This window comes from Streptomyces sp. 12E (assembly GCF_055633275.1).
The window spans coordinates 1,184,538-1,415,223 of record NZ_JBVNCJ010000001.1 but is presented as its reverse complement, the minus strand read 5'-3'; the positions used below and the strand labels follow the sequence as shown (position 1 = coordinate 1,415,223).

Below are 230,686 nucleotides of genomic sequence, written 5' to 3'. Positions count from 1 at the left end.
AGCGGCACATCCAGGACACCCTGGACCTGATCGAGTTCGCCAACGGTCCGGCCACCTCCACCTGGGGCAGGGTCCGCGCCGGGATGGGCCACCCCGAGCCCTTCGGCCTCACCCACATCGGGGTCGGCAACGAGGAGAACCTGCCGCGCGAGTTCTTCGCCCGCTTCCAGCGGTTCCGGGCCGCCATCGAGGCGAAGCACCCGGACATCACCGTCGTCTCCAACTCGGGCCCCGACGACTCCGGCACGACCTTCGACACCGCCTGGCAGCTCAACCGCGAGGGCGACGTCGACATGGTCGACGAGCACTACTACAACAGCCCGCAGTGGTTCCTGCAGAACAACGACCGCTACGACTCCTACGACAGGAACGGTCCCGAGGTCTTCCTCGGCGAGTACGCCTCCCAGGGCAACGCCTGGAAGAACGGTCTCGCCGAAGCCGCGTTCATGACCGGCCTCGAGCGCAACGCCGACATCGTCAAGCTGGCCTCGTACGCGCCGCTGCTCGCCAACGAGGACTACGTCCAGTGGCGTCCGGACATGATCTGGTTCAACAACCGCGCCTCCTGGGGCTCGGCCGGCTACGAGGTCCAGAAGCTGTTCATGACCAACGTCGGCGACCGCGTGGTCCCGTCGGAGGCGAGCACCACGCCGGACGTCAGCGGCCCCATCACGGGAGCCGTCGGCCTGTCGACGTGGGCGACGAGCGCGGCGTACGACGACGTGAGGGTGACCTCCGCCGACGGCACGCCCCTGCTGAACGACGACTTCTCCGGTGACGCCTCGAAGTGGGCCCACAGCGGTGGCGGCAGCTGGAGCGTCCAGGACGGCCAGTACGTGCAGACCGACGAGGCCGCCGAGAACACCCTGGTCACGGCCGGTGACCCGGCCTGGAAGGACTACGACCTGCATGTGAGGGCCACCAAGAGGGCCGGCAAGGAGGGCTTCCTCGTCGCCTTCGGAGTCAAGGACACCGGCAACTACTACTGGTGGAACCTCGGCGGCTGGAACAACACCCAGTCCGCCGTCGAGCAGGCATCGGACGGCGGCAAGTCGACGCTGATCTCCAAGGCCGGCTCGATCGAGACGGGCCGCGCCTACGACATCGACATCAAGGTGCGGGGCCGCCAGGTGACCCTCTACCTCGACGGCCAGGAGTGGGGCGGCTTCACCGACGACAAGCCGGCCGAGCCGTTCCGCCAGGTGGTCACCGAGGACGCCCGTACCGGCGACCTGATCGTCAAGGTCGTCAACGCCCAGCCGTCCGAGGCCCGCACGGCGATCGACCTCGGCGGCGCCCGGGTCTCCTCCAGGGCCCGCGTGACCACCCTGGCCGCCGACGCGGACGCGGTCAACACGGAGACGGACACCCCGGTCACCCCGGTCACCTCCACCCTCCGGGGCGTCGACAGCGAGTTCACGCACACCTTCCCGGCGAACTCGGTGACGTTCCTGCGGATCAAGCAGCGGTAGCCGCCGGGACGCGGGCCGCCGTCCTCGCGACGGCGGCCGTACTCGTCCGCCGTTGCATAAACGTGCAGCGAAACGTATAGTCATGCCATCCAGGAGGAGGGTTTTCCATGGCGGTACGTGCGGCGGTGGCCGGAGCGAGCGGGTATGCGGGCGGTGAGCTGCTGCGTCTGCTCCTGACGCACCCCGGGGTCGAGATCGGCGCCCTGACCGGCAACTCCAACGCCGGGCAGCGGCTGGGCGCGCTCCAGCCGCATCTGCTGCCGCTGGCCGACCGGGTGCTGGAGCCGACCACGGCCGAGGTGCTCGCCGGGCACGATGTGGTCTTCCTCGCGCTGCCGCACGGCCAGTCCGCCGCCGTCGCCGAACAGCTCGGCGAGGAGGTGCTCGTGATCGACATGGGCGCCGACTTCCGGCTGGCGGACGCCGCCGACTGGGAGGCGTTCTACGGCTCCCCGCACGCCGGCACCTGGCCGTACGGCCTGCCCGAACTGCCGGGTGCCCGCGCCGCGCTGGAGGGGTCCAAGCGCGTCGCGGTGCCCGGTTGCTACCCGACCGCCGTCTCCCTCGCCCTCTTCCCGGCGTACGCCGCCGGTCTCGCCGAGCCCGAGGCGGTGATCGTCGCCGCCTCCGGCACCTCCGGCGCGGGCAAGGCGCCCAAGCCGCACCTGCTCGGCAGCGAGGTCATGGGATCCATGTCGCCGTACGGCGTGGGCGGCGGGCACCGGCACACCCCCGAGATGATCCAGAACCTCAGCGCGGCGGCCGGCGAGCGGGTCACCGTCTCCTTCACGCCGACCCTCGCGCCGATGTCCCGCGGCATCCTCGCCACCTGCACCGCGAAGGCGAAGCCCGGCGTCACCGCCGAGTCCGTGCGCGCCGCCTACGAGAAGGCCTTCGCCGACGAGCCCTTCGTCCACCTCCTGCCCGAGGGCCGGTGGCCCGCGACCGCGTCCGTCCACGGTTCCAACGCCGTTCAGGTCCAGGTCGCGTACGACACCGCCGCGGACCGGATCATCGCGATCAGCGCGATCGACAACCTGACCAAGGGCACCGCGGGCGGTGCCGTCCAGAGCATGAACCTCGCCCTGGGGATCGACGAGACCACCGGGCTGACGACGATCGGAGTTGCGCCGTGAGCGTGACGGCAGCACAGGGATTCACGGCGGCGGGCATCGCCGCCGGGATCAAGGAGAACGGCAATCCCGACCTGGCCCTCGTGGTCAACAACGGCCCCCGCCGCGCCGCCGCCGGCGTCTTCACCTCCAACCGCGTCAAGGCGGCGCCCGTGCTCTGGTCCGAGCAGGTGCTGAAGAGCGGGCAGGTGTCCGCCGTCGTCCTCAACTCCGGCGGCGCCAACGCCTGTACGGGGCCGAAGGGCTTCCAGGACACCCACGCGACCGCCGAGAAGGCCGCCGAGGTGCTGGGGACGGGGGCGGGTGAGATCGCCGTCTGCTCGACGGGACTCATCGGCGTCCTGCTCCCCATGGACAAGCTGCTCCCCGGCGTCGAGACCGCCGCCGGCCACCTGTCCGAGCACGGCGGCGAGAAGGCCGCCATCGCCATCAAGACCACCGACACCGTCCACAAGACGTCCGTCGTGACGAAGGACGGCTGGACCGTCGGCGGCATGGCCAAGGGCGCCGGCATGCTCGCACCCGGCCTCGCCACCATGCTCGTGGTCCTCACCACCGACGCCGACCTCGACGCCGAGGTGCTCGACAGGGCCCTGCGGGACGCGACCCGGGTCACCTTCGACCGGGTCGACTCCGACGGCTGCATGTCCACCAACGACACCGTGCTGCTGCTCGCCTCCGGCGCCTCCGGGACCACACCCGGGTACGAGGAGTTCGCCGAGGCCCTACGGGCCGTCTGCGACGACCTCGGCCAGCAGCTCATCCGCGACGCCGAGGGCGCCAGCAAGGACATCAAGGTCGAGGTGATCAACGCCGCGACCGAGGACGACGCCGTCGAGGTGGGCCGCTCCATCGCCCGCAACAACCTCCTCAAGTGCGCCATCCACGGCGAGGACCCCAACTGGGGCCGCGTCCTCTCCGCCATCGGCACCACGAAGGCCGCCTTCGAGCCCGACGAACTCAACGTCGCCATCAACGGCGTCTGGGTGTGCAAGAACGGCGGCGTCGGCGAGGACCGCGACAAGGTCGACATGCGCTACCGCGAGGTCCACATCGTGGCGGACCTCGCCGCCGGCGACGCCACCGCCACCATCTGGACCAACGACCTCACCGCCGACTACGTCCACGAGAACAGCGCTTATTCGTCATGAGCACTACGCGTAAGCACACCGCGCTCCCCAAGGCGCAGATCCTCATCGAGGCGCTGCCCTGGCTGACCCGGCACCACGGCAGGACGGTCGTCATCAAGTTCGGCGGCAACGCCATGGTGGACGAGGACCTCAAGGCCGCCTTCGCCCAGGACGTCGTCTTCCTGCGGCACGCCGGCCTCAAGCCGGTCGTCGTGCACGGCGGCGGCCCGCAGATCAGCGCCGCGCTCGACCGGCACGGCATCGTCAGCGAGTTCAAGGCCGGCCTGCGCGTCACCACCGAGGACGCCATGGACGTCGTACGGATGGTGCTCGCCGGACAGGTGCAGCGGGAGCTGGTCGGGCTGCTCAACCGGCACGGCCCGTTCGCCGTCGGCCTCACCGGCGAGGACGCGCGCACCCTCACCGCCACCAAGCACCGGCCCGAGATCGACGGCGAGCCGGTCGACATCGGGCGGGTGGGCGAGATCACCGAGATCGACACGGGCGCGATCGAGGCCCTGCTCGCCGACGGCCGCATCCCGGTCGTCTCCTCGATCGCCCGCAGCCAGGACGACGGTGATACGGGGCATGTCTACAACGTCAATGCTGATACGGCGGCTGCGGCACTCGCTGCTGCACTGGGCGCCGAGACACTCATGGTCCTCACGGACGTCGAGGGACTCTACGAGGACTGGCCGAACTCCGACGAGGTGATCAGCCGGCTCACCGCGTCCCAGCTCGAGAAACTCCTGCCGGAGCTGTCCTCCGGCATGGTGCCGAAGATGGAGGGCTGCCTGCACGCCGTGCGCAACGGCGTGACCACCGCCCGCGTCATCGACGGCCGGGTCCAGCACTCGATCCTGCTGGAGATCTTCACGGACGAGGGCATCGGCACGATGGTCGTGCCCGACGAACAGGGGGAGTCGTGAGCAACGCGGAACTGACCGCGCGGTGGCAGGGCGCGCTGATGAACAACTACGGCACCCCGCGACTGCCGTTGGCGCGCGGTGAGGGCGCGCGGGTGTGGGACGCCGACGGCAAGGAGTACGCCGACTTCGTGGGCGGCATCGCCGTCAACGCGCTCGGCCACGCCCACCCGGCGGTCGTCGAGGCCGTGAGCCGGCAGATCGCCTCCCTCGGCCACGTCTCCAACCTGTTCGTCGCCGAGCCGCCCGTCGCGCTCGCCGAACGGCTCCTCCAGCTCTTCGGCCGCGAGGGCAGGGTCTACTTCTGCAACTCGGGGGCGGAGGCGAACGAGGCCGCGTTCAAGATCGGCCGGCTGACCGGACGACGGCACACGGTCGCCACCGACGGCGGCTTCCACGGCCGCACCATGGGCGCGCTCGCCCTCACCGGCCAGCCCGCCAAGCGCGAGCCGTTCCTGCCGCTGCCCGGTGACGTCACGCACGTCCCGTACGGCGACGCCCAGGCGCTGGCCGCGGCGGTCACCGAGGACACCGCGCTGGTGGTCATCGAGCCGATCCAGGGCGAGAACGGGGTCGTGGTGCCTCCGCCCGGCTATCTCAAGGCGGCCCGGGCGATCACGGCGGCCACGGGGGCACTGCTCGTGCTGGACGAGGTGCAGACCGGCGTCGGCCGTACCGGCAACTGGTTCGAGTACCAGGCGCACGAGGGCGTCCTGCCGGACGTCGTCACCCTGGCGAAGGGGCTCGGCGGCGGGCTGCCGCTCGGCGCCACCGTCGCCTTCGGGCGCGCGGCCGACCTGCTCGGGCCCGGCCACCACGGCACGACCTTCGGCGGCAACCCGGTCGCCTGCGCCGCCGGACTCGCCGTTCTCGACGCCATCGAGAACGAGGGGCTGCTGGAGAACGTCAAGCGGCAGGGCGAGAGACTCCGCGACGGAATCGAGGGGGCCGGCCACGCCTTGATCGACCGTGTCCGGGGCGCGGGCCTCCTCCTGGGTATCGTGCTCACCGAGCCGCTCGCGCCCCAGGTGCAACAGGCGGCTCAGGACGCCGGGTTCCTCGTGAACGCGCCCGCCCCCGATGTCGTACGGCTGATGCCGCCGCTGAACCTCGGGGACGACGCGGTGGACGCCTTCCTCGGGGCGCTGCCCGGCATCCTGGACCGGGCCGGTACGGCGGGTGGGGAAGGACGATCCGGAGAATGAGACGACGATGAGCCAGGAGCAGGACCAGGGTCAGGGTCAGCACGCCGGGCCTGCCGTGCCGCAGACGCGCACCGCACGCCACCGCCGGATCGTGGACATCCTCAACCGGCAGCCGGTGCGGTCGCAGAGCCAGCTGGCGAAGCTGCTCGCCGACGACGGGCTGAGCGTCACCCAGGCGACGCTCTCCCGCGATCTGGACGAGCTGAACGCGGTGAAGATCCGCAACACCGACGGCGACCTGATCTACGCGGTGCCGAGCGAGGGGGGGTTCCGCACCCCCCGGGCGCCGCTGGGCGGGTCCGCGAAGGAGGAGCGGATGCGGCGGCTCTCCCAGGAGCTGCTGATCTCCGCGGAGGCCTCCGCGAACCTCGTCGTCCTGCGCACTCCGCCGGGCGCCGCGCAGTTCCTCGCCTCGGCGATCGACCAGGCGGAACTGCACGACATCCTCGGCACGATCGCCGGCGACGACACGCTGCTGCTGATCAGCAGGGAGCCGACGGGGGGCCAGGCCCTGGCCGACCACTTGCTGCGCCTGGCCCAGAACGGCCACTGAAGGGGGCGGGGCGGCGGGTTCGCCGACCGCGGACCGTCCGTGGCCGGTCGCGCGGTCCCCCGCACCCCCGGGAGCTGCAGCCCCGGGCTCGTCCACGGGCACCCGTGCCCCAGGGCGGCACGGGTGGGCGCGGCCGTTTCCCCGCAGACGCGGGCGAGTGCTGCTTCGGTGCGTCAGCCGCAGCGCCGCTCAGCCCAGCCGCCCCGCCAGCCCTCCCGTGCACCGCACCTCGTCACCCGCCGTGATCAGCAGCGCCTCGACGTCCGGCAGGGACTCGAGCCACCGCAGACCTTCCCGCGCTCCCATCGCGAACGCCGCCGTCGCCCAGCAGTCCGCCCACGTCAGCCGCGGCGCGACGACCGTTACCGCGACCAGGTCGGTCACCGCCGACCGTCCCGTCCGGGGGTCGACGATGTGGTCCCCCCGCTCGGCGGTCCCGGACGTCGCCACAGCCAGTTCCGAGGCGCCGGCCGCGGAGACGACGGCGGCGAGACCACCCGGACGCAGCGGGTCCGACACACCCACCCGCCACGGCCGCCCCGCCCCCGGCACACCCAGCACCTGCACGTCCCCGCCCCCGTTGACGCTCGCCCCCACCGCCCCCGCCGCCGCGAGCCGCCGCGCGGCCCGCTCGACGGCCCAGCCCTTGACGATCCCGGTCGGGTCGAGGCGCCCCCGGTACCGCGCGCTGAACCAGCCGTCGCTCACCCGCTCCGCCTCCGCCGCCAGCTCCAGCACCTCGGCGACCTCGGGATCGCATTCCCCGACGCCCAGCTCACCGCGCGCCAGCCGGGAGATCTGGCTGCCGTCGCGGTACGTGCTGAACACCTCGTCGACCCGGTGCAGCCCCGCGACCGCCTCCTGAAGCGCGGCGCGCACCGCGGTGGGTTCCCCGCCGCGGACGTCGAGGGAGAAGACGGTCCCCATCGCCTCCTCCACGTGACGCACCGCGGCGGGAGCCTCGGCCGGCTCGGCCACCGTGTCAGCCACCGGCCCTGTCCAGCGCCGACTGGAGGGACTGTTTGTACCCGGCACTGGTGTACGTGGCCCCCGACACCGCGTCGATCTCCGCGTCGCCGGCCGCCACCGCCGCCTGGTTGAGCCTGGGCACGGCGTCGGAGGTGATCCGGTCGCTCCGCCCGCCCTCGGGCGTCCGCACCGTCTCGGCCTTGGTGATCTTCCCGCCGCTGACGGTGATGCGCACCTGCACCGGCCCGTACTGGGTCTGCGCCACGTCCCCGGTGACGGTCCGCGCCTCCGCGCTCCCCGCGTCCCCGCCGCCGGCCGGCCCGGAGTCCCCCGGGGACCCGGCCGCCCGCGCCTTGTCCAGCGCCGACTGCAGCGACTTCCTGTAGCCGGAACTCGTGTAGGTCGCCCCCGACACCGCGTCGATCTCCGCGCTCTGCGCCGCGACGGCCGCCTGGTTGAGCCTGGGCACGGCGTCGGAGGTGATCCGGTCGCTCCGCCCGCCCGCGGGTGCCTGCACCGCCTCGGCCTTGGTGATCTTCCCGCCGCTCACCGTCAGCCGGACCTGCACCGCGCCGTACTGGGTCCGCGCCGCGTCACCGGTGACGGTTCCGTCCCCGATGGGCTGGGCGCCGCCCTGCGGCGACTGGGCCGCCGCGGGCGGGGCCGCGCCGCCGGCCGCGGCGGCCGAGCCGGGGTCGGACGCCGGTTTGAGCGACAACAGCAGCACGATGCCGGACACGGTGGCGGCGGTCGCGAGCACGGCACGCCGGACGGGGTGGCTCTTTCTCATCGCTTCTCAAGCTCCTGATGGGTGTGGACGACCCGGGTGGACGGCCCGTCGCTCACATGTCGAACGACTCGTGATGGATACGGCGCGCGGGGACCCCGGCGCCGCGCAGAGCCTCGTACACCGATTGCGCGAACCCGGGCGGACCGCACAGGAACACGTCGTGGCGGTCGACGTCCGGGATCTTCCGTCGCAGGGTCTCCGCCGAGATGTCGGGGCGCTCCCCGTCGGGGCTGTTCACCGCGTACATCAGCCGGGCGCCCCGCTCGTCGGCGATCTTGGCCAGTTCGCCCCACAGCGCCAGGTCCTGCGTGCTGTTGGCCCGGTACAGCAGCGTGATGTCGCCTGAGGCGCCGGGCAGCGTCTCGAACAGCGCGCGCATCGGGGTGATCCCCACTCCGCCCGCCACCAGCAGCACCTTGCCGCGGCTGCGGCGCTGCGCGGTCAGCGCCCCGTAGGGGCCCTCCGCCCACACCCGCGTGCCGGGCTCCAGCTCGCGCAGCCGTGAGGTGTGGTCGCCGATCGCCTTCACCGTGATCCGCAGCATGTCGGGGCGGGGCGCCGCCGACAGCGAGTACGGGTGGGAGCTGAACCGCATCCCGGGCGCCAGGAACCGCCAGCGGAAGAACTGCCCGGCCTCCGCCCCCATCCGGTGCAGCCTGCGCCCGCTGATCAGCACCGACACGATGCCCGGCGTCTCCTCGACGACCGCCGCGACCCGCATCCGGTGCCGCAGGTTGAGCCGGACCGGGGTGATGATCCGGTACCACAGGACCAGCGCGGTCACGGCGCCGTACAACCCGTACCAGAAGGTCTTCGCGGTGGGCTCGACGGCGAACTCGTTGCCGGTGGTGATCTGGTGCCAGAACGTCAGGAAGACCGCCGCGTAGGTCAGCAGGTGCACGTGGTACCAGCCGTCGTAGGGCAGCCTGCGCCGGACCGGGCCGACGGAGAGGAAGGCGATGACGAACAGCAGACCGGTGCCGATGGCGGCCTTGCCCATGTCCGGCAGCGTGTTGATGGAGGTGACGGTCTGCTGCACGATGTCGCCGAGGCTCCTGCCCGCCTGGCGGGCGTAGCCCCACATGATGAGGAAGACATGGGCGATGACCAGGCTGACGGTGTACCGGCCGCTCATCGCGTGCCAGCGGGCGACCCGGTCCGAGCCCACCCGGCGCTCCAGCGCGGGCACCCGCGCCATCTGGAGCACCACCAGGGCCATCAGATAGCCGGCGAGCAGGCCGGTGATCCGGCCCGCGGCGATGATCTTCCCGGTGGTGTCCGCGATGGACGGTGTGCTGGTCCACCACAACCACAGCACGGCCACCGCGCCCGCGCCCACGGCGAGCAGCAGGGGCACGGCGGGGGAGCGGCGCGGCCGGATGCGGCGCATCGTCTGGCGGCGGGCGGCACGGCCGCCGGCGAGCGTGGTGGTCACGGTTCCTCCGTGGGGGCTTGACCCTTGGCCCACAGATACGTGCCGTCGCGCCGGAGTGTTCAGAGGGAATTCACGGCTCAGTGGCGAGTGGTCGCCGTGCGCCCGCTCCCGGTCCCACCAGGTGACCGTGCCGGACGTCGAGCCGGTGCCCGGCGCCACCGCGGTGATCAGTCGGGTGCCGCCCCCGGTGCCCGCCATCCGCTCCTGCCCGGCGCGACCGGCCGGCGCCGGGCAGGAGCGGATGGCGGGGGACGAGTACGGCAGCGGGGCGGCACCTGGGCGCATGGCTCAGACGGTGGAGGGGGGCAGCGGCAACGGCAGCCCGGGCAGTCCGTCCAGGCTGGTCGCGATGTACTCCTTCTTGGTGAAGTACGCGTCGAGCGAGGCGTCGTCCTCCCGCGCGAACCGCTTCTCGTGCAGGTCCCGCTCGCTCTCGTACGCCATGAAGGGCACCGCGTACCCGCAGGTGTCCCGGATCAGTTCGGCCGTCACGACGATGACGGCGCGCAGGCCGTGGACGGAGGGGTCGATGTCGGGGAAACGGGTGAGCAGCTCCCCGAAGCGGGGGTCGTCCCGGAAGACGGGTTCGCCGCGGCCGTGCACGCGCACGATGTTCGGCGGCCCCTGGAAGGCGCACCACATCAGGGTGATCCGGCCGTTCTCGCGCAGGTGGGCGATGGTCTCGGCGTTGGAGCCGGCGAAGTCGAGGTAGGCGACGGTGAGCTCGTCGAGGACCGCGAAGGACCCCTTGAGCCCTTTGGGCGAGAGGTTGACCGTGCCGTCGGCGGACAGTGGGGCGGTGGCGGTGAAGAAGACCGGCTGTTCCTCGATGAAGGCACGGAGGCGGCCGTCTATGCGCTCATAAGTCTTTCCCATGTCCACCGATTATGGGGCCAGGTCTTTCGCCTGTCTAAGGAATCGTCCGACGGCCGGACGCCGGGAGAGACCGTGGCCGCCCCGGCCGGCGCTTGTACGGGGCGGCCACGGCGCCTGTCACCTCACCTGGTGAGCGTGCAGGCGGCCAGGGAGTCCAGTCCGGAGGGGCGTTCGGCGGTGCGGCCGATGGCGGTGGCGATGCGGTCGACGGCGGCGACGCGCTTGTCCTGGAGGGGGCCGAGGACGGCGTTCCGGACGAAGTCGGGTCCGCCCTGCCCGGCGGTGTCGACCAGGCGTTCGTTCGCTTCGGCGATCTGCCGGTCGAGGTCGCCGAGGTTGCGTTCGACCTCGGCCCGCGCGGAGGCGGGGATCGCGGGGAGCTCGGGGGCCACCCGGGGACAGGAGATCGTGCCCGGCCCCGCCAGGGGGCGGGCGTTCGCGTCCCCGCCGTCCCCGGACGGCTCGCCGGCGAGGGCGGTGCCGGCGATCACCGCGCCGGTCGGCGCCACCGCGGCGGCGCCGCCGACGAAGCCGACGCGGCGCTTGTTGTACTTCGGAAGGGCCCTGGACATGCGGATGCCTCACTCGGGTCGGGGTGTCACGGGTGTCGTCTGTCGTGGTGTCTCGATCGGTCCGACGCGGCGCCTGCGTCCGGCGACAAGTACGCGAAAGCGGTTTCCGGTGTTCAACCCGGCCGTGGATTCACCGGCAGATTGACGATTCATGCGGACTACTGCATACTCATGCATGTCAGCGAATGCACTGTGAGGAGAAACCCGTGACCGAGCGCGTCGTACTCGCCTATTCGGGCGGTCTGGACACCTCCGTCGCCATCGGCTGGATCGCCGAGGAGACGGGCGCCGAGGTCATCGCCGTTGCGGTCGACGTCGGCCAGGGCGGCGAGGACCTGGACGTCATCCGCAAGCGCGCTCTCGCCTGCGGTGCCGTCGAGGCCGAGGTCGCGGACGCCAAGGACGAGTTCGCCGAGGAGTACTGCCTCCCGGCGATCAAGGCCAACGCCCTCTACATGGACCGCTACCCGCTGGTCTCCGCGCTGTCCCGGCCGACGATCGTCAAGCACCTCGTCGCCGCCGCGCAGAAGCACGGCGCCACCACCGTCGCCCACGGCTGCACCGGCAAGGGCAACGACCAGGTCCGCTTCGAGGCCGGCATCGTCGCCCTCGCCCCCGACCTGAAGTGCATCGCCCCGGTCCGCGACTACGCCATGACCCGCGACAAGGCCATCGCCTTCTGCGAGGCCAAGGGCCTGCCGATCGCCACCACCAAGAAGTCCCCGTACTCCATCGACCAGAACGTCTTCGGGCGTGCCGTCGAGACCGGCTTCCTCGAGGACATCTGGAACGCACCGATCGAGGACGTCTACGAGTACACGCAGAACCCGGCCGTGGCGCGCGAGCCCGACGAGGTCGTCATCACCTTCAAGGAGGGTGTGCCGGTCGCCGTCGACGGCAAGCCCGTCACCGTGCTCCAGGCCATCCAGCAGCTCAACGAGCGCGCCGGCGCCCAGGGCATCGGCCGGATCGACATGGTCGAGGACCGCCTCGTCGGCATCAAGTCCCGCGAGGTCTACGAGGCCCCCGGCGCCATCGCCCTGATCACCGCTCACCAGGAGCTGGAGAACGTCACCGTCGAGCGCGAACTCGCCCGCTACAAGCGGCAGGTCGAGCAGCGCTGGGGCGAACTGGTCTACGACGGCCAGTGGTTCTCCCCGCTGAAGCGCGCCCTGGACGGCTTCATCACCGAGGCCAACCAGCACGTCAACGGCGACATCCGGATGACCCTGCACGGCGGCCGCGCCGTCGTCACCGGCCGGCGCTCGGAGTCGTCGCTGTACGACTTCAACCTGGCCACCTACGACACGGGCGACACCTTCGACCAGGCGGCGGCCAAGGGCTTCATCGACATCTACAGTCTGTCGTCGAAGATCGCCGCCAAGCGCGACCTGGCGTGACCGGCCGACGGCCCTCCCACGCACTGGCCTGACAGCCGCCTCCTCACGCCACCGTGGGGAGGCGGCGGCACATCCGGAACCCCTCGAGGAGCACCCAAGTGAGCAGCAACAACGGTGACGTCGGTGACGTCCGGCTCTGGGGCGGCCGTTTCGCCGACGGTCCCGCCGAGGCCCTGGCGAAGCTGTCCGCGTCCGTCCACTTCGACTGGCGGCTCGCGCCCTACGACATCGCCGGCTCGCGTGCCCACGCCCGGGTGCTGCACGCGGCGGGGCTGCTCACCGAGGACGAGCTGACCCGGATGATCGCGGGCCTCGACCAGCTGGAGGCGGACGTCGCCGACGGCTCCTTCACGGGCACCATCGCCGACGAGGACGTGCACACCGCCCTGGAGCGCGGTCTGCTGGAGCGCCTCGGCCCCGACCTCGGCGGCAAGCTGCGCGCCGGCCGGTCCCGCAACGACCAGGTGGCGACCCTCTTCCGCATGTACCTGCGGGACCACGCCCGCACCATCGGCGGTCTGATCGCCGACCTCCAGGACGCGCTCGTCGGCCTCGCCGAGGCCCACCCGGACGTGGCCATGCCCGGCCGCACCCACCTCCAGCACGCCCAGCCGGTGCTCTTCGCCCACCACGTCCTCGCCCACGTCCAGGCGCTGTCCCGGGACGCCGAGCGGCTGCGCCAGTGGGACGAGCGCACGGCCGTGTCCCCGTACGGCTCGGGCGCGCTCGCCGGTTCCTCCCTGGGCCTGGACCCGGAGGCCGTCGCCGAGGACCTCGGCTTCGAGCGCGGCAGCGCGGCCAACTCCATCGACGGCACCGCCTCCCGGGACTTCGTCGCCGAGTTCGCCTTCATCACCGCGATGATCGGCGTGAACGTCTCCCGGATCGCCGAGGAGATCATCATCTGGAACACGAAGGAGTTCTCCTTCGTGACCCTGCACGACGCCTTCTCCACCGGCTCCTCGATCATGCCGCAGAAGAAGAACCCGGACATCGCCGAGCTGGCGCGCGGCAAGTCCGGCCGCCTGATCGGCAACCTGACCGGTCTGATGGCCACCCTCAAGGCGCTGCCCCTCGCGTACAACCGCGACCTCCAGGAGGACAAGGAGCCGGTCTTCGACTCCATCGACCAGCTGGAGGTCCTGCTCCCGGCCTTCACCGGCATGATGGCCACCCTCACCGTGCACCGCGAGCGCATGGAGGAACTGGCCCCGGCCGGCTTCTCCCTCGCCACCGACATCGCCGAGTGGCTGGTCAAGCAGGGCGTCCCGTTCCGCGTCGCCCACGAGGTGGCCGGCGAGTGCGTCAAGGCCGCCGAGTCCGAGGGCAAGGAACTGGACGAACTGACCGACGAACAGTTCGCCGGGATCTCCGCCCACCTCACCCCCGAGGTGCGGTCGGTCCTGAACGTGCCGGGCGCCCTCGCCTCCCGCGACGGCCGGGGCGGCACGGCCCCGAGCGCGGTCGCGGTCCAGCTGGCGGAGGTGAAGGCGGACGTGGCGGCCCAGCACGCCTGGGCGGACGCGAAGCGGCAGAACTGATCCAGCGCCCGTGCGGGCGGTCCCCAGGGGCGCGGGGAACCGCGCGGACAACCGCGAACCACTCGCACCGGCCGGTGCGCGGCACGTGGCGAGCTCCTCGGCGCACGCTTCCCCGGGCGGAGCGGAAGGGCATCGCGGGTTACGTTGGTCGGAACGCCGAAACCGGACCCGACCGACGGAGCCCGCGATGCCCTTCGCCCGACTGGCGACAGCGACGACCCCCACCTGCCACCTCGGCCTCGGCCTCGCCGCCGTCGGCCGCCCCGGCTACATCAACCTCGGCCGGGACGACGACCTCGGAGAGGACCGCAGCGTCGAGACGCTGCGCGTCCGCACGCACGAACTCCTCGACGCCGCCTACGCCCAGGGCGTCCGCTACTTCGACGCCGCCCGCTCCTACGGCCGCTCCGAGGAGTTCCTCGCCGACTGGCTGAAGGCCCGTCCCGACGTCGACGACGTCGTCATCGGCAGCAAATGGGGCTACACCTACACCGCCGACTGGTCCACCGACGCCGAGCGGCACGAGGTCAAGGACCACTCCCTCGCGGCGTACGAGCGTCAGCGCGTCGAGACCGAGGTGCTGCTCGGGGACCGGCTCGACCTCTACCAGATCCACTCGGTGACCCCCGAGAGCCCCGCCCTCACCGACAAGGAGCTGCACGCCCGGCTCGCGGAGGCGGCGGGCGAGGGCCTCACCGTCGGCTTCTCCACCAGCGGTCCCGCCCAGGCCGACGCCATCCGCGCCGCCCTCGCCGTCACGGTCGACGGCGAGCCCCTCTTCCGCACCGTCCAGTCGACGTACAACGCTCTGGAGACCTCCGCCGGGCCCGCGCTCGCCGAGGCCCATGACGCCGGGCTCACCGTGATCGTCAAGGAGGGCATGGCCAACGGCCGGCTCGCCGCCGCCAATGCCCCGAAGGCGCTGCGGAACGTCGCCGAGGAGACCGGCCTCGGCTGTGACGCCGTCGCCCTCGCGGTGGTCCTGCGGCAGCCGTGGGCCGGCGTGGTCCTCTCCGGCGCGGCCACCACCGCCCAGCTCGCCTCCAACCTGCACGCCGCCGCCGTCGACCTCACCGACGACCAGATGTCCCGCCTCGCCGGCCTGGCCGAGGAGCCGGGAACCTACTGGGAGCGGCGCGGACAGCTGCCCTGGCACTGAGCGGACGGCTTCTCCTCACACGACAGTCATGAGACTCACACGCCCCACATGAGACATTCATGTCTCATGTGGGGTACTGTCGTCTCATGGCTGTCGATCGTGACCATGTGCTGCGCAGCGCCGCCGCCCTGCTGACCCGCAAATCCACCGCGACCATGGACGAGGTCGCCAAGGCCGCCGGCATCAGCCGTGCCACGCTGCACCGGCAGTTCGCCGGGCGGGACGCGCTGGTCCGGGCGCTGGAGGCGCTCGGGATCGCCGAGTGCGAGGCCGCCCTGGCCGCGGCCCGGACCGACGAGGGACCGGCCGCCGACGCCGTGCGCCGCCTGGTCGCCGGGATCGAACCGCACGCCCCCCTGCTCGCCTTCCTCTACACCGAGAACCAGCTGTTCGAGGGTGAGGAGCAGAACGAGGGCTGGGCCGCGATCGACGAGCGCATCGCCGCGCTGTTCCGGCGCGGCCAGGCGAGCGGGGAGTTCCGCATCGACCTCGCCCTGGCCTGGCTCACCGAGGCGCTCTACGGACTGCTCGCCTCCGCCGCCTGGGCGGTGGCCGAGGGCCGAGTCGCCCCCAAGGACTTCACTCACATGATCGTCGAGCTGCTGCTCGGCGGAGTACGACGCCCGGACGCCCCGGCGCGAAGGAAGGAATCATGACCAGCGCCCTGCGGCCCGGGACCACGACCGAGACGGTGAAGCGGCCGGGCCGGTGGCTCGCGCTCTCCGTCCTCGTGCTCGCCGTGCTGCTGGTGGCCGTCGACGCGACCGTCCTCGGCCTGGCCACCCCGTACATCAGCGAGGACCTCGCCCCCACCGGCACCCAGCTGCTGTGGATCGGCGACGTCTACTCGTTCGTGATCGCCGGTCTGCTCGTCTCCATGGGCAGCCTCGGCGACCGTGTCGGCCGCAAGCGGATCCTGCTCTGCGGCGCCGCCGCGTTCGGCCTGATATCCGTGCTCAACGCCTACGCGCACACGCCCGAGGTGCTGATCCTCGCGCGGGCCCTGCTCGGTGTCGCCGGCGCCACCCTGATGCCGGCCACCCTCGCCCTGATCCGCAACCTCTTCCACGACCCGCGCGAACGCAGCCTCGCCATCGGCATCTGGGGTGCGACCGCCTCCGCGGGCACCGCCGTCGGGCCGGTCCTCGGCGGCTTCCTGCTCGAGCACTTCTGGTGGGGCTCGGTCTTCCTGATCAACCTGCCCGTGATGGCCGTCCTGGTGGTTGTCGGCGCCAAGCTGCTCCCCGAGTCCCGCACCCCGGCCTCCGGCCCCTGGGATCTGACCGGTGTCGTCCTGTCCCTGGCCGGCGTGGTCGGCGTCGTGTACGCGGTGAAGGAGACCGCGAGCCACGGCTTCGCCTGGTCCGCCCTGGCCGCCGGGCTGCTGGGGGCCGGCGCCCTGTACGGCTTCGTACGCCGTCAGCTCACCCTTCCCGTCCCGCTGCTGGACGTGCGGCTGTTCCGCCACCGCGGGTTCAGCGGAGCCGTGCTCGCCGACCTGCTGACCGTCCTCGGCCTGTCCGGGCTGGTCTTCTTCCTCTCGCAGTACCTGCAACTCGTCCAGGGCCGGCGTCCTTTCGAGGCGGGACTGGCCGAACTGCCCGCCGCGATCGGGGCGGTGGCGGCCGGACTGGTCGCCGGCCGGGCCGCCCGGCGTTACTCGGTGCGCTCGGTCGTCGCCGGGGGACTGGCGGCCATCGGTCTCGCCCTGGCCGCGCTGACGGTGATCGGACAGTCCACCGGATACCCCCTGCTCGGGGCGGCGCTGCTGGTGGTCGGCCTGGGCGCCGGTTTCTCCTTCACGGTGACCGCCGACGTGATCCTCTCCAGCGTGCCCAAGGAGCAGGCGGGCGCGGCCTCCGCCGTCTCCGAGACGGCGTACGAACTCGGCGCCGCTCTCGGCATCGCCGTACTCGGCTCCATCGTGACCGGCGTCTACCGCGGTTTCAGCGGCCCGGCGGGCACCCCGGCCGAGGCGCACGAGTCACTGGGCGGCGCGGTGGAAGCGGCGTCCGCACTGCCCGCCCACACGGCCGGGCCCATGCTGGACGCGGCCCGCCAGGCCTTCGTCGACGGCCTCACCCTGGCGGCGGGCACGGGAGCGGCGGTCCTGCTGGCCGCGGCGGCAGCGGCATGGTTCATGCTCCGGGACCAACGCCTGGACGACCGGTCCTAGGGGGGCGAGGGCCGGGTGGCCGACGGCCGGACAGCCGGCCTGAGGGCGCGGGGCCGTCCCCCTGTGCGGCTCCGCCGCGTGGGCGCGACCGGTCGCCCCCGATCCGCGGCCGCGGCCCCGGCCCCGGCCCCGGCCGCCCGCCACCCTCGTTCCGGGCCGGCCGGCGCCCGGCGTTACGCCGCCTTCGCCTTGCTGGCGTACATGTCGACGTACTCCTGCCCGGACAGCCGCATCACCTCGGCCATCACCGAGTCGGTGACCGCACGCAGCACATACCGGTCACGGCCCATGCCGTCGTACCGGGAGAACTCCATCGCCTCACCGAAACGGACCGTCACCTTGCCCGGGCGGGGCAGGCCCGCCCCGCCCGGCTGGAGCTTGTCCGTGCCGATCATGGCGAACGGCACGACGGGCGCGCCGGTCATCAGGGTGAGCCGGGCGATGCCGGTGCGGCCCCGGTACAGCCGGCCGTCGGGGGAGCGGGTGCCCTCCGGGTAGATGCCGAAGATCCTGCCCTCCTCCAGCACCCGGCGCCCGGTCATCAGCGCCGCCACCCCGCCCCGGCCGCCGTCGCGGTCGACCGGGATCATGCCGACGCCGGTGAAGAACCACGCCATCAGCCGGCCCTTGAGGCCCTTGCCGGTGACGTACTCGTCCTTGCCGATGAAGACGACCTGACGGTCGCAGACGAGCGGCAGGATCATCGAGTCGATGAACGTCAGGTGGTTGCCGGCCAGGATGACGGGACCGTCACCCGGGATGTTCTCCGCGCCCTCCACCTGTGGGCGGAACATCAGGCGCATGATCGGACCGAGCACTGCCTTGATGAGCGCGAAGCGGGACAACGGGCCCTCCGGTGGGAAACGGACGTCGGTTCATGCCGTACGAGTCTGTGCAGGTGAGGACATTACTCGCGGCCCGGGGGGTCGCGCACGCCGGGCCGGGCGGAGTTCACCGAGGTCTTACTCACTCTTGACCCGGGTTCACCTGCGGTGGCCCGCCCGCGGCCGGCGCGCGACACGGCGGTCACGCTGTGACGGAAGTCGCCCGGACCCGCACACCGCACGCGTGCCCCTCCCCGTCCGGCCCAACCGGACGAGCCGTCACATCCCCGCCGGAATACGACAGACGTACGTCATCCGTATGAGGGGCGGGCGTCACGCAACATCACCCGCGTGTTCGGTCCGGGGTCTCCCGTGCGTCATCCGCGCGCACCTACGATCGCCCCGCACCGGACGAGCCGACAGCAGGAGGGTCCTCATGGGAACGCGGGAGTCGAACGAACAGGCGGGCGGAACCGGACGGCGGGCCCTCCTCGGCGCCGCGGTGCTCGGCGCCTCCGCACCGGTCCTGGCGCTGGGCGGCACCGCGAGAGCCGCCGGCGCCCGGCACGGCGGCGGCCGGGGTCTGAAGGGCCTGCCCGTCCCCACGATCATCGGCCACCGCGGGGCCAGCGGTCACCGGCCCGAGCACACCCTCGGCGCCTACCAGCTCGCCCTCGACATGGGCGCGGACATCGTGGAGGCCGGCGACCTGGTGCCCACCAAGGACGGTCACCTCGTCTGCCGGCACGAGCCGGAGATCGGCGGCACCACGGACGTCGCCGACCACCCCGAATTCGCCGGCCGGCGGACCACCAAGACACTGGACGGCGCCCCCGTCACCGGCTGGTTCACCGAGGACTTCACCCTCGCCGAGCTGAAGCGGCTGCGCGCCGTCGAGCGCATCCCCGCCAACCGCCCGCACAACACCCTCTACGACGGCCGCTGGGAGATCCCCACCTTCGAGGAGGTGCTGCGCTGGCAGGACGAGCAGACCCGCAAGCGCGGCAAGCAGGTCTGGATCTACCCCGAGCTCAAGCACCCCACCTACTTCCGCACGCTGGGACTGGGCCTGGAGGAGCGGGTCGCCAAGCTGCTGCGCCGGCACGGCAAGGACGACAAGAACGCGCCGGTCGTCCTCCAGTCCTTCGAGCCGACCAGCATCGAGCGCCTCAACAAGCTGGTCGACAACCCCCTCGTCGTCCTCCTCTCCGGCGCCGCCACCCGCCCCTGGGACTTCGTCGAGACGGGGGACCCGCGCACCGTCGCCGACCTCGTCACCCGCAGGGGCCTGCGCGAGATCGCCGGCTACGCCCAGGGCATCGGCCCCACCCTCGACCTGGTCATCCCGCGCGACGCGGCCGGCCGGCTCACCGAGCCGACGACCCTGGTGCGCGACGCGCACCGGGCGGGCCTGATCCTGCACCCCTACACCCTGCGCAACGAGAACCCCTTCCTGCCCGCCGACTTCCGCAAGGGCACGGCCTCCGACGCCTACGGCGACGTCTTCGGCGCCTACCGGGCGTACTTCGCCACCGGCATCGACGGTGTCTTCACCGACCACCCGGACACCGGACTGCTGGCCCGCGAGGACTTCGTCAACGGCTGATCCGGTCCGCCCCGGTAAGGGTGAGTCCGGGCCGCTCCGGGCAACCCCGCCCGGGGCGGCCGAGTCGTCGCGGGTATGACACACGAGCCGGTCGCGGCGTACGAGCTGGTCCTCTCCCTGCATCCGCTGCTCAGCGCGGAGGCCGCCGCCGAGGCGCCCGGCTCCGGGACCGAACCGGCGGACCTGGAACAGGCGGTGTGGCTCCGCCTCCTGGAGCGTCTCGACACCTGCGGCCCGCCGTCCGACCCCCCGGACTGGCTCCGCCGGGCCGTCCGTGCGGAGGCCCGCCGCACCCGCCGCAGGGCCCGCCGGGAGACCGCTTTGGCCGGCGACCCCGCCGACACCGGCCGCCACGGGCCCGAACCCCTCGCGCTCGCCGCCGCCCGCCGCCGTGCCCTGCGGGACGCCGTGCGTCGGCTGCCCGGCCGCTGCCCGGAACTGATGGAGGCGCTGCTGTCCCCGCGCGACCCGACATACCGGGAGATCGCGGGGGAGTTGGGTATCTCACAGGGTGCTCTTGGACCGGAACGCTCCAGATGCCTGGGATGTCTGCGTCGTTTGCTCACACAGGAGGTTGCGGCGCGCCGAGGACGGGGATAGGAGTGGGGGACGACAGGTGATCAGGTGAGCGGGAGGCATGCGCACATGGGCATGAGCGTGACCATCTCTGCGGCGGCGGGGCAGGACGCGGAGCAGATCTTCAGGTTGCAGTACCTGTGCTTCCAGAGCGAGGCGGCGCTCTACGGCAACTACCGCATCGACCCGCTCGTCCAGACCCTCGACTCGGTCCGCGAGGAGGTCGCCGCCGACTGCGTCTTCGTCGCCCGCCTCGGCGACGAGATCGTCGGCTCGGTGCACGGCAGGATCACCGAGGAGGGCGCCGCCGCGATCGGCAAGCTCTGCGTCCACCCCCGCCTCCAGGGACACGGCATCGGCGCGCGTCTCCTGCGGGCCGCGGAGTCCGCCCTGGCCGGCGAGCGCGGCGCCCGGACCTTCCGCCTGCACGCCGGGCACCGCAGCGAGAGCAACCTGCGGCTGTACAGCAAGGTCGGCTACCAGCGGGTGGGCACCTCCCGGGGCGCCGACGGCGTACCGATGATCGTCCTGGAGAAGCAGGCGCAGGCCTACGCGACGACCGCCTGATCAGGCCGCGGGCCGCTGCCCCGGCCGCGCCCTGCGCAGCCAGTACACGGCCGTCAGGGGCAGCAGCACCGGGATGAAGAGGTACCCCATCCCGTAGTCCGACCACACGGTGGCGTCGGGGAACGCGGACGGCTCCACCAGCGTCCAGGTCCCCACGGTCAGTACGCCCACGAGCTCGGCGGCGCAGCACACCAGCGCCGCCCTGCGGGCCGTCTCCCCGCCGCGCACCAGGGTGTAGGTGATGAAGCCGTAGACCACGCCGGCCGCCGCCGACAGCGAGTAGGCGAGCGGCGCCCGGTCGAACTCGGCGGCGATCTGGTACGCGGAGCGCGACACCGCGCCGACGACCATCACCCCGTACAGCCACACCAGCAGCAGCCCCGGCCCGCCGATCAGCCGCGTCCGGTGCGGTTCGCGCTGCGTCCTCTCCCGCGTCGCGGCCATCTCAGCCTCTCCAGATGTCATAGAGCCGTACCTCGAGCACGGCCAGCACGACGCCGCTCGCGGCGACCGTCAGCGATCCCCAGCGGGAGCGCTCGCCCAGCGACATGAAGCCGGCCGCCGGGACGCACGCGAACGCGCCGAGCAGATACGCCACGAAGATCGTCGTGCCCTGCTCCGGCTTCTCGCCCCGGGCCAGCTGCACGATCCCGACGACCAGCTGCACCAGCGCCAGCAGCGTGACCACGGCCATCCCGATGAAGTGCCAGTCCTTCGTCGGCTGGTCACGGTAGGCGGCCCACCCGCACCAGGCGCCGAGCAGCAACGCGGCGACACCGGTCACCACCGTCAGGACATCAAGCATGTCAGCGACTTTATTACGCCGGAGAACACCCGGTGTCCCCGCCCCCGGGAGCGTCCGGGCCGGCGTCCCGCGCGACCGGCCCGGCGGCAGCCCGCCCGGGTCCGTGCGTGCGCGCCCGTGCCGGACGCCGTCTCCGGGGAGGCCCCGGCCGGGCGGGACCGCGGCGGCGGCCCCGTAGGGTCGATGGCATGACCATCCATGCGCAGGCCCTGCTGTTCGACAACGACGGAACCCTCGTCTCCTCCCTCGACTCCGTGAACCGCTGCTGGACGCGGTGGGCCGTCGAGTACGGGATCACGGCCGAGCAGTTCGGGCGGGTCGAGCTGCACGGGCGGCCGGCCGCGGAGATAGCCGCCGATCTGCTGCCCGCCCATGTCGTGCCGGAGGCCGTCGCACGGATCGAGGACCTGGAGGTGGAGGACGTGCCGGGCGGCGGTGTGCGGCTGCTGCCCGGAACCGAGGACTTCCTCGCCGCACTGCCCGCCGAACGCTGGGCCGTCGTGACCTCCGCCACCCGGCGCCTCGCCGAGGCCCGCCTCGAAGCCGTCGGCATCCTGCCCAAGACCCTGATCGCCGCCGACGACATCACCCGGGGCAAGCCCGACCCCGAGCCCTACCTCCTCGCCGCCCGCGCCCTCGGCGTCGACCCGGCGCACTGCGTCGTCTTCGAGGACGCCCCGGCCGGACTCCAGGCCGGCCGTGCCGCGGGCATGACCACCGTGGCCTTGGCCACAACCCACCGGGCCCACGAGCTGACCGCCGACCTCGTCGTCGAGGACCTCTCGGCCCTGTCCGCACTGGTCACGGACGGGGGAGTGGAGATCTCCGTACGCCCTTGACGTGCGCCCGGCGCCGTTCCGTCGCTGTCCACGGCTGTCCAGAATGCGGACAGCCGTGTCCGGTCAGGGCCGAACGTCTGCTTTACTGATCGCATGACCACGACGAGCGACCGCATCCCTGCGACCGAGGCGACCCTGACGCCCGGTGCTCGTTGTATGTGTCAGCGCCGAATGTGCGCCTTCTAGAGGGCCCCCGCACCACCTGAGCCTCGCGCCCCGAAGCGAGAGCCGGCTCGTGTCCGCCCGGACGCCCCGCGCGACCGAGCCACGCCCCCGCGCGCACGTTTCTCCACGGACTCCTTCGCCACGCCGCGAGATCCGTGCCGCCCTGCTGCTTTCGACCCAGAATGCCTCGTGCCCGGCGCCCACGACGCGCCGCGCACTCGACAGTGACGGATACCCACGTGATCACCACCACGGGCCTCACGAAGGTCTATCGGACGCACCGCTCACGCGGCCGCGAGGTCACCGCCCTGGACGGCGTCGACCTGCACGTCCGCGAGGGCGAGGTCTACGGCGTCATCGGCCAGTCCGGCGCCGGCAAGTCCTCCCTCATCCGCTGCGTGAACCTGCTGGAACGCCCCACCTCGGGCACCGTGACCGTGGACGGCCGGGACCTCACCGCGCTCGCCGGCCGCGGCCCCCGGGCCGGCAGGGAACTGCGGCAGGCGCGCAGCCGCATCGGCATGGTCTTCCAGCACTTCAACCTGCTGTCCTCGCGCACCGTGCAGGACAACGTCGAACTTCCGCTGGAGATCCTCGGGAAGTCGGGGAAGGAACGATCCCGCAAGGCGCTGGAACTGCTCGACCTGGTCGGCCTCGCAGACAAGGCCAAGGCCTACCCGGCCCAGCTCTCCGGCGGCCAGAAGCAGCGCGTCGGCATCGCCCGTGCCCTCACCGGGGACCCCAAGGTGCTGCTCTCCGACGAGGCCACCAGCGCCCTCGACCCGGAGACCACCCGCTCGATCCTGCAGCTCCTGCGCGACCTGAACCGCCGGCTCGGTCTCACCGTCCTGCTGATCACCCACGAGATGGACGTCGTCAAGTCGATCTGCGACTCGGCCGCCCTCATGGAGAACGGCCGCATCGTCGAGTCCGGCACGGTCACCGAACTCCTCGCCACCCCGGGCTCCGAACTGGCCTCCGCGCTGTTCCCGGTCGGCGGCGAGGCCTCCGGCGACGACCGCACCGTCCTCGACGTCACCTTCCACGGCGACAGCGCGACCCAGCCGGTCATCTCCCAGCTCTCGCGCACCTACAACATCGACATATCGATCCTCGGCGCCGCCATCGACACCGTCGGCGGCCTCCAGGTCGGCCGGATGCGCATCGAACTGCCCGGCCGCTACGAGGACAACGTCGTACCCGTCGGCTTCCTGCGCGAACAGGGCCTGCAGATCGACGTCGTGGACCGGGAACAGCCCGCGCTGGTGAAGGAGGGGGCCAAGTGACCTGGTCCGAGATGCAGCCGCTGCTCGAGCAGGCCTGTACCGAGACGCTGATCATGGTCGGCTGGTCCACCCTGATCGCCGTCGTCGGCGGCCTCCCGCTCGGCATCCTGCTCGTCCTCACCGACAAGGGCGGGCTGCTCCAGAACACCCTGGTGAACAAGGTCATCGGGCAGATCGTGAACATAGGCCGCTCGCTGCCGTTCATCATCCTCATGGTCGCCCTGATGGACTTCACCCGCTGGATCACCGGCACCACCATCGGCAGCGAGGCCGCGATCGTGCCGCTCGCCATCGGCGGCATCCCCTTCTTCGCCCGCCTCGTCGAGACGGCCGTGCGCGAAGTGGACCACGGACTGGTCGAAGCCGTGCAGGCCATGGGCGGCAACACCTGGACGATCGTCCGCAAGGTCCTCGTCCCCGAGGCGCTGCCCTCGCTGATCGCCAGTACCACCACCACGGTCATCGCCCTCATCGGCTACTCGGCCATGGCCGGCACCGTCGGCGGCGGCGGACTCGGCGACCTCGCCGTCCGCTACGGCTACCAGCGCTTCGAGACCGGCCTGATGTGGATCACCGTCGCGGTCCTCGCCGTGGTCATCTCGCTCATCCAGTTCGCCGGCGACTACGCGGCCCGCGCCCTGCACGGCCGCGGCGGCCGCTCCGGTCCCTCGCCCAGGCTCCGGTTCCTCAAGGCCGAGGAGCCCGCCGCGGCCGACATCGGCAAGGTCGCATGACCCCGAAGGCTCCCCGTCATACCCACCCGTCGCCCGACCACCACCCCTCAACGACGGCGCTTCGCGCCGGCACCCCTTGATCCAAGGGGCCGCACCACCCAAGGAAAGGCACTTTTCGTGCGTAACACCGCCAAGCTCATCACCGCCGTCCTCGCCACCGGAGCCCTCACCCTCGGGCTCACCGCCTGCGGCTCGGACAAGGACGAGGCCTCCGACACCTCCGGCCCGCTGGTCGTCGCCGCGAGCCCCGTGCCGCACGCCGAGATCCTCACCTACGTCAAGGACAACCTCGCCGAGAAGGCCGGCCTCGACCTCGAGGTCAAGGAGTTCACCGACTACGTCACGCCGAACACGGCGACCGAGGACGGCTCCGTCGGCGCCAACTTCTTCCAGACCCAGCCGTACCTCGACGACTTCAACAAGAAGAACGGCACCCACATCGTGTCCGTCGTCGACGTGCACCTGGAGCCGCTCGGCCTCTACTCGCACAAGGTGAAGAAGGCCGACGAGCTGAAGAGCGGCGCGACGATCGCCATCCCGAACGACACCGTCAACGAGGGCCGCGCCCTGCAACTGCTCGCCGCCAACGGGCTCCTCACCCTCAAGGACGGCGTCGGCACCGCGGCGACCCCCGCCGACATCACCGGAAACCCGAAGAAGCTCACGTTCAAGGAGCTGGAGGCGGCCCAGACCCCGCGCTCCCTGGACGACGTCGACGCCGCGGTGGTCAACGGCAACTACGCCATCGAGGCCGACCTCGAGCCCGCGAAGGACGCTCTCGTCCTGGAGGCCGCCGAGGGCAACCCGAACAACAACCTCCTCGCCGTCAAGGAGGGCCAGGAGGACGACCCGCGCGTGAAGAAGCTCGCGGAGCTCCTCACCTCCCCCGAGGTGAAGAAGTTCATCGAGGACAAGTACGCCGGTTCCGTCCTCGCCTCCTTCTGATCCGGTCCCGCGCCACCCACGGGGTCCACTCCGCTACATGGAGTGGACCCCGTGGTGCGGTTCAGTGCTTTCATGCTGCATGCTGGGCAGTTCAGCAGCACCCGACGGTCTCTCAGGTTACGGAGCGGCGCATGACGAGCACCTTCCCCAACATCTCCATCAGCACGGAGCGGTTGGTGCTGCGTCCCCTCGACACGGACGACGTCCCCGCCCTCGCCGAGATGATGAACGACGAGCAGGTCGCCGCCTGGACCGACGTCCCCCGGCCCTTCACCGAGGAGACCGCCCGCACCTGGATCACCGAGTACGCCCCCGCCGAACGCGCGGCCGGCAACGGGCTCGACCTCGCCGTCACCGAGTTCCTCACCCAGCGCCTGGTCGGCCTCATCCAGCTCACCAAGACCAACTGGCACGTACGGTCCACCGAGCTGTCCTACATCGTCGCCCCCTGGGCGCGCGGCGAGGGCTACGCCTCCGAGGCCGCGCTCGCCACCGCGCAGTGGCTTTTCGGCGACCAGAAGTTCGAACGCGTCGAACTGCGCACCGCCGCCGACAACACCGCCTCGCAGCAGGTCGCCCAGAAGATCGGCTGCATCAGCGAGGGCGTACTGCGCAATGCCTGCATAGCCCACGTCCGCGTCGAGGGCGGCGGCTGGAGCGACGTGCGCACCGACTTCATCGTGTGGAGCCTGCTGCCCGAGGACATCGAGGGCGCGGACGGACAACTCGCCGACACCGGCGGATTCGCCCCGTACACGGACTGGAACTGACCTTCGGACCGGGCACCGGCGGCATGGCCGGCGACCGCACCAGGTAGTCTCACGGAGCCCGCCCTGTGGCGGGACAGCCGACGACGACCTGCGCAAACCCAGGAGACTGACGACGATGGCCGACCGGGTCACGGTGATCGGCTGGGACGGTTCGCCGCTGACGGCCGCGGCCCGCGCCGCGCTGGGCGCCGCCACCCTGGTGGCCGGCGCCGCCCACCATCTGGCACTTCCCGAGGTGCCTCCCGGCGCCGAACGCGTCCGGCTCGGCTCCGTGGCCCTCGCCGCCCGCCGCATCGCCGCCCACCGCGGCACCGCGGTCGTCCTCGCCGACGGCGACCCCGGCTTCTTCGGTGTCGTACGGACCCTGCGCGCACCCGAGTTCGGCCTCGAGGTCGAGGTCGTCCCCGGCGTCTCCTCCGTCGCCTCCGCCTTCGCCCGTGCCGGGATGCCCTGGGACGACGCCCACGTGGTCGTCGCACACCCGCGCACCCTGCGACGCGCGGTGAACGTGTGCCGGGCCCACCCCAAGGTGGCGGTTCTCACCTCGCCCGGCGCAGGCCCCGCCGAGCTGGGCCTGCTGATGGAGGGCGTCCACCGCACCTTCGTCATCTGCGAGGAACTCGGCACCGAGCGCGAGCGGGTCAGCGTCGTCACCTCCGACAAGGCCGCCGACCACACCTGGCGCGACCCCAATGTCGTCATCGTCGTCGGCGGCCGGGCCGGCCCCGGTGAGTCCGGCGGCTGGCTCGCCGGACGCGACCCCTCCGCCGGCCCCCGTGGCTGGTCGCTGCCCGCCGAGGAGTACGGCGGCGACCTCGGCGAGGGCGAGCGGGAACCGTTGCGCGTCTCCCAACTCGCCCGGCTCGGACCGCGGCTCGGCGACCTGGTCTGGGACATCGGCTGCGGAAGCGGCGCCTTCGCCGTCGAGGCGACCCGCGCGGGCGCCGCCGTCATCGCCGTCGACAGCGACCCGCGCGCCTGCGCCCGCACCGAGTCCACCGCCCGCCGGTACGGGGTCCAGCTGCAGATCGTGCACGGCACCGCCCCGCACGTCCTGGAGAACCTCCCCGAGCCGGACGTCGTCCGGGTCGGCGGCGGGGGAGCGGGCGTGGTCTCCGCGGTCGCCGACCGCCGTCCGCAGCGCATCGTCACGCACGCCGCCACCCGCGACGGGGCCGAACTCGTCGGCCGGAACCTGGCCGAGCACGGCTACCGGGTCGAGTGCGCCCTGCTGCAGTCCGTCGAACTCGACACGAGGGCCTGGACGGAGAAGGAACGGAGCGTGGCGTTCCTGCTCAGTGGGGTGCTGCCCGCGCGCGGCGACTGATCCGATTGCCGTCCCCGTGATCGGATTGTCCGACCGCGCGAGGTAGGCTGGCCGATCGTCGTACCGCACCCGGGCACCCGACGCTTCGTCGGTCAATGTCCGGAAAGCGCGCCCGTTTTGGGGTGGGTCGTGGTACGGCGGGAACCGGAGGACGCGCAACGTGGCGCAGTCCACAGCGGAACCGTCGCCGATCAAGCTGACGCGACGGCCCTGCAGCCGCGAGAATGACGGTGAAGGGCTTTGTCGCCTTTTTCGGACGGGTCGTTCGTGCCGCTGGGGACGCACGCTCGTTCTTCAGAGTGGGGCGGTCGGTGCGCCGTTCCGGGTGAGCTGGTCGTAGGAGCACTAACCGATGGGCGAGGGGTACGCATGACCGACACCGGCCAGGTCCCGGGCGAGGGACTGCCGGAGAACGCAGGCATGGTGGAGCAGCCGGGCGTCCCCGCGCCCGACGCGTACACCTACCTCTCCGACAGTCCTGCCGAGGAAGAGGATTTGCTGTTGCCCGGCGCCCAGAGCGCCTGGGGCAACGAGATCGCCCCGCCCGCGCCCGAGCCGGTCGTCGAGACCGTGCACCAGCCGGGTCCGCACGAGACGGACGGCCGCGACAGCGGCTCGGTCGACCTCGGTGGCGTCCGGCTCCCCGAGCCGCCCGGGCCGCGCCGTCCGCTGCACCTCGGCCCGCCCATCCCCCGTGTCAACGCCGGCCCGGTGCGTTCCCTCGCCGACCGCGGCCCCGCCGACGTGCCGGCCCGCCAGGCCGGTCCGCCGTCCCTCGGCCCCGAGTACCTCGACGTTCCGCACGCGCGGGAGGCAGCGGTCCCGCAGGCCGCGGCGCCCTGGGGCGCACAGCCCGCGGCGGGCGCGGGGGCGGTGGCCACGGAAACGGTTGTTCCGGCTCCGGAACCGGTGGACGCGGCCCAGGCGGTCGTGGCCCGCGTCGCCACGGAGGCGGGAGCAGTGCGACAGGACGCGGAGGGCGCCGCCGTCGCCGCTGAGGACGCCGGCGGCAGCGAGGCGGTGCCGGGCGTTTCGCCCGAGGACGGGGAACAGGGGCCCGTCCCGGCCGCGGACCACGGCCTGCCCGGCACGCCTGCCGCCGAGCCCGTCCAGGGGGCCGAGGCGCCGCGGACCGCCGAGGCGGCCCGGTCGCCCGAGCCCGCACCGTCCGCCGAGCCCGCCGCGCCGGAGCACCAGGTCCGGGAAGCGGAGGCGCACCCGGCCGCCGAAGCGCCGTCCGCCGAGCCCGCGGCGCCGGAGCACACCCGGGCGGCCGAGGCGCCGCAGGCCGGTCTGCTCCCGGTCGCCGTGCCGGACCCCGCTCAGGCCGCCGGGGTTGCGCAGACCGCCGTTCCCGAGTCCGCCCCGGGGGCGGACGCTTCCCACGGCGCCCAGGTACCGGGTCCCGCCCCCGCGGCGCCGCAGGCCGCCGAGGTGGCGGACGCGGAGCCGGCGCAGGACGCCCAGGCGCCGGGTGCGGTGACCGTCGCTCCGGACCGCGTCCGGGAGGGCGAGGCCCCGCAGACGGTCCAGCCGTCCGGGCCGGAGGCCGCAGCGCCGGAGTTCGCGCAGCAGGTCGAGGTCGCTCGGTCCGGTCAGGAGCCGGTCGCCGAGGCCGTCGTGCCGCAGGCCGCCCAGACGGTCGGCACGGGGGCCGCCGAAGAGTCCGAGGCCGCCCGGGCCGTTCCGGCGCCAGACGCGGAGGCTCTCGCTCCGGACCCTGTCCTGAGGCCCGAAGCCTCCCCGGACGTTCCCGAGCCGGGCGCCGACACCGCCGTACCCCCCGGTGCTCCCGCCGCGGAAGCGGATGCCACCGCGGGCGAAGCCGCCGCACCCGCTTCCGGGGCGACGGGCGACGAAGTCCTCGCGGAGGCCCCCACGCCCGAGGCCCCGGCCGCCGCCGGCCCGGAGGCACCCCATGCCGCCGACGAGGCGGCCGACGCCGATCCCGTGACCGGCACGGCCGCGTCCGACTCCGACGCGGCCCCGGCCCAGGGCCCCCAGCAGACCCCCGTCCCCCTGACCGCAGCCGTCCTCCCGGAGTCCGAGCCGGACCGGCCCGCGGGGGAGCCCGTCCCCGTGGACGGCGCCGTGCCCGCCGCCCCGCACCTCGTGCCGACCCCGCCCCAGGGCGTGGCCGTCCCCGCCGGGGAACCCGCCGAGGCGGACACCGAACCCGCGCAGGACCCGGACGACCTCGACACGCGGGGCGCCGGCGTGGACACGGAAGCCGCGCAGCCCACCGGTCCGGCCGCCCCCGGCTACGACGACGCCGAGCGCGAGGCCGTGCTGAAGGTCATGCGCGAACGCCGGGACATCCGCAACGGCTTCCGCAGCGACCCCATCCCGCACGAGGTGCTGCTCCGCGTCCTGGAGGCCGCCCACACCGCGCCCTCCGTCGGCCACTCGCAGCCCTGGGACTTCGTCGTCATCCGCTCCGCCGAGACCCGGCGCAGCATGCACGAACTGGCCATGCGCCAGCGCGACGCCTACGCCAAGTCCCTGCCCAAGGGCCGGGCGAAGCAGTTCAAGGAACTGAAGATCGAGGCCATCCTCGACACGCCCGTGAACATCGTCGTCACCGCCGACCCGACCCGTGGCGGCCGGCACACCCTCGGCCGCCACACCCAGCCCCGGATGGCGCCGTACTCCTCCGCGCTCGCGGTGGAGAACCTCTGGCTCGCCGCCCGTGCCGAGGGCCTCGGCGTCGGCTGGGTCAGCTTCTTCGACGAGCGCGAGATGGTCCGCGCGCTGGGACTCCCCGAGCACCTGGAGGTCGTCGCCTACCTGTGCGTGGGCTACGTCGACGAATTCCCGGACGAGCCCGAGCTGATGCAGGCCGGCTGGTCCAAGCGCCGACCGCTGTCCTGGGTCGTGCACGAGGAGACGTACGGCCGTCGCGCCCTGCCCGGAGAGGACCCCCACGACCTGCTCGCCGAGACCGTCGCGCAGATCCGCCCGCTGGACGCCAAGGCGCTCGGCGAGGCGTGGGAGCGTCAGAAGCGCATGACCAAGCCGGCCGGGGCGCTCGGCATGCTGGAGATCATCTCCGCCCAGCTCTCCGGCCTGTCCCGCCAGTGCCCGCCGCCCGTCCCGGAGCCCGCGGCCGTCGCGGTCTTCGCCGGCGACCACGGGGTGCACGCCCAGGGCGTCACCCCCTGGCCGCAGGAGGTCACCGCCCAGATGGTGGCCAACTTCCTCGGCGGGGGAGCGGTCTGCAACGCCTTCGCCACCCAGGTCGGCGCGGAGGTCTGCGTCGTCGACGTGGGCGTCTCCTCCGACCTCCCGGCCACCCCCGGACTGCTGCCACGCAAGATCCGCGCCGGTACGTCCGACATGACCACCGGGCCCGCGATGACCCGCGAGGAGGCCAAGAAGGCCATCGAGGTCGGCATCGAGACCGCCCGTGACCTGGTCGCGGCCGGCAACAAGGCCCTCCTCACCGGCGAGATGGGCATCGCGAACACCACCGCGTCCGCCGCCCTCATCTCCGTCTTCACCGGCGCCGACCCGGCCGAGGTCACCGGCCGCGGCACCGGCATCAACGACGAGACCCTCGCCCGCAAGACCGAGGTCGTGCGCCGCGCCCTCGAACTCCACCAGCCGGACCCGGCCGACCCCGTCGGCGTCCTGGCCGCCGTCGGCGGCTTCGAGCACGCCGCCATGGTCGGTCTGCTCCTCGGCGGCGCGTCGCTGCGTACGCCGGTGATCCTGGACGGCGTCAGCGCCGGCGCCGCCGCCCTGGTGGCCCGGGCCATCGCCCCCGAGGTCCTGGCCGCCTGCATCGCGGGCCACCGCAGCGCCGAACCCGGTCACGTCGCCGCCCTCAACAAACTGGGCCTGCGCCCTCTGGTCGACCTCGACCTGCGCCTCGGCGAGGGCACGGGCGCGCTCCTGGCGCTCCCCCTGGTCCAGAGCACGGCCCGGGCCATGCACGAGGTGGCGACCTTCGATTCGGCCGGGGTGACCGAAAAATAGGGCGGGAGCTTCTCGGGACTGCGGCACCGGGCGCCGTTTCAACCGACCGGTGGTTGTGGGCAGTCGTTCCGCAGAGCGGAACGGGTGGGCACAACCACCGGCAAGCCGACGCCCGGCGTACTCCGCCCACCCACCGGACACCAGACTCGCCAGCGCCCTGACCCCCTTAAAATTCGCACGTCAGGGCCACCGCACGCCGTAAGAGGAGCCGTCCCTCATGGCCGAACACCCCGCCTACCCCGTAGGCCTCCGCCTCACCGGCCGCCGGGTCGTCGTCCTCGGCGGCGGCCAGGTCGCCCAGCGCCGCCTCCCCGCCCTGATCGCCGCCGGCGCCGACATCCACCTCGTGTCCCCCCGGGCGACCCCCTCCGTGGAGGCCATGGCGGACGCCGGCGAGATCACCTGGCACCGGCGCCCCTATGCCGAGGGCGACCTCGAGGCCGCCTGGTACGCCCTCATCGCCACCAGCGACACCGAGGCGAACACCCGTGCCTCCGCCGAGGCGGAGGCGCACCGCGTGTGGTGCGTCCGCTCGGACGACGCCGACGCGGCGACGGCGTGGACCCCGGCCACGGGCTCCAGCGAGGGCGTCACGGTGGCCGTCCTCACGACGGAGGCGCGCGGCCGCGACCCCCGCCACACCGCCGCCGTCCGCGACGCCGTGGTCGAGGGCCTGCGCGACGGCACCCTCGTCGCCCCGCACCACCGCACCCGCACCCCGGGCGTCGCCCTCGTCGGCGGCGGCCCCGGCGATCCGGACCTGATCACCGTGCGCGGTCGCCGCCTGCTCGCCGAGGCCGACGTCGTCATCGCCGACCGGCTCGGCCCGCGCGACCTGCTCGCCGAACTCCCGCCGCACGTCGAGGTGATCGACGCGGCGAAGATCCCCTACGGCCGTTTCATGGCCCAGGAGGCCATCAACAACGCGCTGATCGAGCACGCCAGGCAGGGCAAGTCGGTGGTCCGGCTCAAGGGCGGGGACCCGTACGTCTTCGGCCGCGGCATGGAGGAGCTCCACGCGCTCGCCGAGGCGGGCATCCCCTGCACCGTCGTCCCCGGCATCTCCAGCTCCATCTCGGTCCCGGGCGCGGCCGGCATCCCCGTCACCCACCGCGGTGTGGCGCACGAGTTCACCGTGGTCAGCGGCCACGTCGCCCCCGACGACGAGCGCTCCCTAGTCGACTGGCCGTCGCTGGCGAAGCTGACCGGCACCCTCGTCGTGCTCATGGGCGTCGACAAGATCGGCCGGATCGCCGAGACCCTGGTCGCCCACGGCAAGTCCCCGGACACCCCGGTCGCCCTCGTCCAGGAGGGAACCACGGCCGCCCAGCGCCGGGTCGACGCCACCCTCGCCACGGTCGCCGAGACGGTCGCCGCCCAGGAGGTCAAGCCGCCGGCCGTCGTCGTCATCGGCGCGGTCGTCGCCGTGGGCCCGCGCGGGACGGCGTGACATGGCCGAACTCATCACCGTCGACGACCCCGCCGACCCGCGGCTGCACGACTACACCGGCCTGACCGACGTGGAACTGCGCCGCCGCCGCGAACCCGCCGAGGGCCTGTTCATCGCCGAGGGCGAGAAGGTCATCAGGCGCGCCGGGGAAGCGGGCTACGCGATGCGGTCGATGCTGCTGTCCGCCAAGTGGGTCGACGTCATGCGCGACGTCATCGACCGGGCCACCGCCCCGGTGTACGTCGTCGACCCCGCGCTCGCCGAACAGGTCACCGGGTACCACGTGCACCGCGGCGCGCTCGCCTCCATGCAGCGCGCACCGCTGCCCACGGCGGCCGACGTGCTCCGGACCGCCCACCGCGTCGTCGTCATGGAGTCGGTCAACGACCACACCAACATCGGCGCGATCTTCCGCTCCGCGGCGGCCCTCGGCATGGACGCCGTCCTGCTCTCCCCGGACTGCGCGGACCCCCTCTACCGCCGCAGCGTCAAGGTCTCCATGGGCGCGGTCTTCTCCGTGCCGTACGCCCGTGTCGACGCCTGGCCCGGGGGACTGGAGACGGTGCGCGAGGCCGGGTTCGAGCTGCTCGCCCTCACCCCCGGCGAGAAGGCCCGGGCCCTGGACGAGGTGGCGCCGCACCGTATGGACCGGGTGGCCCTGATGCTGGGCGCGGAAGGCGCCGGTCTGTCCGACCGGGCCCTGGCCGCCGCCGACGAACGGGTCCGCATCCCGATGTCGCACGGCGTCGACTCCCTCAACGTGGGGGCCGCGGCGGCGGTCGCCTTCTACGCGGTGGCCACGGGGCGTCCGCGGGAGTAGCGGCTCGGACGCGGCGGGCCGGGACGTTCCCGATGGTGCCGGGTCCTCATCCGGAGCCCTGGCACCCCTGCACCAGCGCGATGCCGAGCGCGACGAACAGCGTCACGACGACGAACACGAACAGCCGCTGCCTGAGCAGGCGAGGATTGGCCGGCCGCAGGCCGGTGCCCGTCGTCCGGGCCCCCGGACGACGGGCACCGGTGCCGGGCCGCGTGGTGTTCCGGGGCGTCGGCGTGGGGCGCGGCCCGGGCCGGGACGGCGTGCCTGCGCGCGGGGAACTGTCGCGCGAGGAGCCGCCGCCCCGCGAAGGGGGCACGCTCCGGTTGTTCCGCCCGGGAGACGAACCGCTGTTCCTGGGCGCGGGACCGCGTCCACGAGGCGGCGGGGTCCCCTGGCCGCCCTGCCGGCGCTGCGCCTGCTCCGGATAGGTGTCCGCGAGGCGTCCGGTGGGCCGCTCCGCCTCGGCGCTGCGCGGGGCCGGCGGGCGCACGTCGGCGAGGCCCTGGGCCTCCCGCGCGGCGATCTCCTTGAGCCGCAGCGACAGTTGGAGCGTGCTGGGCCGCTCCTTCGGGTCCTTCGCCAGACACGCGCGGACGAGCGGGGCCAGGGCGTCCGGGACACCGTGCAGCTGTGCCTCCTCGTGCACCACGCGGTACAGCATCACCTCGGAACTGCCGTGCCCGAAGGGCGAGTCGCCCATCGACGCGTACGCGAGCGTGGCGCCCAGCGAGAACACGTCCGTGGCCGGGGTGACGGCCGCGCCGCGCACCTGCTCCGGAGCGAGGAAGCCGGGCGAGCCGACCGCCGTGCCGACGTGCGTGAGCGTCGACGCGCCGGTCGCCCACGCGATGCCGAAGTCGATGATCCGCGGCCCCTTCGGGGACAGCAGGATGTTGGACGGCTTGAGGTCCCGGTGCACCACACCGGCCTCGTGCACGGCGACCAGCCCTTCGGAGAGGGCCGCGCCGACGGCGGCGACGTCGGCCGCGCCGAGCGGTCCCTCGTCGGCGACCTTGTCGTGCAGCGAGGGGCCCGGCACGTACTGCGTGGCGAACCAGGGACGGTCGGCGTCGAGGTCCGCGGCCACCAGCCGGGCCGTGCAGCCGCCGCGGATGCGGCGGGCCGCCGAGACCTCACGCGCGAACCGCGAGCGGAACTCCTGGTCCTCGGCCAGATCGGGCCGGATGACCTTCAGCGCGACCCGCTGCCCCTTCTTGTCGGAGCCCAGGTAGACCACGCCCATCCCGCCCGCGCCGAGTCGTCGGTGGAGCCTGAAAGAGCCGACGACGCGCGGGTCCTCGCGCCTCAGGCGCATCATCGCCATGTTCATCCCCGCTGCCCGGTCCTGTGACGTGCCACAGCTTACGTTTCCACGGCCGTCCGTGCGCAGAGGCCGCGCCCTCTCGAAACGGTGGATTGTCAGTGGGAGGTGGGAGACTCGAAGGGTGGTCAGGGAACGCGCGGGCACACCTGGTTCGCGCGGACGGTGATCCCAACCACCCGATGGTGAAGGGGGATTGATCACATGAAGGGCGACCGCGTGGAGATCGTCGTGGACGCGGGGGACACGACGCGTACGTACGAGGTGGTGGCGAGCAGGGCGGGGCGCCGGGTCGAGACGGCGGTGCGACGAGGGGTGGTGGAAGTGAGCGAAGTCACCCGAACCGGGGCCGTGGTGCGGACGGCCCGGTTCATGGCGAATCGGGTGCTCGCGCTGGTGGAGCAGCCGGTGCCGCGGGAGGACGGCTCGGAGAAAGCGGGGCAGAGCGGGCGGCCCTTCGGGGATGTCCCTGAGGCGTAGGAACCCGTCTCCACCCAGGGGAGTACACCGGGGGGAGGGGCTCATCCTCCGGGAGGCCCGGCAATCGGTACGAGGGCATGACGCCGGGGAAGTCCCGGGCGCCTAGATTTGAGGTCAAGCGGCGGGTGCAGTACTCGTCCCCCGAGGTCAGACGCCCGCCGCTGTCGACGACAACGGAAACGGCCGGGAGAGGGACCATGGCGTACACGGCACCGCGGACACTGATCCGCACGCGGGAGCGCGGCGAGGGGCGTCGCCATCCGCTGGTGGCGACGCTGATGGCCCTGCCCCTGGCGGTCCTGCTCCTCCTCGTCTTCGACGGGTGGGAGACGGTGGCCACACAGGCGTCGTCCGTGGGCGAGATGCTGGGGCGCTGAACGGCGACCCCAGGCCCGGAAGAGCGGTCCGGGCGGGGACATCCACCCATGAAACCCCGTGGGGACGGGGGTGTGACGGACGGCAAAATGCCGGCGCAGCTGGGGAGCTGCGCCGGCATTGCTCTGCCCGCGCGGCCCCGGGAGCGGGCGTGGCTCCCCCGGTCCGCGCGACCCGCCCCCGGCTACCCTCGCCCCGTGACCACGGACCTGCTCCCCGCCCTGACCGCCCACGTCAGGGCGACGGCCCACGCGAGCCCCCGCACCTGCCGCTGCACCACCGCCACCCTCGCCGCCCGCGAGGACGCCACCGTCGTACGGCACGCCGGCACCGTCGTCAAGGCCCACGCCCCCGGCGCCGACCCCGCCGAGCTGTCCCTCCGCCTCACCGTGGCCGCCCGGCTCCCCGACGTCCTCCTCCCCCCGCTCGCCCCGGCCGCCGCCGAACTGCACGGACGCCTCGTCACCCACTGGCCGTACGGAACCCCCGTGGACCCCGACGACCCGGACGCCGCTCCCTGGGAGGCCGCGGCCACCCTTCTCGCCCGCCTGCACCGGGCCCCCGTCCCCACCGCCGTACCCCCCATGCGCGGCCCCGCCAAGGCCGCCCGCGCCGTCGCCCTCCTCCGCACCGGCGCCCTCCACCATCCCGCCACCGCCCCCGTACTGCGGGCCTGGGACGCCCTCCCGCCCCGGGCCCGCGGCGAGGCCTCCGTGCCGGGCGCCGCCACCGTCCTCTGCCACGGTGACTTCCACCTCGGCCAGCTCGTACGTCACCCCGCGCGCACCGGCCCCTGGCTGCTCATCGACGTCGACGACCTCGGCACGGGCGTGCCGGCGTGGGACCTGGCCCGTCCGGCGGCCTGGTACGCCTGCGGACTGCTCGCCCCCGACGCGTGGCACCGCTTCCTGACCGCCTACCGCGCGGCCGGCGGCCCGGCCGTACCGTCCGACGGCGACCCCTGGACCGCGCTGGACGTCCCGGCCCGCGCCCTCACGGTCCAGACCGCCGCCCGCGCCGTCACCAAGGCCGTCGCGGCCGGCCGGTCCCTGGACGAGGTGGAGCAGTCGCTGGTCGACGCCTGCGCGCGCATGGGCTCCGCCCGCTCCGCCGCCCCGTCCGGCTGAGCGGAAGTTTCGCGAAGTAGGGTGCAACCGATCCGCGGCCGGACAGAGTCTGTCCTGGCGATACGCGAAGCAGGAACGACCGGCCAGGAGTTGAACCGATCATGCAGTGTCCGAAGTGCCGTGCCCCGATGCACACCTACAACCGCAACGGCGTCCAGATCGAGCAGTGCAGCGGGTGCCGGGGCATCTTCCTCGACTACGGCGAGCTGGAGTCGCTGACCCGGCTGGAGGCCCAGTGGTCCCAGCCCGCACCGCCGGCCCCGCCCGCCCCGCAGGCGTACCCGGCCGCGCCGGCCCCCGCCTGGGGCGCCCCGCACGGTCACCACGGCCACCACGGTCACAAGAGCTTCGGGCGCATGCTCTTCTCCAGCTGACGGACGCACGACGAAGCCCCCGGCCGGGCGGCCGGGGGCTTCGGGGCTGTGGACGATACTGGGATTGAACCAGTGACCTCTTCCGTGTCAGGGAAGCGCTCTCCCGCTGAGCTAATCGTCCTCGGGACCACGATCACTCCATGGAGTGAATCACGGACACTGCGTGCGCGATACTGGGATTGAACCAGTGACCTCTTCCGTGTCAGGGAAGCGCTCTCCCGCTGAGCTAATCGCGCGGGGGATCCGGAGATCCAGTGGACGATACTGGGATTGAACCAGTGACCTCTTCCGTGTCAGGGAAGCGCTCTCCCGCTGAGCTAATCGTCCTTGGAGGTGGAGACGGGATTTGAACCCGTGTAGACGGCTTTGCAGGCCGTTGCCTCGCCTCTCGGCCACTCCACCAGGAGTGCAGGGGGCCGGGAAGCCCCCTCTTCCTTCGAGCGGACGACGAGGCTCGAACTCGCGACCTCAACCTTGGCAAGGTTGCGCTCTACCAACTGAGCTACGTCCGCCTGTCGTTTCGGTCGGCTTGCGCTTCCCGGCGACGAACTGAACTCTAGCGGATTCCGGGGCCAGTACAAAAACCCGTTTGTGCAGCGTGCTGCGCTGCGTCCGCTCACGGACGCGCCCGGACCGCCGGAACCGCGCCCGCCATAGACTCGTCGCGTGCTGGACCTGCCCCCTCTCGCCCGTTTCGGCGACCGCGTCGCCACCGGACTCCTCGACGTCACCGACGACCCCGCCGCCCTTGACTCCACGGGGTTCTGGGCCGTCGCCGCCGACTTCGAGGGCCGCCTGACCTGCGCCCGCTTCCGGGAGATCCGGGAGCAGCCGGTTCCCGCCCCGGTACCGGGGGCCTGGCGGGGACCGGCGGCCGGCGACTGGGCGTCCTCGCTCGACCGCGGTGCGTACACGACGGCCGTACGCCGCATCCGCGACCACATAGCCGCCGGCGAGGTGTACCAGGCGAACCTCTGCCGCGTCCTGTCCGCGCCCGTGCCCTCCGACGCCGATGTGGACGCCCTTGCCGCGCTGCTCGCCCGGGGCAACCCGGCGCCGTATGCCGGAACGATTCGTCTGCCCGGCCACGGGGTGGAGATCGCCACCGCCTCGCCCGAACTGTTCCTGCGGCGGGAGGGCCGGGTCGTCGAGTCCGGACCGATCAAGGGCACCGGGCGCACCGAGGCCGACCTGCTGGAGAAGGACTACGCCGAGAACGTGATGATCGTCGACCTGGTCCGCAACGACATCGGACAGGTCTGCGGCACCGGCACGGTGACCGTGCCCGACCTGTGCGCCGTCGAGAAGCACCCGGGTCTGGTCCACCTCGTGTCGACCGTGCGGGGCGAGCTGCGTGGCGGCGCCGGATGGCCCGAGCTCCTCGACGCCGCCTTCCCGCCCGGCTCCGTCACCGGCGCGCCCAAGTCCAGCGCGCTGCGGATCATCGGCGCGCTGGAGACGGCGCCCCGCGGCCCGTACTGCGGCGGCGTCGGCTGGGTCGACGCCGACCGCGGCACCGGTGTGCTCGCGGTGGGCATCCGCACCTTCTGGATCGACCGGAGCACGGGCGGCGACGCCGTCCTGCGGTTCGGCACCGGCGCCGGGATCACCTGGGGTTCCGACCCCGAGGGGGAGTGGCGGGAGACCGAGCTGAAGGCCTCCCGGCTGCTCGCGGTAGCGTCGGGAACGTACGAGATGAGCGAAGGGACCCAGAGGTGAAGATCTGGCTCGACGGCGGGCTGCAGGACATCGAGTCCGCCCGCGTCTCCGTCTTCGACCACGGACTGACCGTGGGCGACGGCATCTTCGAGACGGTGAAGGCCGTGGACGGACGTCCGTTCGCGCTCACCCGGCACCTCGACCGGCTGACCCGGTCGGCCCGCGGGCTCGGGCTGCCCGACCCCGACCTCGACGAGGTCCGCCGCGCCTGCGCTGCCGTCCTCGAGGCCAACCCGATGCCGCTCGGTCGGCTGCGCCTCACCTACACCGGCGGTCACGGTCCGCTCGGCTCCGACCGCGGCGACCACGGTCCGACCCTCGTGGTCGCCCTCGGCGAGACCACCCGCCGTCCCGACTCCACCGCCGTGGTCACCGTCCCCTGGACGCGCAACGAACGCGGCGCGCTCGCCGGCCTGAAGACCACTTCGTACGCCGAGAACGTCGTCGCGCTCGCCCGCGCCCGTGAGCGGGGCGCCTCCGAGGCGCTGTTCGGCAACACCGTCGGACAGCTCTGCGAGGGCACCGGGTCGAACGTCTTCGTCGTCCTCGACGGCGAGCTCCACACCCCGCCGCTCGCCTCCGGCTGCCTCGCCGGGATCACCCGGGCCCTCGCCGTCGAGTGGACCGGCGCCAAGGAGACCGACCTGCCGCTGGACGTCCTGGAGCGGGCCGAGGAGATCTTCCTCACCTCCACCCTGCGCGACGTCCAGGCCGTGCACCGCGTCGACGACCGCGAACTGCCCGGCGCCCCCGGCCCGGTGGCCGCCAAGGCCATGCGGATCTTCGACGAGCGCTCCGGGGCCGACCTCGACCCGTGACGGGCCCGGAATTCGGCCGCCCCGGGGCGCGACAGAGGGTAGAACACCTTCGATGACCACCACCCTGCGGCCGACCGAGCCGCTTCAGCAGAACCCCGACGGCACGCGTTCGCGCCGCTACCAGGTGTGCGTGAACAGCCGTCCCGTCGGGGCGGTCCATCTCGGCACGCATCCCGTCTTCGGCGACACCGTGGCCCGGATCGCGAGCCTGCGCATCGAGGAGCCGGACCGCCGGCGCGGCCGGGGGACGGTGGCCGCGCTCGCCGCGGAGGAGGTGGCGCGCGGCTGGGGGTGCCGCCGTATCGAGGCGACGGTCCCCGCCGACGCCCGGGCCGCCCTCGGGCTCGCCACGGCGCTCGGCTACGTCGTGCGCAACCGGACCATGGAGAAGGCCCTCCCGGACACCCCGCCGGCGCTCCCGGAAGGCAGCGTGGCCCGGCCCATGACGGAGGACGAGTTCGGGCCCTGGTCGGCCAAGGACCAGGAGGACTACGCGGGGGACTGGATCCGGCGCGGGGTGCCGGAGGCCGAGGCCCGGGCCAAGGCGGCGAACGACCACGCCGCGCTGTTGCCCGAGGGCCGGGCCACCGAGGGCATGCTCCTCAGCGTCCTCGAGCACGAGGGCACGCCCGTGGGCACCCTGTGGCTGTCGGTGCGCGGGGAGCGGGCCTACGTCTTCGGCGTCGAGGCCGGCGCCGCCCACCGCGGCCGGGGGCACGGACGGGCGCTCATGCTGCTCGCCGAGGCCCAGGCGGTCGCCGCGGGCAACCGGGCCATCGGACTCAACGTGTTCGCCGGGAACACCCCGGCCGAGCGGCTCTACGACTCGCTCGGCTACGGCACGACGCGGTACTCGCTGTACAAGCCGCTCCTGTGAGGGCGGGCGGGACCCGCGGGCCCCGGGGTCAGCCCGCCCGCTCGGCCAGCAGCCGGTCCGCGATCTCCTCGACTCGCTCGCGCAGCCCCTCCTGGCTCTTGCCGCCGTCGAGGCGCTCACCGCCGATGACGTACGTCGGGGTGCCCGTCACCCCGATCGCCTTGCCCTCGGCCTGGTCCGCGTCCACGATCAGGATGTGCCGTCCGTCGATCAGCGCGGTGTCGAACTCCTCGGCGTCCAGACCGAGTTCGCGGGCGATCTCGACGAGGAAGGCCTCTCCCCGGCGGTCCAGCTCCTCGACCCGTCCCAGCACGGCCTCGACGTACGGCCATCCCCGCCCCTGCTCCAGCGCCTCCTCGGCGGCCTGGGCGGCGGCGAAGGAGTGCTTGTGCTTCTCCAGCGGGAAGTGCCGCAGCCGCAGCTCCAGGCGGTCGCCGTAGCGGGCCCGCAGGGCGCGGAGGTCGTCGAGGGCGCTCCGGCAGTCCGGACACTGCAGCTCGCACCAGACGTCGAGGACGGGGGCGGCGGGACGGGCGGGGGAGGAGTCACTCATGGTCACAGTCTCCCAGCCGGGCCGCGTGCCACCCAATCGGACGCAGGACGTCCCGGGGCGGACCCGGGATCGAGGCCGGACCCCACCGCCGGACCTCACCGCCGGGCCGCCCTCCGGTCCGCCCGGCGGTGAGGTCCGAAGGAGGGCGCCCACCGGCACCTGCGGAGGAGTCACGACCCGGAGATGTCCCTGACGTCCGGCCGGAACATGGCCCGGCGGGGCCCCTCGGGTGCAGGATGGAAGGGACGAAGCGTCACAGCGCCCCACCTGCCTGGAGGACCGGATGATTGCCGAGACCGTCTGTTCCGCCGTCTCCGCGGCAGGCCTGGGCATCGCGGCGGTCACGGCCTACCGCAAACGCTTCCTCACCGCCGCCCGTATCGCCGCCTATGCGCTCGTGCCGCTCGGACTGGTGATGACCGGCGTCGTCGACTGGCTGGCCGACACCGCCTTCAGCCCGACGGCCTGGGCCGGCTTCGGACTGCTCGGTCTGTCCTGGGTGCTGTTCGCGACCACCCGCACCGTGGAGCGGCGGCGCGGCGGCGCCCGCAAGGAGCGCAAGGCCAAGCGCGCCGGGGCACGAGCGGAGGCGGTGGAGCCCGGGGCCTCCGTGCCCTCCCTGGGCCAGGGATCCCGCCCGGCGGCCCGCCCCGCTCCCGCCTCCCGGGGCGAGGACGACTTCAGCGACATCGAGGCCATCCTCAAGAAGCACGGCATATGACGGCCGCGCACCACGACTGAAAGCGCGCGCGACCGGCGGAAACGTCACAGGGCGTCGAGGAGTGACCGGAAGCGATCAGAACCCGAGCCGTAGATCACGGAATCGGCGAACTCGCACTCACTCCGTGAGTGTTGATCGCGTCGGGCGCTCCCGATGCGTCATCATCGCCGCGAGATGCTGGACACGAAACAGAGCGATGCCGCGCCGCAGCAGGACGAGCCGCGTGGATGTCTCTTCGCCCTTTCCCAGCCGCCGCTGATGATCTTCCTGGCGGTGATCGGGTGTCTGCTGCTCACGGCTGCCCTGCACGACCTGCTGTGGCTGTGAGCCGTACCCGCGGTACCCGGCGTCACCCGTCGGGACCGCGTCGGCACGGCATCGATCAGCCGTCCCGCCGGTCGTGGGACGGACCCGGGCGGTCAGCCGGCCGCCTCCTTGCGCCGTGCCCGATAGGCGGCCACATGCAGACGGTTGCCACAGGTGCGGCTGTCGCAGTAACGGCGCGAACGGTTGCGGGAGAGATCGACGAAGGCGTGCCGGCAGTCCGGGGCCTCACAGCGCCGCAGTCGCTCCTGCTCCCCGGCGACCACGAAGAACGCCAGCGCCATCCCGCAGTCGGCGGCCAGGTGGTCGGCCACGGAGGCGCCGGGCGCGAAGTAGTGCACGTGCCAGTCGTAGCCGTCGTGGTCGGTGAGCCGGGGCGTGGTGCCCGCGGCCGCGATCAGCTCGTTGATCAGCGTGGCGGCCGCGCGGGCGTCCGGAGCGGCGAAGACCGCCGCGAACCGGCCGCGGATCTTGCGCACCGCGGCCAGGTCGAACTCCGTGAGCACCCCGACCTCGCTGACCTCGTGCCGCCGCACGAACTCCTCGAGGGCCGCGACGTCCGGCAGCCCCTCCGGCGTCGTGTCGTCCTCCGGCGCGGAGTTCACCAGATCCACCACGGTGTCGAGTGCGCACCGGGTGTCGTGGGTGATCAGCACAGTTCGCTCCCTGGCCTGGGGGTCGGGCGGGCGCCCGCCGATGCTGGCCGATGGTAGTGGCTCCGGCGCACCCCGCACCTCCCCGCTCCGCACATGGCTTCGAATGCAACGCGCGGACACCGGCCGTCGTTCCCGATCACCCGTTCGGCCGACACCGGTTCGGTGTGCGCGCAGCACGACGGCGCCGCCCGCGGTCCCCCGCGGTGTCGGCGCCGTCGTGTGTGGGCCGTGTACGGCTGTCCGGGCCCGAGCCGTCTCCCCGAGTCGACGGCGCCGGGCGGCTTCGTGGGCCTCGCCTAGCTTTCCGCCAGGATGTGCGAGAGCTCCTGGTCGAGATCGAAGTGCCGGTGTTCCGTGCCGGGCGGCACGGCGGCGTCGGTGCGCTTCAGGAAGGACTCCAGAGCCCTTGCGGGGGCCTCGAGCAGAGCCTCCCCCTCCGGTGAGCTCAGGGCGATGCAGACGACGCCCTGACCGTGACTGCGCGACGGCCAGACACGGACGTCGCCGGTGCCCGTGGGGCGGTGAAGTCCCTCGGCGAGGAGGTCGCGGGCGAACACCCACTCGACGGTCTCCTCGGCTCCGGTGTGGAAGGTGGCGTGCACGGCGTAGGGGTCGGCCGTGTCGTACCGCAGGCCTGCGGGGACAGGCAGGGAGGACTCGCTCGACACAACGAGGCGCAGGTGCAGCTCGCAGCTGACCGTGGTGTTCATAAGCGCCAGGGCCTTTCGCTCAGTGTGCGCTCGGGGATTCGCACGTCGGCCAAATCGACATGCCACCTACGGTGCCGTTGTAAACCCCTCTGAGGGTTTTGCGTCATTTTACGTAACTCTTCCGGCCGAGAGATCGTTCGAGACCTGCGCCCATTCCGGTGATGTGTTTCGCTCGGGTAGTGTTTGGCCGCATGAATACGGGGAGTGACAAGTCTGGCCAGGTCGCGGTGGTGGGCCACGGGGTGACGGTGGACGAGAACGAGAACCGTGAGGAGCGAGGGCTCGGATCGCGCGCGCCGGAGTTCGTCAGGGCGCGTCGTGTGCTGCACCTCAGCTGGCAGGTCGGCGTCTTCATCGTCGGCCTCGCGGTCGTGGCGGCCGGTGCCGCGATGCTGGTGCTGCCCGGACCGGGCTGGGTCGTGATCTTCGGCGGCATGGCGATCTGGGCGACCGAGTTCGTCTGGGCCCAGCTGGTGCTGCGCTGGACCAAGCGCAAGGTCACCGAGGCGGCACAGCGAGCCCTGGACCCCAAGGTGCGGCGCCGGAACATCATCCTGACCTCGGTCGGCCTGGTGATCGTGGTCGCGCTGGCCGGGGTCTACCTGTGGAAGTTCGGTCTCGTGATGCCCTGGAAGATCAAGGAGCAGTGATGCGCGGCGGGGAGTGGGCGCACCGCTCCCCGCCGGTCACGGGCACCCCCTGACATGGGGTAATGTTCTTCCTGCGTCCGGGCGATTAGCTCAGTGGGAGAGCGCTTCGTTCACACCGAAGAGGTCACTGGTTCGAACCCAGTATCGCCCACCGGATCATCAGGCGGCCCGGCTCACCAGTGGTGAGCCGGGCCGCCTCGTCGTGTGCGGTCGGCGCGGCGCGCTCGCGCCGGGGCGCCGGACGAGGGCGCCTCCCGTGTGTCCGAGGCGTTCCGCTCCCGGTCGCCTTCATCCAACCGTGACCTTCCGGCGCGCCCGCCCCGGTCGGCCCCGCCGTGTTCGGCCGGTCGACCGTACGGCGACCACCTGGGCGTTTGCGGCCGGGCGTGGACCTGTGGGCGAGGCGGTCGTCGCCGGCGCCTGGGCGCGGCGCCCATGAATTCCTGTCCGAATCATTGACGCGCCCGTAGGCCCTCCGTAACTTGTGCCAGCAAGCGCTTACTTGAAACGATTCATGAGGCGGACGCGAACGTCGCGGGGAGGCTCATATGCAGCAGGGTGGGAATGTGGAGAGGCGGACGATCCTCAAAGCGGCGGGGGCCTCGCTGGCCGTCGCGGGGCTCGGCGCGACCGCCACCGCCTGCGGTGGCGGCAGCGGTTCGGGAGACGGGACGGTGACGCTCCGTTACGCCTGGTGGGGCGGCGAGCCGCGCACCATCGCCATCAAGAAGACGATCGCGCTCTTCGAGAAGAAGTTCCCGAATATCAGGATCAAGCCTGAATTCACCGACTACGAGGCGTTCTGGGAGAAGTTCCAGACCCAGGCCTCCGGCGGGAATCCGCCGGACGTTTTCCAGAACGCGGTCGGCTTCCTGCGCAAGTACGACAAGCGTGGTGTTCTGCTGGACCTCAAGTCGCAGGCGGACGCCGGGAATCTGAGCCTGGACAACTTCCGCAACGGCGTCCTGGCGAACGGTCAGGTCGACGGCAAGCAGATCGCCGTCCCCGTCGGCGCCAACACCATGTCGCTCGTCATCGACCTCAAGGCCTTCGAGAAGGCCGGGGTGGAGGCGAAGTTCGGCTGGACCTGGGACGAGTACTTCGACGCGCTGCAGACGATCCAGGACAAGCTGAAGATCGCCGGTGACACCGGCTACTTCAGCATCATGTACCTCTACGACCTCTACCTCCGCCAGAACGGCAAGGCCTTCTTCACGGACACCGATCTCGGCTTCACCCAGGACGACCTGACGCAGTGGTGGGAGGACGGCTACAAGCGCGTGCGGTCCGGGCTCGTCGCCGACCCGAAGAAGGTCGAGCAGGTCAAGCCCAAGTCGGCGCTCTCCGCGGGCCTCGCGGCCTCCGAGTTCACCTGGGACAACTTCTCCATCCGCTACGAGGGCGAGGGCGAGTCGGACTACGGGCTCGCGCCGATCCCCACCACGGACGGCAAGGCCACCGGCCAGTACCTCGGTTCGCTGATGCTGAGCGGTTTCTCGGGGACCAAGCACCCCAAGGAGGTCGCCCAGTTCATCGACTTCATGGTCCACGACCCCGAGGTCGGCAAGATCATGGGCTACGACCGCGGCATCCTCGCCACCACCGAGCAGTACGAGGCGTTCAAGCCCACCGACGACAACAACAAGGGCGTCGCGGCCTACGAGGAGGAGGTCGCCGCGGCCGGCCTCCTCGGCAAGATCACCCCGCACCCGTCGGGCGCCGACGTCATCGAGGCGGCGTTCCTGCGCATCGGCGGCGAGGTCGCCCAGGGCAAGGCCAAGCCGGCCGACGCCGCCAAGGCACTGTTCAGCGAGGCCAAGGCCGCGTTCGCCGGCTGAGGGGACGTACCACCATGACGCTCGTCAAGGAAGCGCCCGCGCGCCCGGCCGGGAAGCGGCCCGCCGCTCCCGCCGCCGGGCGGCGCGGGCGGCGCCGCGAGACTCTCGCCGGCTACCTCTTCATGTCGCCGTGGATCGCGGGGTTCCTGCTGCTCACGGCAGGGCCGATGATCGCGTCGCTGTACTACGCGTTCACCAGCTACAACCTGTTCACGCCGCCCCAGTGGGTGGGGCTGGACAACTTCACGACGATGTTCCAGGACCCGCGCTGGCAGAAGTCGGTCGAGGTCACCCTCAAGTACGTCGTCGTGGCGACCCCCCTGAAGCTGCTGCTCGCGCTCGGCGTCGCGCTGCTGCTCGCGCAGAAGCGGCGTGGACAGGGCCTGTACCGGGCCGCGTTCTACATGCCCTCGCTCATCGGCGCCAGCGTCTCCGTCGGCTTCGTGTGGCGGGCGCTGTTCTCGGACGACGCGGTCGTGGACCGTACGCAGAAGGTCTTCGGTCTCGACGTGGGCGGCTGGATCGGCAACCCGGACTACGTCATCTACGCCCTGGTGGCCCTGAGCATCTGGCAGTTCGGCGCCCCCATGGTCATCTTCCTGGCCGGCCTCAAGCAGGTCCCCCAGGAGCTGTACGAGGCCGCCGAGATGGACGGCGCCGGACCGCTGCGCAGGTTCTGGAACGTCACGCTGCCGATGATCTCCCCGGTGCTGTTCTTCAACGTGCTGCTGGAGTCCATCCACGCGTTCCAGGTGTTCGGCTCCGCCTACGTCGTCTCCGACACCCGGTGCGGGCCCGCCGACGCCACGCTCGTCTACACCTGTTACCTCTACCAGAAGGGCTTCAAGGAGGCCCAGATGGGCTTCGCCTCCGCGATGGCCTGGACGCTGGTGATCGCGGTGGCGCTCGTGACGGCGGTCCTGTTCTGGTCGCAGAAGAAGTGGGTGCACTACGAGGAGGCCGCCAAGTGACCAGTGCCACCAGCCCTGCCCTGCCCACCGCCGGCGAGCGGCGGCGCGTCGGATCGATCGCCTGGCACGTGGGCGCGCTCCTCGTCCTCGCGGTCGTCCTCTATCCCGTGATCTGGGTGGTCGGCGCCTCGTTCAAGCCGAGCAAGGACATCATCGCCAGTATCGACCTGCTGCCCACCGAGCCGGTCTGGGCGAACTTCTCCGGGCTCGCCGACGGCATCTCCGGCATCTCCATCGGCAGCTTCTTCTGGAACTCGCTGGTGTACGCGGTCCTGGCCGTGGTCGGCGTCGTACTGTCCAGCTCGCTGACCGCGTACGCCTTCGCCAAGATCCGGTTCGCCGGGCGGAACCTGCTCTTCACACTGATGATCGGCACGCTGCTGCTGCCGTACCACGTGCTGCTCATCCCGCAGTACGTGCTCTTCCGCAACCTCGAGCTCACCGACACCCTGGTGCCGCTCGTCGCGGGCAAGTTCCTGGCCACGGAAGCCTTCTTCGTGTTCCTGATGGTGCAGTTCATGCGCGGACTGCCCAGGGAACTGGACGAGGCCGCCAAGCTCGACGGCTGCGGGCACCTGCGCACCTACTGGTCGATCGTGCTGCCGCTGAGCCGGCCGGCGATCATCACCAGCGCGATCTTCACCTTCATCAACGCCTGGAACGACTTCATGGGGCCGCTGATCTACCTCAACACCCCCGAGAAGTACACCGTCTCGCTGGGCCTGATGATGTTCCGCGACCAGGAGGGCGTCTCCAACTACGGCAGCATGATCGCGATGTCGCTGGTGGCGCTGGTGCCGGTCATCGCCTTCTTCATGGCCTTCCAGCGCTACCTCATCGACGGCATGGCGACCTCCGGACTGAAGGGCTGAGGCGGTCATCATGGCGCAAGCACGCGCGAAGGCGCGCACCTCGCGCAGGGAGTCCGTGTTCGGCGAGCGCTTCGCGGTCTTCGCCGAGTGCCTGCTCACCGGCGTGTGGATCGCCGTGGCCTGCCTCGGGGTCGTCACCTACCCCGCGGCCTTCGCCGCCGGCGCCCGGCACCTGCGGCGTCGTACCACCCACCAGGGCGGCGGCCTGCGGGAGTTCTTCCTGGACTTCCGCACCGCCGTGCGCGGCGGGTGGGCCGTCGGGCTCGCCGGGTGGGCCGTGGCCGCCGCGGTGTGGGTGGACGTCCTGGCCGCGCGGGCCGGACTCCCCGGTGGGCCGCTCGTCGGGGCCGTCGGGGTCTTCGCGCTGATCGGGGCCGCCGTGGCCCTGCTGCGGGCGGCCGCACTCTGGGCGCCCGGCACGATCTGGCGGGCACTGCTCGCGGACGCCGGCCGGCGTACCGTGCTCGATCCCGCCGGGTCCTTCCTGGTCGTCTGCGGGCTGGCCGTCGTGGCCCTGTCCGCGTGGTTCGCCCCGCCGCTGGCGGTCCCCGTCCTGGGGGCCGTCGCGGCGGCGGCCGTCGCCGTGGAGGAGCGGTACCGGCACCGCTGACGGGCGGTGCCCCTCCTGGGAGGCCGCCGCTTCGGCGCCGCGCCTCTGTCTGTCATGCCCTTGACACCACCTTGCACTCCCGCAATGGAAAGGAAAGGCCATGTCCCCCATCCCCCGCAGATCCCTGCTCAAGGCGGCCGCCGTCGCCGGAGCCGCCGCCCAGTTCAGCTGGGCCCTGGGAACGCGGAACGCCGCCGCCGCGCCCGGTGCGGAAGCCGCCGACGCCGACCCGGTCACCCTCGACTGGCTGGAGGACGGCGGCCTCGGCGCGGCCCCCGGCTCCACCGTCGGCGTGCCCTGGCCCAAGGGCGCCCACCAGGAGGACCAGACCTTCGCGCTGACCGACGCCGACGGGAAGTCCGTCCCCGTCCAGTCCTGGCCGATCGCCTACTGGCCCGACGGCTCCCTCAAGTGGACCGCCCACGCCGTGGGTTCCGGATCCGGCAAGCTCACCCTGACTCCCGGGGCGCCCGCCGCGTCCCCCGAGAAGAAGGTCACCGTCGACGAACGCGGCGGCACCGTCGACATCTCGACCGGCGTCATCACCGCCCGGATCGGCACGTCCGGCGCCACCCTCGTCAAATCGGTCCGCCGCGGCTCCACCGAGATCGCCCGCGACGGCCGCCTCGTCCTCCTGCGCCAGCCCGAGTACGAGGACGGCGACCAGACCACCGTCAGGACCGAACGCTTCGACGGCACCGTCTTCGATGTCACCGTCGAGCAGGAGGGCCCCGTCCGCGCGGTCGTCCGCGTCGACGGCAAGCACCGCAAGGGCCGCCGCGAGCTGCTGCCCTTCTCCATCCGCCTCTACTTCTACGCCGGCGCCGACTCCTTCCGCATGGTGCACACCATCACCTACGACGGGAAGCAGGAGCCCGGCAAGGCGAGCGGCGACTTCATCCGCGGCCTCGGCGTCCGCTTCACCGTCCCCCTGCGCGACGAGTCCTACGACCGGCACATCCGCCTCGGCGGCGAGGGCACCGGTCTGCTCCGCGAGGCCGTCAAGGGCATCACCGGACTGCGCCGCGACCCGGGAGCCGCCGTCCAGGCCGCCCAGTTCGCCGGCGAGAAGCTCCCCGACCCCGCAACCTGGGACCAGCGGGTCACCACCCGCCTGCAGTACATCCCCGAATGGGGCGACTACACCCTCTCCCAGCTCTCCGCCGACGGCTTCACCCTGCGCAAGCGCACCAAGAAGGGCTACGGCTGGATCGGCGCCGGCGGCGGCCGGCGCGCCTCCGGCTTCGGCTACGTCGGCGGCGTCAGCGGCGGCCTCTCCTTCGGCCTGCGCGACTTCTGGGAGAAGCACCCCGCCCAGCTCGACATCCGCGACGCCCACACCGACGAGGCCGAGGTCACCCTCTGGCTCTGGTCACCCGAGGCCCAGCCCATGGACCTGCGCTTCTACCACGACGGCATGGGCCAGGACACCTTCCCCGAACAGCTCGAGGGCCTCAACATCACCTACGAGGACTACGAGCCCGGATTCGGCACCCCGTACGGCATCGCCCGCACCTCCGAGCTCCTCTTCTGGGCCAACGAGTCCACCCCGAGCGCCGAGAAGCTCGCCGAACAGGTCGAGGCCGTCCGCGTCCTCCCGCAGCTCGCCGCCCCGCCCGAGCAGCTGATCGGCGCCGGGGTGTTCGGCAAGGGCCTGTTCGCCGAACCGGACCGTTCCACCCCGGCCAAGGCGAAGATCGAGGACCACCTCGACTTCCTCTTCACCTACTACAAGGACCAGGTGGAGCAGCGCCGCTGGTACGGCTTCTGGGACTACGGCGACATCATGCACACCTACGACACCGTGCGGCACCAGTGGCGGTACGACGTCGGCGGCTACGCCTGGGACAACTCCGAGCTCTCGCCCGACCTGTGGCTCTGGTACGCGTACCTGCGCTCCGGCCGCGCCGACATCTTCCGCTTCGCCGAGGCGATGACCCGCCACACCGGAGAGGTCGACGTCTACCACATCGGCAAGTGGGCCGGCCTCGGCACCCGGCACGGCGTCCAGCACTTCGCCGACAGCGCCAAGCAGCAGCGCATCGCCAACACCACCTACCGCCGCTACTACTACTTCCTCACCGCCGACGAACGCGTCGGCGACCTGATGCACGCATGCGTCGACTCCGACGAGACCTTCCTCGTCCTCGACCCCATCCGCAAGATCCGCACCGAGCCGTACACGCCGGACCGCAACGCCCTGTCGATCGGCTTCGGCACCGACTGGAGCGGACTGGTCTCCGCCTGGCTCACCGAGTGGGAACGCAAGGGCCCCAAGTGGGAGAAGGCCAAGGCCCGCGTGCTCTCCACCATGGAGACCATCGCCGCCCAGCCCAACGGCTTCGTCCAGGGCAGCGGCCTGTACGACCTCGACACCGGGAAGTTCGCCGTCGCCGGCACCCCGAAGGTCGAGGTCTCCCACCTGTCGGCGGTCTTCGGCCTCAACGAACTGTGCGCCGAACTCATCGACCTGGTCGACATGCCGGAGTTCGAGGAGGCGTACTACGACTACTGCCGCTACTTCAACGCGAGCAAGACGGAACAGGCCGCGCGCTACGGCTCCCACTTCGGCAGCCTGATCCTCTTCCAGGGCCACTCCCGCCTCGACGCCTACGCCGCCGTGCGGACCGGCGACGGGAAGCTGGCGAAGCGGGCGTGGGAGAAGTTCTACGACTCCGACGGCTACAAGGAGTCCGCGCCCTGGAGGACCGAGGAGGTGAGCGGCCCGACGGCCCTGGTCGCCGGCCGTGAGGCCGCCTGGGTGTCCACCAACGACACCGCGCTCTACGGCCTCGCCGCCATCGAGAACCTGGCGCTGCTGGGGGACCGGATGCCGTAGGCACATCACGGGCGCGGCCGGGAACACGACCTCCATGGACTGGAACCATCACCGCTTCCGCAGTCTGTGGGCCCTGTCCGCGCCCGCCCCGGTGGTCTACCGCGTCCTGGAGCGGATCGATGACTACCCCCTGTGGTGGCCCCAGGTACGGGACGTCACCCGCCTCGACGACACCAGCGGGATCGTCACCATCCGCTCCCTCCTGCCGTACGAGCTGACCTCGGCCGTGCGGGAGGGGCGGCGCGACCCGGAGACCGGGGTCCTGGAGGTCGGCCTGTCCGGCGACATCGACGGCTGGGCCCGCTGGACCGTCACCCGCCTGGGGCCCCACGGCTGCCTCGCCCACTACGAGCAGGAGGTCGACGTCCGCAAGCCGCTGCTGCGCCTGCTCGCCGTGCCGGGACGGCCCGTCCTCCGCGCCAACCACGCCCTGATGATGCGGGCCGGCCGGCGCGGCCTGGCCGCCCACCTGGAAGCGGTTTGAAGGAACCCCTCCCGGACCTGTATTGTTCGGTGCGTTCCCGGGCGATTAGCTCAGTGGGAGAGCGCTTCGTTCACACCGAAGAGGTCACTGGTTCGAACCCAGTATCGCCCACCGGGAAAGCCGGTCCGTCCCGACGGACCGGCTTCTTGCACGCCCCGACGAAGGGCGGCTCTCACGCCGCCGCCGGCAGGTCCGGACGCAGCGGCCAGGCCGGGTCCACCACCTCGTCCGTGCCCGTGCGCGCGAACCACGCCTGCAGCCCCCGCGCCTGCGCCGCGTGCCACACCGCCTGCAGGGTGTGCAGCTCGCCGGGGGACAGCCGCTCCAGCCGGGACGCGAAACGCCGCCCGACCGCCCGGGTGACCTCCAGCGCGGCCGTCGCGTCCGCCGCCGCGTCGTGTGCCGCCTCCAGCCCGACGCCGTAGTGCGCGCACAGGTCGGTCAGCGTGCGCCGGCCCTTGCGGTAGCGGTCCAGGTGCTTGTCCAGCACCCGGGGGTCCAGCACCAGCAACGGCGTCCGCTCGAACCAGCGGCCCAGCGACGACGCCCGGTGCCGGCGCAACTCCCGGTCCAGCAGGGTGAGATCGAACGGGGCGTTCATCACCACCAGCGGGCGGCCCGCCCTGGCCTGCTCCGCCAGCGCCCCCGCGATCTCGTACATCACCGGCGCCGGCCAGCGGCCGTTGCGCTGCAGGTGATCGTCCGTCAGTCCGTGCACCTCCGTCGCCCCGGCCGGCACCGGCACCCCCGGATTCACCAGCCAACGGGTCACCCGCGGCCGGACGCCCGGCGCGTCCTGCACGACGAGGGCGGCCGACACGATCCGGTCGGCCTCGACGTCCACACCCGTCGTCTCCGTGTCGAAAGCGGCCAACGGCCCCTCGTACCAGCACGCCATACCCAACAACCCCTCGTCCACCATCGGCAGTCGGCGCACCGTCCGCTGCCCGAACCGGTGATACCCGGCCTGTTTGCGCCGTACGCCGGAAGGAGACAACAGGAATACGGGTCTTTGCAGTTCAGCGATCCGCAGCGGGAAAAGACTTGTTCTGGAAGGCTGTTGGCCATGGCCGTCGCGCAGCCCGAACGGGGCGGGCTGCTGCCCGGGCGCACGCCACCCACTCGCGGCACCCTCGCCACCACCGCCTGCATGGAGACCCTGCAGGTCGGCTATCTGCACGCCGTCGCGGCCGCCGCGGGCTGCTCACTCTCCCAGCCGTTCCCGGACAACGGCATCGACTGGCACGTCAGCCACAGCGCCCCCGGCCACACCGTCGACGACGAGGTCACCATCAAGGTGCAGCTCAAGGCGACCTACCAGCTCCCCCCGGACCCGCCGGGCCGCTCCTTCTCCTTCACGCTCGACAACGCGCACCTGGAGAAGCTCGCCCGCACCCCGGTCTCGGTGCACAAGATCCTGGTCGTGATGATCGTGCCACGCACCCGGGACGACTGGCTGCGCGCCGGACACGACCGGCTCGACCTGCGGCACTGCTGCTACTGGACCAACCTCGCCGGACACCCGGTCACCGGCCGGCGCCGCACCACCGTACGGATCCCCACCTCACGCATCTTCGACGACCGGGCGCTGTGCGAGATCATGACGCGGGTCGGGACGGGAGGAAAACCGTGACGCACCGCCCGACCGGGGAGCCCCTGAGGCCCGTACGCCCGCATCCCGTCGGCGCCCACGACGGCCGGCCGCCCGAGCCCGCCGACGTCGACCCCGCCGTGCTCACCGCCCTCCTCCACCGGCACGGCTGGCGGCGGCGCGGCGGCGCGGCCGGACGCTACGACCGCTGGACCCCGCCCGGACCGGGCACCGGCACCAGCCTGCTGGTACCGGCCTCCCGCGCCTTCCCCGACAGCGAGGACCTGCTCACCGAGGCCCTGCTCGCCCTCTCCCGCAGCGCCACGCCCTCCGCCCGCGAGATCCTGCTCGCCCTCGCCGTGCCCAGCGACGAGATCCACTGGTGGCGCGACACGCCGGCCGGACCCGGCGGCGCCGCCGCCTGGACCGAGGAGGAGCGGCTGCGCTCCGCCGCCCGCCGGACCCTTCTCGCCGCAGCGCTCGCCACCCGCGCGCGAGCCGGCTTCCACGGCGCCCGGCACCGCCGCCAGGCCGCCGCGGCCCTGGACGCCGTCCTCGTCGGACCCGCGCCCGGCGGACTCCGGCTGACCGCGTTCGCCCCCGTCACCACCGGCCGCTCCCTGGCCGTACGCCTCCACCACGCCCTGCACGCCACCCGCGAGGCCATCGACTACCGCCGCGCCACCGGCGGCATGGACGCCTTCGACACGGCCGTCACGGCGGGCGTCAGCCACGAGCTCACCGAGGCCCTCGTCGCCCTGGTCCGGGGCGCCGAGGGCGCCCGGATCGCCGTGGCCTGGGCCCCGGCGGCCGGTGTGCCCGAGGGCTGCGCCGCCTCCGCGGAACCCGTCGAGTTCTCGCCCGGCGACCTGCCCGTCCTGCTCGAGGCCGGTCTGCGCTACCGGCGCGCGGAGCCGTCCGTCACGGTGCTGGTCACCGGCGCCGTGGTGCGGATGCACAGGCCGGGGCAGCGTGGCGAGGGCGTGGTCCGGCTGCGCGTGCTCGCCGGGGCCGAGGTCGGCCACGTCCGGATCGCGCTCGGCGAGGAGGACTACCGCATCGCCGGACACGCGCACCTCGTCGGACTGCCGGTGCGGGTGCGCGGACGGCTGGAGAGCAGGGGAGGCTTCCGCCGGCTCACCGACGTCGGAGAGCTGGCCCCGGTGCAGGTCGACGAGGCCGAACGGGACCGGCTGATGAAGGCGCTCCAGGCGAACGCCGAGACCGCGGCCTTCTTCGGGGAGGCCTGCGGGCCGGACGGCGGGGACTGATTTCGCGGTCGGCGGACCCGGGTCGGTACGATCGCACCCATGCGCGCGCTCCGGTACGGCGCCGCGACCACAGCCTTCAGTCAGGAGAGACCGGTGTCAGACGTCCGTGTGATCATCCAACGCGATTCCGAGCGGGAAGAACGCGTGGTGACGACGGGCACCACGGCCGCCGAGCTCTTCGCCGGCGAGCGCTCGGTCATCGCCGCGCGCGTGGCCGGTGAGCTCAAGGACCTCTCCTACGAGGTCGAGGACGGCGAGACCGTCGAGGGCGTGGAGATCTCCTCCGAGGACGGTCTGAACATCCTGCGCCACTCCACCGCGCACGTCATGGCCCAGGCCGTGCAGGAACTGTTCCCCGAGGCCAAGCTGGGTATCGGCCCGCCGGTGCGGGACGGCTTCTACTACGACTTCGACGTGGAGAAGCCGTTCACGCCCGAGGATCTCAAGGCCATCGAGAAGAAGATGCAGGAGATCCAGAAGCGCGGCCAGCGCTTCTCCCGTCGCGTGGTGACCGACGAGGCCGCCCGCGAGGAGCTCGCCGACGAGCCGTACAAGCTGGAGCTGATCGGTCTCAAGGGTTCCGCCTCGCACGACGACGGCGCGGACGTCGAGGTCGGCGCCGGCGAGCTGACGATCTACGACAACCTGGACGCCAAGACCGGTGACCTGTGCTGGAAGGACCTCTGCCGGGGACCCCACCTGCCCACCACCCGGAACATCCCGGCGTTCAAGCTGATGCGCAACGCCGCCGCCTACTGGCGCGGCAGCGAGAAGAACCCCATGCTCCAGCGCATCTACGGCACCGCCTGGCCGTCCAAGGACGAGCTGAAGGCGCACCTGGAGTTCCTCGCCGAGGCCGAGAAGCGCGACCACCGCAAGCTGGGCAGCGAGCTCGACCTGTTCTCCATCCCGGAGCAGATCGGCTCCGGCCTCGCGGTCTTCCACCCCAGGGGCGGCATCATCCGCCGGGTCATGGAGGACTACTCGCGCCGCCGGCACGAGGAGGAGGGCTACGAGTTCGTCTACACCCCGCACGCGACCAAGGGGAAGCTCTTCGAGACCTCGGGCCACCTGGACTGGTACGCCGACGGCATGTACCCGCCCATGCAGCTCGACGAGGGCGTGGACTACTACCTCAAGCCCATGAACTGCCCGATGCACAACCTGATCTTCGACGCGCGCGGCCGGTCGTACCGTGAACTGCCGCTGCGGCTGTTCGAGTTCGGCACCGTGTACCGGTACGAGAAGTCGGGCGTCGTGCACGGCCTGACCCGGGCCCGCGGCTTCACCCAGGACGACGCGCACATCTACTGCACCCGCGAGCAGATGTCCGAGGAGCTCGACAGGACCCTCACCTTCGTCCTGAACCTGCTGCGCGACTACGGTCTGACCGACTTCTACCTGGAGCTGTCCACCAAGGACCCGGAGAAGTTCGTCGGCTCCGACGAGGCCTGGGAAGAGGCCACCGAGACGCTGCGCCAGGTCGCCGAGAAGCAGGGCCTGCCCCTGGTGCCGGACCCGGGCGGCGCCGCCTTCTACGGCCCGAAGATCTCCGTCCAGGCCAAGGACGCCATCGGCCGCACCTGGCAGATGTCGACCATCCAGCTCGACTTCAACCTGCCGGAGCGCTTCGACCTGGAGTACACCGCCGCGGACGGCTCCAAGACCCGCCCGGTCATGATCCACCGCGCGCTGTTCGGCTCGATCGAGCGGTTCTTCGCGGTGCTGCTCGAGCACTACGCGGGCGCGTTCCCGGCATGGCTGGCGCCGGTCCAGGCGATCGGCATCCCGATCGGCGACGCGCACGTCGAGTACCTGGAGAAGTTCGCGGACACGGCCCGCAGGCAGGGGCTGCGCGTCGAGGTCGACTCCTCCTCGGACCGCATGCAGAAGAAGATCCGCAACGCCCAGAAGCAGAAGGTGCCCTTCATGGTCATCGCGGGCGACGAGGACATGGCCAACGGCGCGGTCTCCTTCCGTTACCGCGACGGCTCCCAGGAGAACGGCATCCCCGTCGACGAGGCCGTCGCGAAGATCGCGAAGATCGTCGAGGAGCGGACGCAGGTCTGACCGTACGGACGGTTCCGAGGCCCCCGGGAGCGATCCCGGGGGCCTTTTCCGCGGTCCCTCCGGCGACGCCATATGCTGCACGCATGACGAGTGAGCCGGAGCAGCAGTGGGGAGTGGGCACGCAGGACGCGTTCCAGCGTCTGTGGACGCCCCACCGGATGGCGTACATCCAGGGCGAGAACAAGCCGAGCGGCCCGGGCGCCGACGACGGCTGTCCCTTCTGCTCCCTCCGGGCCAAGTCCGACGAGGACGGGCTGATCCTGCGGCGCGGCGAGCGGGTCTACGCGGTGCTCAACCTCTACCCGTACACGGGCGGCCACCTGATGACCGTGCCGTACCGGCACGTGGCCGACTACACCGACCTCACGGTCCAGGAGACGGCTGAGCTCGCCGAGCTCACCAAGCAGGCGATGACGGCACTGCGGACCGCTTCGGGCGCGCACGGCTTCAACATCGGCATGAACCAGGGCACGGTCGCGGGCGCGGGCATCGCCGCCCACCTGCACCAGCACATCGTCCCGCGCTGGGGCGGCGACACGAACTTCATGCCGGTGGTCGGTCACACGAAGGTGCTGCCGCAGCTCCTGGCGGACACGAGGAAGATGCTCGCGGAGGCGTGGCCGACGGCCTGAGCGTGGAGGCGGGGACCGCGTCGATCAGTCCGTCCGGGGGAGTTCGAGGACGAGGCCCCTTCAGGGCCGACGGGCACGGGGGGGGCGAGCCCCCGGCGCCCGTCACCGCGACGTCACTTGCGGCCGTCCGACCGCCCGGGGCCTACGCGTCGTACACGTCCGCCTTCCGCGGCGAAGCGTCCTGCACCGCCGTGCTGAGGAACGACGACCGCGACCCGAACTTCTCCGTGTCCACCCCGTTCTCCGCCAGCACCTTGATCGCCGCGGAGTGCACCGCCCGCAGCACCGGCGTGGCCGCCCGCAACGCGTCGTCCGCCATGAACCGGTGCCGCCACGGCTTGTCGGCCCACGCGTGCCGCAGACCGAACGGCTCCGGCAGGCTCAGCTTGCCGCCCAGCCAGTACAGCAGCGGCGGATACCAGGTCAGCGGCGCCCGGGCGGCCAGGCGCACCACCTCGTCCGCGTCGACCAGCGGGAGCTTCACCTTCCGGGTCTCCCAGAACCTGATCGACTTCTGGACCTCCTTCTCCTTGGCCGCGGGCCCGCTGGTGAACAGCGAGTGCACCGGCCCCAGCGCGTGCCCGGTCACCTCGATGCGCAGCGTCTCGTGCAGCACGGTCACGGTGATCAGCATGGTGATCACCAGCTGGCCGTCCCACAGCGTCCACTGCACGCCCAGGTAGTGCCGGTCGCCCGCGCCGAACTGCTGCTTGTTGCAGATCTCCTGTATGGCGTGCGACTTGACCTGGTACGCCTCGACGTCCGTGCCCTCGGGCCGGGAGACCGCGTCGGCGTTCTCGCCGATGGGCGTGACGATCCAGTGCCGTACCGACGGCTTGGGGAAGCCTCCGGTGTGCAGCGGCCCGCGCTCCAGCATCCGCAGCCGGTCGTAGACGGCCTTGACGACGTCCCAGCTGCGGAACGGGTTGATCTCCCGGTCCGCGTCGGCGGGCACCAGTTCCTCGGCGAGCTGCCAGCTGCCCCAGCGCGTGCCCATGCCGAGTATGCCCTTGGGCCCCGCGTAGAAGACGGAGTTGGACTGCTGCTCGGCGCTGAGCCGGGCCAGGGACTGGCGCAGCTGCTCGGCCGCCGTCTCACCGGGGCTCGAGGGGACCGCCTCGGGCACCTTGGCGCCGACGCTGCTGCCGGAGAGCAGGCCGCTCCACCGCTCCCGCAGGTCCCTCGCCGTGCGCTCGCAGATCCGCTTGGCCCAGAACCAGCCCACCACCGGGGCGACCACCGAAGCGCGCGCGTACCAGCCCCAGAACCCGTCGAACGGCATGCGGACCAGGAACAGCACGGCGAGGGCGCCCACCGCGACCAGCAGGGTGGTGGCGAGGGCGCCGGCCCGCTTGTCCTCCCGCCTGGCCATCGTCGTACGGATCTGGAAGACCAGCAGCCACACCAGCAGACCGGGCAGGAAGAGCAGCCCGCACAGCACCATGACGGCGCTCAGCCAGTTGTCCCGCTCGCGGCGGATGCGGTGCGCCGCCAGCGCGTGCTCGACCACCACCTGGGGCTGGGCGCCGAAGGACTGGATGAGCGGCGCGCGGCCGGAGCCGAGCATCCGGTCGATGATCGCCCTGGAGAACGCCTCGCCCAGATTCGGCCGGAACAGCTTCATCCTGGGCTTGCTGACGGCCGACTTGTGCCACTCGTTGTTGGCCTTGAGTATCTCCTCGGCCTCGTTGTCCCGATAGGCCGCCGAGGCCAGCGCGAACGTCGGCGTCTGCCCCTCGTCGCCCGTGCGCGGCACCTGCGGACCGAAGAAGTCCGCGTAACCGCTCTCAACGGTCATTCCCGCCCCCTGATCGCCGCGACTGTCGTCTTGCGGCCTTCCCGACTTCCCTGCTGCGCACACCTGTTGATCAGGTATTCAGCGTATCCGTACCCACGGTCGTCCGTCGGTGGACGGCCGAAGCCGTCCGCTGCCGCGGAGTGAAGCATTCCGGAGTCGTCCCGGCGCGAGAGGCGCACGCGGGCGCCCGCCGGTTCTCACCGGGGGCGCCCGGAGCCCGCTAGGAGGCGGCGCGCGCCTCCTCCCTGACCCGCTCCGCCACGTGCGGCGGCATGGGTTCGTGCCGCGCGTACCGGCGGCTGAACCGGGCGGTGCCGTGCGCGAGGGAGCGCAGGTCGACGGCGTACCGGTCGATCTCGATCTCCGGGACCTCGGCCCTGATGAGGGTGCGTCCGCCGGGCGACTGCTCGGTGCCGAGCACCCGGCCGCGCCGGCCGGACAGGTCGCTCATCACGGGGCCGACGTAGTCGTCGCCGACCAGGACGCTCACCTCGGCCACCGGCTCCAGCAGATGGATCCTCGCGTCCGAGGCGGCCTCCCGCAGGGCCAGCGCGCCGGCCGTCTGGAACGCGGCGTCGGAGGAGTCGACCGAGTGCGCCTTGCCGTCCAGCAGGGTCACCCGCACGTCGATGAGCGGATGCCCTGTGGCGACCCCCTTGACGGCCTGCGCCCGCACGCCCTTCTCGACGGAGGGGATGAACTGGCGCGGCACCGCTCCGCCGACCACCTTGTCGACGAACTCGATGCCCGAGCCGTTCGGCAGCGGTTCCACCTCGATCTCGCAGATGGCGAACTGCCCGTGGCCGCCGGACTGTTTGACGTGCCGGCCGCGCCCGGCCGCCTTGCCGCCGAAGGTCTCCCTGAGCGGCACACGATGGGGCACGACGTCGACCTGGACGCCGTAGCGGCTGCGCAGCCGTTCCAGGGCCACGTCCGCGTGCGCCTCGCCCAGGCACCACAGCACCACCTGGTGGGTGTCCTGGTTCTGTTCCAGCCGCATCGTCGGATCCTCGGCCACCAGCCGGGACAGGCCCTGCGAGAGCTTGTCCTCGTCGGGTTTGCTGTGCGCCTGGATGGCCAGCGGCAGCAGCGGGTCGGGCATGTCCCACGGCTCCACGAGGAGCGGGTCGTCCTTGGCGGACAGGGTGTCCCCGGTCTCCGCGCGGCTGAGCTTCGCCACGCACGCGAGGTCGCCCGCGATGACGTGGGGGACGGGCCGCTGCTGTTTGCCGAACGGCGTGGACAGGGCGCCGATCCGTTCGTCGACGTCGTGGTCCTCGTGGCCGCGGTCGGCGAGCCCGTGCCCGGAGACGTGCACGGTCTGGTCGGCGCGCAGGGTGCCGGAGAAGAGCCGGACCAGGGAGAGCCGGCCGACGTACGGGTCGGAGGAGGTCTTCACGACCTCCGCGACCAGCGGGGCGTCCGGGTCGCACGGTTTCAGCTCGCGCGGCCTGCCGTCGAGGGTGGTCACGCTCGGGGCGCCGTGCTCCAGCGGGGTCGGGAAGCCGCCGGTGATCAGGTCCAGCAGTTCCACCGTGCCGAGTCCCTGGCGCGCGCCGTCGGCGGCGGGCGCGGCGGCCAGGACGGGGAAGAACGCCCCGCGCGCGACCGCCCGTTCCAGGTCCCCGATCAGCGTCTCGACGTCGACCTGCTCGCCGCCGAGATAGCGGTCCATGAGGGTCTCGTCCTCGCTCTCGGCGATGATGCCCTCGATGAGCCGGCCGCGGGCCTCCTCGAGCGGCGGCAGCCGGTCCCCGTCGGGCTCGGACTCCTCGCGCTCGCCGGTGGAGTAGTCGAACAGCTTCCGCGACAGCAGGCCGGTCAGACCCGTCACGGGCGCGTGTCCGTCGGGGCCCTCCGGTCCGTGCAGGGGCAGGTACAGCGGCAGCACGGCGTCGGGGTCGTCGCCGCCGAACGTCTCCGCGCAGACGCGGGTCATCTCCCCGAAGTCCGCGCGGGCCGCCTCCAGGTGCGTGACGACGATGGCGCGCGGCATGCCGACCGCCGCGCACTCGTCCCAGACCATGCGGGTCGAACCGTCCACGCCGTCCGAGGCCGAGACGACGAAGAGGGCCGCGTCCGCCGCCCGCAGGCCGGCCCTGAGCTCCCCGACGAAGTCGGCGTATCCGGGGGTGTCCAGCAGGTTGACCTTGATGCCGTCCCATTCGAGGGGCACCAGGGAGAGCTGTACGGAGCGCTGCTGCCGGTGCTCGATGTCGTCGTAGTCGGAGACGGTGCCGCCGTCCTCCACGCGGCCCGCCCGGTTCACCGCCCCCGCGGTCAGCGCGAGAGCCTCCACCAGGGTCGTCTTGCCCGATCCGGAGGGGCCGACCAGCACCACGTTCCGTACGGACGTGGGGTGGTCGGCCGCCCGCGCCCTGCCGGCGGCTCCGGGATGTGTGTGCGCCTTGTCGCCCATGATCCTGCCTCCCGTGCACGGTGAGGTCACTGTGGGCGCGGACCCGCGGAATCCGCGTGCGGTGCGGCTCCGGCGACGCCCGCGGTCCTTCGAGCTTTCCACTCCCGTCACGGCGCGTCCATACGAAGGCCGCGGTCCCGGCGTCCGGCCCCGCTCGCGGAGGCGTTCCGGGGCCGGGGGAGCGAAGCGACGAGGGCGGCCCGCGCGGAGCCGGGCGGCGACGACGCGGCCGGGGCGCCGACCACGCTCCTCGGGCGGCGGGGAAGCACGCGTCGGGCCCCGCGTCCGCGGCACGATCCGCCCGACAGGAGCCCGTCCCCCGTGCGGGCGTACGGGTGCCCCGCCGTCGCCCGCGCGTGCGCGTGGCTACGATTGGGCCCGCCGGGTGGTCAGCAGGGGCCGCGCGGCCCCACCGACCGTCGGGAAGGCCATGCTGAACAAGTACGCGCGTGCATTCTTCACGCGTGTCCTCACACCGTTCGCCGCGTTTCTCATCCGGCGGGGGGTCAGCCCCGACACGGTCACGCTCATCGGCACCGCGGGAGTGGTCGCGGGCGCGCTGGTCTTCTACCCCATGGGCGAGTTCTTCTGGGGCACGATCGTGATCACGCTGTTCGTGTTCTCCGACCTCGTCGACGGCAACATGGCACGCCAGCTGGGCCGCTCCAGCCGCTGGGGCGCCTTCCTGGACTCGACCCTGGACCGGGTCGCCGACGGAGCGATCTTCGGCGGCTTCGCCCTCTGGTACGCCGGGGGCGGCGACGACATCGCCCTGTGCGCGGTGTCGATCTTCTGCCTGGCCAGCGGCCAGGTGGTGTCGTACACCAAGGCGCGCGGCGAGTCGATCGGCCTGCCGGTCGCCGTCAACGGGCTGGTCGAGCGGGCCGAACGGCTGGTGGTCTCGCTGGTCGCGGCCGGTCTGGCGGGCCTGCACGCGTTCGGTGTGCCCGGCATCCAGTACCTGCTGCCGGTCGCCCTGTGGCTCGTCGCCGTCGGCAGCCTGGTCACGCTGGTCCAGCGGGTGGTCACCGTGCGCCGCGAGTCCGCCGAGGCGGAGGCCGCGGAGCGGCAGGAGGCCCAGGGGAGCGAGGCCGCGAAGTGAGCGCCCGGGAGCGGCTGGCCGACGCCCTGTACGGGGCCGGCTGGAGCACCGTCAGGAAGCTCCCCGAGCCCGTCGCCGCCGGTCTCGGCCGGAGCATCGCCGACCTCGCGTGGAAGCGGCGCGGCAAGGGCGTGCTCCGGCTGGAGAGCAACTACGCGCGCGTCGTGCCGGACGCGGGCCCGGAGCGGCTGGCCGAGCTCTCCCGCGCGGGCATGCGGTCGTACCTGCGCTACTGGATGGAGTCCTTCCGGCTGCCCTCCTGGAGCGCCCGGCGCATCGCGGACGGCCTCGACGTCAAGGACCTCCACCACCTGACCGACGGCATGGCGGCCGGCAGGGGCGTCGTGCTCGCGCTGCCGCACCTCGCCAACTGGGACCTCGCCGGCGCCTGGGTCACCACGAGGCTGGGCATACCGTTCACCACGGTCGCCGAGCGGCTGAAGCCCGAGACGCTGTACGACCGTTTCGTCGCCTACCGCGAGGGCCTCGGCATGGAGGTGCTCCCGCACAGCGGCGGCTCCGCCTTCGGTACCCTGGCCCGGCGGCTGCGCGACGGCGGACTGGTCTGCCTGGTCGCCGACCGCGACCTGTCCTCCTCCGGCGTCGAGGTCGACTTCTTCGGCGAGACCGCCCGGATGCCGGCCGGACCCGCCCTGCTCGCCCAGCACACCGGGGCCCGGCTGCTGCCGGTGACCCTCTGGTACGACGACTCGCCGGTGATGCGCGGCCGGGTGCATCCGCCGGTCGAGGTCCCCGCGTCGGGCACGCGCCCCGAGAAGACGTCCGTCATGACACAGGCGCTGGCCGACGCCTTCGCCACGGGGATCGCCGGCCATCCGGAGGACTGGCACATGCTGCAGCGCCTGTGGCTGAGGGACCTCGACCCCGTGCGGGAGCCCGCGACCGCCCCCGAGCAGGACCGGAAGGGAACTCCGTGAGGATCGGCATCGTCTGCCCGTACTCCTGGGACGTGCCGGGAGGCGTCCAGTTCCACATCCGTGACCTGGCCGAGTACTTCATCCGGCTCGGCCACGAGGTGTCCGTCCTCGCCCCGGCCGACGACGACACCCCGCTGCCGCCGTACGTCGTCTCGGCCGGCCGCGCGGTGCCGGTGCCGTACAACGGGTCGGTGGCCCGGCTCAACTTCGGCTTCCTGTCCGCCGCGCGGGTACGGCGCTGGCTGCACGAGGGCGCCTTCGACGTCGTCCACATCCACGAGCCGACCTCGCCCTCGCTCGGCCTGCTGACCTGCTGGGCGGCCGAGGGGCCGATCGTCGCCACCTTCCACACCTCCAACCCGCGATCCCGCGCGATGATCGCCGCGTACGCGATCCTCCAGGCCGCCCTGGAGAAGATCAGCGCGCGGATCGCGGTGAGCGAGTACGCCCGCCGCACCCTCGTCGAGCACCTGGGCGGCGACGCGGTGGTCATCCCCAACGGCGTCGACGTCGACTTCTTCGCCAAGGCCGAACCCCGGCCCGAGTGGCAGGGCGACACCATCGGCTTCATCGGCCGGATCGACGAGCCCCGCAAGGGCCTGCCGGTGCTGATGAAGGCCCTGCCGAAGATCCTCGCCGCCCGGCCGCGGGCGCGGCTGCTGGTCGCCGGGCGCGGCGACGAGGAGGAGGCGGTCGAGTCGCTGCCCCGGGAGCTGCGACCACGCGTGGAGTTCCTCGGCATGATCAGCGACGAGGACAAGGCCCGTTTCCTGCGCAGCGTCGACCTGTACGTGGCGCCCAACACCGGCGGGGAGAGCTTCGGCATCGTCCTGGTCGAGGCGATGTCGGCGGGCGCGCCGGTGCTCGCCTCCGACCTGGACGCGTTCGCCCAGGTCCTCGACCGGGGGGCGGCGGGCGAGCTGTTCGCCAACGAGGACCCGGACGCGCTCGCGCAGGCGGCGGTACGGCTGCTGGAGGACCCGGAACGCCGCGCGGAGCTCCGCGAACGCGGCAGCGCCCACGTCCGCCGCTTCGACTGGTCGACGGTCGGCGCGGACATCCTGTCGGTCTACGAGACGGTGACGGCGGGCGCGGCGGCGGTGGCGACGGACGACCGCGCGACGGGGCTGAGGGCCCGGCTGGGCCTGGCCAGGGACTGAGGGCCGAAGGGACCCGGTGGCGCAGCCCTCGAAGGCGCCCCCGGTAGCCTTGCCGCCCGTGACCGCAACCCTCATCTGGATCCTCGTCGCCCTTGTCGTCATCGGCCTCTACCTGAGCTGGACGGCGGGGCGCCTGGACCGGCTGCACGCCCGGATCGACGCCGCCCGGGCCGCGCTCGACGCCCAGCTGCTGCGCCGTGCCTCCGTGGCCCAGGAACTGGCCACCTCGAGCGTGCTCGACCCCGCCGCGTCGATCGTGCTCTACGAGGCCGCGCACGCCGCGCGGCAGGCGGTCGAGGAGCAGCGCGAGGTCGCGGAGAGCGAGCTCAGCCAGGCACTGCGCGCGGTGTTCGGCGACGCGCAGCAGGTGGACGCGGTCAGGGAGGCGCCCGGGGGAGAGGAGGCGGCCCTGGAGCTCGCCGAGGCGGTGCGCAGGGTGCCGATGGCCCGCCGCTTCCACAACGACGCCGTACGGGCGGCACGGGCGCTGCGACGGCACCGCAAGGTGCGCTGGTTCCGGCTGGCCGGACACGCGCCCTTCCCGATGGCCTTCGAGATGGACGACGAGCCGCCGGCCGCGCTGATCGAGCGGGCCGCGTAACGCCCCGGGCCGCTCCGCACGGGGGAGCGCTTCGCCCGAAAACGATCCACCGGCTTCTCATTGGCCCTTGCTGTGGACTGCTCCGTTCACGTTTCCTCGGTGCTGCAGAAATCCCCTCCCCCTCAGCGAGGTCATTCGTGTCCAGCACGCTCTCCGAAAACCAGGGTCCCGAGACCGGTACCGCCCGCGTGAAGCGCGGCATGGCCGAACAGCTCAAGGGCGGCGTGATCATGGACGTCGTCACGCCGGAGCAGGCCAGGATCGCCGAGGACGCGGGCGCCGTCGCCGTCATGGCCCTGGAACGGGTCCCGGCCGACATCCGCAAGGACGGCGGCGTGGCCCGAATGTCCGACCCGGACATGATCGAGGGCATCATCGACGCGGTCTCCATCCCCGTGATGGCCAAGTCCCGCATCGGCCACTTCGTCGAGGCCCAGGTGCTGCAGTCCCTCGGCGTCGACTACATCGACGAGTCCGAGGTCCTCACCCCGGCCGACGAGGTCAACCACTCCGACAAGTGGGCCTTCACCACCCCGTTCGTCTGCGGCGCCACCAACCTGGGCGAGGCCCTGCGCCGGATCGCCGAGGGCGCCGCCATGATCCGCTCCAAGGGCGAGGCCGGCACCGGCAACGTGGTCGAGGCCGTGCGCCACCTGCGCCAGATCAAGAACGAGATCGCCCGCCTGCGCGGCTACGACAACAACGAGCTGTACGCCGCCGCCAAGGAGCTGCGCGCCCCGTACGAGCTGGTCAAGGAGGTCGCCGGGCTGGGCAGGCTCCCCGTGGTCCTCTTCTCCGCCGGCGGCGTGGCCACCCCGGCCGACGCGGCGCTGATGCGCCAGCTCGGCGCCGAGGGCGTCTTCGTCGGCTCCGGCATCTTCAAGTCCGGCGACCCGGCCAAGCGCGCCGCCGCCATCGTCAAGGCGACCACCTTCTACGACGACCCGAAGATCATCGCGGACGCGTCCCGCAACCTCGGCGAGGCCATGGTCGGCATCGACTGCGACACCCTCCCCGAAACCGAGCGCTACGCCAACCGCGGCTGGTGACCCACCCGTGACCGAAGCACCTGTCATAGGCGTCCTGGCCCTCCAGGGCGACGTACGGGAGCACCTCACAGCCCTGGCCGCGGTCGGCGCCGTGGCCGGGCAGGTCAGGCGGCCCGAGGAGCTCGCCGAGGTCGACGGTCTGGTCGTCCCGGGCGGGGAGTCCACCACGATCTCCAAACTGGCCGTGCTCTTCGGCCTGATGGAGCCGTTGCGCGCACGCGTCCGCGATGGCATGCCCGTCTACGGCACCTGCGCGGGCATGATCATGCTGGCCGACAAGATCCTCGACCCGCGCTCGGGCCAGGAGACCGTCGGCGGCATCGACATGATCGTGCGCCGCAACGCCTTCGGACGGCAGAACGAGTCCTTCGAGGCCGCGGTCGACGTCGAGGGCGTCGAGGGCGGTCCCGTGGAGGGCGTCTTCATCCGTGCCCCCTGGGTGGAGTCCGTCGGCGCCGGGACCGAGGTGCTCGCGGAGCACGGCGGCCACATCGTCGCCGTCCGCCAGGGCAACGCGCTGGCCACGTCGTTCCACCCGGAACTGACCGGCGATCACCGTGTGCACGGCCTTTTCGCCGACATGGTGCGCGCGTGCCGGGCACCCGGATCCTTGTAGGATTCCTGCGTTCGTTGCAGAGATGGGTTACGCGAAGGAGACAGGCAGATGTCCGGCCACTCTAAATGGGCCACGACGAAGCACAAGAAGGCCGTGATCGATGCCAAGCGCGGCAAGCTCTTCGCGAAGCTGATCAAGAACATCGAGGTCGCCGCGCGTATGGGCGGCGTCGACCTGGACGGCAACCCCACGCTCTACGACGCCGTCCAGAAGGCCAAGAAGCAGTCGGTGCCGAACAAGAACATCGACTCCGCCATCAAGCGCGGTGGCGGTCTCGAGGCCGGCGGCGCCGACTACGAGACGATCATGTACGAGGGCTACGGTCCGAACGGCGTCGCGGTGCTCATCGAGTGCCTCACCGACAACCGCAACCGTGCCGCCTCGGACGTGCGCGTCGCCATGACCCGCAACGGCGGCTCCATGGCCGACCCGGGGTCGGTGTCCTACCTGTTCAACCGCAAGGGCGTGGTGATCGTCCCCAAGGGCGAGCTGACCGAGGACGACGTCCTCGCCGCCGTCCTGGACGCGGGTGCCGAGGAGGTCAACGACCTCGGCGAGAACTTCGAGGTGCTCAGCGAGGCCACCGACCTGGTCGCCGTGCGCACCGCCCTGCAGGACGCCGGGATCGACTACGACTCCGCCGAGGCCAACTTCGTCCCGACCATGCAGGTCGAGCTGGACGAGGAGGGCGCCAAGAAGATCTTCAAGCTCATCGACGCGCTGGAGGACAGCGACGACGTGCAGAACGTCTTCGCCAACTTCGACGTGAGCGACGAGATCATGGAGAAGGTCGACGCGTAACGCGTCCACTGCTCAGCGGGCCGGCGGGACGCTTCCGTCGGCCCGCCGCTTTGTCAGTGGTACCCGATAGCCTGCACGAACAGGTGATCGAGGGAAAGAGGGCGGCGCGTGCGCGTACTGGGGGTGGACCCGGGGCTGACCCGGTGCGGTGTCGGCGTCGTCGAGGGCGTCGCGGGCAGACCGCTCACCATGCTCGGCGTGGGAGTCGTCCGCACACCGGCCGACGCCGACCTCGGCCACCGCCTCGTCGCCGTCGAGCAGGGCCTCGAACAGTGGCTGGACGAGTACCGGCCCGAGTGCGTCGCCGTGGAGCGCGTCTTCAGCCAGCACAACGTGCGTACGGTGATGGGCACCGCCCAGGCCAGCGCCGTCGCCATCCTGTGCGCCTCCCGTCGCGGCCTCCCCGTCGCCCTGCACACACCCAGTGAGGTCAAGGCCGCCGTCACCGGCTCGGGCCGCGCGGACAAGGCCCAGATCGGCGCCATGGTCACCCGCCTGCTGCGGCTGGACGCGCCGCCGAAGCCCGCGGACGCCGCCGACGCCCTCGCGCTCGCCATCTGCCACATCTGGCGCGCCCCCGCGCAGAACCGGCTCCAGCAGGCCGTCGCCCGGCACACCTCGAAAGCCTCCCGCGCCCCGCACACATCGAAAGGCCTTACGGCATGATCGCCTTCGTCAGCGGCACGGTCGCCGCCCTCGCTCCCGACACCGCGGTGGTCGAGGTCGGCGGGGTCGGTATGGCCGTCCAGTGCACGCCGAACACGCTCTCCACGCTCCGCGTCGGACAGCCCGCGAAACTCGCCACCTCCCTCGTCGTCCGCGAGGACTCGCTGACCCTGTACGGCTTCGCCGACGACGACGAGCGCCAGATCTTCGTGCTGCTCCAGACCGCCAGCGGCGTCGGCCCCCGGCTGGCCCAGGCGATGCTCGCCGTGCACACCCCCGACGCCCTGCGCAGAGCCGTCTCCACCGGGGACGAGAAGGCGCTGACCGCCGTCCCCGGCATCGGGAAGAAGGGCGCGCAGAAGCTGCTCCTGGAGCTGAAGGACCGCCTCGGCGAGCCGCTCGGCGCCCCCGCCGCCGGCGCACCGGTCACCAGCGGCTGGCGCGACCAGCTGCACGCGGCCCTGATCGGCCTCGGGTACGCGACCCGCGAGGCCGACGAGGCCGTGTCCGCCGTGGCCCCCCAGGTGGAGGCCGCCGAGGGCACCCCGCAGGTGGGGCAGCTGCTGAAGGCGGCCCTGCAGACGCTGAACCGCGCCCGATAGCCCCGCCCCCTGGCCCGTACGAAGAGCTGAGGCACACGCACATGAACTGGGACGACACCTCCGACACCCCCGCCGAGGAGCGGCTCGTCGGTGCGTCCGCCGACCGCGAGGACCAAGCCGTCGAGGCCGCCCTGCGCCCCAAGGACCTGGGCGAGTTCATCGGCCAGGAGAAGGTCCGCGAGCAGCTCGACCTCGTGCTGCGCGCCGCACGCGCGCGCGGGGCCACCGCCGACCACGTGCTGCTCTCCGGGGCCCCCGGCCTCGGCAAGACCACCCTCTCGATGATCATCGCCGCCGAGATGGAAGCCCCCATCCGCATCACCTCGGGTCCCGCCATCCAGCACGCCGGCGACCTGGCGGCGATCCTCTCCTCCCTCCAGGAGGGCGAGATCCTCTTCCTCGACGAGATCCACCGCATGTCCCGGCCCGCCGAGGAGATGCTCTACATGGCGATGGAGGACTTCCGCGTCGACGTGATCGTCGGCAAGGGCCCCGGCGCCACCGCCATCCCCCTCGAACTGCCCCCCTTCACCCTGGTCGGCGCCACCACCCGGGCCGGCCTGCTGCCGCCCCCGCTGCGCGACCGCTTCGGCTTCACCGCGCACATGGAGTTCTACGAGCCGGCCGAGCTGGAGCGGGTCGTCCACCGCTCGGCGAGCCTCCTCGACGTGGAGATCGACCCGCGGGGCGCCGCGGAGATCGCCGGCCGCTCCCGCGGCACGCCCCGCATCGCCAACCGTCTCCTGCGCCGCGTCCGGGACTACGCGCAGGTCAAGGCCGACGGGCTGATCACCCAGGACATCGCCGCGGCGGCCCTCGCCGTCTACGAGGTCGACTCCCGGGGCCTCGACCGGCTGGACCGGGCCGTCCTCGAGGCCCTGCTCAAGCTGTTCGGCGGCGGGCCGGTCGGTCTGTCCACGCTGTCCGTCGCGGTCGGGGAGGAACGTGAGACCGTGGAAGAGGTGGCCGAACCCTTCCTCGTGCGGGAGGGGCTGCTCGCCCGCACCCCACGCGGGAGGGTGGCCACCCCGGCGGCATGGGCGCATCTCGGCCTCACGCCGCCCCGCTCACAGGCCTCCGGAAACGGACAAGGGGACCTGTTCGGGGCGTGACGGCGAGGACGCGGGCCCAGGCAGGAACCCCGGTGCGATGCCGAGCGTTGTTCCCTGCGCGCGGACTCGCTTAGACTCCGCCGATGCCACCCTTGTCGGCGGCAGTACATACCCCCAACCATCAGGCCGTTCACCATCGCGGTCGTGTGAAGGAAGTTCCGACCCGTGAGTCTCGTGACCCTCCTCCCGTTCATTGTGCTCATCGGGGCCATGTTCCTGATGACCCGGTCGGCCAAGAAGAAGCAGCAGCAGGCCATCGACATGCGGAACCAGATGCAGCCAGGTTCCGGCGTCCGCACCATCGGGGGCATGTACGCCACGGTCAAGGAGGTCAGTGAGGACACGGTCCTGCTCGACGCCGGCCCGGGTGTGGAGCTGCTGTTCGCCAAGAACTCGATCGGTGCCGTCCTGTCCGACGAGGAGTACAACCGCATCGTCCACGGCATCGAGCACGATCTGAAGTCCGACGCCGACGTCGTCCCCGACGACGCCTCCTCCCTCACCGAGACCGACGACTCCTCCGACGCTGCCGCCGCCTCCGACGACACGCCTGTCGACCTCGGCAAGAAGGACGCGGCCGACGAGCCGGCCGACGCCGACACCGCCGGCGAGGCGAAGGCGGACGCGCAGTCGAAGAAGTCCGACGGCGACTCCGACGCGAAGTAGTCGTGTGCCGGGGCGCGCGGGTACTGCCTGCGCGCCCCGGGGCATGCCCGACTCGCACAGGGTCCCGACACCATGTCATGGCCGCCCGCTCCCCGACCCGGAGCGAGGCGGCCCGAGAGGGAGTACGAGAAGGTGGCAGCACTCAAAAAGGGACAGAACGCGAGCGCCACAAGTAAGCCGTGGCGCTCGCTGGCTCTGATCCTGATCGCCATCGTGGCGCTCACCGGCGGCATGTTCGCATCCGGGCACACCACTCCGCGTCTCGGCATCGACCTGGCCGGCGGTACGAGCATCACGCTGGCGGCGGTCCCCGAGGCCGGCCAGGAGTCCGCGATCAACAAGACCAACATGGACACCGCGGTCTCCATCATGGAGCGGCGTGTCAACGGTCTGGGCGTCTCCGAGGCCGAGGTCCAGACGCAGGGCACCCGCAACATCATCGTCAACATTCCCAAGGGCACGAACTCCGAACAGGCCCGGGAACAGGTCGGCACCACCGCCAAGCTCTACTTCCGCCCCGTCGTCGCCACCGAACTCGCCGGTGGCGGCGCTGCTCCCGTGCCCAGCGCGACCGGCGACGGCTCGGAGCAGGACTCCGGCAAGGACAAGGCGACCGAGAAGGCCACGGAGAAGGCGACCGACGGCTCCTCCCCGTCGGCGAGCGCCACCACCCAGGGCCGTGCCGTCACCGACGCCCTGAAGGCCGACGAGACGCCGTCCGCCTCCCCGAGCGGCACGGCCGAGGAGGAGGCCAGCCCGTCCGCGCCCGCGACCGGCGGCACCTCCGGTGACGCCGACGGCAAGCTCCAGGCGCAGTACGCCGCGCTCGACTGCACCAAGGAGAGCGTCCGCGCCAAGGCCGGCGACGGTTCCAAGGCCACCGACTCGACCGTCGCCTGCGGCCAGAACTCGCAGGGCCAGTGGCAGAAGTACATCCTCGGCCCCGCCGCGGTCGACGGCACGGACGTCGACGAGGCCAGCGCCGTCCTGAACACCCAGACCGGTGCCGGCTGGGTCGTCACCATGGACTTCAGCGACAAGGGCGCCAAGAAGTTCGCCGACATCACCGGCCAGCTCGCCCAGAACCAGTCCCCGCAGAACCAGTTCGCCATCGTCCTGGACAACGAGGTCGTCTCCGACCCGTACGTCAGCCAGGCCCTGACCGGCGGCAACGCGGAGATCTCCGGCAACTTCACCCAGCAGTCGGCGCAGGAACTGGCCAACATGCTGTCCTACGGCGCCCTGCCGCTGACCTTCCGCGAGGACAGCGTCAACACCGTCACCGCCGCGCTCGGCGGTGAGCAGCTGAAGGCCGGTCTGATCGCCGGCGCCATCGGACTCGCCCTGGTCGTCCTCTACCTGCTGGTCTACTACCGCGGCCTGTCCTTCATCGCGATCCTCTCGCTGCTGGTCTCCGCCGCCCTCACCTACGTGATCATGTCGCTGCTCGGTCCGGCCATCGGCTTCGCGCTCAACCTCCCGGCCGTGTGCGGCGCCATCGTCGCGATCGGCATCACGGCGGACTCGTTCATCGTGTTCTTCGAACGGGTCCGGGACGAGATCCGCGAGGGCCGCACCCTGCGCCCCTCCGTGGAGCGGGCCTGGCCGCGCGCCCGGCGCACCATCCTGGTCTCCGACTTCGTGTCGTTCCTCGCCGCCGCGGTGCTCTTCGTCGTCACCGTCGGCAAGGTCCAGGGCTTCGCGTTCACGCTCGGTCTGACCACCGTGCTCGACGTCGTGGTGGTGTTCTTCTTCACCAAGCCGCTGCTCACGCTGATGGCCCGCCGGAAGTTCTTCGCGAGCGGCCACAAGTGGTCCGGCCTCGACCCGAAGGCACTGGGCGCGAAGCCGCCCCTGCGCCGTACCCGCCGTCCCTCCGCCCCTGCCCAGACGAAGGAGGCGTGAGAGATGTCGAAGCTCGGCACCCTCGGCGCCCGACTGCACCACGGCGAGGTCGGCTACGACTTCGTCAAGAACCGCAAGCTCTGGTACGGCGTCTCCATCCTGATCACCATCACGGCCATCCTCGGCCTGGCGGTGCGCGGCCTGCACATGGGCATCGAGTTCCAGGGCGGAGCGGCCTTCACCACCCCGAAGAACATGAGCGTCTCGGTCGCCCAGGCCGAGGAGTACGCGGAGGACGCCTCCGGCCACGACGCGATCGTCCAGCAGCTCGGCGACGGCAGCCTGCGCATCCAGGTCGCGGGCATCGACACCGGCGCGTCGGACAAGATCAAGGACACGCTCGCCGAGGACCTCGAGCTCGACAGCGAGCAGATCAACGCCGAACTGGTCGGTCCCAGCTGGGGCGAGCAGATCGCCAACAAGGCGTGGCAGGGCCTCGGCATCTTCATGTTCCTGGTCGTGATCTACCTGGCGATCGCCTTCGAGTGGCGCATGGCACTCGCCGCGTTCGTCGCCCTGATCCACGACATCACCATCACCGTCGGCATCTACGCCCTCGTCGGCTTCGAGGTCACGCCGGGCACGGTGATCGGTCTGCTGACCATCCTCGGTTACTCGCTGTACGACACGGTCGTCGTCTTCGACAGCCTCAAGGAACAGACCGCGGACATCACCAAGCAGACCCGCTGGACGTACAGCGAGATCGCCAACCGTTCCATCAACAGCACCCTGGTCCGTTCCATCAACACCACGGTGGTCGCGCTGCTTCCGGTGGCGGGCCTGCTGTTCATCGGCGGCGGTGTCCTCGGCGCCGGCATGCTGAACGACATCTCGCTGTCGCTGTTCGTCGGGCTCGCCGCCGGTGCGTACTCCTCGATCTTCATCGCCACCCCGCTCGTCGCCGACCTCAAGGAGCGCGAGCCGGCGATGAAGTCGCTGAAGAAGCGGGTCCTGGCCAAGCGCGCCCAGGGCACGGCCGCGGGCGAGACGCGGGAGACCCCGGTCACCGGCGGGGACCACGGCGACGAGTCCGAGGACGCCGCACCCGCGGTCGTCGGTCCGCGCGACCAGTCGGCCACCCGTGCCCGCGGCCGGGGCCGTCCCTCCGGGAAGCGCCGATGACCGAGCTCGCAGACATCTCGGCACTGCTGCTCAGCCGCATCCGGGACGTGGCGGACTACCCGGAGCCGGGCGTGATGTTCAAGGACATCACGCCGCTCCTGGCGGATCCCGCGGCGTTCGCCGCGCTCAGCGACGCCTTCGCCGACATCGCCCGTGCCACCGGCGCCACCAAGATCGTCGGCCTGGAGGCCCGCGGGTTCATTCTCGGCGCTCCGGTCGCCGTCCGCGCGGGTCTCGGCTTCATCCCCGTGCGCAAGGCGGGCAAGCTCCCCGGAGCCACCCTCAGCCAGGCCTACGACCTGGAGTACGGCTCCGCCGAGATCGAGGTGCACGCGGAGGACCTGACCGCCGCCGACCGCGTTCTGGTGGTCGACGACGTCCTCGCCACCGGCGGCACCGCCGAGGCGTCGGTCCAGCTCATCCGCAGGGCGGGCGCCGAGGTCGCGGGCCTGGCCGTACTGATGGAGCTCGGCTTCCTCGGCGGCCGTGCCCGGCTGGAACCGGCCCTGGCCGGCGCCCCGCTGGAGGCGCTGCTCACGGTCTGACCAGCGGCGACGCACGCGAACCCCATACGGGGAGCACCGCTCGGGCGGGCCCGGAGGAATCCGGCGCCCGCCTCGGGCGTTCCAGGAGCAGACCGTCCTCACATCCGCCCGCAGGCGATCCGCGGGCACGGGATCGCTACCATGGGGTTTCCGGAGCCTGACCGGGGGACCCGGATCGCGCACGAGGAGCCCTCTTGCCAGACGAGGCCCAGCACCTGACCGCCGCCAAGCCCGAGTCCGCCTCGGCGGCCACGGCCAAGCCCGCGCCGAGCGCGCCCCACGCGAAGAACGACGCGCGTGGGCCGGTCCAGCACGCCCAGTCCGCGTCGGCCGACAAGCCCGAGCAGCCGCGCCCCAAGCCGTCCCCTCCCGAGCGTTCCGCGCCCCCGGCCCGCCCCAACACCGGCCAGCCGCGCTCCGGCTCCTCCAACCGCGTCCGCGCCCGCCTCGCCCGGCTCGGCGTGCAGCGCGCGAACCCGTACAACCCGGTCCTCGAGCCGCTGCTGCGGATCGTCCGCAGCAACGACCCCAAGATCGAGAACGCCACGCTCCGCCAGATCGAGCGCGCCTACCAGGTCGCCGAGCGCTGGCACCGCGGCCAGAAGCGCAAGAGCGGCGACCCGTACATCACGCACCCGCTCGCCGTCACCACCATCCTCGCCGAGCTCGGCATGGACCCGGCCACGCTGATGGCCGGCCTGCTGCACGACACCGTCGAGGACACCGAGTACGGCCTGGAGGACCTGCGCCGCGACTTCGGCGACGTGGTCACCCTGCTCGTCGACGGCGTCACCAAGCTGGACAAGGTCAAGTTCGGCGAGGCCGCGCAGGCGGAGACCGTGCGCAAGATGGTCGTCGCCATGGCCAAGGACCCGCGCGTCCTGGTCATCAAGCTCGCCGACCGCCTGCACAACATGCGCACCATGCGCTACCTCAAGCGCGAGAAGCAGGAGAAGAAGGCGCGCGAGACCCTGGAGATCTACGCGCCGCTCGCCCACCGCCTGGGCATGAACACCATCAAGTGGGAGCTGGAGGACCTCGCCTTCGCGATCCTCTACCCCAAGATGTACGACGAGATCGTCCGCCTGGTCGCCGAGCGCGCGCCCAAGCGCGACGAGTACCTCGCCATCGTCACCGACGAGGTGCAGCAGGACCTGCGCGCCGCCCGCATCAAGGCCACCGTCACCGGCCGCCCCAAGCACTACTACAGCGTCTACCAGAAGATGATCGTCCGCGGCCGTGACTTCGCGGAGATCTACGACCTGGTGGGCATCCGCGTCCTCGTGGACACCGTCCGCGACTGCTACGCGGCCCTCGGCACGGTGCACGCGCGATGGAACCCGGTCCCCGGCCGGTTCAAGGACTACATCGCGATGCCCAAGTTCAACATGTACCAGTCGCTGCACACGACGGTCATCGGTCCCGGCGGCAAGCCCGTCGAACTGCAGATCCGCACCTTCGACATGCACCGCCGCGCCGAGTACGGCATCGCCGCGCACTGGAAGTACAAGCAGGAGGCCGTCGCCGGCGCCTCCAAGATCCGCACCGACGCCCCCAGGTCCTCAGGCAAGGACAAGGACGCCATCAACGACATGGCGTGGCTGCGGCAGCTCCTGGACTGGCAGAAGGAGACCGAGGACCCCGGCGAGTTCCTGGAGTCGCTGCGCTTCGACCTGTCCCGCAACGAGGTCTTCGTCTTCACCCCCAAGGGCGACGTCATAGCGCTGCCCGCCGGCGCCACCCCCGTGGACTTCGCGTACGCGGTCCACACCGAGGTCGGCCACCGCACCATAGGGGCGCGGGTCAACGGCCGCCTCGTACCGCTGGAGTCGACCCTCGACAACGGCGACCTGGTGGAGGTCTTCACCTCCAAGGCGGCCGGCGCCGGCCCCTCCCGCGACTGGCTCGGCTTCGTGAAGTCGCCGCGCGCCCGCAACAAGATCCGCGCCTGGTTCTCCAAGGAGCGCCGCGACGAGGCCATAGAGCAGGGCAAGGACTCCATCGTCCGCGCGATGCGCAAGCAGAACCTGCCGATCCAGCGCATCCTCACCGGCGACTCGCTGGTCACGCTGGCGCACGAGATGCGCTACTCGGACATCTCCGCGCTGTACGCGGCGATCGGCGAGGGCCACGTCTCGGCGCAGAACATCGTGCAGAAGCTCGTCCAGGCCCTCGGCGGCGAGGAGGCCGCCACCGAGGAGATCGACGAGTCGGTCCCGCCGGCCCGCGGCCGCAAACGCCGCTCCAGCGCCGACCCCGGTGTCGTCGTCAAGGGCGTCGAGGACGTCTGGGTGAAGCTGGCCCGCTGCTGTACGCCGGTGCCCGGTGACCCGATCATCGGATTCGTGACCCGGGGCAGCGGGGTGTCGGTGCACCGCAGCGACTGCGTCAACGTCGACTCGCTGTCCCGGGAGCCCGAGCGGATCCTCGACGTCGAGTGGGCGCCCACCCAGTCCTCGGTCTTCCTGGTCGCCATCCAGGTCGAGGCCCTCGACCGGTCCCGCCTGCTGTCGGACGTCACGCGCGTGCTCTCCGACCAGCACGTCAACATCCTCTCCGCGGCCGTCCAGACCTCCCGCGACCGTGTCGCCACCTCCCGCTTCACCTTCGAGATGGGCGACCCGAAGCACCTCGGCCACGTCCTGAAGGCCGTACGGGGCGTGGAGGGCGTCTACGACGTCTACCGGGTCACCTCGGCCCGCAACCGCACGTAGCGGACGACGGACGCACGAAGGAGGGGCTCCCGTACCTCGGGTACGGGAGCCCCTCCTTCGTGTGGCGTGCGAGGGATCAGCCGCCGAACTCCTGCAGGCCCTTCAGTGCCTGGTCCAGCAGGGCCTGGCGGCCCTCCAGCTCCCGCTCGAGCTTCTCCGCCTTGGCGGTGTTGCCCTGCGCGCGGGCCTGCTCGATCTGGCCCTTCAGCTTGTCCACGGCGGCCTGGAGCTGACCGGTCAGACCCGCGGCACGCGCGCGCGCCTCCGGGTTCGTCCGGCGCCACTCGGCCTCCTCGGCCTCCTGCAGAGCCCGCTCCACGGCCTGCATCCGGCCCTCGACCTTCGGGCGGGCGTCCCGCGGCACGTGGCCGATGGCCTCCCAGCGCTCGTTGATCCCGCGGAACGCGGCCCGCGCGGCCTTCAGATCCGTGATCGGCAGAAGCCTCTCGGCCTCCTCGGCCAGCTCCTCCTTGAGCTTGAGGTTCTCGGTCTGCTCCGCGTCCCGCTCGGCGAAGACCGAGCTGCGGGCGGCGAAGAAGACGTCCTGGGCGCCGCGGAAGCGGTTCCACAGATCGTCCTCGTGCTCGCGCTGGGCGCGGCCCGCGGCCTTCCACTCCGTCATCAGCTCGCGGTAGCGGGCGGCCGTCGTCCCCCAGTCTGTCGAGTTCGACAGCGACTCGGCCTCCGCGACCAGCCGCTCCTTGACCTGACGGGCCTCTTCGCGCTGCGCGTCCAGCTGCGCGAAGTGCTGCTTGCGCCGCTTGGAGAACGCCGACCGCGCGTGCGAGAACCGGTGCCACAGTTCGTCGTCCGACTTGCGGTCCAGCCGCGGCAGGCCCTTCCAGGTGTCCACCAGGGACCGCAGCCGCTCGCCGGCGGCCCGCCACTGGTCGGACTGCGCCAGCTCCTCCGCCTCGGCGACCAGCGCCTCCTTGGCGTGACGCGCCTCGTCGGTCTGCTTGGCCCGCTGTGCCTTGCGCTCCTCGCGGCGCGCCTCCACCAGCTCCACGAGCTTGTCCAGCCGGGCCCTGAGGGCGTCCAGGTCGCCGACCGCGTGGTGCGCGTCCACCTGCTCGCGCAGGTGCCCGATCGCGGTCTGGGCGTCCTTGGACGACAGGTCGGTGGTCTTCACCCGCTTCTCGAGGAGGCCGATCTCGACAACCAGGCCCTCGTACTTGCGCTCGAAGTAGGCCAGCGCCTCCTCGGGGGAGCCGGCCTGCCAGGAACCGACGACCTGCTCGCCGTCGGCCGTACGCACGTACACGGTCCCCGTCTCGTCGACGCGGCCCCACGGGTCGCTGCTCACAGCGCCTCCTCCACATGATGCCGTCGAGGGGGCCTCGAAGCTCCCCCGGGCATCGTCCACAGTTTCGTCACGGCCAACATAGGCGACCGACGGGATGCCTGTCCGCATCCCGCGCGACCGAAATTTCGCAGTTGGGGGTCAGGATTTGGTGACGGTCGCCTTGTCGATCACGACCGTCGCGTTGGGCGCCCCGTCGCCCGCCCCGGTGCTCTCCCCGGCGTCGGCGATCTTCTTCAGCACCTTCATGCCGGCGTCCGAGACGGTGCCGAACGGGGTGTAGCTGGGCGGAAGCTGGCTGTCCTGGTAGACCAGGAAGAACTGGCTGCCGCCACTGTCCTTCTGCCCGGTGTTGGCCATCGCGACCGTGCCCGCCGGGTAGGTGTTGTCCTTCAGGCTTTCGTCCTTCAGGTTCTCGTCCGGGATCGTGTAGCCGGGACCGCCGGTGCCGGTGCCCGTCGGGTCGCCGCACTGCAGCACGTAGATGCCGTTCGTGGTGAGCCGGTGGCACCTGCTGTGGTCGAAGTAGCCCTTCTTCGCCAGGAAGTCGAACGAGTTGACCGTGTGCGGGGCCGCCGACGCCTTCAGCGCCACGTCGATCTCGCCGCAGGTCGTGTCCAGCTTCAGGGTGTACTTCGCCGACTTGTCGACGGCGAGCGCCGGCTCCTTCTTCCAGGTCTCCGACTTGACCTTGCCCTCGGCGGGCTTGTCGCACGGGTCTGGAGCCTTGCTGGTCGGTGCGGCGCTCGGCGTGACCTCCGCGTTCGCGTTGGTCTTGTCGTCGTCCTGCTCGAACGCCCCGGTCGTGTACAGCGCGCCGCCGCCCACGAGGACCACGCCGAGCACGGACGCGATCACCGAGTTGCGCATCCGCGACTTCCGCCGCGCTTCGGTGCGCCGCTGCTGCTGCCGCAAGAACTTCTCCCGGGCGAGCTGACGCCGCCGCTGCTCCTGGCTGACCACCGGATTCTCTCCTCATGCGTCTCGTGTGCCGGCCGGTACGCGTGCGTGCGTGCGGTGAGCCGACCGCCTGCGTGTGCCCCGTACCGTATATGGGTTCGCTGAGGAATCGGCAGCGCCGGTAGGCTCTGACCACGGGCGCAGCCCCGTCGCAAGCCTCCCGTACCGACACAACGAAGGACGATCGTGCTCATTGCCGGGTTCCCCGCCGGGGCCTGGGGGACGAACTGTTATCTCGTCGCCCCCGCCGCCGGTGAGGAGTGCGTGATCATCGACCCCGGCCACCGGGCCGCCGACGGCGTCGCGGAGGCGGTCCGCAAGCACCGGCTCAAGCCCGTCGCCGTCGTCCTCACCCACGGCCACATCGACCACGTCGCCTCGGTCGTCCCCGTGTGCGGGGCGCACGACGTGCCGGCCTGGATCCACCCCGAGGACCGGTACATGATGAGCGACCCCGAGAAGGGCATCGGCCGCACCATCGGCATGCCGCTGATGGGCGAGCTGACCGTCGGGGAGCCGGACGAGATCCGTGAACTGGCCGACGGCACGAAGCTGGAGCTGGCGGGCCTGGAACTGACGGTCGCGCACGCGCCGGGCCATACCAAGGGGTCGGTGACCTTCGGCCTGCCCGAGGCGGCGGACATCCCGCCGGTCCTCTTCTCGGGCGACCTGCTGTTCGCCGGCTCCATCGGACGCACCGACTTCCCCGGTGGCTCCATGGACGACATGCTCGAGTCCCTGGCCCGCGTGGTCCTGCCGCTCGACGACGCCACCGTGGTGCTGCCCGGTCACAACGAGTACACGACCATCGGCCAGGAGCGCGCCACCAACCCGTATCTGCGGCAGGTCGCGGCCGGCCAGGGAGCCGATCAGGCCCCCCGACGAGGAATGTGACGAGAGAACTCCCGTGAGCACCTTCAAGGCCCCCAAGGGCACGTACGACCTGATCCCGCCGGACAGCGCCAAGTACCTCGCCGTCCGCGAGGCCATCGCCGCCCCGCTGCGGGGCTCCGGTTACGGCTACATCGAGACGCCCGGCTTCGAGAACGTCGAACTGTTCGCGCGCGGTGTCGGTGAGTCCACCGACATCGTGACCAAGGAGATGTACGCCTTCGAGACCAAGGGCGGCGACCGGCTCGCCCTGCGCCCCGAGGGCACCGCCTCCGTGCTGCGCGCCGCCCTGGAGGCCAACCTGCACAAGGCGGGCAACCTCCCGGTCAAACTCTGGTACTCGGGCTCCTACTACCGCTACGAGCGCCCCCAGAAGGGCCGCTACCGCCACTTCTCCCAGGTCGGCGCCGAGGCGATCGGCGCGGAGGACCCGGCGCTGGACGCCGAGCTGATCATCCTCGCCGACCAGGCGTACCGCTCGCTGGGCCTGCGCGGCTTCCGCATCCTGCTCAACAGCCTGGGCGACCAGGAGTGCCGCCCGGTGTACCGGGCGGCGCTGCAGGACTTCCTGCGCGGTCTCGACCTGGACGAGGACACGCTGCGCCGCGCGGAGATCAACCCGCTGCGCGTCCTGGACGACAAGCGGGAGTCGGTGCAGGAGCAGCTGACCGGCGCGCCCCTGCTGCGTGACTTCCTCTGCGACGCCTGCAAGGCCTACCACGAGGAGGTCCGGGAGCTGATCACGGCGGCGGGCGTCTCCTTCGAGGACGACCCCAAGCTGGTGCGCGGCCTGGACTACTACACGCGCACCACCTTCGAGTTCGTCCACGACGGTCTCGGCTCCCAGTCCGCGGTGGGCGGCGGCGGCCGCTACGACGGCCTGTCCGAGATGATCGGCGGTCCCGCGCTGCCGTCCGTCGGCTGGGCCCTGGGCGTCGACCGCACGGTGCTGGCCCTGGAGGCGGAGGGCGTCGAACTCGAACTCCCCGCCACCACCAGCGTGTTCGCCGTCCCGCTCGGCGAGGAGGCCCGCCGGGTGCTGTTCGCCAAGGTCACCGAGCTGCGCAAGAACGGCGTGGCCGCGGACTTCTCCTACGGCGGCAAGGGCCTCAAGGCCGCGATGAAGGCTGCCAACCGATCGGGCGCCCGCTATGCCCTGGTGCTGGGCGAACGCGACCTCGCCGAGGGCGTCGTCCAGCTCAAGGACATGGAGTCCGGCGAGCAGACGGCGGTCGGCGTCAACGAGATCGTGGCGGAGCTGGAGTCACGGCTCGGCTGACCCCCGTACCGACGCAGGCGCCGGATGCCCGCGCAGGGCGCCGGCGCCTCCGTCGTCAACGCGTACGGGCGGTTTCGCCCGACCGGATGATCCGGAGTGGAGCGCAGACACGGCCGCCCCGGGGACACCGGCCGAAAACCCACGCCCACGGGCGCGCACCGGTACGTCCTCACGCCCGCTCGACGGCGAACCACGGCTCCGTACGGCACAATGGCCCCTGCCCGAAGCAGGTCCACACTCCCAGTGACGGAATCGGCGTGATGAGCAAGACGACAGTCAGGGACGTCGACATGGAGCCCGAGCCCTCGGCCGCACCGCGGCGCACCGCCTCCGTGCCGCGCACGGAGGGCGCGAGCCGGGCGTTCGCCCTGCTCCTGGTGATCACCGGAGCCGCCGGCGTGCTCGCCGCGTGGGTGATCACGCTCGACAAGTTCAAGCTGCTCGAGGCCAAGGTCAAGGGCGAGACGTTCGTCCCCGGGTGCAGCCTCAACCCCGTCGTCTCCTGCGGCAGCGTCATGGAGAGCGACCAGGCCTCCGTCTTCGGCTTCCCCAACCCGATGCTCGGCCTCGTCACCTACGGCATCGTCGTCTGCGTCGGCATGAGCCTGCTCGCCGGCGCCCGCTTCCCGCGCTGGTACTGGCTCACCCTCAACGCCGGCACACTCTTCGGCACCGTCTTCTGCGCCTGGCTGATGTTCCAGTCCCTGTACCGGATCAACGCCCTGTGCCTGTGGTGCTGCCTGGCCTGGGTCGCCACGATCATCATGTTCTGGTACGTGACGTCGTTCAACGTCCGCCAGGGCTTCCTGCCCGCCCCGGGCTGGCTGAGGGGCTTCTTCGGCGAGTTCACCTGGGTCATGCCGGTCCTGCACATCGGCATCATCGGCATGCTGATCCTGACCCGCTGGTGGGAGTTCTGGACCAGCTGACCGCCCGCTCCGGGCTGTCGGCGCGGTGCTTTAGGGTTTCAGCGTGGAGCCCGACCTGTTCACCGCCGCAGCAGAAGAACGCCAGGAGAAGGACCCGACCGGCAGCCCCCTGGCGGTCCGGATGCGCCCGCGCACCCTCGACGAGGTGGTGGGCCAGCAGCACCTGCTGAAGCCGGGCTCCCCCCTGCGCAGACTGGTCGGCGAAAGCGCCTCGGGTCCCGCGGGGCCCTCCTCGGTCATCCTCTGGGGCCCGCCCGGCACCGGCAAGACGACCCTGGCCTACGTCGTCTCCAAGGCCACCAACAAGCGCTTCGTCGAACTCTCGGCGATCACCGCGGGCGTCAAGGAGGTCCGCTCGGTCATCGACGGCGCCCGCCGCGCCTCCGGCGGGTACGGCCAGGAGACCGTCCTCTTCCTCGACGAGATCCACCGCTTCAGCAAGGCCCAGCAGGACTCCCTGCTCCCGGCCGTGGAGAACCGCTGGGTCACCCTGATCGCCGCGACCACCGAGAACCCCTACTTCTCGGTCATCTCCCCGCTGCTCTCCCGGTCCCTGCTGCTCACCCTCGAACCGCTCACCGACGACGACGTCCGGGACCTGCTGAAGCGCGCCCTCACCGACGAACGGGGCCTGAAGAGCGCCGTCACGCTCCCCGAGGACGCCGAGGACCACCTCCTGCGCATCGCGGGCGGCGACGCCCGCCGCGCGCTGACCGCCCTGGAGGCCGCCGCCGGGGCCGCGCTGGACAAGGGCGAGGCGGAGATCACCCTGGCCACGCTGGAGGAGACGGTCGACCGGGCCGCGGTGAAGTACGACCGCGACGGCGACCAGCACTACGACGTCGCCAGTGCCCTGATCAAGTCCATCCGCGGCTCCGACGTGGACGCCGCCCTGCACTACCTGGCCCGCATGATCGAGGCCGGCGAGGACCCCCGCTTCATCGCCCGCCGACTGATGATCTCCGCAAGCGAGGACATCGGCCTCGCCGACCCGAACGCGCTGCCGATCGCCGTCGCCGCCGCCCAGGCCGTCGCCATGATCGGCTTCCCCGAGGCCGCCCTCACCCTCAGCCACGCCACCATCGCCCTCGCCCTCGCGCCCAAGTCCAACGCCGCCACCACGGCGATCGGCGCCGCGCTGGACGACGTGCGCAAGGGACTGGCCGGGCCGGTGCCGCCCCATCTGCGGGACGGCCACTACAAGGGCGCGACGAAGCTGGGGCACGGGAAGGGATACACCTACCCGCACGACCTGCCCGAGGGCATCGCCGCACAGCAGTACGCGCCGGACGCCCTGAAGGACCGCACGTACTACGAACCCACCCGGCACGGCGCGGAGGCACGGTACGCGGACGCGGTGGAGTGGACCAGGAAGCACCTCGGTCGGAAGCGGTCCTGACCACCCTGTAGACTCTGCCGGAGTGCTGAGTCCCGTGTCCGGCTCCGGTCGGCGCCTCAGGCGGGACACCCAGCCGGATCCTTCGATCCAGGAGCGTCGCGCACCGTCGTAGGTGTCGCGGGCAGCCCACCACCCTCCCCGTCAGTCCGGGGACCGGTCGGTGGGCCGTTCGTGTGCTGCACGTATGTGCCCAGTTCAGGGGAGCGGCTGCCCACCAGGCCCCTCGCGGGCCCGATGGGAATTCCCCTGCTGCGGATGCGACCTCCCGTAACCCTGAGGCAGCCGAAAAGGAAAAGGAAGAGAAGTGGCGAACCAGTCCCGCCCCAAGGTCAAGAAGTCGCGTGCCCTCGGCATCGCGCTGACCCCGAAGGCCGTCAAGTACTTCGAGGCCCGCCCCTACCCGCCGGGCGAGCACGGCCGTGGCCGCAAGCAGAACTCGGACTACAAGGTCCGTCTGCTGGAGAAGCAGCGTCTGCGCGCGCAGTACGACATCTCCGAGCGTCAGCTCGTCCGCGCCTACGAGCGTGCCTCCAAGGTGCAGGGCAAGACGGGTGAGGCCCTGATCATCGAGCTCGAGCGCCGTCTCGACGCGCTGGTCCTGCGTTCGGGCATCGCCCGCACGATCTACCAGGCCCGCCAGATGGTCGTCCACGGTCACATCCAGGTCAACGGCAAGAAGGTCGACAAGCCCTCCTTCCGTGTCCGCCCGGACGACGTCGTGCAGGTCCGCGACCGCAGCAAGGAGAAGACCCTCTTCACGATCGCCCGTGAAGGCGGCTTCGCCCCCGACGGTGAGACCCCGCGCTACCTCCAGGTGAACCTCAAGTCCCTGGCGTTCCGCCTGGACCGTGAGCCGAACCGCAAGGAGATCCCGGTGATCTGCGACGAGCAGCTCGTCGTCGAGTACTACGCCCGCTGACCCCAGCAGGCACGCGGTATCCCGAGCCCGCCGTCATCCCGCCCCTCCAGGTGGGGGACGGCGGGCTCGACTTGCTCCGTGCCGCTTCCTGCCGCGACTCCACCGGTGGCGGACGGTAATCCGGTACGGAGTCCCGTCACCGGCGCGATAGGCTCGACTCCACGACTTTCTCGATGTTCAGGCGCGTTTCAAGGGAGCGGGTGCACACAGTGTCCGGTGGCGAGGTGGCCGGAATCCTGGTGGCCGTGTTCTGGGCGATCCTGGTCTCCTTCCTCGCCGTCGCGCTGGCGAGGCTGGCCCAGACGCTCCGGGCGACCACCAGGCTCGTGGCGGAAGTGACCGACCAGGCCGTCCCCCTGCTGGCGGACGCCTCGGCGGCGGTGCGTTCCGCGCAGACCCAGATCGAACGGGTCGACGCGATCGCCTCCGACGTCCAGGAGGTCACCTCCAACGCCTCCGCGCTGTCGACCACCGTGGCCTCCACCTTCGGCGGCCCCCTGGTAAAGGTCGCCGCCTTCGGCTACGGCGTGCGCCGCGCCGTCAGCGGCCGCAAGGACGACGCCCCGGCCAGGGAGCCGAGGCGCGACGTGATCGTGGGCCGCACCGTCCCGGGCGCGCGGCGTGACAAGCGGACCCGGGGAAAGAAGGACTGACCCAGAGATGTTCCGCCGAACGTTCTGGTTCACCAGCGGCGTCGCCGCCGGAGTGTGGGCCACCACCAAGGTCAACCGCAAGATCAGGCAGCTGACGCCCGAGCACCTCGCCGTCACCGCGGCGAACAAGGCGATCGAGGCCGGCGGCCGGCTCAAGGACCGCGCGGTCGACTTCGCGCTCGAGGTCCGCGACCACATGGCCCGGCGCGAGGCCGAACTGGGCGACGCGCTCGGTCTCAACGCCCCCGTCGACCGCGAACTCCCCGCGCCCCGCGGCTACGCCGTCATCGAGAACCGCAACAGCACCAAGTACGTCGAGGGCCCGGCGCGGAAGCCGGCGCACCCGACGTACCCGACGTACCCGTACAACCGGAATGAGGACCACTGATGGAGTCGGCCGAGATCCGCCGCCGCTGGCTGAGCTTCTTCGAGGAGCGCGGGCACACCGTCGTCCCTTCGGCGTCGCTCATCGCGGACGACCCGACTCTGCTGCTCGTCCCGGCCGGCATGGTGCCCTTCAAGCCCTACTTCCTGGGCGAGGTCAAGCCGCCCTTCGACCGCGCCACCAGCGTGCAGAAGTGCGTGCGCACCCCCGACATCGAAGAGGTCGGCAAGACGACCCGGCACGGCACGTTCTTCCAGATGTGCGGCAACTTCTCCTTCGGCGACTACTTCAAGGAAGGCGCCGTCAAGCTCGCCTGGGAGCTGCTCACCAGCCCCCAGGACAAGGGCGGTTACGGGCTCGACCCCGAGCGCCTGTGGATCACCGTCTACCAGGACGACGACGAGGCCGAGCGGATCTGGCGCGACGTCGTCGGCGTGCCCGCCGAGCGCATCCAGCGCCTGGGCAAGAAGGACAACTTCTGGTCCATGGGCGTCCCCGGCCCCTGTGGCCCCTGTTCCGAGATCAACTACGACCGCGGCCCCGAGTTCGGCGCCGAGGGCGGCCCCGCCGTCAACGACGAGCGGTACGTGGAGATCTGGAACCTCGTCTTCATGCAGTACGAGCGGGGCGAGGGCACCGGCAAGGACGACTTCGAGATCCTCGGAGACCTGCCGAGCAAGAACATCGACACCGGCCTCGGTCTCGAGCGGCTCGCCATGATTCTGCAGGGCGTGCAGAACATGTACGAGATCGACACCTCCATGGCCGTCATCGACAAGGCCACCGAGCTGACCGGGGTCCGCTACGGCGACGCCCAGTCCTCGGACGTCTCCCTGCGCGTGGTCACCGACCACATGCGCACCTCCGTGATGCTCATCGGCGACGGCGTCACCCCCGGCAACGAGGGCCGCGGCTACGTGCTGCGCCGCATCATGCGCCGCGCCATCCGCAACATGCGCCTGCTCGGCGCCACCGGCCCGGTCGTCAAGGACCTCGTCGACGTCGTCATCGGCATGATGGGACAGCAGTACCCGGAGCTGGTCACCGACCGCGAGCGGATCGAGAAGGTCGCCCTCGCGGAGGAGAACGCCTTCCTCAAGACGCTGAAGGCCGGCACCAACATCCTCGACACCGCCGTCAGCGACACCAAGGCCGCCGGCGGCACCGTCCTGGGCGGCGACAAGGCCTTCCTGCTCCACGACACCTGGGGCTTCCCGATCGACCTCACCCTGGAGATGGCCGCCGAACAGGGCCTGTCCGTGGACGAGGAGGGCTTCCGGCGCCTGATGAAGGAGCAGCGGGAGCGCGCCAAGGCCGACGCCCAGGCCAAGAAGACCGGCCACGCCGACCTCGGCGCCTACCGCGAGATCGCCGACCGCGCCGGTGCCACCGACTTCATCGGCTACACCGACACCGAGGGCGAGTCCACCGTCGTCGGCATCCTCGTCGACGGCGTCTCCTCGCCGGCCGCCACCGAGGGCGACGAGGTCGAGGTCGTCCTCGACCGCACCCCCTTCTACGCCGAGGGCGGCGGCCAGATCGGCGACACCGGCCGCATCAAGGTCGACACCGGCGCCGTCATCGAGATCCGCGACTGCCAGAAGCCGGTGCCGGGCGTGTACGTCCACAAGGGCGTCGTCCAGGTCGGCGAGGTCACCGTCGGGGCCAAGGCCCACGCCTCCATCGACGGCCGCCGCCGTACGGCCATCGCCCGCGCCCACTCGGCCACCCACCTCACCCACCAGGCGCTGCGCGACGCCCTCGGCCCGACGGCCGCCCAGGCCGGCTCCGAGAACCAGCCCGGCCGCTTCCGCTTCGACTTCGGCTCCCCGTCCGCAGTGCCGACGGCCGTGATGACCGACGTCGAGCAGAAGATCAACGAGGTGCTCGCCCGCGACCTCGACGTGCGCGCCGACGTCATGGGCATCGACGAGGCCAAGAAGCAGGGAGCCATCGCCGAGTTCGGCGAGAAGTACGGCGAACGCGTGCGCGTCGTGACCATCGGCGACTTCTCCAAGGAGCTGTGCGGCGGCACCCACGTGCACAACACCGCCCAGCTGGGGCTGGTGAAGCTGCTCGGCGAGTCGTCCATCGGCTCCGGTGTGCGCCGCATCGAGGCCCTGGTCGGCGTGGACGCCTACAACTTCCTCGCCCGTGAGCACACGGTCGTCGCCCAGCTCCAGGAGCTGATCAAGGGCCGTCCGGAGGAGCTCCCGGAGAAGGTCTCCGCCATGCTCGGCAAGCTGAAGGACGCCGAGAAGGAGATCGAGAGGTTCCGCGCCGAGAAGGTGCTCCAGGCCGCCGCCGGTCTCGCCGAGTCCGCCAAGGACGTCCGCGGCATCGCCCTCGTCACCGGCCAGGTCCCCGACGGCACCACGGCGGACGACCTGCGCAAGCTGGTCCTCGACGTGCGGGGCCGCATCCAGGGCGGCCGGGCCGCCGTGGTCGCCCTGTTCACCGTGAACAACGGCAAGCCGCTGACGGTCATCGCCACCAACGAGGCCGCCCGCGAGCGCGGTCTCAAGGCCGGTGACCTGGTCCGCACCGCCGCCAAGACCCTCGGCGGCGGCGGTGGCGGCAAGCCGGACGTCGCCCAGGGCGGTGGCCAGAACCCCGCCGCCGTCGGCGAGGCCGTCGACGCCGTCGAGCGGCTCGTGGCGGACACCGCCAAGTGAACGACCCGGTGAACGAGCAGGCGGGCGGCCCGGTGATGCGCCGGGGCCGCCGTCTCGCGATCGACGTCGGGGACGCCCGCATCGGGGTCGCCTCGTGCGACCCCGACGGGATCCTCGCCACGCCGGTCGAGACCGTCCCCGGCCGGGACGTCCCCGCCGCGCACCGCCGGCTGCGGCAACTCGTCGAGGAGTACGAGCCGATCGAGGTCGTCGTCGGCCTCCCCCGTTCCCTCAAGGGGGGCGAGGGCCCGGCCGCGGCCAAGGTCAGGGGTTTCACGCAGGAGCTGGCCCGTGGCATCGCACCCGTTCCGGTGCGCCTGGTCGACGAACGGATGACCACGGTCACGGCGAGCCAGGGGCTGCGCGCCTCCGGCGTCAGGTCCAGGAAGGGCCGCTCGGTCATCGACCAGGCCGCCGCTGTGGTCATCCTCCAGCAGGCGCTGGAATCCGAACGGGTGTCAGGCAGACCACCCGGTGAGGGCGTCGAAGTGGTCATCTGATCGCGGTACGGTAACGTTCCGCGCGATGCGGTCGGTGTTCGAACAGCCGCCGCACAGAAAGAGACGGTACGGGAGCCGTGGTCTTCAGGCGGCCGCGCGCCCGCCGCCTCGCGGCTCTAGGGGATCGATGACTGAGTATGGCCGGGGCCAGGGCTCCGAACCGTGGCATCCGGACGACCCGTTGTACGGGGACGGCGGATGGGGTGGGCAGCAGACCCAGCAGGGCCAGTACTCCCAGCAGGGTCAGCAGTCCCCCTACGGCGGCCAGCCACAGCACTATCCGCAGCAGCCGCAGACGCATCAGCAGTACGGCGACTGGGGCGCCGGGGAGCAGTACGGGTACGGCGGACAGCAGCACGACCAGCAGCAACAGTCCCAGTACGACCAGCAGTCCCAGTACGGCCAGCAGCAGTCCCAGTACGACCAGCAGCAGTACGCCCCTCGGCAGCAACAGCCGCAGTACGACCAGAACGGCTGGCCCACGGGCTCCCACCCGCAGGACCCCTACGCCGCCGACCCGACGGACCCGTACGCGCAGCAGGCCGGGACGTACGGCGGGGAGCAGGCCGACCACTACGGCACGCCCGATGCCTACCCGCCGCCCGAGCCCCCCGGCCGCCGCACCGAACCCGAGCCGCAGAAGGACTGGGACCCGGGCCCCGACCAGGGCGAACACGCCTTCTTCGCGGGCGGTGGCGACGACGGTGACGCGGCCGACGACGAGCCGGACGACCGGAGCGGGCGCGGCGACCGCCGGGGCCGGGGCGGCAAGGAGAAGAAGCGACGCAGCGGCCTGGCCTGCCTCGTCGTGGTCGTGGTCCTCGGCGGCGGCCTCGCGGGTGTCGGCTACTTCGGCTACCAGTTCTACCAGGATCGTTTCGGCAGCGCCCCGGACTTCGCGGGGGACGGCAACGGCGAGCAGGTGACCGTCGTCATCCCCAAGGGCTCCCTCGGGTACGCCATCGGCCAGGAGCTCAAGAAGATGGGCGTGGTCAAGAGCGTCGACGCCTTCGTCGCGGCCCAGGCGGCCAACCCGCAGGGCAAGAGCATCCAGGACGGCGTCTACACGCTGCAGAAGGAGATGTCGGCCGCGAGCGCGGTCGAGCTGATGCTCAGCCCCGAGAGCCGCAACAACCTGGTCATCGCCGAGGGCAAGCGCAACGTCGCCGTCTACGAGCTCATCGACAAGCGCCTCGAGCTGGACAAGGGCACCACGGCCAAGGTCGCCGAGAGCGAGTGGAAGACCCTGGGTCTGCCCGACTGGGCCGTGAACCACGAGGACGTCAAGGATCCGCTGGAGGGCTTCCTCTACCCGTCCAGTTACTCCGTCGCCAAGGGCCAGAAACCCGAGGACGTACTGAAGCAGATGGTGGCTCGTGCCACCGAGAAGTACGAGGAGCTGGGCTTCGAGGGCAAGGCCGGGAGCCTCGGTCTCGAAGGACCGTGGGAACTGGTGACGGTCGCGAGCCTGGTGCAGGCGGAGGGCAAGACCCACGACGACTTCCGCAAGATGTCCGAGGTGATCTACAACCGTCTCAAGCCCACCAACACCGAGACGAACCAGGAGCTGCAGTTCGACTCGACCTTCAACTACCTCCTGGGCCAGAGCGAGATCGACATCTCCGAGTCGGAGATCAACAGCAACCCCGATCCGTACAACACGTACACCAACAAGGGCCTGCCGCCCGGCCCGATCGGCAACCCGGGCGAGGAGGCCCTGCAGGCCGCGCTGGACCCGACGAGCGACGGCTGGATGTACTTCGTCGCCACGGACGGCATGCACAAGACCGAGTTCGCCAGGACCATCGCCGAGCACCAGAAGCTCGTCGACAAGTTCAACGCGTCGAGGGGCAACTGATGTCCGCCACCCGCAGAGCCGCCGTGCTCGGCTCGCCGATCGCCCACTCGCTCTCCCCGGTGCTGCACCGCGCCGCCTACGCCGAGCTGGGCCTGGAAGGCTGGACGTACGACCGTTTCGAGGTCGACGAGAAGTCCCTGCCCGGCTTCTTCGACACGCTCGGGACCGAGTGGGCGGGACTGTCGCTGACCATGCCGCTGAAGCGGGCGGTGATCCCGCTGCTCGACTCGGTCAGCGAGACCGCGGCCTCGGTCGAGGCGGTCAACACGGTCGTCCTCACGCCGGACGGCCGCCGGACCGGCGACAACACCGACATCCCCGGAATGATCGCCGCCCTGCGCGAGCACGGCATCGACAAGGTGGAGACGGCCGCCATCATCGGCGCGGGCGCCACCGCCTCCTCCGCCCTCGCCGCACTGGCCCGGATCTGCACGGGCGAGGTCACCGTCCACGTCCGCAGCGAGGCCCGCGCGGCGGAGATGCGGGAGTGGGCCGAGCGGCTCGACGTCACGGTGCGCATCGCCGCCTGGGACGACGCCGAGCAGGCCCTGCACGCCCCGCTGGTCGTCAGCACCACCCCGGCCGGTGTCACGGACGCCCTCGCGGGGGCCGTCCCGGAGCGCCCGACGGCCCTCTTCGACGTGCTCTACGACCCGTGGCCGACGGTTCTCGCCGCCCGCTGGTCGGCGTACGGGGGCGCCGTGGTCAGCGGGCTGGACCTGCTGGTGCACCAGGCGGTGCTCCAGGTGGAGCAGATGACGGGGTGCTCACCGGCCCCGCTGGACGCCATGCGAAAAGCGGGGGAGCGGGCGCTCGCGGCCCGATAGCATCCACCCTCGGTTCCGCAGGCGGCGCCCCGCCCGGCCCGGCAGCCGAGCGGCGCCGACTCCCTCGGCGCCTACGCCCCCGGCCCCGCCAGGGCGCCCGCCCGGCCTGATTCCTCCACCGCCCGGCCCGTGACCTCGCCCGTCCGCCTGATGGACCGGCGGCCGGGCGCCCGGCCCGGACGTGGGAGGATCGGAGACGGCGGACCGGGGCCGCGCACCCCGTCACGCCACAGCCGTGCACGAGGACACGTGTACGCAGGGCAGTACCGGGGCGCGAGCATGGAGGAGCACCGTTGAGCAGGTTGCGCTGGCTGACCGCGGGGGAGTCGCACGGTCCCGCACTCGTCGCGACGCTGGAGGGTCTTCCCGCCGGCGTACCGATCACCACCGACATGGTGGCGGACCACCTCGCGAGGCGGCGGCTGGGCTACGGTCGCGGCGCCCGGATGAAGTTCGAGCGCGACGAGGTCACCTTCCTCGGCGGCGTCCGGCACGGTCTGACCCTCGGTTCCCCGGTCGCGGTCATGGTGGGCAACACCGAGTGGCCGAAGTGGGAGCAGGTCATGGCGGCCGACCCGGTCGACCCGGAGGTGCTGGCCGGCCTGGCGCGCAACGCCCCGCTGACCCGCCCCCGCCCCGGCCACGCCGACCTGGCCGGCATGCAGAAGTACGGCTTCGACGAGGCCCGGCCGATCCTGGAGCGCGCCTCCGCCCGCGAGACCGCCGCCCGGGTGGCGCTGGGCGCGGTGGCGCGGTCGTACCTGAAGGAGACGGCCGGCGTCGAGATCGTCAGCCACGTCGTCGAGCTGGCCGCGGCCAAGGCGCCGTACGGCGTGTACCCGACCCCCGCCGACGTGGAGCGGCTGGACGAGGACCCGGTGCGCTGCCTGGACGCGGACGCCTCGAAGGCGATGGTCGCCGAGATCGACCAGGCCCACAAGGACGGCGACACCCTCGGCGGCGTGGTCGAGGTGCTGGCGTACGGCGTCCCGGTCGGCCTCGGCTCCCACGTCCACTGGGACCGCCGCCTGGACGCGCGCCTGGCCGCCGCCCTCATGGGCATCCAGGCGATCAAGGGCGTCGAGGTCGGTGACGGCTTCGACCTCGCCCGCGTGCCCGGCTCCAAGGCGCACGACGAGATCCTCGCCACCGACCAGGGCATCAAGCGCGCCTCAGGACGCTCCGGCGGCACCGAGGGCGGACTGACCACCGGCGAGCTGCTGCGCGTACGCGCGGCGATGAAGCCCATCGCCACCGTGCCGCGGGCGCTGAAGACCGTGGACGTCGTCACCGGCGAGGAGGCCGCCGCCCACCACCAGCGCTCCGACGTGTGCGCCGTGCCGGCCGCCGGCATCGTCGCGGAGGCGATGGTCGCCCTGGTCCTCGCGGACGCGGTCGCGGAGAAGTTCGGCGGCGACAGCGTCACCGAGACCCGCCGCAACGTGACGTCGTACCTCGAGAACCTGGCCGTCCGATGAGCTCGCCGGTCATCGTGCTGGTCGGCCCGATGGGCGTGGGCAAGTCCACCGTGGGCCGGCTGCTGGCCGAGCGTCTGGGCGTCGCCTACCGCGACACCGACGACGACATCGTCACCGCCGAGGGCCGGGCCATCGCCGACATCTTCGTCGACGAGGGCGAGCCCGCCTTCCGCGCCATCGAGAAGCGCGCGGTGCGCACCGCGCTCACCGAGCACGAGGGCGTCCTGGCGCTCGGCGGCGGCGCGATCCTCGACGCCGACACGCGTGCGCTGCTCGCGGGCCTGCGGGTCGTCTACCTGTCGATGGACGTCGAGGAAGCGGTCAGGCGCACCGGTCTGGGCGTCGCCCGCCCGCTCCTCGCGGTCAACCCGCGCAAGCAGTGGCGCGAGCTGATGGAAGCCCGCCGGCACCTGTACGAGGAAGCCGCCACGGCCGTCGTGCCGACCGACGGCCGCACGCCCGAGGAAGTCACCGAGGCAGCCCTGAACGCACTGGAGTTGAAGGACGCATGAGCAGCGAGGCAGTGACGCGGATCCGCATCGGCGGCACGGCGGGCACCGACCCCTACGAGGTCCTGGTGGGCCGCCGGCTCCTGGGCGAACTGGGCGGGCTGGTCGGTGAGAAGGCCAAGCGGGTCGCGGTCGTGCACCCCGAGGCACTCGCCGAGACCGGCGACGCCCTCCGCGCGGACCTGGCCGACCAGGGCTACGAGGCGATCGCCATCCAGGTGCCCAACGCGGAGGAGGCCAAGACCGCCGAGGTCGCCGCCTACTGCTGGAAGGCGCTGGGCCAGTCCGGCTTCACCCGCACCGACGTCATCGTCGGCGTGGGCGGCGGCGCCACGACGGACCTGGCCGGCTTCGTGGCCGCCACCTGGCTGCGCGGGGTCCGCTGGATCGCCGTCCCGACCACGGTGCTCGCCATGGTGGACGCGGCCGTGGGCGGCAAGACCGGCATCAACACGGCCGAGGGCAAGAACCTGGTGGGCGCCTTCCACCCGCCCGCCGGCGTGCTGTGCGACCTGGCCGCCCTGGACTCCCTTCCGGTCAACGACTACGTCTCCGGACTCGCCGAGGTCATCAAAGCCGGTTTCATCGCCGACCCGGTGATCCTGGACCTCATCGAGTCCGACCCCCAGGCCGCCCGCACCCCGGCGGGCCCGCACACCGCGGAACTGATCGAGCGCTCGATCAGGGTCAAGGCGGACGTCGTCTCCTCGGACCTGAAGGAGTCGGGTCTCCGCGAGATCCTGAACTACGGTCACACCCTCGGCCACGCCATCGAGAAGAACGAGCGCTACAAGTGGCGCCACGGCGCGGCGGTCTCCGTCGGCATGCACTTCGCCGCCGAACTGGGCCGCCTCGCGGGCCGCCTGGACGACGCCACCGCGGACCGCCACCGCACGGTCCTCGAGTCGGTCGGCCTCCCCCTGCACTACCGCTACGACCAGTGGCCCAAGCTGCTGGAGACCATGAAGGTCGACAAGAAGTCCCGCGGCGACCTGCTGCGCTTCATCGTCCTCGACGGCCTGGCCAGGCCCACGGTGCTCGAAGGTCCGGACCCGGCCGTGCTGCTCGCCGCGTACGGCGAGGTCGGCGAGTAGCACCCCGGGCACTCATCACCGCCCCCGGCCGTTCACACAACGACGGCAGGGGGCGGTACCGTTCGGTAGCACGCGGGTCCTCCCCCCGCTGTCAGCGCCCCATCGCCTGTACGAGACGGAGTGGCACCGGATGCAGCACGCAGTGGGTTCTCCGCTGCCGCCGCCCCACCAGCCGGGGCACGGACCGGCCATCGGCTGGTCACCGGCCGCACACCACCCGGGCCAGCACCCGGGCCCCGCCCCAGCGCCCGTGCCTCCTCCGGCACCGGGCTACCCCGCGCCTCCGCCCGGCCCCACCCCGCCCCCCACGGGCCCGCGGCACGCCTCGATGCCCCCGCCGCCGGACACCACCGGCCACGTACCGCTGCCGCCCGGCGCCCCGGTCGCCATGCCCAGTCCGCCGCAGGCCCCTGCCGCGCCCGACCCGGCCGGCACGATCCTCGCGGTGCTGCTCATAGGCCCCGCGGGCGCCGGCAAGACGAGCGTGGCCAAGTACTGGGCGGACCACCGCCGCGTGCCGACCGCCCACATCAGCCTCGACGACGTGCGCGAGTGGGTCCGCTCCGGGTTCGCCGACCCGCAGTCCGGGTGGAACGACCACTCGGAGGCGCAGTACCGCCTGGCCCGCCGCACCTGCGGATTCGCGGCGCGCAACTTCCTCGCCAACGGGATCTCGTGCATCCTCGACGACGCGGTCTTCCCCGACCGGCCCGTCGTCGGCCTCGGCGGCTGGAAGCGGCACGTGGGCCCCGGCCTGTTGCCGGTCGTCCTCCTCCCGGGCCTGGACATCGTCCTGGAGCGCAACGCCGAACGCTCCGGCAACCGCCGCCTCACCGATGAGGAGGTGGCCCGCATCCACGGCCGTATGGCCGGCTGGTACGGCTCGGGTCTCCCCATCATCGACAACTCCCAGCTGGACATACCGGAAACGGCCCGCGTCCTGGACGACGTCCTGGCCCGCGCGATGGCGAGCCCCCCGCAGTGGTGAACGCGGGACTCCCGTAGCCGCCCGAGCCGGTGCCGACCGGGGCGCGCGGTCCCGGGGCCCAAGACACCGGGGAGGCACGGCCGTCCGCGGTCGCGTGGCGTGGCAGGCCAGGACGCTCCCGCAGACGCCGACGGGCGGGAGCGGGGTGCGGTGGTGCGGCGGAGGACGCTCACCCGGACCCCGCGGCACCCCCACTCGGCCCCGCTCGACCGGCGGCATCCGGCCGCCGCTCCTACGCTCGAAGAATGTCAGAGGTCTACGCGGTCCGCCGGACGCGGCTACGGGAATGCTGCAACGCGGGTGGCAGCGCGGCGGCGCTGGTGTCCCGGCCCGCAAACGTGCGCTACCTCGCCGGCGCCGCCCCCGAGGGCGCCGTGCTGCTGCTGGGCGGAACCGAGGACCTGCTGGTGTGCGCCGCCCCACCCGACGACCGCTCACCGCAGGGCCGCCCCGACGACTCGCTGCGCGTGCACGTCGTCCCCGGCGACGGCGGCGACGCCGCCGTCACGGCCGCCGGCCTCGCGGTCGGCCAGGGCGTCGACTCCCTCGCCGTCGAGGAGCACCACCTCACCGTGACCCGCCACCGCGCGATCCGCGACGTCGCCCCCCGCCTCCGTCTCGCCGACGTCGGCTGCGCGGTCGAACAGCTCCGCGTCGTCAAGGACGAGGAGGAGATCTCCTGTCTCCGCATCGGCGCGGAGATCACCGACCAGGCCCTCGGAGAACTCCTGGAGTCCATCCTCGTCGGCCGCACCGAACGCCACCTCGCCCTGGAACTCGAGCGCCGCCTGGTCGACCACGGCGCCGACGGCCCCGCCTTCCCCACCTCCGTGGCCACCGGCCCGAACGCCGGCCGCCCCGGCCACCGCCCCACCGACCGCCGCGTGGAGGAGGGCGACTTCCTCTCCGTCTGCCTCGGCGCCACCTACCGCGGCTACCGCTGCGAGATCGGCCGCACGTTCGTCATCGGCACGGCTCCCGCGGACTGGCAGATCGAGCTGTACGACCTCGTCTTCTCCGCCCAGCGGGCGGGCCGGGAGTCCCTGGTGCCGGGCGCCGCCTGCCGTGACGTGGACCGCGCGGCACGCCACGTCCTGGATTCCGCCGGGTACGCCGGGGCGCTCCCCGAGCTCACCGGTCACGGCGTGGGACTCGAAATCGACGAGGACCCTCAATTGACACCCTCGGCCATGGGTAAACTGGACGCTTGTGTGCCGGTCACCGTCGAACCGGGGGTCCACCTCCCGGGCCGGGGCGGAGTCCGGATCGATGACACGCTCGTCGTACGCCCCGAGGCGGACGGCGGACCCGAGCTACTCACCATCACGACCAAGGAGCTGCTCGCGCTCTAGCCCTGAGCTGGGCGCGGGCGCACGCCCCGGCCGTCGTCCACGTCAGTCCAGTCCAGGAGATTCCGCAACCGTGGCTTCCACGAACGACCTCAAGAACGGCATGGTGCTCAAGCTCGAAGGCGGCCAGCTCTGGTCCGTCGTCGAGTTCCAGCACGTCAAGCCCGGCAAGGGCCCGGCCTTCGTGCGCACCAAGCTCAAGAACGTGCTTTCCGGCAAGGTCGTCGACAAGACCTTCAACGCCGGCGTCAAGGTCGAAACGGCCACCGTCGACAAGCGCGACATGCAGTTCTCCTACATGGACGGCGACTACTTCGTCTTCATGGACATGGAGACCTACGACCAGCTCATGGTCGACCGCAAGGCCGTCGGCGACGCCGCCAACTTCCTCGTCGAGGGCTTCACCGCCACCGTCGCCCAGCACGAGGGCGAGGTGCTCTTCGTCGAGCTGCCGGCCGCCGTCGAGCTGACCATCCAGGAGACCGAGCCGGGCGTCCAGGGCGACCGCTCCACCGGCGGCACCAAGCCGGCCACGCTGGAGACCGGCCACCAGATCCAGGTCCCGCTCTTCATCACCACCGGTGAGAAGATCAAGGTCGACACCCGTACCAGCGACTACCTCGGCCGGGTGAACAGCTAACCGTGGCTGCCCGCAACACGGCCCGCAAACGCGCCTTCCAGATCATCTTCGAGGGCGACCAGCGCGGCGCCGAGGTCCTGACCGTCCTCGCCGACTGGGTCCGGCACGCCCGGTCCGACACCCGGCAGCCGCCGGTGAGCGAGTACACGATGCAGCTCGTCGAGGGCTACGCGGAGCACGCGAAGCGCATCGACGAGCTGCTCGCCCAGTACTCGGTCGGCTGGACGCTCGACCGGATGCCGGTCGTCGACCGCAGCATTCTGCGGCTGGGCGCCTACGAGCTGATCTGGGTCGACGAGACCCCGGACGCCGTCGTCCTCGACGAGATGGTGCAGCTGGCGAAGGAGTTCTCGACGGACGAGTCGCCCTCCTTCGTGAACGGGCTGCTCGGCCGGCTCAAGGAGCTCAAGCCGTCCTTGCGCCGGGAGTAGGAGCCGTTCCGCGGGGGCGTGGAACCGCGCGCCCGGCCTTCGACGGCCCGCGGCCGGCGAGAGGCCGCGCTCGGCTGACGAAAAACCGCCGGGGTGGCGGAACCTCATGAGGTTCCGCCACCCCGGCGGCACGTTTCTGCGTACCCGCGGAGCGGTTACGCCTCCTCGTGCGCGGCCACCGCGCGGCGGGCGTCCGCGTCCAGGACGCCCCAGCTGATCAGCTGCTCGGTGAGGACCGAGGGCGACTGGTCGTAGATGACGGCGAGGGTGCGCAGGTCGTCCTGGCGGATCGAGAGCACCTTGCCGTTGTAGTCACCGCGCTGCGACTGGATCGTCGCCGCGTACCGCTGCAGCGGGCCCGCCTTCTCGGCCGGCACCGTGGCCAGCCGCTCCAGGTCCAGGACCAGCTTCGGCGGCGGCTCGGCGGCGCCGCCCGGGGTCGTACCGGGCAGCAGCTCCTGCACCGGGACACCGTAGAAGTCCGCCAGCTCCGCGAGGCGCTGCACGGTCACGGCGCGGTCGCCGCGCTCGTACGAACCGACCACGACCGCCTTCCAGCGGCCCTGGGACTTCTCCTCGACACCGTGGAGGGAAAGGCCCTGCTGGGTGCGGATCGCCCGGAGCTTGGCCCCGAGCTGTTTGGCGTATTCGCTGGACATATAGCTCCCCGGCACTGTGTCGACGCGGCTCTGGCTGATTTCCATGCCGCGGCTGGTAACTCACTGTGAGGTTACGCAGCGTTACTCTCATGCGTCAAGCCGAATGGTCCACACCGACTCTTCCGTGGTAGCGAAGATCGGCTACGCCATTGGAGTGATCGGGGGTGTCGCTCCGCGCGGATCCCGGCCTGATAGCCTGAGTGACGCAATCCGACGTCCTTTAAGGTCCGTCCCGTGAGGCGGAGAAGGAGGTCCGTTTCACATGGACACGCAGAACACGCAGTCCGATGCGCGGCCCGTTCTCGAAGGCCCCGACATCGCGCGGGTGCTGACCCGCATCGCCCACGAGATCGTCGAACGCGCCAAGGGCGCCGACGACGTGGTGCTCCTCGGCATCCCGACCCGAGGCGTCTTCCTCGCCCAGCGGCTCGCCGCCAAGCTGGAGCAGATCACCGAGCGCAAGGTCCCGGTCGGCTCGCTGGACATCACCATGTACCGCGACGACCTGCGCATGCACCCGCCGCGTGCGCTGGCCCGCACCGAGATCCCCGGTGACGGCATCGACGGCCGGCTGGTCGTCCTCGTCGACGACGTGCTCTTCTCCGGCCGCACCATCCGCGCCGCCCTCGACGCGCTGAACGACATCGGGCGCCCCCGCGCGGTGCAGCTCGCCGTCCTCGTCGACCGCGGCCACCGCGAACTGCCCATCCGCGCCGACTACGTCGGCAAGAACCTTCCCACGTCGCTGCGGGAGACGGTCAAGGTCCTGCTCGCCGAGGAGGACGGTCGCGACACCGTGCTGCTCGGCGCCAAGCGGGCCTCCCAGTAGCACCGCGGAGCGCACGCCGACGGCGTGCGCCGGCCCGGCACGCCCACGCGCGTACCCGTCTGCCCGATTTCGCCACATTGAACTGCCTTACGGAGCCTGACAGATGCAGCGTCATCTCATCTCGGCCGCCGACCTCACCCGCGACGACGCCGTCCTGATCCTCGACACCGCCGAGGAGATGGCCCGGGTCGCCGACCGGCCGATCAAGAAACTCCCGACCCTGCGCGGCCGGACCGTGGTCAACCTCTTCTTCGAGGACTCCACCCGCACCCGGATCTCCTTCGAGGCCGCCGAGAAGCGGCTCTCCGCGGACGTCATCAACTTCACCGCCAAGGGCTCCAGCGTCTCCAAGGGCGAGTCCCTGAAGGACACCGCCCAGACCCTGGAGGCCATGGGCGTCGACGCCGTGGTCATCCGGCACGGCGCCTCCGGAGCCCCGTACCGGCTGGCCACCTCCGGCTGGATCGACGCCCACGTCATCAACGCGGGCGACGGCACCCACCAGCACCCCACCCAGGCCCTCCTCGACGCCTTCACCATGCGGCGCCGGCTGGTCGGCCGGGACGCCGGGCTCGGACAGGACCTGTCCGGGCGGCGCATCACGATCGTCGGCGACGTCCTGCACAGCAGGGTCGCCCGGTCCAACGTCGACCTGCTGCACACCCTGGGCGCCGAGGTCACCCTCGTCGCCCCGCCGACCCTGCTGCCGGTCGGTGTCGACACCTGGCCCTGCGAGGTGTCGTACGACCTCGACTCGACGCTGACCAAGTCCGACGCGGTGATGATGCTGCGCGTCCAGCGCGAGAGGATGAACGCCGCGTTCTTCCCCACCGAGCGGGAGTACTCGCGCCGCTACGGCCTCGACGGCGACCGCATGGCGCGGATGCCCGAGCACGCCATCGTGATGCACCCCGGCCCGATGGTCCGCGGCATGGAGATCACCGCCGAGGTCGCGGACTCCGACCGCTGCACCGTGATCGAACAGGTCGCCAACGGCGTCTCCGTCCGGATGGCCGTCCTGTACCTGCTCCTTGGCGGCAACGAACCCGCCCTCGCCCACCCGTCGCCCACCGCCCTTGCGACGAGGCGCTTCGCGCCCGCCCCCGGACCCCGCACCACCGAGGAGAAGTAAGAACCATGAGCAAGATCCTGATCCGCGGTGCGAAGGTGCTCGGCGGCGAACCGCAGGACGTCCTGATCCACGGCGAAACGATCGCCCAGGTCGGCACCGGGCTCTCCGCCGAGGGCGCGGAGGTCGTCGAGGCCGACGGCAAGGTCCTGCTGCCCGGCCTGGTCGACCTGCACACCCATCTGCGCGAGCCCGGCCGCGAGGACTCCGAGACCGTCCTGACCGGCACCCGCGCGGCGGCGAGCGGCGGCTACACCAGCGTCTTCGCCATGGCCAACACCTTCCCGGTCGCCGACACCGCCGGCGTCGTCGAGCAGGTCTGGCGGCTCGGCCAGGAGTCCGGCTACTGCGACGTGCAGCCCATCGGCGCCGTCACCGTCGGCCTGGAGGGGCAGAAGCTCGCCGAGCTGGGCGCCATGCACGAGTCCGCGGCCGGCGTCACCGTCTTCTCCGACGACGGCAAGTGCGTCCACGACGCCGTGATCATGCGCCGCGCCCTGGAGTACGTGAAGGCCTTCGACGGGGTCGTCGCCCAGCACGCGCAGGAGCCCCGCCTCACCGAGGGCGCCCAGATGAACGAGGGCGTCGTCTCCGCCGAGCTGGGGCTCGGCGGCTGGCCGGCGGTCGCCGAGGAGTCGATCATCGCCCGCGACGTGCTGCTCGCCGAGCACGTCGGCTCCCGCGTCCACATCTGCCACCTGTCGACGGCGGGCAGCGTCGAGATCGTCCGCTGGGCCAAGTCCCGCGGCATCCGCGTCACCGCCGAGGTCACCCCGCACCACCTGCTCCTCACCGACGAGCTGGTCCGGTCGTACGACCCGGTCTACAAGGTCAACCCGCCGCTGCGCACCGAGCGCGACGTGACGGCCCTGCGCGAGGCGCTCGCCGACGGCACGATCGACATCGTCGCCACCGACCACGCCCCGCACCCGCACGAGGACAAGGACTGCGAGTGGGCCGCCGCCGCCATGGGCATGGTCGGCCTGGAGACCGCGTTGTCGGTGGTGCAGGAGACCATGGTCGACACGGGTCTGCTGGACTGGGCCGGCGTCGCCGACCGCATGTCCTTCACGCCCGCGCGCATCGGACGGGCCGAAGGCCACGGCCGTCCCGTCTCGGCAGGTGAGCCCGCCAACCTCATCCTCGTCGACTCGGCATACCGTGGTCCCGTGGACCCCGCGGGCTTCGCCTCGCGCAGCCGCAACACCCCGTACGAGGGCCGCGAGCTGCCGGGCCGTGTCACGCACACCTGGCTCCGGGGCAAGGCCACGCTCGTCGACGGGAAGCTCACGTGACACCTGTACTCCTGCTGGCCGCCGAGAAGGAATCGGCGGAAGTGACCGACTGGGCCGCCCGGATCGGCTGGGTCGTCGGACTCGCCCTCTTCGTCGCGCTCGTCTACTGGCTGATGCGCGAGGGCTGGAAGTGGCGCGGCACGCTCCAGGGCGACCTGCCCGAGCTGCCCACCGCGCCGGACGCCCCCGGCCCGGCGAAACTGACGATGAGCGGCCGCTACCACGGCTCCACCACCGCCGGCCAGTGGCTCGACCGCATCGTGGCGCACGGCCTGGGCACCCGCAGCCGGGCCGAGCTCACGCTCACCGACGCCGGACTGGACGTCGTACGCCCAGGGGCGGACGACTTCTTCGTCCCGGCCCAGGCGCTGCGCGGGGCCCGGCTCGACAAGGGCATCGCCGGCAAGGTCCTCACCGAGGGCGGCCTGCTCGTCGTCACCTGGGAGCACGGCGGGCGGCAGATCGACTCCGGCTTCCGCTCCGACCACGCGGCCGAGCACAACGAATGGGCCGAGACCCTGAACCAGATGATCAACAAGACGGAAGGCGCACGATGACAACCTCCACCAGGGGGACCACCAAGGTTCCCGCCGTACTCGTCCTGGAGGACGGCCGGATCTTCCGCGGCCGTGCCTACGGGGCGGTGGGGGAGACCTTCGGCGAAGCGGTGTTCTCCACCGGCATGACCGGCTACCAGGAGACCCTCACCGACCCGTCGTACCACCGCCAGGTCGTGGTGATGACCGCCCCGCACGTCGGCAACACCGGTGTCAACGACGAGGACATGGAGTCCAAGAAGATCTGGGTCTCCGGTTACGTCGTGCGCGACCCCGCGCGCGTGCCCTCCAGCTGGCGCTCGACCCGCACGCTGGACGAGGAGCTCGCCGCGCAGGGCGTCGTCGGCATCAGCGGCATCGACACCCGCGCCCTCACCCGGCACCTGCGCGAGCGCGGCGCCATGCGCGTCGGCGTCTTCAGCGGCGACGCCGTGCGCGACGACGCCACGCTGCTGGCCCGCGTCCAGGAGGCGCCCGAGATGAAGGGCGCCGACCTCTCCGCCGAGGTCGCCACCACCGAGCCGTACGTGGTCCCCGCGATCGGCGAGAAGAAGTTCACCGTCGCCGCGATCGACCTCGGCATCAAGGGCATGACCCCGCAGCGCATGGCGGAGCGCGGCATCGAGGTGCACGTCCTGCCGGCCACGGCGACCGTGGACGACGTCTACGCCGTGAACCCGGACGGCGTGTTCTTCTCCAACGGCCCCGGCGACCCCGCCACCGCCGACCACCCGGTCGCCCTGATGCGGGCGGTCCTGGAGCGCGGCACCCCGCTGTTCGGCATCTGCTTCGGCAACCAGATCCTGGGCCGCGCCCTCGGGTTCGGCACCTACAAGCTGAAGTACGGCCACCGCGGCATCAACCAGCCGGTGCAGGACCGTACGACCGGCAAGGTCGAGGTCACCGCGCACAACCACGGCTTCGCCGTCGACGCCCCGCTCGACAAGGTCTCCGACACCCCGTTCGGCCGCGCCGAGGTGTCCCACGTCTGTCTGAACGACAACGTGGTGGAGGGCCTCCAGCTGCTCGACCGCCCGGCCTTCAGCGTCCAGTACCACCCCGAGGCGGCGGCGGGCCCGCACGACGCCGCCTACCTGTTCGACCGCTTCACGTCTTTGATGAGCACCGTCCCGATGGAGGGCCAGCGTGCCTAAGCGCACCGATATCCAGTCCGTCCTGGTCATCGGCTCCGGCCCGATCGTCATCGGCCAGGCCGCCGAGTTCGACTACTCCGGCACCCAGGCCTGCCGCGTCCTCAAGGCCGAGGGCCTCAGGGTCGTCCTCGTGAACTCCAACCCGGCGACGATCATGACCGACCCGGAGATCGCCGACGCCACCTACGTCGAGCCGATCACCCCCGAGTTCGTCGAGAGGATCATCGCCAAGGAGCGGCCGGACGCCCTGCTGCCCACCCTGGGCGGCCAGACGGCCCTCAACACCGCGATCTCCCTGCACGGCAACGGCGTCCTGGAGAAGTACGGCGTCGAGCTGATCGGCGCCAACGTCGAGGCCATCAACAAGGGTGAGGACCGCGACCTGTTCAAGGAGGTCGTGGAGGAGGTCCGCAGGAAGACCGGCCACGGCGAGTCCGCCCGCTCCCACATCTGCCACTCCATGGACGACGTCCTCAAGGGCGTCGAGGAACTCGGCGGCTACCCCGTGGTCGTCCGCCCCTCCTTCACCATGGGCGGCGCCGGCTCCGGCTTCGCGCACGACGAGGAGGAGCTGCGCCGCATCGCCGGGCAGGGCCTGACCCTCTCGCCGACCACCGAGGTCCTCCTGGAGGAGTCCATCCTCGGCTGGAAGGAGTACGAGCTGGAGCTGATGCGCGACAAGAACGACAACGTCGTGGTCGTCTGCTCCATCGAGAACTTCGACCCCATGGGCGTGCACACCGGTGACTCGATCACCGTCGCGCCCGCGATGACGCTGACCGACCGCGAGTACCAGGTGCTGCGCGACGTCGGCATCGCGATCATCCGCGAGGTCGGCGTCGACACCGGCGGCTGCAACATCCAGTTCGCGGTCAACCCCGTGGACGGCCGGGTCATCGTCATCGAGATGAACCCGCGCGTGTCGCGCTCCTCGGCGCTCGCCTCCAAGGCGACCGGCTTCCCGATCGCCAAGATCGCCGCCAAGCTGGCCGTCGGCTACACCCTGGACGAGATCCCGAACGACATCACGCAGGAGACCCCGGCCTCCTTCGAGCCGACGCTCGACTACGTGGTCGTGAAGGCGCCCCGGTTCGCCTTCGAGAAGTTCCCGAGCGCGGACTCCACCCTCACGACCACCATGAAGTCGGTCGGCGAGGCCATGGCCATCGGCCGCAACTTCACCGAGGCCTTCCAGAAGGCGCTGCGCTCGCTGGAGAAGAAGGGCAGCCAGTTCACCTTCGTCGGAGAGCCGGGTTCCGCCACGAGCAAGGAGGAGCTGCTGCGCGAGGCGGCCCGCCCCACCGACGGCCGGATCAACGCGGTCATGGGGGCCATCCGCGCGGGCGCCACCCCCGAGGAGGTCTTCGACGCCACGAAGATCGACCCCTGGTTCGTCGACCAGCTCTTCCTGATCAAGGAGATCGCCGACGAGCTGGCCGCCGCGCCCGAGCTGACCGCCGACCTGCTCGCCGAGGCCAAGCGGCACGGCTTCTCCGACCAGCAGATCGCCGAGATCCGGGGCCTGCGCGAGGACGTCGTCCGCGAGGTCCGGCACGCGCTGGGCATCCGCCCGGTCTACAAGACGGTCGACACCTGCGCCGCCGAGTTCGCCGCCAGGACACCGTACTTCTACTCCTCCTACGACGAGGAGACCGAGGTCGCCTCCCGCGAGAAGCCCGCGGTGATCATCCTGGGCTCCGGTCCGAACCGCATCGGCCAGGGCATCGAGTTCGACTACTCCTGCGTCCACGCCTCCTTCGCGCTCCACGACGCCGGCTACGAGACCGTGATGGTCAACTGCAACCCGGAGACCGTCTCCACCGACTACGACACCTCCGACCGGCTCTACTTCGAGCCGCTCACCCTGGAGGACGTCCTGGAGATCGTCCACGCCGAGCAGCAGGCCGGACCGGTCGCGGGCGTGATCGTCCAGCTCGGCGGCCAGACCCCGCTCGGTCTGTCGCAGGCGCTGAAGGACAACGGCGTGCCGATCGTCGGCACCTCCCCGGAGGCCATCCACGCCGCCGAGGACCGCGGCGCCTTCGGCCGGGTCCTCAAGGAGGCCGGGCTGCCGGCCCCCAAGCACGGCACCGCCACCACCTTCTCCGAGGCCAAGGCCATCGCCGACGAGATCGGCTACCCGGTCCTGGTCCGCCCGTCCTACGTGCTCGGCGGACGCGGCATGGAGATCGTCTACGACGAGACCCGGCTGGAGTCCTACATCGCCGAGTCGACCGAGATCAGCCCCTCCCGGCCGGTGCTCGTCGACCGCTTCCTCGACGACGCCATAGAGATCGACGTGGACGCCCTGTACGACGGCGAGGAGCTCTACCTCGGCGGTGTCATGGAGCACATCGAGGAGGCCGGCATCCACTCCGGCGACTCGGCGTGCGCCCTGCCCCCGATCACCCTCGGCGGCTTCGACATCAAGCGGCTGCGCGCCTCCACGGAGGCCATCGCGCGGGGTGTCGGCGTGCGCGGCCTGATCAACATCCAGTTCGCGCTCTCCGGGGACATCCTCTACGTCCTGGAGGCCAACCCGCGCGCCTCGCGCACCGTCCCCTTCACCTCGAAGGCGACCGCGGTGCCGCTGGCGAAGGCCGCCGCGCGGATCTCGCTGGGCGCCACCGTCGCCGAGCTGCGCGCCGAGGGGCTGCTCCCGGCGAACGGCGACGGCGGCGAGCTGCCGCTGGACGCGCCGATCTCCGTCAAGGAGGCCGTGCTGCCGTGGTCCCGCTTCCGGGACATCCACGGCCGCGGCGTCGACACCGTCCTCGGCCCGGAGATGCGCTCCACCGGCGAGGTCATGGGCATCGACTCCGTCTTCGGCACGGCGTACGCCAAGTCGCAGGCGGGCGCCTACGGCCCGCTGCCGACCAAGGGGCGCGCGTTCATCTCGGTCGCCAACCGCGACAAGCGCTCGATGATCTTCCCCGCGCGGGAGCTGGTGGCGCACGGCTTCGAGCTGCTCGCCACCTCCGGCACCGCCGAGGTCCTCAAGCGCAACGGCATCAACGCCACCGTGGTGCGCAAGCAGTCCGAGGGCACCGGCCCGAACGGCGAGAAGACCATCGTCCAGCTCATCCACGACGGTGAGGTCGACCTCATCGTCAACACCCCGTACGGCACCGGCGGCCGCCTCGACGGCTACGACATCCGTACGGCGGCGGTGGCCCGGTCGGTGCCCTGCCTGACGACGGTCCAGGCGCTCGCCGCCGCCGTCCAGGGCATCGACGCGCTCAACCGCGGCGACGTGGGCGTCCGCTCACTGCAGGAACACGCGGAACACCTGACCGCGGCCCGCGACTAGCAGCCCCCAGGGGGACACCGGAAACGGTGTCCCCCTCTCCATGAGGACAGCATGTACAAGATTCTCTTCACCCTGTTCTTCCAGCGGATGGACCCGGAGCAGGCCCACCACCTGGCCTTCCGCTGGATCCGTCGCGTCGCGCGCGTCCCCGGCCTGCGCACCTTCGTCGCCGCCGCGCTCGCCCCCCGCCACAAGGAGCTGCGCACCGAGGCGCTCGGGCTGCGCCTGCACAGCCCCTTCGGCCTCGCCGCCGGCTTCGACAAGAACGCCGTGGGGATCGACGGCCTGGCGATGCTCGGCTTCGACCACGTCGAGATCGGCACGGTGACCGGGGAACCGCAGCCCGGCAACCCCAAGAAGCGGCTGTTCCGCCTGGTCGCGGACCGGGCGCTGATCAACCGCATGGGCTTCAACAACGAGGGCTCGCTCGCCGTCGCCGCGCGCCTGGCCTCCCGCACGCCCGTCTTCAGGACGGTCGTCGGCGTCAACATCGGCAAGACCAAGGCCGTCCCCGAGGACGAGGCCGTCGCCGACTACGTGAAGTCCGCCGAGCGGCTGGCGCCGTACGCCGACTACCTGGTCGTCAACGTCTCCTCCCCGAACACGCCCGGACTGCGCGACCTCCAGGCCGTGGACCACCTGCGCCCGCTGCTCGCCGCCGTCCGCGAGGCCGCCGACCGGGCCGTCCCGGCCCGTCGGGTGCCGCTGCTGGTGAAGATCGCCCCCGACCTCGCAGACGAGGACGTCGACGCGGTCGCCGACCTCGCCGTGGAACTCGGCCTGGACGGGATCATCGCCACCAACACCACCATTGCGCGCGAGGGACTCGGCCTGACGTCCTCGCCCGCCCTCGTCCAGGAGACCGGCGGTCTCTCCGGCGCCCCCCTCAAGGCACGCTCCCTGGACGTGCTGCGCCGCCTCTACGCGCGCGTGGGCGACCGGATCACCCTGGTCGGCGTCGGCGGCATCGAGAACGCCGAGGACGCCTGGCAGCGCATCCTGGCCGGCGCCACGCTGGTCCAGGGGTACAGCGCCTTCATCTACGAAGGCCCCTTCTGGGGCCGCGCCATGCACAAGGGGCTCGCCGCGCGGCTGCGCACCAGCCCGTACGCCACGCTCGCCGACGCGGTGGGCGCCGACGTGAGGACGACGGCATGACCGGTCCGGAACCCTTCGGCGCGCGGCTGCGCCGCGCGATGGACGAGCGGGGCCCGCTGTGCGTGGGCATCGACCCGCACGCCTCCCTGCTCGCCGAGTGGGGCCTGGGCGACGACGTCACGGGCCTGGAGCGGTTCAGCCGCACGGTCGTCGAGGCGGTCGCCGACCGGGTCGCCGTGCTCAAGCCGCAGAGCGCCTTCTTCGAGCGCTTCGGCTCGCGCGGGCTCGCCGTGCTGGAGACGACGGTGCGCGAGGCGCGGGAGGCCGGGGCGCTGGTCGTCATGGACGCCAAGCGCGGCGACATCGGCTCCACCATGGCCGCCTACGCCGCGTCCTTCCTGCACAAGGACGCGCCCCTGTTCTCCGACGCGCTCACCGTCTCGCCGTACCTCGGCTACGGCTCGCTCGGCCCGGCCGTCGCGCTGGCCCGGGAGACCGGCACCGGGCTGTTCGTGCTGGCGCTGACGTCCAATCCGGAGGGCGGCGAGGTGCAGCACGCGGTCCGCCCCGACGGGCGCACCGTCGGGGCGACCGTGCTCGGGCACCTGGCCGTCGAGAACGCCGGCGAGGAGCCGCTCGGGTCCTTCGGCGCGGTGGTCGGCGCGACGCTCGGCGACCTCTCCTCGTACGACCTGGACATGGGCGGGCCGATCCTCGCGCCCGGTATCGGCGCGCAGGGCGCCACGGCGGCCGATCTCCCGGCGGTCTTCGGCGGCGCGGTGCGCAACGTCGTGCCGAACGTCAGCCGGGGAGTGTTGCGCCACGGTCCCGACGCGGTCGCTCTGCGTGACGCCGCGGAGCGGTTCGCGGAGGAGATCAGGGCCGCCGTGGGGTCGGCCTGAGCCGGCCGGCGAGGGAATCCGTGGTCGCCGGACTCTGGATACATCCTCAAATCCAGGGGATTATGTCCTAAATGCCCGGCCTGACGGAGGCTGACCAGGACTTTTCCGCAGTTCTCGCTGACTCCGGCGGAGTTGGCCGCTAGTCTCCGACGGAGAGTGAACGGGCGCGTGTGTTGCTCGTGGCTCCCCTGGTGTGGGGCGACTAGGTTCCTCACCGGTCCGTATCCGACAGTTCGACATCCGAGGTGACGTAGGCGTGGCTCTTCCGCCCCTTACCCCTGAACAGCGCGCAGCCGCGCTCGAAAAGGCCGCCGCGGCTCGCCGGGAGCGGGCCGAGGTCAAGAATCGACTCAAGCACTCCGGCGCCTCCCTTCACGAGGTCATCAAGCAGGGTCAGGAGAACGACGTCATCGGCAAGATGAAGGTCTCCGCCCTGCTGGAGTCCCTGCCGGGCGTGGGCAAGGTCCGCGCCAAGCAGATCATGGAGCGACTGGGCATTTCCGAGAGCCGCCGCGTGCGTGGTCTCGGTTCCAACCAGATCGCCTCCCTGGAGCGCGAGTTCGGCAGCACCGGCTCCTGAGCGCGGGGATGCCCGGGACCGGCGTCCCGGGCATCCCGTGATTGCTGGAATAATCGCTGCATGACTGAACGTCCGCGGCTGACCGTGCTCTCCGGCCCTTCCGGGGTCGGCAAGAGCACGGTCGTCGCCCATATGCGCAAGGAACACCCCGGGGTCTGGCTCTCGGTGTCGGCGACGACCCGCAAGCCGCGCCCCGGGGAGCAGCACGGAGTCCACTACTTCTTCGTCACCGACGAGGAGATGGACAAGCTGATCGCCAACGGCGAGCTGCTGGAGTGGGCCGAGTTCGCCGGCAACCGCTACGGCACCCCCCGGGCGGCGGTACTGGAGCACCTGGAGGCGGGTGTGCCCGTGCTGCTGGAGATCGATCTCCAGGGCGCGCGGCAGGTCCGCGAGTCCATGGCCGAGGCCCAGCTGGTGTTCCTGGCTCCTCCCTCCTGGGAGGAGCTGGTGCGCAGGCTCACGGGCCGGGGCACCGAGTCGCCCGAGGTCATCGAGCGCCGGCTGGAGGCCGCGAAGACCGAACTGGCCGCCGAGCCGGAGTTCGACACCACCCTGGTCAACACCTCCGTCGAGGACGTGGCCCGCGAGCTGCTAGCCTTGATGAACGTCGTGTGATCGTGGGCAATCGTTCACCGATCGCGCCGACTGAATCTTTCCCATCCATCGGAAGGTAGAGCGTGTCCTCTTCCATCTCCGCGCCCGAGGGCATCATCAACCCGCCGATCGACGAGCTCCTCGAGGCCACGGACTCGAAGTACAGCCTCGTGATCTACGCGGCCAAGCGGGCCCGCCAGATCAACGCGTACTACTCGCAGCTCGGCGAGGGTCTGCTCGAGTACGTCGGCCCCCTCGTCGACACCCACGTCCACGAGAAGCCGCTCTCGATCGCCCTGCGCGAGATCAACGCGGGACTGCTGACCTCCGAGGCCGTCGAAGGCCCCGGTCAGTAATCGGTCGGTACGTCGTACCAGCTGTTCGCAGCTGACTTCTCCACAGGCCCGGCAGCACGTCTGCCGGGCCTGTGGTGTCTCATGGGGAGTGGTCGCACATTTCCGAGGTCCGGGGAGAGACGGTGGACAAGCCGAAGGTCGTTCTGGGGGTCAGCGGCGGCATCGCCGCGTACAAGGCCTGTGAGCTGCTCAGGCGGCTGACGGAGTCGGGACACGACGTCCGGGTCGTCCCCACCGCCTCCGCGCTGCACTTCGTCGGCGCCGCCACCTGGTCCGCGCTCTCCGGCAACCCGGTCTCCACCGAGGTCTGGGACGACGTCCACGAGGTGCCGCACGTCCGCATCGGGCAACGCGCCGACCTGGTGGTCGTCGCCCCCGCCACCGCCGACACGCTCGCCAGGGCGGCCCACGGCCTGGCCGACGACCTGCTCACCAACACCCTGCTCACCGCCCGCTGCCCGGTGGTCTTCGCCCCCGCCATGCACACCGAGATGTGGGAGCACCCGGCCACCCGGGAGAACGTGGCGACGCTGCGCGCACGGGGCGCCGTCGTCATCGAGCCGGCCGTCGGACGCCTCACCGGCGTCGACACCGGCAAGGGCCGGCTGCCCGACCCCGGCGAGATCTTCGAGGTCTGCCGCCGGGTCCTGGCCCGCGGCGTCACCGAGCCCGACCTCCGAGGCCGGCACGTCGTCGTCAGCGCCGGAGGCACCCGCGAGCCCCTCGATCCCGTCCGTTTCCTGGGCAACCGATCCTCCGGCAAGCAGGGCTACGCCCTCGCCCGCACCGCCGCGGCCCGCGGCGCCCGCGTCACGCTGGTCGCGGCCAACACCGCCCTGCCCGACCCGGCGGGCGTGGACCTCGTCCGCGTCGGGACCGCCATGGAGCTGCGCGAGGCCGTCCTCGGCGCCGCTGCCGACGCGGACGCCGTGGTGATGGCCGCGGCCGTCGCCGACTTCCGGCCGGCCGCCTACGCCACCGGCAAGATCAAGAAGAAGGACGGCCAGGAGCCCGAGCCCGTCACCCTGGTGCGAAATCCGGACATCCTCGCCGAGCTCTCCGGCGACCGGCCGCGCGCCGGGCAGGTGATCGTCGGCTTCGCCGCCGAGACCGACGACGTGCTCGCCAACGGCCGCGCCAAGCTGAAGCGCAAGGGCTGCGACCTGCTGGTGGTGAACGAGGTGGGGGAGCGCAAGACCTTCGGCGCGGACGAGAGCGAGGCCGTGGTGCTGGGCGCCGACGGCAGCGAGACCCCCGTGGCCCACGGCCCGAAGGAGAACCTGGCCGAAACCGTGTGGGACCTGGTGGCCGAACGCCTCGGATGAGTGATTCATTCGCCTCCGGTTCCCCGAAACCCCGCCCGTTCGGGGCGTGGCGCCTCTGGTCAACCCGGCCCGGCATGGGCAGAATGCCCGTGCCGCAGGTCACAGCGCTCTCGCGAGACGAGACAGGGGGGCCCGTGGCGGAGCACGACCGATAAACTGTTCCACGGACGGCGTCGGGTGCAGCCCCCGCCGTCCGCCAATGATCAGCCAGCAGCCGCTGCAACCCCAGGGAGCGTTGTGTCCCGTCGTCTGTTCACCTCGGAGTCCGTGACCGAGGGTCACCCCGACAAGATCGCTGACCAGATCAGCGACACCATTCTCGACGCGCTGCTGCGCGAGGACCCGGCCTCCCGGGTCGCCGTCGAGACCCTGATCACCACCGGCCTGGTGCACGTGGCCGGCGAGGTGACCACCAAGACGTACGCGGACATCGCGACGCTGGTGCGCAACAAGATCCTGGAGATCGGCTACGACTCCTCGAAGAAGGGCTTCGACGGCGCCTCCTGCGGCGTGTCGGTGTCGATCGGCGCGCAGTCCCCGGACATCGCGCAGGGCGTCGACGCCGCCTACGAGGCCCGTGTCGAGGGCGACGACGACGAGCTGGACCGGCAGGGCGCCGGCGACCAGGGCCTGATGTTCGGCTACGCGACGGACGAGACGCCGACGCTGATGCCGCTGCCGATCTTCCTGGCGCACCGCCTGTCCAAGCGCCTGTCCGACGTGCGCAAGAACGGCACGATCCCCTACCTGCGCCCGGACGGCAAGACCCAGGTCACCATCGAGTACGACGGCGACAAGGCGGTCCGTCTGGACACCGTGGTCGTCTCCTCGCAGCACGCCTCCGACATCGACCTGGAGTCGCTGCTGGCCCCCGACATCCGCGAGTTCGTCGTGGAGCCGGAGCTGAAGGCGCTGCTGGACGAGGGCATCAAGCTCGACACCGAGAACTACCGCCTGCTGGTCAACCCGACCGGCCGGTTCGAGATCGGCGGCCCGATGGGCGACGCCGGCCTGACCGGCCGCAAGATCATCATCGACACCTACGGCGGCATGGCCCGCCACGGCGGCGGCGCCTTCTCCGGCAAGGACCCCTCCAAGGTGGACCGCTCGGCGGCGTACGCGATGCGCTGGGTCGCCAAGAACGTCGTCGCGGCCGGCCTCGCCACCCGCTGCGAGGTCCAGGTCGCGTACGCCATCGGCAAGGCCGAGCCGGTCGGTCTGTTCGTGGAGACCTTCGGCACCGCCCAGGTCGACACCGAGAAGATCGAGAAGGCGATCGACGAGGTCTTCGACCTCCGCCCGGCCGCGATCATCCGCGACCTCGACCTGCTGCGCCCGATCTACTCCCAGACCGCCGCCTACGGCCACTTCGGCCGTGAGCTGCCCGACTTCACCTGGGAGCGCACCGACCGCGTGGACGCCCTGCGCAAGGCGGCGGGGCTGTAACCCCGGCCCCGTCTTTCCCGAGGCCCGGCGGCCCCTTCCGGGGGCCGCCGGGCCTCGGCGCGCGCGGGGAGAGGGCCGTGGACCCCGGTGCACGCCGCACGAGCGGGCTCCACGCCCGCCGTGCGGCCGGAGCGGCCCGAGGTGAAAGCGCCTCCGGACGTCCGCCCGCATCCGGGGCCGGTCCCGGGCAGGGCGCCGCTGTCAGTGGCGTTTGGTAAGAATGCAGGCGTGAGCAGCGAGAACGGACGGCAGGACGGCGGCGCGGAGGGCGCGCCGCCCGAGCAGCTCGCGCTCATCAGGGAGAGCGTGCGCAAGGCTCGGGCCCCCCGGGCCAAACCGCGCACCTGGCGCGGCGCCGCGCTCGCCGGGGAACTGCCCGTCGCCCGGGTCCTCGTCGACAAGGGCGTGCTCCATCTCGACCGCTACTTCGACTACGCCGTGCCCGAGGAGCTGGACGCGGACGCACAGCCCGGGGTGCGGGTGCGGGTGCGGTTCGGGGCCGGACGGCACCGGGTGCGGGAGGGGCGGCGCGAGGGCGGCGGACTGATCGACGGGTTCCTCGTCGCGCGCCTCGCCGAGTCCGACTACCCGGGGCCCCTGGCGGCGCTGGCGCAGGTCGTCTCGCCCGAACCGGTGCTCGGCGAGGAACTGCTGGGCCTCGCCCGCGCGGTCGCCGACCGGTACGCGGGCAGCCTCGCCGACGTCCTCCAGCTCGCCGTTCCGCCGCGCAGCGCCCGCGCGGAGCGACGGCCCTCGCCCGATCCGCTGCCGCCGCCCCCGGCGCCCGCCCCCGGCTCCTGGGAGCGGTACGAACAGGGCCCCGCCTTCCTGGAGTCACTGGTCTCGGGAGGCGCCCCACGGGCCGTGTGGAACGCGCTGCCGGGGCCCCGGTGGAGCGAGGAACTGGCCCGGGCCGTCGCCGCGACCCTGGCCTCCGGGCGCGGCGCGCTGGTCGTCCTGCCGGACGGCAGAACCGTGGCCCGCCTCGACGCGGCGCTCACCGAACTGCTGGGGGAGGGGCGGCACGCGGTCCTCACCGCCGACGCCGGCCCGGAGAAGCGGTACGCGCGGTGGCTCGCCGTGCGGCGGGGCTCCGTACGGGCCGTCATCGGGACGCGGGCGGCGATGTTCGCGCCGGTCCGGGACCTCGGACTGGTCGCCGTCTGGGACGACGGCGACGACAGCCACAGCGAGCCGCACGCCCCGCAGCCGCACGCCCGCGAGGTGCTGCTGCTGCGGGCGGCGCAGGACAGGTGCGGCTTCCTGCTGGGCAGCCGGCACTGCACCGTGGAGGCCGCCCAGCTGGTGGAGACCGGGTGGGCCCGGCCGCTGGTCGCCGGGAGGGAGCGGGTGCGGGCCGCCGCGCCGCTGGTGCGGACCGTGGGGGACGGGGACCTGGCGCGGGACGAGGCCGCCCGCGCGGCGCGGCTGCCGAGCCTCGCCTGGCAGGCCGCCAGGGAGGGGCTGCGGCACGGGCCGGTGCTCGTGCAGGTGCCCCGCCGTGGCTATGTGCCGCGGATGGCGTGCGCCGGCTGCCGGGCCCCCGCGCGGTGCCGGCACTGCTCCGGGTCGCTGCAGGCACAGGGGTCCGACGATCTGCGGTGCGCGTGGTGCGGGCGCGAGGAGGACGGCTGGCACTGTCCCGAGTGCGGCGGGTTCCGGTTGCGGGCCCAGGTGGTCGGGGCGCGGCGGACCGCCGAGGAGCTGGGCCGCGCCTTCCCCGCGGTCCCGGTGCGGACCTCGGGGCGCGAACACGTGCTGGACACGGTGCCGGGGACGCCCGCGCTGGTGGTGAGCACACCCGGCGCGGAGCCGGTGGCCGAGGGCGGCTACGCGGCGGCGCTGCTGCTGGACGGCTGGGCCATGCTGAACCGGCCCGATCTGCGGGCCGGGGAGGACGCGTTGCGCCGCTGGATCGGCGCGGCGGCGCTGGTCCGACCGCAGTCGGCGGGCGGCACGGTGGTCGTGGTCGCCGAGCCGACCCTGCGGCCCGTGCAGGCACTGGTCCGGTGGGACCCGGTCGGGCACGCCGTACGGGAACTGGCCGAGCGGGGCGAACTGGGGTTCCCGCCGGTGTCCCGGATGGCGGCGGTGTCGGGACCGGGCGAGGCGGTGGCCGAGTTCCTCCGCGCGGTGGAGCTGCCCGCGCGGGCGGAGGTCCTGGGCCCGGTGCCCCTGCCGGTCACCCCGGCGGGACGCCCCCGCAGGCCGGGCGCACCGCCCCCCGGCGAACACTGGGACCGGGCACTGGTCCGGGTGCCTCCCGGCAACGGCGCCGCACTGGCCGCCGCGCTGAAGGCCGCCCAGGCGACACGCATGGCCCGGGGCGGGCACATCCCCGTGTGGGTCCGGATCGACCCCCCGGACATCGGCTGAACCGGCCGGACGTGCCACGCCCTCCCGGGGGCGGTGCGTCCGGGAGGGCGTGGTGCGGTGCGGCGAGCGGGGCTCAGCCGTTGCGGGGAGAGGGTAAGGCAGTCGGGCGGGGGTCGTCGCGGAGGACCGGACTGCCGGCCGTGGGCTGCGTCGGCATGGAAGGGGCCGCGGGGACCGCCGGCACCGTGGTGACGCCGGCGACCGCGTTCACCGTGCGCGCGTTCGACGCCTCCGCGGGGGCCTCGGCGGCCGCCGGCGCCTGGGCGGCGGCACGGCGGGCGCCGTAGCGGCGGTGGACCGCCTGCTTGGTGACCCCGAGCGCCGAGCCCACGGCGTCCCACGAGAAGCCCAGGGAACGGTCGAAGTCCACGGCTGCCGTGACCAGGGTCTCGACGCTGTCCCGCAGCTCCTGGGCGAGACGGACCGTGGGAGCGGGAGCACGTCCGTAGACGACGAAGCCCGTGGAGGGACCGGAGCGGCGCGGGCGGTAGACGTTGCCCAGCTGGGCGGTGAGCGTGCGCAGCGCGTCCACCTGCCGGCGGACCCGCTCGATGTCCCGCACCAGCAAGTGCAGGCTGGCCCGAGCCTGGGCGTCGTGGGTTGCGTGGTCGGCCATGAACAAGCCTCTCGAACCGGCGTGAAAGGGATCGAGCCCGTGTCCGGGGCCCGTGGTCAACTCTTCGCTGACCAACGCGGGAGCGCTCCGCTGGTCACGGGGCGGGGGCGCGGCGGCATATGCGTACGCCCCCGGCGGAGGTGTGCGCCTCGGCCGTCGGCCCGGCGGATTCCTCCCGCCCGCGCACCACCCGTTTCCAGCGGGCCGGGAGGCGGACGGTTCCCGTGGGGCCGCGCCGCCGTCGGCGGCTTTCCCTCCGTGCGTCCCTGTGATGCGCGCCCCATAGACTGGTGCGCCGCCGTGTCCGTTCCCGCCCGAGAGGCCCCCAGCACCCCATGAAGCTCGTCTTCGCCGGTACCCCCGAGGTCGCCGTCCCCGCCCTGGACGCTCTTCTCTCCTCCGGGCGGCACGAGGTGGCCGCCGTCGTCACGCGGCCCGACGCGGCCGCCGGGCGCGGGCGCAGGCTCGTCGCCTCCCCCGTCGCCGAGCGGGCGGAGGAGGCCGGGATCGAGGTGCTGAAGCCGGCCAGGCCCAGGGACCCCGAGTTCCTGGAGCGGCTCGAGGAGATCGCGCCGGACTGCTGCCCCGTCGTCGCCTACGGCGCCCTCCTCCCCAGGGCCGCCCTCGACATCCCCGCCCGGGGCTGGGTCAACCTGCACTTCTCGCTGCTCCCCGCCTGGCGCGGCGCCGCGCCCGTGCAGCACGCCATCATGGCCGGCGACGAGATCACCGGCGCCGCCACCTTCCTCATCGAGGAGGGTCTCGACTCCGGGCCCGTCTACGGCACCGTCACCGAGGAGATCCGCCCCACCGACACCAGCGGCGACCTGCTCACCCGGCTCGCCTTCGCCGGCGCCGGACTGCTCGCCGCCACCATGGACGGCATCGAGGACGGCACCCTGAAGGCCGTACCGCAGCCCGCCGACGGCATCAGCCTCGCCCCCAAGGTCACCGTCGAGGACGCCCGCGTCGACTGGAACGCCCCGGCGCTGCGCGTCGACCGCGTGGTGCGCGGCTGCACCCCCGCGCCCGGCGCCTGGACCACCTTCCGGGGCGAGCGCCTCAAGATCGTGCAGGCCGCCCCCGTACCGGGCCTGACCGGCCTCGCGCCCGGGCAGCTGTCCGCCGGCAAGAACAACGTGCACGTGGGCACCGGTTCGCACGCCGTGGAGCTGCTGTGGGTGCAGGCCCAGGGCAAGAAGCCGATGCGGGCGGCGGACTGGGCGCGCGGGGTGCGGATCACCGCCGGGGAGACCGTCGGCGCCTGACGCCTGCCGGACCCGCACGACGTAGGCTGGACCGCGCACCTCACCCCACATCCGGAGCACCTTTTTCGTGAGCGACCAGCCCCGCGGGCCCCGCAGGCCCACCAAGCCCTACCGCCGGCCCAAGAAGGACCCCGTCCGCGTCCTCGCCTTCGAGGCCCTGCGGGCCGTCGACGAGCGGGACGCGTACGCCAACCTCGTCCTGCCCCCGCTGCTGCGCAGGGCGCGCGAGAACGGCGGCTTCGAGGCGCGCGACGCGGCGCTGGCCACCGAGCTGGTGTACGGCACGCTGCGCCGCCAGGGGACGTACGACGCGATCGTCGCCGCCTGTGTGGACCGGCCGCTGCGCGAGGTGGACCCGCCGGTGCTGGACGTGCTGAACCTCGGCGCGCACCAGCTGCTCGGCACGCGCATCCCCACGCACGCCGCCGTGTCCGCCACGGTCGAGCTGGCCCGGGTGGTGCTCGGCGACGGGCGGGCCAAGTTCGTCAACGCCGTACTGCGGAAGATCGCGCAGGACGACCTCGACGGCTGGCTGGAGCGGGTCGCGCCGCCCTACGACGAGGACCCCGAGGACCACCTCGCCGTCGTGCACTCGCACCCCCGCTGGGTCGTCTCCGCGCTGTGGGACTCCCTCGGCGGCGGACGCGCCGGCGTCGAGGAACTGCTGCGGGCCGACAACGAACGGCCCGAGGTGACCCTGGTCGCCCGGCCCGGGCGGGCGACCACCACCGAACTGCTCGCCGAGGAGGCCGCCGTCGCCGGCCGCTGGTCGCCGTACGCGGTGCGGCTCACCGAGGGCGGGGAGCCGGGCGCCGTCACGGCGGTCGCCGAGGGCCGGGCCGGCGTGCAGGACGAGGGCAGCCAGCTGGTCGCGCTCGCGCTCGCCAACGCGCCGGTCGAAGGCCCCGACCGGATGTGGCTGGACGGGTGCGCCGGACCGGGCGGGAAGGCCGCGCTGCTCGGCGCGCTCGCCGCCGAGCGGGGCGCCGTGCTGCTGGCCTCCGAGAAGCAGCCGCACCGGGCCGGTCTGGTGGCGAAGGCGCTCGCCGGGAACCCGGGGCCGTACCAGGTCGTCGCCGCCGACGGGACGCGCCCGCCGTGGCGCCCCGGAAGCTTCGACCGGGTACTGGTCGACGTGCCGTGCACCGGGCTGGGCGCCCTGCGCCGCCGCCCCGAGGCGCGGTGGCGGCGCCGCCCGGAGGACCTGGACGGCTTCGCCCCGCTCCAGCGCGGGCTGCTGCGCACCGCCCTGGAGTCCGTACGGGTCGGCGGTGTCGTCGGCTACGCCACCTGCTCCCCGCACCTGGCGGAGACCCGGGCCGTGGTCGCCGACCTCCTCAAGCAGTTCCCGGACGCGGAACTGCTCGACGCCCGGCCGCTGCTGCCCGGCGTACCGGACCTGGGCGAGGGCCCCGACGTACAGCTGTGGCCGCATCTGCACGGCACCGACGCGATGTACCTGGCCCTCATCCGCCGGACCGGCTGACGCCCGCCCCGGGCTCCCGTACCTCGCCGCCGTCCTCGCGGGCCATTCGGTGCGGCCACCACACCTTCGGGCCCACGTCCAGGAACAAGGAGGCGACCAGTACCGACCGCACGACGAAGGTGTCGATGAGCACGCCCAGGGCGACCGCGAAGCCGATCTCGGCGAACGCGACCATGGGCAGCGTGTCGAGGGCCGCGAAGGTGCCGGCGAGGACCAGGCCCGCCGAGGTGATGACGGCGCCCGTGGCCGCGAGGCCGGTGACCACGCCTGGCCGGGTGCCCCGGTGGGCGGCCTCCTCGCGGATGCGGGTGGTCAGGAAGATGTTGTAGTCGATGCCCAGCGCCACCAGGAAGACGAACACGAACAGCGGGAAGTCGGTCGACTCGCCCGCGTGGCCGAAGACGTGCCGGAAGGCCAGGGCGCTGAGGCCGAGCGCCGCCGCGAACGACAGGATCACCGTCGCGATCAGCAGCAGCGGGGCGATCAGGGCGCGCAGCAGTACGCACAGGACCAGCAGGACGACCACCAGCACCAGCGGGATGATCAGCACGTTGTCACGGGTGGTCGCCTCGTCCATGTCCAGCAGCGCCGCCGTGCCGCCGCCCACCCGCGCGTCGGCGTCCGGCACCGCGTGCACGGCGTCGCGCACCCGCTCCACGGTCTGCTCGGCCGCCTCGCTGTCCGCCGGGGCGGTCATGGTGGCCTCGAACAGGACCCTGCCCTCGTGCGAGGGCTTCGTGCCCGGGGGCAGACCGAGGGACTCCGGCACGACGCCCTCCGTGCCGGCGACCGCGCGGCCCACCGCTTCGGCCTGCTCCCGGTCGCTGACGACGACCAGAGGATCGCCGCCGCCCGCCGGGAAGTACCGCGCGAAGACCTCCTGCCCGGTGATCGAGTCGGGCTTCCCGATGAAGGCGTCCGCGTTGTCGATGCCCTCCGCGCGGAGCTGGACCAGGCCCAGTGAGCAGACCGCCAGCACCGCCGCCGTCACCCCCAGACCATGCGCGGACGACGGGCGATGCCGCGGCCCGTGCGGGCCCACACGCCCCGCTCGATCGGGTCGGGGGCGCCGTGGTGCGGGATCACCGGCCAGAAGATCCGCCGGCCGCAGACGACCAGCAGTGCCGGGAACAGCGTCAGCATGGCCAGCAGGGCGACCCCGACACCGATCGCGGCGACCGGGCCGAGGCCCCGGGTGGAGTTCATCTCGGCGGTCAGCAGCACCAGCATGCTCAGCACGACGGTCGCGCCGGAGGCGAGCACCGCCGGACCCGCGCGGTGCAGGGCCAGCGTCATCGCCTCGTGCCGGTCCTCGTGCCGCCGCAGCTCCTCCCGGTAGCGGGCGACCAGCAGCAGGGCGTAGTCGGTGCCCGCGCCGAAGACGAGCACGGTGAGGATGCCGGCGCTCTGCCCGTTGACCGTCAGGCCCGCGCACTCGGCCAGGAAGTAGATCAGGGCCTGTGCCGTGAACAGCGCGCAGACCACCGCGAGCAGGGGCACCAGCAGCAGGGCGGGACTGCGGTAGGTGATCAGCAGCATCACGACGACGACGGCCGTCGCGGACAGCAGCAGAGTGGAGTCGATGCCCTCGAACGCCTCGGCGAAGTCCGCCGAGGTGCCGCCCGGTCCCGTGACGTGCACGGCGAGGCCCCCGCCGCTTCCGCCGACGTCGCCCCGGATCGAGTCGACCGCGGGGCCGATCCGCTCCCAGCCCCGGGCGTCCATCGTGATCGGCACGAGGACCTGAGCGGCCCGCGGGCCGGTCTCCCGGTCGAAGACCGGGCCGCGCGTCTCGTCGCCCCTGATGCCGTGGTCGCTCAACCGCTGGAGCTGCGCCACGTCCTCGGCGATCCGCTCCCGGTCGGCGGCGGTCAGCCCGCCGTCCCGCGCGTAGACCACGACCGCGGGGATCTGCTCGGGCCGGAAGTCCTCGGAGACCTCCAGCACCTGCGTGGACTCGGCGGACCCCGGCAGCCAGGACGCCGCGTCGTTGTCCTGCGCGTCGCCGAGCCTCTGGGCGAACGGCGCGACCGCGAACAGCACCACCACCCACAGACCCAGCACCAGCCACTTGGAACGCCGGCCGCAGACCAGCCGCGCGACACCAGGGCTACCGCTCATGGCCACCTCCGCCGCGGCGCGGGGAAGGGGCGCGGGGCGGGGAAGGGGCGCGGGGCGGTGACGTCCACGGCTCCGCCGCGGACGGCCCGCGGCCCACGCACGACCGTCGCCGCACGGGACCGGATGCGGGCAACCCCCGGCGGGCATGGCAGTCTTGAGGCATGGCCCCGCAGATCAGCCCCAGCATCCTGTCCGCCGACTTCGCCCGCCTCGCCGACGAGGCGAAGGCGGTGGCCGGCGCCGACTGGCTCCACGTCGACGTCATGGACAACCATTTCGTCCCGAACCTCACGCTCGGCGTGCCGGTCGTGGAGTCGCTCGCCCGTGCGACGGACACTCCGCTGGACTGCCATCTGATGATCGAGGCCCCCGATCGGTGGGCGCCCCAGTACGTGGAGGCGGGGGCCGGTTCGGTCACCTTCCACGTCGAAGCGGCCACCGCGCCCGTACGGCTCGCCCGGGAGATCCGCGCCAAGGGCGCCCGTGCCTCCATGGCGCTGAGGCCGGCGACCCCCGTCGAGCCCTACGAAGACCTGCTCCCCGAACTCGACATGCTGCTGATCATGACGGTCGAGCCGGGATTCGGGGGCCAGGCCTTTCTCGACATCATGCTTCCGAAGATTCGCCGCACCCGCGAGTTGATCAGCAGGCACGGTCTCGAGCTCTGGCTCCAGGTCGACGGCGGGGTCTCGGCGTCCACCATCGAGCGGTGCGCCGACGCCGGCGCCGATGTCTTCGTCGCGGGTTCCGCCGTGTACGGGGCGGAGGACCCGGCCGAGGCGGTACGTGCGCTGCGCAACCAGGCGGAGGCCGCGACGGCCAAGGCATCGTGGGCATGCGACCACTGAGCGTCAGGAACGTGAACGGCGCCCGGCAGGGCTGATCGACCGCGCCGGATCTGCAAGGATGAACGGCGAATCCAGAGTGTGAACAGCAGTGAGGAGAGCGCCGTGTCGGGTATGTCGGCGGGCCGGTCAGCCATGCGGATGGGACCCGCTGAGCTGGTGCAGGCGGCGGCCATGGCCCGCCGCTTCTACCTCGAGGGCAAATCCAAGATCCAGATCGCCGAGGAGTTCGGCGTCAGCCGCTTCAAGGTGGCCCGGGTCCTGGAGACCGCCCTCGAACGGGATCTCGTACGGATCGAGATCCGCGTGCCGGCCGAGCTGGACGCCGAGCGCTCCGACGCGCTCCGCGCCCGGTACGGCCTGAGGCACGCCGTCGTGGTCGAGTCCCCGGCCGAGGCCGAGGAGACACCCGACCCCGAGAACCTGGGAGAGGTGGCCGCCGACCTGCTCGGCGAGCTGGTCAACGAAGGGGACGTACTGGGCCTGGCCTGGGGCCGGTCCACCATCCACATGGCGGCGGCCCTGGACCGGCTGCCCCCCTGCACGGTCGTGCAGCTGACGGGCGTGTACGACGCCGGGACCGCCGAGCGCGGCTCGGTGGAGGCCGTGCGGCGCGCCGCGCAGGTGTCGGGCGGCGACGCCCACCCCATCTACGCGCCGATGCTGCTGCCGGACGCGGCCACCGCCGAGGCACTGCGCCACCAGACCGGCATCGCGCGGGCCTTCGAGTACTTCGACAAGGTCACCGTCGCCTGCGTCTCCATCGGTTCCTGGGAGCCGGGCATCTCCACGGTGCACGACATGCTCAGCGACGAGGAACGGGCGCACTACGCCTCCCTCGGCGTCGCCGCGGAGATGTCCGCGCACCTCTTCGACGCGGAGGGGCGCCGGGTCGGCCGGGACCTGGGGGAGCGGTGCATCACGGTCAAGACCGACCAGCTGCGCCGGGTTCCCGAGGTCGTGGCGATCGCGGGCGGCCAGCGCAAGGGGCCCGCGATCGACGCCGTGCTGCGCTCGGGCCTCGTCACCAGCCTGGTGACGGACACGTCGGCCGCGGACTACCTGATGACGGCGGGGACCACCCCGAGGTCCGCCCTCAACCGCGCGGACCCGGACGGCCTCTGACGGCCAGGGAGACGGGGGAGGACCTGGCGGCAGCGGCCGCACGGCGCCGGGGCGGGCTCCCGCGTCCCGGCGCCCGCCCGTCCCGCCGCCCGGTGCGAACACGGCCGTCGTCACACGTGCGCGGGGGAGAGCGCCGGTCCGCCCGGTCGCGGGACGCGGCGTGTCGTCACCGGACGGCGGGACGGGCGGGCCGCCGCACCGGGGACCACGGCGCGTCGTCCGCGACGGCGCCGGGACGCCGTACGACCCGACGGTCCGGCCCGCGGCCGCGCCGGACTTCGGCGCGGGCCCCGGCGAGGCGGGCCCGACGGGCCGCCGCGCGCCCGCGACCGGCTCCCCCGCCGACTTCCCCTCCGGCCGCACCGTCCGGCCCGGCACCGCCGCCCACCGCGGCCCCGGCTCTTGGAGGATCCTCCGGGCAGGGCTCTGACCAGCCTGGACGATCCGCCCGGGGCCGGCGCTCCGGCCGGCATGGGACAATGAAGTACGTGCTCTTCCCCCTGGCTGACCTGTCCGGGGGCCACCTCTGATCGACTGGGATGTGCAGCACGTGCGTTTCCTCAACGACATCCGGCCCGCGTACGACCTGACGTACGACGACGTGTTCATGGTGCCGAGCCGCTCCGCGGTCGGCTCGCGTCAGGACGTGGACCTCAGCTCCCCGGACGGCACGGGCACCACCATCCCGCTCGTCGTCGCCAACATGACCGCCATCGCCGGCCGCCGCATGGCCGAGACCGTGGCCCGTCGCGGGGGACTCGTCGTCATCCCGCAGGACATCCCGATCGAGGTCGTCACCGAGGTCGTCTCCTGGGTGAAGGGCCGCCACCACGTCCTGGACACCCCGATCGTGCTGGCCCCGCACCAGACGGTCGCCGACGCGCTCGCCCTGCTGCCCAAGCGCGCGCACAACGCCGGCGTCGTCGTCGACGACGGACACCGGCCGGTCGGCGTGGTCACCGACACCGACCTGGCCGGAGTGGACCGCTTCACCCAGCTCGAAGAGGTCATGTCCAAGGACCTGATCCTCATCGACGCGGACACGGACCCGCGCGAGGCCTTCAACACCCTCGACGCCGCCAACCGCCGCTACGCGCCCGCCGTGGACGGGGACGGCCGTCTGGCGGGCATCCTGACCCGCAAGGGCGCCCTGCGCGCCACCCTGTACACCCCGGCCACCGACGCGCGGGGCAGGCTCCGCATAGCCGCCGCCGTCGGCATCAACGGCGACGTGGCGGGCAAGGCCCGGCAGCTGCTGGACGCCGGCGTCGACACGCTCGTCATCGACACCGCGCACGGGCACCAGGAGTCGATGATCGGGGCGCTGAAGCTGGTCCGCGACCTCGACCCGCAGGTGCCGGTCGTCGCCGGCAACGTCGTCGCCGCCGCGGGCGTTCGCGACCTGATCGAGGCCGGCGCCGACATCGTCAAGGTCGGCGTGGGACCCGGCGCCATGTGCACCACCCGCATGATGACCGGCGTCGGCCGGCCGCAGTTCTCCGCCGTCCTGGAGTGCGCCGCCGAGGCGAGGAAGTACGGCAAGCACGTGTGGGCCGACGGCGGTGTCCGGCACCCGCGCGACGTGGCGATGGCGCTCGCCGCCGGCGCGTCCAACGTGATGATCGGCTCCTGGTTCGCCGGGACCCACGAGTCCCCGGGCGACCTCCAGCACGACGCGAACGGCCGCCCCTACAAGGAGTCCTTCGGCATGGCCTCCGCGCGTGCCGTGCGCAACCGCACCTCGGAGGAGTCGGCGTACGACCGCGCCCGCAAGGCGCTGTTCGAGGAGGGCATCTCCACCTCCCGCATGTTCCTCGACCCGGCCCGCCCCGGTGTCGAGGACCTGATCGACTCGATCATCGCGGGCGTCCGCTCCTCCTGCACCTACGCCGGGGCCGGATCGCTCGAGGAGTTCGCCGAGAAGGCCGTCGTCGGCATCCAGAGCGCCGCCGGCTACGCCGAGGGCAAGCCGCTGCACGCCAGCTGGAGCTGACGCCCCCTCACCCCCGCCCGGCCCCCGCCGGCCCCGCCCCGGGGCCGGCGGGGGCCGGTGCGCAACGCTCGAGAGCCCTCGCGCAACGAACACCCGCCTCCCCGCCGGTAACGCAATGATCTTGCGGGCACGCGCAAGGTTGCTGCATTTCAGGAGCAACGGAGAACCTCGTAGGGTTACGCGCTGTACGTGGTGCGGCGAGGACCCCGCCCGACGGGTCCCGGCTGTCGTGGGACGTCGTCGGTCCCTGCCGCGGAAGACCGGCAGCGACGAAGGAGTCAGCGCGTGCTCGACCAAGGCGCACCCCCGCACGACGGCGGTCCCGCCGCCCCGCCACCCCCGGGCCTCGGCGCGCGCCTGATGCGCCGCAAGCCCGTGGAACGCCTGGTCGCGGAGGGTGGCCAGGGTGAGGGCGGTTCCCTGCGACGGTCCCTCGGACTGTGGCAGCTGACCATGATCAGCATCGGTGCCACTCTCGGCACCGGCATCTTCGTCGTCCTCGGCGAGGCCGTTCCCAAGGCCGGTCCGGCCGTCACGCTGTCCTTCGTCATAGCCGGTCTGACGGCCCTCTTCTCCGCCCTCTCCTACGCCGAGCTGGCGGGCGCCATCCCGGTCTCCGGCTCCTCCTACTCGTATGCGTACGCAACGATGGGTGAGCTGGTCGCCTGGGTCTGCGGATGGTGCCTGATGCTCGAGTACGGCGTCTCGGTCGCCGCCGTCGCCGTCGGCTGGGGCGAGTACCTGAACGAACTGCTCGACGGCACCATTGGCGTCACCATCCCGGCCGCGCTCTCCGCCCCGCCCGGCGACGGCGGAGTCTTCAACCTGCCCGCGCTGATCGTCGTCCTGCTCGCCATGGCGTTCCTGATGGGCGGCGCCCGCGAGTCGGCCCGCGCCAACACGATCATGGTCATCGTGAAGATCGGCGCCCTGGTGCTGTTCTGCGCCATCGGCGTCCAGGGCTTCCGCTCCGGCAACTACGAGAACTTCATGCCGCTCGGCATGGCCGGTGTCAGCGCCGCCGGGGCGACGCTGTTCTTCTCGTACATCGGCTTCGACGCCGCCTCCACCGCGGGCGAGGAGGCGAAGAACGCCCAGCGCGACCTGCCCCGCGCGATCCTGCTGTCGCTCGCCGTCATCACCGCGCTGTACGTCCTGGTCGCCGCCGTCGCCGTGGGCGCCAAGCCCTGGCGGCACTTCACCGACTCCGAGGCCGCGCTCGCCCAGATCATGCGCGAGGTCACCGGCCAGAGCTTCTGGGGCACCCTGCTGGCCTTCTGCGCCGTCATCGCCATCGCGAGCGTCGTCCTGACCGTGCTCTACGGCCAGACCCGCATCCTGTTCGCCATGGCCCGGGACGGGCTGGTGCCCAAGGTGTTCGCCCGGGTCAGCCCGAAGAGCGGCACGCCCCGCACCAACACCCTGATCGTCTCCCTCTTCTGCGGCGTGCTGGCCGCCGCCGTCCCGCTCGGCCAACTCGCGGACGCCACCAGCATCGGCACCCTGTTCGCCTTCGCGCTGGTCAACGTGGCCGTCGTGGTACTGCGCCGGACCCGCCCCGACATGCCCCGCGCCTTCCGGGTGCCGCTGTCCCCGGTCCTGCCCGCCGTCGGCTTCGCGTTCTGCGTGTGGATGATGGGCAGCCTGTCCGCCGTCACCTGGGTGGTCTTCGGTGTCTGGATGGCCGTCGGGCTCGTGTTCTACTTCCTGTACGGCCACCGCCGCTCCCGGCTCGCCGCCCCCGCCACACCAGAAGCGAAGTGAACCGCCCGCAGTGCTGAACGATCTCGACGAACGCATCGTGCACGCCCTCGCCGAGGACGCCCGCCGCTCCTACGCGGACATCGGCCAGCTCGTCGGCCTGTCCGCGCCCGCCGTGAAACGGCGCGTGGACCGGCTGCGCGCCACCGGGGCCATCACCGGATTCACCGTACGGGTGGACCCGGCCGCCCTCGGCTGGGCGACGGAGGGGTTCGTCGAGATCTACTGCCGGAGCAACACCTCACCGGAGACCATCCAGCGGGGCCTGGAGCGCTACCAGGAGGTCGTGGCCGCCTCCACCGTCACCGGTGACGCGGACGCGGTCGCCCAGGTCTTCGCCTCCGACATGCGCCACTTCGAACGGGTCCTGGAACGCATCGCGGGCGAGCCGTTCGTCGAGCGGACCAAGTCCGTGCTGGTGCTGTCCCCGCTGCTGCGGCGGTTCTCTTCGGGATCGCCCGCGTAGGGAGGACCGTTCCGGCGTACGCTGGCTCCATGCGGAGTCAGGATGATTCCGGACATACGGGGATCGTCTCGCCGGCTGATCCGTGCTTCCCCGTGTTCGTCGACTCCACCGGCAGGCGCGCGCGGGTGCTCCGGCGCACCGGCTACGGCGTGGCCGGACTGGCAGCCGCGTACCTGGTGGTGCTGGTGCTGAGCCTCATGGGAGCGACCCCGTTCGCACCGGGCGCCCTGCTGCCGCCCCTGCCCGGAGAGGCCACGGCCCCGTCGGCGCCGGACCGGGAAGGAGGACCGGACGACGGACCCCGGCCGCCCGGCGGCGTGCTCGACCCGGGGCGGAGCGACTTCGGCGACGCCGGCACTCCGGTGGGCCCGGGCTCCGCGCCGGTTCCCCTCCTCCCGTCGCCCGGCGGCCCGCTCCTCACCCCCGCGGCCCCGCTCGTCCCCGGCGGACCGGCGCCCCCGGCCCCGGCCGGACCGGATTCCCCCGCGACCGGCGTTCCGCAGGCACCGCAGGAGCCCGGCGCCCCCGACGATCCGTCCGCACCCGGTCCGGGCACCGGAAGCGAACCCGCCCCCGAGCCGCCCCCGGACGATCCACCCGCGGGGACGGACGAGCCGCCTGCCCCGGAGCCTCCGGCGGACACGATCCCCGGTCCGTCCGAGCCACCGCAGGCGCCGTCCGGCGCCCCGGGCGGCTCCCCGCCCGGTGACGCGCCCGTGGCCGGGACCCCCTGATGCGCCGCCGGCCGGTCCGTCCCCCGCCGGCGACACCCGGGCCGCGGCGGGCCCGAGCGCCCCTGCCGCCCCCGCACCGCTTCCGCGTCGTGGTCCCGCTCGTCCTGCTGGCCCTCGTCGTCTCGGTGCTCCTGGTCGAGGGACACACGACCCGGGACTTCCCCGGGGACCAGGAGGGACGCGCCGGGAAGCCGGCCACCGGCGCCCCCCGGGAGGTCACCGGCGGCGGCCCGGTCGTCGACACCACCCATGACCGCCTGCGCACCTACCGGGCGCCGGACAGAACGGTGGTCCTGACCTTCGACGACGGCCCGGACCCCGTCTGGACACCCCGGATCCGGGCCGTCCTCGACCGCCACGGCACGCCCGGCACCTTCTTCGTCACCGGCCGGCAGGCCGTGCGCCACCCCGCGGTCCTGCGCGATCTGATCCGCTCCGGCCACGAGATCGGGGTGCACACCTTCTCCCACCGGGACCTGGCCACGCTGTCCGCGGGCGAGACCGACCGCGAGCTGGCGCTGACCCAGCTCGCCCTCGCCGGAGCCGGGGGCGTCAACAGCTCGCTCCTGCGGATGCCGTACTCCTCGACCACCACCGCCCTGGACGGACCGGCCTGGTCCGTCGCCCGGCGCCTGGGCGAGAAGGGCTACGTACTGGCCTTCGTCGACCAGGACACCGGGGACTGGCGGCGGCCGGGCGCCCGGGCGATCGCCGACGCGGCCACGCCGGACGTGCCGGGCCGGGGAACGGTCGTCCTCCTGCACGACTCGGGCGGGGACCGGTCGCAGACCGCCCGGGCGCTGGACATCCTGATCCCCCGGCTCACGGCCCAGGGCTACCGCTTCACCACGATCGCCGATCTCGTCGGCACCGACGGCCTCACCAGCCCCGTCGACACCGGAACCCTGTGGAAGGGCCGGGTGTTCGTGGCCGCCGTGGCCGTGTCGAGCACGGCGGTGTCGGTCGTGGGCGTGCTGCTGCTGGCCGTCGGGGCGCTCGTCCTCGCGCGGTGCGCGCTGATGCTGGTCCTCGCCCACCACCACGTCCACCGGCGCCCGCGCCCCGGCGCCGGCCGGCCCGTCACCCGGCCCGTCAGCGTCGTCGTCCCCGCGTACAACGAGAGACCGTGCATCGCCAAGACGCTCCGCTCGCTCGCCGTGAGCGATCACCCCGTGGAGATCATCGTCGTGGACGACGGTTCCGACGACGGCACCGCCGACGTCGCCGAGTCGCTCGGCCTTCCGGAGACCACGGTGCTCCGCCGGCCGAACGGCGGCAAGGCGTCGGCCCTCAACACCGGCGTCCTGCGGGCCTCCCACGACCTCGTCGTCATGCTCGACGCCGACACGGTCTTCGCCCCCTCGACCGTCCACCGCCTCGTCCAGCCGTTCGCCGACCCGGCCGTCGGCGCCACCGCCGGCAACGCCAAGGTGGGCAACCGCCGAGGGCTGCTGGGACGTTGGCAGCACATCGAGTACGTGATGGGCTTCAACCTGGACCGCCGCATGTACGACCTGCTGCGCTGCATGCCGACCGTTCCCGGCGCCGTCGGTGCCTTTCGCGTCACGGCCCTGCGGGACGCCGGGATGATGAGCGGCGACACCCTCGCCGAGGACACCGACGTCACCATGGCCCTGCACCGGGCCGGGTGGGAGGTCCGCTACACCGAGGACGCGCTCGCCTGGACCGAGGCGCCGGCCACCCTGCGGCAGCTGTGGCGCCAGCGCTACCGCTGGAGCTACGGCACCATGCAGGCGGCGTGGAAGCACCGGCACGCGCTGGTCGAGCGCGGCCACGCGGGACACTTCGGCCGCCTCGGGCTGCCCCTGCTGGCCGTCTTCCAGATCCTCACCCCGCTCCTCGCCCCGCTGATCGACCTGCTGACCGTCCACGGCCTGGTCTTCGGGAACCCGCTCCGCACGATGCTGGCGTGGACCGGTGTGCTGGCCGTCCAGACCGTCTGCGCGGCCTACGCCTTCCGCCTCGACGGCGAGAGCCTCCGGCCGCTGTGGACGCTCCCGCTGCAGCAGATCGTCTACCGCCAGCTCATGTACCTGGTGCTCGTCCAGGCCTGCCTCACCGCGGTCAACGGGTACCGGCTGCCCTGGCAACGCCTCAAGCGCAGCGGCGACGTCGTGCTGCCGCCCCGGCTCCCCGCCCGGGAGCGGTGAGCACCGGCCGGGGAACACCGGGCGGGACCCCTCACGGCCGGTCTAGCATGGGGTCATGACCTGGCGACATTGATCCACCGGCCGCGCCTCCCGAGGGCCGCCTCCGGCGCCGTTCGTCCTCCACGTCCGGTGTCCGAACCGCCCCCACGGGAAGGCCTCATGACTCCCACGCCCACGCGTGCCACCGACGTCCGCGTGCGACGGCTGACGACCACGCTGTACGGCTACGCGTTCCTCGAAGACTTCATCCTGCTCTACCCGGTGTACGCGCTGCTGTTCGGCGACGCCGGTCTGTCGGTCGGGCAGATCTCCTCCCTGTTCGCCCTGTGGTCGGTGACCGGTGTGCTGCTGGAGGTTCCCTCCGGCGCCTGGGCCGACGCCGTGTCCCGCCGACTGCTGCTGTGGCTCGGCCCGCTGCTCACCGCCGCGGGCTTCGCCCTGTGGGTGTTCCTCCCGTCGTACGGAGCCTTCGCCCTCGGCTTCGTGCTGTGGGGCGCCGGCGGAGCGCTCGGCTCCGGTGCGCTCGAGGCCCTGGTCCACGACGAGCTGGAACGGCTCGACGCGGCCGGCCGCTACGCCCGGGTCATGGGCCGGGCCCGCGCGGCCGGACTGGTCGCCGTGATGGCGGCGATGGGACTGGCCGGTCCCGTGCTGGCCCGGGGCGGCCACACCGCCGTCGGAGCCGCCAGTGTGCTGGTGTGCCTGCTGGCGGCGGCCACGGCACTCCGGTTCCCGGAGCACCGCTCGCCGAAGACCGGGCACGAGAGCTGGACGGCGGCCCTGCGCGCCGGACTCGCCGGAGCCCGTGCCGACCGGTCCGTACGCGGGGCGCTGCTGCTCGTTCCGGCCGTCGGTGCGGTGTGGGGCGCCCTCGACGAGTACACGCCCCTGCTGGTGCGGGAGACCGGGGTCGCCGACGGGACCGTTCCCTACCTGCTCCTGCTGATCTGGGCCGGCGCCGCCGCCGGAAGCCTGCTGGCCGGTGAGGGCGAGCGGCTCGGCACGGCCGGGCTCGCCGCGCTGCTGGCCGGCGCCGGTCTCGCCCTGGCCGCCGGCGCGGCCGACGGCACTCCCTGGGGACTGGGCCTCGTCGCCCTCGCCTTCGGCGGCTTCCAGGCGGCCACGGTGCTGGCCGACGCCCGCCTCCAGCGGCGCATCGAGGACACCGGCCGGGCCACCCTCACCTCGGTGGCGGGCCTGGGCACGGAACTGGCGACGGTCGCGGTCTACGGCGGCTACGCGCTGATCGCCTCGGGCGGCGCCCACGGCACCGCCTTCGCGGTGTTCGCGGTGCCGTACCTGGCGGCGGCGGCCCTGCTGTTCGCCGGGGCCGCCAGGACACGCCGTGGGTGAGGACCCGCCGGCCGCCGAGGGCGGCCACCCCCGCCCCGGCCCTCCGCGGGCAGCCGTGCCTCCCCCGCTCATGGGGGTCCCCGCTCGAGCGGAGCCGGGAGTGGGGGAGGAGCCGGGAGTGGGGGAGGGCGGGCGCGGCGGCCCCCCGAAAGCGCCGGGCTGCGCAACCCCCCGGCCCATCCCGGCGCGGAGGCGCCCATACGGCACCGGACCACGCGAACCCACCGCACATCGCGGGAGGGGAGAGCGCCGTGCAACGAATCGCCGTCACCCCCGCCCCGGACGCAACAAACCCCTCACCGACGCGCAACGGCTCCACCTTGTCCCCCCGAGCCGCCCGCCCGTACCGTCTATCCGGCCCCCGAAACCCCCGCGTACCGATGAGGAACACGCATGCGCACCGCCCTGCTCCAGAGCTCCGGACGGCCCGGATCCGTCGCCGAGAACCTCGAGGTCCTCGACGAGGCGGCCGGCCGTGCCGCCGCCGCGGGCGCCGGGCTGCTCGTCACCTCGGAGCTGTTCCTCACGGGGTACGCGATCGGCGACGACATCGGCCGGCTCGCCGAGCCCGCCGACGGCGACGCGGCCGACGCGATCGCGGAGAGCGCCACCCGGCACGGCCTGGCGATCGCCTACGGCTACCCCGAGCGGGACGGCGGGCGCGTCTTCAACTCCGTGCAGCTGATCTCCGCCGACGGCACCCGCCTCGCGAACCACCGCAAGACCCACCTCTTCGGCTGCTTCGAACGCGACCACTTCACCCCGGGCGAGCAGCCCGTCGCCCAGGCCGAGCTGAACGGTCTCACCGTCGGCCTGATGATCTGCTACGACGTCGAGTTCCCGGAGAACGTGCGCGCCCACGCCCTCGCCGGCACCGACCTCCTGCTGGTGCCGACCGCGCAGATGCACCCGTTCCAGTTCGTCGCCGAGCACATGGTGCCGGTACGGGCCTTCGAGAACCAGATGTACGTGGCGTACGTCAACCGGGTCGGCCGCGAGGGCGAGTTCGAGTTCGTGGGGCTGTCCACGCTCGCCGGACCCGACGGAGTGGCCCGTACCCGCGCCGGCCGCCGGGAGGAGTTGGTCCTCGCCGACGCCGACCCGGTGTTCCTCGCCGCCTCCCGCGAGGCGAACCCGTATCTGGCCGATCGCCGGCCCGGCCTCTACGGATCCCTCGTCTGAACACCCGCACCCCCGCCTCCGCTTCACCCGTGCAAGGAGTCCGCACCCCATGACGTCCACCGTGCCCAACGCGATCGAGCACGCCGACGAGCAGCAGCCGCCGATCACCATGTTCGGCCCGGACTTCCCGTACGCGTACGACGACTTCCTCGCCCACCCGGCGGGCCTCGGGCAGGTCCCGGCGACCGAGCACGGCACCGAGGTCGCGGTGATCGGCGGCGGCCTGTCCGGCATCGTCGCCGCGTACGAGCTGATGAAGATGGGCCTCAAGCCCGTCGTCTACGAGGCCGACCGGATCGGCGGCCGGCTGCGGACCGTCGGCTTCGAGGGCTGCGACCCCTCGCTGACCGCCGAGATGGGCGCGATGCGCTTCCCGCCGTCCTCCACCGCGCTCCAGCACTACATCGACCTGGTGGGCCTCGAGACCCGTCCCTTCCCCAACCCCCTCGCCGAGGCGACGCCGTCCACCGTCGTCGACCTCAAGGGCGAGTCGCACTACGCCGAGACACTCGACGACCTGCCCCAGGTCTACCGGGACGTGGCCGACGCCTGGGCCAGGTGCCTCGAAGAGGGTGCCGACTTCTCCGACATGAACCGCGCCCTGCGCGAGCGCGACGTCCCGCGCATCCGCGAGATCTGGGCGAAGCTGGTGGAGAAGCTCGACAACCAGACCTTCTACGGCTTCCTCTGCGACTCCGAGGCCTTCAAGTCCTTCCGCCACCGCGAGATCTTCGGCCAGGTCGGCTTCGGCACCGGCGGCTGGGACACCGACTTCCCCAACTCCATCCTGGAGATCCTCCGCGTCGTCTACACCGAGGCCGACGACCACCACCGCGGCATCGTCGGCGGCTCCCAGCAGCTGCCCCTGCGCCTGTGGGAGCGCGAGCCGGAGAAGATCGTCCACTGGCCGTACGGCACCTCGCTGAAGTCCCTGCACCCGGACGGCGAGCCCCGCCCGGCGGTCACCCGGCTCGACCGCACCGCGGGCAACCGGATCACGGTGACGGACGCCGACGGGGACATCCGTACGTACCGGGCGGCGATCTTCACCGCCCAGTCCTGGATGCTGCTCTCGAAGATCGCCTGCGACGACTCGCTCTTCCCGATCGACCACTGGACCGCGATCGAGCGCACCCACTACATGGAGAGCTCCAAGCTCTTCGTGCCGGTGGACCGGCCGTTCTGGCTCGACAAGGCCGTCGACGACAAGGGGAACCCGACCGGGCGGGACGTCATGTCGATGACGCTCACCGACCGCATGACCCGCGGCACCTACCTGCTGGACGACGGCCCCGACAAGCCCGCCGTCATCTGCCTCTCCTACACCTGGTGCGACGACAGCCTGAAGTGGCTGCCGCTGTCCGCGAACGAGCGGATGGAGGTCATGCTGAAGTCGCTCGGCGAGATCTACCCCAAGGTCGACATCAGGAAGCACGTCATCGGCAACCCGGTGACCGTCTCCTGGGAGAACGAGCCCTACTTCATGGGCGCGTTCAAGGCCAACCTGCCCGGTCACTACCGCTACCAGCGCCGTCTGTTCACCCACTTCATGCAGGAGGCGCTGCCCGAGGACAAGCGGGGCATCTTCCTCGCCGGTGACGACATCTCCTGGACGGCCGGCTGGGCGGAGGGCGCCGTCCAGACCGCGCTGAACGCGGTCTGGGGCGTCATGCACCACTTCGGCGGCGAGACCGACCCGACCAACCCGGGCCCCGGCGACCTCTACGACGAGATCGCCCCGGTCGAGCTCCCCGAGGACTGAGCCGGCTTCCCCGCCGCCGGATCAGTCCGGCAGCGGGGTGAGCAGCATGCGGCCGGCGAAGCCCACCGCCGTGTCCAGGCGTTCGGTGAACTCCCCGGCCACGTCCGGCAGTCCGCGCAGCGCCCACAGGGCGCGGGCCGCCGCCCAGGCCGCGTCCCGGGCGCGTTCCAGGCTCCACGCGCCCAGCAGATGGGTCAGCGGGTCGGCGATCCGCAGCAGCTCGGGGCCCGGGATCAGCTCCTCGCGGATCCGGTCCTCCAGCGAGAGGAGGAGATCACCCACTTGGTCGAACTCGTCCTCCAGGTCCGCGGGTTCGCAGGCGAGCGTACGGCAGGTGTCCACGACGGCGAGCGCGAGATCGTGGCCGATGTGCGCGTTGATGCCCGCGAGCGCGAACTGCAGCGGCCGTACGCCCGGGTGCCGGCGGAACTGGAACAGCGGACGCCAGCAGGCCGGTGGCCGCCGCTCCCGCGCGACCGCGTCCACCGCCGCCAGATAGCGCTCCGCGAACCGCACGTCCAGCGCGATCGCAGCCCGCGCGTCCGGGAACCGGCCGGCGTCGATCCGCCGGTCCACGGCCTCCGTGACGGCGAGGTAGACACGGTTGAACACCGCGACCCCGTCCCGCGCGGGCAGGGTCGCGTCGAGGGCGCGCATACGGGAGACGACCCCGTCCACGGCGGTGAGGACTTGTTCGCATCGCACCATGAGCGCAGAGTCGCACCTTCGGGGCGGCGCCAGTGGCGGCGGGCCCGACGCTTCCCCGGAACGGGGGAACGCACCGTCGCGGGGGAGGGGAGCAGCACCGTGCCAGGCTCGCGTGCCCGGCGCCTGTCCGCGCGAAGGGCCGAGCGCCGGCGTGCCGTCCGGCGCGGCACGATGGTCGCGGCGGCCTCCGTGGTGGTCGCGGTCGGCACCGTCACGGGGATGAGGTCGTCGGTCGGCGACGGACGCGGACGAGGCGCGCCCCGCGGTGACCTCCTCGCCGCGCCCGGCCCCGCCGCCCGCCGTGCCGTCGCTCTCGCCCTCGGCGACGAAGTCGGCTTCTCCCCCGGCCGGCCCGAAGGAGACGGCGAGCCCGAAGGCGTCCGTGTCCGAGACCGGGAGGAGGCGGCGGACCGCCCCCGTGTCCACCCGCCTCTACCGCCGCCCCGACTCCCAGGTCCTGGACTGGGTGCGGGCCCATCCCGACGACCCGCGCCGCCCGGTCACGAGTCCCGGACGGCCGACCGGCCGGCGGCCGTGTGGTTCGCGGACCACTCCCCGGACGCGATCACCTCCCGGGCGCGTGCCGTGGTGTCGGGCGGCGCGGCGCAGGGCCGGACGCCGGTCCTCGTGCCGTACGCGATTCCCGACCGCGAGTGCGGCGGTCGTTCCGAAGGCGGAGCGCCCGATCCGGCCGCCTACGACGCCTGGATCGACCGGTTCGCCGCCGGGCTGGGCGACAGCGAGGTCATCGTGATCCTGGAGCCCGACGCGATCGCCCGGTCCGAGTGCCCCTCCGCCGGGCAGCGCGCCGCCCGCTTCGCCTCACTGGCCCGCGCCGGCCGAGTGCTGAAGCAGGCCGGTCCCCGGCGCGGTGATCGGCACCAGCCGCAACGGCAACGGCGCCCCGGCGGACGGCGCATGGTGTGATCCGGCCGGCCGCAAGCCGGGCCGGCCCCGACACCGAGCACCGGGGAGGCCGGCATCGACGCCTACCCGTGGGTGAGGCTGCCAGGGGAGTCCGACGGCTGCAAGGGGGCACCGGGCACCTTCACCCCGTCGTACGGCTACGACTCGGCGCGCTGATCGCCCTCGGCGCCGTCGGTGTCGTAGGAGGACGTGCCCTCGTCGAGCAGCGGCTCCTGCGTCTTGAGGTGGGCGGGAGCGAAGAGGCGCAGCGCGTGGTAGCCGGTGATGACGACCAGCGTGCCGAGCGCGATGCCGCTGAGGGAGAAGGTGTCGGTGAACTCCATCGTGACGTTGCCGACGCCGATGATGATGCCCGCGGCGGCCGGCACCAGGTTCAGCGGATTGCGCAGGTCCACCTTGGCGTTGATCCAGATCTGCGCGCCGAGCAGGCCGATCATGCCGTACAGGATGACGGTGATCCCGCCGAGCACGCCGCCCGGGATGGCGGCCACGACCGCGCCGAACTTCGGGCACAGGCCGAACAGCAGGGCGAAGCCGGCGGCGGCCCAGTAGGCGGCGGTCGAGTAGACGCGGGTCGCGGCCATCACGCCGATGTTCTCGGAGTAGGTGGTGTTGGGCGGGCCGCCGACCGCGGTGGACAGCATGGAGCCGACACCGTCGGCGGAGATGGCCGTGCCGAGCTTGTCGTCGAGGTTGTCGCCGGTCATCTCGCCGACCGCCTTGACGTGCCCCGCGTTCTCGGCGATGAGCGCGATGACCACCGGCAGGGCGACCAGGATCGCCGACCACTCGAAGGACGGGCCGTGCAGGGTCGGCAGGCCGATCCAGTCGGCCCGGCCCACTCCGGACAGGTCCAGGCGCCAGTGGTCGGTGACCTGGCCGCTCGCGTCCGCCGAGTGGATCCTGCCGAAGATCCGGTCGAGCGCCCAGGACAGGACGTATCCGAAGACCAGGCCGAGGAAGATCGCGATCCGGGACCAGAAACCGCGCAGGCAGACCACGGCCAGACCGGTGAACAGCATCACGGACAGGGCGGTCCACTGGTCCTGCGGCCAGTAGGTGGAGGCGGTCACCGGCGCCAGGTTGAAGCCGATCAGCATCACCACCGCGCCGGTGACGACCGGCGGCATCGCGGCGTGGATGATCCGCGCGCCGAAGCGCCGCACCGCGAGACCCACCAGGAACAGCGCGGCTCCGACCACGAACACCGCGCCGGTCACGGTGGCGCTGGAGCCGCCCTGGGCCCGGATGACCGCAGCGACGCCGACGAAGGAGAGCGAGCAGCCCAGATAGCTGGGCACCCGGCCGCGGGTGGCCAGCAGGAAGACGATCGTCGCGACGCCCGACATCATGATCGCCAGGTTGGGGTCGAGACCCATGAGCACCGGGGCGACGAAGGACGCCCCGAACATCGCCACGACGTGCTGGGCGCCCAGACCCGCCGTGCGCGGCCAGGAGAGCCGTTCGTCGGGGCGGACCACCGCGCCGGGGGCCGGGGTGCGTCCGTCGCCGTGCAGTGTCCACCGGACGCCGAGATCCATGGGCTGTCGCTTTCGTCGTACGTGCAGCGTGTCCGCACCATTGTGCGGGCTGAGCAGCGGTGCTTCGTACAGGCGGGCGGGTGCCGCCGGCCCGGCTGAGCGTCCGCTTAGGATGAGGGCGCGCCGCTGTTCGACGGAGGCGGCACTCGTTCCGTACGTCCCAGGAGTCCCGCCCGTGACCGCCGAAGCCCCGCCCGCCCCCGCCCTGCCGTACGGCCGGCTGATCCCCGTGACCGTCCACTTCGACGACCTCGACGCGCTGGGGCTGCTGCACAACGCCCGCTATCCGCTGCTCGTCGAACGGGCGTGGAGCGAGCTGTGGCAGGAGAAGGGCGTCCGCTTCGACGGCGACTGGGTGGCGGCCGGCGACGCCTGCAACGCGGTCCGGGAACTGCGCATCGGCTACGAGGCCCCGGTGACCCGCGCCGGTGCGTACGCGGTCCACCTGTGGCTGGAGCGGCTCGGCACGACCGGACTCACGTACGGCTTCCGCTTCTGCTCGGCGGACGGGGCGGTGACCTACGCGCGGGGCAGCCGGGTGCTGGTGCGGCTGGACGCCACGACCCTGCGCCCTGCGCCCTGGAGCGAGGCGTTCAGGGACGGGGCTCGGGAACTGCTGCGTCCGGACGCGTGACCTTCGTACGGTCTCCCGCGCGCAGCACGCCCGCGAAGCCCGCGATGCCGCACGACAACACCGTCACCAGGACGAACGACACCATCAGGCTGGTCGCCTGGGCCAGCAGGCCGATCGCGCTCGGGGCGATCAGCCCCGAGGTGTAGGTGATGGTCGCGACGCCCGCGATGGCCAGGCTCGGATTGGAGCCGCTGCGGCCGGCGGCGGCGAAGCACAGCGGCACGACCACCGCGATGCCGAGCCCCATCAGCGCGAACCCGCCCATCGCCGCCGCGGGGTGCTCGGCGAACACGATCAGCAGTCCGCCCAGCAGGGCGACGACACCGCTCGCGCGGACCGTGCGCACGGCGCCGTAGCGGTCCACCACGCGGTCCCCGGCGATCCGGGCGACCGCCATGGTGAGCGTGAAGCCGGTGGTGCAGGCCGCCGCGAGACCGGCCGAGGCCTCCAGCTGGTCGCGCAGGTAGACCGCCGACCAGTCCAGGCTCGCGCCCTCCGCGAACACCGCGCAGAAGCCGATCGCGCCGATGAGCAGCGCGGAGCGGGGCGGCAGCGCGAACCGAGGCGGCGGCTCCTCGTCCTCGGCGGGTTGCAGGTCGAGCACCCAGGTGCAGGCGGTCACGCCCACCACCGTCAAGGCGGCGGCCGCGAGCGCGTGGTGCAGCCGGGCGTCCGCGCCGAGGTGGGCGGCGAGCGTGCCGCCCACCGAGCCGATCAGGGCGCCGGCGCTCCACATGCCGTGCAGCCCCGACATGATCGACTTGTCGAGCCGGTTCTCCACCTCCACGCCCAGCGCGTTCATCGCCACGTCGGACATGCCGGCCGTGGCGCCGTAGACGAACAGGGCCAGGCAGAGGGTGAGCAGGTTCGGGGCGACCGACGGCAGGACCAGCGCCAGCGTCCACAGCGCGATCAGACCGCGCAGCGCCGTGCGGGCGCCGAAGCGGTGGCTGATCCTTCCCGCGAGCGGCATCGCGAGGGACGCCCCGAGCGCGGGGAAGGCGAGCGCGAGGCCCAGTTGCCCGGCGCTCACCCCGGCGTGGTCCTGGATCCAGGGGACGCGGGTGGCGAACGAGCCGGTGACGGCGCCGTGCACGGCGAACACGGCGGCCACGGCGTACCGCGCCCGCTTCACGTCATGCTGTCGGTGGACCACTGCGCTCATCGTCCCGCCCCTCCCGGCCGTCGGTTTCCGTATGCGCCGCCGTAAACTATCAGGAACCCTGCCTGATAGATATGGGGCATCCGGAGGCGGAGCACGCGCCGGCCGGCCCCGCCGATCTGGAAGGATCCCGGCATGGCCGCATCCCCGAGCACCGCCAGAGCCCTCAACGACCGGCTCGCCCTGCGCCTGCTCCAGCGGGAGGGCCCGCTGACCGCGGGGCAGTTGAAGCAGCTGACCGGGCTGTCCCGGCCGACCGTCGCCGACCTCGTCGAGCGGCTCACCGCCGCCGGGCTCATCGCGGTGGCCGGCGAGGCGGGGGAGCAGCGGCGCGGCCCCAACGCCAAGCTCTACGGCATCGTCGCGGACCGGGCGCACCTGGCCGCGCTGGACGTCCGCACCGAGGGCGTCACCGTGGTCGTGTCCGACCTCGTCGGCGAGGTCCTGGCCGAGGCCGCCCTGCCCATCACCGGGGACACGGACACCGGACCGGCGGTCGGACAGGCGGTCACGCTGGTCGAGCGGACGGTGAAGGAGGCGGGCGCCGACCGGCTGCACACCGTCGGGATCGGCGCGCCCGGGCTGATCGACCCCGCGAGCGGCGAACTGCGCGACTCCACGGGCCTGCCCGAGTGGCACCGGCGCCTGGTCGCCGCACTCCAGGAACGGTTCCCCGAGGCCCGGGTCAGCGTGGAGAACGAGACCAACCTGGCCGCGCTGGCCGAGCAGCGCGACGGAGCGGCCCGCGACCGGGACACCTTCGTCCTGCTGTGGCTGGGGCACGGCACCGGCGCCGCCGTGATCCTCGACGGCACCCTGCGCAGGGGCGCCTCCGGCGGCACGGGCGAGATCGGCTTCCTCCCGGTCCCGGGCACGAGCGGCCTGCCGTCGGCCACCGACTGCGCGGGCGGCTTCCACTCCCTGGTGGGCGCGACGGCGATCGCCCGGCTGGCGGAGGAGCACGGCGTCGCGGCGGAGCCGGGGACCGAGCCGCCGGCGGCGGGCGCGGTGCGGACGGCCGTCGCGACGGCCGGCCCCACCTCCCCGGAGGCACGCTTCCTCGACGACCTGGCCGACCGGATCGCCGTGGGCGTCGCCTCGGTGGTCGCGCTGCTCGACCCCGGCCACGTGGTCCTGGGCGGCGAGGTCGGCCAGGCCGGGGGCGAGGCGCTCGCCGCGCGGGTGCGGGACCGCCTGGCCGCCATGTCGCCCCTGCCCGCCGACGTGCGGCCCAGCGCCCTGGGCGGAGGCGCGGTGCTCCGCGGGGCCCTCCTGACGGCCCGCGACCGGGCCCAGGACGAACTGTTCGGCGCGCCCGGGCACTAGCCTGCGCGCACCTCGCGGCCGGGCAGGCCGCCGCGCGGCTGTCCGCGGGTCAGAGGGGCCCGAAGCGCCGGGCCGCCCGCCGAACGCCGTCGCCCGGCCCGGCCCCGTCCGCCCCGGCCGGCGCCGTGGTCCCGTCCCCGGCGGGCCCGGCGGGGCTCGGGGAGATCCCTCCCCGAGGACCGTTCCGGTCGCCGCCGGCTCCGGCCGGGCCGCCCTTGCCGGGACCCGCGCCCGGGGTTGCTTCGGCCGCCGCCCGGTCCCGGGCGGCCCGGTACGCGGTTCCGGGCACCGGCGCCCGGACGCCCGTCCCGTACCGGGCCGCCGGTTCCGGCCGGGGCCGACGTCCGTCAGCGGCGTGTGACGCCGGCTCCGAACCTCTCCGCCAGGTACTCGTCGAACGTGCCCTTGCCGACCGCCCGCTCCGGTGCGAGGTGACCGCCTTCGCGGAAGGCGGCGTAGGCCGCGCCGCGCAGCGGGACCCTCACCACCGCACGGCGGCGGCCCGTGGCCCTCAGGTACGCGCGAGCCAGGGAGTCGAGCGTCCGGACCTCCGGACCGCCCATGTCGTCGACGCGGCCCGCCGGCGCGCCCTGGGCCAGCCCGGCCAAGCGGTCCGCGACCTCGGTGACAGCGACCGGCTGGTCCTTCACCCGGGCCGGCAGCAGCAGGACCGGCAGCCTGGCCATGCCCTGGAGGACCGTGAGCACCAGGTCGTGGAACTGGGTGGCGCGCAGCACCGTCCACCCCAGCCCTGACTCCTCGACCAGCCGCTCCACCGTCAGCTTGGACCTGTAGTAGCCGAACGGCACCCGGTCGACACCGACGATCGAGATGTACACGAAATGCCCCACCCCGGCCCGCCGGGCCGCCGCGATCAGGTTCCGGGCGGCCTGCTCGTCGCCGCCGCGCGGTGACGACGCGCAGTGCACGATCGTGTCCACGTCCGCGACGGCCTCGTCCAGCCCCTTCCCGCCCTCGCGCAGGTCGACGGCGTACGGCCGCGCGTGCCGGCTCAGCACCCGCACCCCGTGCCCGTTCGCGCGCAGCCGTTCCGTGAGGTGCCGGCCGAGCGTGCCGGTACCGCCGGTCACCAGGATCGTGCTCATGCTGTTCCGTCCCTTCGCGCACCCGGCGCCACCCGACGGAGCGCCCCGTGCCAACCAGGATGGATCAGCCACCGTCGGATGTGACACCGGTCGCGCCGGCTGACGTCGTACGCCGTTCAGCTTCACCGGACACGGCGCCGGGCGCATCCGCGCGTGGTGAGGCCCGGCGGCGGGCAAGGGCCGTCGTCACCGCCGCCGGGCCGGTCCCGCGAGGGGCGGCCGGCTCCCCGGTCCCGTCACGGAAGGCGGCTCGGACCCCGAGGGGACCGGACCACGGAGTCCATAGGTACGGACCAATGTGGCGTGTCGTCAAGGGGGCGACATGAAGGGGGAGTTGCCCTCGCGTGACTCCGGGCGGCCTCCGCTTCACCTCCTGTGAGCCACCCCACACTCCTCGCCCGCATGGAGGGCGGCCGGGCGTGGCAGACTGGCCCTGTACCAGTAGCAGCGCACTCCGGGGTCGGTGAAAGTCCGAACCGGCGGTTACAGTCCGCGACCCGGTCGCCTCCAGCGGCCGGTTGACCAGGTGAAATTCCTGGACCGACGGTTAAAGTCCGGATGGGAGGCAGTGCGCGGCGGGCGGGCATTCATGCGCGCCGCCGTACCGGTTCGCCGTCGAGGCGTTCCCCGTCCGGCGTCGCTCCTGGCGTCCTCGCCCGTACTTTCTGTCGTCATCGACAGCCCCGGAGTCCGTGCCCGAAGAGGCAGGAGGACCCGGGAAGTGTTCACCGGAATCGTCGAAGAGCTGGGCGAGGTCACCGCCGTCGAGATCCTCGACGACGCCTGTCGCTTCCGGCTGCGCGGCCCCGTCGTCACCGAAGGCGCGAAGCACGGCGACTCCATCGCCGTCAACGGTGTCTGCCTCACGGTCGTCGAGCACGAGGGCGACGAGTTCACCGCCGACGTCATGGCGGAGACCCTGAAGCGCTCCAGCCTCGGCGCCCTCGCCGTCGGCTCCCGCGTCAACCTCGAACGCCCCACGGCCGTCGGCTCCCGCCTCGGCGGCCACATCGTGCAGGGGCACGTCGACGGCACCGGCGAGATCCTCGCACGCGAACCGTCGGAGAACTGGGAGACCGTGAGGATCTCCCTCCCCGTCGGCCTCTCCCGCTACGTCGTGGAGAAGGGCTCCATCACCGTCGACGGCATCAGCCTCACCGTCGTCGACGCCGGGCCCGACTTCTTCACCGTCAGCCTGATCCCCACCACGCTCGCCCTGACCACGCTCGGCATCAAGCGGCCCGGCGACCCGGTCAACCTCGAGGTGGACGTCATCGCCAAGTACGTCGAGCGGATGCTCGGCGACCGCGCCGTCGGTGAGGGGGCGTCCCGGTGAACTGGCTCAACTCCGAGGCCTTCACCCTCTTCGACCAGCACATCAAGTGGTCGGACATGATCGGCAACGTGATCGGTCTGATCGCCCTCGCCCTCGGCTGGCGCCGCTCCATCTGGACCTGGCCCGCCCAGTTCGTCTCCGGCCTGATCCTCTTCACGGCCTTCGCCACCGCCCACCTCTCGGGCAGCGCCGGCAAGCAGGTCGTCGTCATGCTGGTCGCCTCCTGGGGCTTCTGGCAGTGGAACCGCGGCCGGCGGCAGGCGCAGGACGGGTCCGTGGCCGTACGGTTCGCGACCAACCGCGAACGGCTCCTGCTCGTGGGCGCCGCGGCCGTCGGCACCCTCGCCGTCGGCGGGCTGTTCACCCTCTACCCGTCCCTGTCCTGGGACCCCTGGCCGGACGCCTACATCTTCGTCGGCACGATCGTCGCCATGTACGCGCAGGCCCGCGGCATGGTCGAGTTCTGGCTCGCCTGGCTGCTCGTCGACCTCGTCGGCGTCCCCCTGAACTTCGCCAACGGCTTCGCCTTCTCCGGCTTCGTCTACGTCATCTACGGCGCACTGGTCCTCTGGGGCCTGCGCGACTGGTGGCTGCGCTCCCGCGACGCGCGGCCCGCCCTGGAAGGAGCGCCGGCATGAGCGCCCGCCCGTCACCCGCCACCACCCTGAACGAGGCGCTCCGCGCCGCCCCCTCGATCCCGCCGATCCTGTACAGCGCCGACGGCGTCGAGGACCTCACGCTCGACCCCGTCGAGCAGGCCGTCGCCGACATCGCGGCCGGCCGCCCGGTCGTGGTCGTCGACGACGAGGACCGCGAGAACGAGGGCGACCTCGTCGTCGCCGCCGAGAAGATCACCCCCGAGATCGTCGCCTTCATGATGAGCGAGTGCCGCGGCATGATCTGCGCCCCCATGGAGGGCGAGGAGCTGGACAGGCTCGGCATCCCGCTGATGGTGGAGAACAACACCGAGTCCATGCGGACCGCGTTCACCGTCACCGTGGACGGCTCGGGCGCCCACGGCGTGACCACCGGCATCTCCGCCGCCGACCGCGCCACCACGCTCCGGCTGCTGGCGAGCGGCACCGCGCAGGCCGACGACTTCGTCCGCCCCGGCCACATCTTCCCGCTGCGCGCCCGCCCCGGCGGCGTCCTCGTGCGCGACGGCCACACCGAGGCCGCCGTCGACCTCGCCCGCCTCGCCGGCCTGCGCCCGGCCGGCGCCATCGTCGAGATCGCCGGCGAGGACGGCGCCATGCTCCGGTTGCCCGAGCTGATCCCGTTCGCCCGCAAGCACGGCCTGACGATCATCTCCATCGAGGACCTGATCGCCTACCGCCGCTCCGCCGAACCCACCGTCCGCCGTGAGGCCGAGGTCCGTCTGCCCACCTCCCACGGCACCTTCACCGCGTACGGCTACCGCTCCACCGTCGACGGCGTCGAACACGTCGCCCTCGTCCACGGCGACATCGGCGACGGCGAGGACGTCCTCGTCCGCCTCCACTCCGAGTGCCTCACCGGCGACGTCTTCGGCTCCCGGCGCTGCGACTGCGGCCCCCAGCTCGACGCCTCCCTGGACCGCATCCAGGCCGAGGGCCGGGGCGTGGTCGTCTACCTGCGCGGCCACGAGGGGCGCGGCATCGGTCTGATGTCCAAGCTGCGCGCCTACGAACTCCAGGAGCGGGGCCGGGACACCCTCGACGCCAACCTCGAGCTCGGCCTGCCCGCCGACGCCCGCGACTACGGCGCCGGCGCACAGATCCTCGTCGACCTCGGGGTGCGCGGCGTCCGCCTGATGACCAACAACCCCGACAAGTCCGACGCGCTCGCCCGCCGCGGCATCGAGGTCACCGGACGCGAACCGATGCCCGTCACCGCGAGCGAGCACAACCTCCGCTACCTGCGCACCAAGCGGGACCGGATGGGTCATGACCTGCCCTGGCTGGACACGCCGACCGTGCCCGCCTGCGGCAACCAGTGAGAGAACACCGAGGAGAGACGTGAGCGGCAAGGGTGCACCGGAGTTGTCCGTACGCGACGTGGGGGACCTGCGGGTCGCCGTCATCGCCGCGCAGTGGCACGAGAAGGTGATGGACGGACTGGTGGACGGCGCCCTGCGCGCCCTGCACGACCTCGGCATCGACGAACCGACCCTGCTCCGGGTCCCCGGCAGCTGGGAGCTCCCGGTCGTCGCCAAGGCCCTGGCCGGCCGCGGCTACGACGCGGTCGTCGCCCTCGGCGTCGTCATCCGCGGCGGCACGCCCCACTTCGACTACGTGTGCCAGGGAGTCACCCAGGGCCTCGCCCAGGTCTCGGTCGACACCGGCGTCCCCGTCGGCTTCGGTCTGCTCACCTGTGACGACGAGGAGCAGGCCTTGGACCGCGCCGGGCTGCCCGGCTCCAGCGAGGACAAGGGGCACGAGGCGGTCACCGCGGCGGTGGCCACCGCGGCCTGCTTGCGTTCGGTATCCGAACCCTGGCGGTGAGCAGTCCCCGTCACCGCGTAGGGTAAGGACCACCATGTCCAAGAAGACGTTCGAGGAGCTGTTCACCGAGCTCCAGCAGAAGGCCGCCCACGGCGATCCCGCCACCTCCCGCACCGCCGAGCTGGTCGACAAGGGCGTCCATGCCATCGGCAAGAAGGTCGTCGAGGAGGCCGCCGAGGTCTGGATGGCCGCCGAGTACGAGGGCAAGGAGGCGGCCGCCGAGGAGATCTCGCAGCTGCTGTACCACGTCCAGGTGATGATGGTCGCCCGCGGCATCTCCCTCGACGACGTCTACGCCCACCTCTGAACCCTCACGTTCACGACACACCCCTCCACACGAAGGAAGCCGACCTCATGCTGCGCATCGCCGTCCCCAACAAGGGTTCCCTGTCCGGCCCTGCGGCGGAGATGCTGCATGAGGCCGGCTACCGGCAGCGTCGCGAGTCCAAGGAACTGCGGACCGTCGACCCGGCGAACGAGGTCGAGTTCTTCTACCTCCGCCCCCGCGACATCGCCATCTACGTCGCCTCCGGGCAGCTGGACATCGGCATCACCGGCCGCGACCTGCTGATCGACTCCGGCGCAGACGCCGAGGAGATCCTCCCCCTCGGCTTCGCCCGTTCCACCTTCCACTACGCCACCAGGCCGGGCACCATCGGCGGCCTGGCGGACCTGTCGGGCAAGACGATCGCCACCTCGTACGAGGGCATCGTCGCGGCGCACCTCGCCGACAACGGCATCGACGCCTCCGTCGTCCACCTCGACGGCGCCGTCGAGACCGCCATCCAGCTCGGTGTCGCCCAGGTCATCGCGGACGTCGTCGAGACGGGCACCTCACTGCGCAACGCCGGGCTGGACGTCGTCGGCGAGCCGATCATGAAGTCCGAGGCCGTCGTCATCCTCCCCCGGGCTCGAACACACTCGCCCGGGGGGACCCCCACCACCGGCACGGACGGCGAGGAGCCCAGGGTGCGGCAGTTCCTGCGCCGCCTCCAGGGGGTCCTGGTCGCCCGGACGTACGTGATGATGGACTACGACTGCCGCGTCGAACAGCTCGAGAAGGCCGTCGCCCTCACCCCGGGGCTGGAGTCCCCCACCGTGTCCCCGCTGCACAACGAGGGCTGGGTCGCCGTCCGCGCGATGGTTCCGTCCAAGGAGGCACAGCGGATCATGGACGACCTGTACGACATCGGCGCCCGCGCCATCCTCACCACGGCCATCCACGCCTGCCGCCTCTGACCGGGGCACGGAGCACCACCATGTCGGACGCAACCACGGACCAGCTGCCCGAACTGCCCGTCACCTTCCGCCCGGGCCGCACCCGCGCGGTGCTGCTCACCGCCGGCGCCGCGCTCTTCGCGGTCATCACCCTGATCGCGCTGCTGCTGGACCAGCTCGGTCCCGGGGAGCGGCTCAGCTTCGTGTTCACCGCCGCGCTGCTGGCCGGCGTGCTGTTCCTGCTGGCCCGGCCGAAGGTGGTCGCCGACGAGACGGGCGTCACCGTCGTCAACATCGTGAGCCGGCGTCGCCTGGAATGGGCGGAGATCCTTCAGGTGAACCTCCGTCCCGGTGATCCCTGGGTCTTCCTCGGCCTCAGCGACGGCACCAGCCTGCCCGTGCTCGGCATCCAGCCGGGCATCGCCAGACAGCGGGCCATCGCCGACGCACGGGCCCTGCGGGCGCTCACCGAGGTCCGTTCCACCGCCGGACCCGGGGCGCCCCGGAGCTGACTCGGGGCCGTCCCTCAGGGGCGGCTCGGGGCACGGCTCCGGGAAGCGCCGGGGACGTTCACCTGCCGCAGCCGCCCATGTCTTGATTAATCTGGTGGGCGGAGGCGCGACGACCGCGCCTCCGCCCCTGCCGCCCCGCCCGGTGCACAGGGGCTCCAGCTATCCGAGGAGTGACCCTCTCCGGCGATGGACGGATCGTCCTGTAGTACCTGCGCCGCCCCCTGCCGACATAGCGCGGACCCGCTCCACGGAGCCCGCGCGCATGCGGAGGCGGCGGCATCATGACCACCCCCTTGCTGCTTCTCGCAGCCGCTTTCCTGCTGATCCTGGCCAACGGATTCTTCGTGGCCGCCGAGTTCGGCCTGGTCACCGTCGAGCGACCGGACGCCGAACGGGCCGCCGCGGGCGGTGACCGGCGCGCCCGCCGGGTCGTCGAGTCGCTCAGGGAGCTCTCCTTCCAGCTGTCCGGCACCCAGCTCGGCATCACCATCACCTCCCTCGTCGTCGGCATGCTGGCGCAGCCGGCGCTCGCCGGACTGCTGCACGGCCCCTTCACCGGCATCGGCGTCCCCGAGGGCGCGGTCCCCGGCGTCTCCGTCGTCGTCGGCATGCTGATGGCCTCCGCGGTGCAGATGGTGATCGGCGAACTCGTGCCGAAGAACTGGGCGGTGTCCCGCCCCCTGCAGGTCGCCCGCTTCGTGGCCGGCCCGCAGCACGCGTTCGCCCGGCTCTTCCGCCCGGTCATCGCCGGGCTGAACGCCGTGGCCAACCGCCTGGTGCGGGCCCTGGGCATCGAGCCCGCCGAGGAGCTGGCCTCCGCCCGCACCCCCGGCGAACTCGTCTCCCTGGCCCGGCACTCCGCCCGGGCCGGCGCGCTGGAACAGGACACGGCGGACCTCTTCGTCCGCACCCTGTCCCTCGGTGAGCTGACCGCACAGCACGTCATGACGCCGCGCGTGAAGGTCAACGCCCTGCAGTCCTCGGCGACCGCCGAGGACGTGGTCAACCTGACCCGGGCCACCGGCCTGTCCCGCTTCCCCGTCTACCGGGAGCGGATCGACGAGATCGTCGGCATGGTGCACCTCAAGGACGCCCTCGCGGTGTCCGTGCACGACCGGCTGCGCACCCCCGTGGACCGCATCGCCCGACCGGCGCTGCTCGTCCCCGAGACCCTGCCCGTACGGCCGCTGCTCACACGACTGCGCAGCGAGCAGCCCATCGCGGTCGTCGTCGACGAGTACGGCGGCACGGCCGGCGTCGTCACGCTGGAGGACATCGTCGAGGAGATCGTCGGCGAGGTGCGCGACGAGCACGACGGACAGGACGTCCCCGAACTCGTCCCCGCTCCGCCCGAGGACGGCAACCCCGCCTGGGACGTCGACGGCGGCGTCCGGATCGACGTCCTGCTGCGCATGGGCCTGGAGGCGCCCGAGGGGCCGTACGAGACGGTGGCCGGCCTGGTCGCCGACCTGCTCGGCCGGATCCCGGCCGTCGGCGACCACGCGGAACTGCCCGGCTGGCGGTTGTCGGTGCGCCGGGTCGACCACTACCGCGCCGAACGCGTCCGCCTGGTCAGGACGGCCCCGCTGCCCCTGGTGGAGGTGGCCGGATGAGCGTGCTGCAACTCCTCCTCGCCGCGCTGCTCGTGCTCGCCAACGGCTTCTTCGTCGGCGCCGAGTTCGCCCTGGTCTCGGTCCGCCGCAGCCAGATCGAACCGCTCGGCACGGCCCGCGCCCGCCGGGTGCTGTACGGCCTGGAGCATCTGCCGCAGATGATGGCGGCGGCCCAGTTCGGCATCACCGTCTGCTCGCTGACCCTGGGCGCGGTCGCCGAACCGACGGTCGCCCGTCTGCTGGAGCCGGTCTTCGAGTGGATGCACCTGCCGCACGGCATGATCCACCCGCTCGGCTACGTCATCGCGCTCGCCGCGGTGGTCTTCTTCCACCTCGTCATCGGCGAGATGGTCCCGAAGAACCTGGCGATGGCGGCTCCCGAGAAGGTCGCGCTGTGGCTGAGCCCCGGCCTGGTCTGGTTCGCGCGCCTGTGCAAGCCGGTCACGATCGCGCTCGGCGCCTGCGCCCGGGCCGTCCTGCGGCTGTTCCGCGTCGAACCGAAGGACGAGGTGGAGGCCGTCTTCACCAGCGAACAGCTCAACCGGCTGGTGGAGGACTCCGGCCAGGCGGGTCTCCTGGACCCCGAGGAGGCCGAACGCCTGGAGGACGCGCTGGAGCTGGGCTCCCGCCCGGTGACGGACGTCCTGCTGGACCGCGAGTCGCTGGTGACGGTCGCGCCCGCGGTCACCCCGGGGCAGATCGTGGAGCTCACCGCCCGCACCGGGTACTCCCGGTTCCCGGTGGCCGCGGACAGCGGCGCCTTCATGGGCTACCTGCACGTCAAGGACGTACTGGACCTGGAGGACTCCGACCGGGCCGTCCCACAGCACCTCTGGCGTCCGATGACGACCCTCCGCCCCGAACTCCCCCTGGACGACGCCCTCACGATGATGCGCCGCGCCGCGACCCACCTGGCCCAGGTCTCCGACGCCTCCGGCAGGGTACTGGGCCTGGTCGCCCTGGAGGACGTACTGGAACTCCTGGTGGGCGAGGTCCGGGACCCGGCCCACCGAGAAGTGACGGTCGCATCCCAACGGGCGAGCGGAACCCCGGAGGAGGCGCTGGCGACGTAGCTGCCGCAGCGGCACCCGCGAGCGCGGGCAAGCCGGACACCCCCGAGCCGCCCCGTCGCCGGTGCCTCACATCGGCGACGGGTCCGCCGGCCCCCGGCCCGACAGCACCTCCCCGTACGCCTGCATCAGATCCGGCAACCGCAAAGTAGCCAGATCATCCCGGGTCAACGCCCCGGGATACACGGACAGCCGCAGATCCCGATACGCACAGCTCTTCTCGTACAGCGTCCGCAGGAAACGCCCGTTCCCCAGCTCGTCGATCCACCCCTGATCCACCACGTGCCCGGCGATCGACCGCAGCTCCTCCAACGCCTCCTCGTCCCACACGTCGCCGTTCTCACCGGCCAGCACCTCGCCGATCGAAGTCAGCTCCAGCGGCCGGTACGAGGGAAAGTCCACCCGTGTGGTGAACCGCGACGACAGCCCCGGATTCGCGGCCAGCAGCCGATCCATCCCCTCCGGGTACCCGGCGAGGATCACCACCAGATGCTCCCGGTTGTCCTCCGCCCGCTTCAACAGCACCTGAAGCGCCTCGTCCCCGTACGCGTCCCCCTTGCCGTACCCGGAGTTGGACAGCGCGTACGCCTCGTCCACGAACAGCACCCCGCCCAGCGCGGAATCGATCAGCTCGTTGGCCTTCACCGCGGTCTGCCCCAGGTACTCGCCGACCAGATCCGCCCGCTGGGCCTCCACCAGATGGTCACCACCGAGCAGGCCGAGGGCGTAGAACACGCGGCCGAGGATGCGGGCCACCGTGGTCTTGCCGGTTCCGGAGGGCCCGGAGAAGACGAAGTGGCGTTTCGGCGGCTGCACCGGGAGTCCCTGCCCGGCCCGCAGCCGCGCCATGTTCAGCTGCGCCGACAACGCCTTGACCTGCCGCTTCACCGGCTCCAGGCCCACCATGCGCTCCAGCTCGGCCAGCGCCTCCTCCAGTAACGCGGGGTCCGTGGGCCCGGCGGGCGGCGGTGACCCCCCGGTGCCCGCCCGCTCCCGCACGCCCGCAGCGGTGACCGGAGGCAGGGGGCCCGGCACAGGCTCGGGCGCGGGGAGCCGCAGGTCACGCCCTTCGGTGCCGAACAGGGGATCGAGCGCGTCGGGGCCGTCCACGACGTCCTGCCCGGCCCCGGTGAGCGTGATCGCGGCGAGATCGGCGGAGTCGTCGTACCCGTCGCCCTCGGAGATCGCGGCGAGCCGGGCGGAGGTGTCCATGAAGGCCGGATCGACCCGGTGCACGGCCCGGTACAGGGGGAGTGCCGCGGCGCTGCGGCCGGTCCCCTCGTGGGCGCGGGCCAACCAGTAGCGCAGCTCCTTGCGCTGCGGCTGTTCGCTGCGGCACCGCATCAGCGCCGCCGACAGCAGCGGTTCTGCCTGCCCGTACATCTCCAGGCGCACCCGCGCCATGCCGCCGAACAGGCCGGACTCGATGCCCAGCATCGGGTCATCGAGGAGGGAGTCCGTGTGCCGGATCAGCTGTTCCCAGTCCTTGACCAGGTAGGCACGGCAGGCGTGCAGGAAACGGACCTGCGGATCGGTGTCCACCGGGGGCAGTCCGGCGAGCGCCCGGTCCAGCTCGGGGACGTGGCGGCCGTCCAGCCAGTGGGAGGCGTGCGCCAGTAGCAGGTCACGGGGGCTCTCCAGTACCGGCTGTACCCACCAGCCCAGCCAGTACCAGGAGTTGAGGGTGCGGCGGTGCCGGGTGCGCTGTTCGCCGAAGCGCTTCCGATGCCGGAACATCCTGAGCAGCGCGGTCGTCGTGTCGACGCGCAGCGCGTGCAGCCCCAGCCAGCCGTCGGCCATCCCCGGGTCGATCCGCACCGCGGCCCGGAACTCCTCCTCCGCCTGTGGATAGGCGCCCATCGTGTAGGCGTCCACGCCTCGCAGCCAGGCGAGGTCGGCCGGGGCCTGCGGGCCCTGCGTGCCGAAGTCCATCACGTCCCCCACAGACCGTGCCCCCGTCGGTGTGCCGGCCGACCCTCGCCCGTCGGCTCCCGTTGGTCGAACCGCTGTGCCGCGGACCGGAGTTGCAAGGTGCGCGAAGCAGCGTCCGTAGATCGCACCGAGGGCATCGTACCTGCGGCGGCGTCACGTCCGTAGGGTGCCGTACGCGCCGAAGCGCGAGGTGGGAGGGGGGCGCGGACCGCGTGTGGTGACCCAGGGTGACCGTCATATGCCACTGAGCGTCCGAAAACGTGAAGAGGGCAGAACGAAGCCCCCGGTCACGGGGGAACAACCGGGGGCTTCGCGTCTGCCGGCGACTCCGAAGGGCCGCACATTGAGAACGTAAGACCTGTACGCGGCCCCGGTCAAGCCGAGTTGGGATACTCCGGCGACTTGTCCGGGACCACTCTTCACAGGTTCACCACACTGCGGGTGACTCGTCACCGTGTGTGATCGTAAAAGGTGATCCAGTCGTCGCGGAAGGCCCGGGAAGCAGCTCGTATCCCTCCGGGCGCTGCCGTACCAGGAGCCCGGCGAAGGGGCGTGAGGGGTCGTCGGTGAAGTGCTCGCGCTCCGCGCGCACCCAGCCGTCCCAGAACTCCCGCTGCTCCGTCCCGTCGCGGGCCCGCCCCCGCGCCCAGGACTCCTCCGGGGGGAGGTCCATCCACAGCAGCAGCGCCAGATACGGGCGCAGGGCCCGGCGTCCCGCGCCGACGCCCTCCACGACGATCACGGGGGCGGGCGGCAGCGGGCGGGGCGGCCCGAAGCGGCGGGACCGCCAGTCGTAGGGGGAGTAGTGCGCGGTCTCGCCGCGGACGAGCGGTTCGACCACCTGGCTCAGCAGCCGTCCGGTCCAGCCGAACAGTTCGGTGTGGTCGGCGATGTCGTCGAGCCGCAGCACCGGAGCGCCGTCCAGCGCCCCGGCCAGCCGTACGGCGAACGTCGACTTGCCCGAGCCGGCGTGCCCGTCGACACCGACGAGCCGGACCGGACCGCACGAGGGGGCGAGCCGACGGATGCGGGAGGCGAGATCGTGAATGGCTGGTTCCCGGGGGGAGGGGAGGGGGGCTTACCGGAGCACTCTAGGCCCTTCGGCGGACGAGCCCCGGACGTGCGGGCCCCGGACCGGGCGGTCCCGCCGCAGGTCCCGTCATTGGTCGAGTCCCATGTCGGTGGGGCGCGGCACGGCCGGGGTGCTGGCAGGATCCGCCCGGCTGCGTTCATAGTTGGCGCACACCCGTTCCGTCCGGCGGACGCACACCGTCCGGCCGACCGTGCTGTGGTCCTGTCCCGACTCCGACACCTGGGGGCCTTTCACCCATGAGCAGAGCCGAACCGCCCTCCCGCAGATCCCTCCTGGCCGCGGCGGTCGTCGCCGCCGTCGCCGGGAGCGCGGGCCCGGCGTCCGCCGGCGCCCCGACGGCCGGCATCCCGACCGGACGCACCGCCGGCACCGGCCGGACCGCCGTCCGTCCCGTCGACAACCGGGCCTGGGTCTCGTACACCGACTGGCTCGCCGGCACCGCCCACGGGGCCCGCGCCGTGGCCGGCTTCCGCCCCGGCCTCGTGATCGCGAGACCCGCCGGCGTCACGGACTACACCGATCCGCACACCGGCCGCACGGCCGCCTGGGAGTACGCGACCTGGACCTCGCCCGTGCACCGCCTCGGGGTTCCGGCGACGGAGGCGATCGCCTCCTGGAACGCGCACACCCCCGAGGGCACCTGGCTCCGGATCGAGCTGAGGGGCACGTACTCCGACGGTACGGACACCCCCTGGTACGTCATGGGGTGCTGGGCCGCCGGCGACCAGGACATCCGGCGCACCTCGGTGGACGACCAGAGCGACGGGAAGAGCACCGTCTGGACGGACACCCTCTCCGTGGACGACGCGGCCTCGGGCCTGCGCGTCGTCTCGTACCGGCTGCGGCTGACCCTCTACCGCCGCCCCGGCACCCGGCTCACCCCGACCGTGTGGCGGCTCGGCGTGATGGGATCCGACGTCCCCGACCGGTTCACCGTTCCCGCCTCGGAACCCGGCCTCGCCAAGGAGTTGATCGTCCCGCGTTACTCGCAGGAGATCCACAAGGGCCGGTACCCGGAGTACGACAACGGCGGCGAGGCCTGGTGCAGCCCCACCTCCTCGCAGATGATCATCGAGTACTGGGGCGGACGGCTCACCGAGGAACAACTGTCCTGGGTCGACCCGTCCTACACCGACCCGCAGGTCTGCCACGCGGCCCGCCACACATTCGACCACCAGTACGGAGGCTGCGGCAACTGGCCCTTCAACGCCGCCTACGCGGCCACCTTCGAGGGTCTCCAGGGCGTGGTCACCCGCCTCGGCTCCCTCACCGACCTGGAGACGCTGGTCGCCGCGGGCATCCCGGCCATCACGTCGCAGTCGTTCCTGGAGGAGGAGCTGACCGGAGCGGGGTACGGCACCTCCGGGCACCTGATGACGGTGATCGGCTTCACCGCCGACGGCGACGTGATCGCCAACGACCCCGCCTCGGACGACAACGACGCCGTGCGCCGCGTCTACCGGCGGCGCGAGTGGGAGAACATCTGGCTGCGGACCAAGCGCTACAACGCCTCGGGGAAGGTGGCGTCCGGCACCGGAGGGGTCTGCTACCTCTACTTCCCGGCCCGGCCGACCCCGCGGCAGCGCAAGGCGCTCGCGGCGGTGGGCGTGCGCTGAGCAGGCCCGGCCGACGGGCCCCGGGCGACCGGGGCCCGCCGGCGTGTGTGACCGACCTCTCGGCCGCGGAGGCCGTTCACGGTGGCAAAGTGGACGTCAGTCGCAGGGGGAGCCCACCGCATCACAGAGACCAGTGAGAAGCCATGACCGCGAACGCAGCCACCGTCACCCGCGCCCGCACCGGCGGACCCCGGGAGGACGGCCCGAAGATCTTCGAACACGCCATGGGATGGACCCTCGTCGTGGTCCTCGCGATGTTCGTGACCCAGCTGGGACTGCTGTAACCCGAGGTCGCGGGGATGCCGTTCCGGACCTTCCGGACGACCTGACATACTGCGGCGGGACGTCCCACCGCCCGCAGGAAGACCTGGGTCGAAATTGAGCATCAGCCGGCAGTCCGCCGTGCGCCCCGCGGCGCGCGGTACCGAGCGTTCGTCCGCGCGCCGCGCCGAACTCATCGCCATCGGGCGGAGGTTGTTCGCGGACACGTCGTACGACGCGCTCTCGATGGACGACATCGCACGCCAGGCGCAGGTCGCCAAGGGGCTGATCTACTACTACTTCCACTCCAAGCGCGGCTACTACCTGGCGATCATCGAGGACTCGGTGGCCGGCCTGGTCTCCTTCGCCGCCGGCGGGGCCGGACTGCCGCCCGTGGAGCGGGTGCACCGCACCGTCGACAGCTATCTGCGGTACGCCGAGCACAACCAGGCCGCCTACCGCGCGATCGTCAGCGGCGGCGTCGGCTTCGACACCGAGGTGCACGCGATCCGGGACGGGGTGCGCGAGGCCATCGTCGCGACCGTCGCCGAGGGCGCCTACGGCCGTACGGACATCGCGCCGGTGGCGCGAATGGGGCTGCTGGCCTGGGTGTGCAGCGTGGAGGGCGCCGCTCTCGCCTGGATCGACCGCGGTGAACTGTCCCGCGAGACCATGGGCGAGCTGCTGGTGAAGACGCTCGGCGGGGCCATGCGGGCCATCGAGGAGCTGGACCCCGCCTACCCGGCCCCGGCGCCCGCCCGCCGCGACGCCTGACGTTCACTCCCCGTCGCACGCCTCCCGCCGCCGACTGCGGCATCCGGGCGGCGTCCGCCCGAACGGACGCCGCACGTCACTCCCCGTTGCGCCTCGCATGCGACGAGTGCGCGAAAACTTCTTGGAGTGAGCGGTCGTTAACTAGTGACTTGCTGCGGCCGATCGGGCATACTCGCAGCGCACAGCCGCTGGTCAGCAGCTTCCGAGACCCGGGAGTGCGAGCATCGGCCAGGCACCGATACGACCCCGGCGGAGCCGCCCCCAACCCAAGGCGCACGCCGATGTGCCCGAACAGGGAGGAGAGCGTCGCCATGCCCGACCGCGCCCCGCAGCCGGTGGACCGGCAACTGCCCACGGACGAGGCCCGGGACCTGATCTCGCTCGTCCGCGACATCGCGCAGCGCGAGATCACCCCGCGGGCGGCCGAGGAGGAGGACGCGGGGCACTTCCCGCGCGAACTGTTCACCCTGCTCTCCGAGTCCGGTCTGCTCGGCCTGCCCTACGGCTCCGAGTACGGCGGCGGCGACCAGCCGTACGAGGTCTACCTCCAGGTCCTCGAAGAGCTCGCCGCGGCCCGCCTCACCGTCGGCCTCGGCGTCAGCGTGCACACCCTGGCCTCCTACGCGCTCGCCGCCTACGGCGCCAAGGAACAGCAGGCCGAGCACCTGCCCGCGATGCTCGGCGGCGGCCTGCTCGGCGCCTACTGCCTCTCCGAGCCCGCCTCGGGCTCCGACGCGGCCTCCCTGCGCACCAAGGCGGTGCGCGACGGGGACGACTGGGTGATCGACGGCACCAAGGCGTGGATCACCCATGGCGGCATCGCCGACTTCTACACCGTCATGGCCCGTACCGGCGAGGAGGGCCCGCGCGGCGTCACCGCGTTCCTGGTGCCCGGTGACGCCGCGGGGCTGAGCGCCGCGGTGCCGGAGAGGAAGATGGGGATGAAGGGCTCGCCGACCGCCCAGGTCCACCTCGACGGCGTCCGGGTCCCCGACGCGCGGCGGGTGGGCGAGGAGGGACAGGGCTTCGCGATCGCCCTGTCGGCGCTGGACGGCGGACGGCTCGGCATCGCCGCCTGCGCGATCGGCCTGGCCCAGGCGGCGCTGGACGAGGCGCTCGGCTACGCGGCCGAGCGGCGCCAGTTCGGCAAGCCGATCTCCGACTTCCAGGGACTGCGTTTCATGCTCGCCGACATGGCCACGCAGATCGAGGCGGGGCGCGCGCTGTACCTGGCGGCGGCCCGGCTGCGCGACGCGGGGCGGCCGTTCGCCAAGCAGGCCGCCATGGCCAAGCTGCACTGCACCGACACGGCGATGCGGGTCACCGTCGACGCCGTGCAGATCCTCGGCGGCTACGGCTACACCGCGGACTTCCCCGCCGAGCGCTACATGCGCGAGGCCAAGGTCCTGCAGATCGTCGAGGGCACCAATCAGATCCAGCGCATGGTCATCGCCCGCCATCTCGCGGGTCCGGAGACCCGCTGAGCCGGTCGAACCCCCGCCAGGGCGCGGTGAGCCGGGTCCGCTCCGGGTCCTGCCGCCCGGGCGGCCCCGGTCGGCAGGACCCGCATGAGACCGCGGTGGCTCGGCGGATCCGGGAGCCGCGGGAGCGGCCTGGCGGGTCACCGACTCCGGGAGCAGGACGTGCGTTCGCGGCCGTCCGCGCGGACGGGGGAGGCGGGACGCGCCGCTCCCCGTACCTGTGTGCTCAGGCGGCGTGCCGCCGCATCGCCGGGACCCGGATCGGACGCGAGCCCGGACCGCCGACGTGCGAGAAGGGCTGGGTGCGCCAGTCGAGTCCCTGCGGGAGCGTCAACAACAGGGCGGTGTCCTGCTCCTGGGGGGTGACGGACTCGTCGGCCGGCCGTGCCTCGTCGGCCCGGCGGCCGGTGCCGGCGCAGACCGTGAGCCCGAACGGGTTCCACGGCGAGGCGCACAGCGCGTGCTCCGGCAGGACGTCCTCGTCCGCGAGCAGGGCGATGGGCTGCACGCAGTCCGGGCAGACGACCCGGTACATCTCGAAGGTGTCGTAGGCGTCGAGTTCCTCGTCCGGGGCGTCGGGTTCGACGTACTCCGGGTCGAGTTCGACGACCGGCTGCTGCCGCTTGGACGTGGTACGACCAAGGCGCTTAAGACTCTGCATTGGGTTCTCCCCCTCGGGCTGGGCCGTGAAGGCACTGCGGCCTCGACCACAGCAAGCACTTCCCGTCCCCCCTCCGGGGTAATCACGGGAACATCACGGAGACCGCTCGAAAGGTGTGGTGTTCGTCACATGCCGCGTGAGGATGCCCCGTGCGGGGGCTTTGTCCCCCCGGACCGCGCGCCGCGGCCCCCGGCGCATCACGAACCGGGCATGACCTGGGCGGCTCAGGTGTCCGAGGAGATCAGGCGCCCTGTAGGTTCTTGCGCCATGGAGGAGCTGGACCGACAGATCGTGCAGCTGCTCGTCAAGGACGGGCGGATGAGCTACACAGACCTGGGCAAGGCCACGGGCCTGTCCACGTCGGCCGTGCACCAGCGGGTGCGCCGGCTGGAACAGCGTGGCGTCATCCGCGGCTATGCCGCGGTCGTCGACCCGGAGGCCGTCGGCCTGCCCATGACCGCCTTCATCTCGGTCAAGCCCTTCGACCCCAGCGCCCCCGACGACATCGCGGACCGTCTCGCCGGCGTCCCCGAGATCGAGGCCTGCCACAGTGTCGCGGGCGACGAGAACTACATCCTCAAGGTGCGCGTGTCCACACCGCACGAACTGGAGGAGCTGCTCGCCCGCGTGCGCTCGCTGGCGGGCGTCTCCACCCGCACCACGGTGGTCCTCTCCACCCCGTACGAAGCCCGCCCGCCGCGCATCTGAACGCCGCTCTCGCTCCGGGCCCGCCCGGAGAGAGCCGGCCCCTCCGGCGTTCGAGGAGCGTGGGTCCGGGGCGGAGTCCCCGGAGGACGGGAGGGGGCGGCCCGGCCGCGGCGGGACGGCCCTGCGTGCGGAGCGGCCCGAGCGACGCGGGAGACTGTGGGGCATGAGTGAACGCCCCGCCCCGCCCCGCACCGTCCTCCTTCGCCGTGGAGAGGTCCACAGCCCCGCCGACCCCTTCGCGACCGCGATGGTCGTCGAGCGCGGCCAGGTCGCCTGGGTCGGCTCCGAGGGCGCCGCCGACGCCTTCGCGGACGGGGTCGACGAGGTGATCGACCTCGACGGTGCGCTGGTCACCCCCGCGTTCACCGACGCGCACGTCCACACCACGGCCACCGGCCTCGCCCTCACCGGCCTCGACCTGTCCACCGCCCCCTCGCTCGAGGCCGCGCTGGCCCGCGTACGGGAGTTCGCCGCCGCCCGCCCGGACGACCGGGTCATCCTCGGCCACGGCTGGGACGCCGCCCGCTGGTCCGGCGGCCGTCCCCCGACCCGCGCCGAGCTCGACGAGGCCACCGGCGGCCGTCCCCTCTACCTCAGCAGGATCGACGTCCACTCCGCGGTCGTCACCACGGCGCTGCTCGACCTCGTCCCTGACGTGGTCACCCGTGAGGACCGCCCGCTCACCGGGGACGCCCACCACGCCGTCCGAGCCGCCGCCCTGGCCGCCGTCACCCCGGCCCAGCGCGCCGAGGCCCAGCGTGCCGCCCTCGCCCACGCCGCCTCCCTCGGCATCGGCACGGTCCATGAGTGCGGGGGCCCGGAGATCTCCTCCGAGGACGACTTCACCGGACTGCTGCGGCTCGCCGCCGAGGAGAGCGGCCCGCGTGTCGTCGGCTACTGGGCCGAACAGGACGTCGCCAAGGCGAAGGAGCTGGGTGCGACCGGTGCCGCGGGTGACCTGTTCGTCGACGGCGCCCTCGGCTCGCACACCGCGTGCCTGCACGAGCCGTACGCCGACGCAGGCCACACCGGCACCGCACACCTGGACGCGGCCGCCGTGGCGGCCCACGTCGTCGCCTGCACCGAGGCCGGTCTCCAGGCCGGCTTCCACGCCATCGGCGACGCCGCCGTGCGCACCGTCGTCGACGGCGTGCGGGCCGCCGCCGACACACTCGGCCTCGCCCGCGTCCGCGCCGCCCGGCACCGCGTCGAGCACGCCGAGATGCTCACCCCCGAGACCGTCGCCGCCTTCGCCGAACTCGCTCTGACCGCCTCCGTCCAGCCCGCCTTCGACGCCCTGTGGGGTGGCGAGGACGGCATGTACGCGCAGCGCCTGGGACCGGAACGGGCCCGCTCCCTGAACCCCTTCGCGGCGCTGCTGCGCGCCGGCGTCCCGCTCGCCTTCGGATCCGACAGCCCGGTGACCCCCCTCGACCCCTGGGGAACGGTCCGGGCCGCCGCCTTCCACCGCACACCGGAGCACCGTGTCTCCGTGCGCGCCGCGTTCACCGCGCACACGCGCGGCGGCTGGCGGGCGGTCGGACGCGACGACGCGGGCGTCCTGGCACCCGGCGCGCCCGCCGACTACGCCCTCTGGCGCACCGGTGAACTCGTCGTCCAGGCCCCCGACGACCGGGTGGCGCGCTGGTCCACCGACCCCCGTTCCGGCACCCCCGGCCTGCCCGGCCTCGACCCCGGCCGTGACCTGCCGGTCTGTCTGCGGACCGTGGTCGGCGGGCGCACGGTGTTCGTGCGGCCGGGCGAGTGATCTACGAGGGCGGCGCGATGACGATCATGCGTCGCACCCTCGTCCCGCGACCTGCGCGTCCTCGCCGCTGACCTGGGACGCGAACCACATGACGCAGGCCGAACGACTGTTGACAGGCGGCCGCAGGGGGCCGGTAGGTTCGGCCGGGTCCACCACCGGACGCCCGACCGGGGAACGTCCGGTCACTCGGGCCGGCGCCGCTGGGTCAGGGACGGTGTGCCGCACCGGGGCACCGTCACTGGGAACCAGGCTCAGCGGCGGCGCGGTACCGAGGGACGTTCCGGCCGGCCGGGGGTGCGACCCCCGGGTGGGGCCCGGACGCTCAGTAGACAACGGCTTCAGGCTGATCCGCAGCCGGCGGGTCCCGGGCCGGACCGAAGGGCGCCGGGCCCCATCCGCTGTCCCACTTCCGCACGCCCAAAAAGTGTGTTCCTACCCGATCTCCGGTAAACGACACCACCATATGAACGTCCTGTCACGTCGGCGGAGGCCGTGCCCACTATGGTGGGATCCTGCGCACAGGAGATGAAGGGGCAGCAGTGAACGACGGCGACGGGACCCTCGCGGCAGGATCCCAGGGGAGGAACTTCGGCCCGCTCGGCACGGCTTTGGTGATCATCCCGACCTACAACGAGGCGGAGAACATCAAGGCGATCGTCGGCCGGGTGCGCGAGGCCGTTCCCGAGGCGCACGTTCTCGTGGCCGACGACAACAGTCCCGACGGCACGGGCAGGCTCGCCGACGAACTGGCCGCCGGGGACGACCAGGTCCAGGTGTTGCACCGCGAGGGCAAGGAGGGCTTGGGCGCGGCCTACCTCGCGGGCTTCCGCTGGGGCATGGAGCACGGCTACGGCGTGCTGGTCGAGATGGACGCCGACGGCTCCCACCAGCCCGAGGAACTGCCCCGTCTGCTGACCGCCCTCAAGGGCGCCGACCTGGTGCTCGGTTCGCGCTGGGTGCCCGGCGGCCGGGTGGTGAACTGGCCGAAGTCCCGTGAGTTCATCTCGCGCGGAGGCAGCCTCTACTCGCGCATGGCGCTCGATCTGCCGCTGCGCGACATCACCGGAGGCTTCCGCGCCTTCCGCCGGGAGACGCTGGAGGGCCTCGGCCTGGAGGAAGTGGCATCCCAGGGGTACTGCTTCCAGGTCGACCTGGCCCGCCGGGCGGTGAGGGCCGGCTACCACGTCGTCGAGGTTCCCATCACCTTCGTCGAGCGCGAACTCGGCGACTCCAAGATGAGCCGCGACATCCTCGTCGAGGCGCTGTGGCGGGTCACGGCGTGGGGCGTGGGGGAGCGGGTCGGCAAGGTCCTCGGGCGCGGCGACGACAAGCAGCAGGCCGAGCGGGACGTCAAGCGGCTCGAGCCGGACGTCGAGCGGTCCGGGCCGTAGGCGTACGGCCGCACGCTCACCACGGTGATCCCGCTTATCCCGTGCTGAGCCGGTCCCAGGCACACTGGGGGCATGACGACTGGCGCTCAGACCCCATATCCCGTCCGCCCCCGGCGCTCCCGGCTGCGCGCCTTCCTGCCGCTGGGCTTCGCCGCATGGCTCGTGCTGGAGATCTGGCTGCTCACCATGGTCGCCGGGGCGTCGAACGGGCTGGTGGTCTTCCTGGTCCTGGCGGCCGGCATCGTCCTCGGTTCGATCGTCATCAAGCGGGCCGGCCGACGGGCCTTCAAGAACCTGACCGAGACGCTGCAACAGCAGCAGGGCGGGGTGCTCCCCGAAGCCCGGCCGAACAGCGAGGGCAACGGCCTGACGATGCTGGGCGGCCTGCTGCTGATCATCCCCGGCGTGATCTCGGACGTGGTGGGACTGCTCCTGCTGGTGCCGCCGGTGCAGAAGGCCGTGAGCCGTTACGCCGAGCGCACCTTCGACCGCAAACTCCGCGAAGCCGCGGGGGGCTCCCTCGGGGACGTCTTCCAGCAGGCCCGCATCCGTCGGCCCGACGGCAAGGTCGTCCAGGGCGAGGTCATCCGGGACGAGCCCGGGAGCGCCGCGGAACACACCTCGCAGGGGCCGCGACCGCCGCTCTCCCGCTGAGGGCGGCCGGGCCGTCACCAGCAGACAGGACCGCGGGCGCCGTACGTCGTGTACGGCGCCCGCGGTCCTGTGCTGCTGTGTGGCTTCGCCCAGGTCCCCGGAGGGATCAAGCCGACTTTCGGCTGTCCCTGGGATGGACCGCGATGTTCATCGCACCGGAGCGCAGAACGGCGAGACGCTCCTCGAGGACCTCTTCGAGTTCCTCTCGGGTGCGCCGCTCCATCAGCATGTCCCAATGCGTACGCGCGGGCTTGGCCTTCTTCTCCTCGGGGCCGTCGCCGTCCACCAGGAGTGCCTGGGCACCGCAGACCTTGCACTCCCACTCCGGCGGGATCTCCGCCTCGACCGAGAAGGGCATCTCGAAGCGGTGCCCCTTCTCGCATGCGTACTCCACGGCCTGGCGCGGGGCCAGGTCGATGCCGCGGTCCGTCTCGTAGCTGGTCACCACGAGGCGCGTGCCGCGAAGAGCTCGCTCACTCATGAATCGTGCCTCCCGGGCTTGTCGCCCACAGGACAGGTGTCGCTGTCGTCGTCATCCGGTCAACGTCCGGGCGGCGGTAAAGATTCCCGTCCGGAGCCCCGATCCGGGTCATGCGTCGCCGTCGTAGCCGCGGCCTTGTCAACCAGTGCAGTACCCCCCGACGTCCGGTTTGTCACACCCATAAGGAGATATGACTCAGCGTTCGGCATCTTTGACGCGCAGTAACGGTACGCCTGGCAGGCCAAACGCGTACACTACAGCCCTTTCGCGCCCAACGCTAAATCCGTTCGGGGACCGGGTTGCCCGCTTCGGCGATCGCCCGCCGCACCGGAACCCGCGCGAGCAGCACGAAGCCCAGGACGAAGAAGCCCACCAGGGAGACGACCGCGTCCCGATAGCTGCCCGTCAGCTGGTAGGCGAGGCCGAACAACAGCGGTCCGAGCCAGCTCGTCCCGCGGTCGCTCACCTCGTACGCCGAGAAGTACTCGGCCTCCTTGCCGGGCGGTACGAGATGGGAGAAGAGCGAGCGGGACAGCGCCTGGCTGCCGCCGAGGACCAGGCCGATTCCGGCCGCCAGCACGAAGAACCACACGGGGGCTTCGGCGGGCAGGAAGTACCCGGCGGCCAGGGTCAGGGTCCAGGCGACCAGGGAGCCGAGGATCGCGCGCTTCGCGCCGTACCGCCGGGCCAGCCGGCCCAGAGCCAGCGCGCCCGCCACCGCCAGCACCTGGACCAGCAGCACGGCCACGATGAGCGTCGACTGCCCGAGCCCCAGTTCCTTCGAGCCGTACACCGAGGCCTGGGTGATCACCGTCTGGATGCCGTCGTTGTAGACCAGGTACGCCAGCAGGAACGCCAGCGTCAGCGGGTGCCGGCGCATGTCGCGGACGGTCGCCGCCAGTTGCCGGAAGCCCGGCAGGGCCGCCTCCCGCGCGGGAGCGCGGCGGTCGCGCAGCCGACGCAGCGGAATCAGCGCGAAGGCGCCCCACCACAGACCGGCCGACGCCAGGCAGATGCGCACCGCCATGCCCTCGGAGACGCCGAAGTTCTCGTGACCGGTGTAGAGGACGAGGTTCAGGACGAGGACCAGGGACCCGGCCGCGTACCCGAAGGCCCACCCGCGCGAGGAGACCGCGTCGCGTTCCTCGGGCGGGGCGATCTGCGGGAGGTAGGAGTTGTAGAGCATCATCGCGACCGACTGCGCCGCGTTCGCCACCACCAGCAGCACGCCGCCGAGCAGATAGCGCTCGCCGCTCAGGAGGAACATGCCCGCGGTGGCCGCGGCGCCGGTGTAGGCGGCGGCCGCGAGCAGCGGCTTCTTGCGTCCGGTGCGGTCGGCGGCGGCGCCCACCAGCGGCATCACCAGCACGGCCAGGATCACCGAGAGGGAGACCGAGTAGGCGAAGAAGGACCCCGCGCGCACCGGTACGCCCAGGGGGTGGACGAACCCGTCCGCGTCCGCCGCCGCCTCGGCGACCGACGTCAGGTAGGGGCCGAGGAACACGGTGAGCACGCTCGTGGAGTACACGGAGCACGCCCAGTCGTAGAAGTACCAGCCGCGCTGCTCGCGCCGCCGGTCGGCGGCCTCGTCCGGCGCCGGTGACCGCACGGTGTCGGTGCCCACCCGTGCCCTCGCTTCCCCGTGAACGCACGGAGGCGGCCGGGCACGGTCTCAGACCCAGATGCCCCGGTCCTCCATGACCTTGCGCAGTGTGCCGATGTGATCGGTCATGATGCCATCCACTCCGAGGTCCAGGAGCCGGTGCATCCGCTCGGCCTCGTTGACCGTCCACACGTGCACCTGCAGGCCGTGCGCGTGGGCGGCCCGTACGAACCGGTGGTCGACCACCTGGACGCCCGACCGCTGCTCGGGGACCTGGGCGGCGACGGCCGACCGGCGCACCGCGGCCGGCAGCCCCCAGGACCGCAGTCGCAGGTTCAGCACGCCCCGGGTGCCGTAGGAGGTGGCCAGCCGCGGACCGGCCAGCCGCTGGGCGCGCACCACACGGGTCTCGGAGAACGAGCCGAGGCAGATCCGGTCCCAGGAGCCAGTGCGCCCGATCAGCTCCAGGAACGGCAGGAGGGCCGGTTCGGCCTTCACGTCGACGTTCCAGCGCGCCTCGGGGAAGGCCTCCAGGAGTTCCTCGAACAAGGGGACCGGCTCCCCTCCCGCCACGCGCGCGTGCGCCACGTCCCGCCACGACAGGTCGGCGATCCGGCCCGAGCCGTCCGTCACCCGGTCGAGCGTCGCGTCGTGGAAGGCGACGAGCCGGCCGTCGCGCGTGGCGTGGACGTCGGTCTCGATGTACCGGTAGCCCGCCTCGACGGCGCGCCGGAACTGCCGGACGGTGTTCTCCAGGCCGTCCGCCGCCCCGCCCCGGTGGGCGAAGGCGATGGGACCGGGATGGTCGAGGTAGGGGTGGCGTATCCGCGGGGTCACGGACGCAGTATCGCGCGCCGTGGTCGACCGGCGGCGACGACCGTGCCGCCGTCGGGTGCCGGGGGGACGGCGAAGACGCGCAGGAACAGCTGGGCGAGCGGACCGATCGTCACCGCGTACAACAAGGTACCGACGCCCACCGTGCCGCCGAGGACGAAGCCGGTGACGACGACCGTGATCTCGATGGCCGTGCGGACCAGGCGGACCGACACCCCGGTGCGCCGGTGCAGACCCGTCATCAGCCCGTCGCGCGGACCCGGGCCGAAGCGCGCCGCGATGTACAGCCCGGTCGCCGCGCCGTTGAGCACGATGCCCGCCGCCATCAGCGGTACGCGTACGGCCACGGCGTGCGCGTCGGGCACCACGGCCAGGGTCGCGTCCATCGCCGCGCCGATCACCAGCACATTGGAGACGGTGCCCAGTCCCGGCCGCTGGCGCAGCGGGATCCACAGCAGCAGCACCGCCGCGCCCACGAGGGTCAGCACCACGCCCATCGACAGCCCCGTCCGCTCGGACAGGCCCTGGTGCAGCACGTTCCACGGTTCGAGGCCGAGCCCCGACCGCACCAGCAGCGCCGAGCTCGCGCCGTACAGCGCCAGCCCCGCGTACAGCTGGACCAGTCGCCGTGCGAGATGTCCGCGCCGTGACGAGTACCTGGCCAAAACGTGCCCCCTGTGGTGGAAGTGGACCGACACATGACACCCTGTGGCTTGGACGACGATGTCATCCATGGCCAATCCGGGGAAGGTGGACTGATTCTCATGGCGCAGTGGACCTCGGCGGTGGGGGCGGCGCAGCTCGCCCGGCTGCTCAACTCCCAGCAGGACCGTCCGGCCGGTCCCGGGACCCGCCGCCCGCCCGCCTACCGCGCGCTCGCCGACGGCATCCGCCTGCTGGTGCTGGAGGGGCGCGTACCGGTGGCCGCGCGGCTGCCCGCCGAGCGGGAGCTGGCCCTCGCCCTCTCCGTCAGCCGTACCACCGTCGCCGCCGCCTACGAGGCGCTGCGTGCCGAGGGGTTCCTGGAGTCGCGGCGCGGCGCGGGCAGCTGGACCGCGGTCCCGGCGGGCAATCCGGTCCCCGCACGGGGACTGGAACCGCTGCCGCCCGAGGCCCTCGGCTCGATGATCGACCTCGGCTGCGCCGCGCTGCCCGCGCCCGAGCCCTGGCTCACCCGGGCCGTCCAGGGCGCGCTGGCGGAGCTTCCGCCGTACGCGCACACCCACGGCGACTATCCCGCCGGGCTGCCCGCGCTGCGCTCGATGATCGCGGACCGCTACACCGCGCGGGGCATCCCGACCATGCCCGAGCAGATCATGGTGACGACCGGTGCGATGGGTGCCATCGACGCCATCTGTCACCTCTTCGGGGGACGCGGCGAGCGCATCGCCGTCGAGTCGCCGTCCTACGCCAACATCCTCCAGCTGATGCGGGAGGCCGGCGCCCGGCTCGTCCCCGTCGCCATGGCCGAAGGGCTGACCGGCTGGGACCTGGACCGCTGGCGCCAGGTGCTGCGCGAGGCGGCGCCCCGTATCGCGTACGTCGTCGCCGACTTCCACAACCCGACCGGCGCGCTCGCCGACGAGGACCAGCGACGCCGCCTGGTGGACGCGGCGCGTTCCGCGGGCACGGTGCTGGTCGCCGACGAGACGATGAGCGAGCTGTGGCTCGACGCGGACGTGGAGATGCCGCGCCCGGTGTGCGCCTTCGACCCGGCCGGATCCACGGTGATCACGGTCGGATCGGCGAGCAAGGCCTTCTGGGCCGGGATGCGCATCGGCTGGGTGCGCGCGGCCCCCGACGTCGTCCGCAGCCTCGTCGCCGCACGCGCGTACGCCGATCTGGGCACGCCCGTGCTGGAACAGCTGGCCGTGAACTGGCTGTTCGGCACCGGCGGCTGGGAACGGGCGGTGGAGGTACGGCGCGCCCAGGCCCGGCGGAACCGGGACGAGCTGGTGACCGCGGTACGGCGGGAGCTGCCCGACTGGGAGTTCGAGGTGCCGCGCGGCGGGCTCACGCTGTGGGTGCGCACCGGCGGCCTCTCCGGTTCCCGGCTCGCCGAGGCGGGCGAACGGGTCGGCGTACGGGTACCGTCCGGCCCCCGCTTCGGAGTCGACGGAGCGTTCGAGGGCTACGTACGGCTGCCCTTCACGGTGGGCGGCGCCGTCGCCGAGGAGGCGGCGGTACGCCTCTCGGCGGCGGCCCGCATCGTCGAGACGGGCGGCACGTCCGGTACGGAGACACCCCGCACGTTCGTGGCGTGACCAGGACGCCGGTGCACCTGCGGACGGCCGAGCGGGAGTCCGGGCCGGCAGCGGCACGGGCCGCGAGGCGCCGTTGCCGTGTACCGCCGCCCGGCGAGCAGGAGGCGCGCCACCGGGAAACGCCCGTCCGGCGGTCCGCTAGGAGGACGACTCCATGACCGCCGCCTCCTCGGACGCCGGCTTCGCGGCGACTGCGTCGGGGCCCGCCGTCTCCGGAGACGCCTCCGCCTCGGCGCCGGCCCCCGCCGCGGCCGCCTTCTCCACCGTCACCTTGCCCAGCCGCACGGACTCCACCGCGACCACCCCCGCACCCAGCCGCCCCGGCTCCTCGTCCGCGGGCGTCGTCCGGGGCGGCAACAGATCGAGCACCGCCTCCCGCTCCGCCTCGTTGGTCGCGTCGTCGTACGGGTCCGGCGTCGCCGGAACCTGGAGACGGTGGACCGGTCCCGAGCCCAGTCGGGCGTAGCCGCGCCCCGGCGGGACCTGGTCGAGCGGTGTGGTGTGCGGCGGCGCCCCCAGCACGGCCCTCAGCTGCTCCGCCGTCGCGGGCCCGAGGACGACCCGCGCGCGCGTGTGCTGCCGTACCGGATCACCGAGGCCGTCCAGGCTGTCGAGCTGTTCGGCGACGACCACGGTGACGTTCGCCGGGCGGCCGTGCCGCAGCGGAACCTGGAGCAGTGACTGGGGATCCTTGCGGCCGTCCGCGGCGGCCAGGTGCGTGAACGTGCTCGGTCGGTCCAGCAGCAGCCACAGGGGTCGCCTGGTGTCTTCGGGCGGCGGGTCGCCCGCCTGATGCGCGTGGTTGGCCGCGATCAGCCGGCGCTCCGTCTCGTGCGCGGCCCATTCCAGGCTCGTCAGCGCCCCCGACAGCCCGCATTCCACGGTGAGCACGCCGTCCCGGCCGGTCAGGCAGGCGTACTCGCCGGTGCCGCCCCCGTCGACGATCACCACGTCGCCGTGGTGGAGGGCCTGCAGGGCGATGGAGCGCAACAGCGTCGAGGTGCCGCTGCCCGGCTGGCCTACCGCGAGCAGATGGGGCTCGGTGGAGCGGATGCCGGTGCGCCAGACGACGGGCGGGACGTCGCGCCGCTCCTCGCCGTGGACGCCACGGGTGAGCGGCAGCGTCCGCTGCACCCCGGTGGGGTCGGTGAAGCCGAGGACCGTCTCCCCGGGGGCCGTGACGAAGGGCTGGGCGGCGATGTCGGTGGGCAGGGGCGCGAGGACGCGGACCGCGAGCTGGTTGGCCTCCTCGTCCCATGCGAAGTGGTATTCGCGGCCGCGCCCCGACTTCGCGCCGAGCAGGTGCTCGATCCGCGCCCTCGACTCCGGCTCGCCGTCGGTGAAGTAGGCGGGGTAGCGGATCTCCAGGTGCGTGATCCGGCCGGTGGGGTCGAACTCGTACCCGGAGAAGACCTTCCCCCAGTCGCCGCCGTGGGTGTAGAGCGGTTCGGGGTCCTCGGCGGCGGAGAAGTACGGCACCAGGGCCTCGTAGAGCGACTTCAGGCGCTGGGCCTGTGAGGTGTCGGGTCCGGCGGGCGCCGAGGGGGCGCGGTCCCGGCCCTGCCAGGCCGCCGCCGCCATCAGGGTGACGACGGCGAGCAGCGGACCGTACGGCGCGAGCGCCACGGCCAGCAGGACCGAGACCGTCAGGAAGAACAGCGCGCCGCGCCGGTCCTTGGGCGTGTCGGCCCACCTGCGCCGCCCGGCCGAAGCCAGCCGGCGCAGACCGCGCGCGATGGTGATCAGCGGGTGGAGGACGTCCGTCGCACTGTCGGCCGCCGTTCTGGCCAGCTCCCGGCTTCGGGCGAGCTGTGCGCCGCCGTTGCTCAGGATGCGGGGAAGAGGGCGCCGGGCCACTGCTGTCTCCAGAGGGTGCGTACGGGCGGACGGTGCGTGGTGCGGGGCGGATCAGAATTTGAATCCGCCCAGGAGGCCGGCCAGGCTCTCGCCGCCCGCCTTGATGCTGGGCGCGATGGCCGTGCTGGCCAGATAGAAGCCGAAGAGCATGGCCACCAGGGCGTGCGACGCCTTCAGCCCGTCCTTGCGGAAGAAGATGAAGACGACGATGCCGAGCAGCACCACGCATGAGATCGAGATGATCATGTGAGTTCTCCTGGTTCACGGGGGACAGTCACCACGAGTGCGTCCAGGATCACAGAATGTATCTATACGATAAAAGGTGCAACTGGGTCGATTCCCGTCGTTTAACCCGGATGGGCCCGCCGTGATCATTACCTCGGGCGCGACGGCTCATGTGCCCGGCGAGCCAGTACCCTGGCGTTTCACCCGTACGGCTCTGCACCGCTCGCAGACGTACGCCCTGTCCCCGATGCGTGAAGCGCGTGCAGTGAGAGGTGGTCCGGCGATGACTGAAGCCCCCGACCCCGAGGTCGTGGAGCTGGCGACCAAGATCTTCGATCTGGCCCGGCGCGGCCGGACCGAGGAGCTCGTGGCCTACGTGGACGCGGGCGTGCCGGCCGACCTCACCAACGACCGGGGCGACTCCCTCGTGATGCTCGCCGCGTACCACGGTCACGCCGAGGCGGTGGGCGCGCTGCTGGAGCGCGGCGCCGACGCCGACCGCGTCAACGACCGGGGCCAGACACCACTCGCGGGAGCGGTCTTCAAGGGGGAGGCCGAGGTGATCCAGGCCCTCCTGAAGGGCGGCGCGGACCCGTCCGCGGGCACCCCCTCGGCCGTCGACACGGCCCGGATGTTCGCCCGCACGGAACTGCTCGAGCTGTTCGGCGAGCACTGAGCGACACGCTCTGACCAGCGACGACAAGGAAAACGGGGGAGGCGGTACGGGGCCGCCGAAATTTCGGTCGCGGTAGATGTGACCGCCGGGTCATCATGACGACGTGATTCACGGACGCGATGGCTGGGCAGGTGTTGCCGCACCGCGCGGGCCGTGATGCGGTCCGCATGGGCCACCGACGAGAGGCAGAGAGAGATGGTCTACAGCAAGCAGGAAACGGCGGGCGCCCCGACGTGTTGTCACGCGGCCAGGTAATGCACGTCCCCGGTTGCGTCGACGCTTGATGTGAGGCTGTTTCCCATGTTCGATCCGGTCATAGCGCCCAGCGGTACGCTGCTCGGCCTGCTCCAGCGGGGCCGTGGCGACGGCACGCTGCACGCGCTCACCGCTCCGCGATCCGAGGCGCTCGCGGCGCTCAACCACTGTGTGCTGCACGACCCGCGCCACGACTGGCAGGTGGAGAACCGCTCCCTCTACTACGCCCGCCTCTACCTCGATCTGCACGGCGAACTGGACGCGATCGAGGCCCACCTCTTCGACCCCGAGGACGTCCTCGACACCGACGAGTCCCGTACCGGACTCGCCCTCGCGGTCCTCGGGCACCTCGCGTCCTACGGCAGGCGGGACGCCCTCGACCTGTTGCGCAGGTACGCCGCCCACGGCGCCAACTGGGCCTGGGCCCTGGACGAGCTGGCCCTGAGGGACGACGACGCGGGCCTGCGTGCCCTGGCCGCCCCGGTCCTCGCGCGGTTCACCACCGATGCCGAGGGCGAGGCGGAGCTCGCCGCCACCGTCCGCGACGCCTTCGAACCACGGCCCTGGCGATTGTGGGCCGACGACCCCCGCGAGTCCGTCGCCAGGCGCGTGCGCGCCGCCCAGGAGGCCGGTTCCTTCGACCGCTGGCAGCGGCAGATGCGCCCCACCGGGCCCCGTCCCGGCTGGAGCGTGCGGGCGGTGTTCGAGTGGGCGCAGCAAGGCGTCGAGCGCGGCGCCGCGCTCCACGTCCCGGCCGCCCGCTGCCTCGCCGCCGTGGCGGGACCCGAGGACCGGCCCGAGATCGTCCGGGCCGCCCGGGACGGCGCCGAGGGGGCCCGGTGCGCCGCCCTGCGCTACCTCGCCGACGGCGACGATCCCGACGCCCTCGGCCTGATCGAGGGCGCCGTGGCCACCGGCTCGACGGCCGTCGTGGAGGCCGCCGTCGACGCATTCGAACGTATGCGCAGTCTCGCCGCTGTCGACCGGGCGCGCGGCTGGGCCCGTCGGCCCGACCCGCTCGGCGCCGCCGCCGGCCGGGTCCTCGCCTGCCGGGGCGGTGCCCAGGACCGTGACCTGGTCCTCGCGGCGCTGCGGGAGGCGGTACGGGGCGAGGGCCCCGACGCGCCCACCCTGTGGACCCTCGTCGACGGCGCCGGACGCCTCGGCATCGCCTGCGCAGCCCCTGTGCTCCGCCACATCTACCGCGAGACCGCCTCGTCCCATCTGCGGGGCCGCGCCGCCCGGGCCCTCGCCGCGACCGATCCCTCCTACGGCACCGGGTTCGCCGTCGAGTGCCTGTGGGACTGTGAGGAGTCCACCCGCGAGATCGCCGCCCGGCACGCCGAGACCGGGGACACCCGGGTCGTCGAGCGTCTGCGCCGGCTCGCCGCCGACCCGGCCGAGGAGGCCGAGGTGCAGACCGCCGTACGCAGCCGGATCGGCCCTGAGGAGCCCGCCGTGTGACCCCTTCCGCGCGGACGGCCCGCGGGTCGGGCGTGCGTGGGCGCCGCCCGGCCCGCGTGGGTGAGGGAGACGACCCTCCCGGCGCGTTCCGCCGGGAGGGATCCACGTCGGCGTGGTCACGTCCGTCCACCCGTGAGGGGACGGCCATGACGTCGCCGCCCGCGCCCCGACCCCCGCGGGCGCCGCGAGCCGATGCCGGTCACCGGCGCGGCCTCAGCCCCACGGCCCGGGTCTCATCCGCCGGACGGGCGTCGGCGGCGTACGGCGACGAAGCGGACCGGTGTGCCGGGGCGTGCCTGCGCGGCGGCCGGGAGGTCGACGGGGTGGACGACCGCGATCACCGGGTAACCCCCGGTGGTCGGATGGTCGGCCAGGAAGACCATCGGCGTGCCGTCGGGCGGCACCTGGACCGCGCCCAGCACCACGCCCTCGCTGGGGAGTTCGTCCCGCCGGGCCCGCTCCAGGGCCGGTCCGGTCGTGCGCAGTCCGATGCGGTTGCTCGCCGGTGACACGTGGTACGCGCGGGACGTGAAGAGGCGTACGGCGGCCGGGGTGAACCAGTCATCGCGCGGCCCCGGTGCCACGCGCAGCACGAGTTCGTCCGGGGGCGCCGGCTGCGGGGCGACGTCCACGCGCGCGTGGCCCTCCCGCGGAGGGCCGAGGGGAAGCACGGCGCCGTCCGTGAGGGGGGCCGGGCCGAGACCGGAGAGCAGGTCCGTGGAACGGCTGCCGAGCACCGGTTCGACGGCGATCCCCCCGGAGACGGCCACATAGGCGCGTATGCCGGAGACCGCCGCGCCGACGTCCAGCACGGATCCGGCGCGCACGCGCACCGGCGCGCCCCAGGCGGCCGGCCGGCCGTCCACGGTGACCGGGCAGGGAGCCCCGGTGACCGCCACGGTGACCGTCGAACGGGGCCGCAGGGAGCAGCCGTCGAGGGTCGTCTCCAGGACGGCCGCATCCGGCGGGTTTCCGGCCAGCCGGTTGGCGAGCGCCGCCGCGGGCCCGTCCAGCGCCCCCGAGCGGGGCACACCGAGGTGGGCGTGCCCCGGGCGGCCCCGGTCCTGCACGGTGGTGAGGGCTCCCGCGCGTACGACGGCGAGCGCACGGTCCGTCATCCCGCGGGCCCCGTCGCGGCCACCGGGACGAAGCGCACACGCGTGCCGGGGGAGAGCAGCGCCGCGGGCACGCGCGAGTGGTCCCACAGCACGAGGTCGGTCGTACCGATCAGCTGCCAGCCGCCCGGTGAGGGCCGCGGGTACACGCCGGTGTAGGGCCCCGCCAGCGCCACCGAGCCGGCCGGGACGATGGTGCGCGGAGTGGTCCGGCGGGGCACGTCGTAGCGCGCGGGCAGACCGGTGAGGTAGCCGAAGCCGGGCGCGAATCCGCAGAAGGCGACGCGGAACTCGGTGCTCGCGTGGACGTGGGCGGCCTCCCGCGCGGTGACGCCCCAGTGCGCGGCGACGTCCGCGAGGTCCGGACCGTCGTAGCGCACCGGGATCTCGACCGTCTCCCGCGTGCGCGGGGGCACGGGCGGCAGCTCGAGGGAGGCCAGCTCGGCGGCCAGCCGGGACGGATCGGACAGGCCGTCGAGCAGCACCGTGCACGCCGCCGGGACGATCTCGCCGACCGGCAACGAGCCCTCCGCGCGGCGCCGCAGCAACTCCGCGTGGAGCGCCTGGGCCTCGTCGCCCGAGGAGACCTCGACGAGCAGGGCGTCCTCGCCGACGGGCAGCACCCTCATACGAAGGCCTCCACCCGGACCCCGGACGCCTCCAGCGCGTCGCGGACCCGTCGCGCCAGGTCCACCGCGCCGGGCGTGTCACCGTGCAGACACAGGGAACGCGCCCGCACCTCGATGCGCCGTCCCGAGTGCGCGTCGACCTCCCCGTGGCGGGCCAGGTCCACCGAGCGGGCCACCACCGACTCCGGATCGGTGACCACGGCGCCCTCCCGACGGCGCGGCACCAGTGTGCCCCCGTCGGTGTACGCCCGGTCGGCGAACGCCTCCGTGACCACCGGCAGACCCGCCTCCCCGGCCAGTTCCAGCAGCCGTGAGCCCGGCAGACCGAGCACGGGCAGCGTGGCGTCCGCCAGGAGCACCCCGTCGACGACCGCGCCGGCCTGCTCCTCGTCGTGCACCACCCGGTTGTACAGCGCCCCGTGCGGTTTGACGTACGCCACGCGGGAGCCCGCCGCGTGGGCGAACACCTCCAGGGCGCCGATCTGGTAGGCGACCTCGGCCGCCAGTTCGGCGGGCGGCACGTCCATCGCGCGCCGCCCGAACCCGGCCAGGTCCCGGTAGGAGACCTGGGCGCCGATCCGCACCCCGCGCCCGGCCGCGAGCTCGCACACCCGGCGCATGGTGGACGCGTCCCCGGCGTGGAAACCGCACGCCACGTTGGCGCTGGTCACCACGGACAGCAGCCGCTCGTCGTCGGTGAGCCGCCAGCGGCCGAACCCCTCGCCGAGGTCGGCGTTCAGATCGATCGACGTCATGGGTTCTTCGTTTCTCCTGTCTGGTGCCGCACAGCCCGGTCAGGCCACGCGGAACTGCTCGTCGCGGGCGTCGCTGAGGAACATCTGGCCCGGTGCGTGCGTGATGGCGAACGGCGGACGGGAGGCCATGACCGCTGCCTGCGGGGTCACTCCGCAGGCCCAGAACACCGGGATGTCGTCCGGCTCGAGGTCCACCGGGTCGCCGAAGTCCGGGCGGCCGAGGTCGTCGACGCCCAGCCCGGAGGGGTCGCCGCAGTGTACGGGCCCGCCGTGCACCGCCGGCAGCAGACTGCTCTCCCGGATCGCCGCGGAGAGGTGCTCCGGCGGCACCGGCCGCATGGACACCACCATCGGCCCGCGCAGCCGCCCGGCCGGACGGCACTGCCAGCTCGTCACGTACATCGGAACGTTGCGGCCCTGCTCGACGTGCCGGACCGGAACGCCCGCCGCCGTCAGCGCCCACTCGAACGTGAAACTGCAGCCGATCAGGAACGACACCAGATCACCGCGCCAGTGCGCCCGTACGTCCGTCGGCTCGTCCACCAGCTCGCCGTGTTCCCACACGCGGTAGCGCGGCAGATCGGTGCGCAGGTCCGCGTCCGCGGCGAGGACGGTGGTCGTGGACCCGGCGTCGGTGACGTCCAGGACCGGGCAGGGCTTGGGGTTGCGCTGGCAGAACAGCAGCATGTCGTACGCCCAGTCGGCGGGCACCGAGATCAGATTGGCCTGCGTGTGCCCCGCGGCCACACCGGCCGTGGGGCCCGTCAGGCCCTCCCGGAAGCGGGAGCGCGCCGCACGGGGGCTCCACGCGCGCGCGTGCTCGTCGGCCAGTGTCACGGGGCGGTCGTCCACGGTGGCCGGCGTGCGGTCGTCTGTGTGGGTCACTCCAGTTCCTTCCCGCGCGTCTCCGGCAGCCCCAGCAGCGCCAGTGCCGCGATGCCGTAGCCGATCGCGCCGAAGACCAGCGCCCCGCCCACGCCCCAGCCGTCGGCGAGGAAGCCGACCGTCGTGGGGAAGACGGCGCCCACGGCGCGTCCGGTGTTGTACGTGAAGCCCTGTCCCGTACCGCGCACCGCCGTCGGGTACAGCTCGCTCAGGTAGGAGCCGAAGCCGCTGAAGATCGCCGACATGCAGAACCCGAGCGGGAAACCGAGCACGAGGATCGCGGTGTCGGCACCGCCCGGGATGTTCGTGTACACCAGGATGCAGAGCGCGGACAGCAGCGCGAACAGCCAGATGTTGCGCCGGCGGCCCAGCCGGTCGGTGAGGTGGCCGCCGGTCAGGTAGCCGATGAAGGCACCCGAGATCAGGAACGTCAGATAGCCGCCGGTGCCGATGACCGACAGGTCGCGCTCCGTCTTCAGATAGGTCGGCACCCAGGTGGCGAGGGTGTAGTAGCCGCCCTGGACGCCGGTGGAGAGCAGCACGGCGAAGAGTGTGGTGCGCAGCAGACCCGGTGATCCCGGCCGGCCCGTCCGGAAGATCGCGGCGAACGATCCCCTCTGCGCGCTCTTCTCCCGTGCGGCCGCCGCCTCGGGCGCGTCCCGCACACTGCGCCGCACCCACACCACGAGCAGCGCGGGCAGCGCACCGGTCCAGAACATCACGCGCCAGGCCAGGTCGTCGTCGACCAGCGAGAAGATCATCGTGTACACGATCACGGCCAGCGCCCAGCCCACGGCCCAGGAACTCTGGACCGCGCCGAGGGTGCGGCCCCGGTGCCGGGCGCTCGCGTACTCGGCGACCAGGATCGCGCCGACCGCCCACTCACCGCCGAAGCCCAGGCCCTGCAGCGCGCGGAACACCACCAGTGTCTCGTAGTCGGGCGCGAAGCCGCAGGCCACGGTGAACACCGCGTACGTGACCACGGTCAGCAGCAGCGCCCTGACCCGGCCGACGCGGTCCGCCAGCACGCCGGCGAGGGCGCCGCCGACCGCGGAGACCACCAGGGTGACGGTCGTGAGCAGGCCGGCCTGGCCGCTGTCCAGACCGAAGTACGCCGAGAGCGCGACCATCGTCAACGGCAGCGTGAAGTAGTCGTACGAGTCCAGGGCGTAGCCGCCGAACGCGCCGCCGAAAGCGCGTCGGCCGCGTGGCCCCAGTGCGTGCAGCCAGCCGAACACCCCTTCGGCGGGGGCGTGTTCGGTCGGCGCGGGAGGTGTGACGTCGGTCAGGGGCCGCGGTGGAGGGAGCGTGCTCATGGGCACCTCGCAGGGGAGGACGGAGGGTGCGGGAAGGGGTGAGCCGTGCCACTGCCCAGCAAGGTAGAGGATCGTTGAACGATCCTTCAATACCCGTGTTGTCTCGTTCTTCCGCGTGCGATTGAATCCCGGCATGGGAGAGCAGCTGAGCGGACTGGCCGACGACCGCGCCCTGTTGGGCCGGACCAGCACCGCCGAGCGGGTCGCGGACATCCTCAGGAGCCGCATCGCCGAGGGCTACTTCCCGCCCGGGACGCGGCTGTCGGAGGACAGCATCGGCGGCGCGCTCGGCGTCTCCCGCAACACGCTGCGCGAGGCGTTCCGGCTGCTCACGCACGAACGTCTGCTCGTCCACGAGCTGAACCGGGGCGTGTTCGTCCGGGTGCTGACCGTCGAGGACGTCGAGGACATCTACCGCACCCGCCGGCTCGTCGAGTGCGCCGTCGTGCGCGGGCTCGGTGACCCGCCCTACGCGCTCGACGCGCTCGCCGAGGCGGCGGAACAGGGGCGTACGGCGGCACGCGAGGGTGACTGGAAGGGCGTGGGGACGGCCAACATCCACTTCCACCGGGAACTGGTGGCGCTCGCCGCCAGCGAGCGTACGGACGAGCTGATGCGCAGCGTCTTCGCCGAGCTGCGGCTCGCCTTCCACGTCGTGGACGAGCCGCAGCGGCTGCACGAACCGTACATCGCGCGCAATGTCGGAATTCTCCAGGCCCTGCGGGAGGGGGACCGCGACAAGGCCGAGATGCTGCTGGCGGCCTACCTCGAGCTCTCGCTGGAACGGGTCGTCGAGGTGTACCGGCGGCGCGTCGGCGAGGACGGCCAGGACGGCTAGGACGGCCGGCCGACGGTGTGACGACCGTCGCGCCGGGGTGCGACCCGGCCGTTTGGGCTGTTGTCAGACCGAGGACCTAGTCTGTGCACCGTGACTTCGCCTGCATCGACGGACAGCGTTCCGCCCCAGCTCAGCGCGGGGCCGCGGTCCGCGCCGGGCCCGGCCGCCGACGAAGGGCTGGCGCGGCGGCTGCGCGCGCTCGCGTGCACCGCACCGCTGCACGACCTCGACGCGCGCAAGGCCAACCTCGCCGGTGAGTACTCGGTGTACGGCATGGCGGAGATCGCCCTCGCGGCCATCGACCTCGTCACCCTGAACATGGACTTCGACACGGGCGCGGACCACGACCAGATAGTCGCCCGGCTCATCCCGCGCATCGCCGCCCAGGCCCCGCGCCGACCCGCCGCCGAGCACGAGCGGGTGGCCCGCTGGGTCCTGGAGAACCTGATCAACGTCGGAAGCGTCGACCGCGGCTTCCGCGCGGTGTACGGCGTGTTCGGGGCGGACGGCACCTATGTGCGCCGTGACTACGACTTCAAGCTGATCGAGGAGGTACCCGGCCCCGGCGGCACGGTGTACCTGCGGACCACCGACGAGGCGGTCAACGTCCTGGTCGGCGCCCTGGACACCGATGTCACCAGCGCGCAGATCGCCGCCGAGGTCAAGCTGGAGGTGCTGATCAGCCGGGGCAGGCTCGCCGACGCCCAGCTCGCCGCCGAGCAGGCCCGCTACCGGACCGTGCAGTACTCCGAGAGCCTGCGCCGGGCCCTGGACGCCACCCGCCGCAACGTCCGCGCGGTGGACTGGCTGAGCGCCGTGCCCGACATGATCGCCGAGGCCCTCGACCACGTGGCGGACCGCTACCGCCACGAGAACGCGATCCTCACCAACATCCGCAAGGCCCGCGACGAGTCCGAGGACCCCGAGCACAAACGCCGGGCGGCCGAGCTGGTGGACATCGTCAAGGACTGCATCCGGCGCCACACCCAGCTGCAGTCCCGGCTGCTGGAGGCCGGCCCGCTGTTCCGCGCCGAACAGGACCGGCAGGCCTTCGCCACCCCCGCGTCGGCCTCGGGCACCGACCTCTACGGCCACCTCCTCGCGCCCCTGCTGCCGCTGCCCGTGGAGCGGGCGGCCCGGGTCACCGACGCCTTCTTCGCCCACGGCACCGGGCTGCGCACCCCGGTCTCCGTCCGGGTCGCCGATCTCGTCGAGATCCTGCTGACGCCACCCGTGGAGCGGGAACACCTCGGCGCCGAGATGCCCGAGCCCGACCTGATCGCCACGCCCGACGACAGCCGCTTCAGCGAGGAGCAGCTGGCGGCCGCCACGGAGCTGCTGGACCTGCCGGCCGACGCACCGCGCCGGCTGTCCGGACTGCTCGCCGACGCCCGCCGACGGGACCCCGAACTGCCCTACCTGGTCGCCCTGCTGGCCATCCATGCCGCGAGCCCTCCGGTCGGCACCGCCTACCGCCAGGGCGAACGGAAGCTGCTGTTCGCCGTGGACGACGGAACCGACCTCGACGACCCCGAGTTCGGCGGTGCCGACCTCATCGTCGGCACGGCCCTGCTGGACGCGGCGGGGATGGCCGCGGACCGGTCGGAGGCGGCATGACGGAGGAAGCAGCCCGTACCGAGGTGTCCCAGAGCAAGGAGTCCCGACCGTGACCGAGCACGTCGAGTGGAGCGAGCCGGAGGCCGTGGCCGCACCGGCGAGCGCCGCCGTCACCCCCGCCGACGCGGCCGACGCCGCGCGGCTCGTCGCCTTCGGCCTCCAGCCCAAGCTCCAGCCCGCCCGTGACCAGGAGTACGCCGACCTGCTGCGCCGCTACCGCGAGGACCCGCCGTTCGCACGGCTCGCCGATGCAGTGGCCACCGGCCTCGGACTGATCGTGCTGGAGGTGTCCCCGCGCGCCGGCATGGCCGTCACCGCCGCCGAGGACTCCGTCTTCGCCGTCCGCATGGGCGATTACGCGCGCCGTACCTCCGCCGACGGCGGCGACCGGTTCCTGCACGGGCTCGCCCACCTCGCCGTCGCCGCCATGGCCTTCCCCCGCCCCGAGGACCTCGCCGACGACGGCTACATCGGGCGCGTCACGGTCAACGGCGTCGACGCCTTCGTCCGCCAGGCCTGCCACCGGCTGGAGGAGCGGGCCGCGAAGCAGGGCGAGAACACCGACCCGGCCAGTGACGCCCCCGGTCTGGAGGCCGCCTGGCGGATCTGGGCCAGACGCAGCTCGACCGGCGCCACCAAGGACGCACGCCGGCTCGCGGGATCGACCACCGGCATCGTCGCCAAGGCCGTCGGCTTCCTCACCGACTCCGGCTTCCTGCAGCGCACCGGCGACGACAACGGCGGCACGTACCGCACCACCGCCCGCTACCAGCTCCAGGTCCGCGACATGGCGGGCGGCGCCGCCATGGCCGAACTGCTGGAACTGGGCGTCGTCCCGGTCACCGACGGCACGCCCACCCTGTTGCCGCCCGAGGACGGCGACGACCTGGAGCTGGTCGCCGACGCCGGCCTGCCGTTCCACTCCGTCTGAACCCCCGTCTCACGAAGCCTCACGAGAGTCCGCCATGTACGAGCTGTCCCGGGTCCGCCTCTACTCCATCGGGCCGGCCGGTGCGCGCTACGCCGACACCGTGCTCGACCTGCGCGGCGTCGGCGGGGTCGTGCCGGACCCCGCGCCGACGCAGGCGGAGTTCTTCGAGGAGGAGCCCGTCGGTCCGCCGCGCCGGCCCGCCCCCGCCGGGGTGCTCTTCCTGGAGAACGGCGGCGGCAAGTCGGTCCTGCTGAAGCTGATCTTCTCCGTGATGCTCCCGGGCCACCGCAACACCCTCGGCGGCGCCAGCTCCGGTGTGCTGCGCAAGTTCCTGCTCGCCGACGACTGCGGCCACGTGGCGCTGGAGTGGCAGCACGTGCAGACCGGCGAGTGCGTGGTCGTCGGCAAGGTCAGCGAGTGGCGGGGCCGGCAGGTCTCCAACGACCCGAGGAAGTTCGCCGAGGCCTGGTACTCCTTCCGGCCCGGCCCCGGTCTCGGCCTGGACAACCTTCCCGTCGCCGAGTCCACGGCCGTACGGCCGCCCGTCGAGGGCCAGTCGGGCGCGCGGGGACGGCGCCGCACCATGAAGGGCTTCCGGGACGCCTTCACGGAGGCCGGCAAGAACTACCCGCACCTGGAAGCACACTGGGAGGAGACCCACGAGCGCTGGACCGAACACCTCGGCGAGCTGGGACTCGACCCCGAGCTCTTCCGCTACCAGCGGGAGATGAACGCCGACGAGGGCGAGGCCGCCGGCCTCTTCGCGGTCAAGAAGGACTCCGACTTCACCGACCTGCTGCTGCGCGCCGTCACCGACACCCGGGACACCGACGGACTCGCCGATCTGGTCAGCGGGTTCGGCAACAAGCTGGGCCGGCGTGCCGAGCTGATCGCCGAACGGGACTTCACCGCCGGGTCCGTCGACCTGCTGGGCCGGATCGTCGAGGCAGCCGAGGCCCGCACCCGCGCGCGGGAGATCCACACCGCCGCCGAGCGCCGCACCCGCACCCTGGCCCGCAGGCTCTCCGCGCGCGGCGCCCGGGAACGCGTCCGCGCGGCCGACCTCGCCGGGCGGGTCACCGCCGCCGCGTACGCCGTCACCCACGCCGAGTCGGCACGCGAGCACAGTGCGCTGATCTCCGCCGAACTCGCCTACCGGCACGCCTCCCTGGCACTCTCCGCCGCCGAGAAGGCCGCCGCCGCCCAGAAACGGGAACTCGCCGACGCGCGCACCCTCTACTCGGCCTGGCAGGCCGCCGAGGCCGTGCTGCGGCACCGCGCCGCAGCCGACCGCGTCGCCCGTGTGTCCGCCGCGATCCAGGAGGCCGAGCGGGACGCGGCTCCCGCGCTGGCCGCGCGGGCCAAGGCCGCCCTCGACCTGGTGCGCGCCCTGCACGCGGCCGCGCAGAACGCCGAGGACCTCGCCAACGAGGAGGAGGAGCGGTCCGCCGCCCTCCAGGAGGTCAGCGACGGCGCCTACCGCGACTCCACCGCCGCCGCCACCGAGGCGCAGCGGGCCCGCAGCGAGGTCGGGCACCTGCGGCAGCGGCTCACCGAGGTCGAGCAGGAGACCGCCGAGGCCGTGCGGGCCGGCTGGCTCGACGACAGCGCCCCGGACGCCGACCCCGCCCGGGCCGCCCTCGCGGCCAGTGACGCCGAGAAGACGGCGGTCGCCGCCTGGGACACCGCCCGCGAGGCGGCCCGTCGGGCCACCGAGCACGCGCGGGAGGCGGCTGCCGCCGAAAGCCGCGCGGAACTCACCGCGGCCCGCGCGGCGGACGCGGCCACGGCGGCCGAGCGCGCCCTCGAGAGCGAGCGCCGCACGGCCGAGGCCCTCGCCGCCGAACAGCGGCTGGCGGAACTGCTGAGCCTCCCGGGAACCCCCGGCAGGCGGCGGACCGGTGCGCCGGACCGGCGTACGGACGCCGGCCAGGCCACGGGTCGTTCCGACGCCGGCCCCTCCCTCGGCGAAAGCGCCCTGACCGCCGAGGAACTCGACCGCTTCGCCGACGAACTGCGGGAACTGCTCGACGACGCCGTCTCCTCCGCCGAACGGCAGCTGTTCGACCTGCGGACCGCCGCCGCGGACGACGCCCGCATCCTCGGCGCCCTCGGCGACGGCGGGCTGCTGCCGCCCGGCCCGGACGTGCTGGCGACGGTCGAGTTCCTCGGTGAGCACGGCATCCCGGCACTCCCGGGGTGGCGCTACCTCGCCCAGGCCGTCGACCCGGCCGACCACGCGCGGGTGCTGGCCACCCGCCCCGAGCTGGTCGACGGCGTCATCATCACCGACCCGGACTCCCACGTCCGAGCCCGCGAGGCACTGAGCGACGCCGCCCTGCTGCCTCGGTCCGCCGTCGCCGTCGGCACCGCCGCCGCCCTGCTCGCCCCCACCCCCGCGCTGGACGCGGACACGGGGGACGTCTTCCTCGTACCGCCGAACCCGGCCATGCACGACGAGCACGCCGCCGACGAGGAACGGCAGGCGCTGCGCGCCCGGGCGACCGAGCGGGACGAGGAGATCCGCGCCCTCGCCGCCCGGCTCGCCAAGGACCGCGAACTGGTCGCGCGGCTCGCCTCCTGGCGCACCGGCTGCCCCGCCGGACGGCTCACCGAGCTGGCCGGCGCGGCCCACGAGGCGCGGGCGTTCGCCGAGGAGTCCGAGGCAGAGCTGGCCGAGGCGCGCACCGTGAGGGCGGAGGCCGAGGAAGCCGCCGCCGAAGCCGTCGGCGTCCGTGACGAGCGGCAGGAAGCCGCGCAGAAGGCCCGGCGCGCGGCCGACGCCCTCGCCGGACTCGCCTTCCGGCTGCGCGAGCGGGCCGGCTGGCAGGTCAAGCTGCGTGAACTCGCCGATGACGCGACCGAGGCGGAGGCCCGCGCCCAGACCTGTCTGGAACGGGCGCGCGCCGCCGACGAGGACCGGCGCGGCGCCCAGCGCGCCGCCGACGACGCCCGACGCACCGCACGTGCGCTGCGCGCCGAGCGCTCCGAGATCGCGGGCGCTCCCGACGACGTCCCCGAGGACGGCGCCGGAGCACCGCAGTCGTCCCTGCCCGCCCTGCGCGAGGCCTACCGCGCCGCGTCCCAGGTGTACGAGAAAGTCGGTGTCGGTGCCGATCTGCGCGCCGAACAGGCCCGCGCGGAGAGCGACGAGAGCGCCGCCCGAGCCGAACTGGACCGACTCAGCAACAAGGTCCGCACCCGCGCCGAGCAGCTGCTCCAGTCGCCCGACGGCTCCGACGGGCCCAGCCGGCAGGCCGCCGCCGCCCGAGCCGAGGAGCTGGTACAGCTCCTGGAGGCCCGTATGTCCAGCGCGAGCGAGCAGCTCGGGCGGCTGCGCGGCGAGGCCGAGCGGCTCGCGCCCGAGGACGGCGAGGCGCACACCGAACTCCCCGGGGAACTGGTGCCGCGCGACGCCGAGCACGCACAGGCCCTCCTGCGCACCGCCACCACCGAACTCGCCTCCCGCAGCGAGGCCCTGAGCCAGGCCCGGGAGGCCCACGCCGAACTCCTCGACGCGCACCGCGCCGCCGAGGACGCGGCCGGCGGATTCGACGAGATCGCCGCCATGCTCCGCGACCTGCTGCGCGAACACGCACCCGAGGAGGAGCAGGAGCAGCCCGAGGCCTATCCGGGCGGTCTGGACGAGGCCCGGCAGTCCGCCGCCGAGTCCCGCCGCTCGCTGCGGAGCTGCGCCGCCGACCTGTCCGCCGCCGAGTCCGCGGTGCGCGAGGCGAGCGACATCCTCGTCCGGCACGCCAACTCCACGCGCTACGAACAGGTCCGCACCCCCGCACGCCAGCAGATCCGGGAACTGCCCGCCTCCGCGCTGCCCGAGCACGCCCAGAAGTGGGCGGACGCCTTCGCACCCCGGCTGCGGGTCCTCACCGACGAGCTGGAGCAGCTGGAGCGCAACCGCGACTCGATCGTGGACCGGCTGCGGGGCCTGGTCGAGTCCTCCCTCGCCACCCTCCGCTCCGCCCAGCGGCTGTCCCGGCTGCCGGAAGGCCTCGGCGAGTGGTCCGGACAGGAGTTCTTGCGCATCCGCTTCGAGGAACCCGACCAGGCCACCCTCACCGAGAGGCTCGGCGAGGTCGTCGACGAGGCGACCCGGGCGGCCGTCAAGAAGAACTCCGACATGCGGCGCGACGGCATGTCCCTGCTGCTGCGCGGGGTCGCCGCCGCCCTCCAGCCGAAGGGCGTCGCCGTCGAGATCCTCAAGCCCGACGCGGTACTGCGCGCCGAACGCGTACCGGTCGGTCAGATGGGTGACGTGTTCTCCGGCGGCCAGCTGCTCACCGCGGCCATCGCCCTGTACTGCACGATGGCCGCGCTGCGCTCCAACGACCGCGGCCGGGACAAGCACCGCCACGCCGGCACATTGTTCCTGGACAACCCCATCGGCCGCGCCAACGCCACCTACCTCCTGGAGCTCCAGCGCGCGGTCGCCGACGCGCTCGGCGTCCAGCTCCTGTACACGACCGGTCTGTTCGACACGACGGCTCTCGCGGAGTTCCCGCTGGTCATCCGATTGCGGAACGACGCCGACCTGCGGGCCGGCCTGAAGTACATCAGCGTGGAGGAACACCTCCGGCCGGGGCTTCCCCAGCAGGATCCGGCCGAGGAGGCGCACAGCGAGATCACGGCGACCCGCATGTTCAAGCGGCCCGTGGCGACGGGTGGCTGATCAGCTGTCCCCCGGGTGCGGCTCAGAAGCCGTAACCCATGCGCCGGGACAGCTCGGCCGCCGCCGTCGCCGTCCGGCCGCCCAGCTCGGGCAGCCGGTCCGCACGCAGCCGGTACACCGGTCCCGAGACGCTGATCGCCGCGATCACCGTGCCGTCGTGTGAGCGGACCGGCGCGGCGACGGCCGCGAGCCCCAGCTCCAGTTCCTCGAGCGTGGCGGCGTACCCGTGCTCGACCGCCGTCTCCAGCTCATCGCGCAGTCTCCGTGCCGTGGTGATCGTCCGCTCCGTGAACCGGTGCAGCGGGCGCGCGAGGTGGCCCTCACGAACGGAGGGTGGCAGGTGGGCCAGGAACACCTTGCCGCCGGCGGTGGCGTGCAGCGGGGTGCGCCTGCCGAGCCAGTTCTGCGCGGTGACCGACGCCGTGCCCCGGGCCTGCATGATGTTGACGGCGGCGTCGTCGTCCAGCACCGCTATGTTCACCGTCTCGCCGAGTTCGTCGGCGAGTTCCCGGCACACCGGGATGCCCTCCTGCGAGATGTCCAGCCGCACGGCGGCCGCCCCCGCGAGGCGCAGCACACCGGCGCCCAGGTGGTACTTGCCGCGGTCCTTCGTCTGGGACACCAGCCCGCGGTTCTCCAGGACACCGAGCAGCCTGAAGGCCGTGGACTTGTGCACGCCCAGTTCGCCGGCGATCTCCGTGACACCCGCCTCGCCGTGCCGCGCCAGGATCTCCAGCACGCTCACCGCACGGTCCACCGACCGCACGGCACTCGTCGTGCCCCTCCCGTTCTCCCCGGGCTGTTTCCGCTCGCCGGTCATGGCTCGGCTCTCACCATCTGTCGGCCCGGTGCGGGCCGGTGCCGGCCGCCCTCGCTGCGACGGTCACCCGCGCCCGGGAAGTATTGCGCGCAGCGCTTGCAGGCGCGGCATACGCAACCTCAGCCTACCGAGATCCTGTGCGCCGCCGGGAGTGCCGTCAGGGGTGCGACAGCTGCCCGGCTCCGCCCCGTCGGCGTATTCGAGCCTGCGCCCGCTGGGCGGACCGCTGCTGACGGCGGGCGCGGCGCCGCTCCCGGCGCAGGGCCCGCGCGGTGCTGCTGGGCGCGGACACCACGCCGTAGCGCTGATTCCAGACCTGGCGGGTCACCCAGACGTCCAGGACCCCCCAGGTCGCCAGGATCGTACTGACGACACTGCTGATGACCATGGGGAACGCCAGCCAGGACCCGGCCAGCGTGCACAGGAAGGCCACCATGGCCTGGACGAGCGTCACCGCGATGATGAGCACCGCCCGTACGGCCGCCGTCCGTACCGGGTCCGGCAACCGGCGCCGCCGGGCCGGCTCCTCGACCCACAAAGGCCGGTAGGAGGCCTTCCCGGCGAGCCCGCCGGGTTCGCCGGTGCCTCCTCTGGTCTTCCGCGCCGCAGTGCCCTCCTCGGGCGCCTCGCGCCGCTCCGCCGTGCCCATCAACGTGTCACTCCCCACCGCCGGCAGACCGCTCGCCCGTGTCCGAAGACCCGGTCCTCCAGTGGCTGCCCGGCTTGCGCTGTTCTACGCCGCCCGGGTGCAGGACACGGCTCTTGCGGCCGATTCCGCCCCCATTTCCCACACAGAAGGACGAACGGCACGTCGCGAAGATTCCCGACCGGGAAAGAAACCGGCCAAACATCCTCGTACGTCCGGGAGATCGGCCCGCGGGGCGCACCCCTGATTTCGGGAGGCGATCTCCCACAATGCCCGGACAACTCGTCACCTCCCGTCCCTGGCACCGCACTACAGCTTCCGGACGGCTCTTAGAGTTCATCCCGGCGCGGTAGTAGGCTCGCGCCGTTTGTTGACGCACATGTGTACCCCCGGTCTTTCGGGGGCCGAGCTGGGGGAGGCCATGCGCTTTCGCGGGAATTCCATCCGCCGGAAGATCGTGGCGCTGCTTCTCGTGCCGCTGTTGTCCCTGACGACGATCTGGGCCTTCACCACGGTGCTCACGGGCCGTGAGGCAAGCCATCTGTTCGACGTGTCGTCGGTGATGGAGGAGATCGGCTACCCCGTCGAGGACACCGTCCGCGTCCTCCAGCAGGAGCGTCGGCAGACCCTCGTCTATCTCGCCGACCCCCGTGCCTCCGACGGCCTTGCCGCGCTGAGGCGCAGTCGTTCCGCCACCGACGCCGCCGTCGCCGCCGTCCGCAGGAGCGCGACGAACGCCGATGTGCGCGAGGCCATGCACGGGGACTCCGGCGAACTGAGCGCCGTGCTCGACTCCTTCGAGGGCATCGACTCCCTGCGCCGCAGCGTCGAGGACGGCACCGTCAACCGTTCTCAGGCCTTCGACCTCTACAACGGGCTGGTCGACCCGTGTTACATCCTGCTGGCCAATCTGCATGTGGTCGACGACGTCGAGCTTGACAAGCAGTACCGCGCCCTTGTCAGTCTCGCCCGCGCCCGCGAACTGCTCTCCCGTGAGGACGCCCTGCTCGGCTCCGCGCTGATCGTCGGCAAGCTGTCCCGTGCCGAAGTGCGGGAGATCTCCGGCCTCGTGGCCCAGCGCACCCTGATGTACGACGCCGGCCTGCCGCAGTTGCCCGCGTCCGAGCGCGACCGCTACGAGGCCTTCTGGAAGAACGCCGCGTCCGCCCCACTGCGCGTGGGCGAGGAAGCAGCCGTCTCCTCCGGCGCCGGGACGCCCCGCGGGGTCACGGCCAAGAGCTGGGACGTCGCCGCCGGCAAAGTGCTCTCCGAACTCGGCACCCTCAACGACCAGGCCGCCGACCGCTACCAGGACCGCGTCCGTCCCGTTGCCATGGGCGTCATCACCCAGGCCGTCATCGCCGGTGTCCTCGGACTGGTGGCCCTCCTGGTGTCCCTCGTCCTCTCCGTACGCGTGGGCCGCGGACTCGTCCGGGATCTCCGGCAGCTGCGCCTGGAGGCCCACGAGGCGTCCGGCGTGCGGCTGCCCAGTGTGATGCGCCGCCTCTCGGCGGGCGAACAGGTCGACGTCGAGACCGAGGTGCCGCGCCTGGAGTACGACAAGAACGAGATGGGGGAGGTCGGTCAGGCCCTCAACACCCTCCAGCGCGCCGCCGTGGAGGCCGCCGTCAAACAGGCCGAACTGCGCGCCGGTGTCTCCGAGGTGTTCGTCAACCTCGCCCGCCGCAGCCAGGTTCTGCTGCACAAGCAGCTCACCCTGCTGGACGCCATGGAACGCAGGACCGAGGACACCGAGGAACTCGCCGACCTGTTCCGGCTGGACCATCTCACCACCCGCATGCGCCGGCATGCCGAGGGTCTGGTGATCCTCTCCGGTGCCGCGCCCTCCCGGCAGTGGCGCAAGCCCGTCCAGCTCATGGACGTCGTACGCGCCTCCGTCGCCGAGGTCGAGGACTACGAACGCATCGAGGTCCGGCGGCTGCCGCGGGTCGCCGTCACCGGTCCGGCCGTCGCCGACCTCACCCACCTCGTGGCCGAACTCCTGGAGAACGCCACGGTGTTCTCCCCACCGCACACTGCCGTCCAGGTCCACGGCGAGCGTGTGGCCAACGGTTTCACCCTGGAGATCCACGACCGAGGGCTCGGCATGGCGGCCGACGCCCTCCTGGACGCCAATCTCAGGCTCGCCGAGACCTCCGAGTTCGAGCTCTCCGACACCGACCGGCTCGGACTGTTCGTGGTCAGCCGTCTCGCCCGGCGCCAGAACGTCAGGGTCTCCCTGCAGCCCTCCCCGTACGGCGGCACCACTGCGGTCGTCTTCATCCCCGAGGCGCTGCTGACGGACGACGTTCCGGACACCAACGGCGTCGGTTTCCGCCTGGACCGCCCCCAGCGAGCCAAGGACCGGGAACCGGAGGAGAGCCGCCGCGCCGCGCTCCCCCAGGTGCCCGTACAGCTGCCCCGGCTCCCCGCCTCGCTGCTGGACGGACCGGTCGAACTGGAAGCCCCCGTCGACCTGGACGCGCTCGACGACTTTCCCGGCGCTCTGGACGACGAGGACAGCCGGCGCGGCGGCCTCTTCCGCTCCCGCCGCTCCCGCACCGGCGCCCAGGAGGAGCGGTCCGGCCGCGAGCACCCTCGGCAGACCCCCGACGCGCAGGAGGACACGGACCCGGTCGAAGAGGACCGGAGCACCCCGGTTCCGCCGGCCCGCAGGGGAGCACCCAAGCTGGTCAGCTCCCACGGACGCCCGGTCCGCGACGCGCGCACCCGTGCGGGGCGCACGGGCGAGGAGGACACTTCCGCCGCGTCGACCCGGCCCGATCCGGAAGCGGCCCCCCCGCTGCCGGCCCGCCGCCGCACCGAACGGCTCCCCTCCGACGCCGAGCGTGAACGGCCGGACGCGGACTCGCTGCCTCCGCTGCCCGCCCGCCGACGGGGCCCCGCTCCCTCCCGGCCCAGGACCGGAACCGGGGACCGGAGCGCCCCCCCGGCACCCTCCGGCCCCGTGCGCGATGACCGGCCGGAGCCCTCTGCAGGCCTTCCCCGGCGCACCCGCCGCCCCGCCATCGCGGCGAGCGGCCCCGACGATTCCTCGCCGGCCGCGGGCGGCACGGACACCGGCGCCGCGCAGCCCGGCGCCGGACCGCTGCCCCGGCGCGTACGGCAGGCCAGCCTCGCCCCGCAGCTCAAGCACAGTGCCGAACGGCGGAACGAGGACAGGACCCGGCCCGTTGAACGGGATGCCGACGAAGTCCGCAGCCGCATGGCCTCGCTCCAGCGCGGCTGGCAGCGCGGCCGTGAGGAGAACGCCGCCGGCGACGAAGCCGACAGCGGCACAGCACCACGACGAACGACAAAGGGGGACGGTCGATGACCGCACCGAGGGCCACCGGCCACACCACGACCGACAAGGGGGAGCTGAACTGGCTCCTCGACGACCTGGTGGACCGCGTCGCCAGCATCCGCAAGGCGATCGTGCTCTCCGGCGACGGCCTGCCCATAGGGGCGTCGAAGGACCTCACCCGTGAGGACAGCGAGCATCTGGCCGCCGTCGCCTCCGGCTTCCACAGCCTCGCCAAGGGCGTGGGCCGCCACTTCGAGGTCGGCGACGTCCGCCAGACCGTCGTCGAACTCGACGAGGCGTTCCTCTTCGTCACCGCCGCCGGCGACGGGAGCTGCCTCGCCGTCCTCGCGGACGCCGACTCGGACGTCGGACAGGTCGCCTACGAGATGACGCTCCTCGTGAAGCGGGTGGGTGTGCATCTGGGCGCCGCTCCGCGCACCGATCTGCCCTCGGGCGGGTAGTGGGATGACATGAGTGCTGACGGTCAGGGTGGAAGCCACTGGTTCGACGACGAGGCTGGACCGGTCGTCCGTCCGTACGCCATGACGCGGGGCCGCACCACCAGTGCGGCCCAGCACCGCCTCGACCTGATCGCGGTGGTCGTCACGGAGCCGCACGCGGACGATCCGGAGGCCGACCCCACGCTCTCCCCGGAACACGTGGACATCGTCGAACTGTGCCGCGACACCTCGCAGACTGTCGCCGAACTCTCCGCCGAACTCGATCTGCCGATCGGAGTGGTCCGGGTCCTCGTCGGAGATCTCGTGGAATCGGAATTCGTCCATGTGAACCGGCCGGTACCCCCGGCCGAGCTGCCGGACGAGAGTATTCTGCGCGACGTGATCAACGGCCTCCGGGCGCTGTGACCGGCGCGGAAGCGGGATACCGACGTGACAGGCTGGCAGTTCTGGGTCGACCGAGGCGGCACCTTCACCGACATCGTCGCGAGGCGCCCCGACGGCCGGCTGCTGATGTGCAAGGTGCTGTCCGACAACCCGGCTCCGGAACACACCCGGCACCGCGGGAGCCGGAGGACACACGGCACCGACGCGGCGGTCGTGGGCGTCCGCGAACTGCTGGCCGGATCCGACGCCCCCGTCGACGCCGTACGCATGGGGACCACCGTCGCCACCAACGCCCTCCTCGAGCGCACGGGCGAACGGACCCTGCTGGTCGTCACCCGCGGCTTCCGCGACGCGCTGCGCATCGCCTACCAGAACCGCCCGCACATCTTCGCCCGCCGTATCGACCTGCCCGAGCTGCTGCACGAACGGGTCGTCGAGGTGGACGAACGCATCGCCGCCGACGGCACCGTCCTGCGCGCCCCCGACCTGGACGCCCTCACCGGACCGCTGCGACGGGCGTACGACGACGGCATCCGAGCCGTCGCCGTGGTCTGCGTGCACAGCCATCTCCACCCCGCCCACGAGCAAGCGATCGGGGAACTCGCCGCCCGCATCGGCTTCCCGCAGATCTCGCTGTCCAGCGAGGTCAGTCCTCTGATGAAGCTCGTCCCGCGCGGCGACACCGCCGTCGTCGACGCCTACCTCTCGCCCGTGCTGCACCGCTACGTCCGCCATGTCGCCGACGAACTCGACGGCGTACGGCTGATGTTCATGCAGTCCAACGGCGGCCTCACCGAAGCCGGCCGGTTCCGCGGCAAGGACGCCGTCCTGTCCGGGCCGGCCGGCGGCATCGTCGGCATGGCCCGCATGTCGCAGCTCGCCGGCTTCGACCGCGTCATCGGCTTCGACATGGGCGGCACCTCCACCGACGTCTCGCACTACGCGGGCGAGTACGAACGCGTCTTCACCACGCAGATCGCCGGGGTCCGGCTGCGTGCGCCCATGCTGGACATCCACACCGTCGCCGCCGGCGGCGGCTCGGTCCTCCACTTCGACGGCTCCCGCTACCGCGTGGGGCCGGACTCGGCGGGCGCCGACCCGGGCCCCGCCTGCTACCGGCGCGGGGGCCCGCTCACGGTCACCGACGCCAACGTCATGCTCGGCCGTATCCAGCCCGCCCACTTCCCCACGGTGTTCGGCCCGGACGGCGGCCGGCCCCTCGACGACGCGCTCGTCCGCGACCGCTTCACCGCCCTCGCCGACGAGATCCACGAGCAGACCGGCGACGACCGCACCCCCGAGCAGGTCGCCGAGGGCTATCTGAGGATCGCCGTCGCCAACATCGCCGGCGCGGTGAAGCGGATCTCCGTGCAAAAGGGCCACGACATCACTCGGTACACCCTCACCACCTTCGGCGGAGCGGGGGGACAGCACGCGTGCATGGTCGCCGACTCCCTCGGCATCCGCACCGTCCTCGTCCCGCCCATGGCAGGCGTCCTGTCCGCGCTCGGCATCGGCCTCGCCGACACCACGGCCATGCGGGAGCGCTCCGTCGAGGTCTCCCTGGAGCCGTCCTCCATGCCCGGCGTCCACCAGACCGCCGACGACCTCGAAGCGGCGGCCCGCGCGGAACTCCTCGCCGAGGACGTCCCCGAGGAACGCATCGAGGTCACCCGCCGCGCCCAGCTCCGCTACGACGGCACCGACACCACCCTCACCGTCGAGCTGACCGAGCCCGGCACGATGCGGCACGCCTTCGAGGAACGTCATCGCGCCACGTACTCCTTCACGCTCGACCGTCCGATCGTCGTCGAAGCCCTCTCCGTCGAGGCCACCGGCATCACCGAACCCCCCGATCTCTCCGCCCTCGCTCCCCGCGAAAGCACTGTCCGACACCGCGGCGAGACCCCGCGGACCGTCCGCCTCCACACCGGCGGCACCTGGCGCGACGCACCCCTCCGCCGCCGCGAGGACCTTCCCCCCGGCGAAACCGTCACCGGACCCGCGATCATCACCGAGTCCGGAGCGACGACCGTCGTCGACGAGGGCTGGCGGGCCGCGGCGACCGACGGGGGGCATCTGGTCCTGGAACGCGTCGCGGTCACACAGAGTTCCCGAGTCGGCACAGAAGCCGACCCCGTGCTGCTCGAGGTCTTCAACAACCTCTTCGTGTCCATCGCCGAACAGATGGGCGCCCGCCTCGAGTCCACCGCTCAGTCCGTCAACATCAAGGAACGACTGGACTTCTCCTGCGCCCTCTTCGACCCCGACGGAAACCTGGTGGCCAACGCCCCGCACATCCCCGTCCACCTGGGCTCGATGGGTACGAGCGTCAAAGAGGTCATCCGGCGGCGCGGCCCGGCCATGCGCCCCGGGGACACCTACGCCGTCAACGACCCGTACCACGGCGGCACCCACCTGCCCGACGTCACCGTCATCACTCCGGTCTTCGGCACCGAGCCCACCGACGGCACGGACAGTGACCGGAAGGTCCTCTTCTACGTCGCCTCACGCGGCCACCACGCCGAGATCGGCGGCATCGCCCCGGGCTCCATGCCGGCCGACAGCCGCACCATCGACGAGGAGGGTGTCCTCTTCGACAACTGGCTGCTCACCGAGAACGGCCGTTTCCGCGAGGAGGAGACCCTCCGTCTCCTCACCGAGGCCCCCCACCCCTCCCGCAACCCGGAGACCAACCTCGCCGACCTGCGCGCCCAGATCGCCGCCAACCGCAAGGGCGTCGACGAGGTCGGCCGCATGATCGAGGACTTCGGCCTCGACGTCGTCCAGGCCTACATGAAGCACGTCCAGGACAACGCCGAAGAGGCGGTGCGCCGCGTCATCGACGCCCTCGACGACGGTGCGTACGCCTACGAGACCGACTCGGGCGCCGTCATCGGCGTGCGCGTCCGCGTGGACCGCGAGAACCGCCGCGCGGCCATCGACTTCACCGGCACCTCCGCCCAGCTGCCCACCAACTTCAACGCCCCCCGCTCCGTCGTCAACGCGGCGGTCCTGTACGTCTTCCGCACCCTGGTCGCCGACGACATCCCGCTCAACGACGGCTGCCTGCGACCGCTGGACATCACCGTGCCGCCGGGCTCCATGCTGGCTCCCGAGCCGCCGGCCGCCGTCGTCGCGGGCAATGTGGAGACCTCCCAGGCCATCACCGGCGCCCTGTACGCGGCCCTGGGCGTCCAGGCGGAGGGCTCCGGCACCATGAACAACATCACCTTCGGCAACGCCCGTCACCAGTACTACGAGACCGTCGCCTCAGGCTCGGGCGCCGGAGACGGCTTCCCCGGAGCATCCGTCGTACAGACCCACATGACCAACTCCCGGCTCACCGACCCGGAGATCCTGGAGTGGCGGCTGCCCGTCCGCCTCGAGGGGTTCGCGGTGCGCCGCGGCAGCGGCGGCGCCGGACGGTGGCGCGGCGGGGACGGAGCCGTGCGCCGCATCCGCTTCCTGGAGCCCATGACGGTCTCCACGCTGTCCCAGCACCGCAGGGTCCCTCCGTACGGCATGGCCGGAGGCGAACCCGGCGCGTCGGGCGCCCACCGGATCGAACGGGCGGACGGCACGGTCGTCCGGCTCGCCGGAAGCGACTCGGCGGACGTCGGACCCGGCGACGTACTCGTCGTCGAAACCCCCGGCGGCGGGGGATACGGCCCGCCGCCCGACCCCCATCAAGCAGGAGAAGAGATCGATGATCTTCGGGCGTTCTGAGCGCGGCAAGCCCCCGGTCGAGCCCGTCACGCTCAAGATCCTGGTGGCCGGCGGCTTCGGCGTGGGCAAGACCACGCTCGTCGGCGCGGTCAGCGAGATCAGACCGCTGCGCACCGAGGAACTCCTCACCGAGGCCGGGCGCCCGGTCGACGACACCTCCGGTGTGGAGGCCAAGAACACCACCACCGTGGCCATGGACTTCGGCCGCATCACGCTCCGCGAGGACCTGGTGCTGTACCTCTTCGGCACGCCCGGACAGGAGCGGTTCTGGTTCATGTGGGACGAGCTGTCCGAGGGCGCCCTCGGAGCCGTCGTCCTCGCCGACACCCGGCGCCTGGAGGACTGTTTCGCGGCCATCGACTACTTCGAGCGGCGGGCCATCCCGTTCCTCGTCGGCGTCAACCGCTTCGACGGAGCGGCGCGCTACCCGGCCGACGACGTCCGCCGCGCGCTCGACCTCGACGACCACGTACCGCTGCTGATGTGCGACGCGCGGGACCGCGAATCGGTCAAGGAGGTCCTCGTCGGCGTCGTCCAGCACGCCATGGCCCAGGCCGCGCAGCGACGCCAGACGGTCGGCACCTGAGAACGGCGGCAGGTCCGCGGCCCGGGCCCCCACCGACCGGAGCCCGGGCCGGGGGTCCGGAGGACGACGCACCACGCGCGTGGTCAGCCGTCACCCTCGTGGGGAATCGGGAGCAGCGTGCGCACGACGCGCGGGCCGGGTCGACGGCGTACCCGTGGGGCCGCCGAGCGACAGTCCGATGCCGACCACCGTGAACGAGACGATCAGGACCGTCGTGCCCGGCTCGCCCAGCCCCTCGGTGAGGCCGAAGGCCAGGATCGGCGGCACCAGACCCATGGCCGAGATGATCTCGGTGACGAGGTTCGCGACGGGCTCGCGGATCGCCGGGGTCGTGGAGGAGATCCCGGGCGCCGACCGGGCGATGCCCTCCTCGGCGTTGGCCTGGAACCGCGCGTAGCGGACCAGTCGGCACGACACGGCGCCCGGCATCACGCCGGCCGTCTGCCCGGCGGCGCGGACGCGGACGTGAGCCCGCCCCCGGGTGTCGACGGCGATCCCGAGGGCGACCGCCGGGTCGAGACGGCCGCCGGACGGCGGGGCGGCGGTGTACGCCCCGGCCATCACGCCGAAACCCCGGCCCGACGCGATGACGACCCGGCCGGCGCCCTTCGCCTTCGAGCGGTCGAGCACGACGGCGGCGACCGCACCGGCGCCGAACAGGATCAGGATCGCGCTACCGATGATCTCCCCGACGCCTATGGCTGCGTTGCTCGTGGCGGCTCCTGGGCCCGGCCCGGGATGATCCGCCCCGGACCTCGCGTGCAGGGTGCGCTTCCCGGGGCGACTTCAGCCGGAGGCGGGGAGGACCCGCGCCCCGTCCGGCGTCCGTGACGAGCGTGCCGTCGCAGCCGAATCGTCCGCGGGGGAGTGGGCCGTGCCGCAGGAGGGACCCTTCCCCGGAGGAGCCGACTCCTGATAGACGCAGGGGACATGACACGACTCTCCCCCGCGGTACGCGCTCTGACCGCCGTCGCCGCCCTGCTCGCCGTGACCGCCGCCTCCGCCACCGCCCAGGCGAAGCCCGAACCCAGGGCGCCCCGTGACTTCGTGGCGCTGAACAGCGTGGACCCGACGATCATCCAGGAGATCCGTTACTTCACCCCGCACAACTTCGTCGGCGAGCCCATCGACGGCTACCGGCAGCCGCTGTGCATCCTCACCCGCCCCGCCGCCGAGGCCCTCCGCACGGCGCAGCGGAAGCTGTCGCGCCAGGGCTACTCCCTGAAGGTGTACGACTGTTACCGGCCACAGCGCGCGGTGGACCACTTCGTGCGCTGGGCCGAGGACCTCGACGACCAGAGGATGAAGGCCGAGTTCTACCCGGACGTCGACAAGACCCGGTTGTTCGCCGACGGCTACATCGCGGAGAAATCCGGCCACAGCCGTGGCTCGACCGTGGACCTCACCCTAGTGGAAATCCCCACGAAGCCGACACGGCCCTACCACCCGGGACAGCCCCTCACCCCCTGCTTCGCCCCCGAGGACGAGCGGTTCCCCGACACCTCCGTCGACATGGGCACCGGCTACGACTGCTTCGACACCCTCAGCCACACCCTCGACCCGCGCGTCCGGGGCGAACAGCGCGCCAACCGGCTGCTCCTCAAGAGCACCCTGGAGGACCTCGGCTTCGTGAACCTCGCCGAGGAATGGTGGCACTACACCTTCACACCGGAGGCCCACCCGGACACCTACTTCGACTTTCCGGTGTCCCGGAGGTCGCTCACCGGCCACAACTGACCGGCCCCCGGCGACGCCCCCACCGTGATCGGATACAGTCCGCGCGTGTCCGAAACCCATGCCACGGCTCCCAACTCCGCACCGGACTCCCACTGTTCGAGCTGCGGCGCTGCCTTCGGAGGGGGCGTCTCCGGCTGGCCCCGTACCTGCTCTTCCTGCGGCACCGTCGCCTACCGCAACCCGCTGCCGGTCGCGGTCGCCCTCCAGCCCGTGTACGACACGCAGGGCACCGGTCTCGTCGTCATCACCCGCACCATCGCGCCCGCGCGCGGGCGCACGGCCCTGCCCGGCGGCTACATCGACGACCGGGAGGACTGGCGTCAGGCCGTCGTCCGCGAACTCGGGGAGGAGACCGGCATCGACGCGGCGAGCCGCGACGTACGGCTCGCCGACGCCATGAGCTCGCCCGACGGACACCTGCTGCTGTTCGGGCTCCTCCCGGAACGCCCCGCGGAAGACCTGCCGCCCTTCACCGCCACCGACGAGACCGGGGAGCGCCGCCTGCTGCGCCGCCCGGAGGAACTCGCTTTCCCCCTGCACACCCTGGCCGCACGGGCCTGGTTCGAGGGCCGCTACATCTGACCCCCGCCCGTGCCCACCCCGCGGACGCGCACCGGGCAGGACGGCTCCACGTCGCCGTCCTCGCCCTCCCGCCCGACGACGACCCGCGGGCCCGACCACCGCACCGTGTAACGCTCGACCTCCGGTTCCCCCCACCCCTCGCCGGCATCCGGCACGACCAGCCCGCCCCCGGTCCGCCCTCGGGCCGGTGCCCACACCTCCAGCTCCGGGCCACCGTCCTCCCCCAGCACCGGAAGAACGGCGCCCCCGCGTGCGAACACCGGAATCCGCCCCAGCGGCGCGTCGACCCACACCCGGGCCGGCCCGTCGTACGCCCGTTCCGTCGCCGTGTCGTACCACCGCCCGCGCGGCAGCTGGACGGCCCGCCGCTCCACGCCCGGCGCGAGCACCGGCGCCACCAGCAGGCAGTCGCCGAGCAGAAAGGCGTCCTCGCAGTCGCGCAACGCGCGCTCCTCGGGCGCCGACCACCACAAGGGGCGCACGTACGGCGCCCCGGTACGCCGGGCCAGGTGCGCCAGCGTCACGAAGTACGGCAGCAGCCGCCGGCGTCCGGCGAACACCACGCGCGCATGCCCGAGCACCTCCGCGCCGGCCTCCCACGGCTCACCCCGGCCCGCACGCGCACCGGCACGGGTGCGGAAGAACGGAAGATGGGCCCCCAACTGGAGCCCGCGCAGATACAGCTCGGGCGACGCCTCCCCGTCGAGGCCGCCGGCGTCCGGGCCCGCGCAGGGAACACCGCACAGGCCCAGCCCCAGCACCAGCGACAGCGCCGCCCGCAACCCGGACCACCCCGTCATCACCTCGCCCGACCACGCCCCGCCGTGACGCTGCATACCGGCCCACCCGGAACGCGAGAACACGAGGGGCCGTTCCCGGGGGGTCCGCTCCCGCAGACCCTCGTACGCCGCCCGGGCCATGCACAGCCCGTACACGTTGTGCGCCTCGCGATGATCACCTCCGCGCCCGTCCAGCGCGTGGCGCGCCGACCGCGGCAGCGTCGGCTCGCCGAAGGCCGTGAAGGACGTCGGCTCGTCCATGCTGTGCCAGAAGCCCGTGAACCCCTGTGCCAGCCGTTCCGTGTACAAGCCACCCCACCACGCACGCACGCGCGCGTGCGTGAAGTCCGGAAAGACCGCCTCCCCGGACCACCCGACCCCTTCCACGACCTCCCCGGAGGCGTCCCGGACGAACGCGTCCCGCTCCACCCCCTCGTCGTACACGGTGGCGCCGGGTGCCACACCCACCGCCGGACCGACGACCGACACCAGCCTGATCCCCTCGCGTCGCAGCTCGTCCGCGAGAACCGGCAGCTTGGGGAAGCGCTCCTGGTCCACGGTGAACACCTGACGGGCATCGAAGTGCTCGACGCCGAGGTGCACGGCGTCGAGCGGCAGCCCGTGCTCCCGGTACCCCTCGACGATCCGCCGCACCTCCTCCTCGTCACCGAAAGCCCCTCGCGCGTGATGGTGGCCGAACGCCCACGCGGGCGGCAGCGCCGGCGCACCGGTGAGGGAGGCCCAGGCGAGCAGCACCCGCGCGGGAGCACCCACCATCACCCAGCAGCGCAGCGGACCACCGTCCATGCGCAGCTCGCTCGTCCCGGCCCGGTCGTGTCCGGAACCGGCGCCCTCCTCACCCTCCCGCAGCACCACGGTGCCGTCCCACGGGTTGTCGTAGAACACCAGATGCGTGCCCGCGTCGGCCACCACCATCTGCACCGGCATCGTCAAGGACGGCGGATCGTCGCCGAGACCGACGGCACGACCGGGTGCGGCGTTCCACAGCCGGTACGCGCCGTCCCGCAGCCGGGGACCCGGAGCACGCCCCCCGAGCCCGAAGAAACGCGCGTCGGCCGGCACCTCGGACCGCTGCCTCCAGCGCGCGGCGCCACCGCCCACCGGCTCCCACCACCGCGGCGGCAGATCGCGCCGAAGCATCACACCTCCCGGGGTGAGCACCTCCACCGCGCCGTGCCGCGAGACCACCACCGTCACCCGCTCGGCCACCACCCGCCAGCCACCGTCCTTGTCCGGCTCCAGCGCGGCCCGCGGATCCGGATCGGGACAGCGGTCGGCCAGCGCGTACGACGGCTCCGGAGCAGCCCCGTCCCAGCCCCAGAAGACCGCACCGTTCACCGCCACGAAGATCCGCAACTCCGAGCGGCCGAACCTGACCAGCCCGCCACCGAGCCCCGGCTCCACCTCCCGCACGGCCCCGGGAACCCGCGCCCGCACCGGCCCCCGCGGCGGCAGCCCGGTGGCGTCGGCACGCCGCCTGCGCCACGCTGCTCGTACGGTACGCAACCCCTGAGCCGCCCCCACCGAACCGACCGATTTCACCGAACGCACCAGGTCACGACCGTCCATGTTGCTCACCCTGCCATCGCGCACACCCACCGTGCGGGTCGTTCAACTGCCGTTCACCTGTGATCGGAGCACATCCTCATGACACGGACCATGTGGGGGATGCCCTGGTGCGGAAGTCGATCACATGGCATCGTCCCTGTCAGCCGCGTCACGCGCACACCCCAGCCCGTGCGCGGAGGACGCACACGACGCGCACAGTCCGGGAGCCGCCCCATGTCGACCGTGAACCCCCAGCCGCTCTGGCAGCCGAGCCGGGAACAGATCGCCCAGGCACGGATCACCGCCTTCCAGACGTGGGCCGCCGAACACCACGGCGCCCCCGCCGAGGGCGGCTACGCGGCGCTCCACCGCTGGTCCGTGGACGAGCTGGACACCTTCTGGAAAGCGGTCACCGAGTGGTTCGACGTCCGCTTCTCGACCCCCTGCGCGCGCGTGCTGGGCGACCGCACGATGCCCGGCGCCCAGTGGTTCCCCGGGGCCACGCTGAACTACGCCGAACACGCGCTGCGCGCCGCCGCCTCCCGCGCGGACGAAGCGGCCCTGCTGTACGTCGACGAAACCCATGACCCGCGCCCCGTCACCTGGGCCGAGCTGCGCCGCCAGGTCGGTTCCCTGGCGGCCGGACTGCGCTCCCTCGGCGTACGTCCCGGAGACCGGGTCAGCGGATACCTGCCGAACATCCCGCAGGCCGTCGTCGCCCTCCTCGCCACGGCGGCCGTGGGCGGCGTGTGGACCTCCTGCGCACCCGACTTCGGCGCCCGCAGCGTCCTCGACCGCTTCCAGCAGGTGGAACCCGTCGTCCTGTTCACCGTCGACGGCTACCGCTACGGCGGAAAGGAACACGACCGCCGCGACGTCGTCGCCGAACTACGCCGTGAACTGCCCACCCTGCGCGCCGTCGTACACATCCCCCTGCTCGGCACCGAGGCCCCCGACGGCGCACTGGACTGGTCCGCGCTCACCGCAGCCGACACCGAACCGGTCTTCGAACCGGTGCCCTTCGGCCACCCGCTGTGGGTGCTCTACTCCTCCGGCACCACCGGACTGCCCAAGGCGATCGTCCAGTCCCAGGGCGGCATCCTCGTCGAGCACCTCAAGCAGCTCGGGCTCCACTGCGACCTGGGCCCCGAGGACCGCTTCTTCTGGTACACCTCCACCGGCTGGATGATGTGGAACTTCCTCGTCTCCGGCCTCCTGACCGGAACGACGATCGTCCTGTACGACGGCAGCCCCGGCCACCCGGACACAGGCGCCCAGTGGCGCATCGCCGAACGCACCGGCGCCACCCTCTACGGCACCTCCGCCGCCTACGTCATGGCGTGCCGCAAGGCCGGCGTGCACCCCTCGCGCGACTTCGACCTCTCCGCGGTGAAGTGCGTCGCGACCACCGGCTCCCCCCTGCCCCCCGACGGCTTCCGCTGGCTGCACGACGAGTTCGCCGAGAACGGAGCCGACCTGTGGATCGCCTCCGTCAGCGGCGGGACGGACGTCTGCTCCTGCTTCGCCGGAGCCGTACCGACCCTCCCCGTCCACATCGGCGAGCTCCAGGCCCCCGGCCTGGGCACGGACCTGCAGTCCTGGGACCCCAGCGGCAAGCCCCTGACCGACGAGGTCGGCGAACTCGTGGTCACCAACCCGATGCCCTCCATGCCGATCCACTTCTGGAACGACCCCGACGGCACCCGCTACCACGACAGCTACTTCGACACCTACCCCGGCGTCTGGCGGCACGGCGACTGGATCACCATCACCTCCAGGGGCTCCGTCGTCATCCACGGCCGCTCCGACTCCACGCTCAACCGCCAGGGCGTCCGCATGGGATCGGCCGACATCTACGAAGCCGTGGAACGCCTCCCCGAGATCAGGGAATCCCTCGTCATCGGCGTCGAACAACCCGACGGCGGCTACTGGATGCCCCTGTTCGTCCACCTGGCACCCGGCTCCGCCCTCGACGAGGACCTGCGCGGGCGCATCAGGGAGACCATCCGCGAACACCTGTCACCGCGTCACGTCCCCGACGAGATCATCGAGGTACCCGGCGTCCCGCACACCCTCACCGGCAAACGCATCGAGGTCCCGGTCAAGCGTCTCCTCCAGGGGGCCCCACTGGAGAAAGCGGTCAACCCGGGATCCATCGACAACCTCGACCTGCTCGCCTTCTACGAGGAACTCGCCCGCAAGCGCGCCTGATCCACCTCGCGGAGAAGACCGACTCCCCCTCCGGCCCACCCGGCCGGGCACCGTTGTCAGTGCCGGCGATTACTGTGAGTGAGCATTGATCGACTGTGCACAGGGGGAGACATGGCGTACACCGACCACCGAACCATGCGACGCGTCCTGCACCGCGAAGTCGCGGGCACCATCGGCCTGCTGGCCGACGAGCACGACTTCCGCGCCATGCGGCGCTACGACAGTTTCGTCTTCGACGACCACACCACCTACCTCAAACACATCGAAGCCGTCCTCAGGACGCGCGCACTGCAGGGCAGCCACACCACGGTGGCCCTCTTCGACCCCGAGGACTACGCCGAGTACTGCGCGGAAACGGGCCTCGACCCCGACAGCCACACCAGCCGCGCACAGTTCACGGCCGCACTCGCCGCCACCGGCCCCACAGTCCCCTACGACGGCCGTCCACTGGCCGACCTCCTGCCCGGCCTCGTCGACGAGGCCGTACGTCAGGCCACCTGGGAGTACGCGGCCACGCTCCTCGCCTGCACCGGCACCTGCGCCTCGTGCGGCGAGGACCTCGGCCGCGCCGCTTTCACCCGCGCCTCGCACCTCCTCGTCCGCATCCTCGACACGGCCCCACCCGGCGACCGGCACCTCGTGTGCAGCGTCTCCGGACCACCCGAAGCGCTCGTCGCCGTCCTGCACGCCGACGACATCGCCGGCCGCACGGAACTCGACGAGTCCGAAGCCCTCGAGTTCACCACGGTCCTGGCCGTCGGCCTCGCCACCGGGAACCCCGGCGGACTGGTCATGCGGACCAGCAAATCCGGCAGCCCCGACCGTGTCCACGGCTGGCGGCTGCGCGCCCACGGCCTCGAACCCCTCACCGCCGGCGAGGTCTTCGACGCCTACTGCACCGACGCCGAGTCCGGGGAGCTGATCTCCCCGGAGTCCAACGTCGACTACTGCGAGCCACCCGACCTCGGTGAAGGGCCGGGCCCGGCCCACCGCCACTGAGCCGGAAACGCCCGAGGGGCGCCCCACCTCCAAGTGGAGCGCCCCCGGGGGACACCGATCGCCGACCGGCCCGGTCCGGCTACTCGCCCGACAGCACCGCCTGAGCGGCGTCACGGGCATCCGCGGCGCTGTCCGCCGCCCGGGCCGCCGCCGCGGCCCGCTCACACTGCGCCAGCGTGAACTTCGCCAGCGACGCCCGTACATACGGAATGGACGCCGCACCCATGGAGAGAGAGGTGACACCCAGACCGGTCAGCACACACGCGAGCAGCGGGTCGGAAGCAGCCTCACCGCAGACACCGCAGCTCTTGCCCTCGGCCTTCGCAGCCTCGGCGGACAACGCCACCAGGTCGAGCAGCGCGGGCTGCCACGGGTCCTGCAGCCGGGACACCGCACCCACCTGACGGTCCGCGGCGAACGTGTACTGCGCGAGGTCGTTCGTGCCCAGCGACAGGAACTCCACCTCCTGCAGCACCGAACGCGCCCGCAGCGCGGCCGACGGGATCTCGACCATCGCACCGAACTTCGCCCGCAGCCCCGCCTCCCGGCACGCGTCCGCGAAAGCCTTGGCATCGGCCCGGTCCGCCACCATCGGGGCCATGACCTCGAGGTGGACGGGCAGCCCCTCGGCGGCCTTGGCCAGCGCCGTCAGCTGCGTACGCAGCACCTCGGGGTGGTCGAGCAGTGTCCGCAGACCGCGCACGCCCAGCGCCGGGTTCGGCTCGTCCGCCGGAGTCAGGAAGTCCAGCGGTTTGTCCGCGCCCGCGTCCAGCACCCGCACCACGACACGGCCCTCGGGGAACGCCTCGAGCACCTGACGGTAGGCCGCGACCTGCTTCTCCTCGGAAGGAGCCTTCTTGTCGTCGTCCAGGAACAGGAACTCGGTACGGAAGAGACCGACGCCCTCCGCGCCCGCCTCCACGGCGGCCGCCACATCAGCCGGGCCGCCGATGTTGGCCAGCAGCGGCACCTTGTGACCGTCGGCGGTCGCGCCGGGCCCGGTCGACGCGGCCAGCGCCGCCTTGCGCTCGGCCGCCGCCTCCTCGAGCCGAGCCTTCTTCTCGTCGCTCGGGTTCACGAAGATCTCGCCGGTGCTGCCGTCGACCGCTATCAGCGTGCCCTCGGTGAGTTCACCGGCCCCCGGCAGGGCGACCACGGCCGGGACACCGAGAGCGCGGGCCAGGATCGCGCTGTGGCTGGTGGGGCCGCCCTCCTCGGTCACGAAGCCGAGCACCAACGTCGGGTCGAGCAGCGCCGTGTCCGCCGGCGCGAGATCACGGGCCACGAGGACGTACGGTTCGTCGCTGTCCGGCACACCCGGCATCGGCACCCCGAGCAGCCGCGCGACGATACGGTTCCGCACGTCGTCGAGGTCGGCCACGCGGCCCGCCAGATACTCACCGGCGTTCGCGAGCAGCTCGCGGTACGCGGCGAACGCGTCGTACACCGCGCGCTCAGCGGTGCTGCCGACGGCGATGCGCCGCTCCACGTCGACCATCAGCTCGGGGTCCTGAGCCATCATGGCCTGCGCCTCGAGAACCGCCTGGGCCTCGCCCCCGGCGAGGTTGCCGCGCGCCGTCAGATCGGCGGCGACCGCCTCCACGGCCTTGCGGGCACGCCCTTGTTCGCGCTCCGCCTCTTCCGCCGGGATCTGCTTGGCCGGCGGTTCGAGCACCGCCGTACCCATGTGCCGTACCTCGCCGATCGCCACACCGTGGCTGACGCCGACGCCTCGCAGCGTTGTCTCCATCTCACCGGTCTCCGGTAGGGCGGCGGGCCTCGCCGCCGCGTTGGTTGTCCTGGTGGCCGTCACGGGACGGCGCCACGTCACTTCCAGAGGAAGAGGGTGTCGCCGGCCTTCACATCGTCGTCGTCACGGAGCTCGGAGAGAGCGTCCGCCGTGGCCTCCAGGGCAACGACCGGACACACCGGGGACTTGCCGGCGGCTTCGACGGCGGCCGGGTTCCAGCGCACGATGCTCTGGCCGCGCGTCACGGTGTCACCCTTGTTGACGAGCAGCTCGAAGCCCTCGCCGTTGAGCTGCACGGTATCGATACCGAGGTGGGTGAGCACGCCGTGCCCGCTCTCGTCGACGACGACGAACGCGTGCGGATGCAGGGAGATGATCACACCGTCGACCGGGGAGACGGCCTCGGAGGGTTCCCGTACGGGGTCGATCGCCGTGCCCGGGCCGACCATGGCCCCGGAGAAGACCGGGTCGGGCACGGACGTCAGTCCGATGGCCCGTCCTGCAAGCGGGGACGTCACGGTGGTCATGGGAAGCCTCCCAGGCGTGGAGATCTGTACGTACGCCGCCGTCACTGCCTGCCTCCGGCGCGCTGTTCAGCAGCGTATGTCATATGACGTACCGGTTCCGGGGGACAGGTCCGGATCAGTGGTCTAGACGAGAGGTCTAGACCACGCACCCTAATCGATTTGCACGTGGTCCGCGACCCCGTGTAGAGTCTTACTCCTGATCGGGGATGAGCGGTGTGAACAGATGCCCCTCCCCGACAGCAATCCAATCTGTCAGATCCTGATCTTCGGGTCACTTCCTGCGTGTCTGCAGGAGGGTGGTCAGAGGGCCGGAAAAACACTGATAGTGTTGGGAACACCGAAGGGAAGCGCCCGGAGGAAAGCCCGAGAGGGTGAGTACGAAGGAAGCGTCCGTTCCTTGAGAACTCAACAGCGTGCCAAAAGTCAACGCCAGATATGTTGATACCCCGACCCGGTCGGTTCGATCGGGTTGAGGTTCCTTTGAAGAAACACACAGCGAGGACGCTGTGAACCGCCGGATCATTCCTCCGGTGGTTCCGCTCTCGTGATGTGCAACCCGATCACGGGTAAACATTCACGGAGAGTTTGATCCTGGCTCAGGACGAACGCTGGCGGCGTGCTTAACACATGCAAGTCGAACGATGAACCACTTCGGTGGGGATTAGTGGCGAACGGGTGAGTAACACGTGGGCAATCTGCCCTGCACTCTGGGACAAGCCCTGGAAACGGGGTCTAATACCGGATACTGAGCCTCGCAGGCATCTGCGGGGTTCGAAAGCTCCGGCGGTGCAGGATGAGCCCGCGGCCTATCAGCTTGTTGGTGAGGTAACGGCTCACCAAGGCGACGACGGGTAGCCGGCCTGAGAGGGCGACCGGCCACACTGGGACTGAGACACGGCCCAGACTCCTACGGGAGGCAGCAGTGGGGAATATTGCACAATGGGCGCAAGCCTGATGCAGCGACGCCGCGTGAGGGATGACGGCCTTCGGGTTGTAAACCTCTTTCAGCAGGGAAGAAGCGCAAGTGACGGTACCTGCAGAAGAAGCGCCGGCTAACTACGTGCCAGCAGCCGCGGTAATACGTAGGGCGCGAGCGTTGTCCGGAATTATTGGGCGTAAAGAGCTCGTAGGCGGCTTGTCGCGTCGGTTGTGAAAGCCCGGGGCTTAACCCCGGGTCTGCAGTCGATACGGGCAGGCTAGAGTTCGGTAGGGGAGATCGGAATTCCTGGTGTAGCGGTGAAATGCGCAGATATCAGGAGGAACACCGGTGGCGAAGGCGGATCTCTGGGCCGATACTGACGCTGAGGAGCGAAAGCGTGGGGAGCGAACAGGATTAGATACCCTGGTAGTCCACGCCGTAAACGGTGGGCACTAGGTGTGGGCGACATTCCACGTCGTCCGTGCCGCAGCTAACGCATTAAGTGCCCCGCCTGGGGAGTACGGCCGCAAGGCTAAAACTCAAAGGAATTGACGGGGGCCCGCACAAGCGGCGGAGCATGTGGCTTAATTCGACGCAACGCGAAGAACCTTACCAAGGCTTGACATACACCGGAAAGCATCAGAGATGGTGCCCCCCTTGTGGTCGGTGTACAGGTGGTGCATGGCTGTCGTCAGCTCGTGTCGTGAGATGTTGGGTTAAGTCCCGCAACGAGCGCAACCCTTGTCCCGTGTTGCCAGCAAGCCCTTCGGGGTGTTGGGGACTCACGGGAGACCGCCGGGGTCAACTCGGAGGAAGGTGGGGACGACGTCAAGTCATCATGCCCCTTATGTCTTGGGCTGCACACGTGCTACAATGGCCGGTACAATGAGCTGCGATACCGCGAGGTGGAGCGAATCTCAAAAAGCCGGTCTCAGTTCGGATTGGGGTCTGCAACTCGACCCCATGAAGTCGGAGTCGCTAGTAATCGCAGATCAGCATTGCTGCGGTGAATACGTTCCCGGGCCTTGTACACACCGCCCGTCACGTCACGAAAGTCGGTAACACCCGAAGCCGGTGGCCCAACCCCTTGTGGGAGGGAGCTGTCGAAGGTGGGACTGGCGATTGGGACGAAGTCGTAACAAGGTAGCCGTACCGGAAGGTGCGGCTGGATCACCTCCTTTCTAAGGAGCACTTCTCACCGAGTCCTTCGGGGCGAGGTCAGAGGCCAGTACATCGGCGCACGTCCGATGCTGGTTGCTCATGGGTGGAACGTTGACTACTCGGCACACTTGACCAGCTTCTCTTCCCAGTACTGCTTCGGCGTGGAACGGAAACGAGGAGTGGCGAGGGTGACGGGCACGCTGTTGGGTGTCTGAGGGCACGGCCGTATGGCTGCCTTCAGTGTCGGCCCCAGTGCACTCGGGAGTCTGTCCCGGGGTGATGGGTGGCTGGTCGTTGTTTGAGAACTGCACAGTGGACGCGAGCATCTGTGGCCAAGTTTTTAAGGGCGCACGGTGGATGCCTTGGCACCAGGAACCGATGAAGGACGTGGGAGGCCACGATAGGCCCCGGGGAGTCGTCAACCAGGCTTTGATCCGGGGGTGTCCGAATGGGGAAACCCGGCAGTCGTCATGGGCTGTCACCCTTGCCTGAACACATAGGGCAAGTGGAGGGAACGCGGGGAAGTGAAACATCTCAGTACCCGCAGGAAGAGAAAACAACCGTGATTCCGGGAGTAGTGGCGAGCGAAACCGGATGAGGCCAAACCGTATGCGTGTGAGACCCGGCAGGGGTTGCGCATACGGGGTTGTGGGATTTCTCTTGACCAGTCTGCCGGCTGGTCGGCGAGTCAGAAACCGTATGGATAGGCGAAGGGCATGCGAAAGGCCCGGCGTAGAGGGTAAGACCCCCGTAGTCGAAATCTGTACGGCTCGCTTGAGAAACACCCAAGTAGCACGGGGCCCGAGAAATCCCGTGTGAATCTGGCGGGACCACCCGCTAAGCCTAAATATTCCCTGGTGACCGATAGCGGATAGTACCGTGAGGGAATGGTGAAAAGTACCGCGGGAGCGGAGTGAAATAGTACCTGAAACCGTGTGCCTACAAGCCGTGGGAGCGTCGGAACGAGGCTTGCCTTGTTCTCGTGACTGCGTGCCTTTTGAAGAATGAGCCTGCGAGTTTGCGGTGTGTTGCGAGGTTAACCCGGGTGGGGAAGCCGTAGCGAAAGCGAGTCCGAACAGGGCGTTTCAGTAGCACGCTCAAGACCCGAAGCGGAGTGATCTAGCCATGGGCAGGTTGAAGCGGAGGTAAGACTTCGTGGAGGACCGAACCCACCAGGGTTGAAAACCTGGGGGATGACCTGTGGTTAGGGGTGAAAGGCCAATCAAACTCCGTGATAGCTGGTTCTCCCCGAAATGCATTTAGGTGCAGCGTCGTGTGTTTCTTGCCGGAGGTAGAGCACTGGATAGGCGATGGGCCCTACCGGGTTACTGACCTTAGCCAAACTCCGAATGCCGGTAAGTGAGAGCGCGGCAGTGAGACTGTGGGGGATAAGCTCCATGGTCGAGAGGGAAACAGCCCAGAGCATCGACTAAGGCCCCTAAGCGTACGCTAAGTGGGAAAGGATGTGGAGTCGCAGAGACAACCAGGAGGTTGGCTTAGAAGCAGCCACCCTTGAAAGAGTGCGTAATAGCTCACTGGTCTAGTGATTCCGCGCCGACAATGTAGCGGGGCTCAAGCGTACCGCCGAAGTCGTGTCATTGCAGCAGAAGCCCCAACGGGTGTTGTGATGGGTAGGGGAGCGTCGTGTGCCGGGTGAAGCAGCGCCGGAAGGCAGTTGTGGACGGTTCACGAGTGAGAATGCAGGCATGAGTAGCGATTCACACGTGAGAAACGTGTGCGCCGATTGACTAAGGGTTCCTGGGTCAAGCTGATCTGCCCAGGGTAAGTCGGGACCTAAGGCGAGGCCGACAGGCGTAGTCGATGGATAACCGGTTGATATTCCGGTACCCGCTGTGAAGCGTCAAACATCGAACCAGGCGATGCTAAGCCCGTGAAGCCGCCCCTGATCTCTTCGGAGTGAGGGGGAGTGGTGGAGCCGGCGAACCAGACTTGCAGTAGGTGAGTGATGGGGTGACGCAGGAAGGTAGTCCATCCCGGGCGGTGGTTGTCCCGGGGTAAGGGTGTAGGACGTCAGGTAGGCAAATCCGCCTGGCAATAGTCTGAGACCTGATGCCGAGCCGATTGTGGTGAAGTGGATGATCCTATGCTGTCGAGAAAAGCCTCTAGCGAGTTTCATGGCGGCCCGTACCCTAAACCGACTCAGGTGGTCAGGTAGAGAATACCGAGGCGTTCGGGTGAACTATGGTTAAGGAACTCGGCAAAATGCCCCCGTAACTTCGGGAGAAGGGGGGCCACAACCGGTGATGAGCTTCGCGCTCTGAGCTGGGGGTGGCCGCAGAGACCAGCGAGAAGCGACTGTTTACTAAAAACACAGGTCCGTGCGAAGCCGTAAGGCGATGTATACGGACTGACGCCTGCCCGGTGCTGGAACGTTAAGGGGACCGGTTAGTCACTCTTCGGGGTGGCGAAGCTGAGAACTTAAGCGCCAGTAAACGGCGGTGGTAACTATAACCATCCTAAGGTAGCGAAATTCCTTGTCGGGTAAGTTCCGACCTGCACGAATGGCGTAACGACTTCTCGACTGTCTCAACCATAGGCCCGGTGAAATTGCACTACGAGTAAAGATGCTCGTTTCGCGCAGCAGGACGGAAAGACCCCGGGACCTTTACTACAGTTTGATATTGGTGTTCGGTTCGGCTTGTGTAGGATAGCTGGGAGACTGTGAAGCTCGGACGCCAGTTCGGGTGGAGTCGTCGTTGAAATACCAGTCTGGTCGTGCTGGATGTCTAACCTGGGTCCGTGATCCGGATCAGGGACAGTGTCTGATGGGTAGTTTAACTGGGGCGGTTGCCTCCTAAAGAGTAACGGAGGCGCCCAAAGGTTCCCTCAGCCTGGTTGGCAATCAGGTGTTGAGTGTAAGTGCACAAGGGAGCTTGACTGTGAGACCGACGGGTCGAGCAGGGACGAAAGTCGGGACTAGTGATCCGGCGGTGGCTTGTGGAAGCGCCGTCGCTCAACGGATAAAAGGTACCCCGGGGATAACAGGCTGATCTTCCCCAAGAGTCCATATCGACGGGATGGTTTGGCACCTCGATGTCGGCTCGTCGCATCCTGGGGCTGGAGTCGGTCCCAAGGGTTGGGCTGTTCGCCCATTAAAGCGGTACGCGAGCTGGGTTTAGAACGTCGTGAGACAGTTCGGTCCCTATCCGCTGTGCGCGTAGGAGTCTTGAGAAGGGCTGTCCCTAGTACGAGAGGACCGGGACGGACGAACCTCTGGTGTGCCAGTTGTCCTGCCAAGGGCATGGCTGGTTGGCTACGTTCGGGAGGGATAACCGCTGAAAGCATCTAAGCGGGAAGCCTGCTTCGAGATGAGGACTCCCACCTCCTGGAGAGGGTAAGGCTCCCAGTAGACGACTGGGTTGATAGGCCGGATATGGAAGCACGGTAACGTGTGGAGTTGACCGGTACTAATAGGCCGAGGGCTTGTCCTCAGTTGCTCGCGTCCACTGTGTTGGTTCTGAAACCACGAACAGCCCCATGCCAGGTCAGGCATGGTTCGGTTGTCTGTTTCATAGTGTTTCGGTGGTCATAGCGTAGGGGAAACGCCCGGTTACATTCCGAACCCGGAAGCTAAGCCTTACAGCGCCGATGGTACTGCAGGGGGGACCCTGTGGGAGAGTAGGACGCCGCCGAACTCCTTTTAGAGCTCTGGCTCTTGGGCATACAGCCCGAGGGCCAGAGCTTTTTTGCGTTGAGGTAAGGTCGGGGGGCATCGTCAATACATTTCCCCACAGGAGGATCCCGGGTGGAGGTCCAGGAGACGCGGGTGCAGACAGACCGCGTCCTCACCATCCCGAACATGCTCAGCATGGCACGGCTCGTTGGCGTACCCCTGTTCCTGTGGCTCATCCTCAGGCCAGAGTTCGGGGGACCGAAGAGCGACGGGTGGGCGCTCCTGGTGCTGGCCTTCAGCGGTGTCAGCGACTACCTGGACGGCAAGCTGGCGCGGCGGTGGAACCAGATCAGTAGTCTCGGCCGGCTGCTCGACCCGGCAGCCGACCGGCTCTACATCCTCTCGACCCTCGTGGGACTCACCTGGCGTGAGATCCTACCGCTCTGGCTGACCGTCGTTCTGCTGGCGCGTGAGCTGGTTCTCCTGGTCATGGTGGGCATCCTGCGGCGGCACGGCTATCCGCCGCCGCAGGTGAACTTCCTGGGGAAGGCCGCCACCTTCAACCTGATGTATGCCTTCCCGCTGCTCCTGCTCAGTGACGGAACTGGCTGGATCTCGTCACTCGCTGCTATTTTCGGCTGGGCGTTCGCCGGGTGGGGTACAACTCTGTATTGGTGGGCAGGAGTGCTTTACGTGGTCCAAGTCCGCCGTCTGGTTCGTGCGGACGCTATGGCCGATTGAACCCGCTGATCAGCACGCGCATCGTGGCGCGGCGGCCCGCACTGCAGAAGTGCCGGCCAGTCCTGGCGGGTGAAGTCGGCCAGACCGTCGTCTCTTCGAGGAGGACGCTTCCGACATGAAGGCCGTCGTGATGGCCGGGGGTGAAGGCACCCGCCTTCGCCCCATGACCTCAAGCATGCCCAAGCCGCTCCTGCCGGTGGCCAATAGGCCGATCATGGAGCATGTTCTGCGGTTGCTCAAAAAGCATGGGCTCAACGAAACCGTTGTGACCGTCCAGTTCCTTGCGTCGCTCGTCAAGAACTACTTCGGTGATGGCGAGGAGCTCGGAATGGAGCTCACCTATGCCAATGAGGAGAAGCCACTCGGTACCGCCGGGAGCGTGAAGAACGCCGAGGAGGCACTGAAGGACGACGCCTTCCTCGTCATCTCCGGCGATGCCCTCACCGACTTCGACCTCACCGAGCTGATCAATTTTCACAAGGAGAAGGGCGCTCTGGTCACGGTCTGCCTGACCCGAGTCCCCAATCCACTGGAATTCGGCATCACCATCGTCGACGAGGAAGGCAAGGTCGAGCGCTTCCTCGAGAAGCCGACCTGGGGGCAGGTCTTCTCCGACACGGTGAACACCGGTATCTACGTCATGGAGCCCGAGGTCTTCGACTACGTCGAGCCCGATGTGCCCGTCGACTGGTCCGGCGACGTCTTCCCGCAGTTGATGAAGGAAGGCAAGCCCGTCTACGGCTATGTCGCAGAGGGCTACTGGGAGGACGTGGGCACGCACGAGAGCTATGTGAAGGCGCAGGCCGATGTCCTGGAGGGCAAGGTCGACGTCGATATCGACGGCTTCGAGATCTCTCCGGGCGTGTGGGTCGCCGAGGGAGCCGAAGTGCACCCCGACGCCGTGCTGCGCGGCCCTCTCTACATCGGCGACTACGCCAAGGTCGAGGCCGGTGCGGAGATCCGCGAGCACACGGTCGTGGGATCCAACGTCGTCGTGAAGAGCGGTGCCTTCCTGCACAAGGCCGTCGTCCACGACAACGTGTACGTCGGCCCGCACAGCAACCTTCGGGGCTGCGTCGTCGGCAAGAACACCGACATCATGCGCGCGGCACGGATCGAGGACGGCGCCGTCATCGGTGACGAGTGCCTGATCGGTGAAGAGTCGATCGTCCAGGGCAATGTGCGGGTCTACCCGTTCAAGACCATCGAGGCGGGCGCGTTCGTCAACACCTCGGTGATCTGGGAGTCCAGGGGACAGGCGCACCTCTTCGGGGCCCGGGGCGTGTCCGGCATCCTGAACGTCGAGATCACACCGGAACTCGCGGTGCGGTTGGCCGGCGCGTACGCGACGACGCTGAAGAAGGGCTCGACCGTCACCACGGCCCGCGACCACTCCCGTGGTGCCCGTGCACTGAAGCGAGCGGTCATCTCCGCACTGCAGGCCAGTGCCATCGACGTACGGGACCTGGAGAACGTGCCGCTGCCCGTGGCGCGACAGCAGACCGCGCGGGGCAGCGCGGGCGGCATCATGATCCGGACCACGCCCGGAGTGCCGGACTCCGTCGACATCATGTTCTTCGACGGACAGGGCGCCGACCTCTCCCAGGGCAGCCAGCGGAAGCTGGACCGGGTGTTCGCGCGGCAGGAGTACCGGCGCGCGTTCCCCGGGGAGATCGGGGACCTGCACTTCCCGGCCAGTGTCTTCGACTCGTACACGGGTTCGTTGCTGCGGAACGTCGACATCACCGGTATCGCGGAGGCCGGACTCAAGGTGGTCGTCGACGCCTCCAACGGCAGCGCCGGCCTGGTGCTGCCGAGCCTGCTCGGCAAGCTGGGCGTCGACTCGCTGACCATCAACCCCGGTCTCGACGAGTCCAGGCCGACCGAAACGGCCGACATGCGGCGCTCGGGGCTGGTCCGGCTCGGGGAGATCGTGGCGTCCTCCGGCGCCGCCTTCGGCGTACGGTTCGACCCCGTCGGCGAGCGGCTGTCCCTGGTCGACGAGAAGGGGCGGATCATCGAGGACGACCGCTCGCTGCTCGTGATGCTCGACCTCATCGCCTCCGAGCGGCGCAGCGGCCGGGTGGCGCTCCCGGTGACCACCACCAGGATCGCCGAGCAGGTCGCGGCGTACCACGGCACACAGGTCGAGTGGACCACCACCTCGCCCGACGACCTCACGCGCGTGGGCGGTGAGGAAGGAACGATCTTCGGCGGCGACGGCAAGGGCGGCTTCATCGTCCCGGAGTTCAGCAGCGTCTACGACGGCACCGCGGCCTTCGTGCGGCTCATCGGACTGGTGGCGCGCACCCAGCTCACACTGAGCCAGATCGACGCGCGCATCCCGCGGGCGCACGTGCTCAAGCGGGACCTGGCGACCCCGTGGGCCGTCAAGGGTCTGGTGATGCGAAGGGTCGTGGAGGCGGCCGGAGACCGGTTCGTGGACACCACCGACGGCGTGCGTGTGGTGGAGGCCGACGGCCGCTGGGTGATGGTGCTGCCCGATCCGGCCGAGGCGGTCACCCACCTGTGGGCCGAGGGCCCCGACGACGCCTCCGCGCAGGCCCTGCTCGACGAGTGGTCGGCGGTCGTGGACAGCGCGGGTCGGTGAGCGGCCGGCGCGGGCGGTAAAACGAGCGGTACGCGTGCGTGCCGGACAAGTGTCCCCAACGGGGCCTGTCCGGCACGCCGGTAGGTCCGTTCGGAGGTAGTGGCTGCGGCGTGCGACGATGTGCGGCATGCCGCAGCAACCCGCCGTTCGGAGCACCCCCGCGCGGCCCGTCCGCCCGGACGCCTCCATGTCGTTGATCACCAACGTCATGGACCACAGCCTCGACGACGGATACGCCGAGGCCGCCGCGCGGCGGAGGGCCGACGGAGACGGCGGCATGCCGAAGACGCTCAGGGCGAAGCTGGGGCTGGCCGGCGGCCTGGTCCTCGCCGCTCTGATCGTGACCGTCGGTGCCGCACAGGCCCGGGTCGCGGCTCCGGTGGTGGCCAAGGAGCGCGAGGAGCTGATCGACCGGATCGATCAGGAGACCGAGGCCGCGGACAAACTCGAGGACAGCGTCGACGGGCTGCGCGCCGATGTGAGCGCACGGCAGCGCGACGCGCTGCGGGACAGCGGAGGCGACGGGTCCACGCTGGTGGGCATCCTGTCCGGTGCCGTCGCGGTGCACGGGCCCGGGGTACGGCTCGTGGTGAACGACGCCAAGGACACGAGCGCGGGCGGGGGCGGCGACGCCCGGTCGACCTCCGGCTTCTCCGACACCGGGCGGGTGCGTGACCGTGACATGCAGCGTGTGGTCAACGGTCTGTGGGAGTCCGGAGCCGAGGCCGTCTCCATCAACGGACAGCGGCTGACCGCCCTGTCGGCGATCAGGGCCGCGGGAGACGCGATACTGGTCGACAACAAGCCGCTGGTGCCGCCGTACACGGTGCTCGCGGTGGGGGACGGCGGGGAGCTGAGCGAGCGGTTCCAGAACAGCGCGGACGGGCTGTACCTGCATGCGCTGCAGGAGAACTACGGCATCCGGACGGCCATCTCCGTGGAGGACGACGTCCGGCTGCCCGCCGCACCGAGTCTGATCGTACGTACCGCACAGCCGATAACCGAGAAGGGCACATCGTGATCGCCGTACTGGGCCTCGTCGTGGGAGTCGTGGCCGGACTGTTGGTCCGGCCCGAGGTTCCGGCGGTCGTCGAGCCTTACCTGCCGATCGCCGTCGTCGCGGCGCTCGACGCCGTGTTCGGAGGGCTGCGGGCGATGCTCGACGGCATCTTCGACGACAAGGTCTTCGTGGTGTCGTTCCTGTCGAACGTCGTCGTCGCCGCCCTGATCGTGTTCCTCGGCGACAAGCTCGGCGTGGGGGCCCAGCTGTCGACGGGCGTCGTGGTGGTCCTCGGCATCCGCATCTTCTCCAACGCCGCGGCGATCCGCCGGCACGTGTTCCGGGCGTGAGGCCGATGAACGAGCACGACGAGACGACACGCCCGGCGGTGTCCCCGCCGAGATCCGCTCCGGACGCCTCGCCCGCGGCCGGCCTGCGCAGGGAACTGCCCGCGGAGGTACCCGCCGGGATGCCCACGAGGGCGCCCGCACCCGCGGAGGAGGACGCTCCGAAGCCTCCGCCCGGGCTGACCGGCCGGCAGCGGCTGGTGAAGGGGCTGTGGCCGCCGCGGGTGACCCGGGCCCAACTCATCGTCGCCCTGCTGCTGTTCGGTCTCGGTTTCGGCCTGGCCGTCCAGGTGGCGTCGAACAGCGACAGCGACAGCGCGCTGCGCGGGGCACGCCAGGAAGATCTTGTGCGCATCCTCGATGAACTGGATGACCGCACTGAGCGTCTTGAGGACGAGAAGCGGGGACTCGAGAAGCAGCGCGACGAGCTGGAGAACAGCTCCGACCAGGCCGAAGAGGCCCGGAAGCAGACCATCGAGAAGGAACGGCAACTCGGAGTGCTGGCGGGCTCCGTGGCCGCACAGGGGCCCGGGATCACGATGACCATCGAGGACACGAAGGGGACGGTCGAGGCGGACATGCTGCTCGACGCCGTCCAGGAGTTGCGCGCGGCCGGTGCCGAGGCGATCCAGGTGAACGGCGTGCGGGTGGTGGCGGGCACCTACCTGACGGACTCCGGGAACGGTGTCGGCGTGGACGGGAACAAGATCACCGCGCCCTATCGTTTCAAGGTCATCGGCAAGCCGCAGGACCTCGAGCCGGCGCTCAACATCCCCGGAGGCGTGGTGCAGACTCTCGAAAAGGAACAGGCCACCGTTACCGTGGAGCGGTCGACCAAGATCGTCGTGGATGCCTTGCGGGCGGTGAAGCGGCCTGACTACGCTCGGTCGTCCTCCCGGTGAACCGGGGGTGCATGGGGGTCGTTCGGCGAGGGCATGAGGTTGCGGGGGGTCGGCGCACCGAATGGGTGGTGCGTGGTGGAAACTGTCTGGCGGAGGCGGACGTTGTGAAGATGTCCGGGTCGGCCAATGTGTTCAGTCAGGGTTCGTCCTGCCCCACGGGCGGGTCTGTTTCGGTCAAGGGGAATCGCCCGTGAAGTTGTTTGCGAAGTTGTTCGGCAAGAGCGCGCGGCGAGAGGGCAGCGACAACGCGACCGCTCGTCATCGCGCACAGCCTGAGGCGGAAGGTCAGCGCCCGCTGTACCGGGACCAGGTGGGTCAGGGCGCGTCGTCCGTTGACCCCGCGCAGTCGGGCGGCATAGGTTTCGGACAACCGTCGACCTCAGGTACGGGTGGAGGGTTCTCCGACCCGTACGCGTCCCACGCCCCTGGGGGGCAGCCGCGGCAGGAGGATCCGTCCATGTCGGCCCTGGTGTGTACGAGGTGCGGTAACCGCAACGCGGAGAACAGCCGCTTCTGCTCCAACTGTGGCGCGCCGCTGAGGCCCGGGGTCACCCCGGAGCGCCCCTCGGAGACGACGTCCACGATCTCGATCTCCGGCCTGGAGGCCTACGACGCCGAGGCCACCGGTCAGACGCCGACGCCGACGCTCTCTCCCGAGGCGCAGGCGGCCGTCGACGCGCTGCCGATGGGTTCCGCCCTCCTGGTCGTGCGCCGCGGGCCGAACTCGGGCAGCCGCTTCCTGCTGGACGGCGACCTGACCACGGCCGGGCGTCACCCGCAGAGCGACATCTTCCTGGACGACGTGACGGTCTCCCGTCGGCATGTGGAGTTCCGGCGCGCCCCTGACGGCTCCTTCACGGTGGCCGACGTGGGCAGTTTGAACGGCACGTACGTCAACCGGGAGCGGATCGACCAGGTCGCCCTGTCCAACGGCGACGAGGTGCAGATCGGCAAGTACCGGCTGGTCTTCTACGCGAGCCAGCGGGGCTACTGACCTCCCCGGATCCGTCCGGGGAACCCAGGGAAGGTTCATGGTTCAGACACCGAGCGGCGGTGCCGGCAACGGCGCCGCCGCCGCGGGCACCGGACTGATGAGCATCGGCGCGGTGCTGAACGTGCTGCGCGAGGAGTTCCCCGAGGTCACCATCTCCAAGATCCGCTTCCTGGAGTCGGAGGGGCTGGTCGAGCCGCAGCGGACTCCGTCGGGGTACCGCAAGTTCAGCGCCGGGGACGTCGAGCGCCTCGGCCATGTGCTGCGCATGCAGCGCGACCACTATCTGCCGCTCAAGGTGATCCGTGAGCACCTAGACGCCATGGAGCGCGGCGAGGCCGTCCCGCTGCCGGTGCTGGGCCGTCCGGGGGACGGGGGCGCCGGTCAGGAGTCCGCCCTCGAGGGGACCACGGTGGCGCGTATCGGGCGTGGCCGGCTGCTGGCGGCTGCCGACATCGACGAGCGGATGCTCGCCGAGTGGGAGTCGTACGGGCTGCTCGGCCCGGTCGAGGACGGTATGTACGACGCCGAGTCGGTCACCGTCGCCGGGCTCATCGCCGAGCTGGGGCGGTTCGGGATCGAGCCGCGTCATCTCAGGGCGATGAAGGCCGCCGCCGACCGCGAGGCCGGCCTGGTGGACCAGGTCGTCGCCCCGCTGAAGCGCCACCGGAACCCGCAGACCAGGGCCCACGCCCAGGCGCGCACGAAGGAGCTGGCGGGGCTCACGGTGAAACTGCACGCGGCGCTGGTGCAGACGGCACTCGGGGTGCGGCTGCCTTGAGACGGAGTGGAGCGGGGGCCCGGATCGGTCACCCGTTCCCTGCCCGACTACCCAAACGTCGCGGGCACGGCCTAGGGTTGCTGTGTGAACGAGCTCGATGTCGTAGGTGTCCGGGTCGAGATGCCCTCCAACCAACCGATCGTGCTGTTGCGTGAAGTCGGCGGCGACCGCTACCTCCCCATCTGGATCGGACCGGGGGAGGCGACGGCCATCGCCTTCGCCCAGCAGGGCATGGCCCCCGCACGGCCGCTGACCCACGACCTGTTCAAGGACGTGCTGGAAGCGGTCGGGCAGGAGCTCACGGAAGTGCGCATCACCGATCTGCGCGAGGGCGTCTTCTATGCGGAGCTGGTGTTCGCCAGCGGTGTCGAGGTGAGTGCCCGCCCCTCCGACGCCATAGCGCTGGCCCTGCGGACGGGTACGCCGATCTACGGCAGTGACACGGTGCTCGACGACGCCGGGATCGCCATCCCGGACGAGCAGGAGGACGAGGTGGAGAAGTTCCGCGAGTTCCTCGACCAGATCTCGCCGGAGGACTTCGGGACCAGTAACCAGTGAGGGCGGTCGGTGGCCGCCGTTCCGGGCGGCCACCGGGCTCGCGCCGGGGGCATTCGGCTAGCCTTTCCCATACCGAGGCACGGGAAACCACTCTTAGGGTGATTATCACTCGGCGTGCCGAGTGTGGCGATCGTTGACGCACCCTTGGTGACTGCCTACCTTCGAGGAGGCAGGTCAAGGACGGAGGTCGGCGTGAGAAGCAGCGGCGACGGTACGGCTGGGGGTGCTCCCGGACGTGGTTTCGGGACGAGCGGACCGTACCCTCCCCAGAGCTCCCGGTTCCGTCCGAGTGGGGGGCATCCCGTGCACGGCGGCGCGATCGACCACGCTTCGCAGCGACCGACGGCTGTGCCGAGCAGCGGAGGGGCGACATCCATGGCGTCCGAGCAGATCGGCTACCGGGGGCCCACGGCCTGTGCCGCCGCCGGTATCACCTACCGGCAGCTCGACTACTGGGCCCGTACGGGCCTGGTCGAGCCGAGCGTGCGGCCGGCCCATGGATCGGGCACGCAGCGGCTGTACAGTTTCCGTGACGTCGTCGTACTGAAGATCGTCAAGCGGTTCCTGGACACGGGCGTCTCCTTGCAGAACATCCGCACGGCGGTCCAGCACCTGCGCGAGCGCGGCTTCAGCGACCTGGAGCGCATGACGCTGATGAGCGACGGCGCGACGGTCTACGAGTGCACCTCGCCCGACGAGGTCCACGCCCTGCTCCAGGGTGGCCAGGGCGTCTTCGGCATCGCCGTGGGCGTGGTGTGGCAGGACGTGGAGAGCGCGTTGTCCCAGTTGCACGGGGAGCGGATCGACACGGGGGAGACCCTGGTCGGGCACAACCCGATGGACGAGCTGGCGCGGCGGCGGAACAAGGCCGTCTGAAACCGCCCCGGGGCGGCCGTTGTCAGTGGTGTGGGGCAGCATCGAAGACGTGAGATCCGCGCCCACGATCCTGCACCTCGACATGGACGCCTTCTTCGCCTCGGTGGAGCAGGCGTCCAAGCCGAGCCTGCGCGGCAAGGCGGTCGTCGTGGGCGGGCTCGGGCCCCGGGGCGTGGTGGCCACCGCCTCGTACGAGGCACGGATCTTCGGCGTCCACTCCGCGATGCCCATGGCGCAGGCCCGGCGGCGCGCGCCGAACGCCGCGTACCTGGTGCCGAGGTTCGCTCTCTACCGGTCGATCAGCGAGCAGGTGATGGGGTTGCTGAGGGCTCTGTCGCCGTTGGTGGAGCCGCTGAGCCTGGACGAGGCGTTCGTGGACCTGGAAGCCGGCGGAGCGGCCTGGGACGAGCGGTCGGCGCGGCTGGCCGGGGCGAAGCTGCGCGCGGACATACGGGCGGTCACGGGGCTCACCGGGTCGGTGGGTCTCGCGGCCTCCAAAATGCTGGCGAAGATCGCCTCGGAGCAGGCGAAGCCGGACGGACTGGTGCTGATCGAGCCGGGCACGGAACGGGCCCTGCTGGGGCCGCTGCCGGTCCGCACCCTGCCGGGCGTCGGGCCGGCGACCGGTGACCATCTGCGGCGGGCGGGGATCCACACGGTCGACGAGCTCGCCGAGGCCGGGGAGGACGAGCTCGTACGGCTGCTGGGCAAGGCCCACGGGCACGCGCTGTTCGCGATGGCGCTGGCCCGGGACGAGCGGCCCGTGGTGGCCGAGCGGGAGACCAAGTCGGTGTCGGTCGAGGACACGTACGACGTGGACATCCACGACCGGGCGCGGGTCGGTACGGAGGTGCGGCGGCTCGCGGACCGGTGTGTGCGCAGGCTGCGGGCGGCGGGACTGTCGGGGCGGACCATCGTGTTGAAGGTGCGCCGGTACGACTTCTCCACCCTCACCCGGTCCGAGACGCTGCGGGGCCCCACGGACGATCCGGCGGTGGTGCGGGAGGCGGCCGCGCGGCTGCTGGACTCGGTCGACACGACGGGCGGGGTGCGGCTGCTGGGCGTCGGGGTCAGCGGGCTGGCCGACTACACGCAGGAGGACCTGTTCGCCCAGGCGGGCGGGCACGCGGACGGCCTCCCGCCCGAGGAGGCCGAGGCCGCGCCCGCGCCGGAGCCGGAGACGCCCGCCGAGCGGCGCTGGTCGGCGGGTCAGGACGTACGCCACACCGTGCACGGGCACGGATGGGTGCAGGGCAGCGGGCTGGGGCGGGTCACGGTGCGCTTCGAGACGCCCGGCTCGGAGCCGGGCCGGGTGAAGACCTTCCGGGTCGACGACCCGGCCCTGGAACCGGCGGAACCGCTGCCGCTGGTGTCCCGGAGTCCCGGAGAGGACGAGGGTGCGGAGGCCGGCGGAGGGCTGGTGAGCAGTGCGGGTCAGGCCGGTTTGTCGTTCCCGGCGAGGTTGCCGAAGTCGCGGTCCGGGAGGGGAGGAGGAGTGCCGAGGTCCAGTCCGTAGTGGTGGTAGAGCTGCAGTTCCTGTTCGGGGGAGAGATGGCGGCCCACGCCGAAGTCGGGGGCGTCCTTGATGAGGGCGCGCTCGAAGGGGACGTGGAGGGCGCCGTCGACGAGGTCGCTGGGTTCCAGGGGGACGAAGGCGTCCCTGCTGAACAGGCCGGTGCGTATCGCCGCCCACTCCGGTACGCCGGTGGCGTCGTCGAGGTAGACCTCGTCGATCGTGCCGATCCGGTTTCCGTTGCGGTCGAACGCCTTGCGGCCGATCAGGTGGCGCGGATCGATGTCGGTCTGCACGGGCCCTCCACTGGTCGCAAACTCATCCGTTGGCACCACAAAACGGCACAATCGGCTGGACGGCCACTCGAGGGCGTCGGCGCGGTGCTCGCTGGTACGCTGGCAAACGGCTGCTGACCCCGTGCGGGAGAGTCCTCCGGACACCATCGGAGGCGCCGAAGGAGCAAATCCTCCCCGGAATCTCTCAGGCACACGTACCGCACGGACGAGGTCACTCTGGAAAGCAGGGCGGGTGTCGACGGCTTCCGCTCTCACCGACGGTGAAAACCGGACGCCTTCGGGCCGTCCGGTGAAACTCTCAGGTTGAGATGACAGAGGGGGAGGCCGTCCGGGTACCCGCGCCGTGGTGCCCTCGAAGGTCGTCGGACCAGGAGGCCTCCTCAATGACCGCCCCTCGCACTCCGCTCTCCGAGCTCGAACGGGGAATCCCCTTCGAGCAGCGCCACATCGGCCCCGACCACGAGGCCCGGGCCAAGATGCTCGCCCAGGTCGGTTACGGCTCGCTGGACGAGCTGACGGCCGCCGCGGTGCCGGACGTGATCAAGAACGCCGACGCGCTGGACCTGCCGGGCGCCCGGAGCGAGGCCGAGGTGCTGGCCGAACTGCGTGCGCTGGCCGACCGCAACGAGGTACTCGGCTCGATGATCGGGCTCGGCTACTACGGCACCTTCACCCCGCCCGTCATCCTGCGCAACGTGATGGAGAACCCCGCCTGGTACACGGCCTACACGCCGTACCAGCCGGAGATCTCCCAGGGCCGGCTCGAGGCGCTGCTGAACTTCCAGACCGTGGTCGCCGAGCTCACCGGACTGCCGACCTCCGGCGCCTCCCTGCTCGACGAGGGCACCGCCGCCGCCGAGGCGATGGCGCTGTCGCGGCGCATGGGCAAGAACAAGAAGGGCCTGTTCCTGGTCGACGCGGACGCGCTGCCGCAGACGATCGCGGTGATCGAGACCCGCGCCGAGCCGACCGGCGTCGAGGTCGTCGTCGCCGATCTGAGCGAGGGCATCCCCGCCGAGGTGGCCGAGCGCGAGATCAACGGTGTACTGATCCAGTACCCGGGTGCCTCCGGTGCCGTACGCGACATCAAGCCGCTGATCGACCAGGCGCACGGGCTCGGCGCGCTCGTCACCGTCGCCGCCGACCTGCTCGCCCTCACCCTGTTGAAGTCGCCCGGTGAGCTGGGCGCGGACATCGCGGTCGGCACCACGCAGCGCTTCGGTGTGCCGATGGGCTTCGGCGGGCCGCACGCCGGTTACATGGCCGTGCAGGAGAAGATGGCGCGCAGCCTGCCCGGACGGCTCGTCGGCGTCTCCGTCGACGCGGACGGACACAAGGCCTACCGCCTCGCGCTCCAGACCCGTGAGCAGCACATCCGCCGCGAGAAGGCCACCAGCAACATCTGCACCGCCCAGGTGCTGCTCGCCGTCATGGCCGGGATGTACGCCGTCTACCACGGCCCGGAGGGACTGCGGCTGATCGCCCGGCGTGTCCACCGGTACGCCACCGTCCTCGCCGAGGGGCTGCGGTCCGGCGGTGCCGAGATCGTGCACGGCTCCTACTTCGACACGCTGACCGTGCGGGTCGCCGGGCGGGCCGCCGAGGTCGTCGCCGCCGCCCGCGACAACGGCGTCAACCTGCGTCTCGTCGACGCCGACCACGTCTCGATCGCCTGTGACGAGACCACCACCCGGTCGCAGCTGGCCGCCGTGTGGAGCGCCTTCGGCGTCGAGGGCGACGCCGAGGCCCTGGACGCGGCCGCGCGGGACACGCTGCCGGACGCCCTGCTGCGCGACGACGAGTACCTGACCCACCCCGTCTTCCAGCAGCACCGCTCCGAGACCGCGATGCTGCGCTACCTGCGCCGACTCTCCGACCGCGACTACGCGCTGGACCGCGGAATGATCCCGCTGGGCTCCTGCACCATGAAGCTCAACGCGACCACCGAGATGGAGCCGGTCACCTGGCCCGAGTTCGGGCAGCTGCACCCCTTCGCGCCCGCCGAGCAGGCGCAGGGCTACCTCACGCTCATCCACGAGCTGGAGGAACGCCTCGCCGAGGTCACCGGCTACGACAAGGTCTCCCTCCAGCCCAACGCCGGCTCCCAGGGCGAGCTGGCCGGTCTGCTCGCCGTGCGCGGCTACCACCGGGCAGGCGGCGACGAGCAGCGCACCGTCTGCCTGATCCCGTCCTCCGCGCACGGCACCAACGCCGCCAGCGCCGTGATGGCCGGGATGAAGGTCGTCGTCGTCAAGACGTCAGACGACGGTGAGATCGACGTCGCGGACCTGCGGGCGAAGATCGAGCAGTACCGAGACGAACTGGCGGTGCTGATGATCACCTACCCCTCGACGCACGGCGTGTTCGAGGAGCACGTCGCCGACATCTGCGCCGAGGTGCACGAGGCCGGCGGCCAGGTGTACGTGGACGGCGCCAACCTCAACGCGCTGGTGGGTCTGGCCAAGCCCGGGCACTTCGGCGGTGACGTCTCGCACCTGAACCTGCACAAGACCTTCTGCATCCCGCACGGCGGCGGCGGCCCCGGTGTCGGCCCGGTCGGCGTACGGGCGCACCTGGCGCCGTACCTGCCGAACCACCCGCTCCAGCCCGAGGCGGGCCCGGAGACAGGCGTCGGGCCGATCTCGGCGGCGCCGTGGGGCTCGGCGGGCATCCTGCCGATATCGTGGGCGTACGTCCGCCTCATGGGCGGCGAGGGCCTGAAGCGGGCCACGCAGGTGGCCGTGCTCAGCGCCAACTACATAGCCAAGCGCCTGGAGCCGCACTACCCGGTGCTCTACACCGGTCCCGGCGGTCTGGTCGCGCACGAGTGCATCATCGACCTGCGCCCGCTGACCAAGGCGACCGGCGTCAGCGTGGACGACGTGGCCAAGCGGCTGATCGACTACGGCTTCCACGCGCCGACGATGTCGTTCCCGGTGGCCGGCACGCTGATGATCGAGCCCACCGAGTCCGAGGACCTGACCGAACTCGACCGCTTCTGCGAGGCGATGATCGCGATCCGCGCGGAGATCGAGAAGGTCGGCTCCGGCGAGTGGCCCGCGGACGACAACCCGCTCCGCAACGCCCCGCACACCGCCGCCGCGCTCGGCGGGGAGTGGGAGCACGCGTACGGCCGCGAGGTGGCCGTGTTCCCGGCCGGGGTGAGCGCCGCCGACAAGTACTGGCCGCCGGTGCGCCGCATCGACCAGGCCTTCGGCGACCGGAACCTGGTCTGCTCCTGCCCGCCGCTGGACGCGTACGAGGACTGAACCGTGAAGAAGGGCCCCGCGCCGGAGCGGGGCCCTTCGCCATGTGCCGTCAGGCCGGGTACGCGTGTGTCTGCGTCGCCTTGACCGCCGCCCAGACCGTCGTGCCCGGATGCAGGTCGAGTTCGGCCGCGGCGACCGTGGTGAGGTCGGCGGCCAGGGCGAGTTCGCCGGTGAGTTCCGCGCGGATCCGGTCCCCGCGGGTCTCGAGACCGGCGACCTCGCAGCGCCAGAGGTTGCGGGCGCCGGAGCCGGTCGGCCGCTCCCGGCACAGGGTGACGGCGTCGGGCGGGAACGCCACGAAGGCGGGTCCGGAGAGGTCCTCCGCGGTGCTGACGGCGAGGCCCGCGTCGAGCCGCACCGTGTGGCCCTCCGCCTGCCCGCGGTACAGGTTGAGGCCGACCAGCTGGGCGATGTACTCGGTGCGCGGGTGCCGGGCGATGTCGGAGGGCGTGCCCTCCTGCACGATCCGGCCCCGCTCCACGACGACCAGGCGGTCGGCGAGCACCATGGCGTCCAGCGGGTCGTGCGTGACCAGGACGGCCACGGCCTCGAACGCGGCCAGATGACGGCGGAGCTGCGCGCGCACCTCCAGCCGGGTGCGGGCGTCCAGGGCGGCGAGCGGTTCGTCCAGGAGCAGCAGCCGGGGGTGGGTGGCCAGGGCCCGGGCGAGGGCGACGCGCTGGGCCTGGCCGCCGGACAGCCGCCGGGGCTTGGCGTCCGCGTGTCCGGCCAGGCCCATGCGGTCGAGCCACTCGGCGGCCCGGGCGCGTGCCTCCGCCTTGCCGGCGCCACGGCAGCGCGGTCCGAAGGCCACGTTGTCGAGCGCGGTCAGATGCGGGAAGAGCAGGTAGTCCTGGAAGACGACGCCCACCGGACGCGACTCCGGTGGTGTGCGGCGCAGGTCCGCGCCGTCCAGCCGCAGATGCCCGGCGCTGAGCGGGGTGAGGCCCGCGAGTGCGCGCAGGGCGGTGGTCTTGCCGGCCCCGTTCGGGCCCAGCAGGGCGACGACGTCACCGGGTGCGGCGGTCAGCGCGACGTCCAGGCGGAAGGGGGCGCGGTCCACGACGAGCCGTGCGTCCAGGCCCTCGGCGGACGGTCCGGCATCGCAGGGGGCGGTGTCGGACACGGGTGTCTTCTCGATGTCGGTCATGAGGCGGTCATCCAGCGGTCGCGGAGCCCGGCCAGCACGGCGACGGACACCGCCAGCAGGACCAGACTGAGGGCGATGGCGGCGGCCGGGTCGTTCTGCAGGGCGAGGTAGACCGCGAGCGGCATGGTCTGGGTGCGGCCGGGGAAGTTGCCGGCGAAGGTGATCGTCGCGCCGAACTCCCCGAGCGCCCGCGCCCAGGCCAGTACCGCGCCGGCCGCGATGCCGGGAGCGATCAGCGGCAGGGTGACCCGGCGGAACGCGGTGAAGCGGGAGGCGCCCAGGGTGGCGGCCGCCTCCTCGTAGCGCGGGTCGGCGGCCCGCAGCGTGCCCTCGACGCTGATGACGAGGAACGGCATCGCCACGAACGTCTCGGCGAGGACGACGCCCGTGGTGGTGAAGGGCAGGGTGACGCCGAACCACGCGTCCAGCCACTGGCCGACGACGCCGTTGCGGCCCAGGGCGAGCAGCAGGGCGACACCGCCCACCACCGGGGGCAGTACCAGCGGGAGCGTCACCAGGGCGCGGACCAGGCCGCGGCCGGGGAAGTCCGTACGGGCCAGCAGCCAGGCCAGTGGAACGCCGACGACCAGGCTCAGCGCGGTCGCCGCCGTGGCGCAGAGCAGCGACAGGCGAAGCGCGTCCCACACCGCGGGGCCGGTGAGCTGTTCGGGAAGGCTGCGCCAGGGGGCGCGGAGGAGGAGGGCGAGGAGGGGCACCAGGAGGAACGCCAGGCCCAGGAGGGCGGGTGCGAGGAGGACGGGGGGGACACCACGGCCGGGGGCGCGGGGGCGGCGTGCCTTACGGGGGGCTTCCCGGCCGGTGGTCATGGCTTCAGGAACCCCGCCCCGGCCAGCACCTTCTGGCCCTCGGGGGACTTCACCAGCGCCACGAACGCCTTCGCCGCCGACGGATTGGGCGCGTTCTCGAGCCGGGCGATCGGATAGTCGTTGACGGCCTCGGCGGCCTCGGCGGCCTCCGGGAACTCCACGCCCTCCACCTTGTCACCGGCCGCCTGGACATCCGTGCGGTACACGACGGCGGCGTCGGCCTCCTTCAGCTCGACCTTCGTCAGGGCGCCCTTGACGTCCTGCTCGTACGAGACAGGTTCCAGCGCGACCCCGCCGGCGGCGAGGGCGGTCTGCGCGGCGGCTCCACAGGGCACCGTCCTGTCGCACAGCACGACCTTGAGGCCGGACGAGGCCAGGTCCTCGAGGGAGCCGATCGCGTGCGGGTTGCCCGGCGCGGTGGCGATCTCCAGCCGGTTGCGGACGAACGTGCTCGGGCTGCCCGCCGTGTGTCCCTCGTCCGTGACGAGCTTCATCGGCCTGGCGCCGGCCGCCGCGAAGACGTCGGCCGGCGCACCGTTGTTGATGCCGGCCGCCAGGCCGTCGCTGCCGCCGAAGTTGAAGGTGACCTCGGTCCCCGGGTGCTCCTTCTCGAAGTGCTCGCCCAGCGTCGTGAAGCTCTCCTTCAGCGAGGCGGCCGCGAAGACGGTGACCGTGCCGGTGATGTCCTGCCCGCCGGACCCCGCGGACGCCGACGCGCCCGAGCCGGACGCGGAGCAGGCGCTCAGCGCCAGCACGGCGGCGGCCGCACCGGCACCGGCGAACCGACGGGCCCGATGCGAACGGGTCATGCCGGAGTACTCCCTCCATGGTGCGGCGGAAGAGCCCGCGAAGCCCTTCCGATGCGCCGATCATACTGGCGCACCTGCCAGGTGTTCACCGGATTCCTCCTCGCGCGAGCAAGGAAAAGTAGCTGGAGGGCGTGTATGTGCGTCCGCGCGGAGGTGCTGTCGCCGTCAGGTGCGGTCGATATGGACGTTCGTCGACTTCACGCGGGCCGTGGCCTCCACTCCGACCTCCAGCCCCAGCTCCTCGACGGCCTCCCGGGTGAGCAGCGAGACGAGGCGGTGCGGGCCGGCCTGGATTTCCACCTGGGCGGCGACGTCACCGAGCTTGATCGCGGTGACGATGCCGGGAAAGGCGTTGCGGGCGGAGGTGTACGGGGTGCCCTCCTCGACGGCGCCGGCCCTGGCGAGTTCGACGGAGAACGCCGCCAGGTCCCGTCCGTCGACGAGCCGGCGTCCGCCGTCGTCGCGGCGGGTGGTGAGACGTCCCGCGTCCGCCCAGCGGCGGGCGGTGTCCGGGCTCACGCCGAGCAGCCGTGCTGCCTGGCCGATCGTGTAGGACTGCATGCCGGTCACGATAGGCGGTGCCGGAGGCGCCTCAGCCCCGCCCGGCGGGAGCCGCCGTGCCCGCCCGGACGACGAGGTCCGTGCCCGGTTCCACGCGGGGGAGTCCGGTTGTTCGTCACGGGCGAGACGCAGCACCGCGCGGACGGCGGGTTTGCCCATGCCGGCCAGGGGCCGGCGGACGGTGGCCGGCTGCGGCGCCGCCCAGCGGACCTCCGGAAGGTCGCCGAAGCCGGCCACGCTCATGTCCTCCGGGACCCTGAGCCCCCGGCCGCGCAGTGCCTCGAGCGCCCCCAGGGCCATCCGGTCGCCGGCCGGCGAACACCGCGGTCGGCGGTTCCGGCAGGTCCAGCAGGACGGTGCAGCCCGCGAAGCCGGACTCCGGCTCGAAGCCGCCGGGCGCCACCAGCGACGCGTCGGGCGTGACGCCCGAGCCATCGAGCTCCGCGCGGTAGCCGTCGAGCCGTGCGCGGGAGCGAGGCGGCCGCGGCGGCCCGGCGATCATGCCGATCCTGCGGTGCCCCGGGGCGAGCAGATGCCAGGTCGCGGCCAGACCCCTCGGCCGGTCGGCGGCGCCGATGGTCGGCACGTCCAGGGCGGGGGAGCCCGCCGGACCCACGACCACCAGCGGCACCCCCAGGATGCGCACCTCCTCGAGCAGCGGGGACTCCAGTGCCGAGGTCACGAGGATGACGCCGTCGGACGCGCGGGCCCGCAGGTTACGCATCCACTTCCGGGCGGCACCGGAGCGCCCGTGGATCGCCGTCACCACCGTGCCCGTCCCGGTGCCGTGGGCGGCCTCCTCCACACCGCGGATGACCTCCACGGCCCAGGGACCGTCGAGGTCGTCGAAGACGAGGTCGAGCATGGCCGCACGGGAGGGGAGGAGTCGGGGCGCAGGCGGTGGCCGTGACGGCGCAGCAGGTCCTCGACCCGGGCGCGGGTTCGTGGGAAGACGGTCGGCGCGGAGACGCCGGCCCGCCGGGCGATCTCCGTGCTCGTCACTCCGCCTCCGGCGTCGGCTCCCTGCGCTGCCACTTGCCCCGCCTCCGTGACGAGACCCGCGGAACGTCCAGGAGCCTTCCGGAGAGCGGGCGCCCGGGGGGAAAGGCGTCGCGGGGCGGACTCCCGCCGGAGGGCCCCTCGGTCACCCTCTCCACGCGCCGGACCACGGTGGGTGACACACCCCGGACACGCGTCGGGGCCGGCGCGCAGGGGGCCTGCGTCCGACCCCTCGTCCTTTGGGCGGGCCCCGTTTCCGCCCGGTCGTGCTCAGGCGGTGGTCAGGCTGGCGTCCCGGGGACGCTGCGGGGCGATGACCCTGCCGTCGGGCAGGAGCTCACCGGTGTCCTCGAAGAACACGACACCGTTGCACAGCAGGCTCCAGCCCTGCTCCGGGTGGTGCGCCACGAGACGGGCGGATTCCCGGTCGGCGGAGTCGGCTGAGGGGCACGATGGCTGGTGCTGGCACATGGGTGGGATCTCTCGCTCTGTGGTGACCTGTGAGTCGGCTGTCGTTTCAGTTCCGCGGCGTGAAGCTTCGTGCATGGCCGCCCCCCGTTGTGATGAGTCGGTCGGAAACCAGTGTTGCCCCATGGGCGAGGATCCGCAGGGATTTCGCGGCACCGCTCCTCACAGGTTGAGGACGCGTCACCCACGCGGACGGTTCATCTCAACTTCCCTGTCACTTCGGGTGGTTCACCGTGGCCGGATGGGGCTAGTCCTCCCGGGAGCAGCACGTGCCCCGCCGCACCGGGAGTCCGGGCGGCGGGGCACGCGGTGCCTTCTCAGGCGGGTGAACCGAGCAGGCGGGCGGGTGCCACCCGGTGCGTCAGGACCGGGAGCAGGTCGGTGAACCGGTGCGGGCGGTGAGCCGCGATGCCGGGCGGTGCCGGGGCGAGCGGGACGAGCAGATCGGTGGCGCCCGGGTGCCCGGCGGCGCCGTCCGCGGTGGGGTC

General features: G+C 72.0%; 197 protein-coding genes, 7 tRNA genes, 3 rRNA genes, 4 pseudogenes and 2 riboswitches (2 of these 213 only partly in view). Of the genes and pseudogenes, 154 read left to right on the top strand and 57 right to left on the bottom strand.

From position 1 onward, the window contains the following. The 6 genes from ACZ8ZB_RS06640 to ACZ8ZB_RS06615 form a co-directional block, all read left to right on the top strand. Positions 1-1,472, top strand: the 3' portion of a protein-coding gene (locus ACZ8ZB_RS06640) for an alpha-L-arabinofuranosidase C-terminal domain-containing protein (protein ID WP_470736770.1). The gene continues 1,018 nt to the left of window position 1, outside the view; the window shows 1,472 of its 2,490 coding nt (coding positions 1,019-2,490); its start codon lies beyond the left edge, outside the window; it ends in the stop codon at positions 1,470-1,472. 107 nt (positions 1,473-1,579) lie between these two features. Continuing rightward, complete coding sequence (gene argC, locus ACZ8ZB_RS06635; protein ID WP_470736769.1) at positions 1,580-2,608, top strand: N-acetyl-gamma-glutamyl-phosphate reductase; 1,029 nt, start codon at positions 1,580-1,582, stop codon at positions 2,606-2,608. Continuing rightward, positions 2,605-3,756 carry a bifunctional glutamate N-acetyltransferase/amino-acid acetyltransferase ArgJ gene (gene argJ, locus ACZ8ZB_RS06630; RefSeq protein WP_470736768.1) on the top strand — a complete coding sequence of 384 codons (1,152 nt, stop codon included), beginning with the start codon at positions 2,605-2,607 and terminating at the stop codon, positions 3,754-3,756. The genes argC and argJ overlap by 4 nt, the downstream gene beginning before the upstream one ends. Continuing rightward, on the top strand, positions 3,753-4,664 hold the full coding sequence (gene argB / locus ACZ8ZB_RS06625) for an acetylglutamate kinase (RefSeq protein ID WP_470736767.1): 912 nt from the start codon (positions 3,753-3,755) through the stop codon (positions 4,662-4,664). The genes argJ and argB overlap by 4 nt, the downstream gene beginning before the upstream one ends. Next, the gene (locus ACZ8ZB_RS06620; RefSeq protein ID WP_470736766.1) at positions 4,661-5,866 is read left to right on the top strand and encodes an acetylornithine transaminase; all 1,206 of its coding nucleotides are present in this window, start codon (positions 4,661-4,663) and stop codon (positions 5,864-5,866) included. Before argB ends, ACZ8ZB_RS06620 begins: the two co-directional genes overlap by 4 nt. Positions 5,867-5,873: 7 nt before the next feature. Then, the gene (locus ACZ8ZB_RS06615; RefSeq protein WP_470736765.1) at positions 5,874-6,419 is read left to right on the top strand and encodes an arginine repressor; all 546 of its coding nucleotides are present in this window, start codon (positions 5,874-5,876) and stop codon (positions 6,417-6,419) included. A gap of 189 nt (positions 6,420-6,608) precedes the next feature. On the opposite strand, the gene ACZ8ZB_RS06610 is transcribed toward ACZ8ZB_RS06615, so the two are convergent. The 5 genes from ACZ8ZB_RS06610 to ACZ8ZB_RS06590 all read right to left on the bottom strand — a co-directional run bounded on the left by ACZ8ZB_RS06610 (position 6,609) and on the right by ACZ8ZB_RS06590 (position 11,061). Continuing rightward, a complete protein-coding gene (locus ACZ8ZB_RS06610; RefSeq protein ID WP_470741432.1) occupies positions 6,609-7,346 on the bottom strand; it encodes an FAD:protein FMN transferase in 738 nt (245 codons plus the stop codon). A 55-nt stretch (positions 7,347-7,401) separates the two neighbouring features. Continuing rightward, positions 7,402-8,178, bottom strand: a complete 777-nt coding sequence (locus tag ACZ8ZB_RS06605; protein WP_470736764.1) for an FMN-binding protein — start codon at positions 8,176-8,178, stop codon at positions 7,402-7,404. A gap of 52 nt (positions 8,179-8,230) precedes the next feature. Beyond that, positions 8,231-9,613: a ferredoxin reductase family protein gene (locus ACZ8ZB_RS06600; protein ID WP_470736763.1), complete on the bottom strand. Its 1,383-nt coding sequence runs from the start codon at positions 9,611-9,613 to the stop codon at positions 8,231-8,233. A gap of 288 nt (positions 9,614-9,901) precedes the next feature. Next, positions 9,902-10,489: a pyridoxamine 5'-phosphate oxidase family protein gene (locus ACZ8ZB_RS06595; RefSeq protein WP_470736762.1), complete on the bottom strand. Its 588-nt coding sequence runs from the start codon at positions 10,487-10,489 to the stop codon at positions 9,902-9,904. Between the two features lie 122 nt (positions 10,490-10,611). Then, positions 10,612-11,061, bottom strand: a complete 450-nt coding sequence (locus tag ACZ8ZB_RS06590) for a hypothetical protein (RefSeq protein WP_470736761.1) — start codon at positions 11,059-11,061, stop codon at positions 10,612-10,614. A gap of 206 nt (positions 11,062-11,267) precedes the next feature. On the opposite strand from ACZ8ZB_RS06590, the gene ACZ8ZB_RS06585 reads away from it, so the two are divergent. The 5 genes from ACZ8ZB_RS06585 (at position 11,268) to ACZ8ZB_RS06565 (ending at position 17,337) form a co-directional block, all read left to right on the top strand. Beyond that, positions 11,268-12,461 (top strand): argininosuccinate synthase, encoded by a 1,194-nt coding sequence (locus ACZ8ZB_RS06585; RefSeq protein ID WP_030832318.1) that lies wholly within the window; start codon positions 11,268-11,270, stop codon positions 12,459-12,461. Positions 12,462-12,559: 98 nt separating this feature from the next. Continuing rightward, entirely contained in the window at positions 12,560-14,002 is a 1,443-nt protein-coding gene (argH, locus tag ACZ8ZB_RS06580) for an argininosuccinate lyase (RefSeq protein ID WP_470736760.1), read from the top strand. A 187-nt stretch (positions 14,003-14,189) separates the two neighbouring features. Then, the gene (locus ACZ8ZB_RS06575) at positions 14,190-15,161 is read left to right on the top strand and encodes an aldo/keto reductase (RefSeq protein ID WP_470736759.1); all 972 of its coding nucleotides are present in this window, start codon (positions 14,190-14,192) and stop codon (positions 15,159-15,161) included. An 86-nt stretch (positions 15,162-15,247) separates the two neighbouring features. Next, a complete protein-coding gene (locus ACZ8ZB_RS06570) occupies positions 15,248-15,817 on the top strand; it encodes a TetR/AcrR family transcriptional regulator (RefSeq protein WP_470736758.1) in 570 nt (189 codons plus the stop codon). After that, positions 15,814-17,337: an MFS transporter gene (locus ACZ8ZB_RS06565; RefSeq protein ID WP_470736757.1), complete on the top strand. Its 1,524-nt coding sequence runs from the start codon at positions 15,814-15,816 to the stop codon at positions 17,335-17,337. Before ACZ8ZB_RS06570 ends, ACZ8ZB_RS06565 begins: the two co-directional genes overlap by 4 nt. Before the next feature lie 173 nt (positions 17,338-17,510). Here ACZ8ZB_RS06565 and ACZ8ZB_RS06560 read toward each other — a convergent pair whose 3' ends face one another. Next, positions 17,511-18,182: a lysophospholipid acyltransferase family protein gene (locus ACZ8ZB_RS06560; protein ID WP_470736756.1), complete on the bottom strand. Its 672-nt coding sequence runs from the start codon at positions 18,180-18,182 to the stop codon at positions 17,511-17,513. A 415-nt stretch (positions 18,183-18,597) separates the two neighbouring features. On the opposite strand from ACZ8ZB_RS06560, the gene ACZ8ZB_RS06555 reads away from it, so the two are divergent. The 3 genes from ACZ8ZB_RS06555 (at position 18,598) to ACZ8ZB_RS06545 (ending at position 20,910) form a co-directional block, all read left to right on the top strand. Beyond that, positions 18,598-19,767, top strand: coding sequence for a glycerophosphodiester phosphodiesterase (locus ACZ8ZB_RS06555; protein WP_470736755.1), 1,170 nt, complete (start codon positions 18,598-18,600; stop codon positions 19,765-19,767). 75 nt (positions 19,768-19,842) lie between these two features. Continuing rightward, complete coding sequence (locus tag ACZ8ZB_RS06550; protein ID WP_470736754.1) at positions 19,843-20,367, top strand: sigma-70 family RNA polymerase sigma factor; 525 nt, start codon at positions 19,843-19,845, stop codon at positions 20,365-20,367. 45 nt (positions 20,368-20,412) lie between these two features. Further along, a complete protein-coding gene (locus tag ACZ8ZB_RS06545) occupies positions 20,413-20,910 on the top strand; it encodes a GNAT family N-acetyltransferase (RefSeq protein ID WP_470741431.1) in 498 nt (165 codons plus the stop codon). Here ACZ8ZB_RS06545 and ACZ8ZB_RS06540 read toward each other — a convergent pair whose 3' ends face one another. Together ACZ8ZB_RS06540 and ACZ8ZB_RS06535 are read right to left on the bottom strand one after the other, a co-directional pair. Continuing rightward, positions 20,911-21,354, bottom strand: coding sequence for a hypothetical protein (locus ACZ8ZB_RS06540; RefSeq protein WP_470741430.1), 444 nt, complete (start codon positions 21,352-21,354; stop codon positions 20,911-20,913). A 1-nt stretch (position 21,355) separates the two neighbouring features. Beyond that, positions 21,356-21,715: a hypothetical protein gene (locus ACZ8ZB_RS06535; protein ID WP_470736753.1), complete on the bottom strand. Its 360-nt coding sequence runs from the start codon at positions 21,713-21,715 to the stop codon at positions 21,356-21,358. Positions 21,716-21,903: 188 nt separating this feature from the next. Here ACZ8ZB_RS06535 and ACZ8ZB_RS06530 point away from each other — a divergent pair, with 188 nt between their 5' ends. The 9 genes from ACZ8ZB_RS06530 (at position 21,904) to ACZ8ZB_RS06490 (ending at position 34,029) form a co-directional block, all read left to right on the top strand. After that, a complete protein-coding gene (locus tag ACZ8ZB_RS06530) occupies positions 21,904-22,554 on the top strand; it encodes an HAD family hydrolase (protein ID WP_470736752.1) in 651 nt (216 codons plus the stop codon). A 404-nt stretch (positions 22,555-22,958) separates the two neighbouring features. Beyond that, entirely contained in the window at positions 22,959-24,005 is a 1,047-nt protein-coding gene (locus ACZ8ZB_RS06525) for a methionine ABC transporter ATP-binding protein (RefSeq protein ID WP_470736751.1), read from the top strand. Next, the gene (locus tag ACZ8ZB_RS06520; protein ID WP_470736750.1) at positions 24,002-24,739 is read left to right on the top strand and encodes a methionine ABC transporter permease; all 738 of its coding nucleotides are present in this window, start codon (positions 24,002-24,004) and stop codon (positions 24,737-24,739) included. The genes ACZ8ZB_RS06525 and ACZ8ZB_RS06520 overlap by 4 nt, the downstream gene beginning before the upstream one ends. A gap of 117 nt (positions 24,740-24,856) precedes the next feature. After that, positions 24,857-25,684 (top strand): MetQ/NlpA family ABC transporter substrate-binding protein, encoded by an 828-nt coding sequence (locus ACZ8ZB_RS06515; protein ID WP_470736749.1) that lies wholly within the window; start codon positions 24,857-24,859, stop codon positions 25,682-25,684. Between the two features lie 131 nt (positions 25,685-25,815). Beyond that, the gene (locus tag ACZ8ZB_RS06510) at positions 25,816-26,454 is read left to right on the top strand and encodes a GNAT family N-acetyltransferase (RefSeq protein WP_470736748.1); all 639 of its coding nucleotides are present in this window, start codon (positions 25,816-25,818) and stop codon (positions 26,452-26,454) included. 115 nt (positions 26,455-26,569) lie between these two features. Beyond that, complete coding sequence (cbiE, locus tag ACZ8ZB_RS06505) at positions 26,570-27,781, top strand: precorrin-6y C5,15-methyltransferase (decarboxylating) subunit CbiE (protein WP_470736747.1); 1,212 nt, start codon at positions 26,570-26,572, stop codon at positions 27,779-27,781. Between the two features lie 369 nt (positions 27,782-28,150). Then, positions 28,151-31,759, top strand: coding sequence for a nicotinate-nucleotide--dimethylbenzimidazole phosphoribosyltransferase (cobT, locus tag ACZ8ZB_RS06500; protein ID WP_470736746.1), 3,609 nt, complete (start codon positions 28,151-28,153; stop codon positions 31,757-31,759). 217 nt (positions 31,760-31,976) lie between these two features. Further along, positions 31,977-33,209 carry a uroporphyrinogen-III C-methyltransferase gene (cobA, locus tag ACZ8ZB_RS06495; protein WP_470736745.1) on the top strand — a complete coding sequence of 411 codons (1,233 nt, stop codon included), beginning with the start codon at positions 31,977-31,979 and terminating at the stop codon, positions 33,207-33,209. 1 nt (position 33,210) lies between these two features. Continuing rightward, on the top strand, positions 33,211-34,029 hold the full coding sequence (locus ACZ8ZB_RS06490; RefSeq protein ID WP_470736744.1) for a TrmH family RNA methyltransferase: 819 nt from the start codon (positions 33,211-33,213) through the stop codon (positions 34,027-34,029). A gap of 46 nt (positions 34,030-34,075) precedes the next feature. Here the strand turns inward: ACZ8ZB_RS06490 and ACZ8ZB_RS06485 are convergent, their stop codons facing one another. Beyond that, the gene (locus ACZ8ZB_RS06485; RefSeq protein ID WP_470736743.1) at positions 34,076-35,359 is read right to left on the bottom strand and encodes a serine/threonine-protein kinase; all 1,284 of its coding nucleotides are present in this window, start codon (positions 35,357-35,359) and stop codon (positions 34,076-34,078) included. 195 nt (positions 35,360-35,554) lie between these two features. Here ACZ8ZB_RS06485 and ACZ8ZB_RS06480 point away from each other — a divergent pair, with 195 nt between their 5' ends. The 4 genes from ACZ8ZB_RS06480 to ACZ8ZB_RS06465 all read left to right on the top strand — a co-directional run bounded on the left by ACZ8ZB_RS06480 (position 35,555) and on the right by ACZ8ZB_RS06465 (position 37,706). Then, complete coding sequence (locus ACZ8ZB_RS06480; protein ID WP_030221752.1) at positions 35,555-35,830, top strand: hypothetical protein; 276 nt, start codon at positions 35,555-35,557, stop codon at positions 35,828-35,830. Between the two features lie 197 nt (positions 35,831-36,027). Beyond that, positions 36,028-36,207: a hypothetical protein gene (locus tag ACZ8ZB_RS06475; protein WP_030867596.1), complete on the top strand. Its 180-nt coding sequence runs from the start codon at positions 36,028-36,030 to the stop codon at positions 36,205-36,207. A 195-nt stretch (positions 36,208-36,402) separates the two neighbouring features. Then, positions 36,403-37,332, top strand: coding sequence for a phosphotransferase (locus ACZ8ZB_RS06470; RefSeq protein ID WP_470736742.1), 930 nt, complete (start codon positions 36,403-36,405; stop codon positions 37,330-37,332). 101 nt (positions 37,333-37,433) lie between these two features. Further along, on the top strand, positions 37,434-37,706 hold the full coding sequence (locus tag ACZ8ZB_RS06465) for a TFIIB-type zinc ribbon-containing protein (protein ID WP_053636469.1): 273 nt from the start codon (positions 37,434-37,436) through the stop codon (positions 37,704-37,706). 49 nt (positions 37,707-37,755) lie between these two features. Here the strand turns inward: ACZ8ZB_RS06465 and ACZ8ZB_RS06460 are convergent. From ACZ8ZB_RS06460 to ACZ8ZB_RS06440, 5 genes are all read right to left on the bottom strand, one after another. Beyond that, a tRNA-Val gene (locus ACZ8ZB_RS06460) sits at positions 37,756-37,827 on the bottom strand. Between the two features lie 43 nt (positions 37,828-37,870). After that, positions 37,871-37,942, bottom strand: a tRNA-Val gene (locus ACZ8ZB_RS06455). 19 nt (positions 37,943-37,961) lie between these two features. After that, positions 37,962-38,033 (bottom strand) — tRNA-Val (locus ACZ8ZB_RS06450). A gap of 1 nt (position 38,034) precedes the next feature. Further along, positions 38,035-38,108 (bottom strand) — tRNA-Cys (locus ACZ8ZB_RS06445). Between the two features lie 37 nt (positions 38,109-38,145). After that, positions 38,146-38,218 (bottom strand) — tRNA-Gly (locus ACZ8ZB_RS06440). A 154-nt stretch (positions 38,219-38,372) separates the two neighbouring features. On the opposite strand from ACZ8ZB_RS06440, the gene ACZ8ZB_RS06435 reads away from it, so the two are divergent. Genes ACZ8ZB_RS06435 through ACZ8ZB_RS06425 form a run of 3 tightly spaced genes read left to right on the top strand, consistent with a single transcriptional unit; the run spans position 38,373 to position 41,120 of the window. Next, complete coding sequence (locus tag ACZ8ZB_RS06435; RefSeq protein WP_470736741.1) at positions 38,373-39,425, top strand: chorismate-binding protein; 1,053 nt, start codon at positions 38,373-38,375, stop codon at positions 39,423-39,425. Next, positions 39,422-40,243, top strand: a complete 822-nt coding sequence (locus tag ACZ8ZB_RS06430; RefSeq protein ID WP_470736740.1) for an aminotransferase class IV — start codon at positions 39,422-39,424, stop codon at positions 40,241-40,243. Before ACZ8ZB_RS06435 ends, ACZ8ZB_RS06430 begins: the two co-directional genes overlap by 4 nt. Before the next feature lie 52 nt (positions 40,244-40,295). Continuing rightward, positions 40,296-41,120, top strand: a complete 825-nt coding sequence (locus tag ACZ8ZB_RS06425) for a GNAT family N-acetyltransferase (RefSeq protein ID WP_470736739.1) — start codon at positions 40,296-40,298, stop codon at positions 41,118-41,120. Positions 41,121-41,148: 28 nt separating this feature from the next. On the opposite strand, the gene ACZ8ZB_RS06420 is transcribed toward ACZ8ZB_RS06425, so the two are convergent. Continuing rightward, positions 41,149-41,673, bottom strand: a complete 525-nt coding sequence (locus tag ACZ8ZB_RS06420; protein WP_470736738.1) for a DsbA family protein — start codon at positions 41,671-41,673, stop codon at positions 41,149-41,151. Between the two features lie 283 nt (positions 41,674-41,956). On the opposite strand from ACZ8ZB_RS06420, the gene ACZ8ZB_RS06415 reads away from it, so the two are divergent. Next, positions 41,957-42,394: a hypothetical protein gene (locus ACZ8ZB_RS06415; protein ID WP_470736737.1), complete on the top strand. Its 438-nt coding sequence runs from the start codon at positions 41,957-41,959 to the stop codon at positions 42,392-42,394. Between the two features lie 174 nt (positions 42,395-42,568). After that, on the top strand, positions 42,569-42,721 hold the full coding sequence (locus tag ACZ8ZB_RS06410) for a hypothetical protein (RefSeq protein WP_167353513.1): 153 nt from the start codon (positions 42,569-42,571) through the stop codon (positions 42,719-42,721). A gap of 92 nt (positions 42,722-42,813) precedes the next feature. On the opposite strand, the gene ACZ8ZB_RS06405 is transcribed toward ACZ8ZB_RS06410, so the two are convergent. Continuing rightward, entirely contained in the window at positions 42,814-43,374 is a 561-nt protein-coding gene (locus tag ACZ8ZB_RS06405) for a CGNR zinc finger domain-containing protein (protein ID WP_085575323.1), read from the bottom strand. A gap of 296 nt (positions 43,375-43,670) precedes the next feature. Further along, entirely contained in the window at positions 43,671-44,084 is a 414-nt protein-coding gene (locus ACZ8ZB_RS06400) for an SsgA family sporulation/cell division regulator (RefSeq protein WP_004002642.1), read from the bottom strand. 191 nt (positions 44,085-44,275) lie between these two features. On the opposite strand from ACZ8ZB_RS06400, the gene ACZ8ZB_RS06395 reads away from it, so the two are divergent. The 9 genes from ACZ8ZB_RS06395 to ACZ8ZB_RS06355 all read left to right on the top strand — a co-directional run bounded on the left by ACZ8ZB_RS06395 (position 44,276) and on the right by ACZ8ZB_RS06355 (position 52,459). Next, positions 44,276-44,734 (top strand): TIGR02611 family protein, encoded by a 459-nt coding sequence (locus ACZ8ZB_RS06395; RefSeq protein ID WP_470736736.1) that lies wholly within the window; start codon positions 44,276-44,278, stop codon positions 44,732-44,734. A gap of 79 nt (positions 44,735-44,813) precedes the next feature. Beyond that, positions 44,814-44,885 (top strand) — tRNA-Val (locus ACZ8ZB_RS06390). Between the two features lie 397 nt (positions 44,886-45,282). Further along, positions 45,283-46,572 carry an ABC transporter substrate-binding protein gene (locus tag ACZ8ZB_RS06385; protein WP_470736735.1) on the top strand — a complete coding sequence of 430 codons (1,290 nt, stop codon included), beginning with the start codon at positions 45,283-45,285 and terminating at the stop codon, positions 46,570-46,572. A 14-nt stretch (positions 46,573-46,586) separates the two neighbouring features. Beyond that, a complete protein-coding gene (locus ACZ8ZB_RS06380) occupies positions 46,587-47,543 on the top strand; it encodes a carbohydrate ABC transporter permease (RefSeq protein WP_470736734.1) in 957 nt (318 codons plus the stop codon). Beyond that, entirely contained in the window at positions 47,540-48,415 is an 876-nt protein-coding gene (locus ACZ8ZB_RS06375; protein WP_470736733.1) for a carbohydrate ABC transporter permease, read from the top strand. The genes ACZ8ZB_RS06380 and ACZ8ZB_RS06375 overlap by 4 nt, the downstream gene beginning before the upstream one ends. A gap of 10 nt (positions 48,416-48,425) precedes the next feature. Beyond that, a complete protein-coding gene (locus tag ACZ8ZB_RS06370) occupies positions 48,426-49,025 on the top strand; it encodes a hypothetical protein (protein WP_470736732.1) in 600 nt (199 codons plus the stop codon). A gap of 100 nt (positions 49,026-49,125) precedes the next feature. Next, positions 49,126-51,864 (top strand): exo-rhamnogalacturonan lyase family protein, encoded by a 2,739-nt coding sequence (locus tag ACZ8ZB_RS06365; RefSeq protein WP_470736731.1) that lies wholly within the window; start codon positions 49,126-49,128, stop codon positions 51,862-51,864. Between the two features lie 34 nt (positions 51,865-51,898). Then, the gene (locus tag ACZ8ZB_RS06360) at positions 51,899-52,348 is read left to right on the top strand and encodes an SRPBCC family protein (RefSeq protein WP_470736730.1); all 450 of its coding nucleotides are present in this window, start codon (positions 51,899-51,901) and stop codon (positions 52,346-52,348) included. Between the two features lie 39 nt (positions 52,349-52,387). Beyond that, positions 52,388-52,459 (top strand) — tRNA-Val (locus tag ACZ8ZB_RS06355). Positions 52,460-52,520: 61 nt separating this feature from the next. Here the strand turns inward: ACZ8ZB_RS06355 and ACZ8ZB_RS06350 are convergent. Then, a complete protein-coding gene (locus ACZ8ZB_RS06350; protein ID WP_470741429.1) occupies positions 52,521-53,246 on the bottom strand; it encodes an exonuclease domain-containing protein in 726 nt (241 codons plus the stop codon). A 168-nt stretch (positions 53,247-53,414) separates the two neighbouring features. On the opposite strand from ACZ8ZB_RS06350, the gene ACZ8ZB_RS06345 reads away from it, so the two are divergent. The 4 genes from ACZ8ZB_RS06345 (at position 53,415) to ACZ8ZB_RS06330 (ending at position 57,912) form a co-directional block, all read left to right on the top strand. Beyond that, entirely contained in the window at positions 53,415-53,981 is a 567-nt protein-coding gene (locus ACZ8ZB_RS06345; protein WP_470736729.1) for a DUF4365 domain-containing protein, read from the top strand. Then, a complete protein-coding gene (locus ACZ8ZB_RS06340; protein WP_470736728.1) occupies positions 53,978-55,210 on the top strand; it encodes a hypothetical protein in 1,233 nt (410 codons plus the stop codon). The genes ACZ8ZB_RS06345 and ACZ8ZB_RS06340 overlap by 4 nt, the downstream gene beginning before the upstream one ends. Before the next feature lie 93 nt (positions 55,211-55,303). Then, positions 55,304-57,280 carry a threonine--tRNA ligase gene (thrS, locus tag ACZ8ZB_RS06335; RefSeq protein WP_470736727.1) on the top strand — a complete coding sequence of 659 codons (1,977 nt, stop codon included), beginning with the start codon at positions 55,304-55,306 and terminating at the stop codon, positions 57,278-57,280. Positions 57,281-57,363: 83 nt separating this feature from the next. After that, positions 57,364-57,912: an HIT family protein gene (locus tag ACZ8ZB_RS06330; protein WP_470736726.1), complete on the top strand. Its 549-nt coding sequence runs from the start codon at positions 57,364-57,366 to the stop codon at positions 57,910-57,912. A gap of 142 nt (positions 57,913-58,054) precedes the next feature. On the opposite strand, the gene ACZ8ZB_RS06325 is transcribed toward ACZ8ZB_RS06330, so the two are convergent. Both ACZ8ZB_RS06325 and ACZ8ZB_RS06320 read right to left on the bottom strand, forming a co-directional pair. Next, complete coding sequence (locus tag ACZ8ZB_RS06325) at positions 58,055-59,710, bottom strand: hypothetical protein (RefSeq protein WP_470736725.1); 1,656 nt, start codon at positions 59,708-59,710, stop codon at positions 58,055-58,057. Positions 59,711-59,930: 220 nt separating this feature from the next. Continuing rightward, the gene (locus ACZ8ZB_RS06320) at positions 59,931-62,129 is read right to left on the bottom strand and encodes an elongation factor G-like protein EF-G2 (RefSeq protein WP_470736724.1); all 2,199 of its coding nucleotides are present in this window, start codon (positions 62,127-62,129) and stop codon (positions 59,931-59,933) included. Between the two features lie 430 nt (positions 62,130-62,559). Here ACZ8ZB_RS06320 and pgsA point away from each other — a divergent pair, with 430 nt between their 5' ends. The 15 genes from pgsA to relA all read left to right on the top strand — a co-directional run bounded on the left by pgsA (position 62,560) and on the right by relA (position 77,728). Beyond that, a complete protein-coding gene (gene pgsA / locus ACZ8ZB_RS06315) occupies positions 62,560-63,231 on the top strand; it encodes a phosphatidylinositol phosphate synthase (protein WP_470736723.1) in 672 nt (223 codons plus the stop codon). Continuing rightward, positions 63,228-64,169, top strand: coding sequence for a phosphatidylinositol mannoside acyltransferase (locus ACZ8ZB_RS06310; RefSeq protein ID WP_470736722.1), 942 nt, complete (start codon positions 63,228-63,230; stop codon positions 64,167-64,169). The genes pgsA and ACZ8ZB_RS06310 overlap by 4 nt, the downstream gene beginning before the upstream one ends. Further along, the gene (locus ACZ8ZB_RS06305; RefSeq protein ID WP_470736721.1) at positions 64,166-65,329 is read left to right on the top strand and encodes a glycosyltransferase family 4 protein; all 1,164 of its coding nucleotides are present in this window, start codon (positions 64,166-64,168) and stop codon (positions 65,327-65,329) included. Before ACZ8ZB_RS06310 ends, ACZ8ZB_RS06305 begins: the two co-directional genes overlap by 4 nt. A 58-nt stretch (positions 65,330-65,387) precedes the next feature. Then, on the top strand, positions 65,388-65,930 hold the full coding sequence (locus ACZ8ZB_RS06300; protein WP_470736720.1) for a LemA family protein: 543 nt from the start codon (positions 65,388-65,390) through the stop codon (positions 65,928-65,930). A gap of 137 nt (positions 65,931-66,067) precedes the next feature. Further along, a complete protein-coding gene (gene pdxS, locus ACZ8ZB_RS06295) occupies positions 66,068-66,979 on the top strand; it encodes a pyridoxal 5'-phosphate synthase lyase subunit PdxS (RefSeq protein ID WP_470736719.1) in 912 nt (303 codons plus the stop codon). 7 nt (positions 66,980-66,986) lie between these two features. After that, positions 66,987-67,595 carry a pyridoxal 5'-phosphate synthase glutaminase subunit PdxT gene (gene pdxT, locus ACZ8ZB_RS06290; RefSeq protein ID WP_470736718.1) on the top strand — a complete coding sequence of 203 codons (609 nt, stop codon included), beginning with the start codon at positions 66,987-66,989 and terminating at the stop codon, positions 67,593-67,595. A 48-nt stretch (positions 67,596-67,643) separates the two neighbouring features. Then, positions 67,644-68,396: a YebC/PmpR family DNA-binding transcriptional regulator gene (locus ACZ8ZB_RS06285; protein ID WP_371237189.1), complete on the top strand. Its 753-nt coding sequence runs from the start codon at positions 67,644-67,646 to the stop codon at positions 68,394-68,396. Positions 68,397-68,504: 108 nt separating this feature from the next. Then, positions 68,505-69,062, top strand: coding sequence for a crossover junction endodeoxyribonuclease RuvC (ruvC, locus tag ACZ8ZB_RS06280; RefSeq protein WP_470736717.1), 558 nt, complete (start codon positions 68,505-68,507; stop codon positions 69,060-69,062). Beyond that, positions 69,059-69,664: a Holliday junction branch migration protein RuvA gene (ruvA, locus tag ACZ8ZB_RS06275; protein ID WP_470736716.1), complete on the top strand. Its 606-nt coding sequence runs from the start codon at positions 69,059-69,061 to the stop codon at positions 69,662-69,664. Before ruvC ends, ruvA begins: the two co-directional genes overlap by 4 nt. 41 nt (positions 69,665-69,705) lie before the next feature. Beyond that, complete coding sequence (ruvB, locus tag ACZ8ZB_RS06270) at positions 69,706-70,776, top strand: Holliday junction branch migration DNA helicase RuvB (RefSeq protein ID WP_470736715.1); 1,071 nt, start codon at positions 69,706-69,708, stop codon at positions 70,774-70,776. A gap of 165 nt (positions 70,777-70,941) precedes the next feature. Further along, the gene (gene yajC / locus ACZ8ZB_RS06265) at positions 70,942-71,442 is read left to right on the top strand and encodes a preprotein translocase subunit YajC (protein WP_470736714.1); all 501 of its coding nucleotides are present in this window, start codon (positions 70,942-70,944) and stop codon (positions 71,440-71,442) included. Positions 71,443-71,574: 132 nt separating this feature from the next. Then, entirely contained in the window at positions 71,575-73,347 is a 1,773-nt protein-coding gene (gene secD / locus ACZ8ZB_RS06260) for a protein translocase subunit SecD (RefSeq protein ID WP_470736713.1), read from the top strand. Positions 73,348-73,350: 3 nt separating this feature from the next. Beyond that, a complete protein-coding gene (gene secF / locus ACZ8ZB_RS06255; RefSeq protein WP_470736712.1) occupies positions 73,351-74,469 on the top strand; it encodes a protein translocase subunit SecF in 1,119 nt (372 codons plus the stop codon). Continuing rightward, complete coding sequence (locus tag ACZ8ZB_RS06250; protein ID WP_470736711.1) at positions 74,466-75,014, top strand: adenine phosphoribosyltransferase; 549 nt, start codon at positions 74,466-74,468, stop codon at positions 75,012-75,014. Before secF ends, ACZ8ZB_RS06250 begins: the two co-directional genes overlap by 4 nt. A gap of 194 nt (positions 75,015-75,208) precedes the next feature. Beyond that, positions 75,209-77,728: a GTP pyrophosphokinase gene (relA, locus tag ACZ8ZB_RS06245; RefSeq protein WP_470736710.1), complete on the top strand. Its 2,520-nt coding sequence runs from the start codon at positions 75,209-75,211 to the stop codon at positions 77,726-77,728. A 76-nt stretch (positions 77,729-77,804) separates the two neighbouring features. On the opposite strand, the gene ACZ8ZB_RS06240 is transcribed toward relA, so the two are convergent. Next, positions 77,805-79,034 carry a DUF349 domain-containing protein gene (locus ACZ8ZB_RS06240; protein WP_470736709.1) on the bottom strand — a complete coding sequence of 410 codons (1,230 nt, stop codon included), beginning with the start codon at positions 79,032-79,034 and terminating at the stop codon, positions 77,805-77,807. A gap of 138 nt (positions 79,035-79,172) precedes the next feature. Beyond that, positions 79,173-79,994 carry a peptidylprolyl isomerase gene (locus ACZ8ZB_RS06235; RefSeq protein ID WP_470736708.1) on the bottom strand — a complete coding sequence of 274 codons (822 nt, stop codon included), beginning with the start codon at positions 79,992-79,994 and terminating at the stop codon, positions 79,173-79,175. Positions 79,995-80,177: 183 nt separating this feature from the next. Between ACZ8ZB_RS06235 and ACZ8ZB_RS06230 the strand changes: the two genes are divergently transcribed. The 18 genes from ACZ8ZB_RS06230 (at position 80,178) to nusB (ending at position 98,795) form a co-directional block, all read left to right on the top strand. After that, entirely contained in the window at positions 80,178-80,885 is a 708-nt protein-coding gene (locus ACZ8ZB_RS06230) for an MBL fold metallo-hydrolase (RefSeq protein ID WP_470736707.1), read from the top strand. 13 nt (positions 80,886-80,898) lie between these two features. Then, complete coding sequence (gene hisS, locus ACZ8ZB_RS06225) at positions 80,899-82,161, top strand: histidine--tRNA ligase (RefSeq protein WP_470736706.1); 1,263 nt, start codon at positions 80,899-80,901, stop codon at positions 82,159-82,161. A gap of 260 nt (positions 82,162-82,421) precedes the next feature. Beyond that, positions 82,422-83,090 (top strand): vitamin K epoxide reductase family protein, encoded by a 669-nt coding sequence (locus ACZ8ZB_RS06220; protein ID WP_470736705.1) that lies wholly within the window; start codon positions 82,422-82,424, stop codon positions 83,088-83,090. Between the two features lie 43 nt (positions 83,091-83,133). Further along, on the top strand, positions 83,134-84,489 hold the full coding sequence (locus ACZ8ZB_RS06215) for a replication-associated recombination protein A (RefSeq protein WP_470736704.1): 1,356 nt from the start codon (positions 83,134-83,136) through the stop codon (positions 84,487-84,489). A gap of 304 nt (positions 84,490-84,793) precedes the next feature. Beyond that, the gene (gene rpsD, locus ACZ8ZB_RS06210) at positions 84,794-85,408 is read left to right on the top strand and encodes a 30S ribosomal protein S4 (RefSeq protein ID WP_030867712.1); all 615 of its coding nucleotides are present in this window, start codon (positions 84,794-84,796) and stop codon (positions 85,406-85,408) included. 200 nt (positions 85,409-85,608) lie between these two features. Then, on the top strand, positions 85,609-86,061 hold the full coding sequence (locus ACZ8ZB_RS06205; protein WP_470736703.1) for a DUF948 domain-containing protein: 453 nt from the start codon (positions 85,609-85,611) through the stop codon (positions 86,059-86,061). 7 nt (positions 86,062-86,068) lie between these two features. Further along, positions 86,069-86,449, top strand: a complete 381-nt coding sequence (locus tag ACZ8ZB_RS06200; protein WP_470736702.1) for a hypothetical protein — start codon at positions 86,069-86,071, stop codon at positions 86,447-86,449. Next, on the top strand, positions 86,449-89,121 hold the full coding sequence (alaS, locus tag ACZ8ZB_RS06195) for an alanine--tRNA ligase (RefSeq protein WP_470736701.1): 2,673 nt from the start codon (positions 86,449-86,451) through the stop codon (positions 89,119-89,121). The genes ACZ8ZB_RS06200 and alaS overlap by 1 nt, the downstream gene beginning before the upstream one ends. Positions 89,122-89,156: 35 nt before the next feature. Continuing rightward, entirely contained in the window at positions 89,157-89,621 is a 465-nt protein-coding gene (gene ruvX, locus ACZ8ZB_RS06190) for a Holliday junction resolvase RuvX (protein ID WP_470741428.1), read from the top strand. 127 nt (positions 89,622-89,748) lie between these two features. Next, positions 89,749-91,479 carry an endolytic transglycosylase MltG gene (gene mltG / locus ACZ8ZB_RS06185; RefSeq protein ID WP_470736700.1) on the top strand — a complete coding sequence of 577 codons (1,731 nt, stop codon included), beginning with the start codon at positions 89,749-89,751 and terminating at the stop codon, positions 91,477-91,479. Next, positions 91,479-92,306, top strand: coding sequence for a shikimate dehydrogenase (locus ACZ8ZB_RS06180; RefSeq protein WP_470736699.1), 828 nt, complete (start codon positions 91,479-91,481; stop codon positions 92,304-92,306). The genes mltG and ACZ8ZB_RS06180 overlap by 1 nt, the downstream gene beginning before the upstream one ends. 293 nt (positions 92,307-92,599) lie before the next feature. Next, entirely contained in the window at positions 92,600-93,784 is a 1,185-nt protein-coding gene (gene aroC, locus ACZ8ZB_RS06175; RefSeq protein ID WP_470736698.1) for a chorismate synthase, read from the top strand. After that, positions 93,781-94,296, top strand: coding sequence for a shikimate kinase (locus ACZ8ZB_RS06170; RefSeq protein WP_470736697.1), 516 nt, complete (start codon positions 93,781-93,783; stop codon positions 94,294-94,296). The genes aroC and ACZ8ZB_RS06170 overlap by 4 nt, the downstream gene beginning before the upstream one ends. Continuing rightward, the gene (gene aroB, locus ACZ8ZB_RS06165) at positions 94,293-95,387 is read left to right on the top strand and encodes a 3-dehydroquinate synthase (RefSeq protein WP_470736696.1); all 1,095 of its coding nucleotides are present in this window, start codon (positions 94,293-94,295) and stop codon (positions 95,385-95,387) included. Before ACZ8ZB_RS06170 ends, aroB begins: the two co-directional genes overlap by 4 nt. A 130-nt stretch (positions 95,388-95,517) precedes the next feature. Next, the gene (locus tag ACZ8ZB_RS06160; protein ID WP_470736695.1) at positions 95,518-96,375 is read left to right on the top strand and encodes a Pro-rich N-terminal domain-containing protein; all 858 of its coding nucleotides are present in this window, start codon (positions 95,518-95,520) and stop codon (positions 96,373-96,375) included. A gap of 245 nt (positions 96,376-96,620) precedes the next feature. Further along, complete coding sequence (locus ACZ8ZB_RS06155) at positions 96,621-97,727, top strand: aminopeptidase P family protein (protein WP_470736694.1); 1,107 nt, start codon at positions 96,621-96,623, stop codon at positions 97,725-97,727. A gap of 70 nt (positions 97,728-97,797) precedes the next feature. Then, the gene (gene efp / locus ACZ8ZB_RS06150) at positions 97,798-98,364 is read left to right on the top strand and encodes an elongation factor P (protein WP_006131211.1); all 567 of its coding nucleotides are present in this window, start codon (positions 97,798-97,800) and stop codon (positions 98,362-98,364) included. A 2-nt stretch (positions 98,365-98,366) separates the two neighbouring features. After that, positions 98,367-98,795, top strand: coding sequence for a transcription antitermination factor NusB (nusB, locus tag ACZ8ZB_RS06145; RefSeq protein ID WP_371237153.1), 429 nt, complete (start codon positions 98,367-98,369; stop codon positions 98,793-98,795). Between the two features lie 155 nt (positions 98,796-98,950). Here nusB and bldD read toward each other — a convergent pair whose 3' ends face one another. Beyond that, positions 98,951-99,454: a transcriptional regulator BldD gene (bldD, locus tag ACZ8ZB_RS06140; RefSeq protein WP_019984640.1), complete on the bottom strand. Its 504-nt coding sequence runs from the start codon at positions 99,452-99,454 to the stop codon at positions 98,951-98,953. Between the two features lie 262 nt (positions 99,455-99,716). Here bldD and pyrR point away from each other — a divergent pair, with 262 nt between their 5' ends. The 14 genes from pyrR to ACZ8ZB_RS06070 all read left to right on the top strand — a co-directional run bounded on the left by pyrR (position 99,717) and on the right by ACZ8ZB_RS06070 (position 116,408). Beyond that, positions 99,717-100,283 (top strand): bifunctional pyr operon transcriptional regulator/uracil phosphoribosyltransferase PyrR, encoded by a 567-nt coding sequence (gene pyrR / locus ACZ8ZB_RS06135; RefSeq protein ID WP_470736693.1) that lies wholly within the window; start codon positions 99,717-99,719, stop codon positions 100,281-100,283. A 103-nt stretch (positions 100,284-100,386) separates the two neighbouring features. Next, on the top strand, positions 100,387-101,415 hold the full coding sequence (locus tag ACZ8ZB_RS06130) for an aspartate carbamoyltransferase catalytic subunit (RefSeq protein ID WP_470736692.1): 1,029 nt from the start codon (positions 100,387-100,389) through the stop codon (positions 101,413-101,415). A 5-nt stretch (positions 101,416-101,420) separates the two neighbouring features. Beyond that, positions 101,421-102,707, top strand: coding sequence for a dihydroorotase (locus ACZ8ZB_RS06125; protein ID WP_470736691.1), 1,287 nt, complete (start codon positions 101,421-101,423; stop codon positions 102,705-102,707). Continuing rightward, complete coding sequence (locus ACZ8ZB_RS06120) at positions 102,704-103,264, top strand: PH-like domain-containing protein (protein WP_470736690.1); 561 nt, start codon at positions 102,704-102,706, stop codon at positions 103,262-103,264. The genes ACZ8ZB_RS06125 and ACZ8ZB_RS06120 overlap by 4 nt, the downstream gene beginning before the upstream one ends. Further along, positions 103,261-104,418: a glutamine-hydrolyzing carbamoyl-phosphate synthase small subunit gene (gene carA / locus ACZ8ZB_RS06115; RefSeq protein ID WP_470736689.1), complete on the top strand. Its 1,158-nt coding sequence runs from the start codon at positions 103,261-103,263 to the stop codon at positions 104,416-104,418. The genes ACZ8ZB_RS06120 and carA overlap by 4 nt, the downstream gene beginning before the upstream one ends. Then, on the top strand, positions 104,411-107,728 hold the full coding sequence (carB, locus tag ACZ8ZB_RS06110; protein ID WP_470736688.1) for a carbamoyl-phosphate synthase large subunit: 3,318 nt from the start codon (positions 104,411-104,413) through the stop codon (positions 107,726-107,728). The genes carA and carB overlap by 8 nt, the downstream gene beginning before the upstream one ends. A 51-nt stretch (positions 107,729-107,779) precedes the next feature. Further along, on the top strand, positions 107,780-108,886 hold the full coding sequence (locus ACZ8ZB_RS06105) for a quinone-dependent dihydroorotate dehydrogenase (RefSeq protein WP_470736687.1): 1,107 nt from the start codon (positions 107,780-107,782) through the stop codon (positions 108,884-108,886). Beyond that, positions 108,883-109,728 (top strand): orotidine-5'-phosphate decarboxylase, encoded by an 846-nt coding sequence (gene pyrF, locus ACZ8ZB_RS06100; protein ID WP_470736686.1) that lies wholly within the window; start codon positions 108,883-108,885, stop codon positions 109,726-109,728. Before ACZ8ZB_RS06105 ends, pyrF begins: the two co-directional genes overlap by 4 nt. A 256-nt stretch (positions 109,729-109,984) precedes the next feature. Then, positions 109,985-110,308 (top strand): integration host factor, encoded by a 324-nt coding sequence (locus tag ACZ8ZB_RS06095; RefSeq protein ID WP_003977346.1) that lies wholly within the window; start codon positions 109,985-109,987, stop codon positions 110,306-110,308. 60 nt (positions 110,309-110,368) lie between these two features. Next, entirely contained in the window at positions 110,369-110,926 is a 558-nt protein-coding gene (gene gmk, locus ACZ8ZB_RS06090) for a guanylate kinase (RefSeq protein ID WP_470736685.1), read from the top strand. Positions 110,927-110,988: 62 nt separating this feature from the next. After that, positions 110,989-111,261: a DNA-directed RNA polymerase subunit omega gene (gene rpoZ / locus ACZ8ZB_RS06085; RefSeq protein WP_004933985.1), complete on the top strand. Its 273-nt coding sequence runs from the start codon at positions 110,989-110,991 to the stop codon at positions 111,259-111,261. Positions 111,262-111,383: 122 nt separating this feature from the next. Beyond that, the gene (gene coaBC / locus ACZ8ZB_RS06080; RefSeq protein WP_470736684.1) at positions 111,384-112,586 is read left to right on the top strand and encodes a bifunctional phosphopantothenoylcysteine decarboxylase/phosphopantothenate--cysteine ligase CoaBC; all 1,203 of its coding nucleotides are present in this window, start codon (positions 111,384-111,386) and stop codon (positions 112,584-112,586) included. A 237-nt stretch (positions 112,587-112,823) separates the two neighbouring features. Then, positions 112,824-114,032, top strand: a complete 1,209-nt coding sequence (metK, locus tag ACZ8ZB_RS06075; protein WP_470736683.1) for a methionine adenosyltransferase — start codon at positions 112,824-112,826, stop codon at positions 114,030-114,032. Between the two features lie 228 nt (positions 114,033-114,260). Then, on the top strand, positions 114,261-116,408 hold the full coding sequence (locus ACZ8ZB_RS06070) for a primosomal protein N' (RefSeq protein WP_470736682.1): 2,148 nt from the start codon (positions 114,261-114,263) through the stop codon (positions 116,406-116,408). Positions 116,409-116,481: 73 nt separating this feature from the next. Here ACZ8ZB_RS06070 and ACZ8ZB_RS06065 read toward each other — a convergent pair whose 3' ends face one another. Then, positions 116,482-117,024, bottom strand: a complete 543-nt coding sequence (locus tag ACZ8ZB_RS06065) for a hypothetical protein (RefSeq protein WP_470736681.1) — start codon at positions 117,022-117,024, stop codon at positions 116,482-116,484. Positions 117,025-117,359: 335 nt separating this feature from the next. Between ACZ8ZB_RS06065 and fmt the strand changes: the two genes are divergently transcribed. Continuing rightward, complete coding sequence (gene fmt / locus ACZ8ZB_RS06060) at positions 117,360-118,292, top strand: methionyl-tRNA formyltransferase (protein ID WP_470736680.1); 933 nt, start codon at positions 117,360-117,362, stop codon at positions 118,290-118,292. A 67-nt stretch (positions 118,293-118,359) separates the two neighbouring features. Next, positions 118,360-119,778: an RsmB/NOP family class I SAM-dependent RNA methyltransferase gene (locus ACZ8ZB_RS06055; RefSeq protein WP_470736679.1), complete on the top strand. Its 1,419-nt coding sequence runs from the start codon at positions 118,360-118,362 to the stop codon at positions 119,776-119,778. On the opposite strand, the pseudogene ACZ8ZB_RS06050 reads toward ACZ8ZB_RS06055, so the two are convergent. Next, positions 119,759-121,899, bottom strand: a pseudogene (locus ACZ8ZB_RS06050) (MMPL family transporter). The gene ACZ8ZB_RS06055 and the pseudogene ACZ8ZB_RS06050 sit on opposite strands and share 20 nt — an antisense overlap. A gap of 161 nt (positions 121,900-122,060) precedes the next feature. Between ACZ8ZB_RS06050 and rpe the strand changes: the two are divergent. The 10 genes from rpe to ACZ8ZB_RS06000 all read left to right on the top strand — a co-directional run bounded on the left by rpe (position 122,061) and on the right by ACZ8ZB_RS06000 (position 135,291). Continuing rightward, on the top strand, positions 122,061-122,747 hold the full coding sequence (gene rpe, locus ACZ8ZB_RS06045; RefSeq protein ID WP_470736678.1) for a ribulose-phosphate 3-epimerase: 687 nt from the start codon (positions 122,061-122,063) through the stop codon (positions 122,745-122,747). A 78-nt stretch (positions 122,748-122,825) separates the two neighbouring features. Then, on the top strand, positions 122,826-123,869 hold the full coding sequence (locus ACZ8ZB_RS06040) for a sugar-binding transcriptional regulator (RefSeq protein ID WP_470736677.1): 1,044 nt from the start codon (positions 122,826-122,828) through the stop codon (positions 123,867-123,869). A 550-nt stretch (positions 123,870-124,419) separates the two neighbouring features. Continuing rightward, positions 124,420-125,862 (top strand): GuaB1 family IMP dehydrogenase-related protein, encoded by a 1,443-nt coding sequence (locus tag ACZ8ZB_RS06035; RefSeq protein WP_470741427.1) that lies wholly within the window; start codon positions 124,420-124,422, stop codon positions 125,860-125,862. A 285-nt stretch (positions 125,863-126,147) separates the two neighbouring features. Then, positions 126,148-127,626: an amino acid permease gene (locus tag ACZ8ZB_RS06030; RefSeq protein ID WP_470736676.1), complete on the top strand. Its 1,479-nt coding sequence runs from the start codon at positions 126,148-126,150 to the stop codon at positions 127,624-127,626. A gap of 10 nt (positions 127,627-127,636) precedes the next feature. Beyond that, on the top strand, positions 127,637-128,089 hold the full coding sequence (locus ACZ8ZB_RS06025) for an Lrp/AsnC family transcriptional regulator (RefSeq protein ID WP_470736675.1): 453 nt from the start codon (positions 127,637-127,639) through the stop codon (positions 128,087-128,089). A gap of 29 nt (positions 128,090-128,118) precedes the next feature. Next, on the top strand, positions 128,119-128,823 hold the full coding sequence (locus ACZ8ZB_RS06020) for a hypothetical protein (RefSeq protein ID WP_470736674.1): 705 nt from the start codon (positions 128,119-128,121) through the stop codon (positions 128,821-128,823). Continuing rightward, complete coding sequence (locus ACZ8ZB_RS06015) at positions 128,823-130,994, top strand: bifunctional polysaccharide deacetylase/glycosyltransferase family 2 protein (protein ID WP_470736673.1); 2,172 nt, start codon at positions 128,823-128,825, stop codon at positions 130,992-130,994. The genes ACZ8ZB_RS06020 and ACZ8ZB_RS06015 overlap by 1 nt, the downstream gene beginning before the upstream one ends. A gap of 159 nt (positions 130,995-131,153) precedes the next feature. Beyond that, complete coding sequence (locus tag ACZ8ZB_RS06010) at positions 131,154-132,347, top strand: MFS transporter (protein ID WP_470736672.1); 1,194 nt, start codon at positions 131,154-131,156, stop codon at positions 132,345-132,347. Positions 132,348-132,740: 393 nt separating this feature from the next. Then, positions 132,741-133,529, top strand: coding sequence for a carbon-nitrogen hydrolase family protein (locus ACZ8ZB_RS06005; RefSeq protein WP_470736671.1), 789 nt, complete (start codon positions 132,741-132,743; stop codon positions 133,527-133,529). 49 nt (positions 133,530-133,578) lie between these two features. Further along, positions 133,579-135,291, top strand: coding sequence for a flavin monoamine oxidase family protein (locus ACZ8ZB_RS06000; protein ID WP_470736670.1), 1,713 nt, complete (start codon positions 133,579-133,581; stop codon positions 135,289-135,291). Between the two features lie 21 nt (positions 135,292-135,312). On the opposite strand, the gene ACZ8ZB_RS05995 is transcribed toward ACZ8ZB_RS06000, so the two are convergent. Further along, positions 135,313-135,999: a DUF5995 family protein gene (locus ACZ8ZB_RS05995; RefSeq protein ID WP_470736669.1), complete on the bottom strand. Its 687-nt coding sequence runs from the start codon at positions 135,997-135,999 to the stop codon at positions 135,313-135,315. A 171-nt stretch (positions 136,000-136,170) separates the two neighbouring features. On the opposite strand from ACZ8ZB_RS05995, the pseudogene ACZ8ZB_RS05990 reads away from it, so the two are divergent. Further along, positions 136,171-137,082 (top strand): annotated as a pseudogene (locus ACZ8ZB_RS05990) (glycoside hydrolase family 6 protein). On the opposite strand, the gene ACZ8ZB_RS05985 reads toward ACZ8ZB_RS05990, so the two are convergent. Next, the gene (locus ACZ8ZB_RS05985) at positions 137,064-138,467 is read right to left on the bottom strand and encodes a uracil-xanthine permease family protein (protein ID WP_470736668.1); all 1,404 of its coding nucleotides are present in this window, start codon (positions 138,465-138,467) and stop codon (positions 137,064-137,066) included. The pseudogene ACZ8ZB_RS05990 and the gene ACZ8ZB_RS05985 sit on opposite strands and share 19 nt — an antisense overlap. Positions 138,468-138,642: 175 nt before the next feature. Here ACZ8ZB_RS05985 and ACZ8ZB_RS05980 point away from each other — a divergent pair, with 175 nt between their 5' ends. Next, a complete protein-coding gene (locus ACZ8ZB_RS05980; RefSeq protein WP_470736667.1) occupies positions 138,643-139,101 on the top strand; it encodes an acyl-CoA thioesterase in 459 nt (152 codons plus the stop codon). Here the strand turns inward: ACZ8ZB_RS05980 and ACZ8ZB_RS05975 are convergent. After that, on the bottom strand, positions 139,061-140,266 hold the full coding sequence (locus ACZ8ZB_RS05975; RefSeq protein ID WP_470736666.1) for an MFS transporter: 1,206 nt from the start codon (positions 140,264-140,266) through the stop codon (positions 139,061-139,063). The two genes, ACZ8ZB_RS05980 and ACZ8ZB_RS05975, sit on opposite strands and share 41 nt — an antisense overlap. Positions 140,267-140,398: 132 nt before the next feature. On the opposite strand from ACZ8ZB_RS05975, the gene ACZ8ZB_RS05970 reads away from it, so the two are divergent. Then, entirely contained in the window at positions 140,399-141,589 is a 1,191-nt protein-coding gene (locus ACZ8ZB_RS05970) for an ROK family transcriptional regulator (RefSeq protein WP_470736665.1), read from the top strand. Positions 141,590-141,936: 347 nt separating this feature from the next. On the opposite strand, the gene ACZ8ZB_RS05965 is transcribed toward ACZ8ZB_RS05970, so the two are convergent. Then, positions 141,937-142,695 carry an SDR family oxidoreductase gene (locus tag ACZ8ZB_RS05965; protein ID WP_470736664.1) on the bottom strand — a complete coding sequence of 253 codons (759 nt, stop codon included), beginning with the start codon at positions 142,693-142,695 and terminating at the stop codon, positions 141,937-141,939. Between the two features lie 445 nt (positions 142,696-143,140). Next, positions 143,141-143,271: riboswitch (FMN riboswitch) on the top strand. A 145-nt stretch (positions 143,272-143,416) separates the two neighbouring features. Between ACZ8ZB_RS05965 and ACZ8ZB_RS05960 the strand changes: the two genes are divergently transcribed. The 9 genes from ACZ8ZB_RS05960 to ACZ8ZB_RS05920 all read left to right on the top strand — a co-directional run bounded on the left by ACZ8ZB_RS05960 (position 143,417) and on the right by ACZ8ZB_RS05920 (position 150,930). Next, positions 143,417-144,031, top strand: a complete 615-nt coding sequence (locus ACZ8ZB_RS05960; RefSeq protein ID WP_470736663.1) for a riboflavin synthase — start codon at positions 143,417-143,419, stop codon at positions 144,029-144,031. Further along, the gene (locus ACZ8ZB_RS05955; RefSeq protein WP_470736662.1) at positions 144,028-144,669 is read left to right on the top strand and encodes a nicotinamide mononucleotide transporter family protein; all 642 of its coding nucleotides are present in this window, start codon (positions 144,028-144,030) and stop codon (positions 144,667-144,669) included. Before ACZ8ZB_RS05960 ends, ACZ8ZB_RS05955 begins: the two co-directional genes overlap by 4 nt. Further along, positions 144,666-146,009 carry a bifunctional 3,4-dihydroxy-2-butanone-4-phosphate synthase/GTP cyclohydrolase II gene (locus ACZ8ZB_RS05950; protein ID WP_470736661.1) on the top strand — a complete coding sequence of 448 codons (1,344 nt, stop codon included), beginning with the start codon at positions 144,666-144,668 and terminating at the stop codon, positions 146,007-146,009. The genes ACZ8ZB_RS05955 and ACZ8ZB_RS05950 overlap by 4 nt, the downstream gene beginning before the upstream one ends. Positions 146,010-146,028: 19 nt before the next feature. After that, entirely contained in the window at positions 146,029-146,514 is a 486-nt protein-coding gene (gene ribH, locus ACZ8ZB_RS05945) for a 6,7-dimethyl-8-ribityllumazine synthase (protein WP_470736660.1), read from the top strand. Positions 146,515-146,548: 34 nt separating this feature from the next. Next, a complete protein-coding gene (locus ACZ8ZB_RS05940; protein WP_029383007.1) occupies positions 146,549-146,821 on the top strand; it encodes a phosphoribosyl-ATP diphosphatase in 273 nt (90 codons plus the stop codon). Positions 146,822-146,868: 47 nt separating this feature from the next. Further along, positions 146,869-147,753, top strand: coding sequence for an ATP phosphoribosyltransferase (gene hisG / locus ACZ8ZB_RS05935; RefSeq protein WP_470736659.1), 885 nt, complete (start codon positions 146,869-146,871; stop codon positions 147,751-147,753). A 20-nt stretch (positions 147,754-147,773) separates the two neighbouring features. After that, positions 147,774-148,244 carry a PH domain-containing protein gene (locus ACZ8ZB_RS05930; protein ID WP_470736658.1) on the top strand — a complete coding sequence of 157 codons (471 nt, stop codon included), beginning with the start codon at positions 147,774-147,776 and terminating at the stop codon, positions 148,242-148,244. 281 nt (positions 148,245-148,525) lie between these two features. After that, entirely contained in the window at positions 148,526-149,857 is a 1,332-nt protein-coding gene (locus ACZ8ZB_RS05925; RefSeq protein ID WP_470736657.1) for a hemolysin family protein, read from the top strand. Continuing rightward, positions 149,854-150,930, top strand: a complete 1,077-nt coding sequence (locus ACZ8ZB_RS05920) for a hemolysin family protein (RefSeq protein ID WP_470736656.1) — start codon at positions 149,854-149,856, stop codon at positions 150,928-150,930. The genes ACZ8ZB_RS05925 and ACZ8ZB_RS05920 overlap by 4 nt, the downstream gene beginning before the upstream one ends. 66 nt (positions 150,931-150,996) lie before the next feature. Here the strand turns inward: ACZ8ZB_RS05920 and ACZ8ZB_RS05915 are convergent, their stop codons facing one another. Next, positions 150,997-152,859, bottom strand: coding sequence for an AAA family ATPase (locus tag ACZ8ZB_RS05915; RefSeq protein ID WP_470736655.1), 1,863 nt, complete (start codon positions 152,857-152,859; stop codon positions 150,997-150,999). Between the two features lie 427 nt (positions 152,860-153,286). Next, on the bottom strand, positions 153,287-153,907 hold the full coding sequence (locus ACZ8ZB_RS05910) for a uridine kinase family protein (protein ID WP_470741426.1): 621 nt from the start codon (positions 153,905-153,907) through the stop codon (positions 153,287-153,289). 281 nt (positions 153,908-154,188) lie between these two features. Between ACZ8ZB_RS05910 and ACZ8ZB_RS05905 the strand changes: the two genes are divergently transcribed. The 4 genes from ACZ8ZB_RS05905 to ACZ8ZB_RS05890 all read left to right on the top strand — a co-directional run bounded on the left by ACZ8ZB_RS05905 (position 154,189) and on the right by ACZ8ZB_RS05890 (position 158,087). Further along, on the top strand, positions 154,189-155,568 hold the full coding sequence (locus ACZ8ZB_RS05905; RefSeq protein WP_470736654.1) for a peptidase C39 family protein: 1,380 nt from the start codon (positions 154,189-154,191) through the stop codon (positions 155,566-155,568). A 143-nt stretch (positions 155,569-155,711) separates the two neighbouring features. Continuing rightward, positions 155,712-155,852 (top strand): SCO1431 family membrane protein, encoded by a 141-nt coding sequence (locus tag ACZ8ZB_RS05900; RefSeq protein WP_106979546.1) that lies wholly within the window; start codon positions 155,712-155,714, stop codon positions 155,850-155,852. Between the two features lie 94 nt (positions 155,853-155,946). Beyond that, positions 155,947-156,603 carry a TetR/AcrR family transcriptional regulator gene (locus tag ACZ8ZB_RS05895; RefSeq protein ID WP_470736653.1) on the top strand — a complete coding sequence of 219 codons (657 nt, stop codon included), beginning with the start codon at positions 155,947-155,949 and terminating at the stop codon, positions 156,601-156,603. A gap of 311 nt (positions 156,604-156,914) precedes the next feature. After that, a complete protein-coding gene (locus ACZ8ZB_RS05890; protein WP_470736652.1) occupies positions 156,915-158,087 on the top strand; it encodes an acyl-CoA dehydrogenase family protein in 1,173 nt (390 codons plus the stop codon). 223 nt (positions 158,088-158,310) lie between these two features. Here the strand turns inward: ACZ8ZB_RS05890 and ACZ8ZB_RS05885 are convergent, their stop codons facing one another. Continuing rightward, entirely contained in the window at positions 158,311-158,745 is a 435-nt protein-coding gene (locus tag ACZ8ZB_RS05885) for a hypothetical protein (protein WP_470736651.1), read from the bottom strand. A 267-nt stretch (positions 158,746-159,012) separates the two neighbouring features. Here ACZ8ZB_RS05885 and ACZ8ZB_RS05880 point away from each other — a divergent pair, with 267 nt between their 5' ends. From ACZ8ZB_RS05880 to fxsA, 4 genes are all read left to right on the top strand, one after another. Continuing rightward, a complete protein-coding gene (locus tag ACZ8ZB_RS05880) occupies positions 159,013-159,453 on the top strand; it encodes an Lrp/AsnC family transcriptional regulator (protein ID WP_030867874.1) in 441 nt (146 codons plus the stop codon). A 163-nt stretch (positions 159,454-159,616) separates the two neighbouring features. Continuing rightward, complete coding sequence (locus ACZ8ZB_RS05875) at positions 159,617-161,221, top strand: amidohydrolase (RefSeq protein ID WP_470736650.1); 1,605 nt, start codon at positions 159,617-159,619, stop codon at positions 161,219-161,221. Positions 161,222-161,760: 539 nt separating this feature from the next. After that, positions 161,761-162,612 carry a polyprenol monophosphomannose synthase gene (locus tag ACZ8ZB_RS05870; RefSeq protein ID WP_470736649.1) on the top strand — a complete coding sequence of 284 codons (852 nt, stop codon included), beginning with the start codon at positions 161,761-161,763 and terminating at the stop codon, positions 162,610-162,612. Positions 162,613-162,684: 72 nt separating this feature from the next. Next, a complete protein-coding gene (gene fxsA, locus ACZ8ZB_RS05865) occupies positions 162,685-163,266 on the top strand; it encodes an FxsA family membrane protein (protein WP_470736648.1) in 582 nt (193 codons plus the stop codon). Between the two features lie 106 nt (positions 163,267-163,372). Here the strand turns inward: fxsA and ACZ8ZB_RS05860 are convergent, their stop codons facing one another. The 4 genes from ACZ8ZB_RS05860 to yczE form a co-directional block, all read right to left on the bottom strand. After that, a complete protein-coding gene (locus tag ACZ8ZB_RS05860) occupies positions 163,373-163,747 on the bottom strand; it encodes an RNA polymerase-binding protein RbpA (protein WP_003977404.1) in 375 nt (124 codons plus the stop codon). 277 nt (positions 163,748-164,024) lie between these two features. Then, positions 164,025-165,371, bottom strand: coding sequence for an MFS transporter (locus ACZ8ZB_RS05855; protein WP_470736647.1), 1,347 nt, complete (start codon positions 165,369-165,371; stop codon positions 164,025-164,027). Between the two features lie 48 nt (positions 165,372-165,419). Beyond that, positions 165,420-166,187, bottom strand: a complete 768-nt coding sequence (locus ACZ8ZB_RS05850; protein WP_470736646.1) for a glycerophosphodiester phosphodiesterase — start codon at positions 166,185-166,187, stop codon at positions 165,420-165,422. Then, the gene (gene yczE, locus ACZ8ZB_RS05845; protein WP_470736645.1) at positions 166,184-166,918 is read right to left on the bottom strand and encodes a membrane protein YczE; all 735 of its coding nucleotides are present in this window, start codon (positions 166,916-166,918) and stop codon (positions 166,184-166,186) included. Before yczE ends, ACZ8ZB_RS05850 begins: the two co-directional genes overlap by 4 nt. A gap of 30 nt (positions 166,919-166,948) precedes the next feature. On the opposite strand from yczE, the gene ACZ8ZB_RS05840 reads away from it, so the two are divergent. After that, a complete protein-coding gene (locus ACZ8ZB_RS05840) occupies positions 166,949-168,448 on the top strand; it encodes an SCO1417 family PLP biosynthesis transcription factor (protein ID WP_470736644.1) in 1,500 nt (499 codons plus the stop codon). A 138-nt stretch (positions 168,449-168,586) separates the two neighbouring features. On the opposite strand, the gene ACZ8ZB_RS05835 is transcribed toward ACZ8ZB_RS05840, so the two are convergent. Further along, entirely contained in the window at positions 168,587-170,305 is a 1,719-nt protein-coding gene (locus ACZ8ZB_RS05835) for a P-loop NTPase family protein (protein WP_470736643.1), read from the bottom strand. A gap of 51 nt (positions 170,306-170,356) precedes the next feature. Continuing rightward, entirely contained in the window at positions 170,357-170,551 is a 195-nt protein-coding gene (locus ACZ8ZB_RS05830) for a hypothetical protein (RefSeq protein WP_190167020.1), read from the bottom strand. Positions 170,552-170,813: 262 nt separating this feature from the next. Here ACZ8ZB_RS05830 and ACZ8ZB_RS05825 point away from each other — a divergent pair, with 262 nt between their 5' ends. After that, a complete protein-coding gene (locus ACZ8ZB_RS05825) occupies positions 170,814-171,206 on the top strand; it encodes an ankyrin repeat domain-containing protein (protein WP_470736642.1) in 393 nt (130 codons plus the stop codon). 300 nt (positions 171,207-171,506) lie between these two features. After that, complete coding sequence (locus ACZ8ZB_RS05820) at positions 171,507-172,925, top strand: HEAT repeat domain-containing protein (RefSeq protein ID WP_470736641.1); 1,419 nt, start codon at positions 171,507-171,509, stop codon at positions 172,923-172,925. 233 nt (positions 172,926-173,158) lie between these two features. Here the strand turns inward: ACZ8ZB_RS05820 and ACZ8ZB_RS05815 are convergent, their stop codons facing one another. From ACZ8ZB_RS05815 to ACZ8ZB_RS05795, 5 genes are read right to left on the bottom strand one after another with little or no spacing between them, the layout of a single operon-like run. Next, positions 173,159-174,043 carry a 5-oxoprolinase subunit C family protein gene (locus ACZ8ZB_RS05815; RefSeq protein ID WP_470736640.1) on the bottom strand — a complete coding sequence of 295 codons (885 nt, stop codon included), beginning with the start codon at positions 174,041-174,043 and terminating at the stop codon, positions 173,159-173,161. After that, a complete protein-coding gene (locus ACZ8ZB_RS05810) occupies positions 174,040-174,669 on the bottom strand; it encodes a 5-oxoprolinase subunit B family protein (RefSeq protein WP_470736639.1) in 630 nt (209 codons plus the stop codon). Before ACZ8ZB_RS05810 ends, ACZ8ZB_RS05815 begins: the two co-directional genes overlap by 4 nt. Beyond that, a complete protein-coding gene (locus ACZ8ZB_RS05805) occupies positions 174,666-175,424 on the bottom strand; it encodes a LamB/YcsF family protein (RefSeq protein ID WP_470736638.1) in 759 nt (252 codons plus the stop codon). The genes ACZ8ZB_RS05810 and ACZ8ZB_RS05805 overlap by 4 nt, the downstream gene beginning before the upstream one ends. Before the next feature lie 39 nt (positions 175,425-175,463). Continuing rightward, entirely contained in the window at positions 175,464-176,309 is an 846-nt protein-coding gene (locus tag ACZ8ZB_RS05800; RefSeq protein ID WP_470736637.1) for a putative hydro-lyase, read from the bottom strand. Continuing rightward, the gene (locus ACZ8ZB_RS05795; RefSeq protein ID WP_470736636.1) at positions 176,306-177,625 is read right to left on the bottom strand and encodes an MFS transporter; all 1,320 of its coding nucleotides are present in this window, start codon (positions 177,623-177,625) and stop codon (positions 176,306-176,308) included. The genes ACZ8ZB_RS05800 and ACZ8ZB_RS05795 overlap by 4 nt, the downstream gene beginning before the upstream one ends. 133 nt (positions 177,626-177,758) lie before the next feature. Between ACZ8ZB_RS05795 and ACZ8ZB_RS05790 the strand changes: the two genes are divergently transcribed. The 4 genes from ACZ8ZB_RS05790 (at position 177,759) to ACZ8ZB_RS05775 (ending at position 185,698) form a co-directional block, all read left to right on the top strand. Continuing rightward, entirely contained in the window at positions 177,759-178,463 is a 705-nt protein-coding gene (locus ACZ8ZB_RS05790) for a GntR family transcriptional regulator (protein ID WP_470736635.1), read from the top strand. 90 nt (positions 178,464-178,553) lie between these two features. Continuing rightward, entirely contained in the window at positions 178,554-180,080 is a 1,527-nt protein-coding gene (locus ACZ8ZB_RS05785; protein WP_470736634.1) for a hypothetical protein, read from the top strand. 49 nt (positions 180,081-180,129) lie between these two features. Next, a complete protein-coding gene (locus ACZ8ZB_RS05780) occupies positions 180,130-181,011 on the top strand; it encodes a hypothetical protein (RefSeq protein WP_470736633.1) in 882 nt (293 codons plus the stop codon). A gap of 34 nt (positions 181,012-181,045) precedes the next feature. Beyond that, positions 181,046-185,698, top strand: coding sequence for a hypothetical protein (locus ACZ8ZB_RS05775; RefSeq protein ID WP_470736632.1), 4,653 nt, complete (start codon positions 181,046-181,048; stop codon positions 185,696-185,698). A 22-nt stretch (positions 185,699-185,720) separates the two neighbouring features. Here ACZ8ZB_RS05775 and ACZ8ZB_RS05770 read toward each other — a convergent pair whose 3' ends face one another. Together ACZ8ZB_RS05770 and ACZ8ZB_RS05765 are read right to left on the bottom strand one after the other, a co-directional pair. Further along, a complete protein-coding gene (locus ACZ8ZB_RS05770; protein WP_470736631.1) occupies positions 185,721-186,518 on the bottom strand; it encodes an IclR family transcriptional regulator in 798 nt (265 codons plus the stop codon). A gap of 157 nt (positions 186,519-186,675) precedes the next feature. Beyond that, the gene (locus tag ACZ8ZB_RS05765) at positions 186,676-187,167 is read right to left on the bottom strand and encodes a hypothetical protein (protein WP_470736630.1); all 492 of its coding nucleotides are present in this window, start codon (positions 187,165-187,167) and stop codon (positions 186,676-186,678) included. Between the two features lie 418 nt (positions 187,168-187,585). Here ACZ8ZB_RS05765 and ACZ8ZB_RS05760 point away from each other — a divergent pair, with 418 nt between their 5' ends. The 5 genes from ACZ8ZB_RS05760 to ACZ8ZB_RS05740 are packed head-to-tail and all read left to right on the top strand — an operon-like array spanning position 187,586 to position 195,631. After that, positions 187,586-190,501, top strand: a complete 2,916-nt coding sequence (locus ACZ8ZB_RS05760) for a sensor histidine kinase (protein WP_470736629.1) — start codon at positions 187,586-187,588, stop codon at positions 190,499-190,501. Continuing rightward, positions 190,498-190,932: a roadblock/LC7 domain-containing protein gene (locus ACZ8ZB_RS05755; protein WP_470736628.1), complete on the top strand. Its 435-nt coding sequence runs from the start codon at positions 190,498-190,500 to the stop codon at positions 190,930-190,932. The genes ACZ8ZB_RS05760 and ACZ8ZB_RS05755 overlap by 4 nt, the downstream gene beginning before the upstream one ends. 9 nt (positions 190,933-190,941) lie before the next feature. Further along, the gene (locus tag ACZ8ZB_RS05750) at positions 190,942-191,337 is read left to right on the top strand and encodes a DUF742 domain-containing protein (protein WP_470736627.1); all 396 of its coding nucleotides are present in this window, start codon (positions 190,942-190,944) and stop codon (positions 191,335-191,337) included. Between the two features lie 24 nt (positions 191,338-191,361). Beyond that, the gene (locus ACZ8ZB_RS05745; RefSeq protein WP_470736626.1) at positions 191,362-195,045 is read left to right on the top strand and encodes a hydantoinase B/oxoprolinase family protein; all 3,684 of its coding nucleotides are present in this window, start codon (positions 191,362-191,364) and stop codon (positions 195,043-195,045) included. After that, complete coding sequence (locus tag ACZ8ZB_RS05740) at positions 195,026-195,631, top strand: GTP-binding protein (RefSeq protein WP_470736625.1); 606 nt, start codon at positions 195,026-195,028, stop codon at positions 195,629-195,631. Before ACZ8ZB_RS05745 ends, ACZ8ZB_RS05740 begins: the two co-directional genes overlap by 20 nt. Positions 195,632-195,723: 92 nt before the next feature. Here the strand turns inward: ACZ8ZB_RS05740 and ACZ8ZB_RS05735 are convergent. Then, positions 195,724-196,330: pseudogene (locus tag ACZ8ZB_RS05735) on the bottom strand (aquaporin); the annotation flags it as partial. 231 nt (positions 196,331-196,561) lie between these two features. Between ACZ8ZB_RS05735 and ACZ8ZB_RS05730 the strand changes: the two are divergent. Both ACZ8ZB_RS05730 and ACZ8ZB_RS05725 read left to right on the top strand, forming a co-directional pair. Further along, positions 196,562-197,368 (top strand): M15 family metallopeptidase, encoded by an 807-nt coding sequence (locus ACZ8ZB_RS05730; RefSeq protein WP_470736624.1) that lies wholly within the window; start codon positions 196,562-196,564, stop codon positions 197,366-197,368. A gap of 45 nt (positions 197,369-197,413) precedes the next feature. After that, a complete protein-coding gene (locus ACZ8ZB_RS05725; protein WP_470736623.1) occupies positions 197,414-197,950 on the top strand; it encodes an NUDIX domain-containing protein in 537 nt (178 codons plus the stop codon). On the opposite strand, the gene ACZ8ZB_RS05720 is transcribed toward ACZ8ZB_RS05725, so the two are convergent. Then, a complete protein-coding gene (locus ACZ8ZB_RS05720; protein WP_470736622.1) occupies positions 197,941-200,319 on the bottom strand; it encodes a glycoside hydrolase family 31 protein in 2,379 nt (792 codons plus the stop codon). The two genes, ACZ8ZB_RS05725 and ACZ8ZB_RS05720, sit on opposite strands and share 10 nt — an antisense overlap. Before the next feature lie 213 nt (positions 200,320-200,532). Here ACZ8ZB_RS05720 and ACZ8ZB_RS05715 point away from each other — a divergent pair, with 213 nt between their 5' ends. Both ACZ8ZB_RS05715 and ACZ8ZB_RS05710 read left to right on the top strand, forming a co-directional pair. After that, positions 200,533-202,509 carry an acetoacetate--CoA ligase gene (locus tag ACZ8ZB_RS05715; RefSeq protein WP_470736621.1) on the top strand — a complete coding sequence of 659 codons (1,977 nt, stop codon included), beginning with the start codon at positions 200,533-200,535 and terminating at the stop codon, positions 202,507-202,509. 111 nt (positions 202,510-202,620) lie between these two features. Beyond that, positions 202,621-203,508, top strand: coding sequence for a hypothetical protein (locus tag ACZ8ZB_RS05710; RefSeq protein WP_470736620.1), 888 nt, complete (start codon positions 202,621-202,623; stop codon positions 203,506-203,508). 79 nt (positions 203,509-203,587) lie between these two features. On the opposite strand, the gene ptsP is transcribed toward ACZ8ZB_RS05710, so the two are convergent. Continuing rightward, positions 203,588-205,258, bottom strand: coding sequence for a phosphoenolpyruvate--protein phosphotransferase (ptsP, locus tag ACZ8ZB_RS05705; protein WP_470736619.1), 1,671 nt, complete (start codon positions 205,256-205,258; stop codon positions 203,588-203,590). 77 nt (positions 205,259-205,335) lie between these two features. Then, positions 205,336-205,785 (bottom strand): PTS sugar transporter subunit IIA, encoded by a 450-nt coding sequence (locus tag ACZ8ZB_RS05700; protein ID WP_470736618.1) that lies wholly within the window; start codon positions 205,783-205,785, stop codon positions 205,336-205,338. A gap of 573 nt (positions 205,786-206,358) precedes the next feature. On the opposite strand from ACZ8ZB_RS05700, the gene ACZ8ZB_RS05695 reads away from it, so the two are divergent. From ACZ8ZB_RS05695 to ACZ8ZB_RS05635, 13 genes are all read left to right on the top strand, one after another. Further along, positions 206,359-207,885: ribosomal RNA gene (locus ACZ8ZB_RS05695) — 16S ribosomal RNA — on the top strand. A 310-nt stretch (positions 207,886-208,195) separates the two neighbouring features. Further along, positions 208,196-211,317: ribosomal RNA gene (locus ACZ8ZB_RS05690) — 23S ribosomal RNA — on the top strand. Between the two features lie 87 nt (positions 211,318-211,404). Next, positions 211,405-211,521 (top strand): 5S ribosomal RNA (rrf, locus tag ACZ8ZB_RS05685). The 16S, 23S and 5S rRNA genes sit together here, the layout of an rRNA operon. A 110-nt stretch (positions 211,522-211,631) precedes the next feature. Further along, on the top strand, positions 211,632-212,240 hold the full coding sequence (locus ACZ8ZB_RS05680) for a CDP-alcohol phosphatidyltransferase family protein (RefSeq protein ID WP_470736617.1): 609 nt from the start codon (positions 211,632-211,634) through the stop codon (positions 212,238-212,240). Between the two features lie 115 nt (positions 212,241-212,355). Further along, entirely contained in the window at positions 212,356-214,851 is a 2,496-nt protein-coding gene (locus ACZ8ZB_RS05675; protein ID WP_470736616.1) for a sugar phosphate nucleotidyltransferase, read from the top strand. A 127-nt stretch (positions 214,852-214,978) separates the two neighbouring features. Beyond that, on the top strand, positions 214,979-215,872 hold the full coding sequence (locus tag ACZ8ZB_RS05670) for a DUF881 domain-containing protein (RefSeq protein ID WP_470736615.1): 894 nt from the start codon (positions 214,979-214,981) through the stop codon (positions 215,870-215,872). After that, positions 215,869-216,201, top strand: coding sequence for a small basic family protein (locus ACZ8ZB_RS05665; RefSeq protein WP_003988855.1), 333 nt, complete (start codon positions 215,869-215,871; stop codon positions 216,199-216,201). The genes ACZ8ZB_RS05670 and ACZ8ZB_RS05665 overlap by 4 nt, the downstream gene beginning before the upstream one ends. A gap of 5 nt (positions 216,202-216,206) precedes the next feature. Further along, the gene (locus ACZ8ZB_RS05660; RefSeq protein ID WP_470736614.1) at positions 216,207-217,100 is read left to right on the top strand and encodes a DUF881 domain-containing protein; all 894 of its coding nucleotides are present in this window, start codon (positions 216,207-216,209) and stop codon (positions 217,098-217,100) included. 61 nt (positions 217,101-217,161) lie between these two features. Next, on the top strand, positions 217,162-218,094 hold the full coding sequence (locus ACZ8ZB_RS05655) for an FHA domain-containing protein (RefSeq protein ID WP_470736613.1): 933 nt from the start codon (positions 217,162-217,164) through the stop codon (positions 218,092-218,094). A 37-nt stretch (positions 218,095-218,131) separates the two neighbouring features. Beyond that, positions 218,132-218,872, top strand: a complete 741-nt coding sequence (ftsR, locus tag ACZ8ZB_RS05650) for a transcriptional regulator FtsR (RefSeq protein ID WP_470736612.1) — start codon at positions 218,132-218,134, stop codon at positions 218,870-218,872. Positions 218,873-218,956: 84 nt separating this feature from the next. After that, positions 218,957-219,430, top strand: a complete 474-nt coding sequence (locus ACZ8ZB_RS05645) for a bifunctional nuclease family protein (RefSeq protein ID WP_004934251.1) — start codon at positions 218,957-218,959, stop codon at positions 219,428-219,430. Positions 219,431-219,622: 192 nt separating this feature from the next. Then, positions 219,623-220,306 carry a MerR family transcriptional regulator gene (locus ACZ8ZB_RS05640; protein ID WP_470736611.1) on the top strand — a complete coding sequence of 228 codons (684 nt, stop codon included), beginning with the start codon at positions 219,623-219,625 and terminating at the stop codon, positions 220,304-220,306. Between the two features lie 49 nt (positions 220,307-220,355). Further along, entirely contained in the window at positions 220,356-221,822 is a 1,467-nt protein-coding gene (locus tag ACZ8ZB_RS05635; RefSeq protein ID WP_470736610.1) for a DNA polymerase IV, read from the top strand. On the opposite strand, the gene ACZ8ZB_RS05630 is transcribed toward ACZ8ZB_RS05635, so the two are convergent. Continuing rightward, entirely contained in the window at positions 221,741-222,115 is a 375-nt protein-coding gene (locus ACZ8ZB_RS05630; protein ID WP_470736609.1) for a PRC-barrel domain-containing protein, read from the bottom strand. The genes ACZ8ZB_RS05635 and ACZ8ZB_RS05630 overlap by 82 nt on opposite strands. 114 nt (positions 222,116-222,229) lie before the next feature. After that, a riboswitch (glycine riboswitch) is annotated at positions 222,230-222,325 on the top strand. Positions 222,326-222,498: 173 nt separating this feature from the next. On the opposite strand from ACZ8ZB_RS05630, the gene gcvP reads away from it, so the two are divergent. Continuing rightward, a complete protein-coding gene (gcvP, locus tag ACZ8ZB_RS05625; RefSeq protein WP_470736608.1) occupies positions 222,499-225,384 on the top strand; it encodes an aminomethyl-transferring glycine dehydrogenase in 2,886 nt (961 codons plus the stop codon). Positions 225,385-225,433: 49 nt separating this feature from the next. Here gcvP and ACZ8ZB_RS05620 read toward each other — a convergent pair whose 3' ends face one another. From ACZ8ZB_RS05620 to ACZ8ZB_RS05590, 7 genes and pseudogenes are all read right to left on the bottom strand, one after another. Beyond that, on the bottom strand, positions 225,434-226,534 hold the full coding sequence (locus ACZ8ZB_RS05620; RefSeq protein WP_470736607.1) for an ABC transporter ATP-binding protein: 1,101 nt from the start codon (positions 226,532-226,534) through the stop codon (positions 225,434-225,436). Beyond that, complete coding sequence (modB, locus tag ACZ8ZB_RS05615; protein WP_470736606.1) at positions 226,531-227,361, bottom strand: molybdate ABC transporter permease subunit; 831 nt, start codon at positions 227,359-227,361, stop codon at positions 226,531-226,533. The genes ACZ8ZB_RS05620 and modB overlap by 4 nt, the downstream gene beginning before the upstream one ends. Next, positions 227,358-228,170: a molybdate ABC transporter substrate-binding protein gene (modA, locus tag ACZ8ZB_RS05610; protein ID WP_470736605.1), complete on the bottom strand. Its 813-nt coding sequence runs from the start codon at positions 228,168-228,170 to the stop codon at positions 227,358-227,360. Before modA ends, modB begins: the two co-directional genes overlap by 4 nt. 165 nt (positions 228,171-228,335) lie before the next feature. Further along, positions 228,336-228,731: a TOBE domain-containing protein gene (locus ACZ8ZB_RS05605; protein ID WP_470736604.1), complete on the bottom strand. Its 396-nt coding sequence runs from the start codon at positions 228,729-228,731 to the stop codon at positions 228,336-228,338. A 31-nt stretch (positions 228,732-228,762) separates the two neighbouring features. Continuing rightward, a pseudogene (locus ACZ8ZB_RS05600) lies at positions 228,763-229,766 on the bottom strand (substrate-binding domain-containing protein). A 234-nt stretch (positions 229,767-230,000) separates the two neighbouring features. Beyond that, entirely contained in the window at positions 230,001-230,201 is a 201-nt protein-coding gene (locus tag ACZ8ZB_RS05595) for a DUF5999 family protein (protein WP_470736603.1), read from the bottom strand. Between the two features lie 314 nt (positions 230,202-230,515). Beyond that, a protein-coding gene (locus tag ACZ8ZB_RS05590; protein WP_470736602.1) for a hypothetical protein crosses the window boundary here: on the bottom strand, positions 230,516-230,686 show its final stretch. It continues 414 nt past the right edge of the window; 171 of the gene's 585 nt are visible here — the last part of the coding sequence; its start codon lies beyond the right edge, outside the window; it ends in the stop codon at positions 230,516-230,518.

Excerpts from the sequence above, each read along its gene's own strand:
- ACZ8ZB_RS05700 (WP_470736618.1), bottom strand. The coding sequence starts at position 205,785 with ATGACCACCGTGACGTCCCCGCTTGCAGGACGGGCCATCGGACTGACG.
- ACZ8ZB_RS05905 (WP_470736654.1), top strand. The coding sequence starts at position 154,189 with ATGAGCAGAGCCGAACCGCCCTCCCGCAGATCCCTCCTGGCCGCGGCG.
- modB (WP_470736606.1), bottom strand. The coding sequence starts at position 227,361 with ATGACCACCGGCCGGGAAGCCCCCCGTAAGGCACGCCGCCCCCGCGCC.
- ACZ8ZB_RS06480 (WP_030221752.1), top strand. The coding sequence starts at position 35,555 with ATGAAGGGCGACCGCGTGGAGATCGTCGTGGACGCGGGGGACACGACG.
- ACZ8ZB_RS05810 (WP_470736639.1), bottom strand. The coding sequence starts at position 174,669 with ATGAGGGTGCTGCCCGTCGGCGAGGACGCCCTGCTCGTCGAGGTCTCC.
- ACZ8ZB_RS06385 (WP_470736735.1), top strand. The coding sequence starts at position 45,283 with ATGCAGCAGGGTGGGAATGTGGAGAGGCGGACGATCCTCAAAGCGGCG.
- pgsA (WP_470736723.1), top strand. The coding sequence starts at position 62,560 with ATGCTGAACAAGTACGCGCGTGCATTCTTCACGCGTGTCCTCACACCG.
- pyrR (WP_470736693.1), top strand. The coding sequence starts at position 99,717 with ATGGACACGCAGAACACGCAGTCCGATGCGCGGCCCGTTCTCGAAGGC.
- ACZ8ZB_RS06555 (WP_470736755.1), top strand. The coding sequence starts at position 18,598 with ATGGGAACGCGGGAGTCGAACGAACAGGCGGGCGGAACCGGACGGCGG.
- ACZ8ZB_RS06400 (WP_004002642.1), bottom strand. The coding sequence starts at position 44,084 with ATGAACACCACGGTCAGCTGCGAGCTGCACCTGCGCCTCGTTGTGTCG.
- ACZ8ZB_RS05940 (WP_029383007.1), top strand. The coding sequence starts at position 146,549 with ATGTCCAAGAAGACGTTCGAGGAGCTGTTCACCGAGCTCCAGCAGAAG.
- ACZ8ZB_RS05730 (WP_470736624.1), top strand. The coding sequence starts at position 196,562 with ATGACACGACTCTCCCCCGCGGTACGCGCTCTGACCGCCGTCGCCGCC.
- ACZ8ZB_RS06595 (WP_470736762.1), bottom strand. The coding sequence starts at position 10,489 with ATGGGAAAGACTTATGAGCGCATAGACGGCCGCCTCCGTGCCTTCATC.
- carA (WP_470736689.1), top strand. The coding sequence starts at position 103,261 with ATGACAACCTCCACCAGGGGGACCACCAAGGTTCCCGCCGTACTCGTC.
- ACZ8ZB_RS05965 (WP_470736664.1), bottom strand. The coding sequence starts at position 142,695 with ATGAGCACGATCCTGGTGACCGGCGGTACCGGCACGCTCGGCCGGCAC.
- ACZ8ZB_RS06410 (WP_167353513.1), top strand. The coding sequence starts at position 42,569 with ATGCTGGACACGAAACAGAGCGATGCCGCGCCGCAGCAGGACGAGCCG.
- ACZ8ZB_RS05655 (WP_470736613.1), top strand. The coding sequence starts at position 217,162 with ATGGGTGGTGCGTGGTGGAAACTGTCTGGCGGAGGCGGACGTTGTGAA.
- ACZ8ZB_RS05840 (WP_470736644.1), top strand. The coding sequence starts at position 166,949 with ATGGCGCAGTGGACCTCGGCGGTGGGGGCGGCGCAGCTCGCCCGGCTG.
- ACZ8ZB_RS06330 (WP_470736726.1), top strand. The coding sequence starts at position 57,364 with ATGACGAGTGAGCCGGAGCAGCAGTGGGGAGTGGGCACGCAGGACGCG.
- gmk (WP_470736685.1), top strand. The coding sequence starts at position 110,369 with ATGACTGAACGTCCGCGGCTGACCGTGCTCTCCGGCCCTTCCGGGGTC.
- ACZ8ZB_RS06020 (WP_470736674.1), top strand. The coding sequence starts at position 128,119 with ATGCGGAGTCAGGATGATTCCGGACATACGGGGATCGTCTCGCCGGCT.
- ACZ8ZB_RS06465 (WP_053636469.1), top strand. The coding sequence starts at position 37,434 with ATGCAGTGTCCGAAGTGCCGTGCCCCGATGCACACCTACAACCGCAAC.
- yczE (WP_470736645.1), bottom strand. The coding sequence starts at position 166,918 with ATGGATGACATCGTCGTCCAAGCCACAGGGTGTCATGTGTCGGTCCAC.
- ACZ8ZB_RS05880 (WP_030867874.1), top strand. The coding sequence starts at position 159,013 with ATGGAGGAGCTGGACCGACAGATCGTGCAGCTGCTCGTCAAGGACGGG.
- ACZ8ZB_RS05915 (WP_470736655.1), bottom strand. The coding sequence starts at position 152,859 with ATGGACTTCGGCACGCAGGGCCCGCAGGCCCCGGCCGACCTCGCCTGG.
- ACZ8ZB_RS06015 (WP_470736673.1), top strand. The coding sequence starts at position 128,823 with ATGCGCCGCCGGCCGGTCCGTCCCCCGCCGGCGACACCCGGGCCGCGG.
- ACZ8ZB_RS06590 (WP_470736761.1), bottom strand. The coding sequence starts at position 11,061 with ATGTCCAGGGCCCTTCCGAAGTACAACAAGCGCCGCGTCGGCTTCGTC.
- ACZ8ZB_RS05830 (WP_190167020.1), bottom strand. The coding sequence starts at position 170,551 with ATGATCATCTCGATCTCATGCGTGGTGCTGCTCGGCATCGTCGTCTTC.
- ACZ8ZB_RS06490 (WP_470736744.1), top strand. The coding sequence starts at position 33,211 with ATGGCCGAACTCATCACCGTCGACGACCCCGCCGACCCGCGGCTGCAC.
- ACZ8ZB_RS05820 (WP_470736641.1), top strand. The coding sequence starts at position 171,507 with ATGTTCGATCCGGTCATAGCGCCCAGCGGTACGCTGCTCGGCCTGCTC.
- ACZ8ZB_RS05715 (WP_470736621.1), top strand. The coding sequence starts at position 200,533 with ATGTCGACCGTGAACCCCCAGCCGCTCTGGCAGCCGAGCCGGGAACAG.
- ACZ8ZB_RS06545 (WP_470741431.1), top strand. The coding sequence starts at position 20,413 with ATGGGCATGAGCGTGACCATCTCTGCGGCGGCGGGGCAGGACGCGGAG.
- ACZ8ZB_RS06485 (WP_470736743.1), bottom strand. The coding sequence starts at position 35,359 with ATGAACATGGCGATGATGCGCCTGAGGCGCGAGGACCCGCGCGTCGTC.
- ACZ8ZB_RS06005 (WP_470736671.1), top strand. The coding sequence starts at position 132,741 with ATGCGCACCGCCCTGCTCCAGAGCTCCGGACGGCCCGGATCCGTCGCC.
- cobA (WP_470736745.1), top strand. The coding sequence starts at position 31,977 with ATGGCCGAACACCCCGCCTACCCCGTAGGCCTCCGCCTCACCGGCCGC.
- ACZ8ZB_RS05675 (WP_470736616.1), top strand. The coding sequence starts at position 212,356 with ATGAAGGCCGTCGTGATGGCCGGGGGTGAAGGCACCCGCCTTCGCCCC.
- ACZ8ZB_RS05860 (WP_003977404.1), bottom strand. The coding sequence starts at position 163,747 with ATGAGTGAGCGAGCTCTTCGCGGCACGCGCCTCGTGGTGACCAGCTAC.
- alaS (WP_470736701.1), top strand. The coding sequence starts at position 86,449 with ATGGAGTCGGCCGAGATCCGCCGCCGCTGGCTGAGCTTCTTCGAGGAG.
- hisG (WP_470736659.1), top strand. The coding sequence starts at position 146,869 with ATGCTGCGCATCGCCGTCCCCAACAAGGGTTCCCTGTCCGGCCCTGCG.
- ftsR (WP_470736612.1), top strand. The coding sequence starts at position 218,132 with ATGGTTCAGACACCGAGCGGCGGTGCCGGCAACGGCGCCGCCGCCGCG.
- ruvX (WP_470741428.1), top strand. The coding sequence starts at position 89,157 with ATGCGCCGGGGCCGCCGTCTCGCGATCGACGTCGGGGACGCCCGCATC.
- ACZ8ZB_RS06125 (WP_470736691.1), top strand. The coding sequence starts at position 101,421 with ATGAGCAAGATCCTGATCCGCGGTGCGAAGGTGCTCGGCGGCGAACCG.
- ACZ8ZB_RS05890 (WP_470736652.1), top strand. The coding sequence starts at position 156,915 with ATGCCCGACCGCGCCCCGCAGCCGGTGGACCGGCAACTGCCCACGGAC.
- ACZ8ZB_RS05970 (WP_470736665.1), top strand. The coding sequence starts at position 140,399 with ATGGCCGCATCCCCGAGCACCGCCAGAGCCCTCAACGACCGGCTCGCC.
- ACZ8ZB_RS06065 (WP_470736681.1), bottom strand. The coding sequence starts at position 117,024 with ATGGCCGACCACGCAACCCACGACGCCCAGGCTCGGGCCAGCCTGCAC.
- bldD (WP_019984640.1), bottom strand. The coding sequence starts at position 99,454 with ATGTCCAGCGAATACGCCAAACAGCTCGGGGCCAAGCTCCGGGCGATC.
- ACZ8ZB_RS05760 (WP_470736629.1), top strand. The coding sequence starts at position 187,586 with ATGCGCTTTCGCGGGAATTCCATCCGCCGGAAGATCGTGGCGCTGCTT.
- ACZ8ZB_RS06170 (WP_470736697.1), top strand. The coding sequence starts at position 93,781 with ATGAGCTCGCCGGTCATCGTGCTGGTCGGCCCGATGGGCGTGGGCAAG.
- ACZ8ZB_RS06425 (WP_470736739.1), top strand. The coding sequence starts at position 40,296 with ATGACCACCACCCTGCGGCCGACCGAGCCGCTTCAGCAGAACCCCGAC.
- ACZ8ZB_RS06320 (WP_470736724.1), bottom strand. The coding sequence starts at position 62,129 with ATGGGCGACAAGGCGCACACACATCCCGGAGCCGCCGGCAGGGCGCGG.
- ACZ8ZB_RS06160 (WP_470736695.1), top strand. The coding sequence starts at position 95,518 with ATGCAGCACGCAGTGGGTTCTCCGCTGCCGCCGCCCCACCAGCCGGGG.
- ACZ8ZB_RS05805 (WP_470736638.1), bottom strand. The coding sequence starts at position 175,424 with ATGACGTCGATCGATCTGAACGCCGACCTCGGCGAGGGGTTCGGCCGC.
- ACZ8ZB_RS06380 (WP_470736734.1), top strand. The coding sequence starts at position 46,587 with ATGACGCTCGTCAAGGAAGCGCCCGCGCGCCCGGCCGGGAAGCGGCCC.
- ACZ8ZB_RS06180 (WP_470736699.1), top strand. The coding sequence starts at position 91,479 with ATGTCCGCCACCCGCAGAGCCGCCGTGCTCGGCTCGCCGATCGCCCAC.
- cbiE (WP_470736747.1), top strand. The coding sequence starts at position 26,570 with ATGGCCGACCGGGTCACGGTGATCGGCTGGGACGGTTCGCCGCTGACG.
- ACZ8ZB_RS06360 (WP_470736730.1), top strand. The coding sequence starts at position 51,899 with ATGGACTGGAACCATCACCGCTTCCGCAGTCTGTGGGCCCTGTCCGCG.
- ACZ8ZB_RS06220 (WP_470736705.1), top strand. The coding sequence starts at position 82,422 with ATGAGCAAGACGACAGTCAGGGACGTCGACATGGAGCCCGAGCCCTCG.
- fmt (WP_470736680.1), top strand. The coding sequence starts at position 117,360 with ATGAAGCTCGTCTTCGCCGGTACCCCCGAGGTCGCCGTCCCCGCCCTG.
- ACZ8ZB_RS06565 (WP_470736757.1), top strand. The coding sequence starts at position 15,814 with ATGACCAGCGCCCTGCGGCCCGGGACCACGACCGAGACGGTGAAGCGG.
- fxsA (WP_470736648.1), top strand. The coding sequence starts at position 162,685 with ATGACGACTGGCGCTCAGACCCCATATCCCGTCCGCCCCCGGCGCTCC.
- ACZ8ZB_RS05605 (WP_470736604.1), bottom strand. The coding sequence starts at position 228,731 with ATGCAGTCCTACACGATCGGCCAGGCAGCACGGCTGCTCGGCGTGAGC.
- ACZ8ZB_RS06475 (WP_030867596.1), top strand. The coding sequence starts at position 36,028 with ATGGCGTACACGGCACCGCGGACACTGATCCGCACGCGGGAGCGCGGC.
- ACZ8ZB_RS06510 (WP_470736748.1), top strand. The coding sequence starts at position 25,816 with ATGACGAGCACCTTCCCCAACATCTCCATCAGCACGGAGCGGTTGGTG.
- ACZ8ZB_RS05755 (WP_470736628.1), top strand. The coding sequence starts at position 190,498 with ATGACCGCACCGAGGGCCACCGGCCACACCACGACCGACAAGGGGGAG.
- ACZ8ZB_RS05885 (WP_470736651.1), bottom strand. The coding sequence starts at position 158,745 with ATGCAGAGTCTTAAGCGCCTTGGTCGTACCACGTCCAAGCGGCAGCAG.
- ACZ8ZB_RS05740 (WP_470736625.1), top strand. The coding sequence starts at position 195,026 with ATGATCTTCGGGCGTTCTGAGCGCGGCAAGCCCCCGGTCGAGCCCGTC.
- ACZ8ZB_RS05775 (WP_470736632.1), top strand. The coding sequence starts at position 181,046 with ATGTACGAGCTGTCCCGGGTCCGCCTCTACTCCATCGGGCCGGCCGGT.
- ACZ8ZB_RS05720 (WP_470736622.1), bottom strand. The coding sequence starts at position 200,319 with ATGGACGGTCGTGACCTGGTGCGTTCGGTGAAATCGGTCGGTTCGGTG.
- ACZ8ZB_RS05875 (WP_470736650.1), top strand. The coding sequence starts at position 159,617 with ATGAGTGAACGCCCCGCCCCGCCCCGCACCGTCCTCCTTCGCCGTGGA.
- ACZ8ZB_RS06200 (WP_470736702.1), top strand. The coding sequence starts at position 86,069 with ATGTTCCGCCGAACGTTCTGGTTCACCAGCGGCGTCGCCGCCGGAGTG.
- ACZ8ZB_RS05920 (WP_470736656.1), top strand. The coding sequence starts at position 149,854 with ATGAGCGTGCTGCAACTCCTCCTCGCCGCGCTGCTCGTGCTCGCCAAC.
- ACZ8ZB_RS05950 (WP_470736661.1), top strand. The coding sequence starts at position 144,666 with ATGAGCGCCCGCCCGTCACCCGCCACCACCCTGAACGAGGCGCTCCGC.
- ACZ8ZB_RS06615 (WP_470736765.1), top strand. The coding sequence starts at position 5,874 with ATGAGCCAGGAGCAGGACCAGGGTCAGGGTCAGCACGCCGGGCCTGCC.
- ACZ8ZB_RS06325 (WP_470736725.1), bottom strand. The coding sequence starts at position 59,710 with ATGACCGTTGAGAGCGGTTACGCGGACTTCTTCGGTCCGCAGGTGCCG.
- ACZ8ZB_RS06575 (WP_470736759.1), top strand. The coding sequence starts at position 14,190 with ATGCCCTTCGCCCGACTGGCGACAGCGACGACCCCCACCTGCCACCTC.
- secF (WP_470736712.1), top strand. The coding sequence starts at position 73,351 with ATGTCGAAGCTCGGCACCCTCGGCGCCCGACTGCACCACGGCGAGGTC.
- argB (WP_470736767.1), top strand. The coding sequence starts at position 3,753 with ATGAGCACTACGCGTAAGCACACCGCGCTCCCCAAGGCGCAGATCCTC.
- ACZ8ZB_RS05710 (WP_470736620.1), top strand. The coding sequence starts at position 202,621 with ATGGCGTACACCGACCACCGAACCATGCGACGCGTCCTGCACCGCGAA.
- ruvB (WP_470736715.1), top strand. The coding sequence starts at position 69,706 with ATGAACTGGGACGACACCTCCGACACCCCCGCCGAGGAGCGGCTCGTC.
- ACZ8ZB_RS05765 (WP_470736630.1), bottom strand. The coding sequence starts at position 187,167 with ATGGGCACGGCGGAGCGGCGCGAGGCGCCCGAGGAGGGCACTGCGGCG.
- ACZ8ZB_RS05930 (WP_470736658.1), top strand. The coding sequence starts at position 147,774 with ATGTCGGACGCAACCACGGACCAGCTGCCCGAACTGCCCGTCACCTTC.
- ACZ8ZB_RS06285 (WP_371237189.1), top strand. The coding sequence starts at position 67,644 with ATGTCCGGCCACTCTAAATGGGCCACGACGAAGCACAAGAAGGCCGTG.
- mltG (WP_470736700.1), top strand. The coding sequence starts at position 89,749 with ATGACTGAGTATGGCCGGGGCCAGGGCTCCGAACCGTGGCATCCGGAC.
- ACZ8ZB_RS06605 (WP_470736764.1), bottom strand. The coding sequence starts at position 8,178 with ATGAGAAAGAGCCACCCCGTCCGGCGTGCCGTGCTCGCGACCGCCGCC.
- ACZ8ZB_RS06570 (WP_470736758.1), top strand. The coding sequence starts at position 15,248 with ATGGCTGTCGATCGTGACCATGTGCTGCGCAGCGCCGCCGCCCTGCTG.
- ACZ8ZB_RS05995 (WP_470736669.1), bottom strand. The coding sequence starts at position 135,999 with ATGGTGCGATGCGAACAAGTCCTCACCGCCGTGGACGGGGTCGTCTCC.
- ACZ8ZB_RS05825 (WP_470736642.1), top strand. The coding sequence starts at position 170,814 with ATGACTGAAGCCCCCGACCCCGAGGTCGTGGAGCTGGCGACCAAGATC.
- ACZ8ZB_RS06105 (WP_470736687.1), top strand. The coding sequence starts at position 107,780 with ATGTACAAGATTCTCTTCACCCTGTTCTTCCAGCGGATGGACCCGGAG.
- ACZ8ZB_RS06395 (WP_470736736.1), top strand. The coding sequence starts at position 44,276 with ATGAATACGGGGAGTGACAAGTCTGGCCAGGTCGCGGTGGTGGGCCAC.
- ACZ8ZB_RS05815 (WP_470736640.1), bottom strand. The coding sequence starts at position 174,043 with ATGACGGACCGTGCGCTCGCCGTCGTACGCGCGGGAGCCCTCACCACC.
- ruvA (WP_470736716.1), top strand. The coding sequence starts at position 69,059 with ATGATCGCCTTCGTCAGCGGCACGGTCGCCGCCCTCGCTCCCGACACC.
- ACZ8ZB_RS06000 (WP_470736670.1), top strand. The coding sequence starts at position 133,579 with ATGACGTCCACCGTGCCCAACGCGATCGAGCACGCCGACGAGCAGCAG.
- ACZ8ZB_RS06345 (WP_470736729.1), top strand. The coding sequence starts at position 53,415 with ATGGCCGTCGCGCAGCCCGAACGGGGCGGGCTGCTGCCCGGGCGCACG.
- ACZ8ZB_RS05620 (WP_470736607.1), bottom strand. The coding sequence starts at position 226,534 with ATGACCGACATCGAGAAGACACCCGTGTCCGACACCGCCCCCTGCGAT.
- ACZ8ZB_RS06540 (WP_470741430.1), bottom strand. The coding sequence starts at position 21,354 with ATGGCCGCGACGCGGGAGAGGACGCAGCGCGAACCGCACCGGACGCGG.
- ACZ8ZB_RS05595 (WP_470736603.1), bottom strand. The coding sequence starts at position 230,201 with ATGTGCCAGCACCAGCCATCGTGCCCCTCAGCCGACTCCGCCGACCGG.
- ACZ8ZB_RS06610 (WP_470741432.1), bottom strand. The coding sequence starts at position 7,346 with ATGGGGACCGTCTTCTCCCTCGACGTCCGCGGCGGGGAACCCACCGCG.
- aroB (WP_470736696.1), top strand. The coding sequence starts at position 94,293 with ATGAGCAGCGAGGCAGTGACGCGGATCCGCATCGGCGGCACGGCGGGC.
- ACZ8ZB_RS05790 (WP_470736635.1), top strand. The coding sequence starts at position 177,759 with ATGGGAGAGCAGCTGAGCGGACTGGCCGACGACCGCGCCCTGTTGGGC.
- gcvP (WP_470736608.1), top strand. The coding sequence starts at position 222,499 with ATGACCGCCCCTCGCACTCCGCTCTCCGAGCTCGAACGGGGAATCCCC.
- ACZ8ZB_RS05925 (WP_470736657.1), top strand. The coding sequence starts at position 148,526 with ATGACCACCCCCTTGCTGCTTCTCGCAGCCGCTTTCCTGCTGATCCTG.
- ACZ8ZB_RS06420 (WP_470736738.1), bottom strand. The coding sequence starts at position 41,673 with ATGAGTGACTCCTCCCCCGCCCGTCCCGCCGCCCCCGTCCTCGACGTC.
- ACZ8ZB_RS06550 (WP_470736754.1), top strand. The coding sequence starts at position 19,843 with ATGACACACGAGCCGGTCGCGGCGTACGAGCTGGTCCTCTCCCTGCAT.
- ACZ8ZB_RS05985 (WP_470736668.1), bottom strand. The coding sequence starts at position 138,467 with ATGGATCTCGGCGTCCGGTGGACACTGCACGGCGACGGACGCACCCCG.
- cobT (WP_470736746.1), top strand. The coding sequence starts at position 28,151 with ATGACCGACACCGGCCAGGTCCCGGGCGAGGGACTGCCGGAGAACGCA.
- ACZ8ZB_RS05660 (WP_470736614.1), top strand. The coding sequence starts at position 216,207 with ATGAACGAGCACGACGAGACGACACGCCCGGCGGTGTCCCCGCCGAGA.
- ACZ8ZB_RS06155 (WP_470736694.1), top strand. The coding sequence starts at position 96,621 with ATGTCAGAGGTCTACGCGGTCCGCCGGACGCGGCTACGGGAATGCTGC.
- ACZ8ZB_RS06350 (WP_470741429.1), bottom strand. The coding sequence starts at position 53,246 with ATGGCGTGCTGGTACGAGGGGCCGTTGGCCGCTTTCGACACGGAGACG.
- ACZ8ZB_RS05900 (WP_106979546.1), top strand. The coding sequence starts at position 155,712 with ATGACCGCGAACGCAGCCACCGTCACCCGCGCCCGCACCGGCGGACCC.
- ACZ8ZB_RS05975 (WP_470736666.1), bottom strand. The coding sequence starts at position 140,266 with ATGAGCGCAGTGGTCCACCGACAGCATGACGTGAAGCGGGCGCGGTAC.
- ACZ8ZB_RS05770 (WP_470736631.1), bottom strand. The coding sequence starts at position 186,518 with ATGACCGGCGAGCGGAAACAGCCCGGGGAGAACGGGAGGGGCACGACG.
- ACZ8ZB_RS05795 (WP_470736636.1), bottom strand. The coding sequence starts at position 177,625 with ATGAGCACGCTCCCTCCACCGCGGCCCCTGACCGACGTCACACCTCCC.
- ACZ8ZB_RS05670 (WP_470736615.1), top strand. The coding sequence starts at position 214,979 with ATGCCGCAGCAACCCGCCGTTCGGAGCACCCCCGCGCGGCCCGTCCGC.
- rpe (WP_470736678.1), top strand. The coding sequence starts at position 122,061 with ATGGCCCCGCAGATCAGCCCCAGCATCCTGTCCGCCGACTTCGCCCGC.
- ACZ8ZB_RS06535 (WP_470736753.1), bottom strand. The coding sequence starts at position 21,715 with ATGCTTGATGTCCTGACGGTGGTGACCGGTGTCGCCGCGTTGCTGCTC.
- ptsP (WP_470736619.1), bottom strand. The coding sequence starts at position 205,258 with ATGGAGACAACGCTGCGAGGCGTCGGCGTCAGCCACGGTGTGGCGATC.
- ACZ8ZB_RS06130 (WP_470736692.1), top strand. The coding sequence starts at position 100,387 with ATGCAGCGTCATCTCATCTCGGCCGCCGACCTCACCCGCGACGACGCC.
- ACZ8ZB_RS06530 (WP_470736752.1), top strand. The coding sequence starts at position 21,904 with ATGACCATCCATGCGCAGGCCCTGCTGTTCGACAACGACGGAACCCTC.
- ACZ8ZB_RS06250 (WP_470736711.1), top strand. The coding sequence starts at position 74,466 with ATGACCGAGCTCGCAGACATCTCGGCACTGCTGCTCAGCCGCATCCGG.
- ACZ8ZB_RS06010 (WP_470736672.1), top strand. The coding sequence starts at position 131,154 with ATGACTCCCACGCCCACGCGTGCCACCGACGTCCGCGTGCGACGGCTG.
- ACZ8ZB_RS06370 (WP_470736732.1), top strand. The coding sequence starts at position 48,426 with ATGGCGCAAGCACGCGCGAAGGCGCGCACCTCGCGCAGGGAGTCCGTG.
- ACZ8ZB_RS06415 (WP_470736737.1), top strand. The coding sequence starts at position 41,957 with ATGATTGCCGAGACCGTCTGTTCCGCCGTCTCCGCGGCAGGCCTGGGC.
- pyrF (WP_470736686.1), top strand. The coding sequence starts at position 108,883 with ATGACCGGTCCGGAACCCTTCGGCGCGCGGCTGCGCCGCGCGATGGAC.
- ACZ8ZB_RS06365 (WP_470736731.1), top strand. The coding sequence starts at position 49,126 with ATGTCCCCCATCCCCCGCAGATCCCTGCTCAAGGCGGCCGCCGTCGCC.
- argC (WP_470736769.1), top strand. The coding sequence starts at position 1,580 with ATGGCGGTACGTGCGGCGGTGGCCGGAGCGAGCGGGTATGCGGGCGGT.
- modA (WP_470736605.1), bottom strand. The coding sequence starts at position 228,170 with ATGACCCGTTCGCATCGGGCCCGTCGGTTCGCCGGTGCCGGTGCGGCC.
- ACZ8ZB_RS05750 (WP_470736627.1), top strand. The coding sequence starts at position 190,942 with ATGAGTGCTGACGGTCAGGGTGGAAGCCACTGGTTCGACGACGAGGCT.